A 224,545-nucleotide genomic window follows, 5' to 3' on the forward strand; every position below is an offset into this window, starting at 1 on the left:
CCCTCTGCTCCCCCCATGGGCGGGGCCCCCGCACCCCGGGGGGTGGGGGTTCCCCCGGTTTTGCTTTGGGCAATCCGCCGCCGCACGGGGGGCAACCCCCGCTCCCACAAGTCCCCGCTGAATCAATTGAGTTCTGCGGTGTTCTATGCCGAGCCACAGCAACGACAGCATCAGACGTTCAGCGGATCTTCCTGGTTCTCCTTGTCCTTGCGCGCCTGCGCCGGATCCGCCGCATCCACCTCGCTGACCGGCTTGACCAGCGCCTGCGTCGCCGCCACCGCGGCCTGCATCTGCGGCTCCACGGCGGCCATCGACTTGATCTCGCTTTCTTCCTTCATGCGCTGGGCAATCTGCTTGTCGATCGCGTCCTTCTTCTCCGGCGGCAGGGCCTCGTAGTCCTCCTCGGTCAGCCCCAGCTCGTTGAGCATCTTCAGGCGGATTTTCTCTTCAGGAGACAGCGCCATGTAGTCGCGGAACTCCTGTGCTGCGCTGGTGGTTTTCACCGTGCTGTCGGATTCGCTCAGGCTGGTGCTGTCGCTCGCTTCGCTGGAACCGGAGTTCTGCAGAACGACCTTGAGCTTGGCGAAGGCCTCGTCCTGGGCGTCCTTGGCATCCTGGTAGGTCGAGTCCGACGCACTGCGTGACGCGCTGGCGCTGGCGACGGTGGACACCGCGGACGCCGTCGCGGTCTCGGACTGGTAAGCTTGCGCATCGGCGCCGGGAATCGCGGCGAGCGTGCGATGTTGACTGACCGCAATGTTTTGCCAGCCATGGCCGTTGATGATGCTCACGGGATCACACTCCTTTGGGTTGGGGTACGGTCCGGCTTACAGGGCAATAGCTGTGCCAGACTGGCGCAGCCCAGTAAAACCGGGCCTTGCAGCACTGCCGGGCGACCTGCGTTTGCCACTTGCAGGAAGCACCTTGCCGCTGGCGGCAAGGCGAACGGCACTAAAGTTTGTCCACGTGATGCCGATCACAAGAACACGAGAGCCGGGCCATGACCCGGTATCCCATGCGGTTGGAGTTCCCTGCCGGACGGGCAGGGTGGCGTCGCCTTGCGTCCACTTCAATTCATGGCCCGCTTCGATCCGCGGGCACCGGTCTTTATGAGGAAGAGGCGTATGAATCTTTACATCAACCAGTTGCAGAACAAGCCGGCATTCCGCGAGCAGGTCTACGCGGGCGATATCTTCCTCGACACCAACCTGCGCAGCGCCCACGAGCTGTGCGCGCTGGCCCGGCACAGCATCACCGAGGCCTTCGACGGCGAGACCGACCACGTCTCGCTGCACAAGATGATGCCGGTGGAAACCTTCGTCGAGCACGTCACCCGGCTCAAGCGCAAGTTCACCAACGGCCCCCAGGCCAAGGCGCTGATCCGCGACTACATCCTTGAAATCGGCGCCGACCCGAACGACTACATCTTCGACGTGCCACGGGTGCGCGTGGTGCCGAACTACGATTACCTGCACGCCGGCGTCAGCTACGCCTACAAGCCGCACCGCGACACCTGGTACGGCAGCGTCGATTGCCAGCTCAACACCTGGATGCCGATCTACAGCATCGAGCCCGGGCAGACCATGATGATCAACCCGGCCTACTTCGAGCGCCCGGTGCAGAACTCGTCCCACAGCTGGAGCCTGACCGACTGGATCAACAACCAGCGCCTCAAGGCCAAGGACAACATCACCCAGGAAAGCCGCGTGCACCCGGTGCCGCTGGAAGCGATCGACACCTCGTCGGAAATTCGCATCGCTGGCAACAGCGGCGAGATCATCACCTTCTCCGGCGCCCACCTGCACGGTACCGTGGCCAACCACACCGACCGCATCCGGTTCAGCGTGGACTTCCGCCTGATCCACCTGCAGGACCTGATTCAGAAGCGCGGCGCGCCCAATGTCGACAACGGTTGTTTCGACGTGGAAGCCGGCTTCAAAGACCTTTTCCATGCCAGCGACTTTTCGCAATTCCAGGGAGTTAATCCATGACCAAGCGTCGTCTGACTGCTGCCGAGGTCGAGTACAACGAAAAGCGCGCCAGCGTGCTGAGCCGCGTCGATGCCCAATACGTGGCTGACGCCCCCTTCGTCTTCGCCAACCGCATCGCCGTGACCGCGGCGCTGTCGCGTATCGAGCTGTTCAAGATGGTCCAGGACATCCCGGGCGCCATCGTCGAATGCGGCGTGTACAAGGGCAACTCGTTGATGCTCTACATGCAGCTGTCGATGATTCTCGAGCCGTATGCGATCAACCGGTCGATCATCGGCTTCGACACCTTCCAGGGCTTCGCCAGCATCGACGAGAAGGAAGACCCGAGCGACATCAACGAGAGCATGTTCTCCGACACCGACGAGACCCTGATCCAGGACATGATCGAGGCCAACGACCTGATCCGTCCGGTCAACCGCATCCCGCGCTGCGAGATCGTCAAGGGCGACATCCTCGAAACCGTGCCGGCGTTCGTGAAAACCCGTCCTGACCTGGTGGTGGCGATGCTGATCCTCGACACCGACCTGTACTCGTCGACCAAGGTGGCCCTGGAAACCTTCCTGCCCTACATGCCCAAGGGCGCCATCGTGGTCCTGGACGAAGTCGCCTACCGCAACTTCCCCGGCGAAACCGCCGCCCTGCGCGACGTGCTGGACCTGAACAAGGTCGAGCTGAAGCGCCTGCCGTTCGATTCTTCGGTGGGTTACTTCCGCGTCTGATCGGTTTGCCGCACAAAAAGAAGGCCGCTCTTTGAGCGGCCTTCTTTTTGTCTGCGGGGGCGCGTCCTGCTTCTAGATATGCAGAGCATGCCCCAGGGCACGCAGCGCCGCTTCCTGCACCGCCTCACCCAAGGTCGGGTGGGCATGAATGGTCCCCGCCACATCCTCCAGGCGCGCGCCCATTTCCAGTGACTGGGCGAACGCCGTGGACAACTCGGAAACCCCCGCGCCCACGGCCTGCCAGCCAACGATGAGATGGTTCTCGCGCCGCGCCACCACCCGCACGAAGCCGCTCTTCGACTCCAGGGTCATGGCCCGGCCGTTGGCGGCGAACGGGAACTGCGCCACCAGGCAATCCAGGCCTTCTTCCTTCGCCGTCTCCGGCGTTTTGCCCGCCACTACGATCTCCGGATCGGTGAAGCACACCGCGGCAATCGCGGTCGGGGTGAAGGCGCGCTGCTTGCCCGCAATCAGCTCGGCGACCATCTCGCCCTGGGCCATGGCCCGGTGCGCCAACATCGGTTCACCCGCCACGTCGCCGATGGCCCAGACGTTGCGCATGCTGGTCTGGCAGCGCTCGTCGATGGCAATGGCGGCGCCGTTCATCTTCAGGGCCAGGGCTTCGAGGTTGAAGCCCTTGGTGCGCGGCCGCCGACCCACGGCCACCAGCACCTGGTCGGTCTCCAGGGCCAGTTCGCCGCCGTCCGGGGTGCGTACCCTCAGGCACTGTTGCGCCGCGTCGAAGCCTTCGACGCTGTGCCCCAGGTACAGCTTGACCCCGAGTTTCTTCAGCGACTCGGCCACTGGCTGGGTCAGTTCGGCGTCATAGGTCGGCAGGATGCGCTCGCGTGCCTCGACCACGCTGACCTCGACGCCGAGCTTGCGGTAGACGATGCCCAGTTCCAGGCCGATATAGCCGCCGCCGACCACGGTCAGGCGCTTGGGCAGGCTGGCCGGCGACAGCGCCTCGGTGGACGAGATCACCGCGCCGCCCAGGGGCAGCATCGGCAGTTCGACGCTGCTGGAGCCGGTCGCGAGCAGCAGGTGCTCGCAGCGGATGCGCAGGTCCTGACCTTCGATCTCCACCAGCTTGCCGTCGATGACCTTGGCCCAGCCGTGGATGACCTTGACGTCGTTCTTCTTCAGCAGGGCGGCGACGCCGCTGGTCAGGCGATCGACGATGCCATCCTTCCAGGCCACGCTCTGCGCGACGTCCAGGCTCGGCGCGGAAACCTTGATGCCGATCGTCGACCTGTGCGCGTGCTGCTCGGCCTGGTGGAACTGCTCGGCCACGTGGATCAGTGCCTTCGACGGAATGCAGCCGATGTTCAGGCACGTCCCGCCCAGTGCCTGGCCTTCCACCAGCACGGTGGGGATGCCTAGTTGCCCGGCGCGGATCGCGGCGATGTAGCCGCCGGGGCCGCCGCCGATGATGAGTAGGGTGGTGTCCAGAGTCTGCATGCTCACTCCACGAACAGGCTGGCGGGTTGTTCGAGCAGGCCGCGCACGGCCTGGATGAATTGCGCGGCGTCCATGCCGTCGACCACCCGGTGATCGAAGGAGCTGGACAGGTTCATCATCTTGCGCACGACGATCTGGCCGTTGACCACCATGGGCCGCTCGACCATGCGGTTGACGCCGACGATGGCCACTTCGGGGGTGTTCACCACTGGCGTGCTGACGATGCCGCCGAGGGCGCCGAGGCTGGTCAGGGTGATCGTCGAGCCGGACAGTTCCTCGCGGCTGGCCTTGTTGTTGCGCGCGGCGTTGGCCAGGCGCGAGATCTCGCTGGCGTTGCCCCACAGGCTGCCGGCTTCGGCATGGCGCAGCACCGGTACCATCAGGCCGTTGTCGCCCTGGGTGGCGATGCCCACGTGCACCGCGCCGTGGCGGGTGATGACCTGGCCTTCGTCGTCATAGGTGGCGTTGATCTGCGGGAAATCGCGCAGGGCGACGACCATGGCCCGCACCAGGAACGGCAGCAGGGTCAGTTTGCCGCGGCTTTCGCCGAACTTGCCGTTGAGGTGCTGGCGCAACTCCTCCAGCGCCGTCACGTCGATTTCCTCGACATAGCTGAAGTGGGCGACGCGGCGCTTGGCGTCCTGCATGCGCTGGGCGATCTTGCGGCGCAGGCCGATCACCGGGATCTGCTCGCTGTCCTCGCGCTTGGCATAGCCACTCGGTGCCGCCTGGCCGCGGGTGGGTTGGGTGAGAAAGGCGTCGAGATCCTCGTGCAGGATGCGCCCGGCCGGGCCGCTGCCATGTACGTAGCGCAACTCGATACCGGCATCCCAGGCGCGCTTGCGCACGGCGGGGGAGGCCAGGGGCTTTTCGTTGGCGCCACGGGGGATGATCGGTGCGGCTTCATGGTTGCTGCTGACGGCTGTGGCTACCGGCGCAGGCTTTGCAACGGGTGCCTCGACCACGGCCGCTTTCGGCTCAGGTGCGGTGACTGCCAGCGCAGGCTTGCTGGCACTCTCCTGATGGTTGCCGGCGCCTTCCACTTCGATGCGGATCAGCTCGCTGCCCACCGCCATGACCTCGCCGGGCTGGCCGCCCAGGGCCAGGACCTTGCCGGATACCGGCGAGGGAATCTCCACCGTGGCCTTGTCGGTCATGACATCGGCGACGACCTGGTCCTCGGTGACGGTATCGCCGACCTTGACGAACCATTCCACCAGTTCAACCTGCGCGATGCCTTCGCCAATGTCCGGCATCTTGATGACGTGCGTGCCCATTCAGACCTCCATGACCCGTTTCAATGCCGCCCCGACCCGCGACGGGCCGGGGAAGTACGCCCACTCCTGCGCGTGCGGGTAGGGGGTGTCCCAGCCGGTGACGCGCTCGATGGGGGCTTCCAGGTGATGGAAGCAATGCTCCTGGACCAGCGACACCAGTTCGGCACCGAAGCCGCAGGTGCGGGTGGCTTCGTGGACGACCACGCAGCGGCCGGTCTTCTTCACCGACTCGACGATAGTGTCCAGGTCCAGCGGCCACAGGCTGCGCAGGTCGATGACCTCGGCGTCGACGCCGGTTTCCTCGGCGGCGACCTGGGACACGTAGACGGTGGTGCCGTAGGTCAGCACGGTGACGTCATTGCCCGGGCGGGTGATCGCAGCCTTGTCCAGCGGCACCGTGTAGTAGCCGTCCGGCACTGCACTGGCCGGGTGTTTCGACCACGGCGTCACCGGGCGATCGTGGTGGCCGTCGAACGGGCCGTTATACAGGCGCTTGGGTTCGAGGAAGATCACCGGGTCGTCGTTCTCGATCGAGGCGATGAGCAGGCCCTTGGCGTCGTAGGGGTTGGACGGCATCACCGTGCGCAGGCCGCAGACCTGGGTGAACATCGCCTCCGGGCTCTGGCTGTGGGTCTGGCCGCCGTAGATGCCGCCGCCGCAGGGCATGCGCAGGGTCAGCGGGGCGACGAACTCGCCGGCGGAGCGATAGCGCAGGCGGGCCATCTCGGAAACGATCTGGTCCGAGGCCGGGTAGAAGTAGTCGGCGAACTGGATTTCCACCACCGGCCGCAGGCCGTAGGCACCCATGCCGACGGCGGTGCCGACGATGCCGCTTTCCGAGATCGGCGCGTCGAATACCCGCGACTTGCCGTACTTGTTCTGCAGGCCCTCGGTGCAGCGGAACACGCCGCCGAAGTAGCCCACGTCCTGGCCGTAGATGACGACGTTGTCGTCGCGTTCGAGCATCACGTCCATGGCCGAGCGCAGGGCCTGGATCATGGTCATGGTGGTGGTCGACATGGCGCTTTCCACTTGGATGGAGGTGTTGTGATCGTTCATGTCAGATCCCCAGTTCCTGGCGCTGCCGGCGCAGGTGCTCCGGCATTTCCTTGTAGACATCCTCGAACATCGAGGCCGGGCTCGGCATGTGGCCGCCGGCGAGGGTGCCGTACTGCTCGGCTTCCTTCTGCGCGGCAATGATCTCGGCGTCCAGTTCGGCGCTGACCGCCTGGTGCTCTTCCTCGGACCACTGGCCGATGGCGATCAGGTGCTGCTTGAGGCGCACGATCGGGTCGCCCAGGGGGAAGTGGATCCAGTCGTCGGCGGGACGGTACTTGGACGGATCGTCGGAGGTGGAATGTGGACCTGCGCGGTAGGTGACCCACTCGATCAGGGTCGGGCCGAAGCCGCGGCGGGCGCGTTCGGCGGCCCAGCGCGAGGCGGCGTAGACCGCGACGAAGTCGTTGCCGTCGACCCGCAGCGAGGCGATGCCGCAGCCCACGCCACGGCCGGCGAAGGTGGTGGACTCACCGCCGGCGATGGCCTGGAAGGTGGAGATCGCCCACTGGTTGTTGACCACGTTGAGGATCACCGGCGCGCGGTAGACGTGGGCGAAGGTCAGGGCGGTGTGGAAGTCGGATTCGGCGGTGGCGCCGTCGCCGATCCAGGCCGAGGCGATCTTGGTATCGCCCTTGATCGCCGAGGCCATCGCCCAGCCGACGGCCTGGACGAACTGGGTGGCGAGGTTGCCGCTGATGGTGAAGAAGCCGGCTTCGCGCACCGAGTACATGATCGGCAACTGGCGTCCCTTGAGCGGATCGCGCTCGTTGGACAGCAATTGGCAGATCATCTCGGTCAGCGACACGTCCCGCGCCATCAGGATGCTTTGCTGGCGGTAGGTGGGGAAGCACATGTCGGTGCGGTTCAAGGCCAGGGCCTGGGCGCTGCCGATGGCCTCCTCGCCGAGGCTCTGCATGTAGAAGGACATCTTCTTCTGGCGCTGGGCGACCACCATGCGGCTGTCGAACTGGCGCGTCTTCATCATCGTGCGCAGGCCCTGGCGCAGGACCTGCGGATCGATGTCCTCGGCCCAGGGGCCGACGGCATTGCCTTCGCCGTCGAGCACGCGGATCAGGCTGTAGGCCAGGTCGGCGGTATCGGCGGGTTCGACATCGATGGCAGGTTTAGGGGCCTGGCCGGCATCGTTCAGACGCAGGTAGGAAAAATCTGTCTGGCAGCCTGGCCGGCCGGTAGGCTCGGGCACATGCAAACGCAGGGGGGCGTACTCGTTCATGCTTTTTACGCTCGCTCTGTCTTGTGTTTTTGTTGAGCTTTGAAGCGGTAGCTACCGAGACCCGGCTTGTGACCGGAGAGTCAGTCTTGTCCTACATGATATTCCGGCCCCGGAAGAATATTTTTCTGATGTTGGTTGCCTTTGAATGAGCGCGCGGATAAATATTCTGCAAAAGAACAAAAGGCAGGGAAATTTATCTCATGCGCAAACTGGATCGCACCGACATCGGCATTCTCAACAGCCTTCAGGAAAATGCCCGCGTCACCAACGCCGAGCTGGCCCGCTCGGTGAATCTGTCGCCAACGCCCTGTTTCAACCGGGTCAAGGCCCTGGAGGAACTGGGGGTGATCCGCCAGCAGGTGACCCTGCTGGCGCCCGAGGTACTGGGGCTGGACGTCAACGTGTTCATTCATGTCAGCCTGGAGAAGCAGGTGGAGCAGTCGCTGCATCGTTTCGAGGAGGAGATCGCCGAGCGCCCCGAGGTGATGGAGTGCTACCTGATGACCGGCGATCCGGACTACCTGCTGCGGGTGCTGCTGCCGAGCATCCAGGCGCTGGAGCGGTTTCTCGATTACCTGACGCGCTTGCCGGGGGTGGCGAATATCCGGTCGAGTTTTGCCCTGAAGCAGGTCAGGTACAAGACCGCGTTGCCGCTGCCGGCCAATGGATTGACCTTGCGCGAGTCTCGTTAGAAAGAACGCTGCGGATTCTTGTGGGAGCGGGTTTACCCGCGATCGCGGTGGTGAACACACTATTGCAATCGCGGGTGAACCCGCTCCTACAAGGGCCGTGCTTGATCAAGGGAGTGTAGAAAATCACGATCAAGTTGAGACTCGGGTGCTTGATATTTTGAACGCCCCCTGAGATGTTGTCCGGGTCGCCGTTTCCGGCATGCGAAAACAACAAGGACAGAGTCATGACGACCAATGTTCAGCGCTCCCTGGAAGAGCGTTTGACGGGCATTGATGAAATCGAGTGCGTTACGCCCGACCTCAACGGCGTGCCCCGCGGCAAGGTAATGACCGCCGAAGGCTTCCTCGAAGGCCGGCGCCTGCAACTGGCCCGCGGGGTGTTGTTGCAATGCATCATGGGCGGCTACCCGCCGGCGCGCTTCTACGGCGGCGATGATGGCGACCTGGCGCTGGTGGCCGACCCCGCGCAAATCCACCGCCTGCCCTGGAGCGCCGAACCCCGCGCCCTGGCCATCTGCGATGCCGACGAGCTGAGCGGCGCGAGCTCCGGCCTGTCGACCCGTGGCCAGCTCAAGGCGGTGATCGCGCGCTACGCCGCCCGCGGCCTGGCCCCGGTGGTGGCGACCGAACTGGAATTCTTCGTCTTCGCGCCGAATCCCGACCCGACCCAGCCCTTCCAGCCACCGCTCGGCCTGGACGGCCGCAGGGAGGACGGCCACTCGGCCTTCAGCGTCAGTTCCAACAACGGCCTGCGCCCGTTCTTCCAGGAGGTCTACCGCTGCATGGCGGCGCTGGGCCTGCCCCGTGACACCTTCATGCACGAGATGGGCGTCAGCCAGTTCGAGATCAACCTGCTGCACGGCGATCCGCTGCTGCTGGCCGACCAGACCTTCCTGTTCAAGCACCTGCTCAAGGAAGTCGCGCTCAAGCATGGCCTGACCGTGGTGTGCATGGCCAAACCGCTGGCGAAAACGCCGGGCAGCTCGATGCACATCCACCAGAGCGTGGTGGAGATCGGCAGCGGCCGCAATGTGTTCAGCGACGCCGACGGCAAGCCCACCGAGACCTTCTTCCACTTCATCGGCGGCCAGCAGGCCTGCATGGCCGACTTCACCGCGCTGTTCGCGCCCAATGTCAATTCCTACCAGCGCCTGTGCCATCCCTACGCTTCGCCGAACAATGCCTGCTGGTCCGAGGACAACCGTGCCGCCGGCCTGCGCATTCCGGCCAGTTCCCCGGTGGCGCGGCGTGTGGAAAACCGCCTGCCGGGGGCCGACGCCAACCCCTACCTGGCGATTGCCGCAAGCCTTGCCGCCGGCCTGCACGGTATCGAGAACAGCCTGCAACCGACTCCGGCGATCCAGGGCGAGTTCGAGGTCCCGGACCACCTGTCGCTGCCGTGCACCCTGCACGCCGCCCTCGACCGCCTGAAGCGCAGCAGTCTGGCCCGCGAGCTGTTCGGCCGCGAATTCATCGACGGCTACCTGGCGACCAAGACCCAGGAGCTGACCAGTTTCTTCGATGAAATCACCCCATGGGAGCGGCGCGTCCTGGCGGCCCAGGCCTGATTGAATGCACCCCGGCCCGCCCGGGTCGGAAGCTGACCGGACAGGAGTCCGATCGCGGCATCCATGTCGCATCGGGCTCCTGTTTTTTTATGCCTGCCTGACCGCTCGGCGGAAATAATCACTTATGCTTTCAGGCAGATTTTTCCACCTGCAAGAGGCCGTTCGGGACGCTGATGCGCACTATCTGGAAGTCTTTTCGCGCGCTGTATTTCGCCGCTTTGATGATGTTGATCGGCTCCGGCCTGTTGAGTACCTACCTGGCCCTGCGCCTGAGTGCCGACCAGGTCGACAGCCTGTGGGTCGGTGCATTGATGGCGGCCAACTATTTCGGTCTCGCCCTGGGCGGCAAGATCGGCCACCGGTTGATCGCCCGGGTCGGACATATCCGCGCCTATGCCGCCTGCGCCGGGATCGTTGGCGCGGCGGTGCTCGGCCATGGCCTGGTCAGTTTCCTCCCTGCATGGCTGTTCCTGCGGGTGATCGTCGGCCTCGGCATGATGTGCCAGTACATGGTGATCGAGAGCTGGCTCAACGAGCAGGCCGATGCCAAGCATCGTGGCGCGGTGTTCAGCGGCTACATGATCGCTTCCTACCTTGGCCTGGTGCTCGGCCAGTTGATCCTCGTGGTGCATCCACAACTCGGGCCGGAGCTGCTCATGCTGGTAGCCATGTGCTTCGCCCTGTGCCTGGTGCCGGTGGCACTGACCCGGCGCATCCACCCGGCACCGTTGCGGCCGGCGCCGATGGAGCCGCGTTTCTTCATCAAGCGGGTGCCGCAGTCGCTGAGTACGGTGCTCGGCGCCGGGTTGATCCTTGGCGCCTTTTATGGCCTGGCGCCCCTGTATGCCTCGAAGCAGGGCCTGAGTACCGAGCAGGTGGGTATCTTCATGGGCGTGTGCATCTTCGCCGGGCTGCTGGTGCAGTGGCCGCTGGGCTGGCTGTCCGATCGCTATGACCGCGCCGTACTGATCCGCAGCGTGGCGATCGGCCTGGCCGTGGCTTCGTTGCCGCTGGCGATCCTGCCGGGGGTGCCGCTGCCTGTGCTGTTCGCCGCCGGTTTCCTGGTTTCGCTGTTGCAGTTCTGTCTTTATCCGCTGGCGGTGGCGTTCTCCAACGACCATGTGGAGGGCGAGCGGCGGGTATCCTTGACCGCGATGCTTCTGGTCACCTATGGCGTCGGTGCGAGTATCGGACCGCTGGCGGCAGGTGCGTTGATGCAGGCCTTCGGCGACCAGATGCTGTACGCCTTCTTCACCTTCTTCGCCCTGGTCCTGGTCTGGCGCATCCGTCCGAAAGCGGTCACCGGATTGCACCAGGTGGTGGATGCGCCGCTGTCCCACGTGGCCATGCCGGCAGCCAGCTCGCCGCTCGCCGCGGCCCTCGACCCGCGGGTCGACGAGCAGGTGGTGCAGGATCAGATGCAGGCGCCGGTCGCGGCGGAAGATACCGAGGACGAGGAAGAAAAGGCGCAGGCCAGAAACGGGGAGGGGCAGGAGCCGGCAAAACCGACCCAGGTCTGAAACGCAACGGGGAGCCTTCTGGCTCCCCGTTTCACATCAGTAGTCGTCCTTGTCGAACCGACGCGCTTCGCGCTGCAGCTGATAGACGAAACTCTCGATCTTGCGCTGCATCTGGCCGGTGAGGTTGTGGAACCTCACCCCGGCGAAGGTCGCGCCCAGGCGCTCCTCGAAATGCAGGTGGCGCAGCTCGACGGACATGTTGGTCAGCCCCAGCGGTGCGCTGGCGGCGAACTTTTCGTAGACCTGGCCCAGTTGCAGACGTTCTTCGATGTCGCCGTCGAAGCGCAGCTTGCAGCCGGTGGCGGAGATGTCCAGCAACTTGCCGCGAATGGCTCCGGCACCCTTGAGCTTCTCGCCGTCCATGACCACATCGACCAGTTGCGACAGCTTCAGGGCGGCGCGGAAGGCGTTGCGCCGCTGGTGGTAGGTGACTTCGGCCGGCAGGGTGCCGCGGTAGCAGCGGATGTCGCCGCTGGAGTCGATGCTCAGCGGCTGGTTGCATTCCCAGGCGATCCGCACGCCTTCGTGGAAACCTTCGACGCGGAAGGGTTCGCCATTTTCCAGGAAACGCTCGCCGTCGCGAGGAATCATTTCATCCAGGGCCAGTACGTTGTTGTCGCGGTCGACTTCGACCACGTAGCTCTGGAAACGCTGGCTGCGCTCATGGAAGGTAATGATCAGCGGATCATGGCTCTCTTGCAGCATCCGCAAATTGGCGGCGATCTCCAGAGGCGTGGTGAACACCTTCGGAGGCTGCGGAGCTTCTACGTCATTGAACACGGTTGATGAATCTCCAGGCAAAAACGGCACACGCAGCTAGCATTCTGCCAGCATGCGTTGTGCCTTGATAGAGGGTCACGCCTGGCTGAGCGCACGAGGCTTGGACAGCGGCGATTTTGAGCCCCGGCTGTCGTAGAGGGTAGGGGCTTCGCCGCCATTGAGGATTCTGATCTGATTGGCCGTGGTGGCCTGCTGCAGCACGATGGATTCACCGTTGCGCTCGTTGACCGCCTTGCACTCATTGAGCAGGTTGCCGAGCACATCGAGCTGGTGCAGCAGTTGCGAACCGAGGTGCGACTGGCTGGCCAGGACCTCGACACCGGCGCGGTCCGGGGTCAGGCCGATACTGGCGAGCAGTTCGCTGCGCCGACGCCCCTGTTGATCGAGCAGCACCACCAGCGACTGCTTGTAGGCCAGGATGTTCTCCAGGGCCGGCATGTCCCGGCCGTGCAGGGCCACGTATTCGTCCCGCAGCAGCTGGAGCAGCTGTTCCGCCGGGCCGATGTCGTCTTCGATCAGTTGCAGCAGGGTAGTGTCGTGCATGGCTGGCTCTTGGTCTTGGCGTCCTTGAAGTCAGCGCGCCGAGGGCTAGCGCTGGGCTTCGAAATTGAGCAGTTTGCTGGCGACGCGGTTGGCGTCGACCTGGTAGCTACCGTCGGCGATGGCCTGTTTCAACGCGGCCACGCGGTCGCTGTTGACGATAGGCTGGTCGCGCAGCTTGTCGCTGACCTGTTGCAACTGCTGGGCCTCATGGCTGAGGTGTACGGTTTCCCCGCTCTGGACGGTGCCGCTGGCCGTTGTCGGCTGCTCGGCGCTCTTGGCGGCCGGCTCCTGGCTGGTGCCAGTGCGCAAGCCGCCCGTCACTGACGGGGAGTTATTCAAACGACTGAAGTCGATGACCATGATCAGAAAACCTCGTGGGAATTTGGACGCTTGCCCTTTTTTCGGCCAACCCGGACAAAACTTTAGGCGCGAATGAATGGAAGATTCGCGACAGCGCCATCAGCCCGTAATGCGCACAGTTTAGGAAATGCGCGCCCTGATCGCCAGCCCGCATCGGCGGCGAGGTGCTCTGCGTCACACGGTCACATCGAAACCTCCACTTCACCTGGCCCGGTAACCCTGGCCTTTACCACCCGTTTGGAATTCAGGTTGCGTACCCGGATCTGTTCGCTCATCCCGCCCTTGCTCAGCGCTTCGCCGGGCATGCGCACGGCCAGGGCGCCGGTTCGGGCGATGATGACCACGTGATCGCCCTTGCGGATCACCTCGGCCTGTTCCAGGTGAACCGGGGTGATGACCTGGTCGATGACCATTGGTCGGACGACTTTCTGCCCGACCGCCTGGTCGAGGCTGGACAGGAAGCCCTGGTTGAGCAGGCCGACGTCGCGCTCGCGCAGCGACACGTCCTGTTCGCCGACCACCGCCTCGCGCTTGAGCGGGCGGCTGACCACCACCACATCGCGGTACAGCTTGACCTGGGCCGGCACGAACACGGTCCAGGGCGCGCTACCATCGCAGCGCACCCGCACGGTCACCCGGCCCAGCGGTTGGGCCGGGCTTTCCAGGTTGGCGCCGAGCTGTTCGCTGCACAGCGGCATGCGCAGGCGTGGGTCGAGATTGTTCACCTGGATCTCGTAGCGACCTTCGGTCTGGGTTTTTTGCAAATAGTCTTCGACAGTGAACTCAAGAAACCCCTGAGTGACACCGATAAGTTGTTCAGGCAAGGTGAAGGTGTCAGCCAGAGTTCGAGCGCCGGGAGTCAACAGGCACAGCGCAGCAAGGAAGCCGGGCAGATGGCGGTGCAGGCGTCGGAAAAATGTCGTTTTCGTATTCATGAAAGTTAAAAAGCAAGGCGCGTGCCTGAATGAGCGCGCTGCCCCAAGCTTCGGTTGAGGAGTCTGGCATGGCTGGTGTTATGGATTCGGTGAACCAGCGCACGCAACTGGTGGGACAGAATCGTCTCGAACTGCTGCTGTTCCGCCTGCGTGGCGAGCAGTTGTACGGGATCAACGTGTTCAAGGTTCGGGAAGTGCTGCAATGCCCGAGCCTGACGCTTCTGCCCAAGGCCAGCCGGGTCGTGCGCGGTGTCGCGAATATTCGTGGGGCGACCATCCCGATCCTGGATCTGGCGATGGCGACGGGTCTGCCTCCCCTGGAAAACCAGGACCCGAGCAAGAGTTTCGTCATCATTACCGAGTACAACACCAAGACCCAGGGGTTTCTGGTCCATTCGGTCGAGCGCATCGTCAACATGAACTGGGAGGAGATCCATCCGCCGCCCAAGGGTACCGGTCGCGATCACTACCTCACGGCGGTGACCCGGGTCGACAACAAGATGGTCGAGATCATCGACGTCGAGAAGATCCTCGCCGAAGTGGCGCCGGCGTCCGAAGCGGTCTCCACCGGCGTGGTCAATGCCGAGGTGCACAGCAAGGCGGTGTCGTTGCGGGTGCTGACGGTCGATGACTCGTCGGTGGCGCGCAAGCAGGTGAGTCGCTGCCTGCAGACCGTCGGGGTCGAGGTGGTGGCGCTCAACGACGGTCGCCAGGCGCTGGACTACCTGAAGAACCTGGTGGACGAGGGCAAGCGTCCGGAAGAGGAATTCCTGATGATGATCTCCGACATCGAGATGCCGGAGATGGACGGCTACACGCTGACCGCGGAGATCCGCAACGACCCGCGCATGCAAAACCTCCACATCATCCTGCATACTTCGTTGTCCGGGGTGTTCAACCAGGCCATGGTGAAGAAGGTCGGCGCCGACGACTTCCTCGCCAAGTTCCGGCCGGACGACCTGGCGCAGCGTGTGGTCGACCGGATCAATGCCACACACTAATAGTTGTCGGGGGCCTCGGCTCCCGGCATTGCACACGATTTAAGAGGCGGCACCATTGTCTACGGGTAATTTGGATTTCGAACAGTTCCGGGTCTTCCTGGAAAAAGCCTGTGGCATCCTGCTGGGCGAAAATAAGCAGTACCTGGTTTCCAGCCGTCTCAACAAGCTGATGGAACAGCAGGGGATCAAGACGCTCACCGAGCTAGTGCAGCGTATCCAGAGCCAGCCGCGCAGCGGGTTGCGCGAGCAGGTGGTGGACGCCATGACCACCAACGAAACCCTCTGGTTCCGCGATACCTATCCGTTCGAGGTGCTGAAGAACAAGGTTATGCCGGAGCTGATCCGCAACAATCCGGGCCAGCGCCTGCGCATCTGGTCGGCGGCCTGTTCGTCCGGCCAGGAGCCCTATTCGATTTCCATGAGCATCGACGAGTTCGAGCGCAGCAACGTCGGCCAGTTGAAGATGGGCGCGCAGATCGTCGCGACCGACCTCTCCGGGTCCATGCTGGCCAACTGCAAGACCGGCGAGTACGACAGCCTGGCGATTGCCCGCGGCCTGTCCCAGGAACGCCTGCAGCGTTACTTCGACCCGAAGGGGCCGGGGCGCTGGGCGATCAAGGCGCCGATCCGCAACCGCGTGGAATTTCGGTCGTTCAACCTCCTGGACAGCTACGCCGCCCTCGGCAAGTTCGACATCGTGTTCTGCCGCAACGTGCTCATCTACTTCTCGGCGCAGGTGAAGAAGGACATCCTCACCCGTATCCACGCCACCCTGAAGCCGGGTGGGTACCTGTTCCTCGGTGCTTCCGAGGCGCTGAACGGCTTGCCGGATCACTACCAGATGGTCCAGTGCAGCCCGGGGATCATCTACCAGGCCAAGTAATCCCGACAGGCACAAAAAAGCCCCCGGTCTCGCGACCGGGGGCTTTCATTTCATTATCCGATCAAGCCGCGATCAGAAGTCGTAACGCACCTTCGCCGAGAACACATCGGCATCGAAGCCCGACTTGCCGACGTAGTCGTAGTTCACGCCCAAGGTCACCGCGCCCAGCTTGTAGTCGGTGCCGATGCCGGCCTCGTAGCTGTTGCGCACGGCCTTGGCGCCGGTGGTGACGAACGGGGTGTTGCCCAGCAGGAAGGTCGAGGTGCTGCTGGCCTGATCGGCGGCGAAGTCGTGGTAGGCCATCAGCTTGACCTGCGGCTCCAGGGTGCCGGCGCCAAGGTTGAAGCTGCCGGTAACGCGTACGCCCGCGCCCAGTTCGATCGCCTCGTAGCGCTGGTCTTCGACTTTCAGCGCGGCGGACGAACCCTTCTCGCGATAACCGTCGATGGCCACCAGGCTGTAGCGCGCCGCCAGGCGCGGTTCCACCAGCACCTGCGGATTGATCTTCCAGGTGTAGCCGCCCACCAGGTTCAGGCCGAGCAGGTCGCTGTCGTAGCTGGCCTTGGCCTGGGTGCTGGCGATCTCGCGCTTGCTGTCGTTGTCGTTGACGCCGTAGGTCAGGCTGCCGTCGACGAACCAGTTGCCCAGCTCGTAGCCGCCGTACAGGGTGAAGGCGTGGCTGTCGACTTCGGTCTTGTTGCCGCTCTTGCCGTTCACATCGGTGTTGATGAAGCTGTAGGCCAGGCCCAGGGTCAACTGGTCGGTCAGCTTGCCATCGGCACCCACGGCGATGCCGCGGCTGTAGGCGTTGTAGCCGGCCACGCCGTCACGCAGGTCCTGGGTGGCGTCGCTGTAAAGGCTCTGTACCCAGACGCCGGCTTCCTTGAAGGCTTCCCCGGAGGACGCGCCGCGCAGGCTGCTGGTGCGGCTGCCGGTGACGCTGCTGACCAGGTTCTGGCTGGTGGTCGCCGCCTGGGTCGCGCCACCGTTGGTTTCCGGGGTCAGTTGCTCGGCGATGCGGGTCAGGTCGGCTTCGCTGGTGTTGAGCAGGGCCTGCAGCAGTGGGTCGTTGGGGTTCTGCTGGCGGATGCGGTCGATCACGCCGTCGTTTACCAGGCTGCCGATGGCTTTCTGGGCGTTCGCCGAGCCGCCTTGCCTGAAGATGGAGGTGTCGATCTCTTCGAGGCCCTTGCCTGTCACGGTCGCCACCAGTGTGTCGTCTTCGATACGGTAGCTATCGATCTTGAGCAAGGCCGAGGAACTGACCAGATTCAGCTTGCCGTTCGGGTCGACGGCCGAGCCATCGGCGTTCAGCACGTTGAACTGGCCTGCCTTGAGCACCTTGTATTCGGCACCGTTGGCGGCGAACTCACGGCCCGTGGCCGCCAGCTTGATCTGCGCATCCTTGCCGAACTCTGCCGTACCCGTGACACTCAGCAGGGCCGTGTTCGGGTCGGTGACGATGCTCATCAGCAGGCCGATGGATGAGTTGCTGGCCACGTAGAGATTGCCGTCGATGTTCGTGTGGTAGACATCGGTCAGGAGCAGGGTTGCAGCCGCATTGTCGGATACACTGCCAACTTCGACCCAGCCGTCTGATCCTTGCATGCTGATGCCGAATTCGCCCTGTCGGCTATTGACTCCCAGATTGGTGTCACCGCTCACATAGATGTTCTTCAGGCCGAACAGGTTGCCAGTGACGACACTTCCCTTCTGCAGCTCCAGGTACACGTCGCCGCTGGCGTTCCTGGCGTCCACGGCCTGGTGAAGGGAAATCAGCGTACCGCTATTGATGATGTGCAGCGGGGCGGAGCTGGACGAAGTGAGATCGTTGCCTTCGGTATCGATGTCGAAGGTGTTGATGGCGATCGAGGCGTCACCACCAACAATGGTGCCCCTGTTGACGATATGGTCGTTCAAACCGGTGAAGCTGGCGCTTTCGATGCGAATGCCCTGGGAGTCTTTTCCGTAAGCACCGATGGTTCCGTGGTTTTCTATGCCGTTCAGGTCGGTCCGGTCATAACCAGGGCCGTTGAACCCGCCGGAAACTTCAATGCCAACCGAGTCTTCGCCGCTTGCCGTGATTTCTCCGCGGTTGATCACTCTGCCAACGATCTCGCCGCCGGTCAGGTAGATGCCGGTGGCATCTTCGCCTTCGACGATGATCTTGCCGCTGGCGGCATTGACCAGGTCGCCACGGATGGTGGTCGAGCCGCTGACGTCGATGCCGACGGCGATATCCGTGGTGCCTTCGTCTTCCAGCGGTTCGCCCTTGGCCGACAGCAGGCCTTCGTTGATCACGCTGCCGCCGATGATCGCCGGATCGATGCGCAGGGCGTTGGCGCCGCCGCCTACCGCGCTGATGCTGCCCTTGTTGATCAGGTTGCCGTCGATACGGTTGTTGATCCAGGTGCCCGGGGTCTCGTAGACATCCATGTCCACGCCACCGGCGAAGTCGCCGGTGCTGTTGATGGTGGCGTTGAGGATCAGGTCTTTCTGCAGGTGACTGCCGTTGAACTCGATCGGATCGTCCTCACCGCTGCCGCTGTAGCTCCCGGTGATTTCCAGGGATTCGGTATAGGTCTGGTTTTCGCTCTTGAAACCGGCGTTGGTCAACTGCACGGTCTGGGCATAAGCGGGGAGGGTGGCGGAAGCTACCGCCATGGCGAGCAGGGTCTTGCGCAAAAGCATGGAAGCCACGGTTCAGTCCTTAAACGTCGTAGAAATCACGGTGCGTCCTTGCGTGGCCGGGCCTTGTTGGTGGTGATGGCTAAGTGCCACGCAACGAGCGGGGCGCATGGTAAAGGACTCGCCATCAAAATGACATCCTTTTGACGCCGGCTTTTCGTGAGCCCTTGCCGCTTTTCGCCGCTGCCGGCGGCATCCTGCGGAAAGCCATTGCCGCTTTTCTGGCATTGCCGCTCCCGGCAAAACAGCAGAAACCCCGGTTTCATTGGGGTTTCCTGTTTTGGCATGGGACTTGCTCTCTCATCGCCAACGAACCATCCGGTCAACCTTCGAAGGTTTCCCCGACATGAGCATCAGCTTCGATAAAGCGCTCGGTATCCATGAAAAGGCCCTGGGCTTCCGCGCCCAGCGCGCCGAGGTGCTGGCCAACAACATCGCCAACGCCGACACGCCGAACTACAAGGCGCGGGACATGGACTTCTCCAAGGTACTCGCCGCCGAAACCGAGAAGACCCAGAAAGGCGGTCATTTCGCCCTGGACCGCACCAACGCCCGGCACATCGAGGCCGACGGCGTGGCCCTCAGCGACGAGGCCCTGCAGTACCGCACGCCGATGCAGCCTTCGATCGACCAGAACACCGTCGACGCGCAGCTCGAACAATCGAACTACGCCGAGAACGCCGTCGGTTTCCAGGCCAGCTTCACGCTGCTCAACAGTAAATTCAAAGGGCTGGTGTCGGCCCTGCGCGGAGAGTAAGTCATGTCCCTCGCCAGTGTTTTCAACATCGCCGGTAGCGGCATGAGTGCCCAGACCACCCGTCTGAACACCGTCGCCTCGAACATCGCCAACGCCGAGACCGTCTCGTCGAGCATCGACCAGACCTACCGCGCCCGTCACCCGGTGTTCGCCACCACCTTCCAGCAGGCGCAGAACGGCAGCCAGTCGCTGTTCCAGGACCAGGACGCGGCAGGGCAGGGCGTGCAGGTGCTCGGCGTGGTCGAGGACCAGAGCAACCTCGAAGCGCGCTACGAGCCGAACCATCCGGCAGCGAACAAGGACGGCTACGTCTACTACCCGAACGTCAACGTGGTCGAGGAAATGGCCGACATGATCTCGGCCAGCCGCTCGTTCCAGACCAACGCCGAGTTGATGAACACGGCCAAGACCATGATGCAGAAAGTACTGACCCTGGGTCAGTGACAAAAGGACCGAGCCAATGGCCAGTGTCAACGATACGACTTCAGGGGTGAACCTCAACGACGTCATCAAGTCGTCCGGGGTCAAGACCACCTCGCAAACCGGCGTCGCCTCCGCCACCAACAGCTCCACCGGTGGCCAGACCCTGGGCAAGGATGCGTTCCTGCAGCTGCTGGTGACCCAGATGCAGCACCAGAACCCGCTGGATCCGCAGGACAACAGCGAGTTCGTCGCCCAGCTGGCGCAGTTCAGCAGCCTGGAAGGCATCACCACGCTGAACGAGTCGGTCACCGCGATTTCCAGCAACTACAAATCGTCCCAGGCCCTGCAGGCCTCGTCCCTGGTCGGTCGCTCGGTGATCGCCCAGACCGACAAGGCGGTGGTCGACACCTCGAAGAGCCTGAACGGTTCGGTGGTGGTACCGCAGTCGGTGAGCAGCGTCACCGTGACCATCAAGGACAAGGACGGCAATGCCGTGCGCACCCTACAACTGGGCGAGCAGAAAGCCGGCAACGCCGCCTTCGTCTGGGACGGCAAGAACGAGAAGGGCGAGGTCATGGAGCCGGGCACCTACACGTTCAAGGCCACCACCACGGTCGATGGCAAGGAAGCGGAGATGTACACCCTGCTGCCGGCCACGGTCAGCAGCGTCACCATCAGTCAGACAGGGGGCGAGATGATGCTCAATCTCGCCGGTCTGGGCAGCGTCGCGCTGTCCAAAGTGCAAACCATCGGTATATAGAGCCGGCTAACGGCACAGGAGTGAAAGATGTCCTTCAATATCGGCCTTAGCGGTCTCTATGCGGCAAGCAAGCAACTGGACGTTACCGGCAACAACATCGCCAACGTCGCCACCAACGGCTTCAAGTCTTCCCGTGCGGAATTCCAGGACGTGTATTCGGCGAGCAAGCTGGGCGTGGGCAGCAAGACCGTCGGCAACGGCGTGAGCCTGGCGGCGATTTCCCAGCAGTTCGGCCAGGGTGACGTGAACAACACCGGTAACGTGCTGGACATGGCGATCCAGGGCCAGGGCTTCTTCGTGCTCAGCGACAACGGCTCGCTCACCTATACCCGCGCTGGCGCCTTCCAGACCAGCAAGGACAGCTATGTCGTGACCTCCGACGGCCTGCGCCTGCAGGGCTACGCCGCCGACGAAAACGGCAAGATCCTGACGTCCAGCCTGACCGATCTCAAGATCGACACCCTGTCGCAGCCGCCGAAGGCCACCAGCCTGGTCACCCAGGGCATCAACCTGAACTCCGAGGCCACTCCGATTCCGTTGCCGACCGCGACGCCGGCGGGCCCGACCTTTGTGCCGACCGACGAAACCACCTACACCAAGAAGTTCTCGACCGAGATCTACGATACCCAGGGCAACAAGCACACCCTGGAGCAGTACTATCGCAAGACCGACCAGAACACCTGGACCATGTACTCCCTGATCGACGGGCGCAACCCGCAGAACCCGGCCAGTGCCACGCCGCTGGTGGGAACCATGACCTTCAAGTCCGACGGCAGCATCAATACCATGACCGGCTCGGTGGCTCCGGACGACAGCTTCGCCGTGGTCAACAACGTCTTCACCATCAAGGGCTGGATTCCGGCGACCTACAACTCCACCACCGGCACCTGGGGTTCCAACGGCTCCGCGGCCAATGCCGGCGGCGTGCGCCTGGACATGAGCTCGACCACGTCCTACAACACCGATACCGCGCGCCTGCCGCCAACCCAGGATGGTTATGCCACCGGCCTGCTATCGAGCCTGAGCATCGACTCCACCGGCGTACTGTTCGCCAGCTTCAGCAACCAACAGTCCCGTGCCATCGGCCAGGTGGCGATTGCCAGCTTCGCCAACGAGCAGGGTCTGGAGCAGATGGGTGGTACCCGCTGGAAGGAAACCTTCGCTTCGGGTAGTGCCGGCATCGACACGCCGAAGACCGGCACCCTGGGTTCGATCTCCTCCAACTCCCTGGAAGAGTCGAACGTCAACCTGACCCAGGAACTGGTCGAACTAGTCAAGGCGCAGTCCAACTACCAGGCCAACGCCAAGACCATTTCCACCCAGAGCGCCATCATGCAGACCATCATCCAGATGACCTGATGCTGGCCGGGTAGCGTGAATGCGAGCCCCTTCCCGTTCCGGGCGGGGGCTTGTCGTTTCAGTGAGGTGCACATGAAGCGGTATGTGATTGCCGGGCTGCTGCTCCTGGCGGCGAGTCAGGCCGTGGCGGCCATGGCGCCGTGGTATCGCTGGGAAAGCCAGGCCGACGGACGCCTGGTGTGTTCGCAGCATTCGCCGGGGGATGGCTGGAAGCGTTTTGCCGGGCCGTTCAATAATGCCGGCTGCCGGCCCTGACATCCAGGTGAGGCCTGGAGGGCAGGTCTGAGGCGGGATCTTGCCGCCACCGGCAAGGTCACCGCCGATAATTTGTCTTCTCCCGCTGCTGCAACCTTCCCCAAAACCGCCAAAGCCCCGAAAACATGGGCCTTTTCCCGGCTGTTCAAAAACTGGATCGAAAATTGCTTTCATCCCGCCACAGCAGCGGTGAACGGCAAGTGTTCGCCAGCGCAGCGGAGGATGACTGTGGACAAGATGCTTTACGTGGCCATGACCGGCGCCAGCCAGAACGCGCTGGCGCAGAAGGCCCATGCCAACAACCTGGCGAACATTTCCACCAGCGGTTTCCAGCGTGACCTGGAGCAGGCGCGCTCGATGCCGGTGTTCGGCGACAGCTTTCCGGCGCGTGCCTATGCCATGACCGAGCGCCCGGCCACCGATTTCACTCCCGGCGCGCTGCAGGAAACCGGCCGCGACCTGGACATCGCCGTGGGCGGCGACGGCTTCATTGCCGTGCAGGCCCCCGATGGCAGCGAAGCCTACGTGCGCACCGCCAGCCTGAACATTGACGCGGTCGGCGTCCTGCGCGCCGGCAACGGCATGCCGGTAATGGGCAATGGTGGTCCGATCGCCGTGCCGCCGGAGCAGAAGATCGAAGTCGGCCAGGACGGCACCATCACCATTCGCGCCATGGGCGAAGGCCCGCGGGTGATGGCCGAGGTCGACCGCATCAAGCTGGTCAATCCCGACCTGAAGACCATGACCAAGGGCCTCGATGGCCTGATCCACACCAAGACAGGCCAGCCTGCTGCAGCCGATGCCAACGTGCAGGTGGTGTCCGGTTTCCTCGAAGCCAGCAACGTCAACGCCGTGGAAGAAATGACCTCGGTGCTGGCCCTGGCCCGGCAGTTCGAACTGCACGTAAAGATGATGAACACGGCCAAGGAAGGCGACGAAGCCATGGCTCGGGTTTTGCAAATCAGCTAATTGACACAGGCGTAGCGCCGTAAAACAGGCGTACCAGGAGAACAGCATGCTTCCGGCTCTTTGGGTCAGTAAAACCGGTCTGTCCGCCCAGGACACCAACCTGACCGTCATTTCCAACAACCTGGCCAACGTATCGACCACCGGCTTCAAGCGTGATCGTGCCGAATTCCAGGACCTGCTCTACCAGGTGAAACGCCAGCCAGGCGCCCAGTCTACCCAGGACAGCGAGCTGCCGTCGGGCCTGCAAGTGGGTACCGGTGTGCGCATCGTCGGCACCCAGAAGAACTTCATGACCGGCAGCCTGCAGACCACCGAGAACCCGCTGGACCTCGCGGTCAACGGCCGTGGCTTCTTCCAGGTCCTGCAGCCGGATGGCACCGTTTCCTACACTCGTGACGGTACCTTCCACCTGAACTCCGACGGCCAGATCGTCACCGCCAACGGCTTCGCCCTGGAACCGGCCATCGTCGTGCCGCCGGATGCGCAGACCTTCACCGTCGGCCAGGACGGCACCGTGTCGATCACCACCGCCGGCAACCCGGCCGCGCAGATCATCGGCAACATCCAGACCGCCGACTTCATCAACCCGGCCGGCCTGCAGTCGCTGGGCGGCAACCTGTTCCTGGAGACCGCCGCCAGCGGCGCGCCGCAGATCGGTACCCCGGGCCTGAACGGCTTCGGTACCACCATGCAGCAGACCCTGGAGAACTCCAACGTCAGCACCGTGGAAGAACTGGTCAACATGATCACCACCCAGCGTGCCTACGAAATGAACTCCAAGGTGATTTCCACCGCCGACAGCATGCTCCAGTACGTTACCCAGAACCTGTAATTGACCTGGGCAAAGCCGTTTTCACCGTTACACCGTGAGGTCAGAGTCATGAGCCGTTTGTTGTCCGTAGTCGCCCTGGGGGGGGCGGTGTTGCTGGCTGGTTGCGTCGCGCCGACGCCCAAGCCCAACGATCCGTATTACGCGCCTGTGTTGCCGCGTACGCCCCTGCCGGCGGCCGCCAACAACGGTTCGATCTACCAGGCCGGGTTCGAGCAGAACTTCTATAGCGACCGCAAGGCGTTCCGGGTCGGTGACATCATCACCATCACCCTCAACGAGCGGACCCAGGCGAGCAAGAACGCCGGCTCGCAGATCGACAAGGACAGCACCGCCAACATTGGCCTGACCTCGTTGTTCGGTTCCAGCCTGACCACCAACAACCCGATCGGCAGCAACGACCTCAGCCTCAGTGCCGGCTACAGCGGCACCCGCGGCACCAAGGGCGACAGCAAGGCGGCCCAGGGCAACACCCTGACCGGCTCGATCACCGTGACCGTGGCCGAGGTGCTGCCCAACGGCATCATCGCCGTGCGCGGCGAGAAGTGGATGACCCTCAACACCGGTGACGAGCTGGTGCGGATCGCCGGCCTGGTCCGGGCCGACGACATCGCCACCGACAACACCGTGTCGTCGACCCGGGTCGCCGATGCGCGCATCACCTATTCCGGGACCGGGGCCTTTGCCGATGCCAGCCAGCCCGGCTGGTTCGACCGCTTCTTCCTCAGCCCGCTTTTCCCGTTCTAGGTTCGGGTGACCATGTTCAAGTTCAAGCAGTTCGTAGCCACGACCCTCCTGCTGGTCGTGGCGTGCAGCGCCCAGGCCGAGCGCCTGAAGGACATCGCCAGCATTTCCGGCGTGCGCTCCAACCAGTTGATCGGCTACGGCCTGGTGGTGGGGTTGAACGGTACGGGTGACCAGACCACCCAGACCCCGTTCACCCTGCAGACCTTCAACAACATGCTCTCGCAGTTCGGCATCAAGGTGCCGGCGGGCTCGGGCAACGTGCAACTGAAGAACGTCGCCGCGGTATCGGTGCATGCCGACCTGCCGCCGTTCGCCAAGCCGGGCCAGGTGGTGGACATCACCGTCTCGTCCATCGGCAACTCCAAGAGCCTGCGTGGCGGCAGCCTGCTGATGACGCCGATGAAGGGTATCGACGGCAACGTCTACGCCATCGCCCAGGGCAACCTGGTGGTGGGCGGCTTCGACGCCGAGGGTCGCGACGGCTCGAAGATCACCGTCAACGTTCCGTCGGCCGGCCGCATTCCTGGCGGTGCCACCGTCGAACGTGCCGTGCCCAGCGGTTTCAACCAGGGCAACAGCCTGACCCTGAACCTCAACCGTCCGGACTTCACCACCGCCAAGCGCATCGTCGACAAGGTCAACGAACTGCTCGGCCCGGGTGTGGCCCAGGCGGTGGACGGCGGTTCGGTGCGGGTCACCGCGCCCCTCGATCCGGGCCAGCGCGTCGACTACCTGTCGATCCTGGAGAACCTCGAGATCGATCCGGGCCAGGCGGTGGCCAAGGTCATCATCAACTCGCGTACCGGTACCATCGTCATCGGCCAGAACGTCAAGGTCTCGCCGGCGGCGGTGACCCACGGCAGCCTGACCGTGACCATTACCGAAGACCCGATCGTCAGCCAGCCCGGCGCCTTCTCCAACGGCCAGACCGCCGTGGTCCCGCGCTCCCGGGTCAATGCCGAGCAGGAAGCCAAGCCGATGTTCAAGTTCGGCCCGGGCACCACGCTCGACGAGATCGTCCGTGCCGTCAACCAGGTGGGCGCCGCGCCCAGCGACCTGATGGCGATCCTCGAAGCCCTCAAGCAGGCCGGCGCGTTGCAGGCCGACCTGATCGTGATCTGAGGACGCCCGGCCATGGACATGCCCAAGAGCACGATGTTCAGCACCACCGACAGTGGTGCCTACACCGACCTCAATCGCCTCAACTCGCTGAAGGTGGGTGACCGCGACAGCGAGGGCAACCTGCGCAAGGTGGCCCAGGAATTCGAGTCGCTGTTCCTCAACGAGATGCTCAAGTCGGTGCGCTCGGCCACCGACGTGCTGGCCAAGGACAACCCGCTCAACACCGAGACCACCAAGCAGTACCAGTCGATGTACGACCAGCAGCTGGCGGTCAGCCTGTCCCGCGAGGGCGGCGGCATCGGCCTGCAGGACGTGCTGATGCGCCAGTTGTCCAAGCAGAAGGCCAGCGCGCCGAATACCAGCCCGTTCCCGCGGGTCGATACCCAGCAGCGCGCGCTGTGGGCGAGCAAGGTGACGGAGCCGGCACGCAAGGCCGAAGAAACCGCGATCACCCGCAACGATGTGGCCGCCCTCAATTCGCGACGCCTGGCCTTGCCGGGCAAGCTCACCGACCGCCTGTTGGCCGGTATCGTGCCGTCGGCGGACGCTGCCGCAGCCACCACCAACAATGCAGCGATTCCGGCGCGTACCACGGCCATGACCGATGCCGTGGTCAAGGGCGACTGGCAGCCGGCGCAGACCTTCGCCGCCCCGGGCACGACGCGCATCTACGGCCGCGCCGTGGCCCAGCCACCACTGGCACCGGCGAAGAAAGCCTTCGACTCCAGCGACGATTTCGTTGCCACCATGCTGCCGATGGCCGAGCAGGCCGCCAAGCGCATCGGCATCGACCCGCGCTACCTGGTGGCCCAGGCTGCGCTGGAAACCGGCTGGGGCAAATCGGTCATGCGCTCTGCCGATGGCAGCAGCAGCCACAACCTGTTCGGCATCAAGGCCACCGGCAACTGGCAGGGTGATTCGGCGCGGGCGATCACCAGCGAGTTCCGCGACGGCCAGTTCGTCAAGGAAACCGCGGCGTTCCGTTCCTACGATTCCTACCAGGACAGCTTCCACGACCTGGTCAGCCTGTTGCAGAACAACGCGCGCTATCAAGATGCGGTGAAGTCGGCCGATAACCCGGAACAATTCGTGAGAGAGCTGCAAAAGGCCGGGTATGCAACCGACCCGGACTACGCCAGCAAGATCTCGCAGATCGCAAAACAGATGAAGTCGTACGAAAGCTACGCGGCGATCAGCCCAACGACGAAACTATAAGGTTTGAACCATGGCGAGTTTGATCAGCATCGGGATGTCGGGACTCGGGGCCGCCCAGTCGGGCCTGCACACCACAGGTAACAACATTGCCAATGCCGACGTGGCCGGCTATTCGCGCCAGCAGAACGTCCAGACCACGACGGGTTCGGTCCGCTATGGCCAGGTGTTCATCGGCACCGGTACCACCCTGGCCGACGTGCGTCGGGTGTACAACGCCTTCCTCGACAACCAGTTGCAGACCAGCACCTCGCTCAACAGCGACGCCGCGTCGTACCTGAGCCAGATCACCCCGACCGACAACCTGCTGTCCGATGCCAACACCGGCGTCACCGGCGCGCTGAAGAGCTTCTTCACCGCCCTGCAGGGCCTGTCCGCCAAGCCCAACGACGATGCCTCGCGCCAGTTGCTGCTGACCAACGCCGAGTCGCTGGCCAACCGCTTCAACACCATCGCCGCGCAGTTCAAGGAACAGAACAGCAACATCAACGGCAACCTCAAGTCGATGACCGAGCAGGTCAACAACCTGGCCAAGACCGTTGCCCAGCTGAACGACCAGATCGCCAAGGTCGCCGCGGTCAATGGCCAGCCCAATGACCTGATGGACCAGCGCGACGAGACCATCCGCCAGCTCAACGAGCTGGTCGGCGTGCAGACCACCAACCGCAACGGCAACATCGACGTGACCCTGGCCAACGGCCAGTCGCTGGTCCTCGGCACCAGCGTCAATGCCCTGAGCGTGGTCACCAGCACCACCGACCCGAGCCAGGTCTCGATCAAGCTGGCCTACAACAACACCAGCGTCGACGTGACCAACTCCCTCACCGGCGGCGAGATCGGCGGCCTGCTGCGCTACCGCAAGGAAACCCTGATCCCGGCGCAGAACGAGATCGGTCGCCTGGCCCTGGTCCTTGCCGACAAGGTCAACTCCCAGCTGGCCCAGGGCATCGACAAGAACGGCGAGTTCGGCGCGGCCCTGTTCAACGACATCAACAGCGCGATGTCGATGGCCAGTCGCAGCCTGGCCATGAGCGGCAACAGTGCCGGCTCCGGCAATCTCGACGTGGTGATCAAGGACACCAGCCTGCTGAGCACCAGCGACTACCAGGTGACCTTCACCAGTGCCACCAGCTATACCGTGCGCAAGCTGCCGGACAACACCAGCATGGGCAGCTTCGACCTCAACGACGACCCGCAGCCGGTGATCGACGGCTTCAGCCTCAATCTCAATGGCGGCGCGGTCAGTGCCGGCGACAGCTTCAAGATCACCCCGACCCGCAATGGCGCGGCCAACCTCGACGTGGTCATGACCGACTCGAAGAAGCTGGCCATGGCCGCGCCGCTGAGTGCCACCGCCGGCGGCAGCAACAAGGGCACCGGCGTGATCAGCCAGCCGGTGCTGAAGTCGGTGCTGGACATCGCCGACCCGGCCCAGCGCCTGGAGCTGCAGAACGGCATCAAGTACTCGACACCGGTGCGCCTGGTCTTCGGTGACGAGAGCGTGTCCCCGCAGACCTACCAGCTGGTCAACGCCAAGGGTGACCCGATCGGTACTCCCGGCACCTTCATTCCCGGCCAGAGCAACACCCTGCAGTTGAACATCCCGATGGTGGATGCCAACGGTGCGGCGGTGCTCGACGGCAATGGCGTGCAGAAGACCATCGCCGTGCAGATGGATGTCAGTGGCTCGCCGAAGAAGGACGACAGCTACAGCATCGCCCTGACCGGTGCTTCGTCCTCGGACAACCGCAACGGCCTCGGCCTGCTGGAACTGCAGAACAAGCAGACCGTCGACGTCGGCAGCGCCACCAAGGGCGTCAGCCTCACCGACGCCTACGGCAAGCTGGTGGAAAGCGTGGGTGCCAAGACCCAGCAGGCCAAGATGGACAGCGCGGCGACCGAAGCCATCCTGACCCAGGCCAAGGCCTCCCGTGATTCCCTGTCCGGCGTACAGCTGGATGAAGAAGCCGGCAACCTGGTCAAGTACCAGCAGTACTACACCGCCTCGTCGCAGATCATCAAAGCGGCGCAGGAAGTCTTCAATACGCTGATCAGCGCGCTTTAAGGAGTCGTAGACGATGCGTATCTCTACATCCCAGTATTTCGAGACCAGTGCTGCCAACTATCAGCGCAACTATTCCAACGTGGTGAAGAGCGGCGAGGAAGCCAGCGACCTGATCCGCGTGCGCACTGCCGCCGACGATCCGGTGGGCGCCGCGCGCCTGCTGCAGCTCGACCACCAGAGCTCGCTGCTGGAGCAGTACGCCACCAACACCACCTCGGTGCGCAACAGCCTGACCCAGGCCGAAACCGCGTTGAACTCGATCAACACCCTGTTGCAGCGGGTCAACGAGCTGGCCCTGGGCGCGGGCAACGCCACCTTCACCGACACCGAGCGCAAGGCGACCGCCACCGAGCTGGGCAAGCTTGAAGAGCAGCTGCTCAGCCTGATGAACACCCGCGACGAGAACGGGCAGTACCTGTTCTCCGGCTCCAAGGGCGAGACCGAGCCTTTCTCGCGCAATGCCGATGGCACCTACAGCTACAACGGCGACGAGGGCGAGCTGCAGCTGCAGGTCGGCGACATGCTCACCATGGCCGCCAACAACAGTGGCGCCACCGCCTTCCAGCAGGCCCTGAACACCAACCGCACGCAGACCACCCTGACCGCGCCGACCCCGGATGACGGCCGTGTGCGCCTGACCGACGGGCAGATGTCCGCCGCCACGGGCTACAACGACCAGTTCCGCAAGGGCGAGCCGTACACCGTCACGATGCTCAGCAGCACCCAGTTCAAGATTACCGACAGTGCCGGCAACGACGTCACCACCGAGGCGACCAACTCCGGCACCTTCGACCCGGGCACCGTCGGTGGCAGCTCGGTCACCTTCCGCGGTGTCGACCTGCGCCTGAACATCAACCTGCAATCGGGCGACACCAACCCCGACGCCGTGGTTGCCGGTCACAGCTTCACCCTGGAAAGCAAGCCGGACACCATCACCGGCACCCGCAGCCCGGGCAACGCCTCCAGCACCCAGGTCAGTTCGACCCAGGTGGTCGACGCCGACAAGTACGCCAAGGCCTTCCCGTCCGGCGGCGCGGTGATCAAGTTCACCAGCGCCACCGACTTCGAGCTGTACGCCCAGCCACTGGGCCCGGACAGCCGTCCGGTGGCCAACGGCACGCTGACCGGCACGCCACCGACCGCCACCGCGGCCGGCGTGCAGTTCACCTTCAGTGCCGCGCCGGGTGCCAGCGACCAGTACAGCGTGCAGGTCAACAAGCACCAGACGCAGAACATCCTCGACACCGTCAGCAAGCTGCGCCAGACCCTGGAAAAGCCGATCGACGGCAGCGTCGCCGGCCAGCAGCAGCTGCGCGAGGACCTCGACGCGGCAATCTCCAACATCAGCAGCGGGCAGAACCAGTTGGCCTACACCGTCACCTCCATCGGTGCCCGCGGCAAGGCCCTGGACCTCCAGGAACTGGCCAACGAAAGCCTCAGTATCGCCAACTCCACCACCCAGTCGTCGATCCGCGACTCGGATCCGGCCGAGGTGATGACCCGCCTGACCCTGCAGCAGACGATGCTCCAGGCCTCGCAGATGGCCTTCAGCAAGATCAGCCAGCTGAGCCTGTTCAACCGCCTGTAATCCCGTGTTCCCCGCCGTGTCGTCTGGTTGACGCGCGGCGGGTCCATCCGCCATTCCCCACGCTCCAGGCTGTTCCGATTCACCCGAGGGCAGCCTCCGGCCGAGAGTTTTCGTCGTGAATCCAGCGCCTCTTGTCAGTCTCGTCATTCCCGCCAACAACGCGCGCTTCTTCCGTGCGGCGCTGGTCAGTGCCCTGGCCCAGAACTACGAAAACCTCGAGGTCATCGTCTGCGACGAAGGGCGCGACGACGAGATCAAGGCCATCGTCGACGAGCTGGAGCCGCTGGCCCGTTGTCCGCTGTACTACCAGCGCAACCCGCAGCCCCTCGGCCTGCCGCGCAATCTGCTGGCAGGGCTGGAGCTGGCCCGGGGCGACTACGTGCAGTTCCTCTGCGAGGACGACCGCCTGCTCGCTGACGGCGTCAGCAGCGAGATGCGCCTGTTCCTGGCCAACGACGATCTCAGCCTGGTCACCACCCGGCGCAACCTGGTGGACGGCGCCGACTTTTCCCTGTCCCAGCGCCTGGAGAACAGCTGGTTCACCTGGGGCGATACGGTCTACCACGGCAACGACCTGCTGGACTTCTTCGAAAGCAACCCGCTCAACTTCATCGGCGGCCTGAGCAACACCCTGATGCGCGCCAAGGACCTCGGCGAGCTGCTGCCGGCGTTGGTCGAGGCCGGCTTCCACGCGCACATCGACTTTGCGCTGTTCGTCTGCCTGCTGCGCCGGGGCAACCTGGCGGTAACCGCCCAGGTGCAATGCATCGAGCGCATCCACCCGGAGCAACTGCGTCGCCAGGCCAGCCTGCAAGCCGCCCGTGCCACCGAGCTGCAGTGGCTGCGCAACATGTTTGCCGCGCGTCCACCGGCCACCGAGACCTTCTCCGGCTGGGTGCGCATCCATGTGCTGCCGGTGGATGGAAGCAGTGTCCCGCGGACCTGGGAGAACCTGTTCCTGGTCCACGTCCTGCGCAGCCTGCAGGCGATCCAGGAATCCCAGGTGGGCAGTGACAGCGAGACCTTCGCCGACCTCTACGCCAAGTGGCTGGGCTGCCGCCAGGATCCGCTGGTCCTGCGCCGGCTGATGCGCCTGACCGAGCACTGGGACTGGCGTCCGCGGATCGCCGTGGTGGTGATCGACGAGGATGGCGACAGCGCTGCACGCCAGCGCACCCTGGATAGCATCCAGCGTCAATGCTATGGCGCCGCCAGCACCGTGCTGCTGGCGGCCGGGCGCCTGCCTGTCGCGCTGGAAGATCACCTGGTCAGCCGTGCCCTGCAGGACGACTGGGCGCAACAGCTCAATGCACTGCTGCCGGAAATGAACGGCGTCGATTGGTTCTGGCTGGTCCGTGCCGGCGACCGTCTCAGCGAGTTCAGCCTGATGCTGCTGGCCGAGCGTATCGCCAGCCTGTCGGACATTGCCTGCGTCTACGGCGACGAGGGCGGCCTGGATGACGACGAGTCCATCGAGCCGGTGTTCAAGCCGGACTTCAACCTCGACCTGCAACGCGCCTATCCCTTCACCGGGCGGGTGCTGGCGTTCTCCCGCGCGCACTACCTGGCGGCCGGCGGCTTTGCCGAAGGCTACCGCGAGCTGGCGCCCCACGACCTGCTCTGGCGCCTGGTGGAAAGCCATGGCCCGCAGGTCATCGAACATATCCCGGAAGTGCTGGTGGAGTCGGCGTTCGGCTTCGCGGCCTGGGTCTCGTCGCCGGCGGTGGTCGCGGAAAACCCGCGTCTGCTGGATGACCACCTGCGGCGCCTGGGCGTCGATTACCGCCTGGAGAACGAAGCGGGCGGGGCGATCAACCATATTCGCTACGTGCATGCCAGCCAGCCGCTGGTCACCCTGGTGCTGAGCTTCCGCGACCAGGTGGCGGCGCTGGAACGTTGCCTGGAAAGCGTGCTGGGCCGGACCACCTACCCGCACTACGAGGTGCTGGTGATCGACAACGCCAGTGAAGGCGAGGACTCCCGTGCCTGGCTGGCAGCCCTGGCGCAGATGGGTGAGCGCCTGCGGGTGCTCACCCTGGACGAGCAAGCGTCGTTCCCGGCGCAGGTCAACCTCGCCGCGCAGCACGCGCGAGGCGACTACCTGCTGCTGCTCGACACCTTCGCCGTGGTCACCGAGGGCAACTGGCTGGACGAGCTGGTCGCCCAGGGCCAGCGCCGCGAGGTCGGCATGGTCGGCGCCGAGCTGTGCAATGCCCAGGGCCTGGTGATCAATGCCGGTGGCATCCTTGGCTTGCGCGGCGCGGTGTACTCGCCCTTCGTCGGCGAGGCGGTCGATGCGGGTGGCTACATGCAACGCCTGCAGGTGGCACAGAACTACTCCGCGCTGGGGGCCGACTGCCTGCTGATGCGCAAGCAGCTGTACCTGGAACTGGGGGGCTTGAACGAGGGCGCCTTCAGCGCGGCGTTCAGCGATATCGACCTCGGCCTGCGCATGCGCCAGGCGGGCTACCTCAGCGTGTGGACGCCGCGGGCGCGGCTGGTGCTGGACCGTCTTCCGGGGCCGGCGGTGACGCCGGAGAAGGAGGCTGAGCGCCAGCAGGTCCTTGCCCTCCAGCACGAGACCTTCCAGCAGGCCTGGATGCCGCTGATTGCCCGCGACCCGTCCTACAACCCCAACCTGGCCCTCAAGGAATCGGCGTTCCGTCTCGATCCGGGGCTCAAGGAGGGCTGGCTGCCGTTCCTCGGTCGCTCGCTGCCCCATGTCCTGGCCTTGCCGATGAACAAGTCCGCGGTGGGCCACTACCGGGTGATCAAGCCGCTGACCGAGCTGGAAGCGGCGGGCTGGGTGACCCAGCAGCAGTATTTCGAGATCCCCAGCAACGTCGAGTTGGCGCGCAGCGCGCCGGACGTGGCGATTCTCCAGGGTCGCTACACCGAAGGCTTCATCAAGGAAATCGAGCGGCTGAAGACCTATTCCAAGGGCTTCGTCATCTACGAACTGGACGACTACGTGATCAAGGTGCCGAAGAAGAATGGCCACCTCAAGCACACTCCCCGTGACCTCGAAGGCTCGCTGCGCCGCGGCATCGCCCGTTGCGACCGTCTCGTGGTGTCCACCGAGCCGCTGGCCGATGCCCTGAGCGACACCCACCACGACATCCGCGTTTTGCCCAACATGCTCGCCGAAGAACTCTGGGTCGGCCGCCGTGCTCAGCGCCGCACGTCGCGCAAGCCGCGGGTCGGCTGGGGCGGGGGCACCAGCCACACTGGCGATCTGGAAGTGATCGCCGAGGTGATCAAGACCCTGGCCCATGAAGTGGAGTGGATCTTCTTCGGCATGTGCCCGCCGGCACTGCTTCCGTACATCCACGAATTCCATGCGCCGGTGGGCCTGGGTGCCTATCCGGCCAAGCTGTCCAGCCTCAACCTGGACCTCGCGCTGGCGCCTCTGGAGTTCCATATCTTCAACGACTGCAAGAGCAACCTGCGGCTGCTGGAGTACGGCGCGTGCGGCTATCCGGTGATCGTCACCGACACCGCCGCCTACCGCGGCTACCTGCCTTGCACGCGGATCAAGACCAACTCCACCGAGGAATGGTTGGAGGCGATCCGCATGCACCTGGCCGACCCCGAGGCCAGCTACCGCATGGGCGACCAGCTGCATGACGAGGTGATGCGCAACTATGTGCTGCGGCCGGAGCATGTGCAGGTCTGGTATGACGGGTGGATGCCGAGCTGATTGTTGCGCCGGTGATGGCTTCATTGCTGGCAAGACACTTCTCATAGAACACCGCATAACTCATTGAGTCAGCGGGGACTTGTGGGAGCGGGTTCACCCGCGATTACGATGGTTGCATCACCGACGCAATCGCGGGTGAACCCGCTCCCACAGTGTCCGCGTCGCTCTTCAGACCTGTTCTCTGCGTTTCGCTTGACCGAGATGTGCACTCGATGAGGCCATCAGCAGTCAGCAAATCTGGCGCGTTTCCTGCAAGTCCCCCTCCCATCGCCATAAATCCCGCACCTGCGCGATTTATCAGGACGGCCCGCCCCGCGCGGGCCCTGTGACGTACGAGAGGGAAGGACATGAAGGCAGTAATCCTGGCCGGTGGACTGGGCACTCGCATCAGCGAAGAGTCGCACCTCAAGCCCAAGCCCATGATCGAGATCGGCGGGAAGCCAATTCTCTGGCACATCATGAAGCAGTACTCGGCCCACGGCATCCATGACTTCGTGATCTGCCTCGGCTACAAGGGCTACGCGATCAAGGACTTCTTCGCCAACTACTTCCTGCACACCTCCGACGTCACCTTCGACATGCGCGCCAACCGCATGGACGTGCACCAGAACTACAGCGAGCCATGGCGCGTGACCCTGGTCGACACCGGCGAGGAAACCATGACCGGCGGCCGCCTGCGCCGTGCCGCACGCTACCTGGAAGACGAAAAGGCCTTCTGCTTCACCTACGGCGATGGCGTCTCCGACCTGAACATCGGTGCCCTGGTGGACTTCCACCTGCAACACGGCAAGCTCGCCACCGTTACCGCCGTGCAACCGCCGGGACGCTACGGTGCGCTGGAACGCGACGGCGACAGCGTGCGCGGTTTCGTCGAGAAACCCCGGGGCGACGGCGGCTGGATCAATGGCGGTTTCTTCGTGCTCTCGCCGAAGGTGCTGTCCTACATCGCCGACGACCACACCTCCTGGGAATCCGAACCTCTCGCGCAACTGGCCGCCGAAGACCAGTTGCAGGCGTTCCAGCACGATGGCTTCTGGCATCCGATGGATACCCTGCGTGACAAGAACCTTCTCGAACACCTGTGGCAGAGCGGGGAGGCCCCATGGAAACAGTGGGCCTGAACGCCGAATTCTGGCAGGGCAAGCGCGTCCTGCTGACCGGCCACACCGGCTTCAAGGGCAGCTGGCTGGCGCTGTGGCTGCGTGAACTGGGGGCCGAGGTCACTGGCTTCGCCCTCGATCCGCTGGAAGGGCCGAACCTCTACGAGCTGGCCCAGGTCGGTCGCGACATCCGCGACGTGCGCGGTGACCTGCGCGACCTCGGCGCGCTGCTCGAAGCCGTGGCCGAGGCGCAGCCGGAAATCGTCCTGCACCTGGCGGCGCAACCGCTGGTACGCGAGGCCTACCGGGACCCGCTGGGCACCTATTCCAGCAACGTCATGGGCACCCTCAACCTGCTCGAAGCGATCCGCCAGGTCGGCGGCGTGCGCTCGGTGGTGCTGGTCACCACCGACAAGGTCTACGCCAACCAGGAATGGCCGTGGCCCTATCGCGAGAACGAAGCGCTGGGCGGCCACGATCCGTACAGCAGCAGCAAGGCCTGCTGCGAGTTGCTGGCGCAGTCCTACACGGCGTCGTTCTTCGCCCCTGAGAAGCATGCCGAGCACGGCCTGGCCCTGGCTACCGCACGCGCCGGCAACGTCCTCGGCGGTGGCGACTTCGCCGCCGAGCGGCTGATTCCCGACGTGCTCAAGGCCTGGGATGCCGGGCATCCGGTGACCCTGCGTTATCCACAGGCGGTGCGCCCGTGGCAGCACGCCCTGGAGCCGCTGGCCGGCTACCTGCTGCTGGCCCATCGGCTCTACACCCAGGGCCCGGAGTTCTCCGGGGCGTGGAACTTCGGCCCGAACGAAGGCGACATGTGCAGCGTCGGCGAGGTGGTCGCCCACCTCTCGCGGCAATGGCCGGACTCGCCGGGTATCCGTGTCGAACCGAGCGAACTGCATGAGGCCGGCGTGCTGCGCCTGGACAGCGGCCGCGCGCGGCAACTGCTCGGATGGCGTACCCGCTGGTCGCTGCGCGAATGCCTGGAGCACACCCTGCAATGGCACCTGGCGTGGAAGCGCGGTGGCGACCTGCGCGCCGTCACCCTCGACCAGCTCAACCTGTACGCGGAGCTGTCGTGAGCGACCTGCAACTGCATGCCTTGCCGCTCGCCGGGTTGTATAGCGTCGAGCACAAGCGCCATGGCGATGCCCGTGGCCAGTTTTCCCGGCTGTTCTGCGAAGGCAGCCTGGAAGGGCTGGGTACGCCGTTCCATATCCGCCAGATCAACCATTCGCGAACCGTCGGCCAGGGCTCGGTGCGCGGCCTGCACTACCAGCAGGGTGACCAGCCGGAAGCCAAGCTGATCACCTGCCTGCGCGGCGCGGTATGGGATGTGGCGGTGGACCTGCGCCAGGGCTCGCCGACCTTCCTGCAGTGGCACGCCGAGCGCCTGGAAGCCGGCGACGGTCGCAGCCTGTTGATCCCGGCTGGTTTCGCCCACGGCTTCCAGGTGCTTGGCGAAGAAGCCGAGCTGCTCTACCTGCACAGCGCCGACTATGCGCCGGGCCGCGAGGGCGGCTTGTCGGTGCACGACCCGCGCCTGGCGATCGCCTGGCCGCTGCCTGTCAAGAATCTGTCGGCCCGGGATGAAGCCCATCCCTGGCTGGATCACCTTTTCACCGGAGTGCCTGCATGAATTGCCGTGGCTGTGGCGCAGCGCTGAACCTGCCCTTGATCGACCTTGGCACCGCGCCGCCTTCCAACGCCTACCTGCGCGCCGAACAGCTGGCCCAGGCCGAGGCCTGGGTGCCGCTGAAAGTCGGCGTGTGCCAGCAGTGCTGGCTGGTGCAGACCGAGGACTACACCCGCGCTGACGCGCTGTTCGATGCCGACTACGCCTATTTCAGCTCCTACTCCAGTTCCTGGCTGGCCCATGCCCGCCAGTACGTCGAGGACATGAGCGCGCGCTTCGGCCTCGGTGCCGCGAGCCGGGTGGTGGAGATCGCTGCCAACGACGGCTATCTGCTGCAGTACGTCGCCGCTCGCGGCATCCCTTGCCTGGGCGTCGAGCCGACCCGCAGCACCGCCCTGGCAGCGCGGGAAAAGGGCCTGGAGATCCGCGAGGTGTTCTTCGGCCAGGACAGCGCCCGGGCGCTGGTGGAGGAGGGCTGGGCTGCCGACCTGATGGCGGCCAACAATGTCCTCGCCCATGTTCCGGACATCAACGATTTCCTCCGCGGTTTCGCCACCCTGCTGAAGCCGGCGGGCGTCGCCACCTTCGAGTTCCCGCACCTGCTCAGCCTGATGGCCGAGCACCAGTTCGACACCCTGTACCACGAGCACTATTCCTACCTGTCGCTGACCGCCGTGCGCATCTTGTGCCAGCGCAATGGCCTGGAGATCTTCGATGTCCAGGAGCTGCCGACCCATGGCGGCTCGCTGCGGGTCTTCGTGCAGCGGGCGGGTGGTCCGCAGGGCGTGTTGCCGGCCGTGCAGGCGTTGCTGGAAGTGGAAGACAACGTCGGCGTGACCAGCGCGGACTTCTACTCGACCCTGGCCCCGGCCGCCGAACGCATCAAGCACCAGCTGCTGCGCTTCCTGCTCCAGGCCAAGGCCGAGGGCAAGCGCGTGGTCGGCTATGGCGCCGCGGCGAAGGGCAACACCCTGCTCAACTACGCCGGCGTGCGCGGTGATCTGCTGGCGTGGGTCGCCGACGCCAACCCGCACAAGCAGGGCAAGTTCCTGCCGGGCAGCCGCATCCCGGTGGTGGCGCCGGAGCGGCTGGCCATAGAGCAGCCGGACTACGTGCTGGTGCTGCCGTGGAACCTGCTCAAGGAAGTCAGCGAGCAACAGGCGCTGGTGCGCGAGTGGGGCGGCCGCTTCGTGATTGCCGTGCCAGAGCTGACCGTCCTGTGATGAAGGTATTGCTCACCGGCGCCAGCGGCTTCGTTGGCCAGCACCTGGTCGCCGCCCTGTTGGCGCGGGGTTGCCAGGTGCGCGCGGTGGCCCGCCGTGAGGAGCCCGCGCGGGCCTTGCCCTGGTTCGACCAGGTCGAGTTCGTCGGCGCCGATATCCACAGCCCGGAGACCGATGTCGCCGCCCTGTGCGAAGGCGTCGATGCGCTGGTCCACCTGGCCTGGCCGGGATTGCCCAACTATCAGGGGCTGTTCCACTTCGAACACAACCTGATGGCCGACTACGCCTTCATCAAGCGCGCGGTCGAGGCCGGAGTCGGGCAGGTGCAAGTCACCGGCACCTGCTTCGAATACGGCCTGCAAAGCGGTGCGCTGGACGAGGCGATCGAATGCCGTCCGGACAATGCCTATGGGTTGGCCAAGCACAGCCTGCATCTGTTCCTCGCTCGCCTGCGCCAGCAATTGCCGTTCACCCTGCAATGGGCGCGGCTGTTCTACCTGCATGGCCGCGGCCAGAACCCCAACAGCGTGCTGGCGGCGCTGGACCGGGCGATCGATGGCGCAGAGCCGCGCTTCGACATGTCCGGTGGCGAACAACTGCGTGACTTCCTGCCGATCGAAACGGCGGCCGCGCATCTGGCCGACCTGCTCTTGCACCGCGATTTCAGCGGCGTGGTCAACGTTTGCAGCGGCCAGCCGATATCGGTACGCAGCCTGGTGGAACGTCACTGCGCCGCGCGGGGCTCGCGGATCGCCTTGAACCTCGGTCACTACCCTTATCCGACGCACGAACCCATGGCCTTCTGGGGTGACGCCCGCCGCCTGTGGGCCTTGCTGGGAGCAGAACATGAAGCATGAGTTGTACCGCGCCAGCGACCTGCCGGTGTTGCAGAACCGCACCTTCGCCGATGCCGCCAGCGCCCGCGCCAGTGCCAGCGCCGACATGCGCCTGGTCCAGGACCTGGGCACGGGCCTGGTGTTCAACGACGCCTTCGACGCCGACAAGCTCAGCTACGACAGCGACTACCAGAACGAGCAGGCCCACTCCGGGCAGTTCCAGCGCCACCTGAATGATGTCGAGGCCATCGTCGCCCGGCATTTCAGTGGGCGAAGCCTGATCGAAGTGGGCTGTGGCAAGGGCTATTTCCTCGAACTGCTGCGCGAGCGTGGCTACGCGGTGACCGGTATCGATCCGGCCTACGAAGGCGACAACGCCGAAGTGATCAAGGCGCCGTTCACCCCCGAACTGGACCTGCGCGCCGACGCCATCGTCCTGCGCCATGTGCTGGAGCACATCGCCGACCCGGTGAGCTTCCTCCACGAGATCGCCCGGGCCAACGGCAACCGCGGCCTGATCTACATCGAGGTGCCGTGTCTGGACTGGATCATCGAGCACAAGGCCTGGTTCGACCTGTTCTACGAGCACGTCAACTACTTCCGCCTGGCCGACCTGCAGCGCCTGTTCGGCCGCGTGCTGGAGGCCGGGCGCCTGTTCGGCGAGCAGTACCTGTACGTGGTCGCCGACCTGGCCAGCCTGCGCCGACCCGATGCGGGCGACGTGGCGCCGCTGCGCCTGCCGGATGACTTCAGCGCCAGCCTGGATCGCGCGGTGGCCATCGTCCGCCGCGACGGCGACAAGGGCTCGGCGATCTGGGGGGCCTCGTCCAAGGGCGTGATCTATTCGCTGTTCCTGCAACGCGCCGGGGTGGCGGTCGACCAGGTGGTCGACATCAACCCGGCCAAGCAGGGCCGTTACCTGCCGCTCAGCGGCGCGCGGGTGTCGTCGCCGCAGGAGGCCATGGCCGCCTTGCCCGATGGCGCCAACCTGTTCGTGATGAATTCCAACTACCTCGACGAAATCCGCCGCATGACCGCCGACCGCTTCACCTACCACGCCGTCGACAGCGCCGCATTTCAATGACTTCCCAGAGAGACAGCACCATGACCGACGTTATCAAAGCCTTCGAAGCCGAATGCGCTGCCGGTATCCAAGCCCAGGGCGCGGACGAGCAGCTCAAGGGCCTGGCCCGGGACTTCTTCAACGAGTCGGCCAAGCACAAGTACAGCTACCACTTCTCGTGGATGGGCCGGCCGATCATCCAGCTGCCCCAGGACATGCTGGCGATGCAGGAGATCATCTGGCGGGTCAAGCCAGACCTGATCATCGAGTGCGGCATCGCCCACGGCGGTTCGATCATCTACTACGCCTCGCTGCTGGAGCTGCAAGGCCATGGCGAGGTGCTGGGCATCGACCTGGACATCCGCCCGCACAACCGCGAAGCCATCGAAAGCCATCAGATGGCCAAGCGCATCTCGATGATCGAGGGTTCGAGCATCGACCCGGCGGTGGTCGCCCAGGTGCGCGCGCTGGCCGAGGGCAAGAAGGTCATCCTGGTGCTGGACTCCAACCACACCCACGAGCACGTCCTCGAAGAGCTGCGTGCCTATGCGCCGCTGGTGGCGGTGGACAGCTACTGCGTGGTGATGGACACCGTGGTCGAGGACATGCCGCCGGAGTTCTTCCCGGACCGTCCATGGGGCCCGGGCGACAACCCGAAGACTGCGGTCTGGGCCTACCTCAAGGAAAACAGCGATTTCGAGATCGACCAGCAGATGCAGGACAAGCTGCTCATCAGCGTCGCTCCGGATGGTTACCTGCGCCGGGTGCGCTGAAGCCGTTCGCTCAATGATCACCGCCGATTCCCGTCAGGTACCGCCATGCCAATTTCTTCCCTGCACGACCAGTTCACCCTGGTCCTGCTGACTCACAAACGCCCGTCGTTCCTGCGTCGTGCCCTGCAGTACTACAAGGATTTCCAGGGCCGGATCCTGGTGCTGGATTCCTCGCTGCAGCCGGCCGAGGGGATCGCCAGCCGCTTCCCGAAGGTCGACTACCGCCACCTGCCGCAGTTCGACTACATGGGCTTCCAGGCCAAGATCACCCATGGCCTGGGCCTGGTGCAGACCCCGTACATGGCCCTGGTGGCGGACGACGACTTCGTCCTGCCCGGCGCCATCGTCGAGTCGCTGGAGTTCCTGGATGCCCATCCGGACTACGGCATGTGCCACGGCTACAACCTGATGTACCTGGCCACCGGACGGCACATCAACTACTACCGCCGCGACAAGAAGCTCGATCGGGAAGACTTCGCCAGCGACGATCCGCGCCAGCGCGTGCTCGATTTCCTCTACGCCTACATCCCGCCTTTCTACGCGGTGACCCGCACTGCGCTGCTGCAGGACTGGGCCCGGCAGATCCCGGCGAACATGCGCTTCGAATGGCTGGAGGTCAGTCATGTGTACTTCCTCCTGGCCAGCGCCAAGGCGCGCATGCTGCCGATTCCCTACGTGGTGCGCGAAGCCAACTACGGCGCTTCCGAGCACAAGACCGAAGTGACCTACGCCCTGGCCTTGCCGGACCCTGAGTCGGTGGCCAGTCGCGAGGCGTTCACCGATGTCCTGGCGGGCCTGGACACGCCGCTCAAGGGCGAAGGCGAGGAACTGCGGGCGTTCGTGCGGCAGAGCTTCGCGATGATGTACGAAGGCCTGGCGGAAAAGCGTTCGCTGACCATCGAGCAGCTCTTCTACTCCCTGGTCCAGGGCGCCGATGTTCCAGCGAAGCGCGGGTTCCTGCCCACCCAGTACGTCGAACTGCCGTTCTACAACAAGGCGTTCTTCGATCGCCTCGACGAGATCGAGTTTCACCTGCACGCCATGCCGGCCGGCCGTGTGCAACTGGAGGAACTGGAGGCGATCTGGCTGAAGCAGGAGCGCTTGCTGGTGGTCCAGGTCGATGACAACCCGTTCAGCCAGCTCGCCCGCGCGCGCGAAGCGCTGCAGGCGGCGCCCTACAACCTCACGGTGGTCAAGCGCCTGGTCGAGTTGCTGGACCAGGAAGGTGAAACCGAAGAAGCAGGCAAGCTGCGCGACTGGGCCCGGCGCCTGGAAGCCGTGCAAAGCGATGGCGGCCGCGCGCTGCTGGCTGCGCAACCCTCCGGCCGTCTGCTCGACTGGCTGGAAGCGCGCCAGCCCGACGCGGCCAGCCGCACGGCCATCGCCAGCCATCTCGACAAGCACCAGGGCGGTCCGCAGATCGGCATCCTCCTGCTCAACCTGGAGCACGACGAAGCGAAGCTGCAAGCCACCTTCGACAGCCTGCTCGGTGGCGTCAGCCGCGCCTTCCGCGTCGTGGTCTTCACCACCGGCGCGCTGCCGGCCGCGACCAGCCTGCAGCAGACCCTGCATTTCGTCCGCGTGAGCAAGGACGACTATGTCGACAAGCTCAACCAGGTCGCGCGCCAGATGGACTGCGACTGGCTGATGCTGGCCGAGGCCGGCGACGAGTTCACCGGCACTGGCCTCGTCCGCGCTGGCCTGGAACTGCTCGACGCGCCGGACTGCCGCGCGGTGGCGGTGGACGAGATCCAGGTGCTGGCCGGTGCCTGGCGTGAAGTCCTGCGCCCGGGGATCAACCTTGACCTGCTGCAAAGCCTGCCGGCGCTGATGGCGCGTCACTGGCTGGTGCGCCGCGAGGTGCTGGTGGAAGCGGGTGGCTATGCCGGCGAGTTCAGCGACGCGCTGGAATACGACCTGCTTCTGCGCCTGATCGAGAAGGGTGGCCTGAATGGCCTGGCGCACCTCGACGAGCCGCTGCTGATCAGCCGCTCGCCACAGCCCGAGCACAACGAACACGCGCGCCTGGCCCTGGCCCGGCACCTGTCCGCACGAGGCTACAAGGCCCAGGTCAGCTCGGCGGAGCAGGGTGGCCTGCGCATCGACTACCGCCATCTGGAGCGTCCGCAGGTGTCGATCATCCTGCGCAGCGAGGACAACCAGGAAGTCCTGCAGCGCTGCCTGGAAAGCATCCTCCAGCGCACCCGCTACACGCGCTACGAAGTGCTGATCGCCGACAACGCCAGCCAGTCGCCGCAGCACCTGCAGTGGCTGGAGCAACTGCAGAAGCTCGGCGGTCGCGTGCGCATCCTGCAAAGCCCGCAGCGCCTGAGCCCTGCAGCCCTGGTCAACGCCGCCAGCGCCGAAGCCGGCGGCGAGTACCTGGTCCTGCTGGACGCCGAGGCGGAAATCGTCAACGCCAACTGGCTGGAACTGTTGCTCAACCAGGCCCAGCGCCCGGAAGTCGGCGTGGTCGGGGCCAAGCTGGTGGACGCGGAGGGCACCCTCACCCAGGGCGGCCTGATGCTCGGCGCCGCAGGTGTGCTGGCGGCCCATGTCGGTCTCGCCAAGGACGATACCGGCTACCTCGGCCAGGCCGGGGTGGAGCAGAACTACCCGGCGGTCTCGGGCGTCTGCCTGATGGTCCGCGGCGAGGTGTTCCGTGCCTTGGGCGGGCTGGACGAAGAGGTGTTCGCCAAGAGCTACGCCGATGTCGACCTGTGCCTGAAGGTTGCCGACGCCGGCCTGCTGACCGTGTGGACGCCGCAGGTGCAGGTGATCCACCCGGGCCGCCTGCCGGACGACGCTGCCGCGCTGGCGGCCCTGCGCGGCAAGTGGTCGGCGCTGTGGTCGAGCGCCGCCCATGGTCGCAGCCTCGACCCGGCGCGGGCCGGGTTCGACTGGAAAGCCCTGATCGGCTGACGCCGATGGTGTGGCCTGTATCTTGCTTCGGGCTTGCTTAAACAGGGTGGAGGTCAGAAAACCGTTGGTTTTCCGGCCTCTACCCAGAGCGAGTCACGGTCGCCGCCAGCAGTCTGGCCATATAGCGACCCAGCCAGGATCCAGGCATGTTCGACGACAAGTCCATCTTCATCTCCGGGGGTACTGGTTCCTTCGGGCGCAACTTCATCAAGTGCCTGCTGGAACGCTACACGCCACGTCGCGTGGTGGTGTTTTCCCGCGACGAACTCAAGCAGTACGAGATGCAGCAGCAGTTCACCGCGCCCTGCATGCGCTGGTTCCTTGGTGATGTGCGTGACGCCGAACGGCTGCGCCAGGCCATGCGTGGCATCGATTTCGTGGTGCACGCTGCCGCCTTGAAACAGGTTCCGGCAGCCGAGTACAACCCCACCGAATGCATCCGCACCAATGTCAACGGCGCGGAAAATATCATTGCCGCGGCCATCGAGAACGGCGTCGAGAAGGTCGTCGCCCTGTCCACCGACAAAGCCGCCAGCCCGATCAACCTCTACGGTGCTACCAAGCTGCTGTCGGACAAGCTGTTCGTAGCCGCCAACAACGTCGCCGGCAGCCAGCAGACCCGTTTCGCCGTGGTCCGCTACGGTAACGTCGCCGGTTCCCGTGGTTCGGTGGTGCCGTTCTTCAGCAAGCTGATCGGCGAGGGCGCTGGCGAACTGCCGATCACCGACCCGCGCATGACCCGCTTCTGGATCACCCTCGACCACGGCGTGCAGTTCGTCCTCGACAGCTTTGCGCGCATGCACGGTGGCGAGATCTTCGTGCCGAAGATCCCGTCGATTCGCGTGGTCGACCTGGCCCGTGGCATGGCCCCGGCGCTGCCACACAAGGTAGTGGGCATCCGCCCCGGCGAGAAGCTGCATGAACTGATGATTCCGCTGGACGATGCGCGGATGACCCTGGAGTTCGCCGATCACTTCACCATCGAGCCGTCGATCCGCTTCAACAACGTCGATGCCGATTTCGCCGTGGATGGCCTTGGCGAGCGGGGCCGGCGGGTGGCCGAGGACTTCGAGTACCGCTCCGACACCAACCCCGAGTTCCTCTCGGTGAGCCAGATCGCCGACCTGCACGCGCGGCTGCCGGCATGATTCCTTATGGCCGGCAGAACATCGACCAGGCCGATATCGACGCGGTGGTGGAGGTGTTGCGTTCCGACTGGCTGACCCAAGGCCCGACCGTGGAGCGCTTCGAGCGCGCGGTGGCCGAGCATTGCCAGGCTGCTCACGGGATTGCGGTGTGCAATGCCACCGCCGGACTGCACCTTGCCTGCCTGGCGGCAGGGTTGGGTGCTGGCGACCTGTTGTGGACCAGCCCGAACAGTTTTGTCGCCTCGGCCAACTGCGCGCGCTACTGCGGTGCCGATGTGGACTTCGTCGACATCGACCCCTTGACCTGGAACCTGGACGTCCGTGTCCTGGCCGACAAGCTGGAGCAGGCCAGGGCTGTCGGACGCCTGCCCAAGGTGTTGGTGGCGGTGGCGTTTTCCGGGCAGAGCTGCGACATGCGGGAAATCTCGCGCCTGGCGCGGGAGTATGGCTTCGTGGTGATCGAGGACGCCGCCCATGCCTTTGGCGCACGCTACGCCGGCGAGCCGGTGGGCTGCGGCCGCCATGCCGATTTCACGGTATTCAGCTTTCATCCGGTGAAGATCGTCACCACCGGCGAGGGTGGCATGGTCCTGTGCAACGACCCCGGGCACGCCCAGCGCCTGCGCGATCTGCGCAGTCATGGCATCACCCGCGACCCGGCGCGCATGACCGAACCGAGCCATGGCGGCTGGTACTACCAGCAGACCGAACTGGGCTTCAACTACCGTCTTTGCGATATCCAGGCTGCACTCGGCTTGTCCCAGCTGGGCCGCCTGGACGCGTTCCTGGCCCGTCGTCGTGAGCTGGCGGCACGCTACCAGTACCTGCTCGCCGAGCTGCCGTTGCAGTTGCCGGCGGCGCAGGATGCGGCCGATTCGGCCTGGCACCTTTACGTGGTGCGCCTGCAGCCGCACCTGGAGAGCCGGCACCGAGCGATTTTCCAGGCGCTGCGTGACAACGGCATCGGAGTCAACCTGCATTACATCCCGATCCACCTGCAGCCTTACTACCGCGAGCTTGGTTTTGCCGAGGGCGACTTCCCCGAGGCGGAGCGTTACTACCGCCAGGCCATCAGCCTGCCGCTGTTCCCTGATCTGAGCGATGCCCAGCAGGACCAGGTGGTGGATACTCTGCGCCGGGTGCTGGCATGACCCGTGGGGTGGTGGCGATCATTCCCGCCCGCGGCGGCAGCAAGCGTATCGCCGGCAAGAACCTCAAGGCGTTTCGCGGTGAACCGATCATTGTCCATTCGATCCGGACTGCCCTGGGCAGCGGACTGTTCGAGCGGGTGATCGTCAGCACCGACGATCCTGGGATAGCCGAGGTCGCCCGGGCGCACGGTGCCGAGGTGCCGTTCCTGCGCCCCGCCGCGCTGGCCGACGACCATGCCTCCACCGCGGCGGTGATCGTGCATGCCCTCGAAACCCTTGCAGGCCAGGGCTACGAAGTCGAGCTGGCATGCTGCATCTACGCCACCGCACCCCTCCTGCAAGGCCGTTTCCTGCGCCAGGGTTTCAACCTGTTGGGCGAGCATCCCCGGTGCGCCTATGCCTTTTCCGTCTGCGGCTTCGGCTTCCCGGTACAACGGGCGCTGGGCCTGACCGCCGAGGGCACGCTCACCGCGCTGTACCCGCAATACCGCAACACCCGTTCCCAGGACCTGCCGCCGGCGTTCCAGGATGCCGGGCAGTTCTACTGGGGCCGGCGCGAAGCCTGGCTGGGCGGCGTAGCGGTTTTCTCCGAGCACAGTCTGCCGGTGATCCTGCCCCGCCATCTGGTGCAGGACATCGACACCGAGGAGGACTGGCGCCGCGCCGAGTTTCTTTACGCAGCGTTGCAGGCCGCGGGGGAGTTGCCAGGGTGAAAGTGCTGGTCCGCGCCGATGCAAGCAGCCAGATCGGCATTGGTCATGTCATGCGCTGTCTGACGCTGGCCCGGCACCTGGCGGCCAGTGGCGCCGAGGTGGCCTTCGCTTGCCGCGAATTGCCCGGGCACCAGCTGGCGCGGATCGCCGAGGCCGGGCACGAGGTGTTCGTGTTGCCCGCGCAAGGGGATGAACAGGTCGTGCTGGACGCCCTGTTGCCCGGTCCCGGGAGCTTCGACTGGATCATCGTCGACCACTACGGATTCGATGCAGCCTGGGAAAAAGCGGCGCGCCGCTGGGCGCGATGGATCATGGCGATCGATGACCTGGCTGATCGCCCTCATGCTTGCGACCTGTTGCTGGACCAGAACTACACGGCCAGCGTGGCGGCGTACCGGGTGCTGGTCCCCGAGGCCTGCCAGATCCTGGCCGGACCACGCTATGCCTTGCTGGGCGAGGCGTTTCGCCAGGCGCGTGCACCCGGTGCGGATGACTCGCGGCGGGTACTGGTGAGTTTTGGCGGCTTCGATCAGGCCGGCATGACCCTGAAGACCCTCCAGGCCCTGGACGGCATCGACGCTGTGCAGGTGCAGTGCATCGCCGGCCAGGCAACGCCGGACTTCGCCGCTTTGCAAGCGCTGGTGGCACGGCGGCAGGGCTGGGAGTTGCAGGCCTTCGTCCATGACCTGCCCGGGCGCATGGCCAACGCGGCCTTGTTTGTCGGTGCTGGTGGCGGGACCACCTGGGAGCGCGCCGCCATGGGCTTGCCGAGTATCTGCGTCAGCGTCGCCGACAACCAGGTGGGCAATGCCCAGGCCCTGGCCCGGGATGGCATGCACCTTTATCTCGGATCGGCGCAGGAGGTCACGTTGGCCGGCCTGCGCCAGGCCATCGTGGGGCTATTGAGCGATGCAGCCCTGCGTCAACAATTTGCCGCGCGCAGCCAGCGCCTGGTGGACGGCCTTGGCGTGCAGCGGGTCGAGAGCCATTTCCAACGATTACTGAAGGATGTGCAGCATGAGCAGTTTTGACCTGGGTGGACGGCGTGTCGGCGTCGATGCCGCGCCCTTCGTGATAGCCGAGATGAGTGGCAACCACAACCAGTCGCTGGAGCGTGCCTTGCAGATCGTCGAGGCGGCGGCCCGGGCCGGTGCCCATGCGCTGAAGCTGCAGACCTACACCGCCGATACCATGACCCTGGACCTGGACCACGGCGAATTCTTCATCGAAGATCCCGGCAGCCTTTGGGCCGGCTCTTCCTTGTACTCGCTGTACCAGAAGGCCTACACCCCTTGGGAGTGGCATGAGCCGATCTTCCGTCGCGCCCGCGAGCTGGGCATGCTGGCCTTCTCCACGCCCTTCGATGAAAGCGCCGTGGACTTTCTCGAAAGTCTCGACGTGCCGGCCTACAAGATCGCCAGCTTCGAGAACACCGACCTGCCGCTGATCCGCAAGGTGGCGGCCACCGGCAAGCCGATGATCATCTCCACCGGCATGGCCAGTCTCGCCGAGCTCGACGAGACGGTGCGCGCCGCCCGCGAAGCCGGCTGTCGCGACCTGGTGCTGCTCAAGTGCACCAGTACCTATCCGGCCAGTCCGGAGAACAGCAACGTGCGCACCATTCCCCATCTGCGCGAGCTGTTCGGCTGCGAGGTCGGCCTGTCCGATCACACCCTGGGCGTTGGCGCTGCGGTGGCAGCCGTGGCGTTGGGGGCCAGCGTGGTGGAAAAGCACTTCACCCTCAGTCGCGCCGAAGGCGGGGTGGACGCGGCGTTTTCCCTGGAGCCGGCGGAGATGGCCAGCCTGGTGGTGGAAAGCCAGCGTGCCTGGCAGTCGCTGGGGCAGGTGCGTTACGGCGCGAGCCAGGCCGAGCAGGCGTCGAAGCGCTATCGTCGGTCGCTCTATGTGGTGCGCGACATGGCCGCCGGCGAGGTGTTCGATGCCAGTAATGTGCGTGCCATCCGTCCGGGGCTGGGCCTGGCGCCCAAGCACCTCGACTCCCTCCTCGGGCGCAAGGCCCGGCAGCCGCTGAAGCGCGGAACGGCACTGGACTGGTCCTTCGTCGAATAGGGCGGCGGTCGCTCTGGCGCGCCCTTCGAGTGGGCGCGCCTAGGAAAATATGCCATTGTCTGTGAAAATCCGTGACCTATCGGTCAGAACGGACATCTGTGTCTCTATCGTTGATGGGAGTGGCGGCCGTGTCACCGTCATTGCCACTGCCGTCCAGTCCAGCGGACGGCGGGAATCCCTGTTACTGGCGCCCCTCGAATCATGCGAGCGGTGATATTCAGCCCTTTTCTATCGGGAAGCCATGATGATTGGCATCAAAAGCATTGCCAGCTACGTGCCCGCCGCAGGCGTGGACAACTACGCACAAGGCGCCAAGTTCGGCAAGGACGAAGACTTCATCCTCGGCAAGATCGGCTCGGCCTTCCTGCCACGCAAGGCCGACGAGCAGGAAACCTCCGACCTGTGCGTCGAAGCGGCCAACGCGCTGTTCGCCGCCAACCCTGCGCTGTCGCGCGACGCCATCGACGCGGTGATCGTGGTCACCCAGAACGGTGATGCCGAAGGCCTGCCGCACACCGCCGCGATCGTCCAGGACAAGCTCGGCCTGCCGACCCACGTCGCCGCCTTCGACATCTCCCTGGGTTGCTCTGGCTACGTCTACGGCATCTACGCGCTGAAGGGCTTCATGGAAGCCACCGGCCTGAAGAACGGTCTGCTGATCACCGCCGACCCGTACTCGAAGATCGTCGATCCGGAAGACCGCAACACCACCATGCTCTTCGGCGACGCCGCCACCGCCACCTGGATGGGCGAAGACCCGGTCTGGGCCCTGGGCAAGTCGGCGTTCGGCACCGACGGTTCCGGCGCTGCGCACCTGAAGGTGACCGATGGCGTGTTCTTCATGAACGGCCGCCAGGTCTTCAACTTCGCCCTGCTCAAGGTGCCGGCGCACCTGCACGAGCTGCTGGAGCAGTCGCAGTTGTCCGCCGACGACATCGATGCCTTCTGCATCCACCAGGGCAGTGCGGCCATCGTCGATGCCGTGGCGCGACGCTTCGAAGACAAACCGGAGAAGTTCGTCAAGGACATGGTCGAAACCGGCAACACCGTGTCGTCGAGCATTCCGCTGCTGCTGGAAAAGCACGCGATGGACGCCACCTGGAAGCGGGTCGCGGTCAGTGGCTTCGGCGTCGGGTTGTCGTGGGGCTCGGCGATCCTTCATCGTCCGTGACCTGAAACCTTTCCCGAGGTAATCTCGGGCGTTTCGCAGGCAAGGGATGCTCACTGATGAGCGAGTTTTTCCAGCGCAACGCCCAGATCCTCCAGGCTCGCTGGCCGGCGTTGTCTGCTCGCATCGCGGGTGAGGACAGCGCGGCCGTCAATGCGCAGCTGGTCGAGGGGCTGGGGTCTACCCTCAGCGTCGATGGTATCCAGCTCAGCAGTCGCCATGATCGCCTCGCCGAAGCGCGCTTCCAGGCCGCCAGCCTGCCCGATGTCGCGGTGCTGCACCTCTACGGCACCGGGCTCGGTGATCTCCAGGACGCGCTGCTGCAGCGCCCCGGGCTGCAACGCTTGCATGTCCATGTCCTCAACGGTGCGCTGTTCGCCCTGGTCCTGCACCTGCTCGACCAGAGCCCGTGGCTGAGCGATCCGCGGGTCGAACTCGCCTATGCTGGCGATGCTGCGGAAATTGCCCTGCCGTATTTCGCCCTGCCGGCGGAGCTGGTCCTGGCCGATGACTTCAACGCGAAGATCCGCGACCGCCTGATCAGCGAAACCCACCTGACCTTCAACAACACCACCTTTGACGCGGCCGACCCGCACCTGGTCGAGTTGCTCGACAAGAGCCTGCCACTGCTGCGTGCCGACCATGACGTGGCGCAGCTGTTCGGCAGCCGGGCAGGGCAGGAGGCCTTCGTGATCGCCACCGGGCCGAGCCTGCAAGCGCACCTGCCGGCCCTCAAGCGCGTCCGAGAACAGGCGCAACGTCCCCTGTTCATTGCCGTCGATACCGCCTACAAGCCGCTGCTGGGGGCGGGCATCACCCCGGACATCGTGGTCAGCGTCGACCACAAGATCCGCCTGCACCACCTGCCGCCCGAGGCCTCGGCGGACACCGCGCTGGTCTACATGCCCATGCTCGATGTCGATACCGTCGCCGGCTGGCGCGGTCCGCGCTATGCCGCCTATTCCGACAGCGCCCTGTACGCGCCGGTGCGCGAGACGATTCCGCGCGGCCATCTGTTCGTCGGCGGCAGTGTCATCCACCCGGCGGCGGACCTGGCGGTGAAGATGGGCATGCGCCGCGTCACCCTGTTTGGCGCCGACTTTGCCTTCCCCGGCAACCGTACCCATACGGGCTGGGACGATGGCGTGCTCGGTCCGCAGTTTTCCGCAGCGCGCCACTGGGTACTCGACGGCCATGGCCAGCGGGTGCCGACCCAGTTGAATTTCCGCGGTTACCTGATCGAACTGGAGCGCTTCATCGCCCGCCATCCTCAGGTCGAGTTCTTCAATACCAGCCGTGCCGGCGCCCTTATCGCCGGTAGCCGTTTCGATCCGGAGTTCTGCGCATGACCGCGTTCCAGGAAAATGTCCGCCGCTGCGCCGGCCTGTTCCGTCTCGGGCGTGATGTGGAGGCGGGCGTGGCCATGGTCGAGCTGTTCGAGGCAGCCCCAGGCCTGTTCGGCCAGGCACCGCAAGCGGTGCAGGGGCAGTTTGCCGCGCTGTTCGGCGATTTGCTGGCGGCCCAGCAGCGCCAGGACTGGATCGCCCTGGCGGACAGCCTGGAATACGAGCTGTTGAATCTGATCGAGCAGGCAGCTTCAGCCTGAAACTGTGATGGCCATCACAACGCGCTGACCGTTTGCGTTTCCTGCCGCTCCTGGCAAGTACCTGATTTACAAGGGGTGGCCGCGTGATGGCATTTTTTTTTGAAAAACCCCTAAAGCAATCCCCGAACCCGGCGATAAACATTACGAAGGTTCTCTAGGCCACACCCGGCGGTTGCCAGGGCCGGAAGCCGCAGTATCCATCCAACGAGGAATTCGTCATGGCTTTAACCGTAAACACCAACACCACTTCGCTGGGCGTGCAGAAGAACCTGAACAAAGCTTCCGACGCGCTGAGCAACTCGATGACCCGTCTGTCGTCCGGCCTGCGTATCAACAGCGCCAAAGACGACGCCGCTGGCCAGCAGATCGCCAACAAGCTGCAGACCATGGTTACCGGTACCACCGTTGCCATCAAGAACGCCAACGACGGTAACTCGATCACCCAGACCGCTGAAGGCGCTCTGTCGGAAATCACCAACATCCTGCAGCGTATGCGTGAGCTGGCTCTGCAAGCACGTAACGACTCGAACGGCACCACTGAACGTGCTGCTCTGAACAAGGAATTCGCGGCCAAGTCCGACGAAATCACCCGTATCGCCACCTCCACCACCTACGGCACCAGCAAGCAACTGCTGAACGGTTCCGCTGGCACCATGGAGTTCCAGGTCGGTGCGATGACCGGTACCAGCCAGATCCTGAGCGTTTCGATGACCTCCAGCTTCGCGGCTACCGCCCTGGCTGTTGGTACCGGCGCCCTGGCGATCTCCGGTACTTCGGACTCCGCAGTTCACACCGCTGTCGACGGCGCAATCACCGCGATCGACGCCGCACTGCAGAAAGTTGACGACAAGAAATCGGAGCTGGGTGCCATCCAGAACCGCTTCCAGTCCACCATCAACAACCTGCAGAGCATGAACGAGAACTCGGCTTCCGCTCTGGGTCGTGTTCAGGACACCGACTTCGCCGCAGAAACCGCTCAGCTGACCAAGCAGCAAACTCTGCAGCAAGCGTCCACCGCAGTTCTGGCCCAGGCCAACCAACTGCCATCCGCTGTACTGAAACTGCTTCAGTAATAGCTACGATGAAGAGCGAGGGGGTGCGCGAGCATTCCCTCGCTTTTTACTTTGGAGGTGATGGGCGATGGACATGAGCGTCAGGTTGAACGCGTCTTACCCGGCTCCGGCGGCAGTTGCGGCCCAGCAGGACAAGCCTGCTGAACAGGGTGCGTCCGAAAAGGTCCACGGCAAGCCGAGCCTTGCGGCTGTGGACAACGAAAAGAAACAGACCGACACCGACTTGCGTGAAGCGGTGAAGGGCCTTCAGGATTATGTCCAGTCGTTGCAGCGCAACCTGGAATTCTCGGTGGACGAGTCCACCGGAACGACCGTCGTAAAGGTGGTTGCCCGTGACAGTGGCGAGGTTATCCGGCAGATTCCGTCCGAGACCGCCCTGGAGCTGGCCAAGAGCCTGCAAGACGTCAACAGCCTGCTTTTCGACGAGAAAGTCTGAAAGCGGTACGAAATTTGATAGGTCCCTGGTTCCTGGCCAGTGATGGTCAAGCGTTTGGCGTGAACCAAAAAGGAGAGAACAATGGCAAGTCCAATTCTACCGGCCCTCGGCCTTGGCAGTGGTCTGGATACCACTGCGATCGTCAAAGCCCTGGTTGACGCCGAAAAAACGCCCAAGCAGAACCAGATCGACCGGCAGACCAAGGCCAACACGGCCTCGATTTCCGCCATCGGCAGCCTGAAGAGTGCGCTGGCCACCTACAAGACCGCGCTGGAAAAACTCGGCAGCTCCACCACGCCACAGTTCATCGCCTACTCGGCGACCACCGCCGACGACAAGACCGTCAAGGCGACTGCGGGCGCGAACGCGGTGAACGGCAGCTACAACGTGGTCGTCAACGACCTGGCCACGGCATCCAAGGTTGCGAGCCAGCGCTTTGCCGACAGCAGCGCGGCGATCAGCGAGGGCACCCTGGTAATCAAGCAGGGCACCAACGGTGAAGAGCTCAAGGTCGAGATCGGCGCCGGCGCCACCTTGCAGACGGTACGCGACTCGATCAACGCTTCGCTGACCTCCAAGGGCATCACCGCGAACATCATCAACGACGGTACCGGCTCGCGCCTGGTCCTGACCTCCACCAACACCGGTGCTGGTTCGGACATTTCCGTGAGTGGCATCACCGAACTGGAGATCACCGGCACGACCAAGATGACGGGTGCGGGCGCCGGTTTCATTACCGAGATCGCCAAGGATGCCTCGTTCACCGTCGATGGCATGCCCCTGACCAGCAAGTCCAACAAGGTCGAGAACGCCGTCAGCGGCCTGACGTTCGAGCTGGTTGCGAAAACCGCCTCGACGGGAACCAACATCACTGTAGGTACCAACAACGACGGCCTGAAGAAATCGGTACAGAGCTTCGTCGACGCCTACAACGCCCTGGTGACCACCATCAACAGCTTCAGCCAGACGCCGAAGAACGCTGATGGCACCATGGGTACCGCCCCCGCGCTGGCCGGTGATTCCATGGTTCGCGGCATGCTCTCGGCGCTGCGCAACGAGCTGGTGGTTCCCAATGCCAATGGCAACGGCACCCTGAAGGTGTTGTCGCAGCTCGGTATCAACACCGTGCAGAGCACCGGCCTGCTGGAGCTGGACAGCACCAAGTTCACCGCCGCCATCGATACCCAGAAGCTGGGTGGCGAGATCCAGAAGATGTTCTCGGGTGACGACGGCCTCGCCAATCGCATGACCAAGGCGCTGGAGCCCTACACGGCTACCGATGGCCTGCTGGCGGATCGCTCGAAGATCCTCGAAAGCGCCAAGAAGAACCTGACCATGCAGCAGTCGAGCCTGGATGCGCGGATCACCGCGATGACCACCTCGCTGACCAAGAAGTACAACACCATGGATACCCTGGTCGGCAAGCTCAATGCCCAGCGTGACAACATCACGTCGATCTTCGATGCGATGTCGGCTCAGCAGAAAAACTCCTGATCCGCGCGTAACGCCAAAAGCCCGGCAGTGCCATTCCAGCATGTCGGGCTTTTTGCATTTTCCCTAAAGTTTTTTGACGCGGCGCCGATAGCCCGGTCATAGAGACAACGTTTTTGGTGAGGTACACGCAATGAATCCGATGTTGGCCCTTCGGCAGTATCAGAAAATCAGTGCACAGGCGCAGACGTCCGAAGCCAGCCCGCACCGCCTGGTGCAGATGCTGATGGAAGGCGGCCTGGACCGTATCGCCCAGGCCAAGGGCTCCCTGGAGCGCAAGGACATCGCCGGCAAGGGCATCGCCATCGGCAAGGCGATCGGCATCGTCGGCGGCCTTCGCGAGGGCCTGGACCGCGACAACATGACGGCGGAACTGGAGCGCCTGGACAACCTCTACCTGTACATGACCCGTCGCCTGACCGACGCCAACCTGAAGAACGACATCGCCGCGCTCGACGAAGTGACGGAGCTGTTGACCACGGTCAAGGAAGGTTGGGACGCGGTCGCGCCACAATAACCAGTTGCGATAGAGGGTATCGTGATGAGTGCTGTGCTCAAGCGAATCGAGGAAACCCGGGAGGCGCTGGTCGGTGCACTGGCCAAGCGCGACTGGGAAGCGGTGGGTGAGCTGGACCAGGCTTGCCGTGCCTGCATGGACGAGGTGATGAGCGCGGAAGTGGTCGACGAGGAAGCGCTGCGGGACAACCTTCAGGACCTGCTCGGGGTCTACCGTCAGCTGATCGACGTGGCAACGGAAGAGCGTCAGGCAATTGCCGACGAGATGTCAAAGATCAAGCAGGCGCAACAGGCGACAAAGGTATACCATCTGTACCGCTGAAGGTGGATCGAAAATCAGTCGCGCGCCATAAATTTGACTGTGAAGGGTTTTTTGACTTAACTAGTGGCTGTTTTCTAATTTCAGACGTCGGAACACTGACCGTTCAGTCGGAATGATGTCGAGCATGCCCTTCGAAGGGCCTCGAGTTGACTAGGGAAGTTGCTATTGCATGTGGCGTGAAACCAAAATTCTCCTGATCGATGACGATAGTGCTCGCCGCCGTGACCTGGCGGTGGTGTTGAATTTTCTTGGGGAAGAAAATCTGCCGTGCTCCAGCCATGACTGGGAGCAGGTGGTCGAGTCGTTGTCGTCCAGTCGCGAAGTGCTCTGTGTCCTCATCGGTGAGGTGAATGCGCCAGCCGGTGTACTGGGCTTGCTTAAGACAGTCGCTGCCTGGGATGAGTTCCTTCCCGTTCTGCTTCTGGGCGAATTTTCTTCGCTCGAACTTCCTGAAGAGCTGCGCCGTCGCGTGCTCTCCAACCTTGAAATGCCGCCGAGCTACAGCAAGTTGCTGGATTCGCTGCACCGTGCCCAGGTCTATCGCGAGATGTACGACCAGGCCCGCGAGCGCGGCCGGCAGCGCGAGCCGAACCTGTTCCGCAGCCTGGTCGGCACCAGCCGCGCGATCCAGCATGTACGGCAGATGATGCAGCAGGTCGCCGATACCGACGCCAGCGTGCTGATCCTCGGCGAGTCCGGGACAGGCAAGGAAGTGGTCGCGCGCAACCTGCACTATCACTCCAAGCGCCGTGAAGCGCCGTTCGTACCAGTCAACTGCGGGGCGATTCCTGCCGAGTTGCTGGAAAGCGAGCTGTTCGGTCACGAGAAGGGCGCCTTCACCGGGGCCATCACCAGCCGCGCCGGGCGTTTCGAGCTGGCCAACGGCGGCACGCTGTTCCTCGACGAGATCGGCGACATGCCGTTGCCGATGCAGGTCAAACTGCTGCGCGTGCTGCAGGAGCGTACTTTCGAGCGGGTCGGCAGCAACAAGACCCAAAGCATTGACGTGCGCATCATCGCTGCGACCCACAAGAACCTCGAAAGCATGATCGAGGTGGGTTCGTTCCGCGAAGACCTGTACTACCGCCTCAACGTCTTCCCCATCGAGATGGCCCCGCTGCGCGAGCGCGTGGAAGACATCCCGCTGCTGATGAACGAGCTGATCTCGCGCATGGAGCACGAGAAGCGCGGCTCGATCCGCTTCAACTCGGCGGCGATCATGTCCCTGTGCCGTCACGGCTGGCCGGGCAACGTCCGCGAACTGGCCAACCTGGTGGAGCGCATGGCGATCATGCATCCCTATGGCGTGATCGGCGTGGCCGAGCTGCCGAAGAAGTTCCGCTACGTGGACGACGAGGACGAGCAACTGGTGGACAGCCTGCGCACCGACCTCGAAGAGCGCGTCGCGATCAACGGCCATGCGCCGAGCTTCCCGGCCAGCGCCATGCTGCCGCCGGAAGGCCTGGACCTGAAGGATTACCTCGGCAGTCTGGAGCAGGGCCTGATCCAGCAGGCGCTGGACGATGCCAACGGTATCGTCGCCCGCGCTGCGGAGCGCCTGCGGATCCGCCGTACCACCCTGGTGGAAAAGATGCGCAAGTACGGCATGAGCCGTCGTGAAGGTGACGAACAGGCGGATGATTGACGCCTGTTCTTCGCGCTCGCCTGCGTCGCTGTCACAAAACCTTTCGTAGTGTGTGGTAAAGGCCCGTGTCCACGGGCTTTTGCAGTTCACCGCGGCCCCCTCCCGAATGAGCGAAAAGTTTCCGGCATGGCTATTGCTACATCGCTGACAAGATGCCGTTTTATGACGGTAAGCCATGCGAGAGAGCACGATGCCCCACGCCGCCACCACTTCCCCTGAGCCGCAACGCGCGGATGTCGCCGAGCAGCAGAGCCGCGTAGGCCTGGAGCAGGCGTTCGCCCTGTTCGACCAGATGTCGACCCAGCTCAGTCAGTCCTACAACCTGCTCGAAGCGCGGGTTACCGAGCTCAAGGGCGAGCTGGAGGTGGTCAGTGCCCAGCGCATGGCCGAGCTGGCGGAAAAGGAGCGCCTGGCCAATCGCCTGCAGAACCTGCTGGACCTGCTGCCCGGTGGAGTGATCGTCATCGATGGCCACGGCCTGGTGCGCGAGGCCAACCCGGCGGCCGGCGAGCTGCTCGGCGAGCCGCTGGTGGGGGAGTTGTGGCGCCAGGTGATTACCCGCAGCTTTGCCCCGCGGGAAGACGACGGTCATGAAATTTCCCTGCGTGACGGTCGTCGCCTGTCCATCTCCACCCGTTCGCTGGATGCCGAGCCGGGCCAGTTGGTGCTGCTCAACGACCTGACCGAAACCCGTCACCTGCAGGACCAACTGGCCCGTCACGAACGGCTTTCCACCCTGGGGCGCATGGTCGCCTCGCTGGCTCATCAGATCCGTACGCCGCTGTCTGCGGCCTTGCTCTACGCCAGCCACCTGGCCGAGCAGGACCTGCCGCTGGACACCCGCCAGCGTTTCGCCGGCAACCTCAAGGAGCGCCTGCACGAGCTTGAACACCAGGTTCGCGACATGCTGGTGTTCGCCCGTGGCGAGCTGCCACTGACCGACCGCTTGACCCCGAAGGCGCTGTTCCAGGCCCTGCAACAAGCGGCGCAGACCCAGGTCCATGGCCACAGCGTGCGCTGGCAGTGCGACAGTCACCTCGGTGAACTGCTGTGCAACCGCGACACCCTGGTCGGTGCATTGCTCAACCTGATCGAGAACGCCCTGCAGGCCAGCGGCGATCGCGCGCGCCTGAAGATTCATCTGTATCGCCGCGGTGACACGCTGCGGCTATGCGTCAGTGACGCGGGGGCAGGAATCGACGCCGCGCTGCTGCAGCGCCTGGGCGAACCCTTCCTGACCACCAAGGCTACCGGCACCGGTCTAGGCCTGGCGGTGGTGACGGCAGTTGCCCGCGCGCACCAGGGCGAGTTGCACCTGCGTTCGCGCCGGGGTCGCGGCACCTGTGCCATCGTCACCCTGCCGTTGATCGGCATGACGGCGGAGGTTTCGCCATGAGCACGATCAAGGTCCTGCTGGTCGAGGATGACCGCTCCCTGCGCCAGGCCCTGGGTGACACCCTGGAGCTGGGCGGTTTCACCTATCGCGCCGCCGGCTCTGCGGAAGAGGCGCTGGAGAGGGTCGCGGCCGAGGCGTTCAGCCTGGTGGTCAGCGACGTCAACATGCCAGGCATGGACGGGCACCAGTTGCTGGCCCGCCTGCGTGCGGTGCAACCGCAACTGCCGGTGCTGCTGATGACCGCCCATGCGGCGGTGGAGCGGGCGGTGGACGCCATCCGTCAAGGCGCGGCGGACTATCTGGTCAAGCCGTTCGAGCCCAGGGCGTTGCTCGACCTGGTTGCCCGCCATGCCCTGGGCGCCGCCAGTGGCGCCGATGCCGAAGGCCCAGTGGCCTGCGAGCCGGCCAGCGCACAGCTGCTGGAGCTGGCTGCGCGGGTCGCGCGCAGCGATTCCACCGTGCTGATTTCCGGCGAGTCGGGGACCGGCAAGGAAGTGCTGGCGCGCTACATCCACCAGCAATCGCTGCGGGCCAGCGAGGCGTTCGTGGCCATCAACTGCGCCGCGATCCCCGACAACATGCTCGAAGCCACCCTGTTCGGTCATGAAAAGGGTTCTTTCACCGGGGCCATTGCGGCGCAGGCGGGCAAGTTCGAGCAGGCCGACGGCGGCACGCTGCTGCTGGACGAGATTTCCGAAATGCCCCTCGGCCTGCAGGCCAAGCTGCTGCGGGTGCTGCAGGAGCGGGAAGTGGAGCGGGTCGGCGGGCGCAAGCCGATTCCCCTGGATATCCGCGTGGTCGCCACCACCAACCGCGATCTGGCCGGCGAAGTGGCGGCGGGGCGCTTCCGCGAAGACCTGTTCTATCGTCTGTCGGTGTTTCCGCTGGCCTGGCGGCCACTGAGAGAACGGAGCGCCGATATTCTGCCATTGGCCGAGCGTCTGTTATTGCGCCACGTCAATAAAATGAAGCACGCGCCGGTTAGGCTCTCCGACGAGGCCAAGGCCTGCCTGCAAGGCTATCCATGGCCGGGCAACGTGCGTGAACTGGACAATGCGATCCAGCGTGCACTGATCCTGCAGCAGGGCGGAGTGATCGCCGCAGCGGACTTCTGCCTGGCCGGCGTGCTGCCGGTGCTGGCGCCGCAGTCGGTCAAGGCCGCAGCGACGCAGGCGGTGGTTGAAACCCAGGAGGCGGGCGGGTTGGGCGACGACTTGCGCCGGCATGAATTCCAGATGATCATCGACACCCTTCGCGCCGAGCGCGGTCGTCGCAAGGAGGCTGCCGAGCGCCTGGGCATCAGTCCGCGGACCCTGCGCTACAAGCTGGCGCAAATGCGCGATGCCGGCATGGATGTCGAGGCCAGCCTTTACGCCACGGGGCCTTGAGGATGGATGGTCATCGTTTTACAGAATCGTCGGGCCTAGCTGGCACTCTTGTTGCTAAGTCCTGTTCATCCGCTGCGTGAGTGTCAAAAATCTGCGGGCCGTCGGAGAGAGAAGTTCATGAGCCAAGGTGTTGAATTCAATCGGTTGATGCTGGACATGCGCGCCATGCAGGCGGAAGCCATGTCGGCGCCGAAGGCCGTGCAATCGCCTGCCGAGCTGGGGCAGAGCAGTTTCGCCGACATGCTGGGTCAGGCCATCAACAAGGTCAACGACACCCAGCAGGCTTCCTCGCAGCTGGCCAATGCCTTCGAGATCGGCAAGAGCGGCGTCGACCTGACCGACGTGATGATCGCCTCGCAGAAGGCTAGCGTGTCGTTCCAGGCCCTGACCCAGGTGCGCAACAAGCTGGTCCAGTCGTATCAAGACATCATGCAGATGCCGGTTTAAGGCGGGATTTGATTCATGGCCGATGCAGTCGTCGATAACGTGCCCGCCAAGGGCAGCCCGCCAGCGCCAAAACCGCCGCTGTTCGGCATGTCGTTCCTGGAAAACCTCTCGCAGATGCCCATGCTGCGGCAGATCGGCCTGCTGGTCGGCCTCGCTGCCAGCGTGGCCATCGGTTTCGCCGTGGTCCTCTGGTCGCAGCAGCCGGACTACCGTCCGCTGTACGGCAGCCTCAGCGGCATGGACACCAAGCAGGTCATGGAAACCCTGGCCGCCGCAGACATCCCCTACAACGTCGAGCCCAATTCCGGTGCATTGCTGGTCAAGGCCGAGGACGTCTCCCGTGCGCGCCTGAAACTCGCCGCTGCCGGCGTGGCGCCGAGCGACGGCAACGTCGGCTTCGAGATCCTCGACAAGGAACAAGGCCTCGGCACCAGCCAGTTCATGGAAGCCACCCGTTACCGTCGCGGGCTGGAAGGCGAGCTGGCGCGGACCATTTCCGCCCTGAGCAACGTCAAGGCCGCCCGCGTGCACCTGGCGATCCCGAAAAGCTCCGTGTTCGTTCGCGACGAGCGCAAGCCGAGCGCTTCGGTGCTGGTCGAGCTGTACCCGGGCCGCTCCCTGGAGGCCGGCCAGGTCATGGCCATCGTCAACCTGGTCGCCACCAGCGTTCCGGAACTGGACAAGTCCCAGGTCACCGTGGTCGACCAGAAGGGCAACCTGCTTTCCAGCCAGCTGGAAAACACCGAGCTCACCGTCGCCGGCAAGCAGTTCGACTACACCCGGCGCATGGAAGGCCTGATGACCCAGCGGGTTCACAACATCCTGCAGCCGGTGCTGGGCAACGACCGCTACAAGGCCGAGGTGTCCGCCGACGTCGATTTCAGCGCGGTCGAATCCACCGCCGAACAGTTCAACCCGGACCAGCCGGCGCTGCGCAGCGAGCAGTCGGTCAATGAACAACGCTCCAGCAGCTCCGGCCCGCAAGGCGTGCCCGGCGCACTGAGCAACCAGCCACCTGGCCCGGCCACGGCACCGCAGACCACCGGTGGCGGTGCCGCTGGCGCGGCTGCGGCGATCCAGCCTGGCCAGCCGCTGCTCGACGCCAACGGCCAGCAGGTCATGGATCCGGCCACCGGCCAGCCGATGCTGGCGCCGTATCCGACCGACAAGCGCCAGCAATCGACCAAGAACTTCGAACTCGACCGCTCAATCAGCCACACCCGCCAGCAGCAGGGTCGCCTGACCCGCCTGTCGGTGGCCGTGGTGGTGGACGACCAGGTCAAGATCGACCCGGCCAATGGCAACACCACCACTGTGCCGTGGAGTGCCGAGGACCTGTCGCGCTTCACCCGCCTGGTGCAGGACGCGGTGGGCTTCGATGCCAGTCGTGGCGACAGCGTCAGCGTGATCAACGTGCCGTTCGCCGCCGATCGTGGCGAGACCATCGCCGAGATCCCGTTCTACTCGCAGCCATGGTTCTGGGACATCGTCAAGCAGGTGCTCGGCGTGCTGTTCATCCTCGTGCTGGTGTTCGGTGTCCTGCGTCCGGTGCTCAACAACATCACCGGCGGCGGCAAGCAGTCGGGCAACGACAGCGACATGGAACTGGGCGGCATGATCGGTCTGGATGGCGAACTGGCCAACGACCGCGTCAGCCTGGGTGGTCCGCAAAGCATCCTCTTGCCTAGTCCGAGCGAGGGCTACGACGCCCAGCTCAACGCTATCAAGAGTCTGGTGGCAGAAGACCCGGGTCGCGTGGCCCAGGTCGTGAAAGAGTGGATCAACGCCGATGAGTGACAATCGAGCCATGACTTCCAAGCTCACCCGGGTCGACAAGGCAGCCATCCTGCTGCTGTCGCTGGGTGAGACCGACGCCGCGCAGGTACTGCGGCACATGGGGCCGAAAGAGGTCCAGCGGGTGGGCGTGGCCATGGCGCAGATGGGTAACATCCATCGCGAGCAGGTCGAGCAGGTCATGAGCGAGTTCGTCGAGATCGTCGGCGACCAGACCAGCCTCGGCGTCGGTTCCGACGGCTACATCCGCAAGATGCTTACCCAGGCCCTCGGCGAGGACAAGGCCAACGGCCTGATCGACCGCATCCTCCTGGGCGGCAATACCAGTGGCCTGGACAGCCTGAAGTGGATGGAGCCGCGTGCCGTCGCCGACGTCATCCGCTACGAACACCCGCAGATCCAGGCGATCGTCGTCGCCTACCTCGACCCCGACCAGGCCGGTGAGGTGCTGGGCAACTTCGACCACAAGGTGCGCCTGGACATCATCCTGCGCGTTTCCTCGTTGAACACCGTGCAGCCGGCGGCACTCAAGGAACTCAACCAGATCCTCGAGAAGCAGTTCTCCGGCAATTCGAACGCCGCCCGTACCACCCTGGGTGGCATCAAGCGTGCCGCGGACATCATGAACTTCCTCGACAGCTCGGTCGAAGGCCAGCTCATGGACGCGATCCGCGATATCGACGGCGACCTGTCCGAGCAGATCGAAGACCTCATGTTCGTCTTCAACAACCTGGCCGACGTGGACGACCGCGGCATCCAGGCGCTGCTGCGGGAAGTCTCCTCCGACGTGCTGGTGGTGTCCCTCAAGGGCGCCGACGAGAAGGTCAAGGACAAGATCTTCAAGAACATGTCCAAGCGTGCTTCCGAGCTGTTGCGCGACGACCTGGAGGCCAAGGGCCCGGTCCGCGTCAGCGACGTGGAGACCGCGCAGAAGGAAATCCTCACCATCGCCCGCCGCATGGCCGAAGCCGGCGAGATCGTGCTGGGCGGCAAAGGTGCCGAAGAGATGATCTGATGGCTGGGCGCCGGTCCTCCGGGACCGGTGCCCGCCAGGCTTTGCCAGGCAGCCCGCAGTGCGGGAAAGCCTGGGCCCGATCATCTGCAACCCGACTTTTGAGCGCATGGAATCATGTCGACCAACGAGCATTTGAGTGAACTGATCCGCGCCCGCGACCTTGAGGGGTTCGACCGCTGGGCGCTGCCCAGTTTCGACCCCGAGCCCGAACACGTGCCGGAGCCCGAGCCGGAGCCCGAGGAGACCGTCGAGGAAGTCCCGCTGGAGGAAGTCCAGCCGCTGACCCTCGAAGAACTCGAAAGCATCCGCCAGGAGGCCTACAACGAAGGCTTCGCCACCGGCGAGCGCGAAGGTTTCCACAGCACCCAGCTCAAGGTCCGCCAGGAAGCCGAGGTGGCCCTGAATGCGCGCCTGGAGAGCCTGGAACAACTGATGGGCCACCTGCTGGAGCCGATCGCCGAGCAGGATGCGCAGATCGAGAAGCAACTGGTGCACCTGGTCAGTCATATCGCCCGGGAAGTGATCGGTCGCGAGCTGAAGACCGACTCCAGCCAGATCACCCACGTCCTGCGCGAAGCCTTGAAGCTGCTGCCCATGGGCGCCGAGAACATCCGCATCCATGTCAATCCCCAGGACTTCGCCCTGGCCAAGGCTCTGCGCGAGCGCCATGAGGAAAGCTGGCGCCTGCTCGAAGACGACAGCCTGGAGCCTGGTGGCTGCTGGATCGAGACCGCCCACAGCCGCATCGACGCCACCGTGGAAACCCGTATCGAGAAGGCCCTGAAGCAGCTGTTCGACCAGTTGCACGACCAGGGCCTGCACCCGGCGGCGCCGGACCTGCACATCGACCTGCAGGACAAGCAAGCGGCGCCGGTCGAAGAGGCGGAAACCAGCGATGCGCCTTGATCGCACCAGTTTCGCCAAGCGTCTCGGCACCTACGCCGAGGCCGTGCGCCTGCCCAGCCAGCCGGTGGTGGAAGGCCGCCTGCTGCGCATGGTCGGCCTGACCCTGGAGGCCGAGGGCCTGCGCGCTGCCATTGGCAGCCGCTGCAAGGTGATCAACGACGACAGCTACCATCCGGTGGAGGTCGAGGCCGAGGTCATGGGTTTCGCCGGCGGCAAGGTGTTCCTCATGCCGGTCGGCAGCGTCGCGGGTATCGCCCCGGGGGCGCGGGTGGTGCCGCTGGATGACAGCGGCCGCCTGCCCATGGGCATGAGCATGCTTGGCCGGGTGCTGGACGGCGCCGGCCGCGCGCTGGACGGCAAGGGCGGGATGAAGGCGGAAGACTGGGTGCCGATGGACGGCCCGACCATCAACCCGCTGAACCGCGACCCCATCAGCCAGCCGCTGGACGTGGGGATTCGCAGCATCAACGGCCTGCTCACCGTCGGCCGCGGCCAGCGCCTCGGCCTGTTCGCCGGTACCGGCGTGGGCAAGTCGGTACTGCTGGGGATGATGACCCGCTTCACCGAGGCCGACATCATCGTGGTCGGGCTGATCGGCGAGCGGGGTCGCGAGGTGAAGGAATTCATCGAGCACATCCTCGGCACCGAGGGCCTCAAGCGTTCGGTGGTGGTTGCCTCGCCCGCGGACGATGCGCCGCTGATGCGTCTGCGGGCGGCGATGTACTGCACGCGGATCGCCGAATATTTCCGCGACAAGGGCAAGAACGTCCTGTTGCTGATGGACTCCCTGACCCGTTTCGCCCAGGCCCAGCGGGAAATCGCCCTGGCCATCGGCGAGCCGCCGGCGACCAAGGGTTATCCGCCTTCGGTGTTCGCCAAGCTGCCCAAGCTGGTGGAGCGCGCCGGTAACGGCGAGGCCGGCGGCGGCTCGATTACCGCGTTCTACACCGTGCTCTCCGAGGGCGACGACCAGCAGGATCCGATCGCCGACTCGGCGCGGGGCGTGCTCGACGGCCATATCGTGCTGTCGCGGCGCCTGGCGGAGGAGGGGCATTACCCGGCCATCGATATCGAGGCGTCCATCAGCCGGGTCATGCCGCAGGTGGTCACTCCCGAGCAGATGACCCAGGCCCAGCAATTCAAGCAGCTGTGGTCGCGCCTGTCGCAGAGCCGCGACCTGATCAGCGTCGGCGCCTATGTCGCCGGGGGCGACAAGGAAACCGACCTGGCCATCGCCCTGCAGCCGCGTCTGGTCGGCTTCCTGCGCCAGGGGTTGAACGAGAACGTCGGTCAGGAGCAGAGCCGCGACCAACTGGCGGGCGTCTTCGCCCCCCTCGCGCCGGGCTGATAGGTCATGGCCCAGCCCAGCCGTGCCGCCCGCCTGGTCCCTGTGGTGGAGATGGCCGAGGACGCCGAGCGCAAGGCCGCCCAGCGTCTCGGCCACTTCCAGCAGCAGGTCAACCTGGCCCAGGCCAAGCTCGCCGAGCTCGACCAGTTCCGCGCCGACTACCAGCAGCAATGGATGCAGCGCGGCAGCCAGGGGGTGTCCGGCAAATGGCTGGTGGGCTTCCAGCGCTTCCTCGGCCAGCTCGACACCGCAGTGGCCCAGCAGCACCAGAGCCTGACCTGGCACCAGAACAACCTCGACAGCGCCCGTGGCACCTGGCAGCAGGCCTATGCCCGGGTCGAGGGCCTGCGCAAGCTGGTCCAGCGCTATATCGAGGAGGCTCGCGTGCTGGAGGACAAGCGCGAGCAGAAGCTCCTCGACGAGCTGTCCCAGCGCCTGCCGCGCCACGATCACTACTGACCTTCGGGCGCTGGTCGGCATCCCTTGCCGGCCATTCGGGCGACTGCTAAACCTTTAAAGGTTCGCTTTCGCCAACGTCGAAGGAATTATCAACATGGCCGTTGAATCCGAGCTGTCCCCGGATGGGAAAAAACTGACGATCCGCGTCAAGGGTCGTTTCGATTTCGGCAAGCACCAGGAATTCCGCCGGACCTACGAGGACGACAGCGGTCGCTCGTCCCGGCAGTTCGACGCGGTGGTGGTCGACCTCAAGGAGGCGACCTACCTCGACAGCTCGGCCCTCGGCATGTTGCTGCTGCTGCGCGACCATGCCGGCGAGGAGTCGCAGATCAGCGTGATCAACACCACGCCCGATGTGCGCAAGATCCTCGCCATCTCCAACTTCGAAAAGCTCTTCGAGATCAGTTGAGCGACGCCATGAGCAGCCAGCAAGCCCTTACCGTGCTGATTGTCGAAGACGGCGCCACTGACCGCCTGTTGCTGGCGACCCTCGTGCGCAAGCAGGGGCACCGCGTATTGACCGCCGAAAACGGCATGCTTGCCGTGGCGCTGTTCGCCGAGCAGCGCCCGCAGCTGGTGCTGCTGGATGCGGTGATGCCGGTGATGGACGGCTTCGAGGCGGCGCGACGGATCAAGGCGCTGGCCGGCGAGGAACTGGTGCCGATCATCTTCCTGACCTCCCTGACCGAGGACGAGGCGCTGGTGCGCTGCCTGGAAGCGGGCGGCGATGATTTTCTCGCCAAGCCCTACAGCCCGGTGGTGCTGGCCGCCAAGATCCGCGCCATGGACCGTCTGCGGCGCCTGCAGGCGACGGTGCTGGAGCAGCGCGACGAGATCTCGCGGCATCACGACCACCTGCTTACCGAGCAGCGCGTGGCCAAGGCGGTGTTCGACCAGGTTGCCCATGCCGGCTGCCTCAGCGCGCCGAATATCCGTTACCTGCAATCGCCCTATGCGCTGTTCAACGGCGACCTGCTGCTGGCGGCATTCACCCCCACCGGCGAGATGCATGTGCTGCTCGGCGACTTCACCGGCCACGGCCTGCCGGCGGCGGTGGGGGCGATGCCGCTGGCCGAGGTGTTCTATGGCATGACCGCCAAGGGCTATGGCCTGGCCGAGACCCTGCGGGAAATGAACGCCAAGCTCAAGCGCATCCTGCCGGTGGACATGTTCTGCTGCGCGTTGCTGCTCAACCTCAGCTTTGAGCGGCGCATGGTCGAGGTGTGGAACGGTGGCATGCCGGACGGCTACCTGCTGCCGGCGGCAGGCGGTGAGACCATTCCCCTGGTCTCGCGACACCTGCCGCTGGGGGTGCTGGCGGCCGAGCAGTTCGACGAGCACACCGACGTGCTGCCGCTGGCCCTGGGTGATCGGCTGTTCCTGCTCTCCGACGGGGTGGTGGACACCTGCGACGAAAGCGAGCAACTGTTCGGCGTCGAGCGCCTGCAGCAGGTGTTCGCCGACAACCAGGAACCAGGGAATCTGTTCGAGGATGTGCTGCGGGCCCTGGAGGCTTTTCGCGGGCGCTCGCGGGACGATGTCAGCATGCTGGAAATCACCGTGGTCGCCCCGGAGCAACTGGCGCCGCCGCCGCTGGTGTATTCCGACAGTGGGCAATCGAGCCCGCTGGACTGGTCGCTGTCCATCGAGTTTCGCGCGCAGACCCTCAAGCGCTTCAATCCGCTGCCCTGGCTGATGCAGGTGCTGCAGGAGGTGCATGGCCTGCGCAAGCAGAGCGGGGCCCTGCACTGCGTGCTCAACGAACTCTATGCCAATGCCCTGGAGCACGGCGTGCTGGGCCTGGATTCCGCGCAGAAACGCGATGCCAATGGATTCAATGCCTATTATCAGGAACGCAATCGGCGCCTGGAGGCGCTGAGCAGCGGTCATATCCGCCTCGACCTGCGGGTGGAACCGTACAAGGGCGGCGGACGTCTCATCGTTGAAGTCGAGGACAGCGGCCACGGCTTCGATGTTGCAAAGGTGCAAGCGCCGCCGCCCGTGGAGCAGCGCTTGAGTGGCCGCGGACTGAACCTGGTGCGCCGCCTGAGCCGGCACGCCGAATGGACCGACGGTGGGCGCCGGGCGCGCGTGGAGTTCGCCTGGGATGCTCTGGCATAATCCGGCTTGATCAAGGAGTGAACAAGTGTCCGATATTCATGTTGACCACAAGGTGTTGAGAGACCTCCAGGAGGTCATGGAAGGTGGCTACCTGAACCTGCTGGAAACCTTCCTCGAGGATTCCGAGAACCGCCTGCGCCAGCTGTACAAGGCGCGCAGCGCCGAGGAACTGGGGCTGGCGGCGCACAGCTTCAAGGGCAGCAGCAGCAACATGGGCGCAATCGGCCTGGCCGAGCTGTGCCGGCAACTGGAGGAGCGAGTCAAGCAGCAGTCGCTGTTCGGCATCGAGGACCTCATCAACCAGATCGACCGCGAGTTCACCGCGGTACGCCAGCTCTACCGGGCCGAGCGCGAGCGCGTTCTGGTCGGTTGATTGGCTCGTGGGTCGCGCCGGGCGGGCAACCTGGCGCGACTTTTGCGTAGGCTTCGCTATTCGTGATGACGAGCTTCTGTAGCGGAGACCTTTTTCATGCCCGTCGCATCAAACCCATTGCTGCAATCCAGCGTTGCCGCCAAGAGCGCCAAGGCCCAGGCCAGCAGCCTGGACAAAGCCCAGCAGAGCCTCAACGACAAGGGGCCGGACTTCTCCCGGGTCTATGCGCAGCAGTCCCGGGACAACGCCGCCAGCAAGGTCCAGGCACCGGCGCGGGATCGTGACGGAGTCGACAAATCGGCGGCAAACAGCGGCAAGGCCGATGGCAAGGTTGCCGATGGCGGCAATAAATTGCCTGACGAGCGCGATGTCCAGGCCAAGCCTGCCGAGCCGGCCGATGACGACAGCACGGTGGCCGAGGGCGACAGCCAGTCCGTCGATGCCAACCTGGTGGCTGGCCAGCTGACCGACGCGCCCGAGGGTGCGCAACTGCTGCAGGCCCAGGCCGAGGCGGTGGCACCGGTGATCCAGGCTGCCAGCCAGCAGGCCCAGGCGGCAGCCATCACGCCGCCGGTTGCCGAGGACGAAGCTTTCGATCCGGACGGCGATGCCCTGGCCGATCTGCCGGTGCTGCGTCTTGCACTGGAGCAGAATGCCCAGGCCCAGGGCACCACCTCGACCCATGCCAAGCCGGCGACGACGGAAACCGCCCAAGGCCAGCAGCCAGCCGTCAATACACTGGCGCAGATGCTCGAACCGGCGGATGCCGAGGCCGGCCAGGGCGAGGGCGGCGACAAGGCCTTCGCCAACCTGATCGACGATGGCCTCAAGGACATCAAGAGTGCCAGCAGCGACACCCGGGTCGACGACTTCGCCAATCGCCTGGCCAGCCTGACCCAGGCCGTTACCGCCAAGACCGCCAATGCCGTGGCGCCCGCGCCGCTGCACCAGCCCCTGGCGATGAACCAGAGCGGCTGGAGCGAGGGCCTGGTCAACCGCGTCATGTACCTGTCCAGCCAGAACCTCAAGTCTGCCGATATTCAGCTGGAACCCAAGGAGCTCGGGCGTCTCGATATCCGCGTGAACATGGGCGCCGATGCGACCCAGGTGACCTTCACCAGCGGTCATGCCGGCGTACGCGAAAGCCTGGAAAGCCAGGTGCCGCGCCTGCGCGAGCTGTTCAGCCAGCAGGGTCTGGCCCAGCCGGACGTGAACGTCGCCGACCAGTCGCGCCAGCAGCACAATGGCAGCCAGGACGACACGCCGAAGATGAGCGGCGTCGCCGGTCGGCGCAATGCCGAGGGCGCCGACACCGATGTGGCCGCCGCTGCCGCAGCGATGGAGCCACAGACCGTCATCGGTTCCAGCACCGTCGACTACGTGGTCTGACTTCCCGCATGGCCCCTGCAGGCGCTGGTTTGCCAGCTACCACAGGGGCCATGTCGCCTGTCCCCTCAATGAAACTGGCATAACACTTGCTCGCCCACACGCCATAGTGGAACAAACCTCCTGTGAGTGACGGATTATTGGCATGGCGAAGAGCGAAGCAGTCAAAGACCCCGCGGTAAAAGGCAAACTCAAGCTGATCCTGCTGTTGGTGCTGGCCCTGCTGCTGGCGATCGGCCTGTCCGTGGGCGCCACCTGGTTCTTCCTGCACAAGTCCGACAGCAAGCCGGCGGCCGAGCCCGCTGCGGCGGCTGCCAACGTCAAGCAGCCGGCCATCTATGAATCCATGTCGCCGGCCTTCGTGGTCAACTTCAACCAGAACGGCCGCCAGCGCTACATGCAGGTGAGCATCACCATGCAGGCCCGCGACCAGGCCGCGCTGGACGCCCTGAAGGTGCACATGCCGGTGATTCGCAACAATCTGGTGATGCTGTTCTCCGGCCAGGCGTTCGAATCGCTGGCGACCCCGGTCGGCCAGGAAATGCTGCGTCAGAAGGCCACTGCCAGTGTCCAGGAAGTGGCGCAGAAGGAAGTCGGCAAGCTGGTCGTCGACCAGTTGCTGTTCACCAATTTCGTATTGCAGTAGGAACCCAAGATGGCCGTACAGGACCTGCTGTCCCAGGACGAAATCGACGCCCTCTTGCATGGCGTCGACGATGGCCTGGTGCAAACCGAATCCAATACCGATCCCGGCAGCGTCAAGAGCTATGACCTGACCAGCCAGGACCGGATCGTCCGCGGTCGCATGCCGACCCTGGAAATGATCAACGAGCGCTTCGCCCGCTACACCCGCGTCAGCATGTTCAACCTGCTGCGGCGCTCCGCCGACGTGGCGGTCGGCGGGGTGCAGGTAATGAAGTTCGGCGAATACGTGCACTCGCTGTACGTGCCGACCAGCCTCAACCTGGTGAAGATCAAGCCGCTGCGTGGTACCTCGCTGTTCATCCTCGACGCCAAGCTGGTGTTCAAGCTGGTGGACAACTTCTTCGGCGGCGACGGGCGTCACGCCAAGATCGAGGGGCGCGAGTTCACCCCGACCGAGCTGCGCGTGGTGCGTATGGTCCTCGACCAGTGCTTCGTCGACCTCAAGGAAGCCTGGCAGGCGATCATGCCGGTCAACTTCGAGTACATAAACTCCGAGGTCAACCCGGCCATGGCCAACATCGTCGGCCCGAGCGAAGCGGTGGTGGTCTCGACCTTCCATATCGAGCTCGATGGCGGTGGCGGCGACCTGCACGTGACCATGCCGTACTCGATGATCGAGCCGGTGCGGGAAATGCTCGATGCCGGCTTCCAGTCCGATCTCGACGACCAGGACGAGCGCTGGGTCAAGGCCCTGCGCGAGGACGTGCTGGACGTCAGCGTGCCGCTCAGCGCCACCGTCGCCCGCCGCCAGCTGAAGCTGCGCGACATCCTGCACATGCAGCCGGGTGACGTGATCCCCGTGGAGCTGCCTGAAGACCTGGTGGTGCGTGCCAACGGCGTGCCGTCGTTCAAGGCCAGCCTGGGTTCGCACAAAGGCACCCTGGCCCTGCAGATCAAGGCGCCCATCGAGCGGCGCTGATCGCCCGACCCCTCATTAAACCGATTTGATTGCTTGTCGAGGACAAGATGGCTAACGAAAACGACATTACTTCGATGGAAGAGCAGGCCCTGGCCGATGAGTGGGCGGCAGCCCTGAGCGAAAGCGGCGACGGCGGCCAGGCCGATATCGACGCGCTGATGGCCGGCGACAGTGGCGCTTCCAGCGGTGGCGCCAGTCGCCTGCCGATGGAAGAGTTCGGCAGCTCGCCGCGCCCGAACGAGCAGGTCAGCCTGGAAGGTCCGAACCTGGACGTGATCCTGGACATCCCGGTGAACATCTCCATGGAAGTGGGCAGCACCGAGATCAGCATCCGCAACCTGCTGCAGCTCAACCAGGGTTCGGTGATCGAGCTCGACCGCCTGGCCGGCGAGCCGCTGGACGTGCTGGTCAACGGCACGCTGATCGCCCACGGCGAGGTGGTGGTGGTCAACGAGAAGTTCGGCATCCGCCTGACCGACGTGATCAGCCCGAGCGAACGTATCAAGAAGCTGCGCTGAGTGAAGCGTCTTCTCTCCCTGCTGGCGGCCGCTGCCAGCCTGTGCTGGCTTCCCCTGGCCCTGTCGGCGCAGGTCGGCGCCACGCCGGCGGCCAGCGTGGCGGCACCGGCGACCTCCGGCAGCGTCGCCGGCCAGCTGACCCAGCTGGTGTTCGGCCTGCTGCTGGTGCTGGGGCTGATCTTCTTCCTCGCCTGGCTGCTGCGCCGGGTGCAGAACGCCGCGCCCAACGCCAACCAGGTGATCCAGGTGGTCGGCAGCCGCCAGGTCGGCCCGCGTGACCGCCTGTTGCTGGTGCAGGTAGGCGACGAGCAGATCCTCGTCGGCCACACCCCGGGCAGCCTGACCACCCTGCATGTCATGACCCGGCCCGTCGCGGCGCCGGCCAGCACTCGCCCGGCCACGCCGGAATTCGCCCAGCGCCTGATGGAGCTGCTGGGCAAGGACCAGAAGGACAAGCCGTGATGGCCGCATTGCGAACCCTGCTGACGCTGCTGTTGCTGGTCGCGGCGCCGATGGCGCTGGCGGCCGACCCGCTGTCGATCCCGGCGATCACCCTGTCCAACGGCGCGAACGGCCAGCAGGAATATTCGGTCAGCCTGCAGATCCTGCTGATCATGACCGCGCTGAGCTTCATCCCGGCGTTCGTCATCCTGATGACCAGCTTCACCCGGATCATCATCGTCTTCTCGATCCTGCGCCAGGCGCTGGGCCTGCAGCAGACCCCGTCGAATCAGATCCTCATCGGCCTGGCGCTGTTCCTGACCATGTTCATCATGGGCCCGGTGTTCGACCGGGTGAACAAGGACGCCCTGCAGCCGTACCTGTCCGAGACCCTGACCGCGCAGCAGGCGCTGGAAAAGGCCCAGGTGCCGCTGAAGGACTTCATGCTGGCGCAGACCCGGCAGAGTGACCTCGACCTGTTCATGCGCCTGTCCAAGCGCACCGACATCGCCGGCCCCGACCAGGTGCCGCTGACCATCCTGGTCCCGGCCTTCGTCACCTCGGAGCTGAAGACCGCGTTCCAGATCGGCTTCATGATCTTCATCCCGTTCCTGATCATCGACCTGGTGGTCGCCAGTGTGCTGATGGCCATGGGCATGATGATGCTGTCGCCGCTGATCATTTCCCTGCCGTTCAAGATCATGCTGTTCGTCCTGGTGGACGGTTGGGCGCTGATCATCGGCACCCTGGCCGGCAGTTTCGGCGGCGTATAGCGAGGGGAGAACGAAGATGACGCCAGAAGTCGCAGTCGACCTGTTCCGCGATGCCCTGTGGCTGACCACCCTGATGGTCGCCGTGCTGGTGATCCCGAGCCTGCTGGTGGGCCTGCTGGTGGCGATGTTCCAGGCCGCCACCCAGATCAACGAACAGACCCTGAGCTTCCTGCCGCGCCTGCTGGTGATGCTGGTCACCCTGATCGTCGCCGGGCCGTGGCTGGTGCAGAAGTTCATGGAGTACATCCTGTCGTTGTACGGCAGCATCCCCCAGTTGATCGGCTGAGCGCGGCATGCTCGAACTGACCGACACGCAGATTTCCACATGGGTGGCCAGCTTCATGCTGCCGCTGTTTCGCGTGGCGGCGGTGCTGATGACCATGCCGGTGTTCGGCACCTCGCTGGTGCCGCAGCGCATCCGCCTGTACTTCGCGGTGGCCATCACCGTGGTGATCGTGCCGGCGCTGCCACCGATGCCGCCGATCGAGGCGCTGGACCTCAGTGCCTTCCTGCTGGTGGGCGAGCAGATCATCATCGGCGCGCTGTTCGGCTTTTCCCTGCAGTTGCTGTTCCAGGCCTTCGTCATCGCCGGGCAGATCGTCGCGATCCAGATGGGCCTGGCCTTCGCGTCCATGGTCGATCCGGCCAACGGCGTCAACACCACGGTGATCAGCCAGTTCCTGACCATGCTGGTGACCCTGCTGTTCCTGGCGATGAACGGGCACCTGGTGGTGTTCGAGGTGATCACCGAAAGCTTCACCACCTTGCCGGTGGGCAGCGGGCTGATGGTCAACCATTTCTGGGACCTGGCCGGGCGCCTCGGCTGGGTGCTGGGCGCGGCGTTGCTGCTGGTGCTGCCGGCGATCACCGCGCTGCTGGTGATCAACATCGCCTTCGGCGTGATGACCCGCGCCGCGCCGCAACTGAACATCTTCTCCATCGGTTTCCCCATGACCCTGGTCTTGGGCATGGGCATCTTCTGGATCGGCATGGCCGACATTCTTTCCCACTACCAGTCGTTGGCGTCCGAGGCGCTGCAATGGCTGCGTGAACTGGCACGGGCGCGCTGAGCATGGCAGAGAGCGAGAGCGGTCAGGACAAGACGGAAGACCCCACCGAGAAACGCAAGAACGACGCTCGGGAGAAGGGCGAGATCGCCCGTTCCAAGGAGCTCAACACGGTGGCGGTGATGCTCGCCGGGGCCCTCGGGCTGCTGAGTTTCGGCGGATTCCTGGCGGGTGCGCTGATGGAGATCATGCGCAGCAACTTCAGCCTGTCCCGGGAAGTGCTGATGGACGAGCGCTACATGGGCATCTTCCTGCTGTCCTCGGGCAAGCTGGCGATCCTGGCCACCCAGCCGGTGCTGCTGGTGCTCCTGCTGGCAGCGCTGATCGGGCCGATCGCGCTGGGCGGCTGGCTGTTCGCCGCAGGCTCCATGGCGCCCAAGTTCAGCCGCATGAATCCGCTGGCGGGGATCAAGCGGATGTTCTCCATGCACTCGCTGGCCGAGCTGCTCAAGGCCCTGGCCAAGTTCTTCGTGATCCTGCTGGTGGCCCTGGCGGTGCTGTCGGCGGATCGCGACGACCTGCTGGCCATCGCCAACGAGCCGCTGGACCAGGCGATCATCCACAGCGTCCAGGTGGTGGCCTGGAGTGCCTTGTGGATGGCGTGCGGGCTGCTGATCATCGCTGCGGTGGACGTGCCGATCCAGCTCTACCAGGCCAAGCAGAAGCTGATGATGACCAAGCAGGAAGTGCGCGACGAATACAAGGACACCGAGGGCAAGCCGGAGGTCAAGCAGCGCATCCGCCAGGTCCAGCGCGAGATCTCGCAGCGGCGGATGATGGCCGCGGTGCCCGAGGCCGACGTGATCATCACCAACCCGACGCACTACGCGGTGGCCCTGAAATACGATCCGGAGAAGGGCTCGGCGCCGTTGTTGCTGGCCAAGGGCACGGATTTCATCGCGCTGAAGATCCGCGAGATCGCGGTGCAGAACAATATCCAGCTGCTGGAGTCGCCGGCGCTGGCGCGGTCGATCTACTACTCCACCGAGCTTGAGGAAGAGATTCCGGCGGGGCTGTACCTGGCGGTGGCGCAGGTGCTGGCCTATGTCTATCAGCTGCGGCAGTATCATGCCGGCAAGGGCAAGCCGCCGGAGCCGCTCCAGGACCTGCCGATTCCGCCGGATCTGCGTCGCGACTCCTGATTCTCCGGTTGTTCTTCCGGGCCCTATCGCTGCATGCAACGCGGTCGGTGTAGGAGCGGATTCACCGGAGCGCCGGACCGCCGCGATCGGCGGCGCAGCTGTCGTAAAACCTGAGTCCCAAGTCTTTCTGGCACACCGAGAGCACCGGTTTTGTGGCCGCTTCGCGCCCAATCGCGGATAAATCCGCTCCCACAGGGTCTGTGTTTCGCCCGTTAGAGGTGTGTGGGTATCTATGCCTATCGCTGGCCCACCCCGATCCTTCATTTGAAAAAGTTGGAAAGCTTCTTGCAAAGAGCAGCGCCAAGCGCCTGCGTGGCGTCAAAAGTTTGCTTGAAGAGGAAGACCGGTGGACCGCTCCCAACTGATCAACAGCGCGCGCAGCAACCTCACCAGCCTGGGTAGGGGCAACATCGGCGTGCCGGTGCTGTTGCTGGTGATGCTGGCAATGATGATGTTGCCGATCCCGCCGTTCCTCCTCGACGTCTTCTTCACCTTCAACATCGCCCTGTCCATCGTGGTCCTGCTGGTCTGCGTGTACGCCCTGCGGCCACTGGACTTCGCTGCCTTCCCGACCATCCTGCTGGTGGCCACGCTGTTGCGCCTGGCCCTGAACGTCGCCTCGACGCGGGTGGTCCTGCTCCATGGCCACGACGGCCATGGCGCGGCGGGCAAGGTGATCCAGGCCTTCGGTGACGTGGTCATCGGCGGCAACTACGTGGTCGGTATCGTCGTCTTCGCCATCCTGATGATCATCAACTTCGTCGTGGTGACCAAGGGTGCCGGGCGTATCTCCGAGGTGAGCGCGCGCTTCACCCTCGACGCCATGCCCGGCAAGCAGATGGCCATCGACGCCGACCTCAACGCCGGCCTGATCAACCAGGACCAGGCCAAGGCCCGTCGCGCCGAAGTGGCCCAGGAAGCCGAGTTCTACGGCTCCATGGACGGTGCCAGCAAGTTCGTCCGCGGAGACGCCATCGCCGGCCTGCTGATCCTGTTCATCAACCTGATCGGCGGCATGGCCATCGGCATGGCCCAGCACGGCATGAGCTTCGGCGACGCCGGCCGGGTCTACGCCCTGCTGACCATCGGTGACGGTTTGGTGGCGCAACTGCCGTCGCTGCTGCTCTCCACCGCCGCCGCGATCATGGTGACCCGTGCTTCCGGCTCGGAAGACATGGGCAAGCAGATCAACCGGCAGATGTTCGATTCGCCGAAGGCCCTGGCGGTTTCCGCCGCGCTGATGATCGTCATGGGCCTGGTCCCCGGCATGCCGCACATCGCCTTCCTCAGCCTTGGCCTGATGGCCGCCGGCGGCGCCTACCTGGTGTGGAAGAAGCAGAACCAGGCCAAGGTCAAGGCGGCCCAGGAAGTGCAGCGCCAGCAGGACCTGCTGCCCTCGCCGCAACGCGCCGCGGAAACCAAGGAGCTGGGCTGGGACGACGTCACCCCGATCGACATGATCGGCCTGGAGGTCGGCTATCGCCTTATCCCGCTGGTGGACCGCAACCAGGGCGGGCAGCTGCTGGCGCGGATCAAGGGCGTGCGCAAGAAGCTGTCCCAGGACCTGGGCTTTCTCATGCCCACCGTGCATATCCGCGACAACCTCGACCTGGCGCCGAGCACCTACCGCCTGACCCTGATGGGGGTGATCCTCGCCGAGGCGGAAATCTTCCCCGAGCGGGAAATGGCCATCAACCCCGGCCAGGTCTTCGGCACCCTCAACGGCATCGCTGCGCGCGACCCGGCCTTCGGCCTGGAGGCGGTGTGGATCGACGTCAGCCAGCGCAGCCAGGCGCAGTCGCTGGGGTATACCGTGGTCGACGCCAGTACCGTGGTCGCCACCCACCTCAACCAGATTCTCTACAAGCACTGCCACGAGCTGATCGGCCACGAGGAAGTGCAGCAACTGCTGGCGGTGCTGGCCAAGGGCTCGCCGAAGCTGGCCGAGGAAATCGTCCCTGGCGTGCTGCCACTGTCCGGCTTGCTGAAAGTGCTCCAGGCCCTGCTGGCGGAACAGGTTCCCGTCAGGGATATCCGTAGCATCGCCGAGGCGATCGCGAACAACGCCAGCAAGAGTCAAGATACCGCCGCACTGGTCGCTGCAGTCCGCGTCGGATTGTGTCGCGCTATCGTGCAAAGCATTGTCGGGACTGAGTCCGAGCTGCCTGTGATCACGCTCGAACCAAGGTTGGAACAGATTTTGCTCAATAGTCTGCAAAGGGCCGGGCAAGGTCAGGAAGACGGTGTTCTTCTTGAGCCGAGCATGGCTGAAAAGCTTCAGCGTTCGCTGATCGAAGCTGCCCAGCGTCAGGAGATGCAAGGTCAGCCGGCCATCCTGCTGGTTGCAGGGCCGATCCGTCAGATGCTGTCGCGCTTCGGTCGCCTGGCTGTACCGAATTTGCATGTTTTGGCGTATCAGGAAATACCTGACAACAAGCAAGTCACCATCGTCGCCACAGTGGGCCCCAACGGCTGAGGTAGTGGGTTATGCAAGTTAAGCGTTTTTTCGCCGCCGATATGCGTCAGGCCATGAAGCTGGTTCGCGATGAGCTGGGGGCTGATGCCGCCATCATCGGCAACCGACGGATTGCTGGCGGTGTCGAGCTGACGGCGGCGCTGGACTACAAGCTGTCCGCCCTGGCCCCGCGCGTGCCCAACGTCGAGCTGGAAGACGAGCTGCGCAAGACCGAATCGCGCATCGCCACCGCCCAGGCCGAGCTGAGCAGCCGCAACGACACCGACACCGGCAACCGCCAGCTGTTCGCCGGCCTGCCGCTGACCGCCTCCGAGCCGCTGGTGGAAACCCGCCTCGAAGAGCTGGCGCCAGCACCGGCGCCTGCGCCCGTGGCCCCGGCCATCGACCCGCGCCTGTTCGATTCGATGCGCTCCGAGCTGTCGGGCCTGCGCGAGCTGCTGGAAGTCCAGCTCGGCTCGCTGGCCTGGAGCCAGCTGCAGGGTGCCAAGCCGCACCAGGCCAACCTCTGGCGTCGCCTGCAGCGCATCGGCCTGTCCGGTCCGCTGTCCCGCGACCTGCTCGACCTGACCCAGGACATCGTCGATCCGCGCCACGGCTGGCGCATGCTGCTGGCGCACCTGGCGCGGATGATCCACGTGCCGGAAGTCGAGCCGATCGAGGAGGGCGGGGTGATCGCCATGGTCGGTCCGGCCGGCATGGGCAAGACCACCACCCTGGCCAAGCTGGCCGCGCGCTACGTGCTCAAGTACGGCGCGCAGAACCTGGCCCTGGTGAGCATGGACAGCTTCCGTATCGGCGCCCAGGAACAGCTCAAGACCCTTGGCCGCATCCTCAACGTCCCGGTGACCCACGTCGACCCGGGCCAGTCCCTGGCCCAGGCGCTGGAGCCGCTGCTGCGCAAGCGCGTGGTGCTGATCGATACCGCCGGCCTGCAGGCCAGCGACCCGGCCCTGCGCATGCAGCTGGAAACCCTGGCTGGCCGTGGCATCCAGGCGAAGAACTACCTGGTCCTGGCCACCACCAGCCAGAAACAGGTGCTGTCCGCCGCCTACCACAGCTACAAGCGCTGCGGCCTGGCCGGCTGCATCCTGACCAAACTCGATGAAACCGCCAGCCTGGGCGAAGTCCTGAGCCTGGCCATCAGTCATGAATTGCCAGTGGCCTATCTCACCGATGGCCCGCGCATTCCTGACGACCTCCACCTGCCACGTCGCCACCAGCTGGTGAGCCGCGCGGTCAGCGTGCAGATGCAGGACGAGCCGAGCGAGGAGGCCATGGCCGACATGTTCGCCGACCTGTACCACAGTGACGGCAAGCGAGTCGGCTGAGGTGGATATGTATCAGTTGCACAGTACCTGCATCACAGGGTCCGCGTGGCAGTTCGCGGTTGTAGCCGGCGCGGCCCGTCATGTGGCCTCGGTCTAAGCAAGACAAGGTAAAGAACAAACATGGGTAGCATGCATCCCGTACAGGTGATCGCCGTGACAGGCGGCAAAGGTGGCGTTGGCAAGACCAACGTGTCGGTGAACCTCTCGCTGGCACTGGCCGAGCTCGGCCGTCGCGTCATGCTGCTGGACGCCGACCTTGGCCTGGCCAATGTCGACGTACTGCTCGGGCTCACCCCCAAACGCACCCTGGCCGACGTCATCGAAGGCCGCTGCGAGCTGCGCGACGTGCTCCTGCAGGGCCCCGGTGGCGTGCGTATCGTCCCGGCCGCGTCCGGCACCCAGAGCATGGTGCACCTGGCCCCGGCGCAGCACGCCGGCCTGATCCAGGCCTTCAGCGAGATCGGCGACAACCTCGACGTGCTGGTGATCGACACCGCTGCGGGTATCGGTGACTCGGTGGTCAGTTTCGTCCGCGCCGCGCAAGAGGTGCTGCTGGTGGTCTGCGACGAGCCGACCTCGATCACCGACGCCTACGCCCTGATCAAGCTGCTCAACCGCGACTACGGCATGAGCCGTTTCCGCGTCCTCGCCAACATGGCGCAGAGTCCCCAGGAAGGCCGCAATCTGTTCGCCAAGTTGACCAAGGTCACGGATCGCTTCCTCGATGTCGCCCTACAATACGTCGGTGCAGTTCCCTACGACGAGTGTGTACGCAAGGCAGTGCAGAAGCAGCGAGCGGTCTATGAAGCCTTTCCGCGTTCCAAGTGCGCGCTGGCGTTCAAGGCCATCGCGCAGAAGGTCGACAGCTGGCCGCTGCCGGCCAACCCGCGTGGACACCTGGAGTTCTTCGTCGAGCGGCTGGTGCAACCGACCAGTGCGGGACCTGTGCTATGAGCGCGAGCGGCTACCGGATGTACAGCAAGGCTTCACGTGACGCCCAGTACGAACTGATCGAGCGCTATGCCCCGCTGGTCAAGCGCATCGCCTACCACCTGCTGGCGCGGCTGCCGGCCAGCGTGCAGGTGGAGGACCTGATCCAGGCCGGGATGATCGGCCTGCTCGAAGTCTCCAACAAATACGATTCGAGCAAGGGCGCCAGTTTCGAGACCTACGCCGGCATCCGCATCCGCGGTGCGATGCTCGACGAGGTGCGCAAGGGCGACTGGGCGCCGCGCTCGGTACACCGCAATACCCGCATGGTCAGCGACGCGATTCGTGCAATTGAAGCAAAAACCGGCCGTGACGCTAAAGATCACGAGGTTGCTGCCGAACTTCAATTGAGTCTCGATGATTACTACGGGATTTTGAACGATACCTTGGGCAGCCGCCTGTTCAGCTTCGACGACCTGCTGCAGGACGGCGAGCATGAAGGGCTGCACGAGGATGGCGCCAGTGCCCAGCTCGAGCCGTCGCGCGATCTGGAAGACGAGCGCTTTCAGGCAGCCCTGGCCGACGCGATCGCCAACCTGCCGGAACGCGAACGCCTGGTCCTGGCCCTGTACTACGACGAAGAGCTGAACCTCAAGGAAATCGGTGAGGTCCTGGGGGTCAGCGAGTCGCGCGTCAGCCAGTTGCACAGCCAGTGCGCAGCCCGTCTGCGTAGCCGGCTGGGGGAATGGCGGGCGCGTTGAACGCGGGTTCGATGCAGTCGTGACAACGTGGTAGCCGGAATTGATTGAACGCGCGTTCAGCGCTGGACGCGTTAAAGACTGCTTGGAGGTCTAATTGAACAAAGATATGAAAATCCTCATCGTTGACGACTTCTCGACGATGCGGCGGATCATCAAGAACCTGCTGCGTGACCTGGGCTTCACCAACACGCACGAGGCCGACGACGGCACCACCGCGCTGCCCATGCTCGAAAGCAACAACTTCGACTTCCTGGTGACCGACTGGAACATGCCCGGCATGTCCGGCATCGACCTGCTGCGCAAGGTACGTGCCGACGAGCGCCTGAAGCACATGCCCGTGCTGATGGTCACTGCCGAAGCCAAGCGCGAGCAGATCATCGAAGCGGCCCAGGCCGGCGTCAACGGCTATGTGGTCAAGCCTTTCACCGCCCAGGTGCTGAAAGAGAAAATCGACAAGATCTTCGAACGCGTCAACGCCTGAGGCGTGCAACGGGGGCGCTATGGACCATAACGAATCATCGTTGGGCGACTTCGAGTCGACCCTGAAGAAACACGCCCAGGAACTGGTCGCGAGCCTTGAGCGCGGCCAGTTCGGCGACGCGGTGCAACTGATCCATCAGCTGAACCAGACCCGTGACCGCGGCCTGTACCAGGAAGTCGGCAAGCTCACGCGCGAGCTGCACAGCGCGATCGTCAGCTTCCAGATCGACACCCACGGCCCGCAGGCCGAGGAAATGTCGCAGATCACCGACGCCACCGAGCGCCTGGCCTACGTGGTCAAGCTCACCGAGGCTGCGGCGAACCGCACCATGGACCTGGTCGAGCAGGGCACGCCCGTGCTCCACGACCTGGGCGAGGAAGCCCGCCTGCTGCAGAACGACTGGCAGCGGTTCATGCGCAAGGAAGTGGCGGCGCCGGAGTTTCGCGAGCTGGTCCAGCGTGTCGACAGGTTTCTGGCGCGCAGTGCCGAGGATAGCCACAAAGTTGGCGGCTACCTCAACGACATTCTCCTGGCCCAGGATTTTCAGGACCTGACCGGCCAGGTGATCAAGCGCGTGACCTCGCTGGTCACCGAAGTCGAAAAGAATCTGCTCAAGCTCGTGTTGATGGCCAGTCAGGTCGACCGCTTCGCCGGTATCGAGCATGACCGCCAGCAGATGCGTGACGAGAGCGACCACAACAAACATCCGACTCGGGGTGAAGGACCACAGATTCATGCCGATAAACGTGAAGATGTCGTGTCCGGTCAGGACGATGTCGATGATCTGCTGTCCAGCCTGGGTTTTTAGGGAGCACGTTTGATGAGCTTCGGCGCCGATGAAGAAATCCTTCAGGATTTCCTGGTAGAGGCCGGCGAAATTCTTGAGCAACTGTCCGAACAACTGGTCGAGCTGGAAAGCCGCCCGGACGACTCCGACCTGCTCAACGCAATCTTTCGCGGTTTTCACACTGTAAAAGGGGGCGCCGGCTTCCTCCAGCTCAACGAGCTGGTGGAGTGCTGCCATATCGCCGAGAACGTCTTCGACATCCTGCGCAAGGGAGAGCGCCGGGTCGATGCCGAACTGATGGACGTGGTCCTGGAAGCCCTGGACACGGTCAACAGCATGTTCGGCCAGGTGCGCGAGCGTACCGACATCACCCCGGCCACCCCGGAGCTGCTGGGCGCCCTGGCGCGCCTGGCCGAGCCGGCGGGTGCCGAGCCTGCCGCCGCGCCCGAGCCTGTCGCGGTTGCCGCTGCGCCGGAACCGGTGGCTGCCGCTTCCGGCGACATCACCGACAGCGAGTTCGAGCAACTGCTCGACTCCCTGAGCGCCGTGCATGATGCCGCCGAAGCGCAGGACGCCGAGGTCGCCAGCGACGAAATCACCGACGCCGAATTCGAATCCCTGCTCGACCAGCTGCACGGCAAGGGCCAGTTCGCCGCCGACAGCCTGCCAGGCACCAGCGCCGCCGCGCCGGTCGCCGAAGTGGGTGGCGAGCCGAGCGACGAGATCACCGACGCCGAGTTCGAAGCCCTGCTCGACCAGTTGCACGGCAAGGGTTCCTTCGCCGTGGACGCGCTGCCGGGTGCTGCGGTTGCCGCGCCAGTTGCCGTGGTCAGCGAAGCACCGGCGCCTGCCGGAAGCGACGAGCACATCACCGAACACGAATTCGAAGCGCTGCTGGACCAGTTGCACGGCAAGGGCAAGTTCGCCGCCGATGCCGTGGCGGCCACTGCTGCACCTGCCGCCGTAGCCGCACCAGCGGCCGCTGCTGCCGCCAAGCCAGCTACTCGTCCTGCACCTGCTCCGGCCGCTGCCAAACCGGCTGCCGCCGCGCCTGCCCGCCAGGCTGCGGCACCTGCCGCTGCCGGCGACAAGCATCCGCCGGCCAGCGAAGCGGAAACCACCGTGCGCGTCGATACCGCGCGCCTGGACGAGATCATGAACATGGTCGGCGAACTGGTGCTGGTGCGTAACCGCCTGGTGCGCCTGGGCCTGAACAGCGGCGACGAGGCCATGTCCAAGGCCGTGTCCAACCTCGACGTGGTCACCGCCGACCTGCAGACCGCGGTCATGAAGACCCGCATGCAGCCGATCAAGAAGGTCTTCGGGCGCTTCCCGCGCCTGGTTCGCGACCTGGCCCGGCAGTTGAAGAAGGAAATCAACCTGGAGCTGGTCGGCGAAGAGACCGACCTCGACAAGAACCTCGTCGAGGCCCTGGCCGACCCGCTGGTCCACCTGGTGCGCAACGCCGTCGACCACGGCGTGGAAACCCCGGAAGAGCGCGAAGCCTCGGGCAAGTCCCGTGGCGGCAAGGTGGTCCTGGCGGCGGAGCAGGAGGGCGACCATATCCTCCTGTCCATCTCCGACGACGGCAAGGGCATGGACCCGGCGGTGCTGCGCGCCAAGGCCGTGGAAAAGGGCCTGATGGACAAGGACGCGGCCGATCGCCTCAGCGAGTCGGACTGCTACAACCTGATCTTCGCCCCGGGCTTCTCGACCAAGACCGAGATTTCCGACGTGTCCGGCCGCGGCGTCGGCATGGACGTGGTGAAGACCAAGATTTCCCAGCTCAACGGCTCGATCAACATCTACTCGGCCAAGGGCCAGGGCTCGAAGATCGTCATCAAGGTGCCGCTGACCCTGGCGATCATGCCGACCCTGATGGTGATGCTGGGCAACCAGGCCTTCGCCTTCCCGCTCGTCAACGTCAACGAGATCTTCCACCTCGACCTGTCGCGGACCAACGTGGTCGACGGCCAGGAAGTGGTGATCGTGCGCGACAAGGCACTGCCATTGTTCTACCTCAAGCGCTGGCTGGTCAGCTCCGCAGCTCATGAAGAGCAGCATGAGGGCCATGTGGTGATCCTTTCCGTGGGCACCCAGCGCATCGGCTTCGTCGTCGACCAGTTGGTGGGCCAGGAGGAAGTGGTCATCAAGCCGCTGGGCAAGATGCTCCAGGGCACCCCGGGCATGTCGGGCGCCACCATCACCGGTGACGGACGCATCGCGCTGATCCTCGACGTGCCGAGCATGCTCAAGCGTTACGCCGCACGGCGAATCTGATACCCGGGTGGCGCGGCTTCGCGGCCGCGCGCCCTAATGGAGTGTTTATGGCAGTCAAGGTCCTGGTGGTGGATGATTCCGGTTTCTTCCGCCGCCGTGTCTCGGAAATTCTCTCGGCGGACCCGACCATCCAGGTCGTCGGTACGGCGACCAATGGCAAGGAAGCGATCGACCAGGCACTGTCGCTCAAGCCCGACGTCATCACCATGGACTACGAGATGCCGACCATGGACGGCATCACCGCGGTCCGTCACATCATGCAGCGCTGCCCGACCCCGGTGCTGATGTTCTCCTCGCTGACCCACGAAGGCGCCCGGGTGACTCTCGATGCGCTGGATGCCGGCGCGGTGGACTATCTGCCGAAGAACTTCGAGGACATCTCGCGCAACCCCGACAAGGTCAAGCAGATGCTGTGCGAGAAGGTCCATACCATCTCCCGCAGCAACCGTCGGTTCAGCAGCTACTCCAGTTCATTGCCGGCGGTGAGCACCACCTCGTCCAGCCCGGTATCGTCGCTGGGCTCGGCCCGCGCGCCGTCCGCGCTGCCGACCCGTGCCGCCGCTCCTGCGCCGGCAGCGGCGGCCAGCCATTCGCCTGCGCCCAAGCGCAAGGCCTACAAACTGCTGGCCATCGGCACCTCCACCGGTGGCCCGGTCGCCCTGCAGCGGGTCCTGACCCAACTGCCGGCCGGCTTCCCGGCGCCCATCGTGCTGGTCCAGCACATGCCGGCGGCCTTCACCAAGGCCTTCGCCGAGCGCCTCGACAAGCTGTGCAAGATCAGCGTCAAGGAAGCCGAGGACGGCGACATGCTGCGTCCCGGCCTGGCCCTGCTTGCCCCGGGTGGCAAGCAGATGATGGTGGACGGTCGCGGCATGGTGAAGATCCTGCCGGGGGACGAACGCCTCAACTACAAGCCCTGCGTGGACATCACCTTTGGTTCGGCGGCCAAGTCCTATGGCGACAAGGTGCTGGCCGTGGTCCTCACCGGCATGGGCGCCGACGGCCGCGAAGGCGCGCGCCTGCTCAAGCAGGGCGGCAGCCAGGTCTGGGCCCAGGACGAGGCGAGCTGCGTGATCTACGGCATGCCCATGGCGATCGTGAAGGCCAACCTGGCTGACGCGGTCTACGGGCTCGACGATATCGGTCGCCACCTGGTCGAGGCCTGTATCTGATGGACGTTCTCAGCCTTCTCGGCATCATCCTGGCCTTTGTCGCAATCGTTGGCGGCAACCTTCTCGAAGGCGGCCATGTCGGTGCGCTGGTCAACGGCCCGGCGGCGCTGATCGTGCTGGGCGGGACCCTCGCCGCGGCGCTGTTGCAGTCGCCGCTGAGTTCCTTCAAGCGTGCCCTGCAGATCTTCGGCTGGATCCTCTTCCCGCCACGGGTCGACCTGGCCGGCGGCATCGACCGGGTGGTCAACTGGAGCCTGACGGCGCGCAAGGAAGGCCTGCTGGGCCTGGAAGGCGTGGCCGATGCCGAACCGGACGCCTATGCGCGCAAGGGCCTGCAACTGCTGGTGGACGGCGCCGAGCCGGAAGCCATCCGCAGCATCCTCGAAGTCGACTTCCTCACCCAGGAATCCCGCGACATCCAGGCCGCCAAGGTCTTCGAAAGCATGGGCGGCTATGCGCCGACCATCGGCATCATCGGTGCGGTGATGGGCCTTATCCACGTCATGGGCAACCTGGCCGATCCGTCGCAGCTGGGTAACGGCATCGCCGTTGCCTTCGTCGCCACCATCTACGGCGTGGCCAGCGCCAACCTGATCCTGCTGCCGGTGGCCAACAAGCTCAAGGCCCAGGTCATGCGCCAGTCGCGCTACCGGGAAATGCTCCTGGAAGGCCTGCTGTCGATCGCCGAAGGCGAGAACCCGCGGTCCATCGAACTGAAGCTGCAAGGCTTCATGGAGTAAGCATGGCCCGTCGTCGCAAGGTCGAGGAACACGAGAATCACGAACGCTGGCTGGTGTCCTACGCGGACTTCATCACCCTGCTGTTCGCCTTCTTCGTGGTGATGTACTCGATTTCCTCGATCAACGAGGGCAAGTACAAGATCATGTCGCAGGCGCTGATCGGCGTGTTCAGCGAGTCCGAGCGCAGTACCCGGCCGATCCCCATCGGCGAGGAGCGCCCGCTCAGCACCCGCCCGGCGCAGCCGATCGTCAAGGACAGCGAGCAGACCGATGCCGGTCTCAACCAGTCCAGCGCCGATCCGCTGAAGACCATCACCGACCAGGTGATGGAGGCCTTCGGCGACCTGATCAAGAGCGACCAGATGACCGTGCGCGGCAACGAGCTGTGGATCGAGATCGAGCTCAATTCCTCGCTGCTGTTCGGCAGCGGCGATGCCATGCCCAGCGACATCGCGTTCAACCTGATCGAGAAGGTGGCGAACATCATCAAGCCGTTCGCCAACCCGATCCACGTCGAAGGCTTCACCGACGATCAGCCGATCCGCACCGCGCAGTACCCGACCAACTGGGAGCTGTCCTCGGCCCGGGCCGCGAGCATCGTGCGCCTGCTGGCCATGGAAGGGGTCAACCCGGCGCGCATGGCCTCGGTGGGCTATGGCGAGTTCCAGCCGATCGCCCCCAACAGCACCGCCGACGGACGGGCGAAGAATCGTCGGGTGGTACTGGTGATTTCCCGTAACCTCGACGTGCGTCGCAGCCTGACCGGCACCGGTACCGCCAACGCGCAGCCGGACGCCGCACTGAAGCGGGCTGGCACACAAACTGCACCGCCAGCGATAACACCAACGGCGGGGAGTACTCCCGTCAAAACTCCGTCGTCCTCGACCTTTTAATCGATCCCGGCTGGCAACCGTCTGACCGGGAGGAAACCGCGCATGAGAGTCTGGGCAGTAGCCAATCAAAAAGGTGGCGTAGGCAAGACCACCACGTCCATCGCCCTGGCAGGCCTGCTGGCCGACGCCGGCAAGCGCGTGGTTGTCGTCGACCTCGACCCGCACGGGTCGATGACCAGCTATTTCGGGCATAACCCGGACACCCTGGAGCACAGCAGCTTCGACCTGTTCCAGCACAAGGGCCAGGTGCCCGACGGCCTGCCCGGGCAGTTGCTGCTGCCCACCAGCAACGAAAAGATATCCCTGCTGCCGTCGAGCACCGCGCTGGCGGTGCTGGAGCGCCAGTCGCCGGGACAGAACGGCCTGGGCCTGGTGATCGCCAAGAGTCTGGCGCAGCTCTGGCAGGACTTCGACTACGCCCTGATCGACAGCCCGCCGCTGCTCGGCGTGCTGATGGTCAACGCCCTGGCCGCGAGCCAGCAACTGGTGATCCCGGTTCAGACCGAATACCTGGCGGTGAAGGGCCTGGAGCGCATGGTCAGCACCCTGGCCATGGTCAACCGCTCGCGCCGCCAGGCGCTGCCGTTCCATATCGTGCCGACCCTGTTCGACCGCCGTACCCAGGCTTCCATGGGCACCCTCAAGGTGCTGCGCGACGGTTACCCGGAGAACATCTGGCACGGCTACATCCCGGTGGATACGCGCCTGCGCGATGCCAGCCGCGCCGGGGTGACGCCTTCCCAGTACGACGCCAAGAGCCGCGGCGTGGTCGCCTACCGGGCGCTGCTCAAGCACCTGCTGCAACAGAAAACCGTGGCGCAGGTGGCCTGATGAATCGTCCGCAGATCGCCACCAAGCCGCAGATGGCCTTGCAGTCCTACCTCGACGGACTGCTGCAGGAAGCCACTGAAGAAATCATCGAGCCGGTGGTCGCACCGGTTGTCGTCCCCGTGGTAGCTCCGGTAGTAGCTCCGCTGGTGACCGCGCCGGAGCCGGTCACCAGCGAAGTCCTCGACGAGTTCCAGGCCGCGGTTCTGGAAGAGCAGGCCCGCGATGCCCGCCGCGAGTCGCTGGCCGCCCGCGCCGCGCCAACCACCTTCGCCGAACCGTCGCCGATTCGCATCCCGGTGGCACCGCCGGCGCTCAAGGTAGCGCCTGTCGTCGAGCCGGTGGTAGAGAAGGTGGCCGCGCCGGTGGTGGCCGAGGTCAAGGCCGAGGTCGAGGCGCCGCAGCGGGTCGAACCGTTGGTGGACGTGCACCTGCCGTCTCCGCCGCAGCCGCCGAAGACCGTCGACGGGCGTCCTGCCTGGGCCGCCGAGCCGTTCGAATGCCTGTTGTTCGACGTCGCCGGGCTGACCCTGGCGGTGCCACTGGTATGCCTGGGCTCTATCTACTCCCTGGCCGGCCACGAGCTGACGCCGCTGTTCGGCCAGCCGGAATGGTTTCTTGGCATCCTGCCGAGCCAGGCGGGCAACCTGAAGGTGCTGGACACCGCGCGCTGGGTCATGCCCGAGCGCTACCGCGACGATTTCCGCGAGGGACTGCAATACGTGATTTCGGTGCAGGGCTACGAATGGGGGCTGGCGGTGCACCAGGTCAGCCGCTCGTTGCGCCTGGACCCGAACGAGATCAAGTGGCGCTCGCAGCGCGGCCAGCGGCCGTGGCTGGCGGGCACGGTGATCGAACATATGTGCGCATTGCTGGATGTCGCTGAACTGGCCGAGCTGATCGCCAGTGGCGCCGTCAAGAAGATGCAGCTGGGAAACAAATGATCGGTCGCGCACTGGCGCGATCGCACTGAGCACTCCGCCGATGGCGGTTCTTGAGGGTTAGGGGAATGAAAAAGACGTCTGGACAAGGTTCCGAAGATCCGATCCTGCAGTGGGTTACCTTCCGCCTGGACAACGAGTCCTATGGCATCAACGTGATGCAGGTCCAGGAAGTCCTGCGCTACACCGAGATCGCCCCGGTGCCGGGCGCGCCGAGCTACGTGCTGGGCATCATCAACCTGCGCGGCAACGTGGTCACCGTGATCGACACCCGCCAGCGCTTCGGCCTGGTGCCGAGCGATGTCACCGACAACACCCGCATCGTCATCATCGAGGCGGACAAGCAGGTGGTGGGCATCCTCGTCGACAGCGTTGCCGAAGTGGTCTACCTGCGGCAGTCCGAAGTGGAAACCGCGCCGAACGTCGGTAACGAGGAATCGGCCAAGTTCATCCAGGGCGTGTGCAACAAGAACGGCGAACTGCTGATCCTGGTCGAGCTGGACAAGATGATGACCGAGGAAGAGTGGTCCGAGCTGGAGAACATCTGAGTTGATCCTTGAGGTAGCGGTTTTATTCCTGGCCTTGCTGTGGGCATTGAGTGCCTGGCTGTTCGTCGGCTACAGCAAGCGGCAGCGCGAGCTGGCGTCGCAGCAGGCCCAGGGCGATGCGCTGCGGGACCAGCGCATCAAGGACCTGAACAAGCGCCTGGATGATTACCAGAACATGTCGGTGTCCATGGGCGAGGCCTTGCACGAATTGCGTGCGACGGTTGCCCCGCTGCCGGAAAAACTGCTCCAGCTGGAACAGCGCGACCCCAACAGCCTGTCGTTTGCCCAGGCGGCGCGGCTGGTGGGGATGGGCGCCAGCGTCGACGAACTGACCCAGACCTGTGGCCTGACCCAGGCCGAGGCGGAGTTGATGAGCAAGTTGCACAAGAGCTGAGGATTTCTGCGTTCTTCAGGGCCTTGACGCTGCGCCACGGCGCTCCGACAAGCCAGCCCCCACAGTGATTGCGGTGCTCTTGAGAGCAACGGAGAGCCCTGTGGGAGCTGGCTTGCCAGCGATCGGCCCGAGCAGGCCCTACATCATTTCGGCCCCGGCAACCGCTTCAGATCCGGCGTGATATCCCTTTCCACCGGCCCCTCGTCGTAGAACCCCACCGGCACCTTGCCCTTCAACTGCCAGGCAAAGGCAATGATCTCGGCGATGGTCAGGTACAGCGCTTCGGGGATGCTGTCTCCCAGCTCCATGCGCGCCAGCAGCCTTACCAGTTCGGCATTCTCATAGATCGGCACTTCATGTTCGCGGGCAATCGCGAGGATGGCTTCGGCCAGCTCGTCGTCGCCTTTCGCCGTGAGGGTCGGGGCCTGGGCGCCGTCGTAGCTGAGGGCGATGGCCTGGCGCGGTGGTGTCTTGCGGGTCATGCGTTCTCGTCCACCCAGCGTTGTTCCAGATGCGTGCGCGCCCCTTGGGGCGGGACGCCTTGATGGCAATGCAGTTCGCCGACATTCACCCCGCGGGCCACCAGCCGCGCGCGCAGGTCGCCCAGCTCGCGCTCGATCAATGCCGCGGTTTCCGGGCGCTCCGCCCACAGCTGGCTGGACAGGCTGCCCTGGGTGATCTGCGCCTGTACCTGCAGCGGCCCGAGGGGATGCAGGTCGAAGGCCAGGTCGATGCGCCAGAGCATCTCCAGCGGATCGCGGCGCTGGCGTTCCGGGTCGGCCTGCTGCTGCGGGGTTTCCTCGCGCTGCACCTTGACCTGCAATGGCATGAATTCCGGCCCGGTGCGCAGGGGAATCTCGGTTTGCCAGGTGGTTTGCAGGTTGCCGTCCGGGGTCTTGCCGGTCTGCTCCAGACTGGCCAGCTGATGGCTCTGCATCCGCGAGATGGCCGCTGCGGCGAGGCGCAGCAGGTGTTGCAGGTCTTCCTCGCCGTCGCTGCTCTGCAACAGGCGCGTCGGCAGGGGGAAGCCACCCGGCGGTGTACGCGGCGCCACCTGGCCGAGGGCGCCGAGGGCGCTGCGCAGGATGCCCGGCAGCGCTTGCGCGACGGCCGCGTTGTTCTGGGTGAACAGCACGCCACCCGGTACGTTCGGCAGCAACTGGGCGATCAGGCGCACCACCTGGGCCTTGATATCCGGCACCACCTGGGCGCTGGCGCCGTTGAACAGCTTGGCCTCCAGGAAGGCGCCACTGTTGCCCAGGGCCTGGGCCAGCTGGCGGGCATCGCCGAGCTGGCGGATATCCGGCAGGCTGGCCAGCAGCTTGTCGACGCTGGCGCGCACGTCCGCCGGCTGGCCGTCGTCGGCGCCGATGCGCTGCATGGCCGCCAGCAGGCCTTGCAGGGAAGCCTGGCGGTTCTGCTGGGCGCTGAGGTTCTGGGCGATGGCCATCTGGTCCTGGCGCCCGCTCAGCGGCACGAAGTTCAGTTGCTGGTCGCCCATCACCCGCGCACTGAGCAGGCTGCCCAGGGGCAGCGGACGAGGGGAGTCGATGGCCAGGGTCGCACCGGCCTGGGCGGTGTTGAGCAGGCTGACCAGCGAGCGATACAGCGGCGGCAGGCCGGCACCTTGCTGCTGCAGCTGGGTGGTCAGCACCTTGCCCTGCACCAGGGTGCCCACCGGCAACTCGCGGGTATCGAGGCGGGTGAGGGCGGCGACATTGCTGGCGATGGCCTGTTGCAGGGTGATGGCAAGCTGGCTGGAATTGGGCTGGCTGACCGTGACCAGGGTGCCCTGGGCCAGGGGCTGGCTGGCGCTGGCTGCGACCATGGTCTCCCGGCCATTCTGCTGAAGCAGCTTGATCAAAAGTTGGATGTCCTGGCCGACCTGGCGCAGCGAAACTACCTCACCCTTGGCCGTTTCTCCCGGTTTCAGCAGGTCCGGCTGCTCCTGCAGCAGTTGCACCAGCTCGCCGGTCATCGCCGAGCCCCGCGCCTGTTGCGCGGCGGCGGCAAACTGTGGGCCGAGGCTGTTTATTTCGCCTGTCATGGCTGTTGCGACCTGTTCAAATAGCCCTCTTTACAGTAGGACATGGCATGTATAATGCCGGCCGATTTCTTCCAGACCGGTCGGCCAGGTTTTCGTTGTCACTATAACGGCCAGGCCAGTACCGACTTGAGACAGTCCCGAACCAATAAGGCGAATCTGTGACTCCTCATCTCCAAGCCGTGGGCCTGGCCTGCGAGCGCGACTGGCGAATGCTCTTCGAACACCTCGAACTGCGCGTGTGCCCCGGCGACATGCTGCAGATCAGCGGCCCCAACGGCAGCGGCAAGACCAGCCTGCTGCGCCTGCTCGCCGGCCTGATGCAACCGACCAACGGCGAGATCCTCCTCGACGGCAAGCCGCTCAGGGAGCAGGGCAGCGAACTGGCCCGCTCCCTGGTGTGGATCGGCCACGCCGCCGGGATCAAGGACCTGCTCACCCCGGAAGAAAACCTCACCTGGCTTTGTGCCCTGCATCGACCGGCCACCCGCGAGGCCATCTGGCAGGCCCTGGAGGCCGTGGGCCTGCGCGGTTTCGAAGATGTCGCCTGCCACACCCTGTCCGCCGGCCAGCAGCGCCGCGTGGCCCTGGCCCGGCTGTACCTGGACAGCCCGCCGCTGTGGATCCTCGACGAACCCTTCACCGCCCTCGACAAGCAGGGCGTGGCCCAGCTCGAAGCGCACCTGGCGCAGCACTGCGAGCAGGGCGGCATGGTGGTCCTGACCACCCACCACACGCTGGCGCAGACGCCGTCCGGCTACCGTGACATCAACCTGGGGCAGTGGGCGGCATGAGCGTATTCGTCCTGTTGTTGCGCCGTGAAGCGCGCCTGTTGTGCCGTCGTCCGGCAGAGCTGGCCAATCCGCTGGTATTCTTCGCGATCGTCATCGCATTGTTCCCACTTGCGGTAGGTCCTGAGACACAATTGTTGCAAATTTTGTCTCCAGGATTAGTCTGGGTAGCCGCGCTTTTGTCCGTCCTGCTCTCGCTGGACGGGCTTTTCCGCAGTGATTTCGAGGATGGATCCCTCGAACAGTGGGTCCTTTCGCCACACCCCCTGCCACTACTGGTACTGGCAAAGGTACTGGCACACTGGGCTTTTTCCGGGCTGGCACTGGTATTGTTGTCGCCGCTGCTGGCGGTGATGCTCGGCCTGCCCGTGGAATGCCTGCCGGTCCTGCTGGCATCGCTCTTGCTCGGTACCCCGGTACTGAGCCTGTTGGGCGCCGTGGGTGCGGCCCTGACGGTTGGTTTGAAACGTGGTGGCCTGCTGCTGGCGCTGCTTATTTTGCCGCTATACATCCCTGTATTGATCCTGGGCAGTGGCGCGCTACAAGCAGCAGTGCAAGCTATGCCGGCAACCGGATACCTGCTCTGGCTCGGCAGCCTGGCCGCCCTTGCAGTCACCCTTGCACCTTTTGCAATAGCCGCCGGCCTGAAGATCAGCGTCGGCGAATAACGAGGTCTGGGCCCCCGCCCAGCAAAGACCCTGGATGTACCGTGATGAAAAGCAGCGCAATAAGCTGGACATGGTTTCACAAGCTCGGTTCCCCCAAATGGTTCTACGCCATCAGCGGCCGCATGCTGCCCTGGCTTGCGATCGCCGCGATCCTGCTGATCGGCACCGGCGTGGTCTGGGGCCTGGCCTTCGCCCCGCAGGATTACCAGCAAGGCAACAGCTTCCGGATCATCTACATCCACGTGCCGGCCGCGATGCTGGCGCAGTCCTGCTACGTCATGCTGGCGGTGTGCGGGGTGGTGGGGCTGGTGTGGAAGATGAAGATTGCCGACGTCGCCCTGCAGAGCGCCGCGCCCATCGGTGCCTGGATGACCGCCGTGGCGCTGGTCACCGGGGCCATCTGGGGCAAGCCGACCTGGGGCAGCTGGTGGGTCTGGGATGCCCGCCTGACCTCCATGCTCATCCTGCTGTTCCTCTACTTCGGCCTGATCGCCCTCGGCCACGCCATCAGCAACCGTGACAGCGCGGCCAAGGCCTGTGCGGTGCTGGCCATCGTCGGGGTGATCAACATCCCGATCATCAAGTACTCGGTGGAATGGTGGAACACCCTGCACCAGGGCTCGACCTTCACCCTGACGGAAAAACCGGCGATGCCGGCGGAGATGTGGCTGCCGCTGCTGCTCACGGTACTGGGCTTCTACTGTTTCTTCGGCGCCGTGCTGCTGCTGCGCATGCGCCTCGAAGTGCTCAAGCGCGAAGCCCGCGCCAGCTGGGTCCGGGAAGAAGTACTGAACAGCCTGGGAGGTGCACGATGAGCTTCGCATCCTTCGGCGACTTCCTCGCCATGGGCCATCACGGCCTGTATGTCTGGTCGGCCTACGGCATCTGCCTGGCGGTGCTGGCCATCAACGTCGCCGCGCCCCTGCTGGCCCGCCGCCGTTACCTGCAAGCTGAGGCGCGCCGCCTGCGCCGGGAGAACGCCAAGTGAATCCGCAACGCAAGAAGCGCCTGTTCATCATCCTCGGCCTGCTTGCCGGCCTCGGTGTCGCTGTCGGCCTGGCCCTCAGCGCGCTGCAGGAAAACATCAACCTGTTCTACACCCCGACCCAGATCGCCAATGGCGAGGCGCCGCTGGACACCCGCATCCGCGCCGGCGGCATGGTGGAGAAGGGCTCGGTGCAGCGCTCCAGGGACTCCCTCGACGTGCGTTTCGTGGTCACCGACTTCAACAAGTCCGTGCCGATCACCTACCGCGGCATCCTTCCCGACCTGTTCCGCGAGGGCCAGGGCATCGTCGCCCTGGGCAAGCTGAACGCCGAAGGCGTGGTGGTGGCCGATGAAGTGCTGGCCAAGCACGATGAGAAGTACATGCCGCCGGAAGTCACCAAGGCCCTCAAGGAAAGCGGGCAGACGGCCTCGGGAGTACCTGCACAATGAACGCTTCGCTGATCATTCCCGAACTCGGCCAGTTGTCGATGATCCTGGCCATCTGCTTCGCCTGCGTGCAGGCCACCCTGCCGCTGCTCGGCGCCTGGCGCGGCGACAGCCTGTGGATGGGCCTGGCGCGCCCTGCGGCCTGGGGCCAGTTCGCCTTCCTCGCCTTCGCCTTCGCCTGCCTGACCCACGCCTTCATGACCGACAACTTCTCGGTCGCCTACGTCGCCAGCAACTCCAACAGCGCCTTGCCCTGGTACTACAAGTTCAGTGCCGTGTGGGGCGCCCATGAAGGCTCGCTGCTGCTCTGGGCGCTGATCCTCGGCGGCTGGACCTTCGCCGTGTCGATCTTCTCCCGGCAACTGCCGCAGGTCATGCTCGCCCGGGTGCTGGCAGTCATGGGCATGATCAGCGTCGGCTTCCTGTCGTTCCTGATCATCACCTCCAACCCGTTCCAGCGCCTGCTGCCGCAGATTCCCGGCGATGGCCGCGACCTCAACCCGCTGCTGCAGGACATCGGCCTGATCGTCCACCCGCCGATGCTGTACATGGGCTACGTCGGCTTCTCGGTGGCCTTCGCCTTCGCCATCGCCGCGCTGCTCGGCGGGCGTCTCGATGCCGCCTGGGCGCGCTGGTCGCGGCCGTGGACCATCGTCGCCTGGGCCTTCCTCGGCATCGGCATCACCCTCGGCTCCTGGTGGGCCTATTACGAGCTCGGCTGGGGCGGCTGGTGGTTCTGGGACCCGGTGGAAAACGCCTCGTTCATGCCCTGGCTGGTGGGCACCGCGCTGATCCACTCGCTGGCGGTCACGGAAAAGCGTGGCGTGTTCAAGAGCTGGACCGTGCTGCTGGCCATCGCCGCGTTCTCCCTCAGCCTGCTCGGGACCTTCCTGGTCCGCTCCGGCGTGCTGACCTCGGTGCACGCCTTCGCCTCGGATCCTGAGCGCGGCATCTTCATCCTGTTCTTCCTGCTGGTGGTGGTCGGCGGTTCGCTGACCCTGTTCGCCCTGCGCGCGCCGGTGGTGAAGAGCCAGGTCGGTTTCGCCTTGTGGTCCCGCGAGACCCTGCTGCTGGGCAACAACCTGGTGCTGGTGGTGGCGGCCTCGATGATCCTGCTCGGTACCCTCTACCCGCTGGTGCTGGATGCCCTGACCGGGGCCAAGCTGTCGGTCGGCCCGCCGTACTTCGATGCCCTGTTCATCCCGCTGATGGCGCTGCTGATGGTGGTGCTGGCGGTGGGTGTGATCGTGCGCTGGAAGGACACCCCGGGCCGCTGGCTGGCCAGCATGCTGACCCCGGTGCTGGTGGGTGCCGCCGTGCTGGCGCCGATCGGCGGCCTGCTGGTGGACGACTTCGACTGGCCGGTGCTGACCACCTTCGCCCTGGCCGCGTGGATCGTTCTCGGCGGCGTGCGCGACATCCTCGACAAGACCCGCCACAAGGGCCTGCTCAAGGGCATCCGCGGCCTCAATCGCAGCTACTGGGGCATGCACCTGGCGCACCTGGGCCTGGCGGTCTGTGCCCTGGGCGTGGTGCTGTCGAGCAACAACAGTGCCGAGCGCGACCTGCGCCTGGCGCCGGGCGAGTCGGTGGAACTGGCCGGCTACCAGTTCGTCTTCGAAGGTGCCAGGCACTTCGAAGGCCCCAACTTCACCTCCGACAAGGGCACCGTGCGGGTCCTGGAAAACGGCCGCGAGATCAGCGTGCTGCACCCGGAAAAACGCCTGTACACCGTGCAGCAGTCGATGATGACCGAGGCCGGGATCGACGCCGGTTTCACCCGCGATCTCTATGTCGCCCTCGGCGAGCCCCTGGAAAACGGTGCCTGGGCGGTGCGGGTGCACGTCAAGCCGTTCGTCCGCTGGATCTGGCTGGGCGGCCTGCTCACCGGTCTCGGCGGTTTCCTCGCGGCGCTGGATCGTCGCTATCGAATCAAGGTCAAGACCAAGGTGCGGGATGTCCTCGGTCTGGAAGGAGCGACTGCATGAAGCGTTGGATCATGGTGCTGCCGCTGGCGGTGTTCCTGCTGGTGGCGGTGTTTCTCTACCGCGGGCTGTACCTGGACCCGGCCGAGCTGCCCTCGGCGATGATCGGCAAGCCGTTCCCGGCCTTCGCCCTGCCCAACGTGCAGGGCGACCGGCAACTGACCGAGGCCGACCTCAAGGGCAAGCCGGCGCTGGTCAACGTCTGGGCCACCTGGTGCGTGTCGTGCAAGGTCGAGCACCCGGTGCTGAACAAGCTGGCCCAGCAGGGCGTGGTGATCTACGGGGTCAACTACAAGGACGTCAATGCCGATGCCCTGAAGTGGCTGGCCGAGTTCCACAATCCCTACCAGATGGATATTCGTGACGAGCAGGGCAGCCTTGGCCTGGACCTGGGCGTCTACGGCGCGCCGGAAACCTTCTTCATCGACGCCAAGGGCATCATCCGCGACAAGTACGTCGGCGTGATCGACGAGACCGTCTGGCGCGAGAAGCTGGCGCCGGTCTACCAGGCCCTGGTCGACGAGGCCAAGCCATGAAGCGCTGGCTCGCAGCCGCCGTGCTCGGCCTAAGCCTGTGCGGCGTGGCCAAGGCGGCCATCGACACCTACCAGTTCGCCGACGAGGCCGAGCGCGAGCGTTACCGCGAACTGACCAAGGAACTGCGCTGCCCCAAGTGCCAGAACCAGGACATCGCCGACTCCAACGCGCCGATTGCCGCCGACCTGCGCCGGGAAATCTTCCGCATGCTCGGCGAAGGCAAGAGCAACCAGCAGATCGTCGACTTCATGGTCGATCGCTACGGCGACTTCGTCCGCTACAAGCCGGCGCTGACCGCGAAAACCTGGCTCCTCTGGTTCGGCCCGGCGGCGCTGCTGCTGGGCGGTATCGGCGTCATGGCGGTGATCGTGCGCAAGCGCCGCGCACCGGCAAGCAACGGCTCGGCCGACCTTTCCCCCGAGGAGCGCGAGCGCCTCGCCAAACTGCTGGACAAAGAACAGACCCATGACTGATTTCTGGCTCGCTTCAGGCCTGCTGTTGCTGGTAGCCCTGAGCTTTTTGCTGATTCCGGTGTTGCGTGGCCGTCGTGCGCAGCAGGAAGAAGACCGTACCGCCCTCAACGTCGCCCTGTACCAGGAGCGTGTCGCCGAACTGCAGGCCCAGGGCGAGGCGGGCGTGCTCGACGCCGATGCGCTGGCCCGTGGCAAGGACGAAGCGGCTCGCGAACTGCTGGCCGATACCGAGAATGCCGATGTCTCGCGCAGTGCACGGCTGGGCAAGGCGCTGCCGATCGTTGCGGCGTTCCTGGTGCCGGCCATGGCGGTGGGGCTCTACCTGCACTACGGCGCCAGCGACAAGGTCGCCCTGACCCAGGAGTTCGCCCAGGCGCCGCAGTCGCTGGAAGAGATGACCTCGCGTCTTGAGCGCGCCGTCGCTGCCCAGCCAGACAACGCCGAAGGCCTGTATTTCCTTGGCCGTGCCTACATGGCCCAGGAGCGGCCGGCGGACGCGGCCAAGGCCTTCGAGCGTGCCGTGGGCGTTGCCGGCCGTGCGCCGGAGCTGCTCGGGCAGTGGGCCCAGGCCCTGTACTTCGCCAACGACAAGCAGTGGACTGCGCAATTCCAGGCCCTGACCGACGAAGCGCTGAAGGCCGATCCCAAGGAAGTCACCAGCCTCGGCCTGCTGGGCATCGCTGCCTTCGAAGGCGAACGCTACCAGGAAGCCGTCGACTACTGGAACCGCCTGCTGGCGCAGCTTCCGGAAGGCGACAGCTCCCGTGCCGCGCTGCTGGGCGGTATCGAAAAGGCCAAGGAGAAGCTGGCGGCGGGCGAGGGCAAGGCCTCGGCGCCGGTGGCCGCAAGCGCGGCGAAGCTGACCGTGCGGGTGGAACTGGCCGCGGCCCTGAAGGACAAGGTCAAGCCGGACGACACGGTATTCATCTTCGCCCGTGCCAGCTCCGGTCCGCCCATGCCGCTGGCGGCCAAGCGGGTCACCGTGGCGCAGTTGCCGATCGAGGTCGAGCTGAGCGACAGCGACGCGATGATGCCGAACATGAAACTGTCGAGCTTCCCTGAAGTCCAACTGATGGCACGCATCTCGCGCGCCGGCCAGCCCACCAAGGGCGAATGGGTCGGCAGCGGTGCGCCGCTGGCGAGCACGACTGCGACGCCACAACACCTGACCATCGATCGACCGGACCTATAAGAGAGCTTCCATGAACAGCACCGTACGCCTGACCCTGATTACGCTGGCCCTGGGGTTGAGCGCCTGTACGGTGCACCAGCAGCAGCCCGATCGCCAGCCGCTGCCGCCGATCGAAACCCTTCCCCCCTCGGGCCCGGTGATCAAGCCGGGCCCGACCGCACCGAAACCCACCGTCACCCCGACGCCGAAACCCATGCCGCGCACCTCGGCCAGCTTCGCCCCGCCACCCGGCGGAGCCAGCCACTGGGACCCGAAACTCGGCGTGTACGTCCTCGAAGGCAAGAGCAACACCTTCTACCGCCAGCGCACCTACTACCGCTGGAACAACGGCTGGAGCTGGTCGACCAATCCCGAAGGCCCATGGCAGGAGACCGATTCCAGTGGCGTGCCAGGCGGTCTGGGCCGCGCGTTCGGCCAGTAATACCGGCATAATGCCCCCTCGCCAATTGCCTGGGAGCCTGTGATGACGAAGACGGTACTGGTGCTCGTTGAAACGGTCGACGACTACCTGCCCCTGCTGGAAGACCACGGTTATCGGCTGATCCGCGCCAAGACACCGGCCTTGCGTGCCGAGGCGATCGCGCGCCACGGCGCTGAAATCGATGTGGTATTGACCCGCGGGCCGCTGGGCATCACGGCCGAGGAAATCGCCGCGCTGCCCGCCTTGCGCCTGGTCTGCGTGATCGGTGCGGGCTACGAGCAGGTCGACCTGGCCGCTGCTGCTGCGCGCAATATCGTCGTCACCAATGGCGCCGGGGCCAATGCCTCGGCGGTGGCGGATCACACCATGGCCCTGCTGTTCGCCGTGGTGCGGGATATCCCTCGGGCTGATGCCACCACCCGGCTTGGCCAGTGGAACCGGGTCATCAGTCCGTCGCTGGCGGGCAAGCGCCTGGGGATCCTCGGGCTGGGGGCGGTGGGCATGGCAATCGCCAGGCGTGGCGCCCTCGGCTTCGACATGCAGGTGCGCTACCACAATCGCTCGCGGCGCGATGATGTGCCGTACCAATACTGCGAGAGCGTGCTGGAGCTGGCGCGGGAGTCGGACTTCCTTATCGTCGCCACGCCGGGTGGAGCCAATACCCGGGCGCTGGTCGGGCGCGAGGTGCTGGATGCGCTGGGGCCGCAGGGTTACCTGGTGAATATCGCCCGGGCCAGCGTGGTGTCCACCGCCGAGATGGTCGCGGCGCTGCGGGAAGGGCGGATCGCCGGGGCGGGGCTGGATGTGTTCGATGACGAGCCGTCGGTGCCGGATGAATTGAAGCAACTGGGCAACGTGGTGCTGACGCCGCATGTGGCGGCACAGACGCCGGAAGCGGCACGGGACATGGTGGCGCTGGTGTTGCAGAACCTGCAGGCGTTCTTTGCCGGCGAGCCGGTGCTGACACCCGTGAGCGCCTAGGCAAACTGCGGTCACTGTAGGAGCGGGTTCACCCGCGATGACGGCGGTGAGCCCAACATCGTCATCGCGGGTAAACCCGCTCCCACAAGCACCGCGGTGTCAGCAAGATATTGGCTACACTCTCCAGCCACTCACCCAGGCAAGGAGCTCACATGACCACCCACCACGGCAGTTGCCTGTGCAACGCCATCCAGCTCAGCGTCACCCTCGACGACGACAGCCTCGGCGCCTGCCATTGCAGCATGTGCCGCAAGTGGAACGGCGGCCCGCTGCTGACCGTCCACAGCAGCCAGGCCCCGCAGTTCAGTGGTGCGCAGCCAACGGTCTTCGACTCCTCCGATTGGGCCGAGCGGGGCTTCTGCGCAACATGTGGCAGCCACCTGTTCTATCGCCTCAAGGGCGGCAATTTCTTCGCCATCCCGGTGGGCGTGCTCGATGGCGAACACGCCTGGGACTTCAACCTGCAGGTGTATATCGACGAGAAACCGTCGTACTACTGCTTCTCCAACGTCACACAGACCATGACCGGCGCGGAAGTGGTCGAGCAGTTCAGCTAACCAGGGTTGGCCGGTAGCACCAGTGCCAGGGCTCGAACTGGTAGCCCATGGCATTGCCTCGCGGGTAGGAGAGGTAGAAACCGAAGCGTTCGGCATTCAGCTTCAGCCATTCGAAGGCTGCGCTGTGCTCGAACTCGGTTTCCAGGGAGTTGATGTCTACCGCGCCCCCCGTGTGATGCTCGCTGAAGCCGGGCGGAGCGCTGACGGCGAGGATCTGTTCCAGGTCCTGCTGCTTGTTCAGCTTGTAGCGGATGATCTTCGCCTGGTAATCGATGCTGCGAAATGCCGAGACCAGCCACAGTTCCACATGCTCCCGTGCCGCCGCCGCGCGCAGCTGACGCCAGGCTGCGGCTGCTTCCGGCTCCAGTTCGAAGCGGCGGCCATCCGCGTCGATCTCGGCAATGGCCAGTACCGGGGCTTCCGGGTATTCGACGAAACCACGGGCGATCAGCAGCTCCTCGCCGATCCCCAGTTCCTTGCACAGCGCCTTGATTTTCTCGTTCATTGTTATGTCCTTGTGACGCTTGTCCGGGTGATCCTAGCTGATTGCGCTGAATCTGCTTCGATGCAGGTTCGCCCGCAGTCGCAGTTTGCCCGTGCTGTTGTTGCAAATTACTGATATTCCTGCGAAAAGGCTGCGACCTATGTCACAGCTTGAACAAAGAGGTCCGCGCCATGAGCGATGAACTGCAAATCACCGACGTCCAGCTGGGCGACGGCAAGGAAGTGGTCAAGGGCGCCCTGATCACCACCCATTACATCGGGACGCTGGCCGATGGCAGCGTGTTCGACTCTTCCCACCAGCGCGGCAAGCCGTTCCAGTGCGTGATCGGCACCGGCCGCGTGATCAAGGGCTGGGATATCGGCCTGATGGGCATGAAGGTGGGCGGCAAGCGCAGGCTGTTCGTGCCGGCGCACCTGGGCTACGGCGAGCGCAGCGTCGGTTCGATCCCGCCGGGTTCGGACCTGCATTTCGAGATCGAAGTGCTGGAAGTGCTGACCCGCGACGATTGATCCGGGCGTCTTAATTCCGTAACACCTGCTGGTTACATTCACCTCAGCTTACGGATGAGCACCCCAAGGACAGAACCAATCGGGCCTGCTGCACTCTCAAGGACGCCCGTATCCAAGGAAGGAGCGACAGACAGGGATGCTCCGCGGCTTCGGCCGCGGGGCAGCACTGGCGGGTTGGTTCCATGTCTTTGTCCTAAGGGTTGATCATGAAGTTGCCCGCGATTTCTCCTTCGCGCCGTCAGGCGCTGCTCGGCTCCGTGCTTGTCGCTGGCGCCGCGCTCCTCGGATTCACCACCTTCGACAGTTTCGCCAGGCCGGTCGACGGCACCCAGACCCTGGTCTTCCTGCGCCATGCGGAAAAGCCCGGCGAAGGCCTCGGCCAGTTGAACTGCCAGGGCCTCAACCGCGCCCTCGATCTCGCCACCTTGCTGCCGGAGAAGTTCGGCAAGGCTGATTACGTGTTCGCCGCCGACCCCACCCGCGAAGTGGAAGAAGGCGCCAATGACGACAGCTACAGCTACCTGCGGCCGTTGATGACCATCAGCCCGAGCGCCATCAGGCTCGGCCTGCCGGTGAATATCGACTACGGCGCCAACGACACCAACGCCCTGGCCCGCGAGCTGACCAGCAACAAGTACCGCAACGCCACGGTGTACACCGCCTGGTCTCACGGCTATCTCCCGGAGCTGATCAACGCCGTGGCCGGCAAGGCGCTGGGGGAAGATCAGGTGATCAGCAGGGACTGGGAGAACAGCGATTTCGATTCGCTGTACGTGCTGACCCTGACCTGGCGCGATGGCAAGGCGACGATGCTCAGTCGCAACGTGAAGCAGGGGCTGGATGGCGGGGATGCGAGTTGTCCCGGTGCCGGGGTCTGACGCGGCCGGGTCGGGCCCGTCAGGCGATCATCCCGTGCAGTAGAAACGCCGTGAAGCGCCGTACCTCGGCCTTGTGCGCATCCAGGTCAGGCACCGCCTGGCTGCACAGGCGCAACAGCTGCAGGTGGCCGTAGTCGTTGAACAGGTACGCGGCATAGCCGGTGTCCAGGTCGGCGCGCAGCTTGCCGCTGTCGCGCAGGTCGTCGAGCAGCAGCGCCAGTTCCGCCACCAGGGCATCGTTGACCCGCTTGTAGACCTCCGGCACCTCGGTCTGGGTAGTGCCCAGCAGCGGCAGCAGGGGCGGCAGGATCTCGCGCCACAGCGGCGCGGGCAGCACGCCGAACGCGTACTCGGTCAGGCAATGCTCGAAATAGCAGATGGCATCCAGCGCCTCGGCGAATTCCGGTGCCCGCCGCCGTGCTTCGGCGACGGCGCGGTGATCCGCCTCGCGCAATTTCTCCAGAAGGATCTCCTGCTTGCTGCCGAAGTAGGCGAACACCGTAGGCACCGAAACCGCCGCCAGGCGGGCGATCTGCTCCATGGTGGTGGTCTGGTAGCCCTGCTGCTCGAACAGATCCAATGCCGTACGGCTGATGGCCTCGCGGCGCATTGCCTTTTGTTGTTCACGCAGTCCGCTCACCGCTACTCCTCGCTCTGGTCAGTCCCTGCCGGGGTGCCCGCCAGCATACCCGGAATTTCATTCGTAAAATAATTTTATTGACTAAAATATTTTTACGGATCAAGAATATTTCCACGCAAGCCATAGCCGATGTCTGCGCCAGGCACCTGCGTAACCACACCGGAAAACATGCTTTGCAGGCCCCTGCGCACGGGTCAGGGCGTTGTCTTGCCCGCCGCCAGGGATTCCTCGATCTGCCTACCCCCAACTACAACGACAATGGGAGCAGCAAGGATGACCCGATCCAGTCACACCTGGACGCTGTTGGTACTGACCGCCGTGATCGGCGAAAACGGCCATGCCGGCCAGACCTTCAGTGCCGGCGACCTCAATGGCGAATTCACCCTCGGCGTTGGTGCCGCCAGTATCGACGCGCGCCACGTCAACTTCGGCCTGGGTCGCATCGACCTACGCGACGGCTCCGTCGGTTCCGGGCGCAGCACCTGGCAGGAGGCCTACCTCAAGCCTGGCTTGACCCTGGACTACGCTTTCGCGCCCGACACCCGTCTGTTCGCCGGCGGCGCCTTGCTCGGGGCGCATACTTTCGGCGATGGCGATGCTGGCGGCTACACCCGCGGCGGCGACGGCCGGGTGGCGGTCGAGCAGGCCTATGCCGGGGTTCGCCACGACGACTGGACCTTTACCGCCGGCAAGCAGGACTTCATGGTCGGCAGCGGTTTCATCGTCATGGATGGCCACCTCGACATGTTCGATGACGGCGCCTACTGGCTTGGCCCGCGAACGGCGTTCCGCGACTCGGCGGTGCTCGCTTTCGGCCATGGCGACGTCGCCACCCAGGCCTTCAGCCTGCGTACCGACGACCATCTCGGCGACTTCCGCATGAACGGCCTGAACCTCGACTACCGGCCCGCCGACCAGGTCGACCTGGGGTTGATGGCGCTGCGCGTGGATGCCAGCGATCCCCATGCCAACCCGTTGCAACCGCGCGACGGCATGCAGGTGTACAACCTGCGGGCGCTGCAGGCCAGGGTGCCGGGCCTGGCCGACCTGACCCTGCACGGCGAATACGCGTTGCAGCGCGGCAGCGGCGCCGGTGTCGACTACCACGCCAGCGCCTGGTACGCCCAGGCCGACTACGCCTTCCCGGCGTTGCCGCTGCAACCGCTGCTCAGCTACCGCCATGCGCGTTTCTCCGGCGACGACGACCCCACCGACCACACCCAGGCCGCCTGGGATCCGCTGAGCAAGGGCTTCACTGGCTGGAGCACCTGGCTGATCGGCGACATCGTCGGCAACTACCTGCTCTACAACAGCAACGAACGGGTCGACCAATGGACCCTGCGTACCCAGTTGACCCCGACCCTGACCCTGGGCGGCATCCACTACCGCTTCAGCCTCGACGAAAAGCTGTTCAACGGCATGCCTGTCAGTGACCGGCGCTTCGCCAACGAGAACGTGGTGTTCCTCGACTGGCTGCCCACCCCGGCCATCGCTGCCTCGTTCGCCGTCAACTGGGCCCAGCCGCTGGGCGCCGCCCGCGAGCTCTATGGCAACGACGATTTCCGCACCCTGGCGATGTACGTCACCTACCGCTACTGACCCCCCCTTTTCTACAACAACGAGTTTTTTCTATGACTGCCGACCTGATCATCCACAACGCCCGCATCTACACCGTCGACCCCCACCGCCCCTGGGCGAGCGCCGTGGCCGTGGCCGGCGAACGCATCCTTGAAGTTGGCGACCAGGCCAGCGTGATGGCCCATGCCGGCGCCGGCACCCGGCTGATCGATGCCGGCGGCAAGCTGGTGCTGCCGGGCTTCGTCGAGTCGCACTGGCATTTCTCCACCACCGCCTTCGCCTTCCAGGCCTTCGTCAACCATGAAGACCCGAACCAGGTGCTGGCCTTGCTCAAGGAGTACGTCGACAGCCACCCCGAGGAAAAGGCCATTACCGGCATGGGCTGGATCCAGGCCTTGATGCCCGCCGAGGTGCTGCGTCGCGAAGTACTCGATGCCATCTGTCCCGACAAGCCGGTATGCCTGCTGTCCACCGACTACCACACCATGTGGGTCAACAGCTGCGCCTTGGAAATCGCCGGGATCGACCGTGATACCCCGCCGGTGGAAGAGGGCGCCAGCTGGTTCGAAAAGGACCCGCTCACTGGCGAGCCCACCGGGGTGATCGTCGATGGCGCCGCTTATTCGCTGCTCATGCAACGCCTGAGCGAAGCGGGCTATCTGCCGGTGGGTATCGACCTGTATCTGCGCTCGATCGCCCTGTGGCAGGAGAAGCTGGTCGCGGCGGGCATCACCACGGTGTTCGACGCCGGCTTCCTCGACCCCAGCGGCGACCAGACCCTGCTCTACGAAACCCTGCAGCAGTTGGAGCGGGAAGAGCGCCTCAAGCTGCGCGTGGTCGGCAGCTTCATCGACATGGGCACCGAGGCCGACCCGGTGGCCATCCTGCAGGACCTGCGCAGCCGCTACGACTCGCCGCTGGTCAAGGCCCAGGCGCTCAAGCTGATGCTCGACGGCACCGAGATGAACCACACCGCCTTCCTCCTCGAACCCTACTGCGACAAGCCCCACAGCTGTGGCTCGACGACCATGCCCGAAGCGGTGTTCGAGCGCCATGTGCGCAAGGCGGACGCCAATGGCATCGACGTCATGGTCCACGCTGTCGGTGATGGCGCGGTGCGCATGGCCCTGGACGTGTTCGAGCGCACCTATGCCGCCAACCCGCCGCGGGACCGCCGCCACGTCATCACCCATGCGTTCCTCACCCACCCGGACGACATCCCGCGTTTTCGCCGCATCGGCGTGATGGCCAACACCCAGTTGCAATGGGGCGTGGTCGACGCCTACGCCGAGGCCATCCAGAAGTCCTACGGCCACCAGCGCTGGGCCTCGATGTACAAGTTCCGCACCTTCATCGACCAGGGTGTCACCGTTTCGATCGGCATGGACGGCCTGGCCTGCCAGTGCCGCTGCCAGCACCGCCCGGTGGAGCATATCGAGTCCGGCCATACCCGCCAGTTGAGCGGCGAACCGAACGCGCCGGTGATGCCCGATGGCAACGAACGCCTGAGCATCCCGCAACTGATCGCTGCCTACACCCTCAACGGTGCCTACCAGTTGGGCCTGGAACGGGAGATCGGTTCGATCACCGCCGGCAAGCGCGCCGATATCATCATCCTCGAACAGGATCTGTTCGAACTGGAGCGCTACCAGATCGGCAAGACCGAGGTGGCCATGACCCTCATGAACGGACGCATCACCCACGACGCCGGTACCACCGGCCAGGCCTGACCCTGATCGACGCGGCCAGCCGGCCGCGTCTCCCGCTCCCGATGCCGGAACCGACCATGCACAACAACAATAAAGCCCTGCTCCTGCGTGCCGTCCTGATCTACATCGCCGCCACCTCGCTGATCATCATTGGCGTGCAACCCATCTTCATCGGCCTGCTGGCCGAGCGCCTGGACCTGGACCTGAGCCAGCAGGGCTGGATCCTCTCCATCGAAATGACTGGCTCCCTGCTCGGCAGCCTGCTGTTGCCGGCACTGGGCCGGCGCCTGTGCGGGCGCAACCTGTACCTGGGCGCGGCGCTGGCGGCGGCCTTGCTCAACCTGGCCAGCGCCGGCCTCGACAGCTACGGCGCGTTGCTGGCCTGTCGCTGCGCCTGCGGGATTGCCGCCGGCGTGCTGTACGCCGGCGCCATCAATGCCCTCGGCCGGCTGCCCGGGCAGGACCGCTCGTACGGCCTTTCGCTGCTGCTGCAAACGGCGATCTTCGCCCTCTACGCCACCAGCATGCCGCACCTGGCACAAGCCTATGGCGAGCGCTGGGCCATTGCCTCCATCGGCCTCTGGTTCGGCGTGATCCTGCTGGTCGCCCTGGTCATTCCCACCCATCTGCGCATCGGTGATTCGGCGCGCAGCGCCGGCGATGGTCTGGGCTCGGCGCTGATCGGGCGTTGCTCGCTGCTGGGCATGCTCTGCCTGCAACTGGCGATCTACAGCATCTGGGGATTCGTCGACCAGTTGGCGCGCGAGCGTGGCATCGATGCCGTCGACGTGGGCTGGGCTTTCGGCGTGGGCGTGCTGGGTGGCCTGCCGGGCGGGGCGCTGCCGAGCCTGCTGGGCGGCCGCGTCAGTCGTGGCCCGATGATCGGCCTTGGCTCGTTGCTGGTGTTGCTGTCCATCGTCATGCTGGCGCGCTACACCCACGATGCCGAAGACCTGTGTGCGGCGCTGTTCCTGATGAACCTCGGCTGGGTGCTGGCGCTGACCTACTACATGGGTGCGATCGCCACCAATGATCCGCGTGGGCAACTGACGCCGCTGGTGAGTGTGCTGCAGTCCGGCGCGTCGGCGGTGGCCCCGGCGTTCATTGCGCTGCTGCAGATGGGCAATGCCCGGGAGTCGATCTTCGTCACGGCCGGGGTGGCGGTGATGACCGGGTTTGCCCTGAAGTCGTTTGCCGGATGGGCTCAGCGTCACGGGAAACTGGAGAGGGCGGACTGAAAAAGACGAGGCGCAGATACCAGGGGAGATGACCCGGACGGGTCCTGGCAACGATTGTCGCGCCTCGCAAAATGCGGTTGCCGGCCTTGGATGTTCCGGCAACTCACCGTGGAACTACATACCTGAACCTCAGCGCCCGAAGCGCGCCGGCCAGCCGATCACGCGTTTTTCGCGGGGCGTGGCATAGGTGCGGCTCTTGGACGTGGACAGGCCCAGTTGCACCAGCGACTCGGCCATCTTCACCGCCGCGCTGACCCCGTCCACCACCGGCACGCCCGTGCGCTGGCGGATCTTCTCGTCCAGGCCGGCCATGCCGCCGCAGCCCAGGCAGATCACCTCGGCCTTGTCCTCGCGCACCGCCCGTTCCGCCTGCTCGACGATGGCTTCCAGGGCGCGCTCCGGCTGTTCTTCCAGCTCCAGCACGGCCATGCCGCTGGCCCGCACCGAGGCGCAGCGATCAAACAGGCCGGAGAGCTTGAGGCGGTCCTCGATCAGCGGCACGGTGCGGTCCAGGGTGGTGACCACCGAGTAGGCATGGCCGAGGTACATGGCGGTACTGGCGGCGGCATCGGTGATGTCCACCACCGGCACGTTCAACAACTCCTGCAGGCCTTCGCGGCCGTGTTCGCCGTAGCCGGCCTGGATCACCGCGTCGTAGGGGCCGTCGTAGGCCAGCACCCGGTCCATCACGGCGATGGCGGCCAGGTAGCTTTCGAAATTGCCTTCCACGGACTCTGCGCCGAAGTACGGGGTCAGGCCGATGATCTCGGTGCCCGGCGCGGCGACCGCCTGGGCTTCGCGGGCGATGGCCTCGGTAATGGCCTCGGTGGTGTTGACGTTGACGATCAGGATACGCATGGGGGTTCTCGCTAAGGCAGTGACGGCCCGGCAGTCCCGGGCCGAAAAAAGGACGATCAGTGGCTGACGCTGTCGACGGCGATGGATTCGCCGCTGACCTCGGCGTAGTGCCGGTTGCGCGGGGCCATGAGCAGGTAGATCAGGCCGGCGATGCCCGCGCCGATCATCCAGGAGAACGGCGCGATGGTTTCGAAGTTGGGCACCAGGGCCAGGACGATGGCCAGCAGCGCGGCCGGGATGAAGGCGGCGATGGCCCGTGGATTGATGCCACGACGGTAGTGGTAGGCGCCGTTTGAGTCCTCGCTGTAGAGCTCGGGCACGTTGACCCGGCCTTTGCGCACCAGCCAGTAGTCCACCATGATCACCCCGTACAGCGGGCCGAGCAGGGCGCCGAGGCCGGACAGGAAGTACATGATCACCAGCGGGCTGTTGTAGAGGTTCCACGGCAGGATCAGCACGGCGAGGGTGGCACTGATCATCCCGGCGCGGCGGAAATTCAGGACCCGCGGTGCCAGGTTGCTGAGGACGAAGGCCGGGGCGACGAAGTTGGCCATGATGTTCACCGCCACGGTGACGATCAGGAAGGCCAGGCAGCCGAGCACGAGGAAAAAGGTGCTGGGGATGCTGGCGATGATCTGCGTCGGACTGTCGATGATCTGGCCGTTGATCTTGAACTGCGCGCCGCACAGCAGCACGGAGATCACCGCGAAGGCCAGGATGTTCACCGGCAGGCCCCAGAAGTTGCCGGAGCGGATGGTCTTGCGGCACGGCGAGGAACGGGCGAAGTCGCAGAAGTTCAGCACCAGGGTGCCGTAGATCGCCAGCCACAGCGCGCCGCCGGCGAAGATGTTGTGCCACATGGCGGCCCCGGTCAGCGGTTCGCGCACCGACCAGGCGATGCTGAAGTCGGCCTGCACGTACATCCAACCGGCCAGGCAGGTGACGGTGAGCAGGATCACCGGCCCTGCGAAGGCTTCGTAGCGGCGCACCATCTCCATGCCGTAGGCGAGTATCACCAGTTGCACCAGCCAGATCGCCACGAAGCACACCCAGCCGAGGCTGGACAGGCCGAGGATCGAGTCCTGGTCATAGACGGCGAGGCTCGGGGCGACGGCGGTAAGCAGCACCCGCAGGACCACCGAGGCCAGGTAGGTCTGGATGCCGAACCAGGCGATGGCGATCACCGCGCGGATCAGCGCCGGGATCTGCGCGCCGTGGATGCCGAAGGCGATCCGGCTCATCACCGGGAACGGTACCCCGGTCTTCTGGCCCATGTAGCCGGACAGGTTCATGAAGAAGTACACCAGCGCCGCGCCGATCCCCAGCGACAGGAGGATCTGCCAGCCGCCCAGGCCCATGGCGTAGAGGCCCATGGCGAAGGAGTAGTTGGCGATGTTGTGCACATCGTTGGTCCACAGGGCGAAGATGCTGTAGCGGCCCCAGCGCCGCCCCTCGGCCTTGGTCGGGGCGAGGTCGTGGTTGTGCAGGCGGGGACTGAGGGTGACGGGTTGTTGCGGCTGCGTCGACGGTTCGGGGATAGACGAGGAGAAGTCCAGTTCTGTCTTGTTGTAGAGACTCATGCTCATTCCGGCGTGCTCCTGATACTCGTGGCGCGATGAGGCCTGGTCGATGAACCACGAGAACCAAATGGTTAGGGGCATTCCGCTACCCGGCGACGGCAGGTGGGCGGATCTGAAGTGTGCTCTGGATTCTTTTGAGTTGTATACAAAGCACGAGAGCACTAAAGCCAGATCCATGCCATGGGAAGTCTGTGCGTCGAGTCCTTATCTCATTGAACTTGCTAATAAATTTTGTAAGTAACTGAAATGGTGAATTTATAAATTGACCAATTAAACAGGTTTTATTTTTTCCGTTAGTTGAATTCTGATTAGTTGGTCAAGTTATTAATACGAAAGGATGTAACGATTTGGGGCGCGGGTTGTGGTGATTGCACACAAAAAAGGCACTTTAGGTTACATATTTGTATGCACTTTATGTTTGTGGGGGCTTTGGATTGGACACACCTGTATCTGCGGAAGGCGGATGTCAATCCATCGGCGGCAACCGTCGTTTCACCGGGGTCTTCTTGACGATCGCGGTGCTGGTCTCGGCATGGCTGTTGAGCTTGTCCAGCAAGGTGTCCAGCTGTTCCATCGAGCGCACGTGCAGGCGCGCGATGAAGCAATCGTCGCCGGTGACCTTGTCGCATTCGGTGAATTCCGGAATGGCGATGATCTGCCGTTCCACCTCATGCAACTGCCCCGGCAACGGGCGGATGCGCACGATGGCCTGCAACTGGTAGCCGAAGCTGCGGGCATCCACCTCCACCGTGTAACCCTTGAGCACCCCGCGTTCCTCCAGGCGCCGCAGGCGCTCGCTGACGCTGGGGGCGGACAATCCGGTGAGGCTGGCCAGCGCCTTCAGCGAGCGCCGCGAGTCCTCCATCAGGGCGTTGAGCAGCAGTTGGTCGATGGCATCGGTCATGGGAACACGCCTCGTCAGGTGGATTGATGAAATGGCCTTGATAACAAAGGTAGACGGACCTGCCAGCCTTGTTTATCCACTGGAATGACCCGGCAGACCATCGTCATACTCTGTCACATCTACTGGGAGGTGCGTGATGGACAATTCGCTGCGTCGCGGTTCGCTGGAAATGATCGGCGCCATGCTGATCTCCGGGACCATTGGCTGGTTCGTGCTGGTGTCCGGGCAACCGGTGCTGGATGTGGTGTTCTGGCGCTGTGTGTTCGGCGCCGCCACCTTGCTGGCGATCTGCGCGGCCATGGGCTTCCTGCGCCCGGGCCTGCTGACCCGTACCACCTTCCTGCTCGCCGTGCTCAGTGGCGTCGCCATCGTCGGCAACTGGGTGCTGCTGTTCGCCTCCTATTCGCGGGCGTCCATCGCCATCGGCACGGCGGTGTACAACGTCCAGCCGTTCATGCTGGTGGGCCTGGCGGCGCTGTTCCTCGGCGAGAAGATCACCGTGCCCAAACTGTTCTGGCTGGGGGTGTCCTTTGCCGGCATGCTGGCCATCGTCAGTGCCCATGGCAGCCAGGGCGAGAGCGGTGACGCCTACCTGCTGGGCATCGCCCTGGCCCTCGGCGCGGCGTTCCTCTATGCGCTGGCGGCGCTGGTCATCAAGCGCCTGAGCGGCACGCCGCCGCACCTGATCGCGCTGATCCAGGTGTGCACCGGGGTGTTGTTGCTGGCACCGTTCGCCAATGTCGGCGGTCTGCCGACCACCCAGGCGGAACTCGGCAGCCTGGTGACCCTGGGTATCGTCCACACCGGCCTGATGTACGTGCTGCTGTATGGCGCGATCCAGAAACTGCCGACGGCCCTGACCGGCGCGCTGTCGTTCATCTATCCGATCGCGGCCATCGCGGTGGACTGGGCGGCGTTCGGGCACCGCCTGGAAGCGCTGCAATGGCTGGGCGTGGCGGCCATCCTGCTGGCGGCTGCCGGCATGCAGCGGGGCTGGTGGTTCAAATCCGCTGCCCGCGCGAGCGATGCAAAAGCGTAGAATGCGCCGCTTTAGCTCGCCGAAAACCCGCCATGACCGCTGCCATCGAAACCCTGCATCAACACCTGCTCACCGCCCTGAACCCGCCGCCGAACGAAACCCGGCGGCTGTTCCATGGCCGCGGGCGTTGCTGGCCGGGGCTGGAGCAGATCACCGTGGACTGGTTGCAGGGCGTGCTGCTGGTGGCGCTGTTCCGCGAGCCGCCCGAAGGGCAACTGGAGGAACTGCAAGCCATGCTGCGTGGCTTGGCCCCGGGCGACATGGCCGTGCTGATCCAGCACCGCTACCTGCCGGACAGTCCCGGTTACTGGCTGCTCGGCGAGCCGTGCGCGCACAAGGTGATCGAGGAAGACGGCCTGCGCTACCAGCTGGACCTGGGCATGAAGCAGAACAATGGCCTGTTCCTCGACATGCGCCATGGCCGCCGCTGGGTGCGCGAACAGGCGGCGGGCAAGCGGGTGCTCAACCTGTTCGCCTACACCTGCGGTTTCTCGGTGGCGGCGATTGCCGGTGGAGCGGAGCATGTGGTCAACCTGGACATGTCCAGGGCCGCCCTGGCGCGAGGGCGCGATAACCACCGGCTCAATGGCCATGATCTGGGCCGGGTCGGCTTCCTTGGCCACGAGCTGTTCAAGTCCTGGGGCAAGGTGCGCAAGTCCGGGCCCTACGACCTGATCATCATCGACCCGCCGAGTTTCCAGAAGGGCAGCTTTGCCCTGACCCAGGACTACGCGAAGATCCTTCGGCGCCTGCCGGAGTTGCTGAGTGACGGCGGCACGGTGCTGGCCTGTGTGAACGATCCGGGGATCGGGGCGCAGTTCCTGATCGACGGGATGGCGGAGCAGGCGCCCGGGCTGAAGTTCATCGAGCGCCTGGAGAATCCGCCGGAGTTTCCCGAGGTGGAGGTGGGCGGGGGGCTCAAGGCTCTGGTATTCCGCTAGGCACATGGCTGGTTGATTCAGTGCGGACCTTGTGGGAGCGGGTTCACCCGCGATTGCAATGGTGGATTCACTATCGTAATCGCGGGTGAACCCGCTCCCACAAGGTGTGCGTGTCAGGCGCTGGTACTACCCAACCTCTGCGACACTGGATTGACCTGCGCAAAACTCACCTCGTCGGTCTGGTCCACCAGCTTCTTCAAGCGCTCGTTGAACGCCCGGTTCACCGCATACTGCCCGCCCGAAGTGGTCCTGAACTGCGCCGTCAACGTCATGCCATTGAGGTTCATGCTGTCCACCCCGAACACCTGCAACGGGCCCTGCAGGTTGTGCCTCAGGATCGGATCCTCGCTGATCGACTGCCCCGCCTCGCGAATCAGCTTCAGCGCGGCATCCACATCCGACTCATAGCTGAACTGCACCGAGAAGAAGGCATAGGCAAACTGCCGTGACTGGTTGGTGACCGCCTTGATCTGGCCGAACGGCACCGAGTGCACGAAGCCCTTGCCGTCGCGCAGGCGCAGGGTGCGGATGGTCAGGCTTTCCACGGTGCCGGCATGCCCTGAGTCGAGCACCACCCAGTCGCCGATGGCGATGGTGTCCTCGATCAGGATGAACAGCCCGGTGATCACGTCCTGCACCAGTTGCTGCGAACCGAAGCCGATGGCCAGGCCGACTACCCCGGCACCGGCGAGGAACGGCGCGACGTTGATCCCCAGGTTGGCCATGGTGGTGATGGTGCAGATCACCACCAGCACCACCTTGGTGGCGTTGCGTAGCATCGGCAGGATGGTCCGCGTGCGGGTGCTCGGCTGGCGCGAGCTGCGTCGCCCGGGCGTGGGCTTGAGCGCTTCCTGGATGGCGGTGTCGATCACCACCCAGAGCAGCCAGGTCACCAGCAGGATCAGGCCGATGCTGCTCAACGAATCGCTGATCGCCCGGCCGAAGCTGTTGCGCAGGGCGAAGTCCAGCACCGAGAAGCCCCAGATGCGCCCGAGCAGTTCGATGAAGGCCACCGCCATGGCGATGCGCAGCAGGGCGTGGGCCAGGCTGTAGAGCAGCTCCTTGTAGGGCCGCAGGCGCTGCTCGGGGTTGCGCGGCGGGTTGAGGAAATGCTGCAGGGTGATGCTGAGGAACACCCCGCCGATCAGCAGGATGGTGGTGAGCAGGGCCTTTTGCAGGGCGCGCTGGCTTTCTTCGCCGGCGCCGATCAGGTTGATCGCCGAGACCAGGATCATCATCAGGATCGGCAGGTACCAGATGGCCGAGAAGATCCGCAGGGTCTCCTGCACCGCGCGGTGTTGCAGGCGGTCCTTGAGGCTGCGGTTGCGGATCAGGTGCGCCACCGGCCGGCGCGAGCGCAGCACCACCACGGCGAAGGCCAGGGTCGCCAGCAGGCCGGTGAGCACGGCGATGCTGCTGGTCAGGTTGCCGCCCAGTTGCCGCGAGATCTGCGGGCTGGTCAGGGCGTCGCTCCAGGCGGCGAGAAAGCCGATCAGGAACAGCGGCCGGGGAGCGGCCTCGCGGATGATGCGCACCGCCGTGCGCTTGTGGCCGGCGTCGAACAGGGTGATCAGGCACAGGATGAGGGTGGTCGAGAAGATCCCGCTGCTGGTGGCATAGGCCAGGCTCATGCCCAGGGCGCGTCCCACCGAGGGGTCCAGCTGGCGACTGACGAACAGCGCGGCGGGCAGGCTGGCGATGGCCGGCAGGGTGTAGGGCAGCAGGTAGCCGAGGAGTTTCTGCGGCCTTGGCCGGTTGCGCAGCAGCCGGCTGCGCTGGCTGGCGCGGGCGGCGAGGCGGCCGAGGTAGAACAGCACGGCGAAGCTGCCGGCCCAGGTGGCGGTGAGGATCAGGAAGTCGCCGGTCATCGCCAGCAGATCACCGGCGTCGTGGCGGGCCACCAGCTGGTTGGCCTCGTTGGCCGCGCGGTCGGTACGCAGGCGCCAGCTGTCGAGCAGGTGGTGATCGATATCGAGTTCGTCGGAGACGCTGTCCAGGCCGCTGGCCAGGGTCCCGAGCAGGCCGCCCTGGACCACGGGCTCGGGTTCGGCGGGCTTGTCTTCGGTGACGGCGGCCAGTGGACCGGCCAGGGCCTGCCAGCTCAGCAGGCTGCACAACAGGAGGGTGAGCAGGGGGCGGATCACGGGATACTCCTTTGGCCGTGGGGTGACGGAAAGGGTAGACAATGATCTTCAGGGTTTTTCTGCGAGGGATGTGCAATCTGTGAGGGCCCTATCGCTGGCTTGCCAGCGATGAGGCCCTGAAGTCAGGCCCCGTTGGGAGACTTACTTGCCGGTATAGATCTGGTCGAAGATGCCGCCATCGTTGAAGTGGGTCTTCTGCACCGTGCGCCAGTCACCGAAGGTCTTCTCCACCGAAAGGAATTCCACTTTCGGGAAACGATCGGTGTACTTGGCCAGGACCTTCTCGTCACGCGGGCGCAGGTAGTTGGCTGCGGCGATTTCCTGGGCTTCCGGCGACCACAGGTACTTCAGGTATTCCTCGGCGGTGGCGCGGCTGCCTTTCTTGTCGACCACCTTGTCCACCACGCTCACCGGTGGCTCGGCCTCGGCGGATACGCTCGGGTAGATCACTTCGAACTGGTCGCGACCGAACTCACGGGCGATCATCTCGGCCTCGTTCTCGAAGGTCACCAGCACGTCGCCGATCTGGTTGGTCATGAAGGTGGTGGTGGCGGCACGGCCACCGGTGTCCAGCACCGGCGCCTGCTTGAACAGCTTGCCGACGAAGTCCTTGGCCTTGGCTTCGTCGCCGCCGGTCTTCAGTACGTAGCCCCAGGCGGAGAGGTAGGTGTAGCGGCCGTTACCCGAGGTCTTCGGGTTGGGCACGATCACCTGCACGCCATCCTTGAGCAGGTCCGGCCAGTCCTTCAGGGCCTTGGGGTTGCCCTTGCGCACGATGAACACGGTGGCCGAGGTGAACGGCGCACTGTTGTTCGGCAGGCGGGTGACCCAGTTGTCCGGGACCAGCTTGCCGTTGTCGGCCAGGGCGTTGATGTCGGTGGCCATGTTCATGGTGATGACATCGGCCGGCAGGCCGTCGATCACGGCGCGGGCCTGCTTGCTCGAACCGCCGAAGGACATCTGGATGTTGATCTTCTCTTTGTGCTCGGCTTCCCAGTGCTTCTGGAAGGCTGCGTTGTAGTCCTTGTAGAAGTCGCGCATCACGTCGTAGGAGACGTTCAGCAGCGGAGCAGGAGCGGCCTGGGCAAAGCTGCCCACGGCCAGGCTCGCGGCAAGAAGCGAGGCACCAAAGAGTTTTTTCACTGTGCATTCCTTGTTGGCATTGAAGTTAAAAGCATTGTGCCAGCGACTATAGCCAAACGCCGCTTAGGCACAAAAAGATTAAAAAGTACTGTGCTTATTCCAGCTTCTTGAACAACGCATTGCCGCAGCGCGAACAGAAGGCGGCGCCGTGTTCGTGGCTGCCCTTGCGGCACACCGGGCAATCATGGCGCAGTTGCTCGCCGCGCATGGCGTTGGCCAGCTCGGCGGTAAAGATACCGGTGGGCACGGCGATGATCGAGTAGCCGGTGATCATCACCAGGGAGGAAATCACCTGGCCCAGTGGCGTCTTCGGCACGATGTCGCCGAAGCCCACGGTGGTCAGGGTGACGATGGCCCAGTAGATGCCCTTGGGGATGCTGGTGAAACCATGCTCGGGGCCTTCGACCACGTACATCAGGGTGCCGAACACGGTGACCAGGGTCGACACGCTGACCAGGAACACGATGATCTTCTGCTTGCTGCCGCGCAGGGCATCGAGCAGGTAGTGGGCCTGCTTGAGGTAGGGGCTGAGCTTGAGCACGCGGAAGATCCGCAGCATGCGGATGACGCGGATGATCAGCAGGTACTGGGCGTCGCTGTAGTACAGGGCGATGATCCCCGGGACGATGGCCAGCAGGTCGACCAGGCCGTAGAAGCTGAAGGCGTAGCGCAACGGCCTGGGCGAGCAGTACAGGCGCAGCAGGTATTCGACCAGGAAGATGGCGGTGAAACCCCACTCTATGCCCGCCAGCAGGCCGGCGTAGCTCTGGTGCACCTCGTCGATGCTGTCGAGGATCACGGTGATCAGGCTGGCGAGGATGATCAGCAGCAGGATCTTGTCGAAGCGCCGTCCGGCGACGGTATCGGTTTGAAAGACGATGACATAGAGCCTTTCGCGCAGGCTCTGCGGGTTTTCCATGGGGGATGTGGTTCCAGGCGGGTGGTGTTGCGAAGCCTAGGGGGGGATCCGGCAGTTGTGCAAGTCGGCAAAACCGACGCGTAACCCTGTGGGAGCGGGTTCACCCGCGATTGCGTCAGTGAATTCACTACCGTCATCGCGGGTAAACCCGCTCCTACAGGGGGATGCGTCAACCTTGGATATAGCGGTTCTGCACGCCCAGCCGCACCAGCCAGCAAGCCACGATGAACGGCGCGGTCAGCCCCGGAACCGGCAGCAGGTTGAACAGAGGCTGCACCGCGATCGCCAGGACGATCGCCAGCAGTGGCTTCCACGGCTGCGCGCGGGTGCCGCTGAAGGCGAGGGCCGCCAGGGCGGCATTGAAGCCGTACAGCCCCATGTAGGCCGCCGTGGCTTCACCACCGAGCAGCGCGACACTGCCGCCGATGGCTGCGCCAACGAAGGCCCAGGCCGCCGCATAGCGATCCGACAACAGCAAGCCCAAGGCAATCAGCATCCCCGCCAGCGGTTGATCGAGCAGGAAGATCTGCCCCAGCCCTCGCGCCAGTGCATCCAGCGCACTGGCCGGTACCGGCGTGTTGGCCGTCGCCGCAGGCTCGGCCACCAGCAACAACGCCCAGCCCGCCAGCACGAAGGGCAGGGTATAGGCCGGCAGCAACACCGACCCGCCACGCTTGAGCCATTGGTGCACGAGCATGCTGCTGAGCCCGGCGGCGGCGATGATCAGCGGCAACAGCAGCGGCGACCACGGCAGCAGGTAGCTGAACAACACGCCGATCAGCACGCCGTTGTAGCTGTACAGCCCGGCCTGGCGGTCGGCGCGGTCGTAGCCGCGGCGCTGCGCGGTGAGCAGCCCGGCGAGGGCGCCCAGCAGCGCGCCGCCGATCAGGTCGGGAGCGGTGATGAGGATGGCCAGCAGGCAACAGAGGCCGCACAGCGGATTACGCTGCAGCAGCACCTGGCTGAAGCCGTTGAGCAAGGCAGTAGCCCAGTCCGGGCACGGGTTTACGAAATTCTTGGTGTACATGGCAGTAGGTCTGAAGTGGAGTGGGTCGCCTCTTTGGACGAATCTTTTCCCACGGTTAAGGGCACAGCTTTTTGGTCTTCTGGATCGCAGGGCACGCTGGCGGCCATGGCTTCACGCGGATGAAGCGACGGCCGCAGGCCTGCCCCGCGAAAGGGTCAAAGCAGGGTTTCGATACGCAGCGAATTAGTCGATCCCGGCTGGCCAAAAGGCACACCGGCGGTGATCAGCAGCGTGTCGCCGCGGTTGGCCATGCCCTGGGCCTGGGCGATTTCCAGCGCGGTGGAGCAGACTTCGTCGACCTGGCGCAGGCGGTCGTTGACCACCGAGTGCACGCCCCAGACCACGCTCAGACGCCGCGCGGTGACCAGGTTCGGGGTCAGGTTGAGGATCGGCGCCCGTGGCCGCTCGCGGGAGGCGCGCAGGGTCGAGTTGCCGGATTCGCTGTAGTTGACCAGCACCGCCACCGGGAGGATGCCGCTGATGCGGCGGATGGCGCAGCTGATGGCGTCGGACACGGTGGCCTCGGCCTTCGGCCGGCCGACATCGAGCTGGGTCTGGTAGTCCGGGCCGGACTCCACCTGGCGGATGATCTTGCTCATCATCTGCACGGCTTCCAGCGGGTAGTCGCCGGAGGCGGTTTCCGCCGACAGCATCACCGCATCGGCGCCTTCGGCTACGGCGTTGGCGACATCGGTCACCTCGGCGCGGGTCGGTGCCGGGGAGAAGCGCATCGACTCCAGCATCTGCGTCGCGACAACTACCGGCCGGCCAAGCTGGCGGCAGGTGGCGATGATGTTCTTCTGGATCTGCGGCACGGCTTCGGCCGGCACTTCCACGCCCAGGTCACCGCGGGCGACCATGATCGCGTCGCTCAGCTCGGCGATCTCGCGCAGCTGGGTGACCGCAGAAGGCTTCTCGATCTTGGCCATGAGGAAGGCGCGGTCGCCGATCAACTGGCGCGCTTCGACGATGTCCTCGGGACGCTGCACGAACGACAGCGCCACCCAGTCCACGCCCAGTTCCAGGCCGAAGGTCAGGTCGCGGCGGTCCTTGGCGGTCAGCGGGCTGAGGTCCAGCACGGCCTGCGGCACGTTCACGCCCTTGCGGTCGGACAGTTCGCCGCCGTTGAGCACTTCGGTGTCGATGGCGTCGGCGTGCTTGGTGGTCACCCGCAGGCGCAGGCGGCCGTCATCCACCAGCAGGTCCATGCCCGCTTCCAGCGCGGCGATGATCTCCGGGTGCGGCAGGTTGACCCGGGTGGCGTCGCCCGGGGTCGGATCGAGGTCCAGGCGCAGGGCCTGGCCGCGCTTGAGCATGACCTTGCCTTCGGCCAGGCGGCCGACCCGCAGTTTCGGACCCTGCAGGTCCATGAGGATGCCCAGCGGGTAGTTCAGCTGGCTTTCCACCTCGCGGATCCACTGGTAGCGCATGGCGTGGTCTTCATGTTCGCCGTGGCTGAAGTTGAGGCGGAAGATGTTGACCCCGGCTTCCACGAGCGTGCGAACGTCGTCGATGCCTTTGATCGCTGGGCCGAGGGTGGCGAGGATTTTGACTTTTTTGTCAGGCGTCATGTTGGGCAGTCTCAAGAATGAGGATGGCGCGGAAATCGTTGACGTTGGTCCGGGTCGGCTCGGTGACGATCAGCGAGTCGAGCGCGGCGAAGTAGCCATAGCCGTTGTTGTTGTCCAGCTCGTCCGACGCCGACAGGCCCAGGGCCTGGGCGCGGGCGTAGCTGTCCGGGGTCATGATGGCGCCGGCGTTGTCTTCCGAGCCGTCGATGCCGTCGGTGTCGCCGGCCAGGGCGTACACGCCCGGCAGGCCCTTGAGGCTTTCGGTGAGGCTGAGGAGGAACTCGGCGTTGCGTCCGCCACGGCCATTGCCGCGGACGGTCACCGTGGTTTCACCGCCGGACAGGATCACGCAAGGCGCCGGCAGTGGCTGGCCGTGCAGTACCACCTGGCGGGCGATGCCGGCGTGGACCTTGGCCACTTCCCGCGATTCGCCTTCGAGGTCGCCGAGGATCAGCGGGCTGAAGCCGGCTTGCCGGGCTTTCACCGCGGCGGCTTCCAGCGACTGCTGGGGCCGGGCGATCAGCTGGAAGTGGCTGCGGGCCAGGGCCGGGTCGTCGGCCTTGACGGTTTCCGAGGCCGGGTTGTTGAGCCAGTCGATCACCGCCTTCGGCGCTTCGATGTTGTAGCGCTTGAGGATGGCCAGGGCTTCGGCGGAGGTGCTCGGGTCGGCCACGGTCGGGCCGGACGCGATCACCGTGGCGAGATCGCCAGGGACATCGGATATCGCGTAGGTGTACACGGTGGCCGGCCAGCAGGCCTTGGCCAGGCGGCCGCCCTTGATCGCCGAGAGGTGCTTGCGCACGCAGTTCATCTCGCCGATGGTGGCGCCGGACTTGAGCAGGGCCTTGTTGATCTGCTGCTTGTCGGCCAGGGTCAGGCCTTCGGCAGGCAGGGCCAGCAGCGCCGAGCCACCGCCGGAGAGCAGGAAGATCACCCGGTCGTCGGCGCTCAGGTCGCTGACCATTTCCAGCACACGCTTGGCCACGGCCAGGCCGGCGGCGTCAGGGACGGGGTGGGCGGCTTCCACCACCTCGATCTTTGAGCAGCTGGCACCGTGGCCGTAGCGGGTCACCACCAGGCCGCGGACTTCGCCTTGCCAGGCGCGCTCGACCACTTCGGCCATGGCCGCGGCGGCCTTGCCGGCGCCGATGACGATCACCCGGCCAGTGCGGTCGGCGGGCAGGTGGGCTTCGAGGACCTGACGCGGGTGCGCGGCATCGATGGCCGTGGCGAACAGGTCGCGGAGAAATTGTTGCGGATCGACCGACATCTCAGGCCTCCAAATCTTATTGTTCTGCAGAATCAAAAACGCCCCTGGAACGGCCTCCGTGCAGGCTGAACCAGGGGCGGTGTTGCGCGGTTGCAACTGCCAGCCACAGGGGCGAGGGGGACGATGCGCGGCCCCCTCGTCCGCGGGCTGGCAGGTCGTGCTTATTTGTCGTCGCGGATCGAGAAGTTGGCCATGTGTTCCAGGCCCTTGATCAGCGCCGAGTGGTCCCAGTTCGAGCCACCGATCGCGGCGCAGGTGCTGAATACCTGTTGCGCGTTGGAGGTGTTCGGCAGGTTGATGTTCAGCTCCTTGGCGCCTTGCAGGGCCAGGTTCAGGTCCTTCTGGTGCAGGCTGATGCGGAAGCCTGGATCGAAGGTGCCCTTGATCATGCGCTCGCCGTGCACTTCGAGGATCTTCGAGGAGGCGAAGCCGCCCATCAGTGCTTCGCGCACCTTGGCCGGGTCGGCGCCGTTCTTGGCGGCGAACAGCAGGGCTTCGGCGACGGCCTGGATGTTCAGGGCGACGATGATCTGGTTGGCGACCTTGGCGGTCTGGCCGTCACCGTTGCCACCGACGCGGGTGATGTTCTTGCCCATGGCCTGGAACAGCGGCAGGGTGCGCTCGAAGGCTTTCGGGCAGCCACCGACCATGATGCTCAGGGTCGCGGCTTTGGCACCGACTTCGCCGCCGGACACTGGCGCGTCCAGGTAAGCAGCGCCGGTGGCCTTGATCTTCTCGGCGAAGGCCTTGGTGGCGGTAGGGGAGATCGAGCTCATGTCGATCACCACCTTGTTCGGGCCGACGCCTTCGGCGACGCCGTTGTCACCGAACAGCACGGACTCGACCTGCGGGGTATCCGGGACCATGACGATGATGAATTCGGCTTCCTGGGCCACTTCCTTCGGATTGGCCAGGGCCACGGCACCGGCGGCGATCAGGTCGGCGGGGGCGGCGTCGTGGTGGGTGGAAACGAACAGGCTGTGACCTGCTTTCTGCAGGTTCTGCGCCATGGGTTTGCCCATGATGCCTGTGCCGATGAAACCGATTTTAGCCATGAGAATCTGCCTCTTTGTATTTGTCGGGGAACCCTGTGGGAGCGGGTTTACCCGCGATGACGGCTGTGAAGCCTCCATTGCGATCGCGGGTGAACCCGCTCCCACGGGTTCTGCATTCCAGTTGTTCAGATCGCGTTATGCGTCTTCAGCCAGCCCAGACCTTCCTCGGTGGTGGTCTTGGGCTTGTACTCCGCACCCACCCAGCCCTGGTAGCCGATGCGGTCCAGGTGCTCGAACAGGAAGCGGTAGTTGATCTCGCCGGTGCCCGGTTCGTGACGGCCCGGGTTGTCGGCCAGCTGGATGTGGTTGATCTTCGCCAGGTTGGCTTCCACGGTCCGCGCCAGGTCACCTTCCATGATCTGCATGTGGTAGATGTCGTACTGCAGGAACAGGTTGTCGCTGCCCACCTCAGCCTGGATCTCCAGGGCCTGCTTGGTGGTGTTCAGGTAGAAGCCCGGGATGTCGCGGGTGTTGATCATTTCCATGACCAGCTTGATCCCGGCGGCCTTCAGCTTGTCGGCGGCGAAGCGCAGGTTGTCGACGAAGGTCTTGCGTACGTCGGCGCACTGCAGGCCTTGTGGACGGATGCCGGCCAGGGCGTTGACCTGGGTGTTGCCCAGGACCTTGGCGTAGGCGATCGCCAGGTCGACGCCGCTGCGGAATTCCTCGACCCGCGCCGGGTCGCAGGTGATGCCGCGGTCACCCTTGGCCCAGTCGCCGGCCGGCAGGTTGAACAGCACCTGGATCAGGCCGTGGGTGTCGAGCAGTTGCTTGATCTCGGTCGCCGGATAGTCGTACGGGAAGAGGTATTCGACACCGCTGAAGCCAGCGTCGGCGGCAGCCTTGAAGCGGGCCGTGAAGTCCTGTTCGGTGAACAGCATGGACAGGTTGGCGGCAAAGCGTGGCATGGTGGTCTCCTTGCTAGGTCGGGGCCCCGCACCCTGGGGTGGGGGCCGCGCAGACGATCAGTCGAGCAGCGAAATCGCGGTTGGCGCGTCGTTGCCGACCAGCGCCAGGTCTTCGAATTCGTTGACCGCGTTGATTTCGGTACCCATGGAAATGTTGGTGACGCGCTCGAGAATCACCTCGACCACCACCGGCACGCGGTGCTCTTCGGCCAGCTTCTGCGCCTTGACCAGGGCAGGGGCGATTTCCTCTGGCTTGAACACGCGCAGGGCCTTGCAACCCAGGCCTTCGACCACGGCAACGTGATCGACGCCGTAGCCGTTGACGTCCGGGGCGTTGATGTTCTCGAACGCCAGTTGTACACAGTAATCCATCTCGAAGCCACGCTGCGCCTGGCGGATCAGGCCGAGGTAGGCGTTGTTCACCAGCACGTGGACGTACGGCAGGTTGAACTGCGCGCCCACCGCCAGTTCTTCGATCATGAACTGGAAGTCATAGTCGCCGGACAGTGCCACGACCTTGCGGCTCGGGTCGGCCTTGACCACGCCCAGCGCTGCCGGAATGGTCCAGCCCAGCGGGCCGGCCTGGCCGCAGTTGATCCAGTGGCGAGGCTTGTAGACGTGGAGGAACTGCGCGCCGGCGATCTGCGACAGACCGATGGTGCTGACGTAGGTGGTGTCCTTGCCGAACACTTCGTTCATTTCCTGGTACACGCGCTGTGGCTTGACCGGGACGTTGTCGAAGTTGGTCTTGCGCTGCAGGCTCGACTTGCGGGCCTGGCAGTCCTTCAGCCATTCGCCGCGGCACTTCAGCTTGCCGGCGGCTTTCCACTCGCGGGCCACTTCCAGGAACACGTCCAGTGCGGCGCCGGCGTCGGAGACGATGCCCAGGTCAGGGGTGAACACGCGGCCGATCTGGGTCGGTTCGATGTCGACGTGGATGAAGGTGCGACCTTCGGTGTAGACGTCGACCGAGCCGGTGTGACGGTTGGCCCAGCGGTTGCCGATACCGAACACCAGGTCGGATTTGAGCAGGGTGGCGTTGCCGTAGCGGTGCGAAGTCTGCAGGCCGACCATGCCGACCATCAGTTCGTGGTCGTCCGGGATGGTGCCCCAGCCCATCAGGGTCGGAACCACGGGTACGCCGGTCAGTTCGGCGAATTCCACCAGTTTGTCGCTGGCGTCGGCGTTGATGATGCCGCCACCGGCGACCAGCAGCGGACGCTCGGCGTCATTGAGCAGGGCCAGGGCTTTTTCCGCTTGCTTGCGGGTCGCGGCTGGCTTGGTGACAGGCAGCGGCTCGTAGGCATCGATGTCGAACTCGATCTCGGCCATCTGCACGTCGAACGGCAGGTCGATCAGCACAGGACCTGGACGGCCGGTGCGCATTTCATAGAAGGCTTTCTGGAAGGCGTAAGGCACCTGGCCTGGTTCCAGGACGGTGGTCGCCCACTTGGTCACCGGCTTGACGATGCTGGTGATGTCGACGGCCTGGAAGTCTTCCTTGTGCAGGCGGGCACGTGGAGCCTGGCCGGTGATGCAGAGAATCGGGATGGAGTCGGCGGAGGCGCTGTACAGACCGGTGACCATGTCGGTGCCGGCAGGGCCCGAGGTGCCGATGCACACGCCGATGTTGCCGGCCTTGGTGCGGGTGTAGCCCTCGGCCATGTGCGAGGCGCCTTCAACGTGGCGAGCGAGGACGTGATCGATACCGCCGACTTTCTTCAGGGCCGAGTACAGCGGGTTGATCGCTGCACCAGGAATGCCAAACGCGGTTTCCACACCTTCGCGGCGCATCACCAGAACGGCTGCATCGATTGCTCTCATTTTGCTCATGGCTTTGTGCCTCATTGATGTTGTAATTGTATACAAAACAGCTTTTGACCAGAGTGTATTCACGGGACGTGACTCTGGTCAATCCCTTTCATCGCCCATGGGCGAAATGCCGCAGAAATGGGGTTTTGCCCGGATAAGGCTTTCAAGGTCGAATTATTGTATACAAAAATATTCGCCATTGTGTTCTATTTGGTCTATCAATTTTTCACTTGCCCCTTGGGCTTCCAACAAAAAGAGGACCGTTTCATGAACGCATTGAGCTTGAAAGTCGCCGTTGGCCTGGTGAATGGCGCGCTGGCGGCGGGTCGCAAGATCTCCGCTGCGCCGCTGACCGTGGTGGTGCTGGACGCCGGTGGCCACCTGCTGACCCTGCAACGGGAAGACGGTGCCAGCCTGCTGCGTCCGCAGGTGGCGATGGGCAAGGCCTGGGGAGCGATCGCCCTGGGCAAGGGCTCGCGCCTGCTGGCGCTGGACGCGCAGCAGCGCCCGGCGTTCTTCGCTGCGCTCAATGGCCTGGGCCAGAGCCCGGTGGTGCCGGCGCCGGGTGGCGTGCTGATCCGCAATGAAGCGGGCGTGGTGCTGGGGGCGATCGGGATCAGCGGGGATACGTCGGATATCGACGAGCAGTGCGCGATCAGTGCGATCGAGGAAGCAGGGCTGCGGGCGGATGCGGGGGTTGCTGCCTGATCACTGGCTGAATCCAGTCTCCTGTGGCGGCGGGTGGCCCCGTTTCCACAGGAGCCGTGTACATCTCTTCAAAAGCAGGCGAGTGATCGTTTGCGTCATCGCTCCCGCTTCACTTTTTCCTGATCTGTGCAGCCGCATCGCCGCGGGCGACATAGCAATGGGTTTTCCCTTCTTTCGTCTTGGCTAGCAGCTTCAGCTTCACCAGCTTTTCCAGGTCAGCTCGCGCAGTGCCTTCGGAAACGTCGAAGTCGTTCTTGACCTCCTTCGCGATAAACAGCCGACCCGGGCTGCGGAGCACTTTCTTCAACAGGTGGATCTGCCTGAAATTCAGGTCCTTGTTGAAGCCGGATTCGGCAAGCAGTTCCATGACGTAATAGAACGCCTTGCGCTTCTGCTCGATGTAGGCAAGGAAATCTTCCATCGCCCGTTCGATGATCTTCAGCTGGTAGCAGATGAAGTACGTCAGGTCGAAGTCATCGGTCTCGGTGAAAAGATAGGACTCGCCGTACTGCACCGGTGCCTGCTTCAACAGTGCGCTGATCGAGATGTATTCGAACGCCCAGTAGCCATGCTTGAGCAGGTACCAGTAGAAGATACACCTCGCTGTCCGCCCGTTGCCGTCGTTGAACGGGTGCTCGTAGCCAATCATGAAGTGCAGGATGATGGCCTTTACCGCCGGATGGATGAAGGCCCTGCCATCGTGTCCATCATGCTTCTGGTTGGCGAATTCGCAGAGGTTTTCCAGGCGCTCCAGGAGCACGTCCGCATCCGGAGGCTGGTGAGCGATCTCTTCGTCCCGCCCCCTCAGATAGATATCGTTGGCTCTTCTGACTTCGCCCGGGCAGGCATGTTCTTCCTGGATGTTTCTGGTCGCCTCGGCATGAAAGCGCCTGATCAGTTCGATGGACAGCGGCATCTCCTGGCTGTGTTTCGCCAGCTTCATCAGCATGAAGTTGTTGAAGATCATCCGCTCATCGTCATTGACCGGCTCGCGTTCCTTTTCGAGCATTTCCTTGGCGACTTTCCGGGTTGTCGCCGCGCCTTCCAGTTGGGCGGAGGAAATGGCTTCCTCCATCATCAGCGACTCGACAAGGAACAGGTTGCTCTCATTGCTGGTGGAAGTATTCGAAACACCCAGGCCGAGCCTGGCGTTGATGTGCTCGATGTCGTGGATGACTTTCTGGGCGTAATCGGGGAGGCAATACTGGAAGGGCTGTCCGTTCTCTGCATCGAGTCCGATGGATTTCAGTATCAGCTTTCTTGAGAGCTTCACGGCGCCCCAGGCCGCCTCGGCGTTGATGCCCGCAGGAACCCTGTGCCTGAAATCATGCCAATGGAGATACCGACCCTTTGCGTCGACGGCGGAAAACCTGGGGATGAGCGCCAGCATCTCACCGCTGTGATGCGCGAATATCTCCGCGTAATCCTTGGGTTTCTTGATGTGGGCCATGCTCAACTCAATTTTCAGAAAATTGAGTTGAGCCTATAGCAGGTGCAGGAAGGCGTCAAAGTCGAGGAGGATTCAAATGCTGCCAGGTTGGCACCAGGATGCTCAGGCGTCCGGCGCACATCCCTTCAAAACCAGGCGAATGATCGTCTGCGCCGCCGCCTCGTAGTCGCTGTCATCCAGCTTGGCCTTCCCCGTTACCACCGAGATCTGCCAGTCGAAGTCGGCGTAGGTCTGGGTTGCTGCCCAGATGTTGAACATCAGGTGGTGCGGGTCCACCGGGGCGATCCGGCCCTTGTCGATCCAGCGCTGGATGCAGGCGATGTTGTGCCGGGCCTGGACGTTCAGTTGCTCCACCTGGCGCGGGCTCAGGTGCGGCGCGCCGTGCATGATCTCGCTGGCGAACACCTTCGAGGCGAAGGGCAGGTCGCGGGAAATACGTACCTTGGAGCGGATGTAGGCGCTCAAGACCTCTTCCGGGTCACCCTCGGCATTGAACGGCGTCGAAGCCTGCATGATCGGCTCGATGATGCTCTCCAGCACCTCGCGGTACAGGTTTTCCTTCGACTTGAAGTAGTAGTAGACGTTGGGCTTGGGCAGGCCGGCCTTGGCCGCGATGTCGCTGGTCTTGGTGGCGGCGAAGCCCTTGTCGGCGAATTCTTCACTGGCCGCGCGCAAAATCAGTTCTTTGTTGCGCTCGCGAATGCTGCTCATGGTTGGCGCTGTTCCTTGGTCTCGGCCCGCACCGTGGCAGGCCCGGGCAGGCGGTGGCGCATGGTAGCACCGGCCTCGCGCGGCGCTCAAGGCAGCGCCCTTGCGGCACGCCAGTGCCAGTAATACCCGGTGTCTTGTCACAGGTGAACGGCTATCCTTGGGAAATCATTCACTACACGAGATACACAGGACATGGCAGGAAGCAGCCTTCTTCTACTGATCGACGATATCGCCGCAGTACTCGATGACGTTTCCGTGATGACCAAGTTGGCGGCCAAGAAGACCGCCGGTGTACTGGGTGACGACCTCGCGCTCAATGCGCAGCAGGTCTCCGGCGTGCGCGCCGAGCGGGAAATCCCCGTGGTCTGGGCGGTGGCCAAGGGTTCCCTGGTCAACAAGCTGATCCTGGTCCCGGCGGCCCTGCTGATCAGCGCCTTCATTCCCTGGGCGGTGACGCCGCTGCTGATGCTCGGCGGCGCCTACCTGTGCTTCGAAGGGTTCGAGAAGCTGGCGCACAAGTTCCTGCATGGCGCCGAGGAAAAGCAGGCCGATCACGCTGCGCTCAGTGAAGCCGCCGCCAACCCGGCGGTGGACCTGGTGGCCTTCGAGAAAGACAAGATCAAGGGCGCGATCCGCACCGACTTCATCCTCTCCGCGGAGATCATCGCCATCACCCTCGGCACGGTCGCCGATGCGCCGTTGACCCAGCAGATCATCGTACTTTCCGGCATCGCCCTGGTCATGACCATCGGCGTCTACGGCCTGGTGGCGGGGATCGTCAAGCTGGACGACCTCGGCCTGTGGCTGACCGAAACCTCCAAGGGCATCGGCAAGTCCATCGGCCACGGCATCCTGCGCGCCGCGCCGTACCTGATGAAGACCCTGTCAGTGGTCGGTACCGCGGCGATGTTCCTGGTCGGTGGCGGCATCCTCGTGCATGGCATCGCGCCGCTGCACCACGGCGTCGAGGCCTTCGCCGCAGATAATGGCGGGGTGCTGGTGTCGACACTGGTCAACGGGGTCCTGGGTGTTGTCGCCGGGGCCGTGGTGCTGGCCGTGGTCAGCGTGGCGGGCAAGCTGTGGAAGGCGCTGCGCGGCTGATTGGGCGCAGCGTCGATCTGCCAGGTATTGGGGCCGCAGAGCGGCCCCGTCTGGTTCACGGATTGGCCACGGTACGCGCCTCGTGCGGCCCCTCCGGCACCCACTCCAGCAACCGCTGCTTGAACCCGTAGCTGGCGCTTTCGTAATAGGCGATGGCCCGGGTGATCAGCGGGTCGTCCGGTTCGGCCGGAATCTCCCGGCTTTCCCCCAGTGCCTGCTTGTGCAGGCGCAGCATGCCGCGCGGGCTGAGGATCGCCAGGTCCTGGCCATCGAACAGGCCCAGGTGCTGGTAGTTGCCGATCAGCACCCGTGGCGGCAGGTTGTCCTCGCGCAGCAGGTCGCGGCCGAAGAAGGTCGAGGTGTAGCTCATGTTCAGCAGGCCGAGCAGGGTCGGCGCCAGGTCGATCTGGCTGGCCAGCTTGCCTTCCTCGCGAGCCTCGATCAGCTTCGGCGCGTAGATGAACAGCGGGATCTGGTAGTTCTGCACCGGCAGGTCTTCCTTGCCCGCGCTGCCGGCGGTGTGGTCGGCGACGAAGATGAAGATCGTGTTGTCGAACCAGGGCTTCTGGCGCGCTTCGTCAAGGAACTTGCCGATGGCGTGGTCGGTGTACTTCACCGCGCCGTCGCGGCCGTTGCCCGACGGAATGTCGATGCGCCCGTCCGGGTAGGTGTACGGCCGGTGGTTCGAGGTAGTCATCAGTTGCAGCAGGAACGGCACCTGGTTGGCGTGGTCGGCATCGGCCAGCTTGATCGCCTGGCGGTACAGATCTTCGTCGGACATGCCCCAGGCGTTCTTGAAGCTGATTTCGCTCTCGTCGACGCTGCTCTGGTCGACGATGCGGTAGCCGTTGCCGCTGAAGAAGGCGTTCATGTTGTCGAAATAGCCGCGACCGCCGTAGACGAACACGGCGTCATAGCCCACTTCGCTCAGCTGCTGGCCGAGGCTGGCGAAGCCGCCCTCGCGGCCGATGCGCTTGACGATGGAGCGCCCCGGCGTCGGCGGGATCGACAGGGTGATGGCCTCCAGGCCGCGGTCGGTGCGGGTGCCGGTGGCGTAGAAGTTGTTGAAGTACAGGCTCTGCTTGCGCAGTGCGTCGAGGTTGGGCGAAAGGTTGCGCGGGTCGCCGTTGCTGCCCAGGTACTTGGCGCTGAGGCTTTCGATGGTCACCAGGACGATGTTGGGCGTGCGCGGAGTACCCGGGTTGCTGACCTTGCGACGGATATCCAGGGGTTCCTTGCCGATGAAGGTGACGCCTGGCTCACTCAGTTCGGTCTGCATCTGCCTGGCGGTGATCGCCTCCGGCAGCGTGCCGTAGAACTGCTGGTAGTCCAGCTCGTTGTTGCGGAATGCGGCGAAGAACTGGTACGGGCCGTTGCTCGCAAGCTCGCGCTGGTAGGTGTTGCCACCCTGGCTGCGCAGGCTGTCCTGGTCGGCGAACTGTACGCAGAGCAGGGTCAGCACGGCCAGGCCTGCGGTCTGCAGGGCACGCTGGCGCAGGCTTGGCCATGGTGCGTCGAGGGCCCGGTGCAGCGGCCGGCGCAGGAGCAGACAGAGGGTCAGGGTGAGCAGGGCGAGGATGCCCAGCAACAGGCCGATGGGGTAGGACTCGAGGATGTTGTTCAGTACTTCGTCCGAGTACACCAGGTAATCCACGGCGATGAAGTTGAAGCGCACCCCGAACTCGTCCCAGAACAGCCATTCCGCCACGGCGGTGAACAGCATCAGGTAGATGCTCGCGGCCAGCACCAGCCACAGCAAGCCGCGGGTGACCCGTGCCTGCCAGACCCGGCGCGGGCAGAGCAGCAGGAACAGGCTCAGCGGCAGCGCGGTGTAGACCAGGAATACCAGGTCGTTGAGCAGACCGACGAGGAAGGTGGAGAAGTAGGCATGGCCGGCTTCGTCGAGATGGCTGAACAGCAGTACGGCGCGGGTCAGGAAGAATATGCCCAGCCAGGTTGCGCTCAGCAGGAAGAGAAAGCGCATGGGCGCTGTCTTGGGGGTGTGCATCGTTAATTCCCTTTTTTGTATTGTCCAATGCCCTGGGCGGAAACATCCCACGCTGTCAGGGCATTGCGAGTGTAGGCCGGGAAAATTAACGAAGCGAACGAGAAAGAAATGTAAATGTCATGTGGAAAAAATGAAAAGATCATCTAGCGTCTGTCGTTGCAATCGGGCAGGGAAGTCCGCTAGGAATCGAGATTGATTTCCACTTCTGTTGTCGTTCAAGGACGTCGCTCCATGCCTGGCTTGAATCTGCATTTCGATATCTTCCATCTGGCCGTCTATCTGCTGGTCGCCCTGGCCTGGTTCGGCCTGTGCCTGCTGCTTGCATTCAATTCGAAGCACCTTGTCCGGCAACGCATCCGCATCGGGCGCTGGGCCGTGCCTGTGCTCGGCGTGCTGGTGAGCGGCGGCCTGTTGTTGCTGGACGTGCTGGTGTTCCTCGACCGCGACGGTCTGTTGCTGGTGCTGTTGATGCTGCTCGGCGTCGGCATTCCAGCCTGGGGCATATGGAGGATCCTGCGCCCGCGCTGAAGCGCGGAAACGCCTTTTCAGGGATAGACAAAAGTGTCAGGAGACACGCATGAGTGTTGATTCGTCCGTGCGCGCGCCAGGGAAATGGCCGTTGCAAAGTACGGCGTTGGTATTCGCCGTTGCCGTGTGGTTGAGCGTGGTCATGAACGGTCCGTTCTGGCGCCGGTTATGGGAGGCCGTGGGTGGCTTCGACAATGACCGGCCGCTGTTCCTGCTGAGCCTTCCCGTTCTTGTCCTGTTGTTGAACTTCATCGTCCTTTCCCTGCTGGCGTGGGGCGGGCTGACGAAGATCGTCCTGATCGCGCTGTTGTTGGTCTCGGCGTCGGTCAGTTATTTCATGAGCAACTTCGGCATCATGATCGACTACTCGATGCTGCTGAACGCGCTGCAGACCGACCGCCGCGAAGCCTTCGACCTGTTGGGCCCGGGCCTGCTGTTCTGGGTACTGCTGGTGGGTGTGCTGCCGGCCATCGTGGTCAGCCGCGTCACGCTGGTGCGGCAGAGCCGGGGACGGGCCTTGCTGACAAGGCTCGGTAGTCTGGTCGGAGCGCTGCTGCTGATCGCCCTGATCCTGGCCTTGTCCTACCAGTCCTACGCATCGCTGCTGCGCAACCACCGCGAGCTGCGCCTGATGCTGGTGCCGTCGAACCTGGTCGGAGCGGTGCACAGCTACGCCAAGCGCCAGTTGCGCCAGCCGGCGGTGCTCGAACCGGTGGGCCTGGATGCGGCGCGGCTGGCCGATGCCGGCCACTCGGGACGGCACAAGGTGGTGGTGCTGGTAGTGGGGGAGACCGCCCGGGCTTCCAGCTTTTCCCTCAATGGTTACGCGCGGCAGACCAACCCGGCGCTGGCGGCGCGGGACGTGGTGAGCTTCACCGAGGTCAGCGCGTGCGGCACTGCCACGGCGATTTCCGTGCCCTGCATGTTCCAGGACCTGGGGCGGCGCGAATATCGGAGTTTCCATGCCCGCGGTCGCGAGAACCTGTTGGATGTGGTCCAGCGCGCCGGGGTTTCGGTGCTGTGGCGGGACAACAACTCGGGTTGCAAGGGCGTCTGCGACCGGGTGCCCAGCGAAGATGTCGAGGCGCAGCGGATCGACGCGCTGTGCACGGCCGACGGCTGCTTCGACGAAGCTCTGCTGCACGGGCTGGCCGAGCGCATCGGGCAATCGCGGGACGACACGCTGATCGTCCTGCACATGCTCGGCAGCCACGGCCCGGCCTACTACAAGCGCTACCCGCAGGCGTTCCGCCGTTTCACCCCGGCCTGCGAAACCGCGCAACTGGACAAGTGCGACAACGCCAGCATCGTCAACGCCTACGACAACACCATCCTCTACACCGATCACGTGCTGGGGCGGCTGGTCGATCTGCTGGAGGAACAGGCGGGACACGCCGATACGGCGATGCTGTACGTGTCGGACCACGGTGAGTCGCTGGGAGAGAAGGGGGTGTACCTGCATGGACTGCCCTACGCCGTGGCGCCGGACGAACAGACCCGGGTGCCGATGCTGGTCTGGCTATCGCCAGCCTTTGCCCAGCGCAGCGGGGTCAGCAGCGGTTGTCTGCGGGAACAGCGGGAATCGACGCTGTCCCACGACAACCTGTTCCATTCGATGCTGGGCCTGATGGGAGTCAGGACCACGGTGTATCGAGCGGAACTCGACCTGTTCAGGCCCTGTGCAGGGCCTGGACGGATCGCCGCCGTCGACGAGCCGACGGCGGCAGACGACAGCCTTAGAAGTGCACCTTGACCAGGAAGCTGGCGGTGTTCTGGTTGGTATCGAAGGCCTTGGTGTCCTTGATCCCGTACTTGTCGCTCCAGTAGTCGTATTCGAAACCGACGTAGAGCTGCTTCTCGCCGAAGTTCAGCGCCTTGCCCAGGTCGTACTTGACCTGCGGGTTGAAGTGCAGGTTGGCGTGGTAGCTCTTGTCGTTGTCGACTACCCAGTCCATGAAACCGTCGATGAGGATGTCGGACGAGCCCACGGGAATGGTGTAGGCCCAGACCGGGGTGATCTGCCATACGTTGTCGCCGTCGCGCGGACCTTCGGTGTGGCGCTGGTAGAAGTTCAGCTGGAAGTAGTCGAAGCCCGGGATGGCCAGGTCGAAGCCAGGACCGATCAGGTAGGACTCGGTATCACCCTCGCCGAACTCGTAGGTCATGGCCAGCAGCACGTCCTTGACCGGGCCGAATTCCAGCTTCTGGTCGAAGATCTTGCCGAACGACAGACGCGGGCTGAACTCGCCGTAGTAGGTGTTCGGGCCGTTGTTGAAGTCCTTCTGGCCGTTGTAGAAGATCTTGTCGACGAACAGGAAGTTGTCGCCGTACTTCCAGGCATCGGCGTGCTCGAAGGTGACGGTCTGCTGGATCTCTGGATTGACGGCGAAATTCTTGCCCCACAGGTAGGTCAGGCTGTTGTTCTGCCACTGCAGCAGGTCACCGGCCATGGCGCCACTGGCAGCCAGCAGACCGCTGGCGAGAATCAGGCTCTTGGTAAAGCTCATCGCGTTGCTCCCTTGGTTCTGTGTGCGACGCTCTTGGGATGGCGTCGTCAGGTTGAGTTGTTGTCTTTCTAGTCAGGTTTTTTCGATTGGCCACAGCAACATGGCAAGAGCTGGGCCAACCTTCCCGGCTGGATGCAGCACTCCTGCTCGACTTCTTGCTGAACAGATGAAACGGCTATTTCGTACTGGCTTTACGCCTGCCAAACGCCCGGATTCATTGACTGAGCGGTCAGCAAACGCGGGCGGAATCCTTCCGCCCCGATCGAGGGGGCGCGCAGATTACTGGCTTGCGCGCCTGCCCTCAAGTGCTCCGTCCTGGAGCACTCAATCCTAAAACTGTGCAGATGGTCAGGTTTTAGAAATGGACCTTCACCAACGCACTGGTCACGTTCTGGTTGGTATCGAGACGACCGCTGTTCTCGATACCGTACTTGTCCTTCCAGTAGCTGTACTCGATACCCACGTAGAGTTGCTTGGCGCCCAGGTTCAGGGCCTTGCCCAGGTCGTACTTGACCTGTGGGTTGAACTGCAGGTTGGCGTGGTAGGTGCCGCGCTTCTTGGTCTGGTCGTTATCAACTACCCAGTCCATGTAGCCGTCGATGAGGATGTCGGACTTGCCCACGGGAATGGTGTAGGAGAACGTCGGGGTGATCTGCCAGACGTTGTCACCCGGACGGCTGCCTTCGGTATGGCGGTTGTAGAAGTTCAGGGTGAAGTAGTTGAAGCCGGGAATGTCCAGGTCGAAGCCGGGGCCGATCAGGTAGGCCTCGTTGTCGCCCTCGCCGGACTCGTAGCTGACGGCCAGGAGCACGTCCTTGATCGGACCGAAGCCGACCTTGCGGTCGAGGATCTTGCCGAACGAGAAGCGCTCGGTGAACTCGCCGTAGTAGGTCCGGTAGCCTTTGCCGCGGTCGGCCTGGCCGTTGTAGAAGATCTTGTCGATGAACAGGAAGGTGTCGCCGTATTTCCACTTGTTGGCGTGTTCGAAGGTAATCGTCTGCTGGATCGACGGATTGACCTTGAAGTCCTTGCCGTACAGGTAGGAAAGGCTTTCGCCGTGCCACTGGATCAGGTCCCCCGCCATCGCTGGAAGTGCCGCCAGCAAGCTGCTGCCCAGGAGAAGGGAAGTGGTAGTGCGTTTCATGTTGTGATTCCCGGCTAATTGTTATTGTTCGTTGCGCTTTTTTTGGCGCGAAGCGCCCCGGACGACCCGCTCCCACGGGTCGACGGTCCTGCGTGTTGCTCGGGGTGGAACCGGGCGGCAAGGGCGCCGCCCAAGGCTCAATGCGAGTGGCTGGCTTCGTTGTGCGCGGCGCGTTCGGCCCCGCCAAGAATGTTGAACAGCAGGTTCAGCACCAGGGCGCTGACCGTGGCCATGGCGATGCCGCTATGGGTGATGGGTTCCATCCACTGGGGCATCTGCGAGAAGAACTCCGGACGCACCACCGGGATCAGGCCCATGCCCACGCTGACGGCCACCAGCAGCTGGTTGCGGCGGTCGGCGATGTCGGCTTCCTGGAGGATCTTGATGCCGGTGGCGGTGACCATCCCGAACATGGCGATCGAGGCGCCGCCGAGTACCGCCGGCGGGATCGAGGCAATCAGGAAGGCCGCCTTGGGCAGCAGGCTGAGCAGGATCAGGAAGGCGCCGGCGACCACGGTGACGTAGCGGCAGCGGACGCCGGTCATCTGCACCAGGCCGATGTTCTGGGCGAACGAGGAGTGGGTGAAGGTGTTGAAGAAGCCGGCGACGAAGGACGCACCGGCGTCGCACATCAGGCCGCGACGGAGCATGCCCGGGGTGACGTCACGGTCGGTCACCTTGCCCAGGGCGAGGAACATGCCGGTGGATTCGACGAAGATGATCACCACCACCAGGCACATGGAAAGGATCGGCGCGAGGCTGAAGGTCGGCATGCCGAAGTGCAGCGGGGTGACCACTTGCAGCCAGGGCGCCTGGTCGAGGCCGGACAGGTCGACCATGCCGATGGAGCCGGCGAGGATGTAGCCCAGGCCCATGCCGATCAGCACCGATACATTGACCCAGAAACCGCGCATGAAGCGGTTGACCAGGAGGATGGTCAGCAGCACCAGGGCAGCGACCATCAGGTAGATCGGCGAACCGAAGGTCTCGGCCGTGGCACCGCCACCGGCCCAGTTGACCGCCACCGGGAACAGCGACAGGCCGATCGAGGTGATGACCGTGCCGGTCACCAGCGGCGGGAAGAATCGCACCACCTTGGACATGAACGGTGCGATCAGCATGCCGAAGAAACCGGCGGCGATGGTGGCACCGAAGATGCCCTGCAGGCCGACGCCCGGCATGCCGGCCATGGCCACCATGCTGCCGACGGCGGCGAAGCTGGCGCCCATCATCACGGGCATGCGGATACCGACAGCACCAATGCCGAACGACTGGACCATGGTGGCGACACCAGCGACCAGCAGATCGGCATTGATCAGGAAAGCGACTTCTTCTCGGGAGAGTCCGGCAGCCTGACCGATGATCAGCGGCACCGCAATGGCGCCTCCGTACATCAGCAGCACATGTTGCAGACCGACGAGGATCAGTTGCACCAGGGGCAGGGGCTGTCGTGGCGGCGCATCGGGGATGTACGCCTGGCGAGACTCGGACATGCAGCACCTCGAGTTTTGTTGTTATTTTTTTGAGCCGCGATCCCTGGCGGCGGACTTCGAAAAGCCCGTGGTTCCCGCCCGGGATGCGCGTGAAGCTTGCAGCGATGTAGCGGTGTCGCGGATCAGTTGACCGGGGCGCCCTTGGCGATCCAGTCACCGACCAGTTTGCGTTCCTCGGTGGTCATCTGGGTGATGTTGCCGAGCGGCATGATCTGGCTGGCGACGGCTTGCGCCTGGATACGCGGAGCCAGGGCCTGGATCTGTTGCGGGGTGTCGAACATGATGCCGGCAGGTGCGGTGCTGAACAGCGGGCTGGTCGGCTTGGCCGAGTGGCACACGGTGCAACGTTCCTGGATGACGCTGTGGATCTTGTCGAAACCACCACCGGCGGCCTGGGCTGCGGCGGTTGCCTGGGCCGGCGACTCGGCAGGTGCAGCCGGGGCAGCTGGAGCGGCAGGTTCGGCAGGCTTGGCCTGGGCGGCTTGCCAGGCAGCGGCTTTTTCTTCCTCGGCCTTCTCGGCGGCAGTCTTGCCACCCAGTGCGGTTTCCGGCAGCGGCTGGTATTCGATCTTCGCGGCAGCCTGCTCAGGAGCGGTTGGCAGCGGCTTTGGACCGGTGACGTAGGCCAGGCAGATCATCGCCAGGGCGCCGACGGGCAGGGCCCAGGCGAACTTGTTGCTGTCGTGGCGGGTGTTGAAGTAGTGGCGGATAAGAACCGCAGCTACCGCGATACCGGCCAGGATCGCCCAGTTGTATTCGCTGCCGTAGGTGCTCGGGAAGTGGTTGCTGATCATGATGAACAGCACCGGCAGGGTGAAGTAGTTGTTGTGGCGCGAGCGCAGCAGGCCCTTGGCCGGCAGGACCGGATCAGGGGTGGTGTTGGCTTCGATCGCGGCCACCAGCTGGCGCTGGGCCGGCATGATGATGCGGAACACGTTGCCGACCATGATGGTGCCGATGATCGCGCCGGTGTGCAGGTACGCGCCACGACCGCTGAACACCTGGCTGAAGCCGAAGCAGGCCGCGATGATCAGGACGAACAGGACCAGGCCGAGCAGGGCAGGTTGCTTGCCCAGTGGCGAGTCGCAGAGGAAGTCGTAGATGAACCAGGCGGCGATCAGCGAGCCGACACCGATGGTCACGCCTTCGAAACCGGTCAGGGTGCTGCCCGGCTTCAGCAGGTACAGGGTTGGCTGCCAGTAGAACACCAGGCACAGCAGGGCGATGCCCGACATCCAGGTGAAGTAGGCTTCCCATTTGAACCAGTGCAGGTTGTCCGGCATCTTCGGCGGTGCCAGCTTGTACTTCTCCAGGTGGTAGATACCGCCACCGTGGATCGCCCAGAGATCACCCGACAATCCATCGCGCGGATTGGCACGGTTGAGGTTGTTCTCCAGCCAGACGAAGTAGAACGACGCGCCGATCCAGGCCACGCCAGTGATCATGTGAACCCAGCGCACGCTCAGGTTCAGCCATTCCAACAGATGTGCTTCCACAGTCTTGTACCTCTTGCCGGTCACCGCCAGGAACGGTGGCCAGCCTTCTCTTATTGGTGGGGATTGAGGATCAGTTGCTCATCCTCGGTAAAGAAATGCTCGTCGCAGTTGTTGCCGGAACCACTGCGATCAACCACCAGGAAGTCATCCCGCTTTTCGATCGTCAGCACCGGGTGGTGCCAGACGCCGCGATGGTAATTGACGCCCTGCCTGCCATTGCTCATGAAGGCACGGACGTGACCTGATACAGGTGCATCGCCAACTGGCGCGACCACGATCAGAAAGGGGTTGCCGAGCAGCGGGATGAAAGCCTGGCTGCCCAGCGGATGGCGTTCCAGCATGCGTACGGTCAGCGGCATGTCCAGCGCGTCGGCGCGGAAGATGCTGATGATCGCCTTGTCTTCCGGCTGCGCGGTCTCGACCGTCGCCAGCTTGTGGAAGCGCATGGTCGAGCCGTTGTTGATCATGAAGTGGTCGCTGCCATCGGTTTCGATCACGTCACCGAACGGGGCGAAGGCTTCTTTGGTCAGGGGCTCGATCACAAGAGTACGCATGCTTTTATTCTCTGAATTCTGTGTTGTTGTCAGGCTATGGGGCGCCGGCCGTGCCGGCGCGGGTCTTACAGTTGCAGCAGGCGGAACAGGGCGATCAGGTTGATCTGCGCCAGGGCTTCCTTGAACTCGGTCTCGGCATCGTTATGGATGCGGGTTTCGAAGGAGGCGAGGATCTGGTGCCGGTTGCTGCCCTTCACCGCCATGATGAACGGGAACTTGAATCTGGCCTTGTAGGCATCGTTGAGTTCGGTGAAGCGGGCGAACTCTTCGGCGGTGCACTGGTGGATGCCGGCGCCGGCCTGCTCGTTGGTGCTCGACTCGGTCAGCTCGCCCTGGATCGCGGCCTTGCCGGCGAGGTCCGGGTGAGCGTTGATCAGCGCCAGCTGGGCGGCGTGATCGGCGCTGAGGAGGATGTCGCTCATGCGCTGGTGCAGGTTCTCGATCTGATCCACTTCCGCCAGTTGACCCAGGTCGTAGGCTTTCTCGGCGACCCACGGCGAGTGCTCGTAGATGTCGGCGAAGGCCTCGACGAACGCGGCGCGGTCCAGGGTCGAAGGGGTCAGGGTCTTGAAGGCGGTCATTTCGCGGTCTCGGCTTGGAAAGGGTGGGTGGCGTGCCAGTGGCGGGCGATGTCGACGCGACGGGCGAACCAGACCTGGTCGTGGCTCTTGGCGTAGTCGACGAAGCGCTTGAGCGCGGCCAGGCGTGCCGGACGGCCGACCAGGCGGCAGTGCAGGCCGATGGAGAGCATCTTCGGTGCCTCGGCGCCTTCCTCGTAGAGCACGTCGAAGGCGTCCTTCAGGTACTGGAAGAACTGCTCGCCGCAGTTGAAGCCCTGGACCTGGGTGAAGCGCATGTCGTTGGTGTCGAGGGTGTAGGGGATTACCAGGTGCGGCTTGCCGGTCGGGTTGTTCGGCTCCCAGTAGGGCAGGTCGTCGTCGTAGGTGTCGCTGTCGTAGAGGAAGCCGCCTTCCTCCATCACCAGGCGCCGGGTGTTCGGGCCGGTGCGGCCGGTGTACCAGCCCAGCGGGCGTTCACCGGTGAGTTCGGTGAGGATGCGGATGGCTTCGAGCATGTGCTCGCGTTCCTGCGCCTCGTCCATGTACTGGTAGTCGATCCAGCGGTAGCCGTGGCTGCAGATCTCGTGGCCGGCCTCGACCATGGCGCGGATCACGTCCGGATGGCGCTGGGCGGCCATGGCCACGGCGAAGATGGTCAGCGGCACGCCAGTGTCCTTGAACAGCTTGAGCAGGCGCCAGACGCCGGCGCGGCTGCCGTATTCGTAGAGCGATTCCATGCTCATGTTGCGCGCGCCCTGCAGCGGCTGGGCGGCGACCATCTCGGAGAGGAAGGCTTCGGATTCCTTGTCACCGTGGAGGATGTTGCGCTCGCCACCCTCTTCGTAGTTGAGCACGAACGACAAAGCGACGCGGGCATTCCCCGGCCAGTGCGGATGGGGAGGGGTGTTGCCGTAACCGATCAGGTCGCGAGGGTAGTCAGCGCTCACTGCAGTCTTCCTTCTTGTTCGTCAAAACGGAGGGTGGTGGCGTGCGCGAGATTGCGTGGGGCCACGACGATGGGTTGATTGTATACAACTTTATTTACGATTTGTAAGCCTGTTTTTTCCCTTTTCTTTCACCCTTCGTCTATAGGAGGGTGTGCAAGAAACCTGCCTGATTGGTCAGCTAATGACGATGACGTCTATATGGGCTCTGGCTTTGCGACTAATGGCGTATTTCCAGGGGCGGCTAGCGCTGAATCGGAAAATCGCAAGAAAAATTGTGTACAATTTTTCGTGAAAGTGTCTTAATGCTTCCACAGCCGCCCGCTGCCGTGTTTCTCTCTGGTGCAGGCGGGTATTTTTTGCCCATAGAGTGAACAAGAGGCGAGCAAGCAATGGGACGTTTGACCACGCATGTACTGGATGCCGCGCATGGCTGCCCTGGCAGTTCGATCAAGGTCGAGCTGTACCGGGTCGAAGGCCAGCAGCTGGAACTGGTGACCACTGCCCTGACCAACAGCGATGGCCGCGTCGACGCGCCGCTGCTGCAGGGCGACGACTACCGCAGTGGCGTCTACCAGCTGCAGTTCAGCGCCGGCGACTACTACCGCGCCCGTGGCGTGCAACTGCCGGAGCCGGCGTTCCTCGACGTCGTGGTGCTGCGTTTCGGCATCAACGACAAGCAGGATCACTACCATGTTCCGCTGCTGATCTCGCCTTACAGTTACTCGACCTATCGCGGAAGCTAGTTGGTCGCTAGAAGAATCTTCGTAGATCTTTGGCCCGCTCACACTGGCGGGCTTTTTTTCGCCCCGGTTTTTTGCAAGGCCCGGCGGACGCCCGCCAGTACCTATTATTTCTGTCAGTTACATTGGCGATTCCATCCTCCTATCATCGGGCCATCTGCGAAGCCAAGCGGGGGTCGCCATGACTGCCTCGATGAACCTGTTCCTGGGGCTTGTCCTGTCTGCGCTCTGGGGTGGGTGCCATGCCGCTTACCAGGATTACCCGTTGCCCCGGGCGACGCTGGGCGTCGAGGTGGCGAAACGACTCGACCAGCGTTATCACGACCGCCGTACCGATTGCGGAACGCGATCGCAAGCGGCCCACCTGTGTGCCGGCATCCTGCTGCGAACCACGAGCAGTTCCACCGAGTTCAATACCTGGGAGCCGAACCCGGCGACGGTAGCGGCCGGGCGGGGCATGAGTTTCTCCTACCTGAGCGTGCTGGGGCCGATCGAGATGCTCTACAAGCATGCCAAGGGAGTTGTCATCTATCCCGGTAGCCATGTGCCTGCGGGGCGGATTGCACTGAATGTTCTATGTGGATTCCCGGTGGATGGCGCAACCGACAAGCGTGACGGCAAGGGCTGCGGGAAACATCTTCTGCACGCAGGATCGGAGCCCTGCGATGGGCAAGGAATCACCACTGCGGAGCGCTTCCTCGGGCATTACCTACGCTCGCCCGACCTTGCCTACCCTCAACAGGGGCAATGTGCGTTCAACCTGCGGGAGGGCGCGGGGCAACCCGTGGCGGATGCCTTCGAGCAGATGCTGCGGGTGACCAATCTGCTGCCCCGGCTGCAAGTGAATGGCCAGAACGAAGTGATGGTCGATAACCCGCCGGAAGGTACCAGCGCCGCGCAATGGCCCATTGAAGCCATTTTCTACACGGCAGCCGCAGGTTTGCCTGGTGCGCAGATCGACCAGCGGAATTTCTTCGACAAGTCCGGGATCATGGTGCCGATCATCAGGATCACCTTGCCCGTGCGTGATGGGCGCGATGCGGCTTTCGACTATATCGAGGACGACCAGGTGACATTCGCCCAACCCTGAGGTTGCTTATCGGCGCGTGCGCTGCCTGTTGCTGGAGGTGTTCATGATCGGTCGCGGGGATGTTGCCTGGACGCTTTTGCTGCTGCTATCGAGTGTCCCGTCGTCCAACGCTGCGGGGTACAACTATTCGTCATCACTGGCCGAACTGGGTGCGGCAACGGTCGCCGAACTGACCCGGCGTTACAGCGATGAACGGGAAAATTGCGGCGCTGAATGGCTGGCGCTGCATCACTGCGCCGGTGTGCTGTTGCGCGGCACCAGCACCTCGACCGCCTACAACACCTGGGAGCCGAATCCGGCCACGGTAGCGGCCGGGCGCGGCATGACCTTTTCCTATCTGATCCGCACGGCATCCTTGCCCATGACCATCGGCAGCAAGGGCTACATCGCCTATCCCGGGCAGCTGGCACCCGGTTACAAATTCCAGCTGAATTTCCTGTGTGCCTTTCCCATCAGCGGTGCCACGGGGCATCGGGGAGCCAAGGGGTGTGGTCAGCATGAGCACCATGACGCCTCCGGGCCTTGCTTCGAGGAGCAGGTATTCAGCGCCGCGCAGTATCGCAACAAGTACCTGAGCGCACCGGCGAGCGGTCCGTTGCAACAGCGCCAGTGCGGTTTCAGTTTGCTGCATACGTCAAGCAATCACTCGGCCTATGCCTTCAGGCAAATGCTGCAGTTGACTCGGGAAGTGCCTTACTCGGGTTCGAACGATCAGAATGAATTGCTGGCGGACAACCCTGCCGCCGACGTGAAGTCCGAGCAATGGCCTATCGAGGCGTTTTACTACAACAAACCGGATGGACTGGAAGGGGCGCAGATCGATCAGCGCAACTACTTCGACAAGTCCGGCATCATGCTGCCGATCATCAGGATCACCTTGCCGGTGCGCGGATATAGCGACGCGGTGTTCGAGTATCTGCCGAGCGATCAGGCGAGGTTTCAGTAGAGGCGAGGCGCCCCTTGCCTGGCGACAAGGGGCGAGGGGTGGTCAGAGGAAGATGAACTTGGCGATGAAGATCGCGCACAGCACCCACAGGCTCGCGGAAATTTCCTTGTGCTTGCCGGTGAAGGCCTTCAGGACCACGAAGCTGATGAAGCCCAGGGCAATCCCGTCCGCCACCGAGAAGGTCAGCGGCATCATGATCACCGTGACGATCGCCGGAATGCTGTCGGTGGCGTCATCCCACTCGATATGGGCCATGCTGCCCATCATCAGCATCGCCACGTAGATCAGCGCACCCGCCGTGGCATAGGCTGGAATCATCCCCGCCAGCGGGGCGAAGAACATCGCCGCGACGAACAGCAGGCCCACCACCACCGCCGTCAGGCCGGTACGCCCACCGGCGGCCACGCCTGCGGCACTCTCCACATAGCTGGTCACCGGCGGCACGCCCACCACCGCACCGAACACGCTCGACGCACTGTCGGCCTTCAACGCCCGCGACAGGTTCTCGATGCGCCCGTCGGCATTCACCAGGTTGGCCCGCTGGGCCACGCCCATCAGGGTGCCGGCGGTGTCGAACATGTGCACGAAGAGGAAGGCCAGGACCACCGCGATCATGCTTACGTTGAACACCCCGGCGACATCCATGGCCATCCAGGTCGGCGCCAGGCTCGGCGGCAGCGAGAACACTCCGCCGTACTCCACCAGGCCCAGGCCCCAACCGGCCAGGGTCACGGTGATGATGCTGATGAGGATCGCGCCGAACACCCGGTGGTAGCTGAGCACCGCGATCATCAGGAAGCACAGCGCCGCCAGCAGCGGGCCCGCGGTGTTCAGGTGACCCAGCTTGATCAGGGTGGCCGGGCTGTCGACGACGATACCCGCGGTTTTCAGGCCGATCAGTCCGAGAAACAATCCGACGCCGGCGCCCATGGCATGGCGAAGGCTGACCGGGATGCTGTTGAGCAGCCATTCGCGCACGCGGGACAGGGTAAGGAACATGAACAGCACCCCGGACACGAACACCGCACCCAGCGCGGCTTCCCAGGTGTAGCCCATGGTTCCCACCACGGTATAGGTGAAGAAGGCGTTGAGGCCCATGCCAGGCGCGAGCCCGACCGGCCAGTTGGCGTACAACCCCATCAACAGGCAGCCGAGGGCGGCGGCGATGCAGGTGGCGACGAAGGCCGCCCCGTGATCGATGCCGGCATCGGCCATGATGTTGGGGTTGACGAAGATGATGTAGGCCATGGTGATGAAGGTCGTCAGGCCGGCGATCATCTCGGTCTTGATGGTGGTGCCGTGTTGCTTGAGTTTGAAAATCCGTTCCATCCAGCTCGTTTCGAGCGGTGGCGCGAGATCCAGCGTAGGTGCTTCGGATTTGCGGCTTTCCACAGCGAGTTACTCCTCAAGTCTTTCTTGTTTTTTCAGAGCTGGTCCTGCGCTAGTCACTCGGGGCTCTGCGAGGGAAGGGGTTGGCAAGGCATCCGGACCGTAAGTTGACTTTTGGGTCAGGTTGCTGCTCGTGGATTATGCGTTTGTATACAAAGAATGCAAATACTGTTTTATTAGATGTGCGCAAATTAGCGGTCGAAGACGCTATATCGAATACGCCTGCCTGCAGAAATGCCGTTTGCTGTGTACAATGCGGCAATACCTTCAGCCGTTATTTTTCTACCCAGGACTTGCCATCGCCCCACTGGCTGGTATTACAGTCGAGGTCCGATAGGTGAATCTTCGTGCGCGAGTGCCCATGAACGAACAGCTACAACCCCTCAAGAAAGCCCCGCGGGCCGGCAAGACCGGTGGCCGCAGCGGCACCCAGGATGACATCGTCTACGCGCATATCTTCGAGGCCATTCTCGAACAACGATTGGCGCCGGGTACCAAGTTGAGTGAGGAAGCGCTGGGCGAGATCTTCGGCGTCAGCCGCACCATCATCCGCCGCGCGCTGTCGCGCCTGGCCCATGAAAGCGTGGTGCTGCTGCGGCCCAACCGCGGCGCGGTGGTGGCCAGCCCCACCGTCGAGGAAGCGCGCCAGGTGTTCTTCTCGCGGCGCATGGTGGAGCGGGCGATCACCGAGCTGGCCGTGCAGCACGCTACCGCCGAGCAGCTCAACGAACTGCGCGAGATGGTCCGCGAAGAGCGCGACAGCTTCTCCCGTGGTGATCGCGGCGCCGGTATCCGCCTTTCCGGCGAGTTCCACCTCAAGCTTGCCGAAGCCGCTGGCAATGCGCCGCTGATCAGCTTCCAGCGCAGCCTGGTGTCGCAGACCTCACTGATCATCGCCCAGTACGAAAGCGGCAACCGCTCGCACTGCTCCTACGACGAGCACATGCAGCTGATCGACGCCATCGAGGCCCGCGACGCGGCCAAGGCGGTGGACCTGATGATGCACCACATGGACCATATCGACAGCAAGCTCAACCTCGACGAGGAAAGTGCCTCGGACGACCTGCACGCGGTGTTCTCGCACCTGCTGCAGAGCAAGAAACGCGGCGGCGCGGTCTCGGCCAAGAACTGACCCTCCAATGCCGCAAGCGGGGCCGTTGCGCTGCCACCATCATGGTGCTGGCGCAACGGCCCCGCTTCGTTTGTAACCCCGGCTGGCGGGCGTTTGCCGCTCTGCTAGATTGATTCCTGCTACATGTCCGCAAACCTTCATCAAGGCAGTTGGGCTTGCGCTTTCGGCGTACCACTTTCTTGAGGACTGACAGATGTCGACCCCCTTGGGTAAACGCATGGCGGCAGAACTGATAGGGACATTCTGGCTGGTGTTGGGTGGTTGTGGCAGCGCGGTGCTGGCGGCGTCGTTTCCGACCGGCACCAACCTGGTGGGTATTGGCCTGGTGGGCGTGTCCATCGCCTTCGGCCTGACGGTCCTGACCATGGCCTTCGCCATCGGTCATATCTCCGGTTGTCATCTCAATCCCGCGGTGTCCGTCGGGCTCGCCGTGGGCGGGCGCTTTCCGGCGCGGGAGCTGTTGCCCTATATCGTCGCCCAGGTGATCGGCGCCATCGTCGCGGCGGCGGTGATCTATTCCATCGCCAGTGGCAAGGCCGGGTTCGAGCTGTCCTCGGGGCTGGCCTCCAACGGCTATGGCGAGCATTCGCCCCAGGGTTATTCGATGGCGGCGGGATTCACCAGCGAAGTGGTGATGACGGCGATGTTCGTCCTGATCATCATGGGCGCCACCGACCCGCGGGCGCCGGCCGGTTTCGCGCCTATCGCCATCGGCCTTGCCCTGACCCTGATCCACCTGATCTCGATCCCGGTGACCAACACCTCGGTCAACCCCGCGCGCAGCACCGGCCCGGCCTTGCTGGTGGGCGGCTGGGCGATCCAGCAATTGTGGCTGTTCTGGGTAGCGCCGCTGATCGGGGCGGTGATCGGCGGCGCGCTGTATCGCGGGGTGTTCGCTGCCAAGCCTTAGCGTTGGTGTACGCAGTTGCCGGCGGCGAAGGTCTGGCTGATGGTGCGATCGTCACCCAGGGTGGTCAGCACGAACAGCGTCTCCTCGATGCTGTTGGACTGCTGCAGGCGGTAGTCCAGCAGCGGCGTGGCCTTGTAGTCCAGCACCACGAAGTCCGCATCGTTGCCGGCCTTCAGGCTGCCGATCTTGTCATCCAGGCTCAGCGCCCGCGCACCGCCGAGGGTGGCCAGGTACAGCGACTTGAACGGATGCAGGCGCGCGCCCTGCAGCTGCATCACCTTGTACGCCTCGTTCAGCGTGTTCAGCAGCGAGAAGCTGGTGCCGGCACCGACGTCGGTGCCCAGGCCGACCTTGACCTTGAACTGCTCGGCCTGGGGCAGGTTGAACAGCCCGCTGCCGAGGAACAGGTTCGAGGTCGGGCAGAACGCCACGGCCGAGCCGGTCTCCGCCAGGCGCTGGCATTCGGCGTCGCACAGGTGCACGCCATGGGCGAACACCGAGCGCTCGCCCAGGAGCCTGAAGTGGTCGTACACGTCGAGGTAGCCGTTCTGCTCGGGGAACAGCGATTTCACCCACTCGATCTCCTTGAGGTTCTCGCTCAGGTGGGTGTGCATGTACAGGCCGTCGTACTCGCCCAGCAGTTGCCCGGCCAGTTGCAGCTGTTCCGGGGTGCTGGTGGGGGCGAAGCGCGGGGTCACCGCGTAGTGCAGGCGGCCCTTGCCGTGCCAGCGCTCGATCAGCGCCTTGCTCTCGGCGTAGCCGGATTCGGCGGTGTCGGTCAGGTAGTCCGGGGCGTTGCGGTCCATCATCACCTTGCCGGCGATCATCCGCAGGTCCAGGCGCTCGGCTTCCTCGAAGAAGGCATTCACCGACTCTGGGTGCACGCTGCCGAAGACCAGCGCGGTGGTGGTGCCGTTGCGCAGCAGTTCCTCGACGAAGATCTTCGCCACCTTGTCGGCATGGGCCTTGTCGGCAAACTGCTTCTCGCAAGGGAAGGTGTAGGTGTTCAGCCAGTCCAGCAGTTGCTCGCCGTAGGAGCCGATCATGCCGGTCTGCGGGAAGTGGATATGGGTGTCGATGAAGCCCGGGGTGATCAGCTTGTCCTGGTAGTGCACCACCTCGATGTCGGCGGGCAGGGTCGGCAGCAGGTCGCTGGCGTGGCCGACGCGGCTGATCTGGCCGTTGTCCACTACCAGCAGGCCGTCCTCGAAATACTCGAAGGAGTTTTCCACACCCACGTCGGCGGGGTCGGCGATGCTGTGCAAGATGGCGGAGCGGTAGGCTTTGCGGGTTGCGCTCATGAGGGTCTCGTCAAATTCAAATGGCGTGGCTGCGCCGGGAGGGCGGCAGCAACTGGGCGATGGGTTCAGCGTTCACGGCCGGGTTGTGCTGGCCGAAGCTGGCGTTGTAGGTGGCGATGATCTCGGCGGCGATGGACACGGCGATCTCGATCGGCAGCTTGCCTTTCACCTCGGCCAGGCCCATGGGGCAACGCATGCGCTGCATGCGCTCGGCGTCGAAGCCGCGGTCGCGCAGGCGATGTTCGAACTTGGCACGCTTGGTCTTCGAGCCGATCAGGCCGAACCAGGTGAAGTCGTTGCGCTTGAGGATGGCGGCGGTGAGTTCGAGGTCGAGCTGGTGGTTGTGGGTCATGACGATGCAGTAGCTGCCTGGCGGCAGTTCGTCGACCTCGTCCACCGGCTCGTCGGCGATGATCTTGCTGACGCCGGCGGGCAGGGTCTCGGGGAATTCCTGCTCGCGGGAATCGATCCAGCGCACCCGGCAGGGCAGGGCGGCGAGCAAGGGTACCAGAGCGCGGCCGACATGGCCCGCGCCGAACACGGCGATCTGCGCCTGCACCGCGCCCATGGGTTCGAACAGCAGCACGGTGGCGCCGCCGCAGCACTGGCCGAGGCTGGCGCCGAGGCTGAAGCGCTCCAGGTGCGGCGACTCGCGGCCCTCGGCGAGCATCTGCCGGGCGATGTGCATGGCCTTGTATTCCAGGTGGCCGCCGCCGATGGTGTCGAACAGCTGAAAGGCGCTGACCACCATCTTCGAACCGGCATTGCGCGGGGTCGAGCCGCGCTCCTCGATGATGGTCACCAGGACGCAGGGTTCGCCCTGGGCTTGCAGGTCGGCGAGGGCGTTGATCCATTGGTGCATGATTGATGTCCTCGGTATGGAGGTTGGCACAGTCCCCCTGTAGGAGCGGGTTTACCCGCGATCGGGTCGGTGAATCCACCACCGCTATCGCGGGTGAACCCGCTCCTACAAGGTCCCTGCTAACTCGATGAGTCCCTTATTCGGTCACAGCCTCAACCTCGACCGAGGCCTGCCGCGCTGCCACCACCTTCCTCATCTGCTCGCAACCCCACAACACCCGCTCCGGCGTCGCCGGGGCATCGATGTCCGGCTGCTCGCGATAATCCGCCAGGCTCGCCACCGCATCCTTGATCGCGCACCACGCGGCGATCCCCAGCATGAACGGCGGCTCACCCACGGCCTTGGAATGGAACACCGTGTCTTCCGGGTTCTTGCGGTTTTCCACCAGTTTCACCCGCAGGTCGATCGGCATGTCCGCCACCGCCGGGATCTTGTAGCTGGCCGGGCCGTTGGTCATCAGCTTGCCCTTGGCGTTCCACACCAGTTCCTCGGTGGTCAGCCAGCCCATGCCCTGGACGAAGCCGCCCTCGACCTGGCCGATGTCGATGGCCGGGTTCAGCGAGGCGCCCACGTCATGCAGGATGTCGGTGCGCAGCATCTTGTACTCGCCGGTCAGGGTGTCGACGATCACCTCGCAGCACGCCGCGCCGAAGGCGAAGTAGTAGAACGGCCGGCCACGGGCCTGGTTGCGGTCGTAGAAGATCTTCGGCGTGCGGTAGAAGCCGGTGCTCGACAGCGATACCTGGGCGAAATACGCCTGCTGGATCAGCGATTCGAAGGTGATGATCTCTTCGCGGATGCGCACATGGTTGTTGCGGAACTCGACGTCTTCCTCGGTGACCTTGTAGTGCCGCGCGGCGAACTCCACCAGGCGCTTCTTGATGATCTCGGCCGCGTTCTGCGCCGCCTTGCCGTTCAGGTCGGCGCCGCTGGACGCCGCCGTCGGCGAGGTGTTGGGCACCTTGTCGGTGTTGGTCGCGGTGATCTGGATGCGGTCGATGTCCACCTGGAACACCTGCGCCACCACCTGTGCCACCTTGGTGTTCAGGCCCTGGCCCATCTCGGTGCCGCCGTGGTTCAGGTGGATGCTGCCGTCGGTGTAGATATGGATCAGCGCACCGGCCTGGTTGAGGAAGGTGGCGGTGAACGAGATGCCGAACTTCACCGGGGTCAGCGACAGGCCTTTCTTCAGGATCGGGCTGTTGGCGTTGAAGCGACGGATCGACTCGCGGCGCTCGGCGTAGTCGGCACTGGCCTCCAGCTCGGCGGTCATCTCTTCGAGCATGTTGTGCTCGACGGTCTGGTAGTAGTGGGTGACGTTGCGGTCGGTCTTGCCGTAGTAGTTGGCCTTGCGCACCGCCAGCGGATCGAGCGCCAGGTGGCGGGCGATGCGGTCCATCACTTCCTCGATGGCGACCATGCCCTGCGGGCCGCCGAAGCCGCGATAGGCGGTGTTCGACGCGGTGTTGGTCTTGCAGCGGTGGCCATGCACGGTGGCATCGCCCAGGTAGTAGGCGTTGTCGGAGTGGAACATGGCGCGGTCGACGATGGAGCCGGACAGGTCAGGCGAATAACCGCAGTTGCCGGCCAGGTCGAAATTGATCCCGTGCAGGCGGCCGTTGTCGTCGAAGCCGACGTCGTACTCGACATAGAACGGGTGACGCTTGCCGGTCATGGTCATGTCCTCGACCCGTGGCAGGCGCATCTTGGTCGGCTGCCCGGTGAGGCGCGCGATCACCGCGCACAGGCAGGCCGGGCTGGCCGCCTGGGTTTCCTTGCCGCCGAAGCCGCCGCCCATGCGACGCATGTCGAGGACGATCTTGTTCATCGGCACGTCGAGCACTTCGGCCACCAGCTTCTGTACTTCGGTGGGGTTCTGCGTGGAGCAGTAGACGATCATGCCGCCGTCTTCGGTGGGCATCACCGAGGACACCTGGGTCTCCAGGTAGAAGTGTTCCTGGCCGCCGATATGCAAGGTGCCTTGCAGGCGGTGCGGGGCGCTGGCCAGGGCGCTGACCGAGTCGCCGCGCTGGTGGGTGTGGCTGTCCAGCACGAAATGCTTCTTGCGGAAGGCTTCGACCACATCGAGCACCGGCTCCAGGTCTTCGTACTCGATGATCGCCGCCATCGCCGCACGGCGCGCGGTGTCCAGGTCGCGGGCGGCCACGGCCACCACCGGCTGGCCGAAGAACTCCACCTTGTCGATGGCCAGCAGCGGGTCGCCGGCGACCACCGGGCCGATGTCCTTCAGGCCGGGAATGTCCTCGTGGGTGATGGCGATGCGCACGCCCTCGAAGGCGTAGCACGGGCTGGTATCGACCTTGAGGATGCGCGCATGGGCGCGGTCGGCAGTGCGCGCGTAGACGTGCAGCTGGTTGGGGAATTCCAGGCGGTCGTCGATGTACACCGCCTCACCGGACACCTGCTTGTCGGCGCTGTCGTGCTTGACGCTGCGACCGACCCCGGTGGTCAGGTCCTGGCTGAACAGCTCGGCCAGTTCCGCCTGGCTCTTGGCGACGTGATGATGGTTAGACATAAGCGGTCACTCGGGTCTCGATGTGCGGTGTTTGCAGTTCGACGAAGTACTTGCGCAGCAGGTTCTGCGCGCCCAGCAGGCGGTATTCCTTGCTTGCGCGGAAGTCCGAGAGCGGGGTGAAGTCCTGGGCCAGAGCCTGGCAGGCCTTTTCCAGGGTGGCCTGGTTGAACGGCTTGTCGAGCAGCGCGGCTTCGCAGGCATGGGCGCGCTTGGGGATTGCCGCCATGCCGCCGAAGGCGACGCGGGCCTGTTCGATCACACCGTTCTCGATGCGCAGGTTGAACGCCGCGCACACTGCGGAAATATCGTCGTCCAGGCGCTTGGACACCTTGTAGGCGCGGAACGCCCAGTGCTCACGGGCCTTCGGCACGATGATGCGCTCGATGAACTCGCTCTCCTGGCGCGCGGTGACGCGGTAGTCGATGAAATAGTCTTCCAGCTTCAGGGTGCGGGTGTCGTTGCCCTTGCGCAGCACGATCTGCGCGCCGAGGGCGATCAGCAGGGGCGGCGAGTCGCCGATCGGCGAAGCGTTGCCGATGTTGCCGCCGAGGGTGCCCTGGTTGCGGATCTGCAGCGAGGCGAAGCGGTGCAGCAGCTCGCCGAAGTCCGGGTACTCGGCGCTGAGGGCGTCGTAGCAGTCGGTCAGCGGGGTGGCGGCGCCGATCTCGATGCGGTCGTCGAAGTGCTCGATACGCTTGAGCTCGGCGACGTTGCCCACGTAGATCATCACCGGCAGGGTGCGGTGGAACTGGGTCACTTCCAGGGCCAGGTCGGTGCCGCCGGCGAGCAGGCGGGCTTCCGGGTGCGAGCCGTAGAGGTCGGCCAGGTCGGCCACGGTCAGCGGCACCAGGCAGCGCTTGTCGCCGCTGTTGAGCTCACCGGTTTCGCTCGGGGCGATGGCCTTCAGGCGCTGGATGGTCTGCGCCTGGGCGGCGTCGAACTGGTCGGGCTTGGCCTGGCAGCAGGCCTGGTCGGCGGCGGCGAGGATCGGCCGGTAGCCGGTGCAGCGGCACAGGTTGCCGGCCAGGGCTTCCTGGGCCTTGTGCAGATCCGGTGCATCGCTGTTCTTTTGCAGGGCAAACAGCGACATGACGAAGCCCGGGGTGCAGAAGCCGCACTGCGAGCCATGGCAATCAGCCAGTGCCTGCTGCACGCTGTGCAGCTTGCCCTGGTGCTTCAGGCCTTCGACGCTGATCAGCTGCTTGCCGTGCAGGGAGGAAACGAAGGTCAGGCAGGAGTTCAGGCTGCGATAGCGCAGGCTGTCCTTGCCGTCTTCCTCGGTCAGTTCGGCGACCACCACGGAGCAGGCGCCACAGTCACCACTGGCGCAGCCCTCCTTGGTACCGGTTTTTCCCAGATGCTCGCGCAGATACTCAAGCACCGTCATGTTGGGGTCCAGGGCATGCTCACTGCGCAATTCCTGGTTCAAGAGAAACTGGATCACGGAAGGGCCTCACAAGAGCGAAATTATTGTTGTTGAGCGGACTGAGGCGGAATGTATTAAGCCTTGACTTTCCGGTCAATGATTTTCTGACCCAAAGGTCAGGAAAATTTCCGCAGTCAGCTCCGAAGCGCTGTCTTTAAGTGTAGGAGAACGCCTCGAATACTGACCGAATCTCTGCAAGCAACATGCCCAGGATTCGACTAGCCTTGAGCGAAACCTTCGCGGGGAGTGGGGCGTACGCGGCGGGAAGCCGTGCCAGTACGAAAAGTCGCCCAGACACAACCCGGTCGCATTAGTCGACGGCGCCTTTCATGCTGGCAGCAGGGCATTTGCGGTACACTTCCGCGTTTTTAGCCGTTAATCGATTTCGAAGGAAAACCATGACGTTCAAGGCGCCGGACAGCCTCTCCGAGCAAATTGCCCATCACCTGGCCGAGCAGATCATCGGTGGGGTCCTCAAGCCTGCCGAGCGTATCCAGGAACAGAAGGTCACCCAGGCGCTGAATGTCAGCCGCGGCTCGGTGCGCGAGGCCCTGCTGATCCTCGAACGGCGTCACCTGGTGACCATCCTGCCGCGCCGTGGTGCCCATGTGACCGAGCTCAACGAGCACAACCTGCGCAGCCTCTGCGCCCTGATGGGCGAGCTGTACATCCTGCTCGGCAACTCGGTGGCCACCGGCCACAAGACTGCGGCCGACCTGGCCCCGTTCCTCGCCATCCAGCAGCGCCTGCAGGCCGCCTGCGAGCGCCAGGACATCAAGACCTTCGTCGAGGAAAGCTTCGCGGTGATGCGCGCCGCCTATCCGTTCGCCGACAACCCCTACCTGCAGGAAACCGTGGAAAACCTGCAACCGGCGATGAGCCGCGCCCACTACCTGGCCCTGGAGCGGCGCAAGGCGCAGATGGAAGATTTCCTGCAACTGTTCGCCCGCCTGCTGCAGGCGGTGATCGCCCGCGACCTGGCGCAGATCCGCGAGGTGCTCGGCGAGTACTGCACGCGCAGTTGCGAGCTGGTGCTGGCCGCGCTGGTGACTGACTGACCATGCGCCTCAAGTGCATCCGCCTGGCGGGCTTCAAGTCGTTCGTCGACCCGACCACCGTCAATTTCCCCAGCAACATGGCCGCCGTGGTCGGGCCCAACGGCTGCGGCAAATCCAACATCATCGACGCGGTGCGCTGGGTGATGGGCGAAAGCTCGGCGAAGAACCTGCGCGGCGAGTCGATGACCGACGTCATCTTCAACGGCTCCACCAGCCGCAAGCCGGTGAGCCAGGCGAGCATCGAGCTGGTGTTCGACAACAGCGACAACACCCTGGTGGGCGAATACGCCGCCTACGCCGAGATATCCATCCGGCGCAAGGTCACCCGCGACGCACAGAACACCTACTACCTCAACGGCACCAAGTGCCGGCGCCGCGATATCACCGATATCTTCCTCGGCACCGGCCTGGGCCCGCGCAGCTACTCGATCATCGAGCAGGGCATGATCTCCAAGCTGATCGAAGCCAAGCCCGAGGAGCTGCGCAACTTCATCGAGGAAGCCGCGGGCATCTCCAAGTACAAGGAGCGCCGCCGCGAGACCGAGAACCGCATCCGCCGCACCCAGGAAAACCTCGAGCGCCTGACCGACCTGCGCGAAGAGCTGGAACGCCAGCTCGAACGTCTGCACCGCCAGGCCCAGGCGGCGGAGAAATACAAGGAATACAAGGCCGAGGAACGCCAGCTCAAGGCGCAGCTGTCGGCCCTGCGCTGGCGTGCCCTGGATGAGCAGGTGCGTCAGCGCGAGAGCGTGATCGGCGACCAGGAAGTGTCCTTCGAGGCGCTGGTGGCCGACCAGCGCAACGCCGACGCCAGCATCGAGCGCCTGCGCGACGGCCATCACGAACTGTCCGAGCGCTTCAACCAGGTGCAGGGCCGCTTCTATTCGGTGGGCGGCGATATCGCCCGTATCGAGCAGAGCATCCAGCACGGCCAGCAGCGCTTGCGCCAGTTGCAGGACGATCTCAAGGAAGCCGAGCGCTCGCGCCAGGAAACCGAATCCCACCTGGGTCACGACCGCACCTTGCTGGCGACCCTGTCCGAAGAGCTGGAAATGCTCGAACCGGAACAGGAAATGACCCTGGCCTCGTCCGAGGAAGCCGCGGCGACCCTGGAAGACGCCGAGACCACCATGCATGGCTGGCAGGAGCAGTGGGACAGCTTCAACGCGCGCTCCGCCGAGCCACGGCGCCAGGCCGAGGTGCAGCAGTCGCGGATCCAGCAGCTGGAGCACAGCCTGGAGCGCCTGGCCGAGCGCCAGCGCAAGCTCGGCGAGGAACGCGACCAGCTCAGCGCCGATCCGGAAGACGCGGCGATCCTCGAACTGGCCGAACAGGTGGCCGGCAGCGAGATGGTGCTGGAAGACCTGCACCTGGAAGAACAACAGGCTGCGGAGCGTCTCGACACGCTGCGCGAGCAACTGCAGCAGGCGACCCAGGCGCAGCAGCAGGCCCAGGGCGAGTTGCAACGCCTGGGCGGCCGCCTGGCCTCGCTGGAGGCCCTGCAACAGGCTGCGCTGGAGCCCGGTAGCGGAGCTGCCGAATGGCTGCGCGAGCAAGGCCTGGAACAGCGCCCACGCCTGGCCGAGGGCCTGCGGGTCGAGGCGGGCTGGGAGCTGGCGGTGGAAACCGTGCTTGGCGCCGACCTGCAGGCGGTGCTGGTGGATGGTTTCGACGGCCTGGGCTTCGACGGCTTCGACCAGGGCGAACTGCGCCTGCTGGATGTCGTCGCCGGCGCACCGCGCCTGCCCGGCAGCCTGCTGGACAAGGTCGAGGGTGCCGTGGACCTGGCGCCATGGCTGGGCCGGGTGCGACCGGTGGAGACCCTCGACCAGGCCCTGGCCCAGCGCGCTCAGCTGGGCGAGGGCGAAAGCCTGGTCAGTCGTGACGGCTACTGGGTCGGCCGGCATTTCCTGCGGGTCAGCCGTGCCAGCGATGCCCAGGGCGGCGTGCTGGCGCGCGGCCAGGAGCTGGAACGCCTCGGCCTGGAGCAGGAAGAACAGCAAGCCCGCCTGGCCCGGCTCGACGAGCAGCTTGCCGATGCCCGCGAGCAGCAACGGCAACTGGAAGACAGCCGCGAACAACTGCGTCGCCGTGCCCAGGACGAAGCCCGCCAGCAGGGCGAGCTCAAGGCCAGACTGTCCGCCGGCAAGGCCCGCGCCGAACAGCTCAGCCTGCGCCGCCAGCGCCTTGAAGACGAACTGACCGAAGCTGCCGAACAGCGCGCCGTCGAGCAGGAACAACTGGGCGAGTCGCGCCTGGTCCTGCAGGAAGCCCTGGAACTGATGGCCCAGGACACCGAGCAGCGCGAACTGCTGCTGGCCAAGCGCGACGGCCTGCGCGAGCACCTCGACCGTGTCCGCCAGGAAGCCCGCCAGCACAAGGACCACGCCCACCAGCTCGCCGTGCGCCTCGGCTCGCTGCGCGCCCAGCACGATTCCACGCGCCAGGCCCTGGAGCGCCTGGAGCTGCAATCCGAGCGCCTGACCGAGAAGCGCGAGCAACTGACGCTGAACCTGGAGGAGGGCGAGGCCCCGCTGGAAGAACTGCGCCTCAAGCTCGAAGAGCTGCTGGAAAAGCGCATGAGCGTCGACGAGGAAATGCGTCAGGCGCGCCTGCACATGGAAGACGCCGACCGCGAACTGCGCGACGCCGAGAAACGTCGCAGCCAGGCCGAGCAGCAATCGCAACTGCTGCGCGGCCAGCTGGAAAGCCATCGCCTGGAATGGCAGGGCCTCAGCGTGCGCCGCAAGACCCTGCACGAACAGTTGCACGCCGACGGCTACGACCTCGACGGCGTGCTCGCCACCCTTACCGAGCAAGCCAGCGAGACGGAAGCGGAGGCCGAGCTGGAACGCCTCGACGCCCGCATCCAGCGCCTCGGCGCGATCAACCTCGCGGCCATCGAGGAATACCAGCAGCAGTCCGAGCGCAAGCGCTACCTCGATGCCCAGGACGCCGACCTGGTGGAAGCCCTGGACACCCTGGAAAACGTCATCCGCAAGATCGACAAGGAAACCCGCAACCGCTTCAAGGATACCTTCGATCAGATAAATGCCGGATTACAGGCACTTTTCCCGAAAGTTTTCGGTGGTGGCAGCGCTTACTTGGAACTGACGGGCGAAGATCTACTCGATACAGGGGTGACGATCATGGCGCGCCCGCCGGGCAAGAAGAACAGCACCATTCATTTGCTCTCCGGCGGTGAAAAAGCGCTGACGGCACTGGCCCTGGTATTTGCCATCTTCAAGTTGAATCCCGCGCCGTTCTGCATGCTCGACGAAGTCGATGCGCCACTGGACGACGCCAACGTCGGCCGATATGCGCGACTGGTGAAAGAGATGAGTCAGACGGTTCAGTTCATCTATATCACCCACAACAAGATCGCCATGGAAATGGCCGATCAGTTGATGGGGGTGACCATGCACGAGCCAGGCTGCTCGCGGCTGGTGGCGGTGGATGTGGAGGAGGCGATGGCCATGGTCGACGCCTGAAACAGGAAAAAACGCACGATCTTCGAGCAAATGGCCTGTCAGTCGTGACAGACGGTGTAAAGTTATCTTTGGTCGTGCTAGCTTAATGTCAATTTTTCGTACGTGGGTAAAACGTCAGTCAGAACATAGAGTTGGCGCCACGTTTTAAAGGGTTTTAACCCTTTTATTTTTCAGCATTTTTTACAGAGGCACGGGATTACATGGAAATCGGTCTGCGCGAATGGCTGATCGTCATCGGCATCATTGTCATAGCCGGTATTCTCTTCGACGGCTGGCGCCGCATGCGCGGTGGCAAGGGCAAGTTGAAATTCCGTCTGGATCGCAGTTTCTCCAATCTTCCCGACGAAGAAAACAATGCCGAAGTGCTCGGCCCGTCCCGCGTGCTGGAGACGCACCAGGAACCGCAGCTCGACGAGGACGACCTGCCGTCCATGAGCGCGCCGGTGCGCGAGCCCAAGCCGGGCAAGAACAACAAGCGCGGCAAGCGTGGCAACGAGCCGCAACAGGGCGACCTCAACCTCAGCGCCGAACCGCGCGAGCCTGACCTGTTCGCCGACGAAGACGACGACTTCCCGGCGGAAAAACCGCGCACCACCACGACCACCGGCTACGGCACCGCTGCCGAAGGCAAGGAGCTGCCACCGGTCGAGGAAGTGCTGGTGATCAGCGTGATTTCCCGCGACGAAAGCGGCTTCAAGGGCCCGGCCCTGCTGCAGAACATCCTTGAAAGCGGCCTGCGTTTCGGCGAGATGGACATCTTCCATCGCCACGAAAGCATGGCCGGCAATGGCGAAGTCCTGTTCTCCATGGCCAACGCCGTGAAGCCGGGCGTGTTCGACCTGGACGACATCGACCACTTCAGCACCCGCGCCGTGAGCTTCTTCCTCGGCCTGCCGGGCCCGCGTCATCCGAAGCAGGCCTTCGACGTGATGGTGGCTGCCGCCCGCAAGCTGGCCCACGAACTGGATGGCGAGCTGAAGGACGACCAGCGCAGCGTGCTGACCGCCCAGACGATCGAACACTACCGTCAGCGCATCGTCGAATTCGAACGCCGCGCCCTGACCCAGAAACGCTAAGAACAGCCTGGCCGATGCCAGTCAGTTGAAACCACAGGGGCCGCTAAGCGGCCCTTGTGCTTACAGAGGTAGTGAGCCCACCACCGGACCCTGTAGGAGCGGGTTCACCCGCGATTGCAATAGTGAATTCACCACCGCAATCGCGGGTAAACCCGCTCCTACAGGGCCCGCGCCGCCCAACTGACCCTCCACCCGGCCGCTCTTCCGCTCCGCAAGAGACCCCGAACCATGAACGCCGAAACCCGAATCCTCGAACTGCGTGCCGAACTCGACCAGCACAACTACCGCTACTACGTCCTCGACGAGCCCAGCGTGCCGGACGCCGAGTACGACCGCCTGTTCCGCGAGCTGCAGGCCCTGGAAGCCGAGCACCCGGACCTGGTCACCGAGGACTCGCCGACCCGCCGCGTCGGCGGCGCGGCCCTGGCGGCCTTCACCCAGGTGCGCCACGAAATCCCCATGCTCAGCCTCGGCAACGCCTTCGAAGAAGACGACCTGCGCGAATTCGACCGCCGCGTCACCGAAGGCCTCGACCTCCCGGCCGGCGACCTCTTCGGCGGCGGCCAGGCGGTCGACTACAGCTGCGAACCCAAGCTCGACGGCCTCGCCGTAAGCCTGCTGTACCGCAACGGCCAGCTCGTCCAGGGCGCCACCCGCGGCGACGGCACCACGGGCGAAGACATCAGCGTCAACGTCCGCACCATCCGCAACGTCCCCCTCAAGCTCCACGGCGAAGGCTGGCCGGAAGTGCTGGAAGTGCGCGGCGAAGTCTTCATGAGCAAGGCCGGCTTCGACAAACTCAACGCCTCCCAGGCCGAAATCGGCGGCAAGACCTTCGCCAACCCGCGCAACGCCGCCGCCGGCAGCCTGCGCCAGCTGGACTCGAAGATCACCGCCAGCCGCCCGCTGGAATTCTGCTGCTACGGCATCGGCCAGGTATCCGCGCCGGTCGGCGACACCCATATCGGCATACTCCAGCAGCTCAAGGCCTGGGGCATGCCCATCAGCCGCGAGCTCAAGCACGCCGCCGGCATCGAGGAATGCCTAGCCTACTACCACGACATCGGCGCCCGGCGTAACGACCTGCCGTACGAGATCGACGGCGTGGTGTTCAAGGTCAACAGCCTCGCCTCGCAGCGCGAACTCGGCTTCCGCGCCCGCGAACCGCGCTGGGCTATCGCCCACAAGTTCCCGGCGATGGAAGAGCTCACCGAAGTGCTCGACGTCGAATTCCAGGTCGGCCGCACCGGCGCCGTCACCCCGGTGGCGCGGCTCAAGCCGGTCAAGGTCGCTGGTGTCACCGTGGCCAACGCCACCCTGCACAACATGGACGAAGTCGCCCGCCTGGGCGTGATGATCGGCGACACCGTGATCATTCGCCGCGCCGGCGACGTCATCCCGCAAGTGATGCAAGTGGTGCTGGAGCGCCGCGACCCCGAGGCCGTGCGCCCGGTGCAGATCCCCACCGAATGCCCGGTGTGCGGCTCCCAGGTCGAGCGCACCCAACTGGTCAAGCGCAGCAAGGGCAAGGAAACCGTCAGCGAAGGCGCCGTGTACCGCTGCGTCGGCCGCCTGGCGTGCGCCGCGCAGCTCAAGCAGGCGATCATCCATTACGTCTCGCGTCGTGCCATGGACATCGAAGGTCTGGGTGAGAAGAGCGTCGAGCAACTGGTGGACGAAAAGCTTATCGCCTCGCCGGCCGACCTCTATCGCCTCACCTACGAACAGGTGGTCGAGCTCGAAGGCTTCGCCGAGGTCTCCAGCAACAAGCTCCTGGCCGCCATCGAAGCCAGCAAGCGTCCGGGCCTGGCGCGCTTCATCTACGCCCTCGGCATCCCTGACGTGGGCGAGGAAACCGCCAAGGTCCTGGCCCGCTCGCTCGGCTCGCTGCAACGGGTGATGAAGGCCCTGCCGCAGGTGCTCACCTACCTGCCGGACATCGGCCTGGAAGTCGCCTACGAGATCCACAACTTCTTCGAAGACGAGCACAACCGCAGCGTCATCCAGCAACTGCTCGACTGCGGCATGCAGTTGCAGGACGAAGGCGAACTTGCTGCCGAATTCGCCGCCAGCACCACCCTGGCCGGCATGATCGCCAAGCTCGACATTGCCTCGGTTGGCCCGACCGGTGCGGAAAAACTGGTAGCCAAGCTCGGCACGCTGGACAAGATCATCGAAGCCGACGGCATCGACCTGCGCCAGGCCCTGGCGGCCAAGCAGGCCGAAGCGGTGCGTGAGTTCTTCCTGGTCGAAGCCAACCGCGACCTCGCCCGCGCCATCGAAGCGCAGTTGCTGGAGTTCGGCATGCACTGGGCCAGCGAGAAAAAGACCGCCGAAGGCCTGCCGCTGGCCGGGCAAACCTGGGTACTCACCGGCACCCTGGAGCGCATGAATCGCGATCTGGCCAAGGACAAGCTGGAAAGCCTCGGTGCGAAAGTGGCCGGCTCGGTGTCCGGCAAGACCCACTGCGTGGTGGCGGGGCCGGGGGCTGGTTCCAAGCTGACCAAGGCCAACGAGCTGGGGGTCAAGGTGCTGGATGAGGATGCCTTCGTCGAGTTTCTGGCGGGGCAGGGGATCGCCATCTGACGTTCCGACAGGGCGGCCGCGATCTTGTGGACAGCGCCAGCGATAGCCATAGGTATCTACACATCTCGAGCGATGGTCGACGCGCTCAGGGTAGGAGCTGCGTCAGCTGCGAAGGACCGCGCAGCGGTCCCAACTCCTGTCTATCCAATGGGCCTGGAGAAACGCGGCAGATCGGGCGCTGTGAATCCATGATGCGGCTGGGTCAGAGGCCCGTGCGGGATGGCTTTGGGACCGCTGCGCGGTCCTTCGCAGCTGACGCAGCTCCTACCTGGACCGCGCCGCATCGGTAGTTTGGGTAAACCGGAAGATGTGTAGATACCCATGCAGCGATAGCGGTAGCGAATTCACCGAAGTAATCACTGCGGCCTGTCGCTCAGCAACCCATGCCCGAAGGGCATGGGTATCTACACATCTTCCTGCCGCACGCAAATAGCCGGACACCCGCGATGAACTGTGGGGGGGCGCCCAGCCTTTCAGGCTGCGCTGTCGAGCAGAGAGCCGTCACTGATCGTGGGAGCGAGCTTGCTCGCGAAGGGCCGCAAAGCGGCCCCAAAACCTGCCTCTTCGGTGTATCAGGCAAACCCGGGGACTCAGGATTTACGACGACTGCGCCGCCGACCACGTTGCCCCACACCAAAGATGTGCAGATACCCATCCCCAATGGGACAAGTCCTTGAGAAATGATGATTTTTTCTCACCCAAAGGTTGTAACTCTGCCGCAGACCGGTACAATGGCGCGGCTCGTCACCTGACGAGCTGCGTAATGGTGGCCCCATCGGTCCCCCCGCAACGATTACCCGTCAACCTGGTCAGGCCCGGAAGGGAGCAGCCACAGCGGGAACATTGTGTGCCGGGGTGTGGCTGGTGGGGCCGCCTCCATTTTAGATCCTTGATAATTCAAGGAACTCTTCCCCAAAGCATCCAGAAGTAGGCTAGTGTCCAAGCAGATCTGAGTATTACGCCTTGCTAAGTATTCGGTCCTTCGCCTACCCAAGTCTCTCTTTTAATTTTCCGTCTGGTTCTTTGACACCTTCCTTCTCCGGTCCTTTTTTCAGAATGCATCGACCGGTGTAGAAAGTGATGATGCCCCATCCCAAGCAGTCATTGGCTGATCTAAGGTACTCTCCGAATTTTCGCAGTTACCTCTAAGGAGAGCTGGTATGGGCGAATCTGATAGCTCGTGCGATGAAGCATTGGGTGCTCAATGGTCGGAAGAGAAGGTTCTGGCGCGTTATTTGAAACCGCTTTTAGATCACTACGACCTCAAATGGCGTGGTCGCGGATGGATTTATGTCGACCACCAAGAAGAGAACATCCTCGCTGCGAACAAGGTCGTCTCTGATCTAAGTGTCGCTTTGGGCGTACCTTCTGCCTCGATTCGAGCAAGGTTGACCGAACTGAAGTGGCTAAGGGACGATCGTAACATTTTGCCAAACCCGAACGAGGTCAAGCGCGCAGAGCTATTGCTTAGATCGTCAGGTATTCGGGAGCTCGACTACCTTGATCGCGACGATGAGTTTGAAGAAGGCGGGTCCTAGAATGCGGTCCATCATGGCCATGAGGTTGTATGCAGCCGGAACATTTTGATCTCTCTACCCACCTGTTCCTTCCGATCACGGAGGAAACCTGCACCCGTTTGCTCAAAGCCTCTCCGGATGCTCTCGACATCCTGACAGATCCCGAGCTAGCGGCGTTGCTGGTCATCCAAAATCTGGCGCAGAGCGACGAAACAAGCCTCACTGCGGCGGCGGCGGAGCGAGTCCTCGTCAAGCTTCTCGCTTGGTCGGTGGACAACACAAGTCCGACGAATCCAGGACTGCTGTCAGAAGCAAAGCGTCTGTTCGACCCTAATAAGCTGTATTTCGGCATAGAGGCGATCAAGAAATCGAAGCTGCGCTTCTTGATGGCCGACGAAATCGTCGCCCAGGAATATCTGCTGTCCAGCGGAAAGTGGGATGTCGAGTTCAAACACCGTCACGCCCGCCATCATCATCCTTTCCGTCGCCAGATGGTAACGCCTGGCCATGACGAGCGCTGGTTAAGCAGTGCACAGGATCACCTGGTCCGAACCTTCAGGGCTAACCTCGACGAGCATCTGCATGTTCAAGGTTACGCCGGCATCGGAAAAAGCCACTTGATAGGAGCTCTGGTCGAATGTTTGAGGCCGGAGCAGACGTTGGTGCTGGCTCGTACTGAGAAAAAGCTGGCGACCCTGCGCAAGCGCATGAAGAGCAATACCTCAGAGCTGACCTGCAGCACTTTTCGCAAGTTTGTATGGGTCTTGTACCAGCGAAAGATCGCTCGTCCTGCGATTGCGGGATCAGGGGCGAGCAAGCAAAAGGTCGCCCAAGAACTGAATATCATCGGTCTAGGATCACACGATCCATTGGCGACGATAGATATCTGCTTGAAAATGCTCCAGCTTTATTGCCGTTCACGGGACTACACGCTGTCGGCCAAGCACACACCTCAGTTGCACCAATCTCTGTCCGATGCCGACACCATGATATTGTTGGAGTACTCAAGTCGAATCTGGACATATCTTCAAGCTAACCCGGAGTGGGCGCGCCACACTGGAATTGAAGTTTTACTGATGATTAAGCGCGCAAGCTTGGCAGGTTGCTCTGTATCGCCTCGCTATTCGCATGTGCTAATCGATGAAAGCCAAGATGTCCCTGCGTCATTACTGCAAATCCTGGAGCGCGGGCGCCAGGTGGTAGTCACTCTGGGGGATGAGTACCAACACGGAGACAACGACGTTGCAGCCCGGCTGCAGTCTGTTCGTCAGAGCACAGTCGGTTTCTCTGTGCGATCTGGCCGTAATATTGAAGACTTGGTCAACCCGCTGATTTCCCGTCATTCGCAGAAAACCAAGGATTCTTTCGAGGGATCCCGACATGCTGATGTGGGTATTGAAGAGTATCCCGAAGGCTTCATGCCGCCAGAGGGTTGCATCATCCTAACGGCGTCTTTGTGGGACACCATGAAGTGGGCAATGCAGTTGCGCGATCTAGAGTGCCCGTTCAGCTTCTACTCCAGCCAAGCGCAGAGTAACCTTTGGCGCTTTATGATCACGGCTATCGGATTGTTCAATCCACGCTTTCACCAGCAGGGCAAAGAAGCATCGCATCCATATTTCAATGAGTGGATGAATTGGCAGCAAGTGCGGGATGCCAACCAGTTTGACGATTCGTTTCTGTGGGTAGAGGCCGAGCTGGAGAAAGGCTTCAGGGTGGCAGATGTAACCCGAATGGGTGCTCTGGTAGGTCAAATTGGGAAAAGCTGCATGTTGATGAGGGCCGAAGATGCTGGAGGTATGGAGTTCGACGATGTGCTTCTTACTCCTGGATTGCTTACAACTTTGAAATTCAAGGACGTGTATGAATTCGATCAGCGTATTTGCGCAGTCTACATCGCTATTTCCCGAGCTAGGCGGAGGCTTTATGTGCCTTATAAGGTGCTTGACTGGGTTGCACACCACGATGCTCAGAGGTTTCGTAACGTATTTATCCAATGATTGAGGTTTTCCTAGTGTCTTGGTTTGCAGTTCGGGCTGCAAAAAAGAGCAAAGGTGAAAAAGGGGAAGATTTATTTTGAGGGAGTGGTTTGAAAATAACTTTGTCCACTTTTCCCTTTTCTCGTCGTCTCCTTTTCTCCGTGTCCCCTTTTCTCTATGCTGCATGGGGTAATGTTATTCGCTGTTTCTTGGAGGTGATTGGTTTTTTATGAGCCAGGATCTCGAAGCTGGGGGTAATTGGTTTGGAGACTACCATGAGGGTGGTGTCGCCGTGAGCGTTTTGCTCACGGCGGTACGGTTAGCTAACAGTTACTGTTCTGCTAAGCCACTGTCGCTGGAACTCTTCGAGTTGTGAGCGTCCTTCGTCATCAAAAACGAGGGTTTCTGAATGCTTGGCAGCTTTCATCCATATATTCCAGTGAGCTGATAGTTTTTCACGCTCCTGTTCAAAGTGAGGCGAAACGACGGCTCGCAGAGCATAGGTGAAGAAAGTAATGTATGGGTGCTCCCATTCCAAACCGTTGCTAGCAGAAAGATCTCTAGATATTTTTAGCTCATCTACCCCCTCCCAGAAACGAGATACACCAACTTGATCTTTTCTAGATACTCCGATTTTGACGCAAACTTTTCCCAGCGTTGTGTGGGGGAATGAGTCGTGCTCAAGAACAGAAACAGCTTTTTTCGCGTATGAGTATGCCAAGCTCTCTTGATCATTGCTGCTCGCGAGAAGTGCGCGCTGCTCCCAAAATCGTGCGTTCCAGCCGCATACGGACTCTAACTCGGCATACCACTTGTCAGCTATTTTTCCTAGGTCTCTTTTAATTAGGTCGTGATCCATGAGTCCGCGAACAATCAGATATGCCAAGGATCTACGTGCTATGCTTTGGGGGACTACGAGGGGGGCTAGGCCTTTTACAATTGCAATGCTTATAGAGTATTTTTGTTCTGTGGTTATCAGTTTCCATACATACTCTGAGAAAGCGCTGCTTCGGAGTCTCAGACCGTTGCTGTCCATATATCCAATTTGATTTATTGGGCTGTCCTCATCAAAGAGCTTTTCCGCATTTCCGGTAGAGACAAAGCTATCAGCGATGTCGAATGGTAATGAATAGCCAAGTCGATGGACAGCAGCTGCAGCCACTATCAATGGAATTGCTCCTCTTGGCAGCGATCCTGGATTCTCGAGCATATCAGTGATCGCCGTCCGGTAAGAGTGTGCGTTTTCCAGACTCTCAAGCCATTCAAGTAACTGACTATTGTAGTTTCGGTCGAACTCTTTCCAGGCTCGGCTGAGTGAGAGACCGCTTCTTGTTCCTAGTCGCCCCTTTTCGCTTCTTTTGATAAATATGCTCAGAAAGTCTTTCTTGGGCAGTGGTTGAAGTGGGATCTCCAATCGGTCGGCCTCGATTATGTCCGCCCTTACTGCACGAAGTCGATAGCTGTCGCAGGTTGCGATTATCTTGATTGTGATGTTTTTTTCTTTTGCATTGTTTATAACTGCTTTGATTGAATTGGATAGATCTGCGCAGTCATCAAACAAGAAAACAACTTTTCCTGTCTTGCTGTATTCAACTAGATCTTGCTCTTTGAATCGTTCTTCTCCTCTGAATTGGTAAATTTCATATCCTCGCTCGAGCAGGTTGTAAGCTGTGCGTAGAGCTGATGAAGACTTGCCGCTAACAGATCCTCCGTGATATAGGGCTATACGGACATTGCTTTTGGACTGATTGGTTAGCCATGCTGTGCTATCTACGCTGCCGCTTAGCGTTGCGTCTAATTTTTGAAGAATATGAGGCCACTGAGTTTCGGCGGAGGAGTAAAAGTCTAGGAGTTTTTTAGGGGGGAGCTCTTCGATAGAGAGTTTTTTGAATTTTGCTCGAATCTCTTCTCTTGCGGCGCGAGTTTGAGGAGACTCAGCATGGAACTGTGATTGGTACTCTAATACATCGGCGTGTAAACTTTCAAAAAAATCGCTGCCTAGCGATTGTACAGGTATAAGTCCTTGTCGAATAAAGCGGTTGCGCTGGCCTTCAGTCATGCTGCTGAGTACTATCACTGAGGGGCAGCCGCCGCGCTCCCTAGACAAATTCCCAAACTCTAGAACAGTGATTAAATCAAATTCTTCTTGGAGGCGAGCTCCGCAAACAATGAATGGCTTTTTTACCCACTCTGATCTGAACTCGGCGTGCCACCCTGGTGAGCTTTCGTTCTTGGAGGCATACTCTTTAAGTGAGAAAATTAGATGGTCTGGCTGGTCGTTGAGGTTGGATGCCTTTCCATGTAGATAAATAACTTGGAGAACATTGTTGTCAAGTGGTCTTGGGCGATATAGGTCGCACCAAACATAAGATTCTAGTTTTGGATTTTTGCCTCTTTCCTTTGATTGCTCGATTATGTCATCTATATTCAAAGGTCCAGATCCGTTTCCATCGAAAATCATGTAATTTTTTTTGCCATGATGGTTGGCATCCGGTAAAGCGTGAGCGTAAGAATGAATTGAGGGGCGCTTTGGTTTTGTCGGAGCTTTTTATGTCACCATATACAAGTGGCAAATTTTCTTCTTCGCTTTTGTCTAAGCCAAGTTTAAAATTTGCATTGAGTTCCTTTGCAAGGTCAATGCCGCCTTTGAGAGAAACACCGTCTCCCCCGGTCGCTCCATAGCTACCACCTGCACCTAGCAATAAATTTACGGCATTGTTCGCAACTGACGCCACTATTAGAAGAGCATCCTCTTGGGTAAAACCAAATTTATCTATTAATTCCATTTCATGAACTCCTGTTTACGTGTTTTTAAGCTGGATTTCTTCTGTGATAAAGTACTTTTTAAGACCGCCTAGCCTATTCTGTTGAGCGCTATCAAACCTCGGTTTAACAATGAATAGTCGTGAGGTGGATGGAGCGTTTTTTTTGATGTCGCCATTCACACCGCTTATCTTTCGACCACATATTTTTTGAAGGCGAATGCGACTATTCAAGCGACCTGGGGAACTCCGCAAAACATGCTCAAGAGCCTGAAGTTGGCGGCCTGGAGATGCCAGGAAAAATACTGGTTACCAAGAGCTGATTATTGGATAACGAAGGTAAAAGCTTGGTTGTCTGCCCTTTCGAGCGCACCCCTCCCGCAAAAGGCAATAACTATCGGTCCGTGCCCTTTCCTTGTTGGCTTTTCAGTTTCATCTCCACGTCACTAAGAATCAATAGGGCCTCTTGTATTGATCGGCCGACTTTTTAAGTTGGCGAGAGTTTTAAGTCTCGTAGCGACTGTTACACAGAACCGGGAATAGCTGGCGTCCACCTGGCTTCCGCTTGTTACTACATCTGCAACAGTTAGCCATGCCTCGGCGCGTTCCAGTGGCTCAAGGTTTCTAAGCGAACCGTCGAGTGCTAAGTACAGGTCACTTGCAAATTGATTTGCTTGGGTTTCGTGCAGCGGGCGGTCCCCGCGCAAGGCCTCTGGTCGCCAAATCGCCAAACCCACAACAGTAATAACAAAAAGCGGAATTGAAATTATTACGGTCCACACAAGGAGATGGCGAAATTCAGGCAAGGCCAACGCAAGAGACGCTACTGTTCCATCTACGACTAAGAACCCGAGTACTAAAAAGCTCAAAGGGGTCTTGATCGTATCAATTGTCGAATTCCGACTTTCGGGCGCCTTAGGTGGTGTCATGCGTCAATCTCCCCAAAATCTGGTGCTTCCTCACCTCGACTATGAATGACGCGGATCAATCGCTTCGCTTGATGTGCGGATAAGAGGAAATTAGTTGCTTGAGGGGCTCGAAAAATCAGCATTTCCGCAAGAACTTCGTCGTTACGGATAGTCTTGGCCAGGATGGGCTTGGCAAACTTCGCCTCGTACCTTACATCAACTCCGTGGCTGTCCCAACCGCTTTTCAGGTATGGACTAGAAGTAAGTAATCCCCATCCGTACAGACCACGAAAGTGCTCATCACCAGCCATCCAGAAAAATACTAGATCTCCCGGCTGCATTTCGTTTCGATAGCGCGTGGCATACCAAGTATCAGTCTGCCCAGGCTGCACAGCTTTTCGGAGATCGAACCGCTCTGGAACGCTTTGGAAAACGAACACATTCATCTGATAGTCTCTGTCATGTGTGGAGTCGGGCTATCAATAGGTTCCCCAGTGGGGGGTATTCTGTGGAAAATGGGAGCAGATTTACGGCTCCCCTTTTCCACCATCAATAGGTCGCGGTGCTGGTACCCGGCGCAGGCCCTTCACTGAACGTGTAGTTGACGACCACATCATTACGAATCAAAACGTCTAGGGTCTTTTGCGTGCCAGTGGTGTTGACCTTCATTGTCACCACATAGCTCTGAGCGTGAGCAGAGCCACTGGTGTACATGTAGATCCACTTCTCGTCCGTGTCGCTCACCGCGCTTTTGGTGTAGGGCTCACCGAAAAGTGCTTTTAACTCTGCCGTCGTGGTCTTGCCTTTGCTGATGCTGGCCACGTTTGCCGATGAGAAATCACGGCCTGCGCTGAAATGGGAAGTGGCGCAAGCGCCGAGGAGGAAACACATGCCGATAACAGCAACGAACTTGTTCATAGCCTTCCTTGAGTGTCGTGAAGCCTGAGCTTATCTCGCGAAAAGGCTAAATGCCATCATCTCCTTTACCGCTCATGGTTGCGTGACGTATGCAGAAAGGATCAAGAAGGCCGCGGAGTCAAACCCCGCGGCCTTCGTTCACACTGGCACCGCTTCCGTCGAAGGAGACAGTGCGACACTCAGGAACGCCTTGGCGATGCGCAAGTCCAGCAGCGCATCGCTTTGCATGATCTGGTATCGCTCTTCAACCGGGTCGGGTAACGAGCCGGCGAGGTGGAGTGCTTTCTTCAGGTATTCCTCAGCCCTGCGGATGGCGTCTTCATGAGACAGGCCGGGGCTGATGCAGAGGGTCGCGGGTGGATCGGGGACGAGCTTTTTCATGGTGAATCTCCATATTTGGTGAGTTCACCACCGATCGCTGCTAAACGAGTGGGTGGCGACTGTACGTGGGTTAGCAGACCGGAAATATGGAAACCGGCGCACCCGAAGGTGCCCACACGCACAGCCGCCATGACAAGCGAGCTGTTGCGACCATATTTCGGACTGCTAGATCCGACCGTTGTTTTTCAACGGCCGGCGAAGAGTAGGAGCCGTTTCCATGGGGCGCAACCGCCAGGCGGGGTGGGGGAGTATGCTTGGGAAATTGCCTACAAGAAAGTCGGAGATGCGGGAAGTTTCTGCGCTAAATGCTACAAGTTGTGGCGAGGAGTAGGGGCGTTTCGGACATGCTTTCAGGTGAGTGCCCTCTGCGGCGAAAAGGAGACCGATTTGTTTTTCAGCGGTGGAGGTGACTGGAGACACACCCCGTTTTCTTCACCTTTCTCCAAAGGACGACCGTGAGCTGAAAATCCGAGCAAAAAAATCCATCTGAACTGACGCAAATCGCCCCCTCAAAGGGCTTCCGCTGATTCCTGTATTTGATGGATGAGCGAGATGAAGATTTTCCTGGACGATAACCGCCCCACCCCGGAGGGCTGGCTGCGTGCTTACTGGCCGGATGAGGTTATCAGCCTGCTTCGCACCGGCCAGGTTGAGGCGGTGAGCCTTGATCATGATCTGGGTGATGATCGGCATGGAACCGGCTATGACGTAATCGTTTGGATTGAGCATGCAGTCGCTCTACATGGCTTTGAGCCACCGCAGATTTTCGTTCATTCTGCAAACCCGGCCGCCGCGCAGCGGATGCTGGCTGGAGTAGCGTCAATCGCAACGCTGCATGCGGCATCAGAACATTTGAAGAATCGTGTTGAGAGGAAGTAATGATGGGTGTGAGGGATAACGTTCAGGGTTCATTGAATTCTCTTTATGAGAACTTTAAAAATAATGTGTCACTGCCAGAGCATCTTGCTGTCAGGGCATCGCCGCCGCTGCTGCTGAGTGTTTCAGATAAGTGGGTAAACGCTAAAAAACGTGTTCTGGTGGTTGGGCAAGAAACGCTGGGATGGGAGTGGTACCCCGGAGAGTTTTTTCCAGGGCTTGAAGTTCCAATTGAAAATTTTCTGGATTTTCAAAAAACGCATAACAGCGTTCAAGCGCTGACTGCTGGATATCAGGCGTTCGAGTTTGCTCGACACCAGCCTGGAAATTACAACAGCCCTTTCTGGCGGGCTTATCGTAGCGTTCGAACCGCTTTGGGCGAAGAGATTGACGGCCCGGAAACAGCCGTTCTATGGACCAATCTTTTTAGAATGGCGCTGGACAACGGCAGCGTTTACGAAAATGCGAGTGCCGAAGAGGCTGCGCTGTTGCGTGATGCGGGTTCTGCTCTTTTGCTTGCCGAGATTGAAGCGCTTGCTCCGACGTCTGTAATGTTTTTTACAGGTCCAAATTACAATTCTCATCTGTACTCAATTTTCCCCGGTGTTGAACTTGTGGGGTTTGAGGATTATGAGGTTGAAAAAACGTCCATGCTCTGGCATCCCAAGCTTCCGGTTCTGAGCTTCAGAACATACCATCCTGCATATCTTGCTCGGAGTGGTCAGTGGGGAATTATCTCTGAGATAAATGCCTGGCATCATAACGCTGCAGTCGCGACCTGATTTATAAGTAAAAGTTGGCTGAAAAGGGGCGAATTGGAAACTGATAGGTCCCCATTTCTGCGTTTTCCCTTATCAACGCGACAAGAAGGCCGCGGAGTCAAACCCCGCGGCCTTCGTTCATACCGGCACCGCTTCCGTTGAAGGAGACAGTGCGACACTCAGAAATGCCTTGGCGATCCGCAAGTCCAGCAGCGCATCGCTTTGCATGATCTGGTATCGCTCTTCAATCGGGTCGGGTAACGAGCCGGCGAGGTGGAGTGCTTTCTTCAGGTATTCCTCAGCCCTGCGGATGGCTTCTTCATGAGACAGGTCAGGGCTGATGCAGAGGGTTGCGGGCGGATCGGGGACGAGCTTTTTCATGGCGGTGTTTCCTCATTTCATCAATGAAATTCGCCACTCGCCTCGCTGCTAAACGATGGGTGGCGACTGTACGCGGGTTAGCAGACCGGTGAAATGAGCAAATCCGGCGCACCCGAAGGTGCCCACACGTACAGCCGCCATAGAAGGTTGCTGGTGATTCATCATTTCAACGGACTGCTAATCCGTGTCGTCGATTTGGCAACGACCGGCGAAGAGTAGGTACCGTTTCCATGAGGCGCAACCGCCAAGCGGGGTGGGGGAGTATGCTTGGGAAATTGCCTACAAGAAAGTCGGAGATGTGGGAAGTTTCAGCGCCAAATGCAACAAGTTATGGCGTGGCTGAGGGTCGTTTCAGGCGGCCTTCCAGGTGAATGGCTCCCCCGGACTCTGGCCGCCCACCGAGCAACGAGCGGTCCTTTGCCTCAGTCGTCGGCAACACCGTGCACTCCCGAAAATATTGCCTATCGTAAAAGCTCTCCAACGGACGCAGGAGTGCTTTGCCATGGATATCGATAAGTTGTTCGCGGAATTACACAGTCTTCCCAGCATCCCCCAGGTCGCCCTGGAACTGGCCCAGCAGTTCGACAACCCCAACGAAAGCGTCGAGAAGGTGGCGCGCAATATCGAGCGCGATCCGGTGATCGCGGCCAAGGTGCTGCGCCTGGCCAACTCGGCGCGCTTCAAGGGGGCGCGGGAGTCGGCGAGCATCGAGGACGCGGCCATGCGCCTGGGCTTCAACGTGCTGCGCACCCTGGTGCTGGCGTCGGCGGTGACTGGGGCGTTCAAGTCGGCGCCGGGCTTCGACCTGAAGCTGTTCTGGGGGCGCAGCTTCCAGGTCGCCAGTATCAGCCGCCTGCTGGCCCGCCAGGCCGGGCTGGACGGTGAGGTGGCGTTCACCTGCGGGGTGATGCACGACATCGGCGAGCTGCTGATCCAGACCGGTGCACCGGAGTACGCTGCGCGGATCAAGGGCGCCAGCGGCACCACCAGCCGCGCCGCCAGCGAAACCCAGCAACTGGGCTTCGGCTACCCGGAAGTCGGCGCGGAACTGGGCAAGCGCTGGAACCTGCCGCAGACCATCCAGTCGGCCATCCGCTACCAGGCACAGCCGCACCAGGCGCCGGACGGGCAGCCCTATGCGCGGATCATCGCCCAGGCCATGGAAATCTGTGATGCGCTGGAGCAGCACGGCGGGCCGGGCGTCGAGGCGCGCAATGCGTTGGGCGGGCCGTTGTTCGAAGGCGTCGATCTGGATGGGTTGTTCGAGAAGTTGCCGGTGGTGCTGGAGCAGGACAAGGCGTTCGCTGACTTCCTCGCTTGAGCTGAAGAAGGGGCAGGTCCATTTCCCGGCGGGATGCGGCTGGTGGAAATGGATCTGCCCTTTTCTCGTCATTTCTAGTGCTCTCGGTGTGCCAGAAAGATTCGGGACTCAGGTTTTGCGACGGCTTCGCCGCCGATCGCGGATGAATCCGCTCCTACAGAAATCGCGCTCTCCGCCGGACCTGTACTTGGCAAAAGTTGTGTAGATACCCATGCCTTCGCTGGGAAGCCACACTCGATGGTCAGCTGAACGGCCAGAGAATCTGGGACAGCTCGTTCACCGTTTCATTGAAGCGCTTCAACTTGTCGTCTTTCCAGTAGACGGAGATGACCAGCAAAGGCGTATTCACACAGAAGAACGCCAGGACGCCCCAGAAGCCTTTATCAAGCAGGAATATCGCCGTGACGACCAGCACGATCACCGTCACTGCCAAGTAAGCGATTCTCAGCGGAATAAAGCTTCTGCGTTCGGTATCGATAATCCTCATCGCGGGTCCGGGCCGTCCTGGTTGCTGTTCGTAGCGACTGCATTTATCACGCTTGCGTCCGGGGTCGCAACGAGCAGCCCGGCGGGCTGCTCGTCTTGAGTTCAGATCTGCGCCTGGCCACCATCCACGAACAGCTCCGCGCCATTGACGAAGCTGGCATCGCTGGACGCCAGGAACAGCGCGGCCTTGGCGATTTCTTCCGGCTCGCCGACGCGACCCAGCGGAATCTGCGAAGCCAGGTAATCCAGCAGGCCTTGCTGCTGCGCGGCATCGGGACCTGCCAGTTCCACCAGGCCCGGGGTGCGGGTGGCGCCCGGGCTGATGGTGTTGACCCGCACGTTGCGGTCTTTCAGATCGAGGATCCAGTTGCGGGCGAAGGCGCGCACGGCGGCCTTGGAGGCGGCGTACACACTGAATGCCGGGGTGCCGGAGCTGCCTGCGGTGGAGCCGGTGAGGATCACCGAGGCGTTCTGCGCCAGCAGCGGCAGCGCCTGCTGCACGGTGAACAGCGTGCCCTTCACGTTGCGGTCGAAGGTGTCGTGGTAATGCGCCTCGGTGATCTCGCCCAGCGGCAGCATCGAGCCGCCGCCGGCGTTGGCGAACAGCACGTCGATGCGGCCGTGTTCAGCCTTTACCCGTTGGTAGAAGGCGTCCAGTTGCTCCAGCTTCGAAGAGTCGACCTGCACGCCGGTGGCGTTGCCGATCTGTGCCACGGCGGCGTCCAGTTCGGCCTGGCGCCGGCCGGTGACGTAGACGGTGGCGCCTTCAGTGGCGAAGAGTCTGGCGGTGGCCAGGCCGATGCCGCTGGTGCCGCCGGTGACGATTGCGATCTTGCCTTCAAGTTTGCCGTTCATGTTGCTTCTCCAAGAGGTTGTCTGTTTCGGTGGGAGAAGCGTATCGACGATCAGGGAAATCCAAAATAGAATCGTTTGAAAGTCATCGTTGCAGAAATGAAATGAGCAAACTTCCGGATTTTGAAGGGCTGGCGATGTTCGCCAAGGTGGCGGAAGAAGGGTCGTTCGCGGCGGCGGCGCGGGTCATGGGCGTCTCGGTGCCTACGGTTTCACGGGCTGTCGCCCGGCTTGAAGAGCGCCTGGGCGGGCGGCTGTTCAACCGCACGTCACGGCAACTGTCGTTGACCGAGTTCGGGCACAGCATGGTCGGCAAGGCGAGCGAGATCTATCGCCAGGCCGAGGAGGTCGAAGGGGAGGCCATGGAGTTGTCGGTGCAGCCCCGTGGGCAGGTGCGGCTGGCGGTGCCGATGTCGTTTGGGTTGAGGTGGGTGGCGCCCTTGCTGCCGAAGCTGATTCGCCAGTACCCCGGACTGTCCATCGATCTGCACCTGTCCGATGCCTCGGTGGACCTGGTGGCAGAGGGTTTCGATGCGGCGCTGCGGATTGCGGCGTTGCCCGATTCCTCGCTGGTCGCCAGGCGGCTCTGCGCCGTCTCGCAGGTGCTGGTGGCATCGCCGGCGTATCTGGAGCAGCACGGCCGTCCGCAGCATCCGAGGGACCTGGTGGATGCGCCGTGTCTCAGCTATGCCTACCGCGCCCGCAGTCAGGTGTGGCGCTTTACCGATGCGTCGGGGGCGGAAGAGGACGTGGTGCCCAGCGGGCCGCTGCGGGTCACCAACTCGGATGCGCTGCTGCCGGTGCTGCTGGAAGGGCTCGCCATCTCGGAACTGCCCGAGTTCATCGCCAGCGAGTACCTGGCTGACGGGCGTCTTGAGAGGCTCCTTCCAGAGTGGAGCATGACGCGGGGAGGTTTGTACTTCGTGACGCCCTCGGCGCGAACGCGGCCGGCGAAGATCAGGGCGCTCTCGGACTTTTTCCATGAGCACCTGTCGGAGCCGGTCTGGCGCTGCGGAGAGTAGGGGGCTGGAAACACGTTTCAGCCCCGTTTTTCCAACTGGCTGACATTGTTGTAGCCATCAGTCATGCACAGCCATTGCTCGCCATCATGGCTCAGGAAGACTTCGTAGCCATCGCCCGCCCGCACATGGCTGATGGGCAGCACATACACCGCATTGACCGATTTCTTCAGCGCCAGGGCGCTTTTGCACGCGCTGACGGCGGCCTTGTCCGAGGCCGTGTTGTTGCCGTCATTCTGGTCGGCCGACTGGGCGGAACACGAGACCAGAAGCGCCAGTGAGGCGATGAATGAGAGCGTCTTCATGTTGCAGTTCCTCGATTCGGGTGCGGGAGCGCGCGGGTGAGTATAGTCAGCGCCGTGCTACCAGCCCTGACTGTTGCGGCCGGTGCGCAAGACCTGCCTGCCGCGCAGCGGCGGGATCTTCGTCGAGGTCGATCATTCATTGGTGGCATGCAGGCGGAAGCCTCCCCTTCACTGCATTTTTCCGCGTCCAGGCTGGCCGCAGCGTACAATCGCCGCCCCGATCAAATGGACTTTGAAAATGCCGTTCCTGAGATTCCTCGTACTTGCTGCCGCCCTGGTCACCCTGGGCGGTTGTGCCATCGGCCAGACCATCGATTACCGCCTGGCCAGCCCGCCACTGAAAGTGCGCTCGACAACACCGGTGCAAGTGCAGGTGGTTGATCAGCGGCCCTACGTTCTGGCCCTTGAAAAGAAACCGACCTTCGTCGGGCGCATCCGTGGCCTCTATTACAACCCGTGGAACGTGAATACCACGTCGGGCTTGCCGCTGGCCGATGACCTCGCCCAGGCCGTGCGTACCGGACTGGCCAAGGCGCATGTGACCGCTGCGCCGGGCAATGGCAGCGTCACGGCCCCGGCCGGGCAGAAGTTGCTGGTCCTCACGTTGCGCGAGTGGAAGATGGACGCCTATTTCAACGTCCGTTTCGATTTCGACGTGGGCCTGGCCGTTGTCGATGATCAGGGTAAGGTACTGGCCTCCGAAGACGTCAAAGGCAGCGGTCCGGTGGAGAACGTGATCGCTGCGGGCGCCTTTGTACTGCGCAAGGCGATCGATGCTCCCGACGTGACGCGGGCCTTGTCGTCCGTTACTCGTGAGGATGACCAGCACAGCCGTTAGCTGTTGAAGTCCCTGACGTCAGCGCTTCAACAACGATACTTTCATCAACCGGCGAAACGTCGGGCAGGCCAGATGATCCTCTTCCGGGCACTCTGCTGCATGCCGCAGGCCCTTGCTCATCGCCTGCAGGCGCTTGACCTGGGCGTCGATCTCGTCGGCCCGGTCCAGCAGTTTCTGCCGGTCCACCTGCAGGTTGACCAGCATCGTGCCCACATCCTCCAGGGAGAAACCCGCCGCCTGGCCCAGGGCGATCAGCGCCAGGCGGTCTTGCACATCTGCCGCGAACTGGCGGCGCTGACCCGCGCCGGCGAGTGACTGGAGCAGGCCGATCTTCTGGTAGTAGCGCAGCGTCGAGGACGGTACTCCGGTGCGTTTGGCGACGTCGGCGATGTCCATGTTCGTACCCTTGACTTGAAGTTGACTTCAACTTCTATCGTGCTCGGCAAGTTGGTTTTTCGTCAATGTGCCGAGGGGTTTTGCCATGTTTTCCATTGTGTTGATCGGGGTTGGCGCCACGCTGGTGATGGACCTGTGGACGCTGTTGCTCAAGCGGCTGGGCGTCACCACGCTGAACTACGCCATGCTCGGGCGCTGGGCCGGGCATCTGTTGCGCGGGCGGGTGTATCACCAGGGCATTGCCAAAAGCGCGCCGGTTGCCCATGAGCTGGCCTGGGGCTGGGTGCTGCATTACGCGATCGGCCTGCTGTTCGCGGCCGGATTGGTGCTGCTGGCCGGGGAGCGGTGGTTGCAGGCGCCGACACCGGGGCCGGCACTGATCTTCGGGATCGCCACCGTGCTGGCGCCGCTGTGCGTGATGCAGCCGGCCATGGGGGCGGGGTTGTTTGCCAGTAGAACGCCGACGCCGTGGCGGAATCGGGCGCGGAGTTTGCTGACCCATGCGGTGTTCGGTTGTGGGCTGTACCTGTCGGCCTGGGCTGCTGCGCACCTCACTTGAAAAGCACCGCGGACCCTGTAGGAGCGGGTTTACCCGCGATTGCTGTAGTGAATTCACCATGGCAATCGCGGGTGAACCCGCTCCTGCAGGGTTCGCGGCGCACACGAATGGCAGGATGCAATTTTGCCCCCGCTCCGCTAGCATTAGCGGCTTATCCCCGCTCGTTCAGGTTGCGACGTTTTTCATGAGTTATCAGGTCCTTGCACGTAAATGGCGTCCGCGCTCGTTCCGCGAAATGGTCGGCCAGACCCATGTGCTCAAGGCCCTGATCAACGCACTGGACAACCAGCGCCTGCACCATGCCTATCTGTTCACCGGTACCCGCGGCGTGGGCAAGACCACCATCGCGCGGATCATCGCCAAGTGCGTCAACTGCGAAACCGGCATCACCTCGACCCCCTGCGGCACCTGTTCGGTATGCCGGGAGATCGACGAGGGCCGTTTCGTCGACCTGATCGAGATCGACGCCGCGAGCCGGACCAAGGTCGAGGACACCCGCGAACTGCTCGACAACGTGCAGTACGCGCCAAGCCGCGGGCGCTTCAAGGTCTACCTGATCGACGAAGTGCACATGCTTTCCAGCCATTCCTTCAACGCTTTGCTGAAGACCCTGGAAGAGCCGCCGCCCTATGTAAAGTTCATCCTCGCCACCACCGACCCGCAGAAACTGCCGGCGACCATTCTGTCCCGCTGCCTGCAGTTTTCCCTGAAGAACATGACCCCCGAGCGCGTGGTCGAGCACCTGACCCATGTGCTCGGCGTCGAGAATGTGCCGTTCGAGGACGACGCCCTGTGGCTGCTCGGCCGCGCCGCCGACGGTTCGATGCGCGATGCCATGAGCCTCACCGACCAGGCCATCGCCTTCGGTGAGGGCAAGGTGCTCGCCGCCGATGTCCGCGCCATGCTCGGCACCCTCGATCACGGCCAGGTCTACGGCGTGCTCCAGGCCTTGCTGGAAGGCGATGCCCGGGCGCTGCTCGAAGCCGTGCGCCATCTGGCCGAGCAGGGGCCGGACTGGAACGGCGTGCTGTCGGAAATGCTCAATGTGCTGCACCGCGTGGCCATCGCCCAAGCCCTGCCGGAAGCGGTGGACAACGGCCAGGGCGACCGTGACAAGGTGCTGGCGCTGGCCCAGGCCTTGCCGGCCGAGGACGTGCAGTTCTACTACCAGATGGGCCTGATCGGCCGTCGCGACCTGCCGCTGGCGCCGGATCCCCGTGGCGGCTTCGAGATGGTGTTGCTGCGCATGCTGGCCTTCCGCCCAGCAGACAGCGGCGATGCCCCGGGCACGACGCTAAAGCCAGTGGGGATCAGCCAGGCCACGACTGATTCCCCGGCACCGGTGGCCCCGGTTGCGGTCGCCGCGCCAGTTGCCCAGCCTGTGGCAGCTCCAGCTCCAGCTCCAGCTCCAGCTCCAGCTCCGGTCGTCGAGGCGCCTCCTGCACCGGAGCCGGAACCTGAGCCCGAGCCCGAGCCCGAGCCTGTGGTCGAAGCCGCGCCCGAGCCCGTCGAGGAAGTGATCGACCTGCCCTGGGAAGACCCGGTCCCCGCGCCCGTCGCCCCGGCGCAGCCCGAGCCCGCCCCGGTCGCCGCGCAGCCTGCCGCCCCGCGTGAAGAACCACCGCTGGACGACCACGGCTACAGCCCCGCCGGCATGGATCGCGACGACGAGCCGCCGCCGGATGACGACTACTACCCGAGCGACCTCGATCCGGCCGGCTTCAGCTACCTGGACGAACTGGCCACCGAGCATGCCGCCGAACTCAGCGACGAGCCGGCCGCCGAGCCGGAACCCGAGCCTGCTGCGCAGCCGGCCACCGGCCTGGCCCTGCAATGGCTGGAGCTGTTCCCGCACCTGCCGATTTCCGGCATGACCGGCAGCATCGCCGCCAACTGCACGCTGATCAGCGCCGAGGGCGACAACTGGCTGCTGCACCTGGACCCGAACCACAGCGCACTGTTCAACGCCACCCAGCAGCGGCGCCTGAACGACGCGCTGAACCAGCACCTGGGCCGCACCCTCAACCTGAGCATCGAGCTGATCCGCCCCGAGCAGGAAACCCCGGCCCAGGCGGCGGCGCGCAAGCGGGCCAACCGCCAGCGCGAGGCGGAGGAGTCGATCGAGAACGACCCGTTCATCCAGCAGATGATCCAGAAGTTCGGTGCCAGCGTGCGCCACGATACTATTGAACCTGTCGATGCCGTGGTGACCCAGGGCGAATAACCGTATATCCAGCGCCGCGCCCTGTGTGCGGTGCGTTCAACAACTACCGAGGTGATTCTCATGATGAAAGGTGGCATGGCCGGCCTGATGAAGCAGGCGCAGCAGATGCAGGAAAAGATGGCCAAGATGCAGGAAGAACTGGCCAACGCCGAAGTGACCGGTCAATCCGGCGCCGGCCTGGTCAGCGTGGTCATGACCGGTCGTCATGACGTCAAGCGCATCAGCCTGGACGACAGCCTGATGCAGGAAGACAAGGAAGTGCTCGAAGACCTGATCGCCGCCGCCGTCAACGACGCCGTGCGCAAGGTCGAGCAGAGCAGCCAGGAAAAGATGGGCGGCATGACTGCCGGCATGCAACTGCCGCCAGGCTTCAAGATGCCGTTCTAAGACGGTATCCGCTGCACACCGGTGGGAGCACGGCCGCGAGGCTGTCGCTCCCACCGTCGTTTCTCACCATTCGTTGATTTGCCAGGCCCATTACCATGAGTTTCAGCCCCCTGATCCGCCAGTTGATCGACGCCCTGCGCACCTTGCCGGGCGTGGGTCAGAAAACCGCCCAGCGCATGGCCCTGCAGTTGCTGGAGCGCGACCGCAGCGGCGGCACCCGCCTGGCCGAGGCGTTGACCAGGGCCATGGACGGGGTAGGGCATTGCCGCCAGTGCCGCACCCTGACCGAGCAGGAACTGTGCCCGCAGTGCGCCGATCCGCGGCGGGACGACACGCTGTTGTGCGTGGTGGAAGGGCCGATGGATGTGTATGCCGTGGAGCAGACGGGGTATCGCGGGCGCTATTTCGTGCTCAAGGGGCATCTGTCGCCGCTGGATGGGCTGGGACCCGAGGCCATCGGCATTCCGCAGCTCATGGCACGGATCGACGAGCAGGGGACCTTTGCCGAGGTGATCCTGGCGACCAACCCGACGGTGGAAGGCGAGGCGACCGCGCACTACATCGCGCAGTTGCTGGTGGAGAAGGGGCTGGTGGCGTCGCGCATCGCCCATGGCGTGCCGCTGGGTGGGGAGCTGGAGTTGGTAGATGGCGGGACCCTGGCTCACTCGTTTGCGGGGCGCAAGCCGATCTCGCTTTAGTGCCTGGATCCCTGTGGGAGCGGGTTCACCCGCGATGACGATGGTGAATCCACTGACGCCATCGCGGGTGAACCCGCTCCCACAGAGGAATCCTGTGTTTCAGTATTCGCTCAGCGAAAACTCGGTCAGGCAGAAGGTCGGCACCTGCGCCTCGCGCAGTTTCTGCGAGCCGCCCAGCTCCGGCAGGTCGATGATCGCCGCCGCTTCATACACCGCCGCACCCATGCGCCGCACCAGGTTCACCGCGGCCAGCAGGGTTCCGCCGGTCGCGATCAGGTCATCGAAGATCAGCACCTGGTCGCCTTCGCACAGGCTGTCGGCATGCACTTCCAGGAACGCTTCGCCGTATTCGGTCTGATACCCCTGGCTGAGCACGTCCGCCGGCAGCTTGCCCTGCTTGCGGAACAGGATCAGCGGCTTGTTCAGCTCATGGGCGATGATCGAGCCGATCAGGAAACCACGGGCATCCATCGCGCCGATATGGCTGAACTCGGCCTCGACGTAGCGTTCGATGAATTGGTCCATGACATGGCGCAGGCCCCGGGGCGACTGGAACAGCGGGGTGATGTCACGGAAGATGACGCCGGGCTTGGGGAAGTCCACGACCGGGCGGATGAGGGATTTCAGATCAAAGCTTTCGCTGGGCATGGAACGGGTATCCTGGTGGGCAAAACGCCAGTCAGTATACCCGTTTAACGCAGAAGTCAGGCTTCCAGCGCACCACCGGCCAGCGCGCAAAGCTGGATCGGGTCGACGATCCGCACTTCCTTGCCCTCGGCCTCGATCAGGCCGTTCTGCTGGAAGCGGGTGAACACGCGGGACACGGTTTCCACCGCGAGGCCCAGGTAGTTGCCGATCTCATTGCGCGACATGCTCAGGCGGAACTGGTTGGCCGAGTAGCCGCGGGCACGGAAACGCGCCGACAGGTTGACCAGGAAGGTAGCAATGCGCTCGTCGGCGGTCTTCTTCGACAGCAGCAGCATCATCTGCTGGTCGTCACGGATTTCCCGGCTCATCACCCGCATCAACTGGCGACGCAGCTGTGGCAACTGTACCGAGAGCTCGTCCAGGCGCTCGAAGGGAATCTCGCATACCGAGGTGGTTTCCTGGGCCTGGGCCGACACCGGGTAGGTCTCGGTGTCCATGCCGGACAGGCCGACCAGCTCGCTGGGCAGGTGGAAGCCGGTGATCTGCTCTTCGCCACCGTCGCTCAGGCTGAAGGTTTTCAGGGCGCCGGAGCGCACCGCGTAGACAGAGCCGAAGTTGTCGCCCTGCCGGAACAGAAACTCGCCTTTCTTCAGGGGTCGCCCGCGTTTGACGATTTCATCCAGTGCATCCATGTCTTCCAGGTTCAGCGACAGCGGCAGGCACAGTGGCGCCAGGCTGCAATCCTTGCAATGAGCCTGGTTGTGAGGGCGCAGTTTAACTGGCTCAGACATTTCATCGATCCTTGTGGGAAAGCACACATAGAACGCAAGGGTAACCCAGCCGGGCTACTGTAGGCCAGCTTGCTCTGTGTTGGTGCGGCTTTCGCTCAAGTTCGCGGCTTTGACGCCGATAAAACGTCATGAATCATCTCCCAGGGCAGGCCCGGCCATGTTGACCGTCGACAGTAAAACGACTAGCCAGACGCTTCCTGCCAATCCGTCCGATACTCGCTCCAGCCCCGTGACAGAGGCCTCGGGCAAGACTGCGACGCCCGCCGAAGGGATTCGCGTCAACCTGTCCCTCAAAGGCCTGGAAATCTCCAGCAAACACCAGGCGGATAGCGATATCGACGAAAGCGGGCTGCCGGAGTCCGTTCGTCAGTTGCTCAAGATGATTCGCAAACTGCAGAAGGAACTGGCCGAGGCCAACCGCCAGCTCCAGGCGTTGATGCGGGACCGTTCCCTCGATCCGGTGCAAATGCAGAAGAAGACCGCGGCCCTGCAGGCCCGGGTCAGCGCCTTGTCCGCCTCGCTCAACACCCTCAACTTCGGCCTGGTCCGGGCCATGAGCCAGGCCAGCCTGAGCCCCGACCAGGTGACCAAAGCTATGAAGTTCCTGACCCCTTAGATCACCCGCGAGAAGCGCTGGCGATTGTTCAGGTCCAGGTAGGCGTCGAACACCATGCACACCGAGCGCACCAGCAGGCGGCCGGCCGGCAGCACGCTGATGCCGTCGCTGCGCAGCTCGATCAGGCCGTCCTTGGCCATGCCTTCCAGCGCTGGCCACAGGTCCTTGAAGTAGCCGCGAAAGTCGAGGCTGAACAGGCTTTCGATACGCTCGAAACTCAACTCGAAATGACAGATCAGGTCCTGGATCACCGCCCGGCGGATGCGGTCGTCCTGGTTGCAGATCAGCCCGCGGCTGGTGGCCAGTTGCGCGGCGTCGAGGGCATTCTGGTACTCGGCCAGGTCGCTGCTGTTCTGGCAGTACAGGTCGCCGATCTGGCTGATGGAGGACACGCCCAGGCCGATCAGGTCGCAATGGCCGTGGGTGGTGTAGCCCTGGAAGTTGCGTTGCAGGGTGCCTTCTTCCTGGGCGATGGCCAGTTCGTCGTCGGGCAGGGCGAAGTGGTCCATGCCGATGTAGCGGTAGCCGGCGCCAGTCAGTTGCTCGATGGTGGCGTGGAGCATCTCCAGCTTCATCGCCGGGGCCGGCAGGTCGCTGGCGTCGATGCGCCGCTGGGGCATGAAGCGCTCGGGCAGGTGCGCGTAGTTGAACACCGAGAGGCGGTCGGGCTGCAGCTTGATCACTTCGTCGACGGTGCGGGCGAAGCCTTCCGGGGTCTGCTTGGGCAGGCCGTAGATCAGGTCGAGGTTGATCGAGCGGAATTGCAGGGTGCGCGCGGCCTCGATGATGGTGCGGGTCTGTTCCAGGCTCTGCAGGCGGTTGATCGCCCGCTGCACGGCCGGGTCGAGGTCCTGCACGCCGAGGCTGACGCGGTTGAAGCCCAGCTCGCGGAGCAGGCCCATGGTCGACCAGTCGGCCTCGCGTGGGTCGATCTCGATGCCGTAGTCGCCGGAATCGTCGTCCAGCAGGTTGAAGTGCTGGCGCAGGTGGGCCATCAGCTCGCGCAGTTCGACGTGGCTGAGGAAGGTCGGGGTGCCGCCGCCGAAGTGCAGTTGCTCGACCGTCTGCCCGGGGTCGAGATGGCAGGCGATCTGCTGGATTTCCTGTTGCAGGCGCTGCAGGTAGGGCTGGGCGCGGGCGCGGTCCTTGGTGATGACCTTGTTGCAGGCGCAGTAGTAGCAGATGTTGGCGCAGAACGGCACGTGCACGTAGAGGGACAACGGACGCGCCGCGCGGCGGCTGTCACGCAGGGCGTGGAGAAGGTCGAAGGAGCCGATCTCGCTGTGCAGTTGCACCGCGGTCGGATAGGAGGTGTAGCGCGGGCCGGCCAGATCGTAGCGACGGATCAGGGCGGCGTCCCATTGGAGGGCATCGTGCATGGTGGCATTCCCGGGAATTGCGGCAGTGTCCGGAGTCTAGGGAGCGCCACGTACATCTGTGTTGATTTGCATCAAGCGCGCTTCAGTGACCCATCAGCCAGTGCTGGTGTGGTCCCGGCAGGGTCCACAGGCCGAACAGGATCACCAGCAGGCCGCCGGCGATGCGCACGCCACGCCGGCGCAACAGGGCGGTGACGCGCTCGGCGGCCAGGCCCGTGGCCAGCAGGATCGGCCAGGTACCGATGCCGAAGGCCAGCATCAGCAGGGCGCTGTGCAGCGCGTTGCCCTGGCTGGAGGCCCAGAGCAGGGTGCTGTAGACCAGGCCGCAGGGCAGCCAGCCCCACAGGGCGCCAAGGAGCAGGGCGCGGGGCAGGCTGGACACCGGCAGCAGGCGCGTGGCCACGGGCTGGATGTGTCTCCACAGGCCGCGCCCGAGGCTTTCCACACGGGTCAGGCCGCTCCACCAGCCGGCCAGGTACAGGCCCATGCAGATCAGCAACAGCGCCGCCAGCACACGCAGTCCTGTAGCCAGCGGGCTGCCGGCCAGGGCCCAGCCGGCGAGGCCGAGCAACAGCCCGGCGCTGGCATAGCTGAGGATGCGGCCGAGGTTGTAGGCGATCAGCAGGCGCAGGCGGCGGCCGCGCTGCTCCGGCGGGATGGCCAGGGTCAGGGCGCCCATCAGGCCGCCGCACATGCCCAGGCAATGACCGCCGCCGAGCAGGCCGAGGATCAGTGCGGAACCCAGCAGGGGCGACAGTTCAACCACGGGCAGGGGGCTCTGGCTGGTCGTCTTCGGGTTTGTCCTGGCCTTTCACGGCGGCCTGGTGGTTCGGGTCCTGGTCGTCGAACAGGATGCTGTGGGCGGGGCCGTCGAGGTCGTCGTACTGGCCGCTGTCCACCGCCCAGAAGAAGATGTACACGGCGATGCCGACCAGGACCAGGGCGGCGGGAATCATCACGTAGAGCGCGGGCATGTTGTCTCCTCAGGCCGTGGCGGGTTGCCGGGTGGCGGGCGCCGCTTGCGCCGCCGTGCCGCGCAGCCGGGTCAGGCGCAGGGCGTTGAGCACCACGATCAGCGAACTGACCGACATGCCGACCGCGGCCCACACCGGAGTGATCCAGCCGAGGGCGGCGAACGGCAGCATGAGGCCATTGTACAGCGCTGCCCAGCACAGGTTCTCGATGATGATCCGGCGCGTGCGCCGGGCCAGGCTGAAGGCCTGTACCAGGGTGTCGAGGCGGTTGGACAGCAGCACGGCGTCGGCGCTGGTCTTGGCCAGGTCGGTGGCCGAGCCCATGGCGATGCTGATGTCGGCGGCGGCCAGCACCGGCACGTCGTTGACCCCGTCGCCCAGCATCAGCACCTTGCGGCCCTCAGCCTGCAGGGCTTTCAGGCGTTGCAGCTTGTCGTCCGGGCGCAGGCCGCCGATGGCCTGGTCGATCTTCAGCTCAGCGGCGACGCTGGCGACCATCGGCGAGCTGTCGCCGGACAGCAGCAGGGTCTGCCAGCCGCGGGCGCGGCAGGCGTCGAGCAGGTCGGCGGCGTCGTGGCGCAGGCGGTCGTCGAGGACGAACCAGGCCAGCGGGCCCTGGGTGTCGCCGAGCAGCAGCCACTGGCCGGGTTCGTCCGGCATCGCCGGCAGGTCGGCGCCGCTGAGCTGGCAGACGAAGGCCGGCTGGCCGATACGCAGCTGGCGCTCGTCCACCCGGCCGTCGAGGCCGAGGCCCGGCGTGCTCTGCACCGCTTCGGCGACCGCCACGGTGCGGCCGAAGGCGCGGGCGATGGGGTGTTCGGAGCGATTTTCCAGGGCGGCGGCCAGGCGCAGGCACTGGTCGGCGTCGAGCCCGGCCAGCGGGCGGATGGCGCGCAGGGTCAGGCGGCCTTCGGTGAGGGTGCCGGTCTTGTCGAAGATCACCGTGTCGATCTGGTTCAGGCCTTCCAGCACATGGCCACGGGTCAGCAGCAGGCCGAGGCTGTGCAGGGTGCCGGTGGCGGCGGTGAGGGCGGTCGGCGTGGCCAGGGACAGGGCGCAGGGGCAGGTGGCCACGAGCATGGCCAGGACGATCCAGAACGCCCGGCCCGCGTCGATCTGCCACCACAGCAGGCCGATACCGAGGGCGGCGACCAGGCTGAACAGCAGGAACCATTGCGAGGCGCGGTCAGCGATTTCCGCCAGGCGTGGTTTTTCCGACTGCGCCCGCTCCAGCAGGCGCACGATGGCAGACAGCCGGGTGTCCTGGCCCAGGGCCAGGACCTCCACGCTGAGCACGCTTTCCACGTTGAGGGTGCCGGCGGTGACCAGGTCGCCGGCCTGCCGCGGATGGGGCAGGTATTCGCCGGTGAGCAGGGATTCGTCGATGCTCGACCGGCCCTCGACGATGCGTCCGTCCGCCGGCAGCACGGCGCCGGGCTGGACCTGGACGCGGTCGCCGACCTGCAGTTCGCGCAGGAGGATGCGTTCGGCGTTGCCGGCGGCGTCCAGGCGCAGGCACGAGGCCGGCAGCAGGTTGACCAGTTGCGCGGTGGCCGCCGCCGTGCGCTCGCGGGCGCGGCGTTCCAGGTAGCGGCCGGCCAGCAGGAACAGGGCGAACATGCCCACGGCGTCGAAGTACAGCTCGCCACTGCCGGTGATGGCGGTCCAGATCCCGGCGATGTAGGCCAGGCCGATGGCCAGGGAGACCGAGACGTCCATGGTCAGGTGGCGGGTGCGCAGGTCGCGGGCGGCGCCCTTGAAGAACGGCGCGCAGCTGTAGAAGACGATGGGCGTGGTGAGGAACATCGCCACCCAGCGCAGGATGGTGTGCATTTCGGCGCTGAGGTCGATATTGAATTCCGGCCAGGTGGCCATGGTCGCCATCATCGCCTGGAACCACAGCAGGCCAGCGACGCCGAGCTGGCGCAGGGCGGTGCGGTTTTCGCTGGCCAGTTGCTCGGCGGCGCGGTCGGCCTGGTAGGGGTGGGCGGCGTAGCCGATCTGGCGCAGTTCGGCGAGCAGGCGCGACAGCGGCAGTTGGCTGTCGGCCCAGCTCACCAGCAGGCGATGGTTGGACAGGTTCAGCCGTGCTTCGGCGACGCCGGGCAGGGCGCGCAGGTGTTTCTCGATCAGCCAGCCGCAGGCGGCGCAGCTGATGCCCTCGATCAGCAGGGTGGTTTCGGCGAGCTCGCCTTCATGGCGGACGAAGGGTTGCTGGACGTCGGCGCGGTCATACAGGGCCAGTTCGTCCTGCAGTTGCCTGGGCAGGGCTTCGGGGTTGGCGCTGGCTTCGCTGCGGTGCTGGTAGTAGCTCTCCAGCTTGCCGGCGACGATGGCCTCGGCCACGGCCTGGCAGCCGGGGCAGCAGAAGGCGCGGGGTTCGCCGAGGACGACGGCGGTGAACGAGCTGCCGGCGGGGACGGGCAGGGCGCAGTGGTAGCAAGGCGTGGGGGTGGTCATGACTGTCTTATCGCAGGTCTTTCGAAGGTTCGCCACGGACCACTGTGGGAGCGGGTTCACCCGCGATTACGGTGTTGAATTCACTATCGCAATCGCGGGTGAACCCGCTCCCACAGGGGGCCGAGGTGACTATTTGTCCAGGTGCTCGGCCCCTTTCAGTTCCTCATCCCCGAGCATCAAGGTCACATCGTGGGCCACCTCTTCCTCTTCGAACAGGCGCCAGGTCTGGCCCTGCTCGGTGCCCAGCAGCTCGACGAAGCGCCGGCCTTCCACGCGATCCGGCAACTGCCCGACATAGCGGCCGTCGCCAGTGAGGGCCAGGGCAATCTTGCGATCCTTCTGCGGCTGGGTCGGCGAGATCAGGTTCAGCTCCAGCGCCTGCGGCTGGCTGTCCCCGGTCAGGCGCAGTTCCACCTCGCCGGTGACTTCGTCCAGATGCACGCTGGCCTTGAGCTTCAGGGTCTGGCCCAGCAACTCGCGGTCCAGCGAGCGGTTGATGCCCTTGCCGGCCTCGTAGTAGTTGTCATTGACCAGGTTGTCCGGGTTGTTCACCGCGATGCTGACCATGGTCAGGCTCAGGGTCACCGACGTGGCGAGGATGCCGATGATGATCCACGGCCAAAGGTTCTTGTACCAGACGCTGTGAACAGTGTTCGTTGCAGGCATGGGCATGTTCTCTTAACGGATTTGCGGGCCGATGAAGCGGCTCTTGGCTTCAACCTCGGAGCCGCTGTCGTCGGCATCGCGGAGAATGAAGATGACTTCGTTGGTGGTCGACGGCAACTGCTCGGGCGACACCGACAACTGCACCGGCAGGCTGACGATATCGCCGGCAGCCACGCGGATTTCCCTGGCGCCGTCCAGGCGCAGGTTCGGCAGGCCCTTGGCTTCGAGCACGTAGACGTGGTCGTGCTGGTCCTTGTTCATCACCTTCAGGCTGTACACGTTCTCGATCCAGCCCTGGGCGTTCTCGCGATACAGCACGCGGTCCTTGCTGACGTCGAAGCCCACCAGCGAGCGCATGAAGAAGGCACTGGCGAGCAGGCCGATCATCACCAGCAGGACGACGAAGTAGCCGATCAGCCGCGGCCGCATCATGTGGGTCTTCTGCCCGGACAGGTTGTGCTCGGTGGTGTAGCTGATCAGGCCACGGGGGTAGTTCATCTTGTCCATGATGCTGTCGCAGGCGTCGATGCACGCGGCGCAGCCGATGCACTCGATCTGCAGGCCGTCGCGGATGTCGATGCCGGTAGGGCAGACCTGGACGCACATGGTGCAGTCGATGCAGTCGCCGAGACCCTTGGCCTTGTAGTCCATGTCCTTCTTGCGCGGGCCACGGGTTTCACCGCGACGCGGGTCGTAGGAGACGATCAGGGTGTCCTTGTCGAACATCACGCTCTGGAAGCGCGCGTAGGGGCACATGTACACACACACCTGTTCGCGCAGCCAGCCGGCGTTGCCGTAGGTGGCGAGGGTGAAGAAGCCGACCCAGAAGTAGGCCCAGCCGTCGGCCTGGCCGGTGAAGAAGTCGACCATCAGGTCGCGGATCGGCGAGAAGTAGCCGACGAAGGTCAGGCCGGTGACGAAGCCGATCAGCAGCCACAGGCTGTGCTTGGTGAACTTGCGCGCGAACTTGTTGGCGCTCATCGGCGCCTTGTCCAGTTTCATGCGCTGGTTGCGGTCGCCTTCGGTGACCTTTTCGCACCACATGAAGATCCAGGTCCACACGCTTTGCGGGCAGGTGTAGCCGCACCAGACGCGGCCGGCGAACACGGTGATGAAGAACAGGCCGAAGGCGGCGACGATCAGGATGCCGGACAGGAGGATGAAGTCCTGCGGCCAGATGGTCGCGCCGAAGATGTAGAACTTGCGCTCCGGCAGGTTCCACCAGACCGCCTGGTGACCGCCCCAGTTGAGCCAGACAGTCCCGAAGTACAACAGAAAGAGGAAGGCGCCACCGGCCATGCGCAGGTTGCGGAACAGGCCGGTGAAGGCCCGGGTGTAGATCTTCTCCCGGGCGGCATAGAGGTCGACGCCCGTGTCTTTCTTGTTCTTGGCAGGCGGGGTGATGTCTTGTACAGGAATCTGCTTGCTCATCGTTACAGTCCCACGGCAGTGGAAAAACGCCGCGGCCAGTGCATGCCGACCGCAGTCAGAAGTGTTGCTGATCTGTCCGCATCATACGCCTGTGCAGGCCGCCCAGGACGTGGGTGCGACACTGGGTCGCGTTGGTTGGAAGCCAACAATGCTGTATTGGCGGTGTCAATTGATCCAGGTCATGTGGGGGCCTGTTAGGGCACAAAACCTGCCGGATTGACGCGAACCTTGTGGGAGCGGGTTTACCCGCGATTACGTCGGTGGAATCACTACCGCAATCGCGGGTGAACCCGCTCCCACAGGAGGCGCGTACACCTTTGAATCCTCTGCAAGAAAAAAGGCCCCACCAGTCTGCACTGACGGGGCCTTTTTCTACCGCCGGGCCTTACTGCGCCTCGGCCGGTTTTTCATCCTTGTGCGACAGGCTGTAGACGTAGGCCGCCAGCAGGTGGACCTTGTCGTTGCCCTGGATTTCCTGCTGCGCCGGCATCTGGCCCTGGCGGCCGTAGCGGATGGTCTGCTGCAGCTGGGCGAAGCTGGAACCGTAGATGAACGCCTGCGGGTGGGTCAGGTTCGGTGCGCCCATCGCCGGGGTGCCCTTGCCTTCCGGACCGTGGCAGGCCACGCAGTTGGCGGCGAAGATCTTCTGCCCGGCGGCCGGGTCGGCCTTGGTGCCTTCCGGCAGGGTGCGGCCATCGAGGTTGGTGAGCACGTACGCGGCGACATCCGCCACGCCCTGCTCGCCGATCACTTCGGCCCACGCCGGCATCACGCCATGGCGACCGGCCATGATGGTCTGCTTGATGGTTTCCGGCTCGCCGCCCCAGCGCCAGTCGTTGTCGGTGAGGTTGGGGAAACCGTAGGAGCCCTTGGCATCGGAACCGTGGCAGACCGAGCAGTTGGAGGCGAACAGGCGACCGCCCATCTTCAGTGCCTGCGGATCCTTGGCCACTTCTTCGATCGGCATGGCCGCGAACTTGGCGAAGATCGGACCGAACTTCGCATCAGCCCGGGCCATTTCCTTTTCCCACTCGTGAACGCCGGTCCAGCCGGCCTGGCCGTTGGCGAAGTCGACTTTCTTCTCGGTGTCCAGGTACTGGTAGCCCGGCAGGATGCCCTTCCAGTTGCCCAGGCCCGGGTACAGCGCCAGGTAGCCCAGGGCGAAGATGATGGTGCCGACGAACAGCATGAACCACCACTTCGGCAGCGGGTTGTCGTATTCCTCGATGCCGTCGAAGGCATGGCCGACGGTTTCCTCGGTGGTTTCGCTGCGCTGGCCCTTGCGGGTGGACAGCAGCAGCCAGGTCAGGGCGAAGATGGTGCCCAGACTCAGAACGGTGACGTACAGACTCCAGAAGGTAGTCATTCGTTGTTACTCCTAGACGCGTTCGCTTGCGCTTGCTCGACGTGCTTGCTGGCCTCGGGATCATCCGCGAAGGGCAGCATGGTCGCTTCGTCGAACTCGGACTTGCGCCGAGAACTGAACACCCACAACGCCAGGCCGACGAAGGCCACCATCACCACGACGGTGCCCAGGCCTCGAATCATCCCGATATCCATCGCAGTCACCGTTTGCTTTTGATGATGGTGCCGAGGCCCTGGAGGTACGCGACCAGGGCGTCCATTTCAGTCTTGCCCTTGACCGCGTCGCGGGCACCGGCGATGTCCGCGTCGGTGTACGGCACGCCCAGGGTGCGCAGGACTTCCATCTTCTTGGCGGTGTCCTTGCCATCGAGCTTGTTTTCCACCAGCCACGGGTAGGCCGGCATCTTCGACTCGGGAACGACGTTGCGCGGGTTGTACAGGTGTGCACGGTGCCAGTCGTCGGAGTAACGACCGCCGACCCGCGCCAGGTCCGGGCCGGTACGCTTGGAACCCCAGAGGAACGGGTGGTCCCAGACGCTTTCACCGGCGACCGAGTAGTGCCCGTAGCGCTCGGTCTCGGCGCGGAACGGACGGATCATCTGCGAGTGGCAACCCACGCAGCCCTCGCGGATGTAGACGTCGCGGCCTTCCAGTTCCAGTGCGGTGCGCGGCTTCATGCCTTCCACCGGCTTGTTGGTGACGTCCTGGAAGAACAGCGGGACGATCTGGGTCAGGCCGCCGATGCTCACGGCGATGACCATGAAGAAGGCCAGCAGGCCGATATTCTTCTCGACTACTTCATGTTTCATCAGTGCGCTCCCACGACGACGATCTGTTCGGCGGCCTTGGCTTCGACCGGGTTCGCCGCGCGCACGGTGTGCAGGACGTTCCAGGCCATCAGCAGCATGCCCGAGGCGAAGAACGCACCGCCCAGGGCGCGGACGATGTAGCCGGGGTGGCTGGCTTGCAGGGCTTCGACGAAGGAGTAGGTGAGGGTGCCGTCATCGTTGATCGCACGCCACATCAGGCCCTGGGTGATGCCGTTGACCCACATCGAGGCGATGTAGAGCACGGTGCCGATGGTGGCGAGCCAGAAGTGCGCGTTGATCAGGCCGACGCTGTGCATCTGCGCGCGGCCGTAGAGTTTCGGAATCATGTGGTACACGGCGCCGATGGAGATCATCGCCACCCAGCCGAGGGCACCGGCGTGCACGTGGCCGATGGTCCAGTCGGTGTAGTGGGACAGCGAGTTGACGGTCTTGATGGCCATCATCGGGCCTTCGAAGGTCGACATGCCGTAGAACGCCAGCGATACCACCAGGAAGCGCAGGATCGGGTCGGTGCGCAGCTTATGCCAGGCGCCCGAGAGGGTCATCATGCCGTTGATCATGCCGCCCCAGCTCGGGGCCAGGAGGATGATCGACATCACCATGCCGAGGGACTGGGCCCAGTCCGGCAGTGCGGTGTAGTGCAGGTGGTGGGGGCCTGCCCAGATGTACAGGGTGATCAGCGCCCAGAAGTGGACGATGGACAGGCGGTACGAGTAGATCGGCCGCTCGGCCTGCTTGGGCACGAAGTAGTACATCATCCCGAGGAAGCCGGTGGTCAGGAAGAAGCCCACGGCGTTGTGGCCGTACCACCACTGGATCATCGCGTCGGTGGCGCCGGAGTAGGCCGAGTACGACTTGAACAGGCTCACCGGCAGCGACATGTGGTTGACGATGTGCAGCATCGCGGTGACCAGGATGAAGGCACCGTAGAACCAGTTGCCGACATAGATGTGCTTGGTCTTGCGCTTGACGATGGTGCCGAAGAATACAACTGCGTAGGTCACCCAGACGATGGCCAGCAAAATGGCGATCGGCCATTCCAGCTCGGCGTATTCCTTGGTAGTGGTGTAACCCATGGGCAGGGTGATCAGCGCGCCGACGATGACCGCTTGCCAACCCCAGAAGGTGAAGGCCGCGAGGCTGTCGGAGATCAGTCGGGTCTGGCAGGTTCGCTGCACGACGTAGTAGGAGGTGGCGAACAGTGCACAACCGCCGAAGGCGAAGATCACCAGGTTGGTGTGCAGGGGGCGCAGGCGTCCAAAGCTCGTCCACGGCAGGTCAAGGTTCAGGTGCGGCCAGACCAGTTGCGAGGCGATGAAGACACCGAGGCCCATGCCAAGGATCCCCCAGACCACCGTCATGATGGCGAACTGGCGGACGACCTTATAGTTATAAGCAGTCGGACTGATTGCTGTGCTCATTTCCAAGGTTCCACGGTTTTTAAGTGTTTTTGTAGGTAGAAAATCGGCGCAAGTATCTACAGACAGTGTGGGTATTGCAACGCAAGGGGACCCGTCCCACAGCCCGCCAAAGCCTGTTCCAAGGCCTTTCCGAAATCTCTACCGCGCAAATTGTACACAATTATTATTTATTTATGTGCACCATTTTTGGCGTGGAGTGCGCGCTAGAAAACGCTCCGATCGAGTACGAACCCGGGGGCGGGTTTTTCTTCGAAACGGCAGCGAAGGCGGCAATCATCAGCCTTTGCGCTGGCACGATGGCATGAGTCGAACCGACAGGGGTGCATGCGCGACATCGCTTCCAGCCACATGTGGCAACAAGCTTAGTCCCGTTCGGAGGGGCTGCAAGGAGGGGTGGGGAAGGGGTGCGACAACCTGTCGCAGGAGCAAAAAAACACCGCCGCATCTGTTCGGATGCGGCGGTATCAGTCAATCCTCAGTTGGATCGAAGTCTTACTGTGCAGAAGTCTTGTCGCCTTCCTGCGAAAGGCTATAGACGTAGGCGGCGAGCAGGTGGACCTTGTCGTTGCCCTGGATGTCCTGCTGGGCAGGCATCTGGCCTTGACGACCGTAGCGGATGGTCTGCTGCAGCTGGGCGAAGCTCGAACCGTAGATGAACGCCTGCGGGTGGGTCAGGTTCGGTGCGCCCATCGCCGGGGTGCCCTTGCCTTCCGGACCGTGGCAGGCCACGCAGTTGGCGGCGAAGAGCTTCTCGCCGTTGGCCGGGTCGGCCTTGGTGCCTTCCGGCAGGCTGCGACCATCCAGTTTGCTCAGGACGAAGGCGGCCACGTCGGCCACGCCCTGCTCACCGATGACTTCCGACCAGGCCGGCATCACGCCGTGACGACCGAGCATGATGGTGGTCTTGATGGTTTCCGCCTCGCCGCCCCAGCGCCAGTCCTTGTCGGTCAGGTTGGGGAAGCCGTAGGAGCCCTTGGCGTCGGAACCGTGGCACACCGCGCAGTTGGAGGCGAAGAGGCGACCGCCCATCTTCAGCGCCTGCGGATCCTTGGCCACTTCTTCCACCGGCATGGCGGCGAACTTGGCGAAGATCGGGCCGTACTTGGCATCGGCGCGTTCCATTTCCTTTTGCCATTCGTTGGCACCGGTCCAGCCATTCTCGTAGCCAGGCAGCAGGCCTTTCCAGTTACCCAGGCCCGGGTAGAGCACCAGGTAGCCGGCGGCGAACACCAGGGTGCCGACGAACAGCCAGAACCACCAGCGCGGCAGCGGGTTGTCGTATTCCTCGATGCCATCGAAGGCGTGACCCATGGTCTGGTCGGTGCTGCCGGGTGTCTCGCCCTTGCGGGTGGACAGCAGCAACCAGGTCAGGCCGATCAGGCTGCCGATGGTCAGTACGCTGATGTACGTACTCCAGAAGGTGGTCATTGCCCCTTACTCCTCAAGTCTTTGTCTTTCTCAGCGCCCGGCAGGCGCTCGTCGGCGAAGGGCAGCAGGGCCGCCTCGGCGAATTCACGGTCACGGCGACGGTTGAAGACCCAGAGCGACAGGCCGATGAAGGCGATCGCCACCACCAGGGTGCCGAGGCCGCGCAACTGGCCGATATCCAGACTGAAATCCATGGCGCTTACCTCTTGTTCTTGATCGCGGTGCCAAGCACCTGGAGGTAGGCGACCAGGGCGTCCATTTCGGTCTTGCCCTTGACCGAGGCGACGGCACCACTGATGTCGTCGTCGGTGTAGGGCACGCCGAGGGTGCGCATGGCCTTGAGCTTGGCTTCGGTGTGGCTGGTATCCACCTGTTGGGCGACCAGCCATGGGTACGCCGGCATCTTCGACTCCGGTACCACGTTGCGCGGGTTGTACAGGTGCGCACGGTGCCAGTCGTCGGAGTAGCGGGCGCCCACGCGGGCCAAGTCAGGACCGGTACGTTTGGAACCCCAGAGGAACGGGTGGTCCCACACGCTTTCGCCGGCCACCGAGTAGTGGCCGTAGCGCTCGGTCTCGGCGCGGAACGGACGGATCATCTGCGAGTGGCAGCCGACGCAGCCTTCGCGGATGTAGATATCGCGGCCTTCCAGTTGCAGCGCGGTGTAGGGCTTCATGCCTTCGACCGGCTTGTTGGTGACGTCCTGGAAGAACAGCGGGACGATCTGGGTCAGGCCGCCGATGCTGACGGCGAAGACCATCAGCAGCACCAGCAGGAAGACGTTCTTTTCAATGGCTTCGTGTTTCATGTCCTAGTCCTCAGGCCAGCTGCGCGGTTGCGTCTGCGGTTGCCGGAGCCGGGGCACGCACGGTGCGCCAGGTGTTCCAGGCCATCAGCAGCATGCCGGTCAGGAAGATCGCACCACCGACGAAGCGCACGATGAAGCCTGGGTGGCTGGCCACCAGGGTTTCCACGAACGAGTAGGTCAGGGTGCCGTCGGCGTTGACCGCACGCCACATCAGGCCCTGGGCGATACCGTTGACCCACATCGAGGCGATGTAGAGCACGGTGCCGATGGTGGCGAGCCAGAAGTGCGCGTTGATCAGGCCGATGCTGTGCATCTGCGCCTTGCCGAAGACTTTCGGGATCATGTGGTACAGCGCGCCGATGGAGATCATCGCGACCCAGCCGAGGGCGCCGGCGTGTACGTGGCCGATGGTCCAGTCGGTGTAGTGGGACAGGGCGTTGACGGTCTTGATCGCCATCATCGGACCTTCGAAGGTCGACATGCCGTAGAACGCCAGGGATACCACCAGGAAGCGCAGGATCGGGTCGGAGCGCAGCTTATGCCAGGCACCGGAGAGGGTCATCATGCCGTTGATCATGCCGCCCCAGCTTGGCGCCAGCAGCACCAGGGACATGATCATGCCGAGGGACTGGGCCCAGTCGGGCAGGGCGGTGTAGTGCAGGTGGTGGGGACCTGCCCAGATGTACAGGGTGATCAGCGCCCAGAAGTGCACGATGGACAGGCGATAGGAGTAGACGGGACGTTCGGCCTGCTTGGGCACGAAGTAGTACATCATCCCCAGGAAGCCGGCGGTGAGGAAGAAGCCCACGGCGTTGTGGCCGTACCACCACTGCACCATGGCGTCGGTGGCGCCGCTGTACAGCGAGTAGGACTTGGTCAAGCTGACCGGCAGTTCCATGTTGTTGACGATGTGCAGGATCGCCACGGTGATGATGAAGGCACCGAAGAACCAGTTGCCGACGTAGATGTGCTTGGTGGTGCGCTTCATCAGCGTACCGAAGAACACCACGGCGTAGGCCACCCAGACGATGGTGATCAGGATGTCGATCGGCCACTCCAGCTCGGCGTATTCCTTGGAACTGGTGTAGCCCAGTGGCAAGGTGATCGCCGCCAGCAGGATCACCAGTTGCCAGCCCCAGAAGGTGAACGCCGCGAGCGCGGGCGCGAACAGTTGGGTCTGGCAGGTGCGCTGCACGGAGTAGTAGGAGCTGGCGAACAGCGCGCAACCACCGAAGGCGAAGATCACCGCGTTGGTATGCAGGGGGCGCAGGCGCCCGAAGCTGGTCCAGGGAAGGTCGAAGTTAAGGGACGGCCAGACGAGTTGCGCGGCGATGAAAACGCCGAGCCCCATCCCGACGATTCCCCATATCACCGTCATAATGGCGAATTGGCGGACCACCCTGTAGTTGTAGGCGGTACTGCTGGTTGTGTTCATGTATGGGTTCCCATCCACGGTTATAGGCAGGCTAAACAGCGAGGCAAGCATGATTAATGGGGCGGTTCCCGGTATTGACGGGGATCAATTGGCGGCAATGGCCAACGTGCGGGGGTGGCTGTGGAATGCCCCGCAAAATCAGGCAGATGGCGGCTTCAAGGGCTGCCTGATCCTGGCCCATGGCGCAGGTGCGCCGATGGACAGCGGGTTCATGGAGGACATGGCGCAAAGGCTTGCCGGGCAAGGGTTGGCGGTGCTGCGCTTCGAGTTTCCCTATATGGCCGAGCGCCGCGTCAGTGGTGGCAAAAGGCCGCCGAATCCGCAGGCGGTGCTGCTGGAGAGTTGGCGCGAGGTGTGGCGGGAGGTGCGACCATTGGTCGCTGGGCCGCTGGCCATTGGCGGCAAGTCCATGGGTGGGAGGATGGCGAGTCTGCTGGCGGATGAGCTGGGTGCGGACGCCCTGGTGTGCCTGGGCTATCCGTTCTATGCGGCGGGCAAGCCGGAGAAGCCGCGGGTGGCGCATCTGGCCGGATTGAAGACGCCGACCCTGATCGTCCAGGGAACGCGGGATGCACTGGGCAATCGGGAGACGGTGGAAGGTTATGAATTGTCGCCAGCGATCGAACTGTGCTGGCGGGAGGCGGGGGACCATGACCTCAAGCCGTTGAAGGCTTCAGGGTTGAGTCATGAGGATCATATGCAGACGGCGGCACTGCGGGTTGCACAATTCCTCAAGTGAGCCAAGAACCCTGTGGGAGCGGGTTTACCCGCGATTGCGTCGGTGAGTTCACTATCGCAATCGCGGGTGAACCCGCTCCCACAAGGATGGCGGTGTCGCAGTCAGTCGCGGTATTCACACAGGTAAGCGGTATCCACCGCCACCTTCAACTGGAACTTGGCATTGGCCGGGACATTGAACTGGCTGCCCGCGGAGAAGGTTTCCCAGTTGTCGCTGTCCGGCAGCTTGACGGTCAGGGCGCCTGCGACCACATGCATGATCTCGCGCTGGGCGGTGCCGAACTCGTATTCGCCCGGGGCCATCACGCCGACGGTAGCCGGGCCTTCAGCGGTGCCGAAAGCGATCGATTTGACCGTGCCATCGAAGTACTCGTTGACTTTGAACATGGGCGACTCCTGAAAAGAAAGGGACCGAAAAGGCCGGCCAGTATGCCCAAGCCTTCAGGTCCCGTCATCCGCTTTCAGGTGCCCTGGACCGGCAGTGTCAGCGGCAGCAGCCGCGCCGTGTTGCGCGCGTCCTCAAGGGCCCGGTGCTGCTGTCCGTTGAACTGCAGGCCGGCCAGTTGCAATGCGCCATTCAGGCCCAGCGGACGCTGCAGGTGGCGGGCCTTGGCGAAGCGCTGCTTGAGGTTGAGGTGGGGCAACCGGGCCAGCAGGCTGTCGAGGCCATTGGCCTGCCATTCCTGGAGCAATTGCTTGCGGTCGTAGTCGCCCCAACTGGTCCAGCCTTCCAGGCGTGGCTGGTAGTGCCCCAGCCAGCGTTCGAACTGCGCCCAGACCTCGTTGAACGGCTGAGCGCCATCGACGTTGGCCTGGGTGATGTGGGTCAGCTGGCGGCAGAACGGCGTGAGCTGCGGACGCCGCCGTGGTTTGACGAAACGCTGGAAATGATCGACTTCCCGCCCCTCGCGATTGACCAGGCTGGCGCCGATTTCGATGATTTCCATATCCGTGATCGGCCAGCCACCGTCATCGGTGGTAGCTTCCAGGTCGATCACCAACCAATGGCCCATAACTGTATCCCTGACAAGATGTGGCTCAAGCGTAGCCAAACACGGGCGTCGGCGGTATCCCATAGCATTTTGCCTCAATGCTCGAAAATGGCGCATGCGGCGGGTTGTACTACCTGGGGAAAACGCCTAGCTTTAACGGATCCGGGTCCGAATCCTTGAGAGTGTCACCTTGATTCCAGCGTTCACACCGCGGGTATTGTCTTCGTTAATGCTTTGCGCACTGACCTGGTGGGCCGACATGGCCTTTGCGACCGAGGCCGTCGAAATCAGGATTGGCGCGGCGCACTTTCCGCCCTACACCGTCCGACCCGAGCAAGGCGCCGACACCGGCCTGCTGCCGCAACTGGCCGAAGCGCTGAACAAGGCGCAGGGCCGTTTCCATTTCGTCCTGGTACCCACCTCGATTCCGCGGCGCTTTCGCGACTTCGAGCAGGGCCGGGTGGACATGGCGATCTTCGAGAATCCCGACTGGGGCTGGCAGAACATCCCGCATGTCAGCGTCGACATGGGCCTGGAGGACGCCGAGATCTTCGTCGCCCATCGCACCGCCGATCGCGATCAGCATTACTTCGATGACCTGAAGGGCAAGCGCCTGGCCCTGTTCAGCGGTTATCACTACGCCTTCGCCGACTTCAATCCCGACCCGCGCTACCTGGCCAGCACCTTCAACGCCACCCTGACCTATTCCCACGACAGCAACCTGCTGATGGTCCAGCGCGAGCGTGCCGATATCGCCCTGGTCACCCGCTCGTACCTGAGCGACTACCTGGTGCGCAATCCGGAGAGTGTCGGGGAGTTGCTGGCGTCGGAGCGCATCGACCAGCTCTATCACCACTACGCGCTGTTGCGCCCGCAGGCGAAGATCAGCGGCGAAGAGTTCGCCGCGCTGCTCGACCAGCTGCGGGCCAATGGCGAGTTGCTGAGGATCTTCCAGCCCTACCGGATCCAGGTGATCGGCGCGCACAGCCACTGAGCGGGCCGGGGATATCCCGGCTGGCCATGTTTCAGTGGGGCAGGCCGGCGCCGCGGGCGCTGGACACTTTGCGGCAGTGCACCAGGGCATCGCGGATCATGAAGTTGACCAGGGTCGGGGAGACACCCAGTTCCTTGGCGATGTCCTTCTGCGGCACGCCGTGCAGGCGGTACATCTCGAAGGCATAGCGGGTGCGCGGGGGCAGTTCGCTGAGCGCCTCGGCGATGTGTTCGAGGGTGGCGAAGTTGATATGCGCGGCCTCGGGCGAGGCGCCCTGGATCACCACGTTCAAGCCTTCCTCTTCGCTACCCGAATACTTCAGCTCCATCGCCTGCTTGCGGTAGTGGTCGATGGCCAGGTTGCGCACGATCTGGAACAGATAGCTCAGTTGCGCCTTGAACGACGAGGTGATCTGCGGCGCGGAATTGAGGCGAAAGAAAGCGTCCTGCACGACATCCTCGGCCCGGGAACGGCAGCCGGTGATGCGCGCTGCGATCTTGACGAGGATGCCACGGTTGTCGACGAACGCTTGGAGTAACGGTGAATCGCACTTACTTGTGGATAGTTGTTCCGCCATGGAAATCACCTTTTCTCTAAGTGGATAGCGAATGGCCTTACGGGGCCGTTCGCGACGACGTGCGACAAACTAGTATTAATGATAATTATTGTCAAATGCGAAAGTTGATGAGGGGTACTGCGATTTTGATCTAAGCCGCGAACTGTGACGTAGCTCACCGGCGCACGGTTTTGCGGCCGGCACGATGCTTATCGCACAGGCAAATGACGAATCCGTGCCAATGCCCGGATGGCGTGTTGAAGGCAAAAAAAGGCCGCCTGGGAGGCGGCCGAAGAAAACCCGGTGCGTGGCTGAATCCGCGCCGGGCGGGAGGAAGGTTCAGCGCTTGCCGAGGATCTGCCCGAGCAGTTCGGGGCGCGGCGCACCCTGTTGGGTCTGCAGGCGTTGCTGCTCGTCCAGGTAGAAGATCGCCGGGGTGGCGGAGAGGCCCAGTTCGTCCATCAGTGCCTGGTTGGCGGCGAGCTTGGCCTGGACATCCGCCGGAATGCTTTCCAGCGGCTTGAGCTTGCTGGCCTTGCCGGCCTTCTCGTGGTCCAGCAGGGCCTGTTGCGGGTCCTTGGCGGCGAGCAGGGCGGCGGACTTGCCCGGGCTGTCGGCGCGGATGATGCCGACCATGATGTGGCGCAGTTGCACCTTGCCCGATTCGACCCACGGTCGCGCCTGCTCCCAGAACATGTTGCAGTACGGGCAGTTCGGATCGCTGAACAGGTATACGACGCGCGGCGCATCGGCCTTGCCGTCGGCGATCCAGGCGGATTTTTCCATCTTCGCCCAGACCTCCTTGGCCATCGGCGCGTAGACCAGTTTTTCCAGCGGCGGCTCGCTGAGGTCCTGGCCCTTTTCGTCGAACAGGCTGCCCACCAGCACATGCTTGCCGTCCGGGGTCAGGTAAAGGGCCACGCCGCGATTCTGGAACTGCGCGGCATAGCCTTTCAGGCCGTTGGGGGCATCGAAGCTGCCGACGACTTTCGCGCCCTTGGCTTCGATCTGGCGAACCGCCGCCGGCAGTTCCTCGGCCTGGAGCAGCGGGCTGGCGAGCAGGCCCAGGGCCAGGCCCAGGGAAACAGGGATCCTCATGGTGCATTCCTTGTGGGAGTAGTGAGCGGCTGCACGCCTTGATCGAAGGACTGCAGCGCATGGTAGAGGCTGGCACGGGACAGCTCGCCGAGGTGGCTGCCCACCAGGCGGCCGTCGGCGTCGTAGAACAGGGTGGTGGGCAGGGCCATCGAACCGACCTGCGCCGCCAGTTGCCCGCCAGCGTCGAACAGCACGTGGGACAGGTTGAGACCGGTCGTGGCGAGGAAGTTGGTGACGATCTGCGGCGTCTCGCCCTGGTTGACGAAGAGGAAGGTGACGCCCGGGTATTCATGCTGCGCCTGTTGCAGCACCGGCATTTCGCGGCGGCATGGCGGGCACCAGGTGGCCCACAGGTTGATCACCAGCGGCTTGCCGCGATGGCTGTCGAGGACGACTTCCTGGCCGCGGGCGTCCTTGAGGCTCAACGACGGCAGTTGCGTGCCTTCTTCATAAAGGTGGCTGGCCCAGCTGGTCAGCAGCCAGAACAGTGCGCCGCTGGCCAGGCCCCAGCCCAGCGGGCGGCGCCGTGCCGGCTTGCGCCAGGCGGTCCACAGCGCGCCGAGCAGCACGGTGAGCAGGCCAACCCAGGGCAGGAAGCCGCCATCGCGGATGTCGACGATCTGCAGCAGGTCGTCGCGGTACATCGGCCAGTAGGCGATGACGAAGCCGATCCGCGCGCAGACCAGGCCGAGGATGAACAGGTTGAACAGCGAGGGCTCGGGGTTGTCGCCGCCGCGCCTGGCGACCCGCCAGCCCACCAGGGTTGCCAGGCCCAGGGCCAGGAGCAACAACAGGTGGTCGAGGGCCAGGGCGATCGGGCCGATATTCACCGTCAGCATCAGCCTTCGCTCCGGGTGGCATTCCAGTGTTCCAGGAAGGTGGGCGCGTCCACCTCGCCCACCAGGCGGCGGGCGCGGCGTTCTTCACCATCTGGACCGATCCACAGCATGCTCGGCGGCCCCGGCACCTGGTAGCGCTTGAGCAGTTCGCGGGCGGGCGCGGCATCGGCGGTGACGTCGAGGCGCACCAGGCGCACGCCAGCCAGTGCGGCGAGTACATCGGCACGGGCGAACACCTGCTTTTCCATGACCTTGCAGGACACGCACCAGTCCGCATAGTAGTCGAGGAATACCCACTGGCCCTGGGCGCGCGCGGCGTCCAGTTCGGCCTGCAAGGCTTGCGGGGTGTTCACGGTGGTGAAGGCGTCATGGGCGGTGGCGACCGACGCCACCGTTGCGCCGCCGGCATAAGGTGCCAGCGGCTTCCACGGATCGCTGCCACCTCCGGCGGCGCCCACGATCGCCAGCGTCCCCCACAGCCCGCCGATCAACAGTACCGGCTGCACCGCACGCCAGCGACCCAGGGCCGGCCACGCGCTCCAGGCCAGGGCCAGCAACCAGGCGCCGGCGAGGCCCAGCCACAGGCTCGGCGGCAGCACCACCCGCAGGGTGTACAGGGCCATGGCGAGGAAGACGAAGCCGAAGAAGCCCTTGACCAGGTTCATCCAGGCGCCCGGACGGGGCAGGTAGCGATTGCCCAGGGTCACCAGCAGCAACAGTGGCAGGCCCATGCCCAGGCCGAGGCTGAACAGCACCAGTCCGCCGTGCACGGCATTGCCGCTCTGGGCGATGTACAGCAGCGCGCCGGCCAGTGGTGCGGTCATGCACGGGCCCATCAACAGGCCGGACAGGGCGCCGAGCAGTGCGGCACCGGCGAGGTTGCCGCCGCGGGTCTTGCTGCCGGCGCGCTCCAGGCGGTCGCGCAGGAACATCGGCAGTTGCAGTTCGAAGGCGCCGAACATCGGCAGGGCCAGCAGCACGAACAGCGCCGCCAGGCTACCCAGCAGCCACGGCTGTTGCAGCCAGGCCTGGAGATTGGCGCCGAGCAGCGCGGCAACCACCCCGAGGGCGGCGTAGACCAGCGCCATGCTCAGCACGTAGACCCCGGCCAGGGCCCAGCCACGCCGGCTGCTGGCGTTGTTGCCCATGACCAGTCCGGCGAGGATCGGCAGCATCGGCAGCGAGCAGGGGGTGAAGGCCAGCAGCAGGCCGAGGCCGAAGAACACCAGCAGGCCCCAGCCGAGGTGGCGTTGCTGAAGGGTGCCGGCCAGAGCCTGGTCGTCGGCCTGGCCCGCAGTGCTGGCGCTGTTGCCGCTGCCGCCCAGCTCGACCAGCGAGGTCTGCGGCGGATAGCACAGGCCGGCATCGGCGCAGCCCTGCCAGCCCATGCGCAGGGTGCCGGCGGCGGAGGCGGGCAGCAGCAGTTCGAGCTGGCCGCGGTACACCGGCTGGTCGCCGAAGAATTCGTCATGGTGGTCCTGGGCCGGCGGCAGTGGCGGGATCTGCTCCGCCGTCAGGCCATCGAACTTCAGGCGCTTCTGGTACAGGTAGTAGCCGTCGCTGATCGCCCAGTGCAGGCGGGTCTGGCCGTCGGGGAGGCGTTCGCTGGTGAAGACGAAGGCCTTCTCCACCGGCAGGAAGTCGCTCTGGGCGAAAGGATTGGCGAAGGGCTGCGCCTGGCTCAGGGAACTGAACAGGCAGAGGAACGCCAGGATCAATGCACGCATGTCGAAGCCTTGGGATTTCATGGAAGGCCAAGGCTGAGCCGCCTGGATTAACCCAGGGTTAAGCCGTCGGCCGGCAGGCGACGCGGGCTGCGGGGGAGGGCATAATCCCGGGTTAATCCTGTTCTGGCCCAATGCCGGTTTTCCTGTCCGATGACTGAATCCGCTCATGCATGTACTGCTCTGTGAAGACGACGACCTGATCGCCAGCGGCATCATTGCCGGGCTCAGCGCCCAGGGCCTGAACGTGGACCGCGTGGCCAATGCCAGCGCGGCGCGGGCGTTGCTCCAGGCCGCGCATTTCGACGTGATGGTGCTCGACCTCGGCCTGCCCGACGAGGACGGCCTCAAGCTGCTGCAGCGCCTGCGCCAGCAGGGCCACAGCCTGCCGGTGCTGATCCTCACCGCCCGCGACGCCGTGACCGACCGCGTCGACGGCCTGCAGGCCGGCGCCGACGACTACCTGCTCAAGCCCTTCGACCTGCGCGAACTCGCCGCGCGCCTGCACACCCTGGTGCGGCGCATGGCCGGGCGCTGCGTCAACATCATCGAGCATGGCCCGCTGAGCTTCGACCCGAGCAACTGCGAAGTCAGCCTTGGCGGCAAGCCGGTGGACCTGTCGCGGCGCGAGCAGGCGCTTCTCCAGGCCCTGCTCAACAACCCCGGGCGGGTGCTCTCCAGCGAGCAATTGAAGGACAGCGTCTACGGCTTCAGCGACGAAGTGGAAAGCAACGCCCTCAACGTGCATATCCATCACCTGCGGCGCAAGCTCGGCAATGGCATCGTCGAGACCGTGCGCGGCCTCGGCTACCGTCTCGGCCCGGCGCAATTGCCGCCTGGAGCCGCGCGATGAGCCTGCGCCTGCGCCTGAGCCTGATCCTCGGTACCGCCTTCGTCCTGATCTGGGCCCTGGCCGCCGCCTGGATGCTGCGCGACCTGCGCCAGCAGATGATGTTTTCCCTCGACCAGCGCCTGGTGGCGTCGGCGCGGATGGTCGCCGGATTGATCGACCAGTTGCCGCAGCCATTGACCAGCCAGGGCGAAGGCACGCGGCTGAGCGCCGACCAGTTGAGCGTGCCGGACGGCATGGCCTGCCAGGTCACCTCGTTGCGCGGCGAGATCCTCGCCCGCAGCCATCACAGCGCCGACCAGCACCTCGACGACGGCAAGGGCGGCTTCCACGACCAGATCATCGATGGCGCGCCCTGGCGCAGCTTCACCTTCATCCATGACGACATCCGTATCACCACGGCGGACCGCCACCTGGAGCGCGAGGCGCTGAACCGCTCGATCCTCCTCGCCGCCTCGGCACCGGTGCTGGTGGCGTTGCTCGGCAGCCTGGCGCTGCTGTGGATCGGCATCGGCAAGGGCCTGGCACCGTTGAACTGGATGCGCGAGGCCTTGCGCCGGCGCAGCCCGGATTCGGTGGAGCCGTTGCAGATCAAGGCGGTGCCCAGCGAGCTGCAGCCGTTGCTGGATACCCAGAACCAGCTGTTCCTGCGTATCGGCCAGACCATAGAACGCGAGCGCCGCCTGACCGGCGATGCGGCCCACGAACTGCGCAGCCCGCTGACCGCGATCAAGACCCACCTGCAGGTGGCGAGGATGACCGACGGCCTGGTCCGCGAGCAGGCGCTGGCGCATGCCGAGGAGGGCGCCGATCGCCTGCACCGCACGCTGGAACAGTTGCTGCTGCTGGCGCGGGTCGAGGGCAGCCTGTCGTTCGATGACGGCGTGCAGTGCAGCGCCGACCAGGTGGCGCGCCAGGCGATCCAGGACACCGGCGACAACCAGCGAATCGTCCTTAATGCCCCGTCACGGGCTGCCCAGGTGTTGCTGGACATGCCCGGCGCGCTGGCGGTGGCGGCTTTGCGCAACCTGCTGGACAACGCCTTGCGCCACAGCCGCGGCGAGGCGCCAGTGGAACTGGAGGTGCAGGTGGAAGAGCAGCGTGTCGGCTTCCTGGTACGTGACCATGGACCCGGCATCGCCGAGCAGGACCTGCAGCACCTGACCCAGCGCTTCTGGCGCAACGGGCAGAGCGAAGGCAGCGGGTTGGGGCTGGCGATCGTCCAGGCCATCGTGCAGCGCTGTGCCTGTTCGTTGCATTTCGAGAGCCGGGGAGACGGGTTGCGGGTGTTGCTGCAGATGCCGCTGAAAGCGTCCGCCTGACCCGGTTCCCACAGGGTTTGGTGGTGCATTCACTATTCTGTCTTTCTGCCTAAATTTCTTTGCCAACCCAACGTTCTAGCTTGGACACAAGCAGTTTCCATGGCTGGCACGGGTGGGGAATGACGATATCGCGGCGCGGTTTCATAGCAGGTCTGGCAGTGACGAGCGCGGCGGTGCCGGCGGTGTACTACGCCCACCAGAAACTGACCCATGACCCCGAGGACGACGTCGTCACCCCCGGCGAAGCCAGCGTCGAACTGGCGGATATCGCCGGCCAGCAACTGGGCAACCAGCTGCGCGGCATCTGGGACATTCGCTTCACCGGCGCCGACGGCGGCCTGCCGGACCTGCCCCGCGAAGGCGCGCAGCTTTATCTCGACATCGCGGCCAAGGGCCGTGGCCTGCGCGGCGTACTCGGCACCCGCGAGAACCTCGAACAACCCGGCCCCGCCAGCTATCGCGTGCTCGGTGACCTGGTCGGCGCCTCCACCGCCCAGGTGCGCTGGCGCCTGTTGAGCAACCAGGGCGGCCCGGGCTTCGAATGCATCGCCACCCTGGACGAGGTCTGGGGCGAGTTCGGCAATGCCGGCAGCGGCACCCTCAGCGGTCGCCTGCAACGCCTCGACCGCTCCATGGCGTTGCCGCTGCAGGACAGCCATTTTGTCGCGGTCAAGCGGATGGTCCCCGAGGCCCGCGAGCGCATCGCCTACACCCCGGAACTGCGCGCCTGGCTGATCAGTGCCGAGCACCGCCTGTTCCACCAGCTCTGGCATGCGACCCGGGACAAATGGCACCGCCTTTCCGAAGAACGCCACGCCTCGCTGCGCGGGCTCGGCTGGCAGCCCGGCCCGCGAGACAAGGAGCGCGACGCCCGGGGGCCGCGCAAGCACCGCAACGGTTCCGGAGTGGACTTTCTGTTCATGCATCGGCACATGCTCCAGGCCGCCCGGACCTTCCAGCCGCTGCCGTCGTGGCCGCATTTCCCCTTGCCGCAACCAAACGTGGAATACGACCGCCACGGTTTCGCCCGCTATTTCGACAACCACGACGGCTACAGCGTGCCGCCGACCTGGCGCGCGCCGGGGGACAGCGACTACACCCAGTGGGTCGCGGTGATCAAGGCGCAGGAGACTTTCTGTAGCAACTTCCAGGTCTGGGAGTCGCAGTACCAGGACCCGCAGTACCTTTCGAGGATGACTCTCGGCGAGCTGGGCTCGGAGCTGGAGATGAATCTGCATGACTGGCTGCACATGTGCTGGGCCGCGGTCCCGCGGGACCCGTCAAATGGCGCGCCGGTGCCCTTCGCCCGCGATCCGTCGGACTTCGCCGCGCGCTGGTACGGGCCGGAGAACGACTTCCTCGGCGATCCGTTTTCCTCCCATGTCAGCCCGGTGTTCTGGGGCTTCCATGGCTGGATCGACGACCGCATCGAGGACTGGTACCGCGCCCAGGAGCGACACAACCCGGGGCAGGTCACGCGTTTGCAGGTCAATGGCGTGGACTGGTTCGCGCCGGGGCGCTGGAACGAGGTCGGGGACCCGTGGCTGGGGCCGACCACCCATGGCTGCAGCACCACGCCGGGCATGTTCCCGGGCAAGTCGGTGGAGATGGATATCGAAACCATGAAGCTGGCGCTGCGCATCGTCTTCGCCAAGGATGACGTGCTGGAGCCGCTGATGAAGCGGGTGCCGCAGCGGCCCTGGTATGCGCGGCACCTGTCGATGAAGGGAATTACCTGAGGGCCCTGTTGCAGGGCCCCTAGCGCGAAACCACCTGCCAGCCACCACCCAGCGCCTTGTACAACGCCACGCTTCCCTGCACACGCGCCAGCCGCAGTTGCACCTGCTGGTCCTGCGCCTGGTACAGCGTGCGCTGCGTCTCCAGCACCGTGAGCAAGGTCTCCGCCCCTGCCCGATAGCGGTTCTCCGCGAGTTCGAAGGCGGTCCGCGCCTGGCGCACTTCCTCGTCCTGCCACTGCCGCTGGCGATCCACGCCATCGATGCCGTTCAGTGCTTTCTCCACATCGCCGAAGCCGGCGACGATGCTGCCGCGATACAGCTCCAGCAGTTCCTCCTGCCCGGCCCGCGCCTTGTCCCGCTCGGCCGCGAGCCGGCCGTTGTCGAAGATCGGTGCCGCCAGCCCTGCGGTCAGGCTGTAATAGGGACTGCGCAGCAACTGGTCGAACACCTGCGCCCCCGAGCCGAGGTCGGCGCCCAGTGTCAGGCTCGGCAGCATCGCCGCGCGGGCCACCTGGACATTGGCCCGGGCCGCCGAGAGGCGTGCCTCGGCAGCGGCGATATCCGGCCGCCGGCTGAGCAGGTCGCTGGGCACGCCTGTGCCGATCCGGGGCCAGTGGACGGCGGCGAAATCCTCGCGGATGGCCGGCAGTTGCTGCACCGGTTCGCCGAGCAGGGTGGCCAGGGTGATGCGGGTGTCCTGCAACTGCTGTTCGAGCAATGGCACCTGGCGCTCCTGCGCCGCCACCAGGCTGCGCTGCTGAGCCAGTTCCAGTGCCGTGGCGGAACCTGCGTCATGCCGGGTCTGTACCAGCTTGAGCACGTCGTGGGCGTTGGTCAGGTTGAGCCGGGCAATGCCGAGCTGCTCCACCAGCGCCAGGCTCTGCAGGTAGCTGCTGGCCACGCCGCTGAGCAGGGTCAGCTCCACGGTCTGGCGATCGAAGCGGCTGGCGTCGAGGCTGCGCAGTGCGCTGTCGCGGGCTGCGGCCTTGCCGCCCCAGAAGTCCACTTCATAGCTGGCGCTGAGGCGGGTGCCGTAGGAGTTGTAGGTGCGCTCGCTGCCACTGGCATCGATACCGTTGTAGCCGCGGCCATGGAGCAGGCGCTGGCGACTGGCGTCGAGGCCGAATTTCACTTCCGGCAACAGCGGCGCGCCGGCGATCACCGCGCTGGCCTGGGCCTGGCGTACCCGGGCCATGGCCGCCGCCAGGTCGAAGCTGTTGGCCCGTGCCTGTTCGACCAGGGCATTCAACTGCGGGCTGGCGAAGGCCTGCCACCAGGGCCCGTCGGCGATGGATGCGGGGACGGTCTGGCCCTGCCACTGTGCAGGGGCGGGCGGCAAGGCGGCGTCCGGTTCATGGCTGGAGCACGCGGCGAGCAGCACGCAGAGGGACAGGAGGCTGAGACGGCTGGGCACTTTCATCGTTTATTCGCTTGTCAGGGCTTTGACCGGATCCAGCCGGGCCGCCTTGCGGGCCGGCATGAAGCCGAACACCACGCCGGTCATCACGGCGCAGGTGAAGGCGCCGAGCACGGCGCCCAAGGAGAAGGCCACGGCGATGTCCGCCAGCATCAGGCCGCCGCCGACCAGCGCGGCGAGGACGATGCCGGTCACGCCGCCGACCATCGACAGCAGCACCGCCTCGGTGAGGAACTGGCGCAGGATGTCGCGCTGGCGCGCACCGGTAGCCATGCGGATGCCGATCTCGCGGGTGCGCTCGCGCACGGTCATGAGCATGATGTTCATCACCCCGATGCCACCCACCAGCAGGGAAATCGCGGCGATGGCGCCGAGCATCAGCGACAGGGTGTTCTGCGTGCGCGCCTCGGCCTGGATCAGCGCGGCGAAGTTGGTCAGTTCGTAGTCCTGCTTGCCGTGGTGCAGCTTGCGCATCAGGTGGTCGATGGCCGCTTCGGTTTCCTTCACCCGGGCCGAGTCGGCGGCGGCGATGGTCACGTATTCCGGGTCGCGGCTGCCGAACAGGCGGATCGAGGCGGCGGAGTAGGGCACCACGATGCGTCCGTCGCTGTCGCTGTCGCCCGAGCTGGCACCCTTGGCCACCAGGATGCCGAGGACCTGGAAGGGCACCTGGCCGATCAGGATGTACTGGCCGATGGGGTTGCGTTCGCCGAACAGCTTCTCCTTGACCTTGGGCCCGATGACCGCCACCGCGGCGGCGTTGCGTTCGTCGGCGTCGGTGAAGAAGCTGCCCTCGGCCACCGGCCAGTTAAAGATCCCGGGGAAGAAGGTGTTGTTGCCACCGACGTAGAACTTGCCGCTGGCGTTGCCGAAGCGCACGGTCAGTTCGCTGCCGATCACCGGCATGATCTTCTTCACCTGGGGCAGGCCGGACAGCGCCTCGACATCGTCGAGGGTGATGATGCCGGCAGGCGCATGGAGGCTGGCCGACTTGCCGCTGAGGTAGAGGATGTTCGAGCCGAACGCGGCCATCTGCGCCACCACCTGGCGCTTGCTGCCTTCGCCGACGGCCAGCATGACCACCACCGAGGCGACGCCGATGACGATGCCGAGCAGGGTCAGCGCGGTGCGGAAGCGATTGATCCACATGACCCGCCAGGCCGCCTGCAGGGCCTCCAGCAGTTCGCCTTTCCAGGCGCCGCGCTGGGTCGCGCCGCGGTCCAGGTGCTGGCGCAGTTCCTCGGCCTGCGGGCCGGATTTCTGCACGGCCTGGCGTGGTGCCTGGTACTTGGCCGAGTCGCTGATCACCAATCCGTCGCGGATCTCGATGACCCGTTGCGCACGGGCAGCGACCTCGCGGTCGTGGGTGATGAGGATGATCACGTGGCCCTGGCTGGCCAGTTCGTCGAGCAGCGCCATGACCTCGGCGCCGCTGTGGCTGTCGAGGGCACCGGTGGGTTCGTCGGCGAGGATGATATGCCCGCCGTTCATCAGCGCGCGGGCGATGGACACCCGTTGCTGCTGGCCGCCGGACAACTGGTGCGGGCGGTTGCCGGTGCGCTCGCCAAGGCCCAGGCGCTGCAGCAGGGCAGCGGCGCGGGCGTGGCGTTCGGCGGCCGGGATGCCGGCATAGATCGCCGGCATCTCGACGTTTTCCTGGGCCGATCCGGAGGCGATCAGGTGGTAGCCCTGGAACACGAAGCCGAAGGCCTCGCGGCGCAGCCAGGCGAGCTCGTCGCCGTCCAGTTCGGCGACGTCCTTGCCGGCGAACAGGTACTGGCCGCTGGTGGGCCGGTCGAGGCAGCCGAGGATGTTCATCAGGGTCGACTTGCCGGAGCCGGAGGCGCCGACGATGGCGACGAATTCGCCGGGATGGATGGCCAGGTCGATGCCGCGCACCACCTCGACTTTCGGCGTGTCGACGCCGCCGTAGGACTTGCGGATATCCCGCAGTTCGATCAGGGGCGTGCTCATTCAGCCCCCGCTGGCGACAGGTGCGCCGATCAGCAGGTGCTCGCCTTCGGCCAGGCCGTCGAGAACCTGCACCCGCAGGCGGTCGCTGATACCGGTGCGCACGTGGCGCTGCTCGATGCGCCCGTCGCGCCCGACCACCTGGGCCAGGCGCCGGTCGGCTTGGTCGCCGTCATCCTCCAGGGCCGCCAGCGGCGCGGTGAGCACGTCGCTGGCCTGGCCGGCGACGAAGAACATCTGGGCGGTCATTTCCGCCATCAGGCTGTTGTCCGGGTTGTCCACATCGAGCAGCACGGTGTAGAGCACCACCTTGCCGGTGCTGCCGCCGCTGCCGCTCGTGGAGCCGCCGCTGCTCTGCATGCTCGGGTCGAGGGGCTTGGGCGGGATCGGCAGGATCTGCCGCACCGTGCTGACCCAGCGCCGTTTGCCGCCGGCGAGGGTGGTGAAGTAGGCCTGCATGCCCGGTTTGACATGGCCGATATCCGCCTCGGACACCTGGGCCCAGACGGTCATCGGCGACAGCTTGGCGATGCGCAGGATCAGCGGGGTCTGTTGCTGGGCGTTGAGGGTCTGGCCCTCGCGGGCGTCCACCGCGACCACGGTGCCGGACATCGGCGCATAGATCCGCGTGTAGCCCAGTTCCGCCTCGTCGCTGCGCAGGCTGGCCTGGGCCTGGAGGATCTGCGCGCGGAACATGTCGATGCGTGCCTGGGTCACCTTGAGCTGGGCCTGGGCGGTCTGCACGTCTTCCTCGCGGGTGGCGCCGCCAGCGGCGAGGCTTTGCTGGCGCTTGTACTGCTGCTCGGCGAGCTTGTACTGGGCTTGCTGCTCGGCCAGTTGCGCCTTGAGGTTGTCGATGGAGTAGCGTCCGGCGTCGAGTCTGGCCTGCTGGGTCGAGGGGTCGATTTCCACCAGCAACTGACCTTCGCGGACCTGGTCGCCGGGTTCCACGTGCAGCTTGCGGATCTGTCCCGAGGCCTGGGCGCCGACATCGACATAGCGGCGAGGCTGCAGGGTACCGAGGGCGGTCACGCTGCTTTCTATATCGCCGCGGGTGACCGCGACCGTGCTCAGCGGGTCGTTGCCCGGCAAGGTCTTCCAGGCCACCAGTGCGCCAAGGGCGGTGACGCCGAGGGTGCAGATCAGCAGGCGGCGTTTGAACGTCGGACGTCTCATGCGGGGTTCCAGCCAGAGGGATTCGGCCCGGGCGGCGGCAACGCGGCGCACGGGAGGCTCCCAGGTAGACGAGGGGCTAATGCCTTAATTTACCCGCGGGGCGGCGCGCGCCCGGGCGGAGAGGGTGGCCATGGTACGGCGAAACCTTCAAATACGTGTGAGAACCATTTACAGATGCTCGATATATCGTTCCGGATGGAACGAAGCGGCAACCCGCTACTTCAACAAATTCTTGACGCTGCCTTGATTTCCGCCGGTTTCCCGTCAACTATCAAGGGAAGCTCCCAGGAAATGCGCCCCGGCGCGGCAGTCTTGACCAAGGATCGTTCCCTACAACCACCGCACCTGGTCAACGACGATGCCTGACAAATCCTTGCGAATCCTGCTGGCCGATGCGCATCCGATGCAGCTCTTGCAACTGGAGAAGATGCTCAACGGCATGGGGTACTTCCGCATCGCTCCCGTGCAGTCCTTCGAAGACCTGCAGCACCTGGTGCAGAACGCCTTGCTGCCCTTCAACCTGCTGATCGGCAATATCGACCTGGCCAGCCATGCCGGCGTCGACCTGGAGCGCTTCTGTCGGGTCAATGTGCAGATCCAGCATGCGCTGCTGTACGAATCGCAGCACCTGAAGATGCCCGCAGTGCCGCCTGGCCAGCGCCAGGCGGTGAGCATCAGCCTGCCCAAGGTGCCGGATGACGAGACCCTGCACGCGTTCATGGCGCTGGTGGACGCGCCGCGGGTGATCGGCCAGTTGCCCCATCCGCAGGGCAAGCCGCGTGGGCCGGCCAAGCGCTGGCAGAACCTCGGGCACACGGTGTTCTCCCGGCCTACCTGAGGCGCCTGCGCCATCGCGCAATTTTGATATGCTCTGCCCCTCGTTCAGGCGCGCCCGGCGGCGCGCGGTCCCGTTCATTCCTGCGGAAACCCCTATGACTGCCAACGATTCCGCGCGGCTCTCGCGCGGCGACCACAAGACCCTGGGCCTCGCGGCCCTGGGCGGTGCGCTGGAAATCTACGACTTCATCATCTTCGTGTTCTTCGCCCTGACCCTGAGCCAGCTGTTCTTCCCGCCGGAAATGCCCGAGTGGCTGCGCCTGCTGCAAAGCTTCGGGATTTTCGTCACCGGCTACCTGGCGCGCCCGCTGGGCGGCATCCTCATGGCCCACTTCGCCGACCACCTGGGACGCAAGAAGGTGTTCAGCCTGAGCATCCTGATGATGGCCCTGCCGTGCCTGCTGATCGGCCTGATGCCGACCTATGCCGAGATCGGCTATGCCGCGCCGCTGATCCTGCTTGCCCTGCGCATCCTCCAGGGCGCGGCGGTGGGCGGCGAGGTGCCGAGCGCCTGGACCTTCGTCGCCGAGCACGCACCGGTGGGGCGTCGCGGTTATGCCCTGGGCTTTCTCCAGGCGGGGCTGACCTTCGGCTACCTGCTGGGTGCCCTGACCGCGACCTTGCTGGCCCGGTTGTACACCCCCGAGGAAATCCTCGCCTACGCCTGGCGTTATCCGTTCCTGCTGGGTGGGGTGTTCGGCGTGATCGGCGTCTGGCTGCGGCGCTGGCTCAGCGAGACCCCGGTATTCCTCGCACTGGCCGCGCAGCGCAACGACAAGCCGGTGGAGTTTTCCCTGCGCGCCGTATTGCGCGAGCATCGCCGCGCGCTGATCCCGGCGGCGCTGCTGACCTGCGTGCTCACCTCGGCGGTGGTGGTGCTGGTGGTGATCACGCCGACGGTGATGCAGCAGCGCTTCGGCATGGCGGCCGGGCACACCTTTGCCCTCAGCAGCATCGGCATCGTCTTCCTCAATATCGGGTGCGTGCTGGCCGGAATGCTGGTGGACCGGATCGGCGCCTGGCGGGCGCTGATCCTCTATTCGCTGCTGCTGCCGCTGGGTATCGGCGCGCTGTATGGCAGCCTGGTGGCGGCCTGGGACACGGTGGGCGTGGCCTACGCCCTGGCCGGCCTGGCCTGCGGGGTGGTGGGTGTGGTGCCGTCGGTGATGGTCGGGCTGTTCCCGGCGCGGATCCGGGTGTCAGGGATTTCCTTTACCTACAACGTTGCCTATGCGCTGTGGGCGAGCACCACGCCGTTGCTGTTGATCGCGCTGATGCCGTGGAGTCCGTGGGTGTGCGTGGGGTTCTGTGCGCTGATGGGGTTTGTCGGGGTGCTGACGGCGATGTACTTTGGCGCGCGGGAACGCTTGAGTACCGAGGAAGACCTGGCTTTAGGCCAACAGCTGATCGAATGGCAGTAAAAAGCCCCTCATGCCTTGCGGCAGAGGGGCTTTTTTCATGGCTGGCGACTTACATGTTCGGGTAGGTCGGTCCACCCGCACCTTCCGGGGTCACCCAGGTGATGTTCTGCGAAGGATCCTTGATGTCACAGGTCTTGCAGTGCACGCAGTTCTGCGCGTTGATCTGGAAGCGCTTGCTGCCGTCTTCCTGGGCGATCACCTCGTATACGCCGGCCGGGCAGTAGCGCTGCGCCGGTTCGTCGTACAGCGGCAGGTTGGTGCCGATCGGGATGCCGGCGTCGGCCAGCTTCAGGTGGCACGGTTGTTCTTCTTCATGGTTGGTGCTGGAGAGGAACACCGAGCTGAGCTTGTCGAAGCTGAGCTTGCCGTCCGGTTTCGGGTAATCGATCTTCTTCGAGTCGGCGGCCAGCTTGAGGCAGGCGTAGTCCGGCTTGGTGTCGTGCAGGGTGAACGGCAGCTTGCCGCCGAACCAGTTCTGGTCGATGTAGTTGAACGCGCCACCGAACAGCGGGCCGAACTTGTGCAGGGCCGGGCCGAAGTTGCGGCTGGCGAACAGTTCTTCGTACAGCCAGCTGGCCTTGAAGGCGTCGACGTAGGTGTTGAGCGTGTCGCCACCCTCGCTGCCGGCGATCAGTGCGTCGGCCACGGCGTCGGCGGCGAGCATGCCGGATTTCATCGCGGTGTGGCTGCCCTTGATCTTGGAGAAGTTCAGGGTGCCGAGGTCGCAACCGATCAGCGCGCCGCCGTTGAAGACCATCTTCGGCAGCGAGTTCAGGCCGCCCTTGCAGATGGCGCGAGCGCCGTAGCTGATGCGCTTGCCGCCTTCCAGGTACTGCTTGAGCACCGGATGGTGCTTGAGGCGCTGGAATTCGTCGAACGGCGACAGGTAGGCGTTGGAGTAGGACAGGTCGACGATCAGGCCGACCACCACTTGGTTGTTTTCCAGGTGATAAAGGAAGGAACCGCCGGTGTTCTCGTTGCTGGTCACGTCCAGCGGCCAGCCGGCGGTATGCACCACCAGGCCTTGCTCATGCTTGGCCGGGTCGATTTCCCAGATTTCCTTGAGGCCGATGCCGTAGTGCTGGGCGTCAGCGTCGCTGTCCAGGTTGAAGCGCTTGATCAGTTGCTTGCCCAGGTGACCGCGGCAGCCTTCGGCGAACAGGGTGTACTTGCCGCGCAGTTCCATGCCGGGGGTGTACATGCCGTCCTTCGGGTTGCTTTCGCGATCGACACCCATGTCGCCGGTGATGATGCCGCGCACAACGCCGTTGTCGTCGAACAGCACTTCCTGGGCGGCGAAGCCCGGGTAGATCTCGACGCCGAGGTTCTCGGCCTGCTGGGCCAGCCAGCGGCACAGGTTGCCGAGGGAGATGATGTAGTTGCCCTGGTTGTGCATGGTCTTGGGCACGAACAGGTCGGGGACCTTGGTCGAGCTATCGGCGCTTTTCAGGACGTAGATGTCGTCGCGCTTCACTTCGGTGTTCAGCGGCGCGCCGAGTTCCTTCCAGTCGGGGAACAGTTCGTTCAGGGCGCGCGGCTCGAAGACCGCGCCGGAGAGAATGTGGGCACCGACCTCGGAGCCTTTCTCGACCACGCAGACGCTGATTTCATTACCGGCTTCGGCGGCCTTCTGCTTCAGTCGGCAGGCGGCGGACAGGCCCGCCGGGCCTGCGCCGACGACGACCACGTCGAATTCCATGTATTCGCGTTCCACAGGTTCTCTCCTACTCAAGGCTCATCAGGTTTTTCTTTGTAGTGGGTGCAAGGCGGTCACGTCGAAGGGGGCGATTCTGTAGCTTCGGAGGATGACGTACTACACCGCTTTCTCTTGGCCGCGCATTATATCTACACCACTTGCGCGGTCCAATACAAACGTTTGTTTGAATTTGCCGCAGCCCAGTAAAATCAAAGAGGCGCGGCTGGAAGCTGGCGGTTTTGCCGTATTGACCGGATTGGGCGTTACGGTCAAGATACGGGCGGTTTTACGCTCGCCGTAGGCTGACCGTCGGATGCAGGAGCACCCCTAAAGACCTGGCAAAGAGCAGGGCAGTTATGCCAAACCCCGCTGTGTAGTGGAGTTTACACGCCACGACAAGAAATGGCCTTGGGGTTTTGCGATGAAGGGTCGGATCGGGACTGCTCAGTCAGTCTGAATTCGTCTCGCCGTGATCGTCCTTTGAGGTGATGTTTTCAGAGGTGCCCTTGTACCCACGCGCAATCGCCGGCTTCGGCCCAGGCGACATTCTTTTCACCGGAGAGTAACGAGGAATCCATGAAGGTTCTTGTAGCTGTCAAACGAGTGGTCGACTACAACGTCAAGGTTCGCGTCAAGGCGGACAACTCCGGCGTCGACCTCGCCAACGTCAAAATGTCCATGAACCCCTTCTGCGAGATCGCCGTCGAAGAAGCCGTACGCCTGAAAGAGAAAGGCGTGGCCAGCGAGATCGTCGTCGTTACCGTCGGTCCTGCCACTGCCCAGGAACAACTGCGTACCGCCCTGGCACTGGGTGCCGACCGCGCCGTGCTGGTGGAGTCCGCCGAAGAGCTGAACTCCCTGGCCGTCGCCAAGCTGCTGAAAGCCGTTGTCGACAAAGAGCAGCCTCAGCTGGTCATCCTCGGCAAGCAGGCCATCGACAGCGACAACAACCAGACCGGCCAGATGCTGGCTGCACTGACCGGTTTCGGCCAGGGCACCTTCGCCTCCAAGGTCGAGATCGCCGGCGACAAGGCCAACGTCACCCGTGAGGTCGACGGCGGCCTGCAGACCGTTTCGCTGAACCTGCCGGCGATCGTCACCACCGACCTGCGCCTCAACGAGCCGCGCTACGCGTCGCTGCCGAACATCATGAAGGCCAAGAAGAAGCCGCTGGAGACCATCACTCCAGACGCGCTGGGCGTTTCCACCGCCTCGACCAACAAGACCCTGAAAGTCGAAGCGCCTGCTGCACGCAGCGCGGGCATCAAGGTCAAGTCGGTTGCTGAACTGGTCGAGAAACTGAAGAACGAGGCGAAGGTAATCTAAATGACTATCCTGGTTATCGCTGAACACGAAAACGGTGCCGTTGCACCCGCTACCCTGAACACCGTTGCCGCTGCCGCCAAGATCGGTGGCGATGTCCACGTCCTGGTCGCTGGCCAGAACGTCGGCGGTGTGGCCGAAGCCGCTGCCAAGATCGCCGGCGTGGCCAAGGTCCTGGTTGCCGACAACGCTGCCTTCGCCCACTTCCTGCCGGAAAACGTCGCACCGCTGGTAGCCGAGCTGGGCAAGTCCTACAGCCACGTGCTGGCACCGGCCACGTCCAACGGCAAGAACGTCCTGCCACGCGTTGCCGCGCTGCTGGACGTCGACCAGATCTCCGAGATCATCTCGGTCGAATCCGCTGACACCTTCAAGCGTCCGATCTACGCGGGCAACGCCATTGCCACCGTGCAGTCGAGCGCTGCGGTCAAGGTCATCACCGTTCGCGCCACCGGCTTCGACGCCGTTGCCGCCGAAGGTGGTTCGGCTGCCGTCGAAACCGTCGCTACCGCGCACGACGCTGGCAAGTCGTCCTTCGTTGGCGAAGAGCTGGCCAAGTCCGACCGTCCAGAGCTGACCGCTGCCAAGATCGTCGTTTCCGGCGGCCGCGGCATGCAGAACGGCGACAACTTCAAGCACCTGTACGCCCTGGCCGACAAGCTGGGCGCGGCGGTCGGCGCTTCCCGCGCCGCAGTCGACGCAGGCTTCGTGCCGAACGACATGCAGGTCGGCCAGACCGGCAAGATCGTTGCGCCACAGCTGTACATCGCCGTCGGTATCTCCGGCGCGATCCAGCACCTGGCCGGCATGAAGGACTCGAAAGTCATCGTCGCGATCAACAAGGACGAAGAAGCACCGATCTTCCAGGTGGCCGACTATGGCCTGGTGGCGGATCTGTTCGAAGCCGTTCCTGAGCTGGAGAAGCTGGTTTAATCCAGTCGCTTCACTTATAAAGGGCCCGGTTGTCGCGGGCCGTGCAGTGATGGATTCCATCGTCGCACGGCCCGGGCAACCGGGCTTTTTGATTTCTGCGGGTCGAGAAAAGGGGTAGGTGCATGAGAAAGGGAATGCTGGCCGTGCTCGGGCTGGCCTGCTTGCCATCGCTGGCGCTGGCGGTGGGCAAATGCGAGCGGCTGGTGGCTACCGGCAGCCCGGACGCGCCGCCTTACTCCTGGCGTGACCCGCAGGATCCCCGGCACCTGATCGGTGCCAATGTCGACCTGCTGCAGCAGGTCGCCGCCGAGCTGGGACTCAAGGTCGAAGTGCTGTACGGCGGCAAGCGCAGTGATGCCCAGGCCGAGGTGCGCAGCGGGCGCATGGACCTGCTGGTGGATGCGCCGCTGGCCATCGATGAACTGACCGCCATGGACTACATCCATCCGGCCGTGGTGCAGAACGAATACGTGGTCTGGACCCGGCACGACTCCGCGCTCGTCTATGACAACCTTGCCGACCTGCACAAGCACCAGGGCGCGATCTCGGAAAAGGCCCGCTTGACGCCGGAGTTCGCAGCGTTCACCAAGGCCGAGCTCAAGCTGGCGGTGGTGCCCAACCTGACCCAGGCGATGCAGAAGCTGTTGCTCGGCCAGGTCGACTACGTCCTGGCCGGGCGCTATGCCGGCATGGCCATGGCGCAGAGCCTGGGCATGGCCAATGACCTGGTTGCTCGCGGCCAGGCCCTGGATCATCCGGGGCTGTTTCTGGCCCTGTCGCACAATTCCGCCTGCAACGATGCCTGGTTGCGCGGACAGTTGGCGAAAAAACTGACAGAATTGCCGGCCTCTGGCGTAGTCCAGGCGGTCGTGCAACGCAATGTAGAGCGCTGGCAGGCGCAGTTGCAGGCACCGCTCGACGCCCCAAAACAGTAGGAAATCCGTGTGAGAACTCAACCGCTATTCATTGCTCTGGCGTTGCTGGCCCTGGCCGGTTGCGCCAGCGATCCGGCCCCCGAGGAACAGATGCGCCTGACCGAGCAGGCGCTGGAGCAGGCCAAGGCCGTCGGCGCGAGCGACGATGTGGCCGAGCTGAAGCTGGCCGAAGACAAGCTGGCACGGGCCCGCTCCAACATGGCCAGCGAGTCGTTCCGCGACGCGCGCATGCGCGCCGAGCAGGCTGAGCTGGATGCACGCCTGGCCGAAGCCAGGGTGCTGACCCTGAAGAGCCAAGAACAACTGACCTTGCTGCAATCCCGGGTGGATCGCCTGCGCAAGCAACTGGGGGAACAGCAGTGAGTTCGAGCAAATCTCTGGCCTTGCTGGCGTTGGCCGGCGTCCTAGGCTTGCAAGGTTGCGCGAGCGAGCGCAGCGAAGTGGCTCTGGAGCAGGCGAGTACCAGCTTCCAGTCCGTGAAGGACGACTCCAATGTCCTGCGCAGTGCGCCGCGGGATGTCATTCGCGCCGGCGAGTCGCTGGCCAAGGCCGAGCGCCTGGCCACGTACTGGGGCACCGGCAGCGATGTGCGGCATTACGCCTACCTGAGCCAGCGCTACAGCGAGATCGCCCGCGAGCACAGTAACCTGGTACTCAACCAGGAGCGCCAGACCAAGCTGGAGCTGGAGCGCCAGCGCCTGCAACTGGCCCTGCGCGAAGCCAAGCTGAGCAGCGTGCAGCAGCAGGGCAAATGGCTGGAGGAGCAAATCGTCAGCCTGGCCACGACCCAGGGCGATCGCGGTCTGGTGATGACCCTCGGCGATGTGCTGTTCGATACTGGCCAGGCTGAGCTGAAGAATTCGGCCAGCCGCACCGTGCTCAAGCTGGTGCAGTTCCTCCAGCTGAATCCGAAGCGCGTGGTGCGCATCGAGGGCTATACCGACAGCACCGGCAACCCTGAGGACAACCTCACCCTGTCACGTAACCGGGCTCAGGCCGTGGCCGACATGCTGGTGGACCTCGGTATCGACGAGAAGCGCATCAAGGTGATCGGCTATGGCGACCAGTATCCGGTCGAGGTGAATGCCTCGGAACGGGGCAGGGCGCAGAACCGTCGCGTCGAGATCGTCTTTTCCGATGAAAAAGGCCGGCTTGGCGCGGAGCGCTGAGCCAGGCGGCATGAACAACCCGGCCCTCGAAAGAGGCCGGGTTTTTTTATGGTCAGCGTTCTGCTTATTCCAACGAAGCGCTTTGCAGCGCGGTCATGCAACTGTATTGTCGTCTCATCCGCAATCTGTTCCAGTACACTTGGCAACTGTTACGGTATTCTTCGCTGGCCTGGACTATAACAACCAAGATTGCCTGTGCGTGTCGAGAGTGGATCATGACCAACCTGTTGCTTTATCAGCGTATCGCCCAACAGCTCGCCGAAGATATCCGGCGTGGCGTCTACCAGCCGGGCGAGCGCGTGCCTTCGGTGCGCAAGATGAGTTCGCAGCTCAACGTCAGTCATGCCACGGTGTTGCAGGCCTACGCCAATCTTGAGGACCAGGGGCTGATCCGCGCCCGTCCGCAGTCCGGCTACTACGTCCACCAGACCCCGGCGCTGACTGCCTCGACACCGGATATCGCCCGTGTCGAGCGACCAGGCCTGGTCACCCGTGCCAGCATCATTCAGCAGGTATTGACCGAAGCCCGTCGCGATGGCGTGTTCCCGCTTGGCGCGGCGGTGCCTCATGTGGATTACCTGCCGGTGCGCGCACTGCATCAGCAACTGGCCAAGGTCACCCGGTTCCAGAGTCCGCGGGCGTTCAGCTACATGTTCAGTCCGGGCTTCGAGCCACTGCGCCGGCAGATCGCGATTCGCATGCGCGATGCCGGGGTGGTGGTCGATCCGTCGGAAGTGGTGGTCACCCATGGTTGCGTCGATGCCCTGCAGATGTCGCTGCGGGTGCTGACCCGCCCCGGCGACCTGATCGCCGCCGAGTCGCCGACCTACTACGGCTTGCTGCAACTGGCCGATCTGCTGGGCCTGAAGGTGATCGAGATCCCCAGTGATCCGTCCACCGGCATCAGCCTCGAAGCGTTGCAACTGGCGGCCAACCAGTGGTCGATCAAGGCCCTGGTGCTGACCGCGCGCCTCAGCAACCCGCTGGGTGGCACCATTCCGGAAGACCGGCAGAAACAACTGTTGCGCCTGGCCTCGGACTTCAACATCCAGATCATCGAAGACGATATCTACGGCGAGCTGATGTTCGAGCAAGGCAAGACCAAATCGCTCAAGGCCCATGACCGTCTTGGTCGGGTGATCTACTGTTCGAGCTTTTCCAAGACCCTGTCGCCCGGGGTGCGCATTGGCTGGATGGTGGCCGGAAGCTACCAGCAGGAAATCCAGCGCTTGCAGACCTTCAGTACCCATTCCGCCTGCAGCGTGACGCAGATGGGGGTGGCGTCCTACCTGGAAAATGGCGGCTATGATCGCCACTTGCGCTTCATTCGCCAGGAATACCGCAAGAACCTCAGCGCCTATCAGCTGGCGGTGCAGCAGTACTTCCCCGACGGCACGCAGATGACCCGGCCGACCGGTGGCTTCATCCTCTGGGTCAGTTTGCCGGGGCGGGTCAACACCCAGGAGTTGCATGTGCGAGCACTGCAGCAGGGCATCAGTATCGCGCCGGGGCTGATCTTCAGTAATACCGAGCAGTTCAACCATTGCATTCGCCTCAATTGCGGCATTCCCTGGAACCGTGAGGCGGAGAGGGCGCTGATGACCCTTGGCATGCTGGCGAACCAACTGTGTCAAGAAGCGGCGACGGGTACTGGCTATCTGTAATCTGCATCTTGTCAGGTATGTCTGGAACAGGGACCATAGCGACTTTCCTCGGGTGTTCTGTCGTTGCCTATGACTCCATTGCGTTGTGCCAGTCTGCTGTTGGCGGGATTGCTCGCGGTGCCGTTGGCCGGTCAGGCGCTGGCTGACCCTGCGGCGGCCCCTCTGTTGCTCGCCGAAGCGAAAGCGCCGGTGCAGAAAGCCGAGGCCGGCAAGGCAAAGCCGCAGCCGGCCAAGAAGACTGCTGTCACGCAAAAAACGGTGAAGAAGCCGGTCAAGGCCAGCAAGACCACCAGTCGGAAAAAAGCGGATGCCATTGCCGCGCCACTGCCCAAGGCCAAGCTCGATCTCAGCCTGCCACCGGATATGGTGAAGGGCATGAAGCCGGTGGAGCAGATCGAGGCGGAAGTACGCAAGCCGCTGCTGCCGGCGATGTTCGGCGAAAAGCCGGAAGTGCAAAGCCCGTTTCAGCTCAACGGTCGTCTGCTGAGCAACGAGATGCAGCTGCAATTGCGCAATGAAAGCCGCCAGCAAGAGATCGAAGGCGCCGCCATCGAGTTCGAATTCAAGCAGTAGCCGTTCACGACGAGAACTGGCCAGTCAGCGTTATTTCATCCTGTCGGCAATTTCAAACGATTGTTTTAGTCGCTACTATCCTTCCATCCGCACCATTTGCTTCCCCGAGGTTCTGATTTCCATGAAATGCCGTGAAGGCTGTGGCGCCTGCTGCATCGCGCCCTCGATCAGCTCGTTCATTCCCGGCATGCCCGACGGCAAGCCGGCCGGCGAGCGCTGCATTCATCTTTCCGCAGTCAATCTGTGCGACCTGTTCGGCAAGCCGGAGCGTCCGGCGGTGTGTTCGGGTTTCAAGGCGGATATCGAAGTCTGCGGCGGCGATCGCGACGAGGCGATCAGGATCATCGGTTGGTGGGAGCAGATGACTGCGGCCTGAAGGCTGATCTTCGACAACAAGGAAAACAAGCGGATGAGATCGTTGAAGCGTGTAGCAGTAATCGTGGGTTTGACTGCCTTGTCGAGCATGGCGTTTGCCGAGGAATGGAAAGTCGCCAAGGATGAGGAGGGGATCAAGGTTTCCCTCAGTGCGGTGCCGGGTTCCGACTACAAGGCTTATCGAGGTGAGACGGTGATCAAGGCGCCGTTGGCGACCATTACCCGGTTGCAGGAAGACGTGGCCGGCTCTTGTGCCTGGATCCACGAGTGCAAGACACAGAAGCTGCTCAAGCACGAGGGCGACCAGAGCTGGACCTACGCGCAGTTCAACACGCCATGGCCGGTGACTCCGCGGGACTCGATCCTGCATATCACCACGGTCCAGGAGGCTGATGGCAGCGTGACCCGCAAGATCAATGCCGATCCCAAGTACCAGCCGGATGAAAAGGGCTTCGTTCGGGTGGCTGCGGCCGATGGCTACTGGAAACTGGTGCCCAAGGGCGATGTGACCGAGGTCACCTACCAGTTGCACACCAATCCGGGTGGCAGCGTGCCGTCGTGGCTGGCGAACAGGTTCGTGGTCGAGGCGCCGTTCAACACGTTGAAGGCACTGAGGGAGCGGGCTGAAAAGGCCAAGTGAAGCGTTACAGTTACCGAGAAATCAGATTTTCTCGGTAACTGTATAAAGTCCGCTCAATAAAAAAGGCTGCCATCAGGCAGCCTTTTTCGCATTCGGCCGAAGCTTACTTGCGGTCTTCCAGCTTGACCAGGTCGCGGGACTCGTAGCCGGTGTACAGCTGGCGAGGGCGGCCGATCTTGTAAGGGCTGGAAAGCATTTCCTTCCAGTGCGAGATCCAGCCGACGGTGCGCGCCAGGGCGAAGATCACGGTGAACATGCTGGTCGGAATGCCGATCGCTTTCAGGATGATGCCCGAGTAGAAGTCGACGTTCGGGTACAGCGAGCGCTCGATGAAGTACGGATCGGTCAGGGCGATCTCTTCCAGGCGCATGGCCAGTTCCAGCTGCGGGTCGTTCTTGATGCCCAGCTCGCGCAGGACTTCGTCGCAGGTCTGTTTCATCACGGTGGCGCGCGGGTCGCGGTTCTTGTAGACGCGGTGACCGAAGCCCATCAGCTTGAACGGATCGTTCTTGTCCTTGGCCTTGGCGATGAACT

General features: G+C 63.9%; 215 protein-coding genes and 1 other RNA gene (1 of these 216 cut by a window edge). 137 read left to right on the forward strand and 79 right to left on the reverse strand.

The annotated features are described in order from the left end of the window. Positions 1 to 170: 170 nt before the first annotated feature. Positions 171 to 791 carry a hypothetical protein gene (locus tag V0R59_RS00005; protein WP_330077963.1) on the reverse strand — a complete coding sequence of 207 codons (621 nt, stop codon included), beginning with the start codon at positions 789 to 791 and terminating at the stop codon, positions 171 to 173. Between the two features lie 333 nt (positions 792 to 1,124). Here V0R59_RS00005 and V0R59_RS00010 point away from each other — a divergent pair, with 333 nt between their 5' ends. Beyond that, positions 1,125 to 1,991 (forward strand): phytanoyl-CoA dioxygenase family protein, encoded by an 867-nt coding sequence (locus V0R59_RS00010; protein ID WP_330077964.1) that lies wholly within the window; start codon positions 1,125 to 1,127, stop codon positions 1,989 to 1,991. Then, positions 1,988 to 2,710: a TylF/MycF/NovP-related O-methyltransferase gene (locus V0R59_RS00015; protein WP_042124528.1), complete on the forward strand. Its 723-nt coding sequence runs from the start codon at positions 1,988 to 1,990 to the stop codon at positions 2,708 to 2,710. Before V0R59_RS00010 ends, V0R59_RS00015 begins: the two co-directional genes overlap by 4 nt. A 72-nt stretch (positions 2,711 to 2,782) precedes the next feature. Here V0R59_RS00015 and lpdA read toward each other — a convergent pair whose 3' ends face one another. Genes lpdA through V0R59_RS00035 form a run of 4 tightly spaced genes read right to left on the reverse strand, consistent with a single transcriptional unit; the run spans position 2,783 to position 7,741 of the window. Continuing rightward, positions 2,783 to 4,171 (reverse strand): dihydrolipoyl dehydrogenase, encoded by a 1,389-nt coding sequence (gene lpdA, locus V0R59_RS00020; RefSeq protein ID WP_330077965.1) that lies wholly within the window; start codon positions 4,169 to 4,171, stop codon positions 2,783 to 2,785. 2 nt (positions 4,172 to 4,173) lie between these two features. After that, positions 4,174 to 5,448 carry a dihydrolipoamide acetyltransferase family protein gene (locus tag V0R59_RS00025; protein WP_330077966.1) on the reverse strand — a complete coding sequence of 425 codons (1,275 nt, stop codon included), beginning with the start codon at positions 5,446 to 5,448 and terminating at the stop codon, positions 4,174 to 4,176. Next, entirely contained in the window at positions 5,449 to 6,507 is a 1,059-nt protein-coding gene (locus V0R59_RS00030; RefSeq protein WP_330077967.1) for an alpha-ketoacid dehydrogenase subunit beta, read from the reverse strand. Position 6,508: 1 nt separating this feature from the next. Then, positions 6,509 to 7,741, reverse strand: a complete 1,233-nt coding sequence (locus V0R59_RS00035; protein ID WP_330077968.1) for a 3-methyl-2-oxobutanoate dehydrogenase (2-methylpropanoyl-transferring) subunit alpha — start codon at positions 7,739 to 7,741, stop codon at positions 6,509 to 6,511. Between the two features lie 200 nt (positions 7,742 to 7,941). On the opposite strand from V0R59_RS00035, the gene bkdR reads away from it, so the two are divergent. The 3 genes from bkdR to V0R59_RS00050 all read left to right on the forward strand — a co-directional run bounded on the left by bkdR (position 7,942) and on the right by V0R59_RS00050 (position 11,521). Then, positions 7,942 to 8,433 carry a Bkd operon transcriptional regulator BkdR gene (bkdR, locus tag V0R59_RS00040; RefSeq protein WP_330077969.1) on the forward strand — a complete coding sequence of 164 codons (492 nt, stop codon included), beginning with the start codon at positions 7,942 to 7,944 and terminating at the stop codon, positions 8,431 to 8,433. A gap of 326 nt (positions 8,434 to 8,759) precedes the next feature. After that, positions 8,760 to 10,001 carry a glutamine synthetase family protein gene (locus V0R59_RS00045; RefSeq protein WP_330077990.1) on the forward strand — a complete coding sequence of 414 codons (1,242 nt, stop codon included), beginning with the start codon at positions 8,760 to 8,762 and terminating at the stop codon, positions 9,999 to 10,001. 173 nt (positions 10,002 to 10,174) lie between these two features. Further along, positions 10,175 to 11,521, forward strand: coding sequence for an MFS transporter (locus V0R59_RS00050; RefSeq protein WP_330077970.1), 1,347 nt, complete (start codon positions 10,175 to 10,177; stop codon positions 11,519 to 11,521). 36 nt (positions 11,522 to 11,557) lie between these two features. Here V0R59_RS00050 and V0R59_RS00055 read toward each other — a convergent pair whose 3' ends face one another. The 4 genes from V0R59_RS00055 to flgA form a co-directional block, all read right to left on the reverse strand. Beyond that, positions 11,558 to 12,301, reverse strand: a complete 744-nt coding sequence (locus tag V0R59_RS00055) for a flagellar brake protein (protein ID WP_330077971.1) — start codon at positions 12,299 to 12,301, stop codon at positions 11,558 to 11,560. A 75-nt stretch (positions 12,302 to 12,376) separates the two neighbouring features. Beyond that, entirely contained in the window at positions 12,377 to 12,844 is a 468-nt protein-coding gene (locus V0R59_RS00060; protein ID WP_330077972.1) for a flagella synthesis protein FlgN, read from the reverse strand. A 45-nt stretch (positions 12,845 to 12,889) separates the two neighbouring features. Next, positions 12,890 to 13,204 (reverse strand): flagellar biosynthesis anti-sigma factor FlgM, encoded by a 315-nt coding sequence (flgM, locus tag V0R59_RS00065; RefSeq protein WP_330077973.1) that lies wholly within the window; start codon positions 13,202 to 13,204, stop codon positions 12,890 to 12,892. A 182-nt stretch (positions 13,205 to 13,386) separates the two neighbouring features. Further along, complete coding sequence (gene flgA, locus V0R59_RS00070) at positions 13,387 to 14,139, reverse strand: flagellar basal body P-ring formation chaperone FlgA (RefSeq protein ID WP_330077974.1); 753 nt, start codon at positions 14,137 to 14,139, stop codon at positions 13,387 to 13,389. A gap of 68 nt (positions 14,140 to 14,207) precedes the next feature. On the opposite strand from flgA, the gene V0R59_RS00075 reads away from it, so the two are divergent. Together V0R59_RS00075 and cheR are read left to right on the forward strand one after the other, a co-directional pair. Beyond that, positions 14,208 to 15,140, forward strand: a complete 933-nt coding sequence (locus V0R59_RS00075) for a chemotaxis protein CheV (RefSeq protein WP_330077975.1) — start codon at positions 14,208 to 14,210, stop codon at positions 15,138 to 15,140. A 55-nt stretch (positions 15,141 to 15,195) separates the two neighbouring features. Further along, a complete protein-coding gene (cheR, locus tag V0R59_RS00080) occupies positions 15,196 to 16,023 on the forward strand; it encodes a protein-glutamate O-methyltransferase CheR (protein WP_330077976.1) in 828 nt (275 codons plus the stop codon). Positions 16,024 to 16,095: 72 nt separating this feature from the next. Here the strand turns inward: cheR and V0R59_RS00085 are convergent, their stop codons facing one another. Both V0R59_RS00085 and V0R59_RS00090 read right to left on the reverse strand, forming a co-directional pair. After that, positions 16,096 to 18,714, reverse strand: a complete 2,619-nt coding sequence (locus tag V0R59_RS00085; RefSeq protein WP_330077991.1) for an autotransporter family protein — start codon at positions 18,712 to 18,714, stop codon at positions 16,096 to 16,098. A gap of 35 nt (positions 18,715 to 18,749) precedes the next feature. Next, positions 18,750 to 18,998, reverse strand: coding sequence for a hypothetical protein (locus V0R59_RS00090; RefSeq protein WP_330077977.1), 249 nt, complete (start codon positions 18,996 to 18,998; stop codon positions 18,750 to 18,752). A 59-nt stretch (positions 18,999 to 19,057) separates the two neighbouring features. Here V0R59_RS00090 and flgB point away from each other — a divergent pair, with 59 nt between their 5' ends. From flgB to V0R59_RS00435, 69 genes are all read left to right on the forward strand, one after another. Further along, a complete protein-coding gene (gene flgB, locus V0R59_RS00095) occupies positions 19,058 to 19,468 on the forward strand; it encodes a flagellar basal body rod protein FlgB (protein WP_330077978.1) in 411 nt (136 codons plus the stop codon). A 3-nt stretch (positions 19,469 to 19,471) separates the two neighbouring features. After that, positions 19,472 to 19,912, forward strand: a complete 441-nt coding sequence (gene flgC, locus V0R59_RS00100; RefSeq protein ID WP_009402938.1) for a flagellar basal body rod protein FlgC — start codon at positions 19,472 to 19,474, stop codon at positions 19,910 to 19,912. Positions 19,913 to 19,928: 16 nt separating this feature from the next. Then, the gene (gene flgD, locus V0R59_RS00105; protein WP_330077979.1) at positions 19,929 to 20,651 is read left to right on the forward strand and encodes a flagellar hook assembly protein FlgD; all 723 of its coding nucleotides are present in this window, start codon (positions 19,929 to 19,931) and stop codon (positions 20,649 to 20,651) included. Between the two features lie 27 nt (positions 20,652 to 20,678). After that, positions 20,679 to 22,010, forward strand: a complete 1,332-nt coding sequence (gene flgE, locus V0R59_RS00110) for a flagellar hook protein FlgE (RefSeq protein ID WP_330077980.1) — start codon at positions 20,679 to 20,681, stop codon at positions 22,008 to 22,010. A 72-nt stretch (positions 22,011 to 22,082) separates the two neighbouring features. Continuing rightward, on the forward strand, positions 22,083 to 22,265 hold the full coding sequence (locus V0R59_RS00115; protein WP_330077981.1) for a hypothetical protein: 183 nt from the start codon (positions 22,083 to 22,085) through the stop codon (positions 22,263 to 22,265). 228 nt (positions 22,266 to 22,493) lie between these two features. Further along, a complete protein-coding gene (locus V0R59_RS00120; protein ID WP_330077982.1) occupies positions 22,494 to 23,234 on the forward strand; it encodes a flagellar basal body rod protein FlgF in 741 nt (246 codons plus the stop codon). Between the two features lie 46 nt (positions 23,235 to 23,280). After that, positions 23,281 to 24,066: a flagellar basal-body rod protein FlgG gene (gene flgG, locus V0R59_RS00125; protein ID WP_330077983.1), complete on the forward strand. Its 786-nt coding sequence runs from the start codon at positions 23,281 to 23,283 to the stop codon at positions 24,064 to 24,066. 48 nt (positions 24,067 to 24,114) lie between these two features. Next, positions 24,115 to 24,810, forward strand: coding sequence for a flagellar basal body L-ring protein FlgH (flgH, locus tag V0R59_RS00130; RefSeq protein WP_330077984.1), 696 nt, complete (start codon positions 24,115 to 24,117; stop codon positions 24,808 to 24,810). A 12-nt stretch (positions 24,811 to 24,822) separates the two neighbouring features. After that, positions 24,823 to 25,932 carry a flagellar basal body P-ring protein FlgI gene (locus tag V0R59_RS00135; RefSeq protein WP_330077985.1) on the forward strand — a complete coding sequence of 370 codons (1,110 nt, stop codon included), beginning with the start codon at positions 24,823 to 24,825 and terminating at the stop codon, positions 25,930 to 25,932. A gap of 12 nt (positions 25,933 to 25,944) precedes the next feature. Continuing rightward, positions 25,945 to 27,147, forward strand: a complete 1,203-nt coding sequence (gene flgJ / locus V0R59_RS00140; protein ID WP_330077986.1) for a flagellar assembly peptidoglycan hydrolase FlgJ — start codon at positions 25,945 to 25,947, stop codon at positions 27,145 to 27,147. 10 nt (positions 27,148 to 27,157) lie between these two features. Next, positions 27,158 to 29,209, forward strand: a complete 2,052-nt coding sequence (gene flgK, locus V0R59_RS00145) for a flagellar hook-associated protein FlgK (protein ID WP_330077987.1) — start codon at positions 27,158 to 27,160, stop codon at positions 29,207 to 29,209. A 13-nt stretch (positions 29,210 to 29,222) separates the two neighbouring features. Then, complete coding sequence (locus V0R59_RS00150; protein ID WP_330077988.1) at positions 29,223 to 30,797, forward strand: flagellar hook-associated protein 3; 1,575 nt, start codon at positions 29,223 to 29,225, stop codon at positions 30,795 to 30,797. Positions 30,798 to 30,912: 115 nt separating this feature from the next. After that, positions 30,913 to 34,497 (forward strand): glycosyltransferase, encoded by a 3,585-nt coding sequence (locus V0R59_RS00155; RefSeq protein ID WP_330077989.1) that lies wholly within the window; start codon positions 30,913 to 30,915, stop codon positions 34,495 to 34,497. Positions 34,498 to 34,844: 347 nt separating this feature from the next. Further along, positions 34,845 to 35,618 carry a glucose-1-phosphate cytidylyltransferase gene (rfbF, locus tag V0R59_RS00160; RefSeq protein WP_330076865.1) on the forward strand — a complete coding sequence of 258 codons (774 nt, stop codon included), beginning with the start codon at positions 34,845 to 34,847 and terminating at the stop codon, positions 35,616 to 35,618. Further along, positions 35,600 to 36,682 carry a CDP-glucose 4,6-dehydratase gene (rfbG, locus tag V0R59_RS00165; protein WP_330076866.1) on the forward strand — a complete coding sequence of 361 codons (1,083 nt, stop codon included), beginning with the start codon at positions 35,600 to 35,602 and terminating at the stop codon, positions 36,680 to 36,682. The genes rfbF and rfbG overlap by 19 nt, the downstream gene beginning before the upstream one ends. Next, complete coding sequence (locus V0R59_RS00170; RefSeq protein ID WP_330076867.1) at positions 36,679 to 37,239, forward strand: dTDP-4-dehydrorhamnose 3,5-epimerase family protein; 561 nt, start codon at positions 36,679 to 36,681, stop codon at positions 37,237 to 37,239. The genes rfbG and V0R59_RS00170 overlap by 4 nt, the downstream gene beginning before the upstream one ends. Beyond that, positions 37,236 to 38,459, forward strand: a complete 1,224-nt coding sequence (locus tag V0R59_RS00175) for a class I SAM-dependent methyltransferase (protein ID WP_330076868.1) — start codon at positions 37,236 to 37,238, stop codon at positions 38,457 to 38,459. The genes V0R59_RS00170 and V0R59_RS00175 overlap by 4 nt, the downstream gene beginning before the upstream one ends. After that, a complete protein-coding gene (locus V0R59_RS00180; protein ID WP_330076869.1) occupies positions 38,459 to 39,316 on the forward strand; it encodes an NAD-dependent epimerase/dehydratase family protein in 858 nt (285 codons plus the stop codon). The genes V0R59_RS00175 and V0R59_RS00180 overlap by 1 nt, the downstream gene beginning before the upstream one ends. Beyond that, complete coding sequence (locus tag V0R59_RS00185) at positions 39,306 to 40,379, forward strand: class I SAM-dependent methyltransferase (protein WP_330076870.1); 1,074 nt, start codon at positions 39,306 to 39,308, stop codon at positions 40,377 to 40,379. The genes V0R59_RS00180 and V0R59_RS00185 overlap by 11 nt, the downstream gene beginning before the upstream one ends. A 20-nt stretch (positions 40,380 to 40,399) precedes the next feature. Then, entirely contained in the window at positions 40,400 to 41,131 is a 732-nt protein-coding gene (locus tag V0R59_RS00190; protein ID WP_330076871.1) for a cephalosporin hydroxylase family protein, read from the forward strand. A 45-nt stretch (positions 41,132 to 41,176) separates the two neighbouring features. Then, positions 41,177 to 44,053: a TIGR00180 family glycosyltransferase gene (locus tag V0R59_RS00195; RefSeq protein WP_330076872.1), complete on the forward strand. Its 2,877-nt coding sequence runs from the start codon at positions 41,177 to 41,179 to the stop codon at positions 44,051 to 44,053. 146 nt (positions 44,054 to 44,199) lie between these two features. After that, on the forward strand, positions 44,200 to 45,201 hold the full coding sequence (pseB, locus tag V0R59_RS00200) for a UDP-N-acetylglucosamine 4,6-dehydratase (inverting) (RefSeq protein ID WP_330076873.1): 1,002 nt from the start codon (positions 44,200 to 44,202) through the stop codon (positions 45,199 to 45,201). Then, positions 45,198 to 46,352 carry a UDP-4-amino-4,6-dideoxy-N-acetyl-beta-L-altrosamine transaminase gene (gene pseC / locus V0R59_RS00205; protein ID WP_330076874.1) on the forward strand — a complete coding sequence of 385 codons (1,155 nt, stop codon included), beginning with the start codon at positions 45,198 to 45,200 and terminating at the stop codon, positions 46,350 to 46,352. The genes pseB and pseC overlap by 4 nt, the downstream gene beginning before the upstream one ends. Then, positions 46,349 to 47,065: a pseudaminic acid cytidylyltransferase gene (pseF, locus tag V0R59_RS00210; protein ID WP_330076875.1), complete on the forward strand. Its 717-nt coding sequence runs from the start codon at positions 46,349 to 46,351 to the stop codon at positions 47,063 to 47,065. Before pseC ends, pseF begins: the two co-directional genes overlap by 4 nt. After that, positions 47,062 to 48,096: a UDP-2,4-diacetamido-2,4,6-trideoxy-beta-L-altropyranose hydrolase gene (gene pseG, locus V0R59_RS00215; protein ID WP_330076876.1), complete on the forward strand. Its 1,035-nt coding sequence runs from the start codon at positions 47,062 to 47,064 to the stop codon at positions 48,094 to 48,096. Before pseF ends, pseG begins: the two co-directional genes overlap by 4 nt. Beyond that, positions 48,083 to 49,135 (forward strand): pseudaminic acid synthase, encoded by a 1,053-nt coding sequence (pseI, locus tag V0R59_RS00220; protein ID WP_330076877.1) that lies wholly within the window; start codon positions 48,083 to 48,085, stop codon positions 49,133 to 49,135. The genes pseG and pseI overlap by 14 nt, the downstream gene beginning before the upstream one ends. A 244-nt stretch (positions 49,136 to 49,379) precedes the next feature. After that, positions 49,380 to 50,306 (forward strand): ketoacyl-ACP synthase III, encoded by a 927-nt coding sequence (locus V0R59_RS00225; RefSeq protein ID WP_330076878.1) that lies wholly within the window; start codon positions 49,380 to 49,382, stop codon positions 50,304 to 50,306. 56 nt (positions 50,307 to 50,362) lie between these two features. After that, positions 50,363 to 51,652 carry a motility associated factor glycosyltransferase family protein gene (locus tag V0R59_RS00230; RefSeq protein ID WP_330076879.1) on the forward strand — a complete coding sequence of 430 codons (1,290 nt, stop codon included), beginning with the start codon at positions 50,363 to 50,365 and terminating at the stop codon, positions 51,650 to 51,652. Continuing rightward, a complete protein-coding gene (locus V0R59_RS00235; protein ID WP_330076880.1) occupies positions 51,649 to 51,909 on the forward strand; it encodes a hypothetical protein in 261 nt (86 codons plus the stop codon). Before V0R59_RS00230 ends, V0R59_RS00235 begins: the two co-directional genes overlap by 4 nt. 218 nt (positions 51,910 to 52,127) lie before the next feature. Next, positions 52,128 to 52,982, forward strand: coding sequence for a flagellin domain-containing protein (locus tag V0R59_RS00240; protein WP_042124605.1), 855 nt, complete (start codon positions 52,128 to 52,130; stop codon positions 52,980 to 52,982). Between the two features lie 67 nt (positions 52,983 to 53,049). Continuing rightward, a complete protein-coding gene (locus V0R59_RS00245) occupies positions 53,050 to 53,418 on the forward strand; it encodes a flagellar protein FlaG (protein ID WP_330076881.1) in 369 nt (122 codons plus the stop codon). Positions 53,419 to 53,499: 81 nt separating this feature from the next. Continuing rightward, positions 53,500 to 54,912, forward strand: coding sequence for a flagellar filament capping protein FliD (fliD, locus tag V0R59_RS00250; RefSeq protein ID WP_330076882.1), 1,413 nt, complete (start codon positions 53,500 to 53,502; stop codon positions 54,910 to 54,912). Positions 54,913 to 55,042: 130 nt separating this feature from the next. Beyond that, entirely contained in the window at positions 55,043 to 55,426 is a 384-nt protein-coding gene (gene fliS, locus V0R59_RS00255) for a flagellar export chaperone FliS (RefSeq protein ID WP_330076883.1), read from the forward strand. A gap of 24 nt (positions 55,427 to 55,450) precedes the next feature. Beyond that, complete coding sequence (fliT, locus tag V0R59_RS00260; protein ID WP_316918745.1) at positions 55,451 to 55,747, forward strand: flagellar protein FliT; 297 nt, start codon at positions 55,451 to 55,453, stop codon at positions 55,745 to 55,747. Between the two features lie 169 nt (positions 55,748 to 55,916). Next, the gene (locus V0R59_RS00265) at positions 55,917 to 57,392 is read left to right on the forward strand and encodes a sigma-54 dependent transcriptional regulator (protein WP_330076884.1); all 1,476 of its coding nucleotides are present in this window, start codon (positions 55,917 to 55,919) and stop codon (positions 57,390 to 57,392) included. 190 nt (positions 57,393 to 57,582) lie between these two features. Next, positions 57,583 to 58,788 (forward strand): sensor histidine kinase, encoded by a 1,206-nt coding sequence (locus V0R59_RS00270; RefSeq protein ID WP_330076885.1) that lies wholly within the window; start codon positions 57,583 to 57,585, stop codon positions 58,786 to 58,788. After that, complete coding sequence (locus tag V0R59_RS00275; RefSeq protein WP_330076886.1) at positions 58,785 to 60,176, forward strand: sigma-54-dependent transcriptional regulator; 1,392 nt, start codon at positions 58,785 to 58,787, stop codon at positions 60,174 to 60,176. The genes V0R59_RS00270 and V0R59_RS00275 overlap by 4 nt, the downstream gene beginning before the upstream one ends. Positions 60,177 to 60,293: 117 nt before the next feature. After that, positions 60,294 to 60,623 carry a flagellar hook-basal body complex protein FliE gene (gene fliE / locus V0R59_RS00280; RefSeq protein WP_042124620.1) on the forward strand — a complete coding sequence of 110 codons (330 nt, stop codon included), beginning with the start codon at positions 60,294 to 60,296 and terminating at the stop codon, positions 60,621 to 60,623. A 15-nt stretch (positions 60,624 to 60,638) separates the two neighbouring features. Next, complete coding sequence (fliF, locus tag V0R59_RS00285; RefSeq protein ID WP_330076887.1) at positions 60,639 to 62,420, forward strand: flagellar basal-body MS-ring/collar protein FliF; 1,782 nt, start codon at positions 60,639 to 60,641, stop codon at positions 62,418 to 62,420. Beyond that, positions 62,413 to 63,432 carry a flagellar motor switch protein FliG gene (fliG, locus tag V0R59_RS00290; RefSeq protein ID WP_330076888.1) on the forward strand — a complete coding sequence of 340 codons (1,020 nt, stop codon included), beginning with the start codon at positions 62,413 to 62,415 and terminating at the stop codon, positions 63,430 to 63,432. Before fliF ends, fliG begins: the two co-directional genes overlap by 8 nt. Positions 63,433 to 63,546: 114 nt before the next feature. Continuing rightward, a complete protein-coding gene (gene fliH, locus V0R59_RS00295; RefSeq protein WP_330076889.1) occupies positions 63,547 to 64,338 on the forward strand; it encodes a flagellar assembly protein FliH in 792 nt (263 codons plus the stop codon). Next, a complete protein-coding gene (gene fliI / locus V0R59_RS00300; RefSeq protein ID WP_330076890.1) occupies positions 64,328 to 65,686 on the forward strand; it encodes a flagellar protein export ATPase FliI in 1,359 nt (452 codons plus the stop codon). Before fliH ends, fliI begins: the two co-directional genes overlap by 11 nt. 6 nt (positions 65,687 to 65,692) lie before the next feature. Further along, positions 65,693 to 66,145, forward strand: a complete 453-nt coding sequence (gene fliJ / locus V0R59_RS00305) for a flagellar export protein FliJ (RefSeq protein ID WP_330076891.1) — start codon at positions 65,693 to 65,695, stop codon at positions 66,143 to 66,145. Between the two features lie 94 nt (positions 66,146 to 66,239). Continuing rightward, a complete protein-coding gene (locus tag V0R59_RS00310) occupies positions 66,240 to 66,554 on the forward strand; it encodes an STAS domain-containing protein (RefSeq protein WP_330076892.1) in 315 nt (104 codons plus the stop codon). Positions 66,555 to 66,562: 8 nt separating this feature from the next. Further along, entirely contained in the window at positions 66,563 to 68,266 is a 1,704-nt protein-coding gene (locus tag V0R59_RS00315; RefSeq protein WP_330076893.1) for an ATP-binding SpoIIE family protein phosphatase, read from the forward strand. A 25-nt stretch (positions 68,267 to 68,291) separates the two neighbouring features. After that, positions 68,292 to 68,639, forward strand: a complete 348-nt coding sequence (locus V0R59_RS00320) for an Hpt domain-containing protein (RefSeq protein ID WP_330076894.1) — start codon at positions 68,292 to 68,294, stop codon at positions 68,637 to 68,639. Between the two features lie 96 nt (positions 68,640 to 68,735). Next, positions 68,736 to 70,028 (forward strand): flagellar hook-length control protein FliK, encoded by a 1,293-nt coding sequence (locus tag V0R59_RS00325; RefSeq protein WP_330076895.1) that lies wholly within the window; start codon positions 68,736 to 68,738, stop codon positions 70,026 to 70,028. Between the two features lie 142 nt (positions 70,029 to 70,170). After that, positions 70,171 to 70,671 carry a flagellar basal body-associated protein FliL gene (gene fliL / locus V0R59_RS00330; protein WP_330076896.1) on the forward strand — a complete coding sequence of 167 codons (501 nt, stop codon included), beginning with the start codon at positions 70,171 to 70,173 and terminating at the stop codon, positions 70,669 to 70,671. A gap of 9 nt (positions 70,672 to 70,680) precedes the next feature. Beyond that, positions 70,681 to 71,649, forward strand: a complete 969-nt coding sequence (fliM, locus tag V0R59_RS00335) for a flagellar motor switch protein FliM (protein ID WP_330076897.1) — start codon at positions 70,681 to 70,683, stop codon at positions 71,647 to 71,649. Between the two features lie 47 nt (positions 71,650 to 71,696). Then, on the forward strand, positions 71,697 to 72,167 hold the full coding sequence (fliN, locus tag V0R59_RS00340) for a flagellar motor switch protein FliN (RefSeq protein WP_330076898.1): 471 nt from the start codon (positions 71,697 to 71,699) through the stop codon (positions 72,165 to 72,167). Beyond that, positions 72,168 to 72,629: a flagellar biosynthetic protein FliO gene (gene fliO, locus V0R59_RS00345; protein ID WP_330076899.1), complete on the forward strand. Its 462-nt coding sequence runs from the start codon at positions 72,168 to 72,170 to the stop codon at positions 72,627 to 72,629. It begins immediately after the preceding gene. Further along, positions 72,629 to 73,381: a flagellar type III secretion system pore protein FliP gene (fliP, locus tag V0R59_RS00350; protein ID WP_330076900.1), complete on the forward strand. Its 753-nt coding sequence runs from the start codon at positions 72,629 to 72,631 to the stop codon at positions 73,379 to 73,381. The genes fliO and fliP overlap by 1 nt, the downstream gene beginning before the upstream one ends. A gap of 16 nt (positions 73,382 to 73,397) precedes the next feature. Further along, positions 73,398 to 73,667, forward strand: a complete 270-nt coding sequence (gene fliQ, locus V0R59_RS00355) for a flagellar biosynthesis protein FliQ (protein WP_042124652.1) — start codon at positions 73,398 to 73,400, stop codon at positions 73,665 to 73,667. A gap of 7 nt (positions 73,668 to 73,674) precedes the next feature. Beyond that, entirely contained in the window at positions 73,675 to 74,451 is a 777-nt protein-coding gene (fliR, locus tag V0R59_RS00360; protein ID WP_330076901.1) for a flagellar biosynthetic protein FliR, read from the forward strand. 2 nt (positions 74,452 to 74,453) lie between these two features. Then, positions 74,454 to 75,590 carry a flagellar biosynthesis protein FlhB gene (flhB, locus tag V0R59_RS00365; RefSeq protein ID WP_330076902.1) on the forward strand — a complete coding sequence of 379 codons (1,137 nt, stop codon included), beginning with the start codon at positions 74,454 to 74,456 and terminating at the stop codon, positions 75,588 to 75,590. A gap of 346 nt (positions 75,591 to 75,936) precedes the next feature. Continuing rightward, positions 75,937 to 78,066 (forward strand): flagellar biosynthesis protein FlhA, encoded by a 2,130-nt coding sequence (flhA, locus tag V0R59_RS00370; protein ID WP_330076903.1) that lies wholly within the window; start codon positions 75,937 to 75,939, stop codon positions 78,064 to 78,066. A gap of 11 nt (positions 78,067 to 78,077) precedes the next feature. Next, positions 78,078 to 79,394 (forward strand): flagellar biosynthesis protein FlhF, encoded by a 1,317-nt coding sequence (gene flhF, locus V0R59_RS00375; RefSeq protein ID WP_330076904.1) that lies wholly within the window; start codon positions 78,078 to 78,080, stop codon positions 79,392 to 79,394. A 120-nt stretch (positions 79,395 to 79,514) separates the two neighbouring features. Continuing rightward, positions 79,515 to 80,348 carry a flagellar synthesis regulator FleN gene (gene fleN / locus V0R59_RS00380; protein WP_009399964.1) on the forward strand — a complete coding sequence of 278 codons (834 nt, stop codon included), beginning with the start codon at positions 79,515 to 79,517 and terminating at the stop codon, positions 80,346 to 80,348. Beyond that, complete coding sequence (fliA, locus tag V0R59_RS00385; RefSeq protein ID WP_095156978.1) at positions 80,345 to 81,085, forward strand: RNA polymerase sigma factor FliA; 741 nt, start codon at positions 80,345 to 80,347, stop codon at positions 81,083 to 81,085. Before fleN ends, fliA begins: the two co-directional genes overlap by 4 nt. A 106-nt stretch (positions 81,086 to 81,191) precedes the next feature. Continuing rightward, the gene (locus V0R59_RS00390; RefSeq protein WP_330076905.1) at positions 81,192 to 81,566 is read left to right on the forward strand and encodes a chemotaxis response regulator CheY; all 375 of its coding nucleotides are present in this window, start codon (positions 81,192 to 81,194) and stop codon (positions 81,564 to 81,566) included. A 19-nt stretch (positions 81,567 to 81,585) separates the two neighbouring features. Beyond that, positions 81,586 to 82,374: a protein phosphatase CheZ gene (locus V0R59_RS00395; RefSeq protein WP_330076906.1), complete on the forward strand. Its 789-nt coding sequence runs from the start codon at positions 81,586 to 81,588 to the stop codon at positions 82,372 to 82,374. 12 nt (positions 82,375 to 82,386) lie between these two features. Further along, a complete protein-coding gene (locus V0R59_RS00400) occupies positions 82,387 to 84,633 on the forward strand; it encodes a chemotaxis protein CheA (RefSeq protein WP_330076907.1) in 2,247 nt (748 codons plus the stop codon). A 47-nt stretch (positions 84,634 to 84,680) separates the two neighbouring features. Continuing rightward, positions 84,681 to 85,805 carry a protein-glutamate methylesterase/protein-glutamine glutaminase gene (locus V0R59_RS00405; protein WP_330076908.1) on the forward strand — a complete coding sequence of 375 codons (1,125 nt, stop codon included), beginning with the start codon at positions 84,681 to 84,683 and terminating at the stop codon, positions 85,803 to 85,805. Next, positions 85,805 to 86,545, forward strand: a complete 741-nt coding sequence (locus tag V0R59_RS00410; protein WP_330076909.1) for a flagellar motor protein — start codon at positions 85,805 to 85,807, stop codon at positions 86,543 to 86,545. Before V0R59_RS00405 ends, V0R59_RS00410 begins: the two co-directional genes overlap by 1 nt. A 2-nt stretch (positions 86,546 to 86,547) precedes the next feature. Continuing rightward, positions 86,548 to 87,438 carry a flagellar motor protein MotD gene (gene motD, locus V0R59_RS00415; RefSeq protein ID WP_330076910.1) on the forward strand — a complete coding sequence of 297 codons (891 nt, stop codon included), beginning with the start codon at positions 86,548 to 86,550 and terminating at the stop codon, positions 87,436 to 87,438. A gap of 42 nt (positions 87,439 to 87,480) precedes the next feature. After that, positions 87,481 to 88,269: a ParA family protein gene (locus tag V0R59_RS00420; protein ID WP_330076911.1), complete on the forward strand. Its 789-nt coding sequence runs from the start codon at positions 87,481 to 87,483 to the stop codon at positions 88,267 to 88,269. Next, positions 88,269 to 89,210: a CheW domain-containing protein gene (locus V0R59_RS00425; RefSeq protein WP_330076912.1), complete on the forward strand. Its 942-nt coding sequence runs from the start codon at positions 88,269 to 88,271 to the stop codon at positions 89,208 to 89,210. Before V0R59_RS00420 ends, V0R59_RS00425 begins: the two co-directional genes overlap by 1 nt. A 65-nt stretch (positions 89,211 to 89,275) precedes the next feature. Beyond that, entirely contained in the window at positions 89,276 to 89,755 is a 480-nt protein-coding gene (locus V0R59_RS00430) for a chemotaxis protein CheW (RefSeq protein ID WP_042123150.1), read from the forward strand. A 1-nt stretch (position 89,756) separates the two neighbouring features. Beyond that, positions 89,757 to 90,149, forward strand: a complete 393-nt coding sequence (locus tag V0R59_RS00435; RefSeq protein ID WP_330076913.1) for a DUF2802 domain-containing protein — start codon at positions 89,757 to 89,759, stop codon at positions 90,147 to 90,149. Between the two features lie 143 nt (positions 90,150 to 90,292). On the opposite strand, the gene V0R59_RS00440 is transcribed toward V0R59_RS00435, so the two are convergent. Continuing rightward, entirely contained in the window at positions 90,293 to 90,631 is a 339-nt protein-coding gene (locus tag V0R59_RS00440) for an EscU/YscU/HrcU family type III secretion system export apparatus switch protein (protein WP_330076914.1), read from the reverse strand. Further along, positions 90,628 to 92,196 (reverse strand): flagellar hook-length control protein FliK, encoded by a 1,569-nt coding sequence (gene fliK, locus V0R59_RS00445; protein ID WP_330076915.1) that lies wholly within the window; start codon positions 92,194 to 92,196, stop codon positions 90,628 to 90,630. Before fliK ends, V0R59_RS00440 begins: the two co-directional genes overlap by 4 nt. 158 nt (positions 92,197 to 92,354) lie before the next feature. On the opposite strand from fliK, the gene ccmA reads away from it, so the two are divergent. From ccmA to V0R59_RS00505, 12 genes are all read left to right on the forward strand, one after another. Next, positions 92,355 to 92,987 (forward strand): cytochrome c biogenesis heme-transporting ATPase CcmA, encoded by a 633-nt coding sequence (gene ccmA / locus V0R59_RS00450; protein ID WP_330076916.1) that lies wholly within the window; start codon positions 92,355 to 92,357, stop codon positions 92,985 to 92,987. Beyond that, positions 92,984 to 93,652: a heme exporter protein CcmB gene (gene ccmB / locus V0R59_RS00455; RefSeq protein ID WP_330076917.1), complete on the forward strand. Its 669-nt coding sequence runs from the start codon at positions 92,984 to 92,986 to the stop codon at positions 93,650 to 93,652. Before ccmA ends, ccmB begins: the two co-directional genes overlap by 4 nt. Positions 93,653 to 93,696: 44 nt before the next feature. Then, entirely contained in the window at positions 93,697 to 94,467 is a 771-nt protein-coding gene (locus V0R59_RS00460; RefSeq protein WP_330076918.1) for a heme ABC transporter permease, read from the forward strand. Next, on the forward strand, positions 94,464 to 94,640 hold the full coding sequence (ccmD, locus tag V0R59_RS00465) for a heme exporter protein CcmD (protein ID WP_330076919.1): 177 nt from the start codon (positions 94,464 to 94,466) through the stop codon (positions 94,638 to 94,640). Before V0R59_RS00460 ends, ccmD begins: the two co-directional genes overlap by 4 nt. After that, positions 94,637 to 95,089 carry a cytochrome c maturation protein CcmE gene (gene ccmE, locus V0R59_RS00470; RefSeq protein WP_330076920.1) on the forward strand — a complete coding sequence of 151 codons (453 nt, stop codon included), beginning with the start codon at positions 94,637 to 94,639 and terminating at the stop codon, positions 95,087 to 95,089. The genes ccmD and ccmE overlap by 4 nt, the downstream gene beginning before the upstream one ends. A gap of 11 nt (positions 95,090 to 95,100) precedes the next feature. After that, the gene (locus V0R59_RS00475; protein ID WP_330076937.1) at positions 95,101 to 97,074 is read left to right on the forward strand and encodes a heme lyase CcmF/NrfE family subunit; all 1,974 of its coding nucleotides are present in this window, start codon (positions 95,101 to 95,103) and stop codon (positions 97,072 to 97,074) included. Further along, on the forward strand, positions 97,071 to 97,607 hold the full coding sequence (locus tag V0R59_RS00480; protein WP_330076921.1) for a DsbE family thiol:disulfide interchange protein: 537 nt from the start codon (positions 97,071 to 97,073) through the stop codon (positions 97,605 to 97,607). Before V0R59_RS00475 ends, V0R59_RS00480 begins: the two co-directional genes overlap by 4 nt. Continuing rightward, the gene (locus V0R59_RS00485; protein ID WP_330076922.1) at positions 97,604 to 98,080 is read left to right on the forward strand and encodes a cytochrome c-type biogenesis protein; all 477 of its coding nucleotides are present in this window, start codon (positions 97,604 to 97,606) and stop codon (positions 98,078 to 98,080) included. The genes V0R59_RS00480 and V0R59_RS00485 overlap by 4 nt, the downstream gene beginning before the upstream one ends. Continuing rightward, positions 98,073 to 99,272, forward strand: coding sequence for a c-type cytochrome biogenesis protein CcmI (gene ccmI, locus V0R59_RS00490; protein WP_330076923.1), 1,200 nt, complete (start codon positions 98,073 to 98,075; stop codon positions 99,270 to 99,272). Before V0R59_RS00485 ends, ccmI begins: the two co-directional genes overlap by 8 nt. 10 nt (positions 99,273 to 99,282) lie before the next feature. After that, complete coding sequence (locus tag V0R59_RS00495; protein WP_330076924.1) at positions 99,283 to 99,693, forward strand: hypothetical protein; 411 nt, start codon at positions 99,283 to 99,285, stop codon at positions 99,691 to 99,693. Positions 99,694 to 99,735: 42 nt separating this feature from the next. Next, entirely contained in the window at positions 99,736 to 100,674 is a 939-nt protein-coding gene (locus tag V0R59_RS00500) for a 2-hydroxyacid dehydrogenase (protein ID WP_330076925.1), read from the forward strand. Between the two features lie 152 nt (positions 100,675 to 100,826). Next, positions 100,827 to 101,231, forward strand: coding sequence for a GFA family protein (locus tag V0R59_RS00505; protein ID WP_330076926.1), 405 nt, complete (start codon positions 100,827 to 100,829; stop codon positions 101,229 to 101,231). Here the strand turns inward: V0R59_RS00505 and V0R59_RS00510 are convergent. Further along, complete coding sequence (locus tag V0R59_RS00510; protein WP_330076927.1) at positions 101,224 to 101,736, reverse strand: M15 family metallopeptidase; 513 nt, start codon at positions 101,734 to 101,736, stop codon at positions 101,224 to 101,226. The genes V0R59_RS00505 and V0R59_RS00510 overlap by 8 nt on opposite strands. 170 nt (positions 101,737 to 101,906) lie before the next feature. Between V0R59_RS00510 and V0R59_RS00515 the strand changes: the two genes are divergently transcribed. After that, entirely contained in the window at positions 101,907 to 102,245 is a 339-nt protein-coding gene (locus V0R59_RS00515) for an FKBP-type peptidyl-prolyl cis-trans isomerase (protein WP_330076928.1), read from the forward strand. A 206-nt stretch (positions 102,246 to 102,451) separates the two neighbouring features. Next, positions 102,452 to 103,123 carry a histidine phosphatase family protein gene (locus tag V0R59_RS00520; RefSeq protein WP_330076929.1) on the forward strand — a complete coding sequence of 224 codons (672 nt, stop codon included), beginning with the start codon at positions 102,452 to 102,454 and terminating at the stop codon, positions 103,121 to 103,123. 19 nt (positions 103,124 to 103,142) lie between these two features. On the opposite strand, the gene V0R59_RS00525 is transcribed toward V0R59_RS00520, so the two are convergent. After that, a complete protein-coding gene (locus tag V0R59_RS00525; RefSeq protein ID WP_330076930.1) occupies positions 103,143 to 103,763 on the reverse strand; it encodes a TetR/AcrR family transcriptional regulator in 621 nt (206 codons plus the stop codon). Positions 103,764 to 104,036: 273 nt separating this feature from the next. On the opposite strand from V0R59_RS00525, the gene V0R59_RS00530 reads away from it, so the two are divergent. From V0R59_RS00530 to V0R59_RS00540, 3 genes are read left to right on the forward strand one after another with little or no spacing between them, the layout of a single operon-like run. Then, positions 104,037 to 105,362 carry an alginate export family protein gene (locus V0R59_RS00530; protein WP_330076931.1) on the forward strand — a complete coding sequence of 442 codons (1,326 nt, stop codon included), beginning with the start codon at positions 104,037 to 104,039 and terminating at the stop codon, positions 105,360 to 105,362. A 32-nt stretch (positions 105,363 to 105,394) separates the two neighbouring features. Then, positions 105,395 to 107,071, forward strand: a complete 1,677-nt coding sequence (locus V0R59_RS00535; protein ID WP_330076932.1) for an amidohydrolase — start codon at positions 105,395 to 105,397, stop codon at positions 107,069 to 107,071. A gap of 56 nt (positions 107,072 to 107,127) precedes the next feature. Beyond that, the gene (locus V0R59_RS00540; RefSeq protein ID WP_330076933.1) at positions 107,128 to 108,288 is read left to right on the forward strand and encodes an MFS transporter; all 1,161 of its coding nucleotides are present in this window, start codon (positions 107,128 to 107,130) and stop codon (positions 108,286 to 108,288) included. 129 nt (positions 108,289 to 108,417) lie between these two features. On the opposite strand, the gene V0R59_RS00545 is transcribed toward V0R59_RS00540, so the two are convergent. The 3 genes from V0R59_RS00545 to V0R59_RS00555 all read right to left on the reverse strand — a co-directional run bounded on the left by V0R59_RS00545 (position 108,418) and on the right by V0R59_RS00555 (position 111,630). Further along, on the reverse strand, positions 108,418 to 109,146 hold the full coding sequence (locus tag V0R59_RS00545; RefSeq protein ID WP_330076934.1) for an aspartate/glutamate racemase family protein: 729 nt from the start codon (positions 109,144 to 109,146) through the stop codon (positions 108,418 to 108,420). Positions 109,147 to 109,202: 56 nt separating this feature from the next. Continuing rightward, the gene (locus V0R59_RS00550; RefSeq protein ID WP_375547407.1) at positions 109,203 to 110,732 is read right to left on the reverse strand and encodes an NCS1 family nucleobase:cation symporter-1; all 1,530 of its coding nucleotides are present in this window, start codon (positions 110,730 to 110,732) and stop codon (positions 109,203 to 109,205) included. A gap of 460 nt (positions 110,733 to 111,192) precedes the next feature. Then, positions 111,193 to 111,630: an Lrp/AsnC family transcriptional regulator gene (locus V0R59_RS00555; protein WP_316918792.1), complete on the reverse strand. Its 438-nt coding sequence runs from the start codon at positions 111,628 to 111,630 to the stop codon at positions 111,193 to 111,195. 136 nt (positions 111,631 to 111,766) lie between these two features. Between V0R59_RS00555 and V0R59_RS00560 the strand changes: the two genes are divergently transcribed. Both V0R59_RS00560 and V0R59_RS00565 read left to right on the forward strand, forming a co-directional pair. Further along, a complete protein-coding gene (locus V0R59_RS00560; protein WP_330076935.1) occupies positions 111,767 to 112,669 on the forward strand; it encodes a DMT family transporter in 903 nt (300 codons plus the stop codon). 32 nt (positions 112,670 to 112,701) lie between these two features. Further along, entirely contained in the window at positions 112,702 to 113,610 is a 909-nt protein-coding gene (locus V0R59_RS00565; protein ID WP_330076936.1) for a class I SAM-dependent methyltransferase, read from the forward strand. 113 nt (positions 113,611 to 113,723) lie between these two features. On the opposite strand, the gene V0R59_RS00570 is transcribed toward V0R59_RS00565, so the two are convergent. From V0R59_RS00570 to gcl, 9 genes are all read right to left on the reverse strand, one after another. Beyond that, a complete protein-coding gene (locus tag V0R59_RS00570) occupies positions 113,724 to 115,754 on the reverse strand; it encodes a mechanosensitive ion channel family protein (protein ID WP_330074132.1) in 2,031 nt (676 codons plus the stop codon). A gap of 141 nt (positions 115,755 to 115,895) precedes the next feature. Beyond that, positions 115,896 to 116,897, reverse strand: a complete 1,002-nt coding sequence (locus V0R59_RS00575; protein ID WP_330074133.1) for a sulfate ABC transporter substrate-binding protein — start codon at positions 116,895 to 116,897, stop codon at positions 115,896 to 115,898. A gap of 94 nt (positions 116,898 to 116,991) precedes the next feature. After that, positions 116,992 to 117,816, reverse strand: coding sequence for an ion transporter (locus V0R59_RS00580; protein ID WP_330074134.1), 825 nt, complete (start codon positions 117,814 to 117,816; stop codon positions 116,992 to 116,994). 169 nt (positions 117,817 to 117,985) lie between these two features. Further along, complete coding sequence (locus V0R59_RS00585) at positions 117,986 to 118,843, reverse strand: urea transporter (protein WP_330074135.1); 858 nt, start codon at positions 118,841 to 118,843, stop codon at positions 117,986 to 117,988. A 155-nt stretch (positions 118,844 to 118,998) separates the two neighbouring features. After that, on the reverse strand, positions 118,999 to 120,414 hold the full coding sequence (pyk, locus tag V0R59_RS00590) for a pyruvate kinase (protein WP_330074136.1): 1,416 nt from the start codon (positions 120,412 to 120,414) through the stop codon (positions 118,999 to 119,001). Continuing rightward, a complete protein-coding gene (locus tag V0R59_RS00595) occupies positions 120,404 to 121,684 on the reverse strand; it encodes a glycerate kinase type-2 family protein (RefSeq protein WP_330074137.1) in 1,281 nt (426 codons plus the stop codon). Before V0R59_RS00595 ends, pyk begins: the two co-directional genes overlap by 11 nt. 161 nt (positions 121,685 to 121,845) lie before the next feature. Further along, positions 121,846 to 122,739, reverse strand: coding sequence for a 2-hydroxy-3-oxopropionate reductase (locus tag V0R59_RS00600; RefSeq protein ID WP_330074138.1), 894 nt, complete (start codon positions 122,737 to 122,739; stop codon positions 121,846 to 121,848). A gap of 125 nt (positions 122,740 to 122,864) precedes the next feature. After that, positions 122,865 to 123,647: a hydroxypyruvate isomerase gene (hyi, locus tag V0R59_RS00605; RefSeq protein ID WP_330074139.1), complete on the reverse strand. Its 783-nt coding sequence runs from the start codon at positions 123,645 to 123,647 to the stop codon at positions 122,865 to 122,867. Between the two features lie 57 nt (positions 123,648 to 123,704). Then, the gene (gene gcl / locus V0R59_RS00610) at positions 123,705 to 125,480 is read right to left on the reverse strand and encodes a glyoxylate carboligase (RefSeq protein WP_330074140.1); all 1,776 of its coding nucleotides are present in this window, start codon (positions 125,478 to 125,480) and stop codon (positions 123,705 to 123,707) included. Between the two features lie 246 nt (positions 125,481 to 125,726). Between gcl and V0R59_RS00615 the strand changes: the two genes are divergently transcribed. Next, a complete protein-coding gene (locus V0R59_RS00615) occupies positions 125,727 to 126,167 on the forward strand; it encodes a GlcG/HbpS family heme-binding protein (protein WP_316918804.1) in 441 nt (146 codons plus the stop codon). 109 nt (positions 126,168 to 126,276) lie between these two features. Here the strand turns inward: V0R59_RS00615 and V0R59_RS00620 are convergent, their stop codons facing one another. Next, entirely contained in the window at positions 126,277 to 127,617 is a 1,341-nt protein-coding gene (locus V0R59_RS00620; RefSeq protein WP_330074141.1) for a Fic family protein, read from the reverse strand. Positions 127,618 to 127,719: 102 nt separating this feature from the next. Next, the gene (locus V0R59_RS00625) at positions 127,720 to 128,328 is read right to left on the reverse strand and encodes a TetR/AcrR family transcriptional regulator (RefSeq protein WP_330074142.1); all 609 of its coding nucleotides are present in this window, start codon (positions 128,326 to 128,328) and stop codon (positions 127,720 to 127,722) included. Positions 128,329 to 128,520: 192 nt separating this feature from the next. Here V0R59_RS00625 and V0R59_RS00630 point away from each other — a divergent pair, with 192 nt between their 5' ends. Beyond that, positions 128,521 to 129,429, forward strand: a complete 909-nt coding sequence (locus tag V0R59_RS00630; protein ID WP_330074143.1) for a DUF808 domain-containing protein — start codon at positions 128,521 to 128,523, stop codon at positions 129,427 to 129,429. A 55-nt stretch (positions 129,430 to 129,484) separates the two neighbouring features. Here the strand turns inward: V0R59_RS00630 and V0R59_RS00635 are convergent, their stop codons facing one another. Then, positions 129,485 to 131,437, reverse strand: a complete 1,953-nt coding sequence (locus V0R59_RS00635) for an LTA synthase family protein (protein WP_330074144.1) — start codon at positions 131,435 to 131,437, stop codon at positions 129,485 to 129,487. A 231-nt stretch (positions 131,438 to 131,668) separates the two neighbouring features. Between V0R59_RS00635 and V0R59_RS00640 the strand changes: the two genes are divergently transcribed. Together V0R59_RS00640 and V0R59_RS00645 are read left to right on the forward strand one after the other, a co-directional pair. Then, positions 131,669 to 131,965 carry a hypothetical protein gene (locus tag V0R59_RS00640; RefSeq protein ID WP_330074145.1) on the forward strand — a complete coding sequence of 99 codons (297 nt, stop codon included), beginning with the start codon at positions 131,669 to 131,671 and terminating at the stop codon, positions 131,963 to 131,965. A gap of 49 nt (positions 131,966 to 132,014) precedes the next feature. Then, on the forward strand, positions 132,015 to 133,718 hold the full coding sequence (locus V0R59_RS00645; RefSeq protein ID WP_330074146.1) for a phosphoethanolamine transferase: 1,704 nt from the start codon (positions 132,015 to 132,017) through the stop codon (positions 133,716 to 133,718). On the opposite strand, the gene V0R59_RS00650 is transcribed toward V0R59_RS00645, so the two are convergent. The 7 genes from V0R59_RS00650 to puuE all read right to left on the reverse strand — a co-directional run bounded on the left by V0R59_RS00650 (position 133,702) and on the right by puuE (position 140,666). Beyond that, positions 133,702 to 134,472 (reverse strand): outer membrane protein OmpK, encoded by a 771-nt coding sequence (locus V0R59_RS00650; protein ID WP_330074147.1) that lies wholly within the window; start codon positions 134,470 to 134,472, stop codon positions 133,702 to 133,704. The genes V0R59_RS00645 and V0R59_RS00650 overlap by 17 nt on opposite strands. Before the next feature lie 355 nt (positions 134,473 to 134,827). After that, entirely contained in the window at positions 134,828 to 135,616 is a 789-nt protein-coding gene (locus V0R59_RS00655) for an outer membrane protein OmpK (RefSeq protein ID WP_330074148.1), read from the reverse strand. Between the two features lie 137 nt (positions 135,617 to 135,753). Continuing rightward, a complete protein-coding gene (locus V0R59_RS00660) occupies positions 135,754 to 137,109 on the reverse strand; it encodes a nucleobase:cation symporter-2 family protein (RefSeq protein ID WP_330074149.1) in 1,356 nt (451 codons plus the stop codon). Between the two features lie 122 nt (positions 137,110 to 137,231). Next, a complete protein-coding gene (locus V0R59_RS00665; RefSeq protein ID WP_330074150.1) occupies positions 137,232 to 138,605 on the reverse strand; it encodes a urate hydroxylase PuuD in 1,374 nt (457 codons plus the stop codon). A 50-nt stretch (positions 138,606 to 138,655) separates the two neighbouring features. Then, positions 138,656 to 139,159 (reverse strand): ureidoglycolate lyase, encoded by a 504-nt coding sequence (locus V0R59_RS00670; protein WP_075802579.1) that lies wholly within the window; start codon positions 139,157 to 139,159, stop codon positions 138,656 to 138,658. Positions 139,160 to 139,224: 65 nt separating this feature from the next. Further along, a complete protein-coding gene (gene uraD / locus V0R59_RS00675; protein WP_330074151.1) occupies positions 139,225 to 139,740 on the reverse strand; it encodes a 2-oxo-4-hydroxy-4-carboxy-5-ureidoimidazoline decarboxylase in 516 nt (171 codons plus the stop codon). Beyond that, positions 139,737 to 140,666 (reverse strand): allantoinase PuuE, encoded by a 930-nt coding sequence (gene puuE, locus V0R59_RS00680; protein ID WP_330074152.1) that lies wholly within the window; start codon positions 140,664 to 140,666, stop codon positions 139,737 to 139,739. Before puuE ends, uraD begins: the two co-directional genes overlap by 4 nt. Positions 140,667 to 141,055: 389 nt before the next feature. On the opposite strand from puuE, the gene uraH reads away from it, so the two are divergent. From uraH to V0R59_RS00695, 3 genes are all read left to right on the forward strand, one after another. Further along, entirely contained in the window at positions 141,056 to 141,409 is a 354-nt protein-coding gene (gene uraH / locus V0R59_RS00685) for a hydroxyisourate hydrolase (protein WP_009396156.1), read from the forward strand. Between the two features lie 190 nt (positions 141,410 to 141,599). Then, a complete protein-coding gene (locus V0R59_RS00690) occupies positions 141,600 to 142,496 on the forward strand; it encodes a hypothetical protein (protein ID WP_330074153.1) in 897 nt (298 codons plus the stop codon). A gap of 43 nt (positions 142,497 to 142,539) precedes the next feature. Then, complete coding sequence (locus V0R59_RS00695) at positions 142,540 to 143,442, forward strand: hypothetical protein (RefSeq protein ID WP_330074154.1); 903 nt, start codon at positions 142,540 to 142,542, stop codon at positions 143,440 to 143,442. 42 nt (positions 143,443 to 143,484) lie between these two features. On the opposite strand, the gene V0R59_RS00700 is transcribed toward V0R59_RS00695, so the two are convergent. Then, positions 143,485 to 144,771 (reverse strand): NCS2 family permease, encoded by a 1,287-nt coding sequence (locus V0R59_RS00700; protein ID WP_330074155.1) that lies wholly within the window; start codon positions 144,769 to 144,771, stop codon positions 143,485 to 143,487. Positions 144,772 to 145,192: 421 nt separating this feature from the next. On the opposite strand from V0R59_RS00700, the gene V0R59_RS00705 reads away from it, so the two are divergent. Together V0R59_RS00705 and aqpZ are read left to right on the forward strand one after the other, a co-directional pair. Then, on the forward strand, positions 145,193 to 145,963 hold the full coding sequence (locus V0R59_RS00705; RefSeq protein ID WP_330074156.1) for a GntR family transcriptional regulator: 771 nt from the start codon (positions 145,193 to 145,195) through the stop codon (positions 145,961 to 145,963). Between the two features lie 193 nt (positions 145,964 to 146,156). Beyond that, positions 146,157 to 146,873 carry an aquaporin Z gene (gene aqpZ, locus V0R59_RS00710; protein WP_330074157.1) on the forward strand — a complete coding sequence of 239 codons (717 nt, stop codon included), beginning with the start codon at positions 146,157 to 146,159 and terminating at the stop codon, positions 146,871 to 146,873. Here aqpZ and guaD read toward each other — a convergent pair. The 4 genes from guaD to xdhA form a co-directional block, all read right to left on the reverse strand. Then, positions 146,870 to 148,174 carry a guanine deaminase gene (guaD, locus tag V0R59_RS00715; protein ID WP_330074158.1) on the reverse strand — a complete coding sequence of 435 codons (1,305 nt, stop codon included), beginning with the start codon at positions 148,172 to 148,174 and terminating at the stop codon, positions 146,870 to 146,872. The genes aqpZ and guaD overlap by 4 nt on opposite strands. Before the next feature lie 16 nt (positions 148,175 to 148,190). Next, entirely contained in the window at positions 148,191 to 149,036 is an 846-nt protein-coding gene (xdhC, locus tag V0R59_RS00720) for a xanthine dehydrogenase accessory protein XdhC (RefSeq protein WP_330074159.1), read from the reverse strand. Between the two features lie 136 nt (positions 149,037 to 149,172). Next, positions 149,173 to 151,572 (reverse strand): xanthine dehydrogenase molybdopterin binding subunit, encoded by a 2,400-nt coding sequence (gene xdhB / locus V0R59_RS00725; protein WP_330074160.1) that lies wholly within the window; start codon positions 151,570 to 151,572, stop codon positions 149,173 to 149,175. Beyond that, positions 151,565 to 153,016, reverse strand: coding sequence for a xanthine dehydrogenase small subunit (gene xdhA, locus V0R59_RS00730; protein WP_330074161.1), 1,452 nt, complete (start codon positions 153,014 to 153,016; stop codon positions 151,565 to 151,567). The genes xdhB and xdhA overlap by 8 nt, the downstream gene beginning before the upstream one ends. A 380-nt stretch (positions 153,017 to 153,396) precedes the next feature. On the opposite strand from xdhA, the gene V0R59_RS00735 reads away from it, so the two are divergent. The 7 genes from V0R59_RS00735 to V0R59_RS00765 all read left to right on the forward strand — a co-directional run bounded on the left by V0R59_RS00735 (position 153,397) and on the right by V0R59_RS00765 (position 164,726). Then, positions 153,397 to 154,056, forward strand: coding sequence for a GntR family transcriptional regulator (locus V0R59_RS00735; RefSeq protein ID WP_330074162.1), 660 nt, complete (start codon positions 153,397 to 153,399; stop codon positions 154,054 to 154,056). Between the two features lie 2 nt (positions 154,057 to 154,058). Beyond that, complete coding sequence (gene smc, locus V0R59_RS00740; protein WP_330074163.1) at positions 154,059 to 157,547, forward strand: chromosome segregation protein SMC; 3,489 nt, start codon at positions 154,059 to 154,061, stop codon at positions 157,545 to 157,547. 200 nt (positions 157,548 to 157,747) lie between these two features. Further along, positions 157,748 to 158,623: a cell division protein ZipA gene (gene zipA / locus V0R59_RS00745; protein WP_330074164.1), complete on the forward strand. Its 876-nt coding sequence runs from the start codon at positions 157,748 to 157,750 to the stop codon at positions 158,621 to 158,623. A 228-nt stretch (positions 158,624 to 158,851) separates the two neighbouring features. Then, positions 158,852 to 161,209, forward strand: coding sequence for an NAD-dependent DNA ligase LigA (ligA, locus tag V0R59_RS00750; protein ID WP_330074165.1), 2,358 nt, complete (start codon positions 158,852 to 158,854; stop codon positions 161,207 to 161,209). A gap of 773 nt (positions 161,210 to 161,982) precedes the next feature. After that, an RNA gene (gene ffs / locus V0R59_RS00755) (signal recognition particle sRNA small type) lies at positions 161,983 to 162,079 on the forward strand. Positions 162,080 to 162,369: 290 nt separating this feature from the next. Beyond that, complete coding sequence (locus V0R59_RS00760) at positions 162,370 to 162,747, forward strand: hypothetical protein (protein ID WP_330074166.1); 378 nt, start codon at positions 162,370 to 162,372, stop codon at positions 162,745 to 162,747. 29 nt (positions 162,748 to 162,776) lie between these two features. Beyond that, positions 162,777 to 164,726, forward strand: a complete 1,950-nt coding sequence (locus tag V0R59_RS00765; RefSeq protein ID WP_330074167.1) for a hypothetical protein — start codon at positions 162,777 to 162,779, stop codon at positions 164,724 to 164,726. 298 nt (positions 164,727 to 165,024) lie between these two features. On the opposite strand, the gene V0R59_RS00770 is transcribed toward V0R59_RS00765, so the two are convergent. The 5 genes from V0R59_RS00770 to V0R59_RS00790 form a co-directional block, all read right to left on the reverse strand. Continuing rightward, a complete protein-coding gene (locus V0R59_RS00770; protein ID WP_330074168.1) occupies positions 165,025 to 167,166 on the reverse strand; it encodes a P-loop NTPase in 2,142 nt (713 codons plus the stop codon). After that, positions 167,123 to 167,491, reverse strand: coding sequence for a hypothetical protein (locus tag V0R59_RS00775; RefSeq protein ID WP_330074169.1), 369 nt, complete (start codon positions 167,489 to 167,491; stop codon positions 167,123 to 167,125). The genes V0R59_RS00770 and V0R59_RS00775 overlap by 44 nt, the downstream gene beginning before the upstream one ends. A 901-nt stretch (positions 167,492 to 168,392) precedes the next feature. Then, positions 168,393 to 168,821, reverse strand: a complete 429-nt coding sequence (locus V0R59_RS00780) for an EVE domain-containing protein (protein WP_330074170.1) — start codon at positions 168,819 to 168,821, stop codon at positions 168,393 to 168,395. A gap of 103 nt (positions 168,822 to 168,924) precedes the next feature. After that, entirely contained in the window at positions 168,925 to 169,293 is a 369-nt protein-coding gene (locus V0R59_RS00785; protein ID WP_330074171.1) for a hypothetical protein, read from the reverse strand. Positions 169,294 to 169,431: 138 nt separating this feature from the next. Then, entirely contained in the window at positions 169,432 to 169,674 is a 243-nt protein-coding gene (locus V0R59_RS00790) for a hypothetical protein (RefSeq protein ID WP_330074172.1), read from the reverse strand. Between the two features lie 552 nt (positions 169,675 to 170,226). On the opposite strand from V0R59_RS00790, the gene V0R59_RS00795 reads away from it, so the two are divergent. Both V0R59_RS00795 and V0R59_RS00800 read left to right on the forward strand, forming a co-directional pair. Then, complete coding sequence (locus tag V0R59_RS00795; RefSeq protein ID WP_330074173.1) at positions 170,227 to 170,553, forward strand: cyclic-phosphate processing receiver domain-containing protein; 327 nt, start codon at positions 170,227 to 170,229, stop codon at positions 170,551 to 170,553. A gap of 2 nt (positions 170,554 to 170,555) precedes the next feature. Next, a complete protein-coding gene (locus V0R59_RS00800) occupies positions 170,556 to 171,332 on the forward strand; it encodes a hypothetical protein (RefSeq protein WP_330074174.1) in 777 nt (258 codons plus the stop codon). 117 nt (positions 171,333 to 171,449) lie between these two features. Here the strand turns inward: V0R59_RS00800 and V0R59_RS00805 are convergent, their stop codons facing one another. Beyond that, a complete protein-coding gene (locus V0R59_RS00805) occupies positions 171,450 to 171,692 on the reverse strand; it encodes a hypothetical protein (RefSeq protein WP_330074175.1) in 243 nt (80 codons plus the stop codon). 502 nt (positions 171,693 to 172,194) lie between these two features. Between V0R59_RS00805 and V0R59_RS00810 the strand changes: the two genes are divergently transcribed. Then, positions 172,195 to 173,013 carry an HDOD domain-containing protein gene (locus tag V0R59_RS00810; RefSeq protein ID WP_330074176.1) on the forward strand — a complete coding sequence of 273 codons (819 nt, stop codon included), beginning with the start codon at positions 172,195 to 172,197 and terminating at the stop codon, positions 173,011 to 173,013. A 241-nt stretch (positions 173,014 to 173,254) separates the two neighbouring features. Here the strand turns inward: V0R59_RS00810 and V0R59_RS00815 are convergent, their stop codons facing one another. Continuing rightward, positions 173,255 to 173,500 (reverse strand): hypothetical protein, encoded by a 246-nt coding sequence (locus V0R59_RS00815; protein ID WP_330074177.1) that lies wholly within the window; start codon positions 173,498 to 173,500, stop codon positions 173,255 to 173,257. Between the two features lie 101 nt (positions 173,501 to 173,601). Next, positions 173,602 to 174,354 carry an SDR family NAD(P)-dependent oxidoreductase gene (locus V0R59_RS00820; protein WP_330074178.1) on the reverse strand — a complete coding sequence of 251 codons (753 nt, stop codon included), beginning with the start codon at positions 174,352 to 174,354 and terminating at the stop codon, positions 173,602 to 173,604. A 101-nt stretch (positions 174,355 to 174,455) separates the two neighbouring features. Here V0R59_RS00820 and V0R59_RS00825 point away from each other — a divergent pair, with 101 nt between their 5' ends. Further along, on the forward strand, positions 174,456 to 175,373 hold the full coding sequence (locus V0R59_RS00825) for a LysR family transcriptional regulator (protein ID WP_330074179.1): 918 nt from the start codon (positions 174,456 to 174,458) through the stop codon (positions 175,371 to 175,373). Positions 175,374 to 175,390: 17 nt separating this feature from the next. Here the strand turns inward: V0R59_RS00825 and V0R59_RS00830 are convergent, their stop codons facing one another. After that, positions 175,391 to 175,675, reverse strand: a complete 285-nt coding sequence (locus tag V0R59_RS00830) for a hypothetical protein (RefSeq protein WP_330074180.1) — start codon at positions 175,673 to 175,675, stop codon at positions 175,391 to 175,393. A 238-nt stretch (positions 175,676 to 175,913) separates the two neighbouring features. Between V0R59_RS00830 and V0R59_RS00835 the strand changes: the two genes are divergently transcribed. Beyond that, positions 175,914 to 176,513, forward strand: a complete 600-nt coding sequence (locus tag V0R59_RS00835) for a YajG family lipoprotein (protein WP_330074181.1) — start codon at positions 175,914 to 175,916, stop codon at positions 176,511 to 176,513. Positions 176,514 to 176,531: 18 nt separating this feature from the next. Here V0R59_RS00835 and V0R59_RS00840 read toward each other — a convergent pair whose 3' ends face one another. Then, positions 176,532 to 176,909 carry a helix-turn-helix domain-containing protein gene (locus V0R59_RS00840; protein WP_330074182.1) on the reverse strand — a complete coding sequence of 126 codons (378 nt, stop codon included), beginning with the start codon at positions 176,907 to 176,909 and terminating at the stop codon, positions 176,532 to 176,534. An 85-nt stretch (positions 176,910 to 176,994) separates the two neighbouring features. Between V0R59_RS00840 and V0R59_RS00845 the strand changes: the two genes are divergently transcribed. The 4 genes from V0R59_RS00845 (at position 176,995) to recR (ending at position 180,777) form a co-directional block, all read left to right on the forward strand. Then, a complete protein-coding gene (locus V0R59_RS00845) occupies positions 176,995 to 177,468 on the forward strand; it encodes a DUF2938 domain-containing protein (RefSeq protein ID WP_330074183.1) in 474 nt (157 codons plus the stop codon). A 184-nt stretch (positions 177,469 to 177,652) separates the two neighbouring features. Further along, entirely contained in the window at positions 177,653 to 179,692 is a 2,040-nt protein-coding gene (gene dnaX, locus V0R59_RS00850; RefSeq protein WP_330074184.1) for a DNA polymerase III subunit gamma/tau, read from the forward strand. Positions 179,693 to 179,752: 60 nt separating this feature from the next. Then, positions 179,753 to 180,079 (forward strand): YbaB/EbfC family nucleoid-associated protein, encoded by a 327-nt coding sequence (locus V0R59_RS00855; RefSeq protein ID WP_075802553.1) that lies wholly within the window; start codon positions 179,753 to 179,755, stop codon positions 180,077 to 180,079. Between the two features lie 95 nt (positions 180,080 to 180,174). Next, positions 180,175 to 180,777 (forward strand): recombination mediator RecR, encoded by a 603-nt coding sequence (recR, locus tag V0R59_RS00860; protein WP_330074185.1) that lies wholly within the window; start codon positions 180,175 to 180,177, stop codon positions 180,775 to 180,777. A gap of 99 nt (positions 180,778 to 180,876) precedes the next feature. Here the strand turns inward: recR and V0R59_RS00865 are convergent, their stop codons facing one another. Continuing rightward, a complete protein-coding gene (locus tag V0R59_RS00865) occupies positions 180,877 to 181,425 on the reverse strand; it encodes an adenine phosphoribosyltransferase (protein ID WP_330074186.1) in 549 nt (182 codons plus the stop codon). Positions 181,426 to 181,481: 56 nt separating this feature from the next. Then, entirely contained in the window at positions 181,482 to 182,216 is a 735-nt protein-coding gene (gene fnrA, locus V0R59_RS00870; RefSeq protein WP_330074187.1) for a Crp/Fnr family transcriptional regulator FnrA, read from the reverse strand. Positions 182,217 to 182,445: 229 nt separating this feature from the next. On the opposite strand from fnrA, the gene V0R59_RS00875 reads away from it, so the two are divergent. Then, positions 182,446 to 182,832 carry a hypothetical protein gene (locus V0R59_RS00875; RefSeq protein ID WP_330074188.1) on the forward strand — a complete coding sequence of 129 codons (387 nt, stop codon included), beginning with the start codon at positions 182,446 to 182,448 and terminating at the stop codon, positions 182,830 to 182,832. On the opposite strand, the gene hemN is transcribed toward V0R59_RS00875, so the two are convergent. The 14 genes from hemN to ccoN (V0R59_RS00945) all read right to left on the reverse strand — a co-directional run bounded on the left by hemN (position 182,829) and on the right by ccoN (V0R59_RS00945) (position 197,029). Beyond that, on the reverse strand, positions 182,829 to 184,211 hold the full coding sequence (hemN, locus tag V0R59_RS00880) for an oxygen-independent coproporphyrinogen III oxidase (protein WP_330074189.1): 1,383 nt from the start codon (positions 184,209 to 184,211) through the stop codon (positions 182,829 to 182,831). The two genes, V0R59_RS00875 and hemN, sit on opposite strands and share 4 nt — an antisense overlap. 82 nt (positions 184,212 to 184,293) lie before the next feature. Beyond that, the gene (locus tag V0R59_RS00885; protein WP_330074190.1) at positions 184,294 to 184,977 is read right to left on the reverse strand and encodes a sulfite exporter TauE/SafE family protein; all 684 of its coding nucleotides are present in this window, start codon (positions 184,975 to 184,977) and stop codon (positions 184,294 to 184,296) included. After that, complete coding sequence (gene ccoS / locus V0R59_RS00890) at positions 184,970 to 185,185, reverse strand: cbb3-type cytochrome oxidase assembly protein CcoS (RefSeq protein WP_330074191.1); 216 nt, start codon at positions 185,183 to 185,185, stop codon at positions 184,970 to 184,972. Before ccoS ends, V0R59_RS00885 begins: the two co-directional genes overlap by 8 nt. A 9-nt stretch (positions 185,186 to 185,194) precedes the next feature. Beyond that, on the reverse strand, positions 185,195 to 187,645 hold the full coding sequence (locus V0R59_RS00895) for a heavy metal translocating P-type ATPase (protein WP_330074192.1): 2,451 nt from the start codon (positions 187,643 to 187,645) through the stop codon (positions 185,195 to 185,197). A gap of 129 nt (positions 187,646 to 187,774) precedes the next feature. Then, complete coding sequence (locus V0R59_RS00900; RefSeq protein WP_330105834.1) at positions 187,775 to 188,311, reverse strand: FixH family protein; 537 nt, start codon at positions 188,309 to 188,311, stop codon at positions 187,775 to 187,777. Between the two features lie 12 nt (positions 188,312 to 188,323). Further along, the gene (gene ccoG, locus V0R59_RS00905) at positions 188,324 to 189,742 is read right to left on the reverse strand and encodes a cytochrome c oxidase accessory protein CcoG (RefSeq protein ID WP_330074194.1); all 1,419 of its coding nucleotides are present in this window, start codon (positions 189,740 to 189,742) and stop codon (positions 188,324 to 188,326) included. 385 nt (positions 189,743 to 190,127) lie between these two features. Further along, positions 190,128 to 191,108 carry a cytochrome-c oxidase, cbb3-type subunit III gene (gene ccoP / locus V0R59_RS00910; protein ID WP_330074195.1) on the reverse strand — a complete coding sequence of 327 codons (981 nt, stop codon included), beginning with the start codon at positions 191,106 to 191,108 and terminating at the stop codon, positions 190,128 to 190,130. Further along, a complete protein-coding gene (locus tag V0R59_RS00915) occupies positions 191,105 to 191,302 on the reverse strand; it encodes a cbb3-type cytochrome oxidase subunit 3 (protein WP_330074196.1) in 198 nt (65 codons plus the stop codon). The genes ccoP (V0R59_RS00910) and V0R59_RS00915 overlap by 4 nt, the downstream gene beginning before the upstream one ends. A gap of 5 nt (positions 191,303 to 191,307) precedes the next feature. Continuing rightward, the gene (gene ccoO, locus V0R59_RS00920) at positions 191,308 to 191,916 is read right to left on the reverse strand and encodes a cytochrome-c oxidase, cbb3-type subunit II (protein WP_009396219.1); all 609 of its coding nucleotides are present in this window, start codon (positions 191,914 to 191,916) and stop codon (positions 191,308 to 191,310) included. Next, a complete protein-coding gene (ccoN, locus tag V0R59_RS00925; RefSeq protein WP_330074197.1) occupies positions 191,916 to 193,358 on the reverse strand; it encodes a cytochrome-c oxidase, cbb3-type subunit I in 1,443 nt (480 codons plus the stop codon). Before ccoN (V0R59_RS00925) ends, ccoO (V0R59_RS00920) begins: the two co-directional genes overlap by 1 nt. Positions 193,359 to 193,850: 492 nt before the next feature. Further along, positions 193,851 to 194,786 carry a cytochrome-c oxidase, cbb3-type subunit III gene (ccoP, locus tag V0R59_RS00930; RefSeq protein ID WP_330074198.1) on the reverse strand — a complete coding sequence of 312 codons (936 nt, stop codon included), beginning with the start codon at positions 194,784 to 194,786 and terminating at the stop codon, positions 193,851 to 193,853. Then, on the reverse strand, positions 194,783 to 194,980 hold the full coding sequence (locus tag V0R59_RS00935; protein ID WP_330074199.1) for a cbb3-type cytochrome oxidase subunit 3: 198 nt from the start codon (positions 194,978 to 194,980) through the stop codon (positions 194,783 to 194,785). The genes ccoP (V0R59_RS00930) and V0R59_RS00935 overlap by 4 nt, the downstream gene beginning before the upstream one ends. A 5-nt stretch (positions 194,981 to 194,985) precedes the next feature. Beyond that, the gene (gene ccoO / locus V0R59_RS00940) at positions 194,986 to 195,594 is read right to left on the reverse strand and encodes a cytochrome-c oxidase, cbb3-type subunit II (RefSeq protein ID WP_330074200.1); all 609 of its coding nucleotides are present in this window, start codon (positions 195,592 to 195,594) and stop codon (positions 194,986 to 194,988) included. Between the two features lie 10 nt (positions 195,595 to 195,604). Next, positions 195,605 to 197,029, reverse strand: a complete 1,425-nt coding sequence (gene ccoN, locus V0R59_RS00945) for a cytochrome-c oxidase, cbb3-type subunit I (protein WP_330074201.1) — start codon at positions 197,027 to 197,029, stop codon at positions 195,605 to 195,607. Between the two features lie 49 nt (positions 197,030 to 197,078). Here ccoN (V0R59_RS00945) and V0R59_RS00950 point away from each other — a divergent pair, with 49 nt between their 5' ends. Next, positions 197,079 to 197,768, forward strand: coding sequence for an alpha/beta family hydrolase (locus V0R59_RS00950; RefSeq protein WP_330074202.1), 690 nt, complete (start codon positions 197,079 to 197,081; stop codon positions 197,766 to 197,768). A gap of 101 nt (positions 197,769 to 197,869) precedes the next feature. On the opposite strand, the gene ppnP is transcribed toward V0R59_RS00950, so the two are convergent. Continuing rightward, positions 197,870 to 198,154 carry a pyrimidine/purine nucleoside phosphorylase gene (gene ppnP, locus V0R59_RS00955; protein ID WP_330074203.1) on the reverse strand — a complete coding sequence of 95 codons (285 nt, stop codon included), beginning with the start codon at positions 198,152 to 198,154 and terminating at the stop codon, positions 197,870 to 197,872. A 74-nt stretch (positions 198,155 to 198,228) separates the two neighbouring features. Next, positions 198,229 to 198,780: an exonuclease domain-containing protein gene (locus V0R59_RS00960; protein WP_330074204.1), complete on the reverse strand. Its 552-nt coding sequence runs from the start codon at positions 198,778 to 198,780 to the stop codon at positions 198,229 to 198,231. Positions 198,781 to 199,018: 238 nt separating this feature from the next. On the opposite strand from V0R59_RS00960, the gene V0R59_RS00965 reads away from it, so the two are divergent. Continuing rightward, positions 199,019 to 199,753, forward strand: coding sequence for a substrate-binding periplasmic protein (locus V0R59_RS00965; protein ID WP_330074205.1), 735 nt, complete (start codon positions 199,019 to 199,021; stop codon positions 199,751 to 199,753). 31 nt (positions 199,754 to 199,784) lie between these two features. Here V0R59_RS00965 and V0R59_RS00970 read toward each other — a convergent pair whose 3' ends face one another. From V0R59_RS00970 to dsbD, 4 genes are all read right to left on the reverse strand, one after another. Further along, on the reverse strand, positions 199,785 to 200,330 hold the full coding sequence (locus tag V0R59_RS00970) for an RNA polymerase factor sigma-70 (RefSeq protein ID WP_330074206.1): 546 nt from the start codon (positions 200,328 to 200,330) through the stop codon (positions 199,785 to 199,787). A 318-nt stretch (positions 200,331 to 200,648) separates the two neighbouring features. After that, entirely contained in the window at positions 200,649 to 201,407 is a 759-nt protein-coding gene (gene dsbG, locus V0R59_RS00975; RefSeq protein WP_330074207.1) for a thiol:disulfide interchange protein DsbG, read from the reverse strand. Next, complete coding sequence (locus V0R59_RS00980; RefSeq protein WP_330074208.1) at positions 201,404 to 202,246, reverse strand: prolipoprotein diacylglyceryl transferase family protein; 843 nt, start codon at positions 202,244 to 202,246, stop codon at positions 201,404 to 201,406. The genes dsbG and V0R59_RS00980 overlap by 4 nt, the downstream gene beginning before the upstream one ends. Next, the gene (gene dsbD / locus V0R59_RS00985) at positions 202,246 to 203,973 is read right to left on the reverse strand and encodes a protein-disulfide reductase DsbD (RefSeq protein WP_330074209.1); all 1,728 of its coding nucleotides are present in this window, start codon (positions 203,971 to 203,973) and stop codon (positions 202,246 to 202,248) included. Before dsbD ends, V0R59_RS00980 begins: the two co-directional genes overlap by 1 nt. A 166-nt stretch (positions 203,974 to 204,139) precedes the next feature. Between dsbD and V0R59_RS00990 the strand changes: the two genes are divergently transcribed. From V0R59_RS00990 to pvdP, 3 genes are all read left to right on the forward strand, one after another. Further along, complete coding sequence (locus V0R59_RS00990; RefSeq protein ID WP_330074210.1) at positions 204,140 to 204,823, forward strand: response regulator; 684 nt, start codon at positions 204,140 to 204,142, stop codon at positions 204,821 to 204,823. Beyond that, positions 204,820 to 206,142 (forward strand): ATP-binding protein, encoded by a 1,323-nt coding sequence (locus V0R59_RS00995; protein ID WP_330074211.1) that lies wholly within the window; start codon positions 204,820 to 204,822, stop codon positions 206,140 to 206,142. Before V0R59_RS00990 ends, V0R59_RS00995 begins: the two co-directional genes overlap by 4 nt. A 119-nt stretch (positions 206,143 to 206,261) precedes the next feature. Next, complete coding sequence (pvdP, locus tag V0R59_RS01000; protein ID WP_330074212.1) at positions 206,262 to 207,881, forward strand: pyoverdine maturation tyrosinase PvdP; 1,620 nt, start codon at positions 206,262 to 206,264, stop codon at positions 207,879 to 207,881. Between the two features lie 19 nt (positions 207,882 to 207,900). Here the strand turns inward: pvdP and V0R59_RS01005 are convergent, their stop codons facing one another. Genes V0R59_RS01005 through V0R59_RS01015 form a run of 3 tightly spaced genes read right to left on the reverse strand, consistent with a single transcriptional unit; the run spans position 207,901 to position 212,445 of the window. Continuing rightward, a complete protein-coding gene (locus tag V0R59_RS01005; protein ID WP_330074213.1) occupies positions 207,901 to 209,301 on the reverse strand; it encodes an efflux transporter outer membrane subunit in 1,401 nt (466 codons plus the stop codon). Between the two features lie 3 nt (positions 209,302 to 209,304). Continuing rightward, a complete protein-coding gene (locus tag V0R59_RS01010; protein ID WP_330074214.1) occupies positions 209,305 to 211,272 on the reverse strand; it encodes a MacB family efflux pump subunit in 1,968 nt (655 codons plus the stop codon). Then, entirely contained in the window at positions 211,273 to 212,445 is a 1,173-nt protein-coding gene (locus V0R59_RS01015) for an efflux RND transporter periplasmic adaptor subunit (RefSeq protein ID WP_330074215.1), read from the reverse strand. A gap of 358 nt (positions 212,446 to 212,803) precedes the next feature. Between V0R59_RS01015 and V0R59_RS01020 the strand changes: the two genes are divergently transcribed. After that, positions 212,804 to 213,283 (forward strand): histidine kinase, encoded by a 480-nt coding sequence (locus V0R59_RS01020; RefSeq protein ID WP_330074216.1) that lies wholly within the window; start codon positions 212,804 to 212,806, stop codon positions 213,281 to 213,283. A 94-nt stretch (positions 213,284 to 213,377) separates the two neighbouring features. Continuing rightward, positions 213,378 to 214,703 (forward strand): MFS transporter, encoded by a 1,326-nt coding sequence (locus V0R59_RS01025; RefSeq protein ID WP_330074217.1) that lies wholly within the window; start codon positions 213,378 to 213,380, stop codon positions 214,701 to 214,703. 49 nt (positions 214,704 to 214,752) lie between these two features. On the opposite strand, the gene V0R59_RS01030 is transcribed toward V0R59_RS01025, so the two are convergent. Beyond that, a complete protein-coding gene (locus tag V0R59_RS01030; protein ID WP_330074218.1) occupies positions 214,753 to 216,417 on the reverse strand; it encodes an electron transfer flavoprotein-ubiquinone oxidoreductase in 1,665 nt (554 codons plus the stop codon). Positions 216,418 to 216,975: 558 nt separating this feature from the next. On the opposite strand from V0R59_RS01030, the gene V0R59_RS01035 reads away from it, so the two are divergent. The 9 genes from V0R59_RS01035 (at position 216,976) to V0R59_RS01075 (ending at position 224,011) form a co-directional block, all read left to right on the forward strand. Further along, positions 216,976 to 217,725, forward strand: coding sequence for an electron transfer flavoprotein subunit beta/FixA family protein (locus V0R59_RS01035; protein ID WP_330074219.1), 750 nt, complete (start codon positions 216,976 to 216,978; stop codon positions 217,723 to 217,725). Continuing rightward, the gene (locus tag V0R59_RS01040) at positions 217,726 to 218,655 is read left to right on the forward strand and encodes an electron transfer flavoprotein subunit alpha/FixB family protein (protein ID WP_330074220.1); all 930 of its coding nucleotides are present in this window, start codon (positions 217,726 to 217,728) and stop codon (positions 218,653 to 218,655) included. 122 nt (positions 218,656 to 218,777) lie between these two features. Then, a complete protein-coding gene (locus V0R59_RS01045; RefSeq protein ID WP_330074221.1) occupies positions 218,778 to 219,590 on the forward strand; it encodes a substrate-binding periplasmic protein in 813 nt (270 codons plus the stop codon). 9 nt (positions 219,591 to 219,599) lie between these two features. Continuing rightward, positions 219,600 to 219,953, forward strand: coding sequence for a DUF4398 domain-containing protein (locus V0R59_RS01050; protein WP_330074222.1), 354 nt, complete (start codon positions 219,600 to 219,602; stop codon positions 219,951 to 219,953). After that, positions 219,950 to 220,759 carry an OmpA family protein gene (locus V0R59_RS01055; RefSeq protein WP_330074223.1) on the forward strand — a complete coding sequence of 270 codons (810 nt, stop codon included), beginning with the start codon at positions 219,950 to 219,952 and terminating at the stop codon, positions 220,757 to 220,759. Before V0R59_RS01050 ends, V0R59_RS01055 begins: the two co-directional genes overlap by 4 nt. Positions 220,760 to 220,974: 215 nt before the next feature. Beyond that, positions 220,975 to 222,423 carry an aminotransferase-like domain-containing protein gene (locus tag V0R59_RS01060; protein ID WP_330074224.1) on the forward strand — a complete coding sequence of 483 codons (1,449 nt, stop codon included), beginning with the start codon at positions 220,975 to 220,977 and terminating at the stop codon, positions 222,421 to 222,423. Positions 222,424 to 222,492: 69 nt separating this feature from the next. Further along, the gene (locus tag V0R59_RS01065) at positions 222,493 to 222,996 is read left to right on the forward strand and encodes a translation initiation factor 2 (protein ID WP_330074225.1); all 504 of its coding nucleotides are present in this window, start codon (positions 222,493 to 222,495) and stop codon (positions 222,994 to 222,996) included. A 121-nt stretch (positions 222,997 to 223,117) separates the two neighbouring features. Continuing rightward, a complete protein-coding gene (locus V0R59_RS01070; RefSeq protein WP_330074226.1) occupies positions 223,118 to 223,372 on the forward strand; it encodes a YkgJ family cysteine cluster protein in 255 nt (84 codons plus the stop codon). 33 nt (positions 223,373 to 223,405) lie between these two features. After that, positions 223,406 to 224,011 carry an START domain-containing protein gene (locus V0R59_RS01075; RefSeq protein ID WP_330074227.1) on the forward strand — a complete coding sequence of 202 codons (606 nt, stop codon included), beginning with the start codon at positions 223,406 to 223,408 and terminating at the stop codon, positions 224,009 to 224,011. A gap of 103 nt (positions 224,012 to 224,114) precedes the next feature. On the opposite strand, the gene gltA is transcribed toward V0R59_RS01075, so the two are convergent. Continuing rightward, positions 224,115 to 224,545, reverse strand: the final stretch of a protein-coding gene (gene gltA, locus V0R59_RS01080; protein WP_330074228.1) for a citrate synthase. The gene runs 859 nt beyond the window's last position; 431 of the gene's 1,290 nt are visible here — the last part of the coding sequence; its start codon lies off the right edge, out of view; the stop codon is at positions 224,115 to 224,117.

The sequence above is a fragment of the Pseudomonas ulcerans genome, from assembly GCF_036324125.1.
Lineage (GTDB): Bacteria > Pseudomonadota > Gammaproteobacteria > Pseudomonadales > Pseudomonadaceae > Aquipseudomonas > Aquipseudomonas ulcerans.

What these genes read in the sequence shown, in the direction of transcription:
- V0R59_RS00010 (WP_330077964.1), top strand. Translation starts at nt 1,125, where the DNA reads ATGAATCTTTACATCAACCAGTTGCAGAACAAGCCGGCATTCCGCGAG.
- V0R59_RS00015 (WP_042124528.1), top strand. Translation starts at nt 1,988, where the DNA reads ATGACCAAGCGTCGTCTGACTGCTGCCGAGGTCGAGTACAACGAAAAG.
- lpdA (WP_330077965.1), bottom strand. Translation starts at nt 4,171, where the DNA reads ATGCAGACTCTGGACACCACCCTACTCATCATCGGCGGCGGCCCCGGC.
- V0R59_RS00025 (WP_330077966.1), bottom strand. Translation starts at nt 5,448, where the DNA reads ATGGGCACGCACGTCATCAAGATGCCGGACATTGGCGAAGGCATCGCG.
- V0R59_RS00030 (WP_330077967.1), bottom strand. Translation starts at nt 6,507, where the DNA reads ATGAACGATCACAACACCTCCATCCAAGTGGAAAGCGCCATGTCGACC.
- V0R59_RS00035 (WP_330077968.1), bottom strand. Translation starts at nt 7,741, where the DNA reads ATGAACGAGTACGCCCCCCTGCGTTTGCATGTGCCCGAGCCTACCGGC.
- bkdR (WP_330077969.1), top strand. Translation starts at nt 7,942, where the DNA reads ATGCGCAAACTGGATCGCACCGACATCGGCATTCTCAACAGCCTTCAG.
- V0R59_RS00045 (WP_330077990.1), top strand. Translation starts at nt 8,760, where the DNA reads ATGACCGCCGAAGGCTTCCTCGAAGGCCGGCGCCTGCAACTGGCCCGC.
- V0R59_RS00050 (WP_330077970.1), top strand. Translation starts at nt 10,175, where the DNA reads ATGCGCACTATCTGGAAGTCTTTTCGCGCGCTGTATTTCGCCGCTTTG.
- V0R59_RS00060 (WP_330077972.1), bottom strand. Translation starts at nt 12,844, where the DNA reads ATGCACGACACTACCCTGCTGCAACTGATCGAAGACGACATCGGCCCG.
- flgM (WP_330077973.1), bottom strand. Translation starts at nt 13,204, where the DNA reads ATGGTCATCGACTTCAGTCGTTTGAATAACTCCCCGTCAGTGACGGGC.
- flgA (WP_330077974.1), bottom strand. Translation starts at nt 14,139, where the DNA reads ATGAATACGAAAACGACATTTTTCCGACGCCTGCACCGCCATCTGCCC.
- V0R59_RS00075 (WP_330077975.1), top strand. Translation starts at nt 14,208, where the DNA reads ATGGCTGGTGTTATGGATTCGGTGAACCAGCGCACGCAACTGGTGGGA.
- V0R59_RS00085 (WP_330077991.1), bottom strand. Translation starts at nt 18,714, where the DNA reads ATGCTTTTGCGCAAGACCCTGCTCGCCATGGCGGTAGCTTCCGCCACC.
- V0R59_RS00090 (WP_330077977.1), bottom strand. Translation starts at nt 18,998, where the DNA reads ATGCCAAAACAGGAAACCCCAATGAAACCGGGGTTTCTGCTGTTTTGC.
- flgB (WP_330077978.1), top strand. Translation starts at nt 19,058, where the DNA reads ATGAGCATCAGCTTCGATAAAGCGCTCGGTATCCATGAAAAGGCCCTG.
- flgC (WP_009402938.1), top strand. Translation starts at nt 19,472, where the DNA reads ATGTCCCTCGCCAGTGTTTTCAACATCGCCGGTAGCGGCATGAGTGCC.
- flgD (WP_330077979.1), top strand. Translation starts at nt 19,929, where the DNA reads ATGGCCAGTGTCAACGATACGACTTCAGGGGTGAACCTCAACGACGTC.
- flgE (WP_330077980.1), top strand. Translation starts at nt 20,679, where the DNA reads ATGTCCTTCAATATCGGCCTTAGCGGTCTCTATGCGGCAAGCAAGCAA.
- V0R59_RS00115 (WP_330077981.1), top strand. Translation starts at nt 22,083, where the DNA reads ATGAAGCGGTATGTGATTGCCGGGCTGCTGCTCCTGGCGGCGAGTCAG.
- flgG (WP_330077983.1), top strand. Translation starts at nt 23,281, where the DNA reads ATGCTTCCGGCTCTTTGGGTCAGTAAAACCGGTCTGTCCGCCCAGGAC.
- flgH (WP_330077984.1), top strand. Translation starts at nt 24,115, where the DNA reads ATGAGCCGTTTGTTGTCCGTAGTCGCCCTGGGGGGGGCGGTGTTGCTG.
- V0R59_RS00135 (WP_330077985.1), top strand. Translation starts at nt 24,823, where the DNA reads ATGTTCAAGTTCAAGCAGTTCGTAGCCACGACCCTCCTGCTGGTCGTG.
- flgJ (WP_330077986.1), top strand. Translation starts at nt 25,945, where the DNA reads ATGGACATGCCCAAGAGCACGATGTTCAGCACCACCGACAGTGGTGCC.
- flgK (WP_330077987.1), top strand. Translation starts at nt 27,158, where the DNA reads ATGGCGAGTTTGATCAGCATCGGGATGTCGGGACTCGGGGCCGCCCAG.
- V0R59_RS00150 (WP_330077988.1), top strand. Translation starts at nt 29,223, where the DNA reads ATGCGTATCTCTACATCCCAGTATTTCGAGACCAGTGCTGCCAACTAT.
- rfbF (WP_330076865.1), top strand. Translation starts at nt 34,845, where the DNA reads ATGAAGGCAGTAATCCTGGCCGGTGGACTGGGCACTCGCATCAGCGAA.
- rfbG (WP_330076866.1), top strand. Translation starts at nt 35,600, where the DNA reads ATGGAAACAGTGGGCCTGAACGCCGAATTCTGGCAGGGCAAGCGCGTC.
- V0R59_RS00175 (WP_330076868.1), top strand. Translation starts at nt 37,236, where the DNA reads ATGAATTGCCGTGGCTGTGGCGCAGCGCTGAACCTGCCCTTGATCGAC.
- V0R59_RS00180 (WP_330076869.1), top strand. Translation starts at nt 38,459, where the DNA reads ATGAAGGTATTGCTCACCGGCGCCAGCGGCTTCGTTGGCCAGCACCTG.
- V0R59_RS00185 (WP_330076870.1), top strand. Translation starts at nt 39,306, where the DNA reads ATGAAGCATGAGTTGTACCGCGCCAGCGACCTGCCGGTGTTGCAGAAC.
- V0R59_RS00190 (WP_330076871.1), top strand. Translation starts at nt 40,400, where the DNA reads ATGACCGACGTTATCAAAGCCTTCGAAGCCGAATGCGCTGCCGGTATC.
- V0R59_RS00195 (WP_330076872.1), top strand. Translation starts at nt 41,177, where the DNA reads ATGCCAATTTCTTCCCTGCACGACCAGTTCACCCTGGTCCTGCTGACT.
- pseB (WP_330076873.1), top strand. Translation starts at nt 44,200, where the DNA reads ATGTTCGACGACAAGTCCATCTTCATCTCCGGGGGTACTGGTTCCTTC.
- pseC (WP_330076874.1), top strand. Translation starts at nt 45,198, where the DNA reads ATGATTCCTTATGGCCGGCAGAACATCGACCAGGCCGATATCGACGCG.
- pseF (WP_330076875.1), top strand. Translation starts at nt 46,349, where the DNA reads ATGACCCGTGGGGTGGTGGCGATCATTCCCGCCCGCGGCGGCAGCAAG.
- pseI (WP_330076877.1), top strand. Translation starts at nt 48,083, where the DNA reads ATGAGCAGTTTTGACCTGGGTGGACGGCGTGTCGGCGTCGATGCCGCG.
- V0R59_RS00225 (WP_330076878.1), top strand. Translation starts at nt 49,380, where the DNA reads ATGATTGGCATCAAAAGCATTGCCAGCTACGTGCCCGCCGCAGGCGTG.
- V0R59_RS00230 (WP_330076879.1), top strand. Translation starts at nt 50,363, where the DNA reads ATGAGCGAGTTTTTCCAGCGCAACGCCCAGATCCTCCAGGCTCGCTGG.
- V0R59_RS00235 (WP_330076880.1), top strand. Translation starts at nt 51,649, where the DNA reads ATGACCGCGTTCCAGGAAAATGTCCGCCGCTGCGCCGGCCTGTTCCGT.
- V0R59_RS00240 (WP_042124605.1), top strand. Translation starts at nt 52,128, where the DNA reads ATGGCTTTAACCGTAAACACCAACACCACTTCGCTGGGCGTGCAGAAG.
- V0R59_RS00245 (WP_330076881.1), top strand. Translation starts at nt 53,050, where the DNA reads ATGGACATGAGCGTCAGGTTGAACGCGTCTTACCCGGCTCCGGCGGCA.
- fliD (WP_330076882.1), top strand. Translation starts at nt 53,500, where the DNA reads ATGGCAAGTCCAATTCTACCGGCCCTCGGCCTTGGCAGTGGTCTGGAT.
- fliS (WP_330076883.1), top strand. Translation starts at nt 55,043, where the DNA reads ATGAATCCGATGTTGGCCCTTCGGCAGTATCAGAAAATCAGTGCACAG.
- fliT (WP_316918745.1), top strand. Translation starts at nt 55,451, where the DNA reads ATGAGTGCTGTGCTCAAGCGAATCGAGGAAACCCGGGAGGCGCTGGTC.
- V0R59_RS00265 (WP_330076884.1), top strand. Translation starts at nt 55,917, where the DNA reads ATGTGGCGTGAAACCAAAATTCTCCTGATCGATGACGATAGTGCTCGC.
- V0R59_RS00270 (WP_330076885.1), top strand. Translation starts at nt 57,583, where the DNA reads ATGCCCCACGCCGCCACCACTTCCCCTGAGCCGCAACGCGCGGATGTC.
- V0R59_RS00275 (WP_330076886.1), top strand. Translation starts at nt 58,785, where the DNA reads ATGAGCACGATCAAGGTCCTGCTGGTCGAGGATGACCGCTCCCTGCGC.
- fliE (WP_042124620.1), top strand. Translation starts at nt 60,294, where the DNA reads ATGAGCCAAGGTGTTGAATTCAATCGGTTGATGCTGGACATGCGCGCC.
- fliF (WP_330076887.1), top strand. Translation starts at nt 60,639, where the DNA reads ATGGCCGATGCAGTCGTCGATAACGTGCCCGCCAAGGGCAGCCCGCCA.
- fliG (WP_330076888.1), top strand. Translation starts at nt 62,413, where the DNA reads ATGAGTGACAATCGAGCCATGACTTCCAAGCTCACCCGGGTCGACAAG.
- fliH (WP_330076889.1), top strand. Translation starts at nt 63,547, where the DNA reads ATGTCGACCAACGAGCATTTGAGTGAACTGATCCGCGCCCGCGACCTT.
- fliI (WP_330076890.1), top strand. Translation starts at nt 64,328, where the DNA reads ATGCGCCTTGATCGCACCAGTTTCGCCAAGCGTCTCGGCACCTACGCC.
- fliJ (WP_330076891.1), top strand. Translation starts at nt 65,693, where the DNA reads ATGGCCCAGCCCAGCCGTGCCGCCCGCCTGGTCCCTGTGGTGGAGATG.
- V0R59_RS00310 (WP_330076892.1), top strand. Translation starts at nt 66,240, where the DNA reads ATGGCCGTTGAATCCGAGCTGTCCCCGGATGGGAAAAAACTGACGATC.
- V0R59_RS00315 (WP_330076893.1), top strand. Translation starts at nt 66,563, where the DNA reads ATGAGCAGCCAGCAAGCCCTTACCGTGCTGATTGTCGAAGACGGCGCC.
- V0R59_RS00325 (WP_330076895.1), top strand. Translation starts at nt 68,736, where the DNA reads ATGCCCGTCGCATCAAACCCATTGCTGCAATCCAGCGTTGCCGCCAAG.
- fliL (WP_330076896.1), top strand. Translation starts at nt 70,171, where the DNA reads ATGGCGAAGAGCGAAGCAGTCAAAGACCCCGCGGTAAAAGGCAAACTC.
- fliM (WP_330076897.1), top strand. Translation starts at nt 70,681, where the DNA reads ATGGCCGTACAGGACCTGCTGTCCCAGGACGAAATCGACGCCCTCTTG.
- fliN (WP_330076898.1), top strand. Translation starts at nt 71,697, where the DNA reads ATGGCTAACGAAAACGACATTACTTCGATGGAAGAGCAGGCCCTGGCC.
- fliP (WP_330076900.1), top strand. Translation starts at nt 72,629, where the DNA reads ATGGCCGCATTGCGAACCCTGCTGACGCTGCTGTTGCTGGTCGCGGCG.
- fliQ (WP_042124652.1), top strand. Translation starts at nt 73,398, where the DNA reads ATGACGCCAGAAGTCGCAGTCGACCTGTTCCGCGATGCCCTGTGGCTG.
- fliR (WP_330076901.1), top strand. Translation starts at nt 73,675, where the DNA reads ATGCTCGAACTGACCGACACGCAGATTTCCACATGGGTGGCCAGCTTC.
- flhB (WP_330076902.1), top strand. Translation starts at nt 74,454, where the DNA reads ATGGCAGAGAGCGAGAGCGGTCAGGACAAGACGGAAGACCCCACCGAG.
- flhF (WP_330076904.1), top strand. Translation starts at nt 78,078, where the DNA reads ATGCAAGTTAAGCGTTTTTTCGCCGCCGATATGCGTCAGGCCATGAAG.
- fleN (WP_009399964.1), top strand. Translation starts at nt 79,515, where the DNA reads ATGGGTAGCATGCATCCCGTACAGGTGATCGCCGTGACAGGCGGCAAA.
- fliA (WP_095156978.1), top strand. Translation starts at nt 80,345, where the DNA reads ATGAGCGCGAGCGGCTACCGGATGTACAGCAAGGCTTCACGTGACGCC.
- V0R59_RS00390 (WP_330076905.1), top strand. Translation starts at nt 81,192, where the DNA reads ATGAAAATCCTCATCGTTGACGACTTCTCGACGATGCGGCGGATCATC.
- V0R59_RS00395 (WP_330076906.1), top strand. Translation starts at nt 81,586, where the DNA reads ATGGACCATAACGAATCATCGTTGGGCGACTTCGAGTCGACCCTGAAG.
- V0R59_RS00400 (WP_330076907.1), top strand. Translation starts at nt 82,387, where the DNA reads ATGAGCTTCGGCGCCGATGAAGAAATCCTTCAGGATTTCCTGGTAGAG.
- V0R59_RS00405 (WP_330076908.1), top strand. Translation starts at nt 84,681, where the DNA reads ATGGCAGTCAAGGTCCTGGTGGTGGATGATTCCGGTTTCTTCCGCCGC.
- V0R59_RS00410 (WP_330076909.1), top strand. Translation starts at nt 85,805, where the DNA reads ATGGACGTTCTCAGCCTTCTCGGCATCATCCTGGCCTTTGTCGCAATC.
- motD (WP_330076910.1), top strand. Translation starts at nt 86,548, where the DNA reads ATGGCCCGTCGTCGCAAGGTCGAGGAACACGAGAATCACGAACGCTGG.
- V0R59_RS00420 (WP_330076911.1), top strand. Translation starts at nt 87,481, where the DNA reads ATGAGAGTCTGGGCAGTAGCCAATCAAAAAGGTGGCGTAGGCAAGACC.
- V0R59_RS00425 (WP_330076912.1), top strand. Translation starts at nt 88,269, where the DNA reads ATGAATCGTCCGCAGATCGCCACCAAGCCGCAGATGGCCTTGCAGTCC.
- V0R59_RS00430 (WP_042123150.1), top strand. Translation starts at nt 89,276, where the DNA reads ATGAAAAAGACGTCTGGACAAGGTTCCGAAGATCCGATCCTGCAGTGG.
- V0R59_RS00440 (WP_330076914.1), bottom strand. Translation starts at nt 90,631, where the DNA reads ATGACCCGCAAGACACCACCGCGCCAGGCCATCGCCCTCAGCTACGAC.
- fliK (WP_330076915.1), bottom strand. Translation starts at nt 92,196, where the DNA reads ATGACAGGCGAAATAAACAGCCTCGGCCCACAGTTTGCCGCCGCCGCG.
- ccmB (WP_330076917.1), top strand. Translation starts at nt 92,984, where the DNA reads ATGAGCGTATTCGTCCTGTTGTTGCGCCGTGAAGCGCGCCTGTTGTGC.
- V0R59_RS00460 (WP_330076918.1), top strand. Translation starts at nt 93,697, where the DNA reads ATGAAAAGCAGCGCAATAAGCTGGACATGGTTTCACAAGCTCGGTTCC.
- ccmD (WP_330076919.1), top strand. Translation starts at nt 94,464, where the DNA reads ATGAGCTTCGCATCCTTCGGCGACTTCCTCGCCATGGGCCATCACGGC.
- V0R59_RS00480 (WP_330076921.1), top strand. Translation starts at nt 97,071, where the DNA reads ATGAAGCGTTGGATCATGGTGCTGCCGCTGGCGGTGTTCCTGCTGGTG.
- V0R59_RS00485 (WP_330076922.1), top strand. Translation starts at nt 97,604, where the DNA reads ATGAAGCGCTGGCTCGCAGCCGCCGTGCTCGGCCTAAGCCTGTGCGGC.
- ccmI (WP_330076923.1), top strand. Translation starts at nt 98,073, where the DNA reads ATGACTGATTTCTGGCTCGCTTCAGGCCTGCTGTTGCTGGTAGCCCTG.
- V0R59_RS00495 (WP_330076924.1), top strand. Translation starts at nt 99,283, where the DNA reads ATGAACAGCACCGTACGCCTGACCCTGATTACGCTGGCCCTGGGGTTG.
- V0R59_RS00500 (WP_330076925.1), top strand. Translation starts at nt 99,736, where the DNA reads ATGACGAAGACGGTACTGGTGCTCGTTGAAACGGTCGACGACTACCTG.
- V0R59_RS00505 (WP_330076926.1), top strand. Translation starts at nt 100,827, where the DNA reads ATGACCACCCACCACGGCAGTTGCCTGTGCAACGCCATCCAGCTCAGC.
- V0R59_RS00510 (WP_330076927.1), bottom strand. Translation starts at nt 101,736, where the DNA reads ATGAACGAGAAAATCAAGGCGCTGTGCAAGGAACTGGGGATCGGCGAG.
- V0R59_RS00515 (WP_330076928.1), top strand. Translation starts at nt 101,907, where the DNA reads ATGAGCGATGAACTGCAAATCACCGACGTCCAGCTGGGCGACGGCAAG.
- V0R59_RS00520 (WP_330076929.1), top strand. Translation starts at nt 102,452, where the DNA reads ATGAAGTTGCCCGCGATTTCTCCTTCGCGCCGTCAGGCGCTGCTCGGC.
- V0R59_RS00530 (WP_330076931.1), top strand. Translation starts at nt 104,037, where the DNA reads ATGACCCGATCCAGTCACACCTGGACGCTGTTGGTACTGACCGCCGTG.
- V0R59_RS00535 (WP_330076932.1), top strand. Translation starts at nt 105,395, where the DNA reads ATGACTGCCGACCTGATCATCCACAACGCCCGCATCTACACCGTCGAC.
- V0R59_RS00540 (WP_330076933.1), top strand. Translation starts at nt 107,128, where the DNA reads ATGCACAACAACAATAAAGCCCTGCTCCTGCGTGCCGTCCTGATCTAC.
- V0R59_RS00545 (WP_330076934.1), bottom strand. Translation starts at nt 109,146, where the DNA reads ATGCGTATCCTGATCGTCAACGTCAACACCACCGAGGCCATTACCGAG.
- V0R59_RS00550 (WP_375547407.1), bottom strand. Translation starts at nt 110,732, where the DNA reads ATGAGCATGAGTCTCTACAACAAGACAGAACTGGACTTCTCCTCGTCT.
- V0R59_RS00555 (WP_316918792.1), bottom strand. Translation starts at nt 111,630, where the DNA reads ATGACCGATGCCATCGACCAACTGCTGCTCAACGCCCTGATGGAGGAC.
- V0R59_RS00560 (WP_330076935.1), top strand. Translation starts at nt 111,767, where the DNA reads ATGGACAATTCGCTGCGTCGCGGTTCGCTGGAAATGATCGGCGCCATG.
- V0R59_RS00565 (WP_330076936.1), top strand. Translation starts at nt 112,702, where the DNA reads ATGACCGCTGCCATCGAAACCCTGCATCAACACCTGCTCACCGCCCTG.
- V0R59_RS00580 (WP_330074134.1), bottom strand. Translation starts at nt 117,816, where the DNA reads ATGGAAAACCCGCAGAGCCTGCGCGAAAGGCTCTATGTCATCGTCTTT.
- V0R59_RS00585 (WP_330074135.1), bottom strand. Translation starts at nt 118,843, where the DNA reads ATGTACACCAAGAATTTCGTAAACCCGTGCCCGGACTGGGCTACTGCC.
- pyk (WP_330074136.1), bottom strand. Translation starts at nt 120,414, where the DNA reads ATGACGCCTGACAAAAAAGTCAAAATCCTCGCCACCCTCGGCCCAGCG.
- V0R59_RS00595 (WP_330074137.1), bottom strand. Translation starts at nt 121,684, where the DNA reads ATGTCGGTCGATCCGCAACAATTTCTCCGCGACCTGTTCGCCACGGCC.
- V0R59_RS00600 (WP_330074138.1), bottom strand. Translation starts at nt 122,739, where the DNA reads ATGGCTAAAATCGGTTTCATCGGCACAGGCATCATGGGCAAACCCATG.
- hyi (WP_330074139.1), bottom strand. Translation starts at nt 123,647, where the DNA reads ATGCCACGCTTTGCCGCCAACCTGTCCATGCTGTTCACCGAACAGGAC.
- gcl (WP_330074140.1), bottom strand. Translation starts at nt 125,480, where the DNA reads ATGAGCAAAATGAGAGCAATCGATGCAGCCGTTCTGGTGATGCGCCGC.
- V0R59_RS00615 (WP_316918804.1), top strand. Translation starts at nt 125,727, where the DNA reads ATGAACGCATTGAGCTTGAAAGTCGCCGTTGGCCTGGTGAATGGCGCG.
- V0R59_RS00620 (WP_330074141.1), bottom strand. Translation starts at nt 127,617, where the DNA reads ATGGCCCACATCAAGAAACCCAAGGATTACGCGGAGATATTCGCGCAT.
- V0R59_RS00625 (WP_330074142.1), bottom strand. Translation starts at nt 128,328, where the DNA reads ATGAGCAGCATTCGCGAGCGCAACAAAGAACTGATTTTGCGCGCGGCC.
- V0R59_RS00630 (WP_330074143.1), top strand. Translation starts at nt 128,521, where the DNA reads ATGGCAGGAAGCAGCCTTCTTCTACTGATCGACGATATCGCCGCAGTA.
- V0R59_RS00635 (WP_330074144.1), bottom strand. Translation starts at nt 131,437, where the DNA reads ATGCACACCCCCAAGACAGCGCCCATGCGCTTTCTCTTCCTGCTGAGC.
- V0R59_RS00640 (WP_330074145.1), top strand. Translation starts at nt 131,669, where the DNA reads ATGCCTGGCTTGAATCTGCATTTCGATATCTTCCATCTGGCCGTCTAT.
- V0R59_RS00645 (WP_330074146.1), top strand. Translation starts at nt 132,015, where the DNA reads ATGAGTGTTGATTCGTCCGTGCGCGCGCCAGGGAAATGGCCGTTGCAA.
- V0R59_RS00650 (WP_330074147.1), bottom strand. Translation starts at nt 134,472, where the DNA reads ATGAGCTTTACCAAGAGCCTGATTCTCGCCAGCGGTCTGCTGGCTGCC.
- V0R59_RS00655 (WP_330074148.1), bottom strand. Translation starts at nt 135,616, where the DNA reads ATGAAACGCACTACCACTTCCCTTCTCCTGGGCAGCAGCTTGCTGGCG.
- V0R59_RS00660 (WP_330074149.1), bottom strand. Translation starts at nt 137,109, where the DNA reads ATGTCCGAGTCTCGCCAGGCGTACATCCCCGATGCGCCGCCACGACAG.
- V0R59_RS00670 (WP_075802579.1), bottom strand. Translation starts at nt 139,159, where the DNA reads ATGCGTACTCTTGTGATCGAGCCCCTGACCAAAGAAGCCTTCGCCCCG.
- uraD (WP_330074151.1), bottom strand. Translation starts at nt 139,740, where the DNA reads ATGACCGCCTTCAAGACCCTGACCCCTTCGACCCTGGACCGCGCCGCG.
- uraH (WP_009396156.1), top strand. Translation starts at nt 141,056, where the DNA reads ATGGGACGTTTGACCACGCATGTACTGGATGCCGCGCATGGCTGCCCT.
- V0R59_RS00690 (WP_330074153.1), top strand. Translation starts at nt 141,600, where the DNA reads ATGAACCTGTTCCTGGGGCTTGTCCTGTCTGCGCTCTGGGGTGGGTGC.
- V0R59_RS00695 (WP_330074154.1), top strand. Translation starts at nt 142,540, where the DNA reads ATGATCGGTCGCGGGGATGTTGCCTGGACGCTTTTGCTGCTGCTATCG.
- V0R59_RS00700 (WP_330074155.1), bottom strand. Translation starts at nt 144,771, where the DNA reads ATGGAACGGATTTTCAAACTCAAGCAACACGGCACCACCATCAAGACC.
- V0R59_RS00705 (WP_330074156.1), top strand. Translation starts at nt 145,193, where the DNA reads ATGAACGAACAGCTACAACCCCTCAAGAAAGCCCCGCGGGCCGGCAAG.
- aqpZ (WP_330074157.1), top strand. Translation starts at nt 146,157, where the DNA reads ATGTCGACCCCCTTGGGTAAACGCATGGCGGCAGAACTGATAGGGACA.
- guaD (WP_330074158.1), bottom strand. Translation starts at nt 148,174, where the DNA reads ATGAGCGCAACCCGCAAAGCCTACCGCTCCGCCATCTTGCACAGCATC.
- xdhC (WP_330074159.1), bottom strand. Translation starts at nt 149,036, where the DNA reads ATGCACCAATGGATCAACGCCCTCGCCGACCTGCAAGCCCAGGGCGAA.
- xdhB (WP_330074160.1), bottom strand. Translation starts at nt 151,572, where the DNA reads ATGTCTAACCATCATCACGTCGCCAAGAGCCAGGCGGAACTGGCCGAG.
- V0R59_RS00735 (WP_330074162.1), top strand. Translation starts at nt 153,397, where the DNA reads ATGACGTTCAAGGCGCCGGACAGCCTCTCCGAGCAAATTGCCCATCAC.
- smc (WP_330074163.1), top strand. Translation starts at nt 154,059, where the DNA reads ATGCGCCTCAAGTGCATCCGCCTGGCGGGCTTCAAGTCGTTCGTCGAC.
- zipA (WP_330074164.1), top strand. Translation starts at nt 157,748, where the DNA reads ATGGAAATCGGTCTGCGCGAATGGCTGATCGTCATCGGCATCATTGTC.
- ligA (WP_330074165.1), top strand. Translation starts at nt 158,852, where the DNA reads ATGAACGCCGAAACCCGAATCCTCGAACTGCGTGCCGAACTCGACCAG.
- V0R59_RS00760 (WP_330074166.1), top strand. Translation starts at nt 162,370, where the DNA reads ATGGGCGAATCTGATAGCTCGTGCGATGAAGCATTGGGTGCTCAATGG.
- V0R59_RS00765 (WP_330074167.1), top strand. Translation starts at nt 162,777, where the DNA reads ATGCAGCCGGAACATTTTGATCTCTCTACCCACCTGTTCCTTCCGATC.
- V0R59_RS00770 (WP_330074168.1), bottom strand. Translation starts at nt 167,166, where the DNA reads ATGATTTTCGATGGAAACGGATCTGGACCTTTGAATATAGATGACATA.
- V0R59_RS00775 (WP_330074169.1), bottom strand. Translation starts at nt 167,491, where the DNA reads ATGGAATTAATAGATAAATTTGGTTTTACCCAAGAGGATGCTCTTCTA.
- V0R59_RS00780 (WP_330074170.1), bottom strand. Translation starts at nt 168,821, where the DNA reads ATGAATGTGTTCGTTTTCCAAAGCGTTCCAGAGCGGTTCGATCTCCGA.
- V0R59_RS00785 (WP_330074171.1), bottom strand. Translation starts at nt 169,293, where the DNA reads ATGAACAAGTTCGTTGCTGTTATCGGCATGTGTTTCCTCCTCGGCGCT.
- V0R59_RS00790 (WP_330074172.1), bottom strand. Translation starts at nt 169,674, where the DNA reads ATGAAAAAGCTCGTCCCCGATCCACCCGCGACCCTCTGCATCAGCCCC.
- V0R59_RS00795 (WP_330074173.1), top strand. Translation starts at nt 170,227, where the DNA reads ATGAAGATTTTCCTGGACGATAACCGCCCCACCCCGGAGGGCTGGCTG.
- V0R59_RS00800 (WP_330074174.1), top strand. Translation starts at nt 170,556, where the DNA reads ATGGGTGTGAGGGATAACGTTCAGGGTTCATTGAATTCTCTTTATGAG.
- V0R59_RS00805 (WP_330074175.1), bottom strand. Translation starts at nt 171,692, where the DNA reads ATGAAAAAGCTCGTCCCCGATCCGCCCGCAACCCTCTGCATCAGCCCT.
- V0R59_RS00810 (WP_330074176.1), top strand. Translation starts at nt 172,195, where the DNA reads ATGGATATCGATAAGTTGTTCGCGGAATTACACAGTCTTCCCAGCATC.
- V0R59_RS00815 (WP_330074177.1), bottom strand. Translation starts at nt 173,500, where the DNA reads ATGAGGATTATCGATACCGAACGCAGAAGCTTTATTCCGCTGAGAATC.
- V0R59_RS00820 (WP_330074178.1), bottom strand. Translation starts at nt 174,354, where the DNA reads ATGAACGGCAAACTTGAAGGCAAGATCGCAATCGTCACCGGCGGCACC.
- V0R59_RS00825 (WP_330074179.1), top strand. Translation starts at nt 174,456, where the DNA reads ATGAGCAAACTTCCGGATTTTGAAGGGCTGGCGATGTTCGCCAAGGTG.
- V0R59_RS00830 (WP_330074180.1), bottom strand. Translation starts at nt 175,675, where the DNA reads ATGAAGACGCTCTCATTCATCGCCTCACTGGCGCTTCTGGTCTCGTGT.
- V0R59_RS00835 (WP_330074181.1), top strand. Translation starts at nt 175,914, where the DNA reads ATGCCGTTCCTGAGATTCCTCGTACTTGCTGCCGCCCTGGTCACCCTG.
- V0R59_RS00840 (WP_330074182.1), bottom strand. Translation starts at nt 176,909, where the DNA reads ATGGACATCGCCGACGTCGCCAAACGCACCGGAGTACCGTCCTCGACG.
- V0R59_RS00845 (WP_330074183.1), top strand. Translation starts at nt 176,995, where the DNA reads ATGTTTTCCATTGTGTTGATCGGGGTTGGCGCCACGCTGGTGATGGAC.
- dnaX (WP_330074184.1), top strand. Translation starts at nt 177,653, where the DNA reads ATGAGTTATCAGGTCCTTGCACGTAAATGGCGTCCGCGCTCGTTCCGC.
- V0R59_RS00855 (WP_075802553.1), top strand. Translation starts at nt 179,753, where the DNA reads ATGATGAAAGGTGGCATGGCCGGCCTGATGAAGCAGGCGCAGCAGATG.
- recR (WP_330074185.1), top strand. Translation starts at nt 180,175, where the DNA reads ATGAGTTTCAGCCCCCTGATCCGCCAGTTGATCGACGCCCTGCGCACC.
- V0R59_RS00865 (WP_330074186.1), bottom strand. Translation starts at nt 181,425, where the DNA reads ATGCCCAGCGAAAGCTTTGATCTGAAATCCCTCATCCGCCCGGTCGTG.
- fnrA (WP_330074187.1), bottom strand. Translation starts at nt 182,216, where the DNA reads ATGTCTGAGCCAGTTAAACTGCGCCCTCACAACCAGGCTCATTGCAAG.
- hemN (WP_330074189.1), bottom strand. Translation starts at nt 184,211, where the DNA reads ATGCACGATGCCCTCCAATGGGACGCCGCCCTGATCCGTCGCTACGAT.
- ccoS (WP_330074191.1), bottom strand. Translation starts at nt 185,185, where the DNA reads ATGCCCGCGCTCTACGTGATGATTCCCGCCGCCCTGGTCCTGGTCGGC.
- V0R59_RS00895 (WP_330074192.1), bottom strand. Translation starts at nt 187,645, where the DNA reads ATGACCACCCCCACGCCTTGCTACCACTGCGCCCTGCCCGTCCCCGCC.
- V0R59_RS00900 (WP_330105834.1), bottom strand. Translation starts at nt 188,311, where the DNA reads ATGCCTGCAACGAACACTGTTCACAGCGTCTGGTACAAGAACCTTTGG.
- ccoG (WP_330074194.1), bottom strand. Translation starts at nt 189,742, where the DNA reads ATGAGCAAGCAGATTCCTGTACAAGACATCACCCCGCCTGCCAAGAAC.
- ccoP (WP_330074195.1), bottom strand. Translation starts at nt 191,108, where the DNA reads ATGACTACCTTCTGGAGTCTGTACGTCACCGTTCTGAGTCTGGGCACC.
- V0R59_RS00915 (WP_330074196.1), bottom strand. Translation starts at nt 191,302, where the DNA reads ATGGATATCGGGATGATTCGAGGCCTGGGCACCGTCGTGGTGATGGTG.
- ccoO (WP_009396219.1), bottom strand. Translation starts at nt 191,916, where the DNA reads ATGAAACATGAAGTAGTCGAGAAGAATATCGGCCTGCTGGCCTTCTTC.
- ccoN (WP_330074197.1), bottom strand. Translation starts at nt 193,358, where the DNA reads ATGAGCACAGCAATCAGTCCGACTGCTTATAACTATAAGGTCGTCCGC.
- ccoP (WP_330074198.1), bottom strand. Translation starts at nt 194,786, where the DNA reads ATGACCACCTTCTGGAGTACGTACATCAGCGTACTGACCATCGGCAGC.
- V0R59_RS00935 (WP_330074199.1), bottom strand. Translation starts at nt 194,980, where the DNA reads ATGGATTTCAGTCTGGATATCGGCCAGTTGCGCGGCCTCGGCACCCTG.
- ccoO (WP_330074200.1), bottom strand. Translation starts at nt 195,594, where the DNA reads ATGAAACACGAAGCCATTGAAAAGAACGTCTTCCTGCTGGTGCTGCTG.
- ccoN (WP_330074201.1), bottom strand. Translation starts at nt 197,029, where the DNA reads ATGAACACAACCAGCAGTACCGCCTACAACTACAGGGTGGTCCGCCAA.
- V0R59_RS00950 (WP_330074202.1), top strand. Translation starts at nt 197,079, where the DNA reads ATGATTAATGGGGCGGTTCCCGGTATTGACGGGGATCAATTGGCGGCA.
- ppnP (WP_330074203.1), bottom strand. Translation starts at nt 198,154, where the DNA reads ATGTTCAAAGTCAACGAGTACTTCGATGGCACGGTCAAATCGATCGCT.
- V0R59_RS00960 (WP_330074204.1), bottom strand. Translation starts at nt 198,780, where the DNA reads ATGGGCCATTGGTTGGTGATCGACCTGGAAGCTACCACCGATGACGGT.
- V0R59_RS00965 (WP_330074205.1), top strand. Translation starts at nt 199,019, where the DNA reads ATGGCCTTTGCGACCGAGGCCGTCGAAATCAGGATTGGCGCGGCGCAC.
- V0R59_RS00970 (WP_330074206.1), bottom strand. Translation starts at nt 200,330, where the DNA reads ATGGCGGAACAACTATCCACAAGTAAGTGCGATTCACCGTTACTCCAA.
- dsbG (WP_330074207.1), bottom strand. Translation starts at nt 201,407, where the DNA reads ATGAGGATCCCTGTTTCCCTGGGCCTGGCCCTGGGCCTGCTCGCCAGC.
- V0R59_RS00980 (WP_330074208.1), bottom strand. Translation starts at nt 202,246, where the DNA reads ATGCTGACGGTGAATATCGGCCCGATCGCCCTGGCCCTCGACCACCTG.
- dsbD (WP_330074209.1), bottom strand. Translation starts at nt 203,973, where the DNA reads ATGCGTGCATTGATCCTGGCGTTCCTCTGCCTGTTCAGTTCCCTGAGC.
- V0R59_RS00990 (WP_330074210.1), top strand. Translation starts at nt 204,140, where the DNA reads ATGCATGTACTGCTCTGTGAAGACGACGACCTGATCGCCAGCGGCATC.
- V0R59_RS00995 (WP_330074211.1), top strand. Translation starts at nt 204,820, where the DNA reads ATGAGCCTGCGCCTGCGCCTGAGCCTGATCCTCGGTACCGCCTTCGTC.
- pvdP (WP_330074212.1), top strand. Translation starts at nt 206,262, where the DNA reads ATGACGATATCGCGGCGCGGTTTCATAGCAGGTCTGGCAGTGACGAGC.
- V0R59_RS01005 (WP_330074213.1), bottom strand. Translation starts at nt 209,301, where the DNA reads ATGAAAGTGCCCAGCCGTCTCAGCCTCCTGTCCCTCTGCGTGCTGCTC.
- V0R59_RS01010 (WP_330074214.1), bottom strand. Translation starts at nt 211,272, where the DNA reads ATGAGCACGCCCCTGATCGAACTGCGGGATATCCGCAAGTCCTACGGC.
- V0R59_RS01015 (WP_330074215.1), bottom strand. Translation starts at nt 212,445, where the DNA reads ATGAGACGTCCGACGTTCAAACGCCGCCTGCTGATCTGCACCCTCGGC.
- V0R59_RS01020 (WP_330074216.1), top strand. Translation starts at nt 212,804, where the DNA reads ATGCCTGACAAATCCTTGCGAATCCTGCTGGCCGATGCGCATCCGATG.
- V0R59_RS01025 (WP_330074217.1), top strand. Translation starts at nt 213,378, where the DNA reads ATGACTGCCAACGATTCCGCGCGGCTCTCGCGCGGCGACCACAAGACC.
- V0R59_RS01035 (WP_330074219.1), top strand. Translation starts at nt 216,976, where the DNA reads ATGAAGGTTCTTGTAGCTGTCAAACGAGTGGTCGACTACAACGTCAAG.
- V0R59_RS01040 (WP_330074220.1), top strand. Translation starts at nt 217,726, where the DNA reads ATGACTATCCTGGTTATCGCTGAACACGAAAACGGTGCCGTTGCACCC.
- V0R59_RS01045 (WP_330074221.1), top strand. Translation starts at nt 218,778, where the DNA reads ATGAGAAAGGGAATGCTGGCCGTGCTCGGGCTGGCCTGCTTGCCATCG.
- V0R59_RS01060 (WP_330074224.1), top strand. Translation starts at nt 220,975, where the DNA reads ATGACCAACCTGTTGCTTTATCAGCGTATCGCCCAACAGCTCGCCGAA.
- V0R59_RS01065 (WP_330074225.1), top strand. Translation starts at nt 222,493, where the DNA reads ATGACTCCATTGCGTTGTGCCAGTCTGCTGTTGGCGGGATTGCTCGCG.
- V0R59_RS01070 (WP_330074226.1), top strand. Translation starts at nt 223,118, where the DNA reads ATGAAATGCCGTGAAGGCTGTGGCGCCTGCTGCATCGCGCCCTCGATC.
- V0R59_RS01075 (WP_330074227.1), top strand. Translation starts at nt 223,406, where the DNA reads ATGAGATCGTTGAAGCGTGTAGCAGTAATCGTGGGTTTGACTGCCTTG.